At 59.1% G+C, this 222,888-nt stretch carries 230 protein-coding genes and 1 tRNA gene (2 of these 231 only partly in view); 131 read left to right on the forward strand and 100 right to left on the reverse strand.

The window, feature by feature from the left end; genetic code table 11:
• Positions 1 to 128 carry the end of a metallophosphoesterase gene (locus tag I9184_RS02845; protein ID WP_209832694.1) on the forward strand. Its footprint begins 751 nt before the window's first position, so 128 of the gene's 879 nt are visible here — the last part of the coding sequence; the start codon falls outside the window, past its left edge; the stop codon is at positions 126 to 128.
• A gap of 218 nt (positions 129 to 346) precedes the next feature.
• Positions 347 to 808, forward strand: coding sequence for a host attachment family protein (locus I9184_RS02850; RefSeq protein WP_171631353.1), 462 nt, complete (start codon positions 347 to 349; stop codon positions 806 to 808).
• Between the two features lie 43 nt (positions 809 to 851).
• Here the strand turns inward: I9184_RS02850 and I9184_RS02855 are convergent, their stop codons facing one another.
• Complete coding sequence (locus I9184_RS02855) at positions 852 to 1,403, reverse strand: TIGR00730 family Rossman fold protein (protein WP_171167536.1); 552 nt, start codon at positions 1,401 to 1,403, stop codon at positions 852 to 854.
• A gap of 127 nt (positions 1,404 to 1,530) precedes the next feature.
• Here I9184_RS02855 and I9184_RS02860 point away from each other — a divergent pair, with 127 nt between their 5' ends.
• From I9184_RS02860 to I9184_RS02870, 3 genes are read left to right on the forward strand one after another with little or no spacing between them, the layout of a single operon-like run.
• On the forward strand, positions 1,531 to 2,904 hold the full coding sequence (locus I9184_RS02860; RefSeq protein WP_209832696.1) for a LysM peptidoglycan-binding domain-containing protein: 1,374 nt from the start codon (positions 1,531 to 1,533) through the stop codon (positions 2,902 to 2,904).
• 58 nt (positions 2,905 to 2,962) lie between these two features.
• On the forward strand, positions 2,963 to 4,786 hold the full coding sequence (locus tag I9184_RS02865) for an ABC transporter ATP-binding protein/permease (protein WP_171723016.1): 1,824 nt from the start codon (positions 2,963 to 2,965) through the stop codon (positions 4,784 to 4,786).
• A gap of 57 nt (positions 4,787 to 4,843) precedes the next feature.
• A complete protein-coding gene (locus tag I9184_RS02870) occupies positions 4,844 to 5,242 on the forward strand; it encodes a DUF2147 domain-containing protein (protein ID WP_171723017.1) in 399 nt (132 codons plus the stop codon).
• A gap of 44 nt (positions 5,243 to 5,286) precedes the next feature.
• Here the strand turns inward: I9184_RS02870 and I9184_RS02875 are convergent, their stop codons facing one another.
• Entirely contained in the window at positions 5,287 to 9,075 is a 3,789-nt protein-coding gene (locus I9184_RS02875; protein ID WP_171631363.1) for an efflux RND transporter permease subunit, read from the reverse strand.
• On the reverse strand, positions 9,072 to 10,298 hold the full coding sequence (locus I9184_RS02880; RefSeq protein ID WP_209832698.1) for an efflux RND transporter periplasmic adaptor subunit: 1,227 nt from the start codon (positions 10,296 to 10,298) through the stop codon (positions 9,072 to 9,074). The genes I9184_RS02875 and I9184_RS02880 overlap by 4 nt, the downstream gene beginning before the upstream one ends.
• Positions 10,299 to 10,524: 226 nt before the next feature.
• Between I9184_RS02880 and I9184_RS02885 the strand changes: the two genes are divergently transcribed.
• From I9184_RS02885 to der, 3 genes are read left to right on the forward strand one after another with little or no spacing between them, the layout of a single operon-like run.
• A complete protein-coding gene (locus I9184_RS02885; RefSeq protein WP_209832700.1) occupies positions 10,525 to 11,196 on the forward strand; it encodes a hypothetical protein in 672 nt (223 codons plus the stop codon).
• 44 nt (positions 11,197 to 11,240) lie between these two features.
• Positions 11,241 to 12,563 (forward strand): PQQ-like beta-propeller repeat protein, encoded by a 1,323-nt coding sequence (locus tag I9184_RS02890; protein WP_209832702.1) that lies wholly within the window; start codon positions 11,241 to 11,243, stop codon positions 12,561 to 12,563.
• 49 nt (positions 12,564 to 12,612) lie between these two features.
• Positions 12,613 to 14,076 carry a ribosome biogenesis GTPase Der gene (gene der, locus I9184_RS02895; protein ID WP_209832704.1) on the forward strand — a complete coding sequence of 488 codons (1,464 nt, stop codon included), beginning with the start codon at positions 12,613 to 12,615 and terminating at the stop codon, positions 14,074 to 14,076.
• A gap of 44 nt (positions 14,077 to 14,120) precedes the next feature.
• Here der and I9184_RS02900 read toward each other — a convergent pair whose 3' ends face one another.
• The 3 genes from I9184_RS02900 to I9184_RS02910 are packed head-to-tail and all read right to left on the reverse strand — an operon-like array spanning position 14,121 to position 15,404.
• Positions 14,121 to 14,576 (reverse strand): hypothetical protein, encoded by a 456-nt coding sequence (locus I9184_RS02900; RefSeq protein WP_171631377.1) that lies wholly within the window; start codon positions 14,574 to 14,576, stop codon positions 14,121 to 14,123.
• Positions 14,569 to 15,054, reverse strand: coding sequence for a hypothetical protein (locus tag I9184_RS02905; RefSeq protein ID WP_209832705.1), 486 nt, complete (start codon positions 15,052 to 15,054; stop codon positions 14,569 to 14,571). The genes I9184_RS02900 and I9184_RS02905 overlap by 8 nt, the downstream gene beginning before the upstream one ends.
• On the reverse strand, positions 15,030 to 15,404 hold the full coding sequence (locus I9184_RS02910; protein ID WP_209832707.1) for a hypothetical protein: 375 nt from the start codon (positions 15,402 to 15,404) through the stop codon (positions 15,030 to 15,032). Before I9184_RS02910 ends, I9184_RS02905 begins: the two co-directional genes overlap by 25 nt.
• 464 nt (positions 15,405 to 15,868) lie before the next feature.
• Between I9184_RS02910 and I9184_RS02915 the strand changes: the two genes are divergently transcribed.
• Both I9184_RS02915 and I9184_RS02920 read left to right on the forward strand, forming a co-directional pair.
• Positions 15,869 to 16,852: a fatty acid desaturase gene (locus I9184_RS02915; RefSeq protein ID WP_209832709.1), complete on the forward strand. Its 984-nt coding sequence runs from the start codon at positions 15,869 to 15,871 to the stop codon at positions 16,850 to 16,852.
• Positions 16,853 to 16,945: 93 nt separating this feature from the next.
• Positions 16,946 to 17,587, forward strand: a complete 642-nt coding sequence (locus I9184_RS02920; protein ID WP_209832711.1) for a helix-hairpin-helix domain-containing protein — start codon at positions 16,946 to 16,948, stop codon at positions 17,585 to 17,587.
• Positions 17,588 to 17,644: 57 nt separating this feature from the next.
• Here the strand turns inward: I9184_RS02920 and serS are convergent, their stop codons facing one another.
• Together serS and I9184_RS02930 are read right to left on the reverse strand one after the other, a co-directional pair.
• Positions 17,645 to 18,937: a serine--tRNA ligase gene (serS, locus tag I9184_RS02925; protein ID WP_209832713.1), complete on the reverse strand. Its 1,293-nt coding sequence runs from the start codon at positions 18,935 to 18,937 to the stop codon at positions 17,645 to 17,647.
• Between the two features lie 72 nt (positions 18,938 to 19,009).
• The gene (locus I9184_RS02930) at positions 19,010 to 20,674 is read right to left on the reverse strand and encodes a mechanosensitive ion channel domain-containing protein (protein WP_171631392.1); all 1,665 of its coding nucleotides are present in this window, start codon (positions 20,672 to 20,674) and stop codon (positions 19,010 to 19,012) included.
• A gap of 201 nt (positions 20,675 to 20,875) precedes the next feature.
• Between I9184_RS02930 and yajC the strand changes: the two genes are divergently transcribed.
• The 10 genes from yajC (at position 20,876) to I9184_RS02980 (ending at position 27,873) form a co-directional block, all read left to right on the forward strand.
• Positions 20,876 to 21,163: a preprotein translocase subunit YajC gene (yajC, locus tag I9184_RS02935; protein WP_117868574.1), complete on the forward strand. Its 288-nt coding sequence runs from the start codon at positions 20,876 to 20,878 to the stop codon at positions 21,161 to 21,163.
• 33 nt (positions 21,164 to 21,196) lie between these two features.
• Positions 21,197 to 22,858 (forward strand): protein translocase subunit SecD, encoded by a 1,662-nt coding sequence (gene secD / locus I9184_RS02940; RefSeq protein WP_171631395.1) that lies wholly within the window; start codon positions 21,197 to 21,199, stop codon positions 22,856 to 22,858.
• 1 nt (position 22,859) lies between these two features.
• Positions 22,860 to 23,828 carry a protein translocase subunit SecF gene (gene secF / locus I9184_RS02945; RefSeq protein ID WP_171115306.1) on the forward strand — a complete coding sequence of 323 codons (969 nt, stop codon included), beginning with the start codon at positions 22,860 to 22,862 and terminating at the stop codon, positions 23,826 to 23,828.
• Positions 23,809 to 24,573 carry a sulfite exporter TauE/SafE family protein gene (locus I9184_RS02950; protein ID WP_348539501.1) on the forward strand — a complete coding sequence of 255 codons (765 nt, stop codon included), beginning with the start codon at positions 23,809 to 23,811 and terminating at the stop codon, positions 24,571 to 24,573. Before secF ends, I9184_RS02950 begins: the two co-directional genes overlap by 20 nt.
• A gap of 12 nt (positions 24,574 to 24,585) precedes the next feature.
• On the forward strand, positions 24,586 to 24,939 hold the full coding sequence (locus I9184_RS02955) for an Mth938-like domain-containing protein (RefSeq protein ID WP_171631397.1): 354 nt from the start codon (positions 24,586 to 24,588) through the stop codon (positions 24,937 to 24,939).
• 144 nt (positions 24,940 to 25,083) lie between these two features.
• Positions 25,084 to 25,698, forward strand: coding sequence for a heme ABC exporter ATP-binding protein CcmA (gene ccmA / locus I9184_RS02960; RefSeq protein ID WP_171723029.1), 615 nt, complete (start codon positions 25,084 to 25,086; stop codon positions 25,696 to 25,698).
• On the forward strand, positions 25,695 to 26,351 hold the full coding sequence (ccmB, locus tag I9184_RS02965) for a heme exporter protein CcmB (protein WP_171631417.1): 657 nt from the start codon (positions 25,695 to 25,697) through the stop codon (positions 26,349 to 26,351). The genes ccmA and ccmB overlap by 4 nt, the downstream gene beginning before the upstream one ends.
• A 61-nt stretch (positions 26,352 to 26,412) precedes the next feature.
• On the forward strand, positions 26,413 to 27,186 hold the full coding sequence (locus I9184_RS02970; protein ID WP_152458361.1) for a heme ABC transporter permease: 774 nt from the start codon (positions 26,413 to 26,415) through the stop codon (positions 27,184 to 27,186).
• Positions 27,183 to 27,341, forward strand: coding sequence for a heme exporter protein CcmD (gene ccmD, locus I9184_RS02975; RefSeq protein ID WP_209832714.1), 159 nt, complete (start codon positions 27,183 to 27,185; stop codon positions 27,339 to 27,341). Before I9184_RS02970 ends, ccmD begins: the two co-directional genes overlap by 4 nt.
• Positions 27,334 to 27,873, forward strand: a complete 540-nt coding sequence (locus I9184_RS02980; protein ID WP_171631422.1) for a DsbE family thiol:disulfide interchange protein — start codon at positions 27,334 to 27,336, stop codon at positions 27,871 to 27,873. The genes ccmD and I9184_RS02980 overlap by 8 nt, the downstream gene beginning before the upstream one ends.
• A 29-nt stretch (positions 27,874 to 27,902) precedes the next feature.
• Here I9184_RS02980 and I9184_RS02985 read toward each other — a convergent pair whose 3' ends face one another.
• The 3 genes from I9184_RS02985 to acnA all read right to left on the reverse strand — a co-directional run bounded on the left by I9184_RS02985 (position 27,903) and on the right by acnA (position 33,056).
• On the reverse strand, positions 27,903 to 28,604 hold the full coding sequence (locus I9184_RS02985) for an SDR family oxidoreductase (protein WP_209832716.1): 702 nt from the start codon (positions 28,602 to 28,604) through the stop codon (positions 27,903 to 27,905).
• A gap of 139 nt (positions 28,605 to 28,743) precedes the next feature.
• Positions 28,744 to 30,246, reverse strand: coding sequence for a BCCT family transporter (locus I9184_RS02990; RefSeq protein ID WP_209832718.1), 1,503 nt, complete (start codon positions 30,244 to 30,246; stop codon positions 28,744 to 28,746).
• Between the two features lie 119 nt (positions 30,247 to 30,365).
• On the reverse strand, positions 30,366 to 33,056 hold the full coding sequence (acnA, locus tag I9184_RS02995; RefSeq protein WP_209832720.1) for an aconitate hydratase AcnA: 2,691 nt from the start codon (positions 33,054 to 33,056) through the stop codon (positions 30,366 to 30,368).
• Between the two features lie 223 nt (positions 33,057 to 33,279).
• On the opposite strand from acnA, the gene I9184_RS03000 reads away from it, so the two are divergent.
• Entirely contained in the window at positions 33,280 to 33,981 is a 702-nt protein-coding gene (locus tag I9184_RS03000) for a DUF1223 domain-containing protein (protein ID WP_209832722.1), read from the forward strand.
• On the opposite strand, the gene I9184_RS03005 is transcribed toward I9184_RS03000, so the two are convergent.
• The 4 genes from I9184_RS03005 to purB all read right to left on the reverse strand — a co-directional run bounded on the left by I9184_RS03005 (position 33,982) and on the right by purB (position 38,434).
• Positions 33,982 to 34,905, reverse strand: coding sequence for a lysophospholipid acyltransferase family protein (locus I9184_RS03005; protein ID WP_171631433.1), 924 nt, complete (start codon positions 34,903 to 34,905; stop codon positions 33,982 to 33,984).
• A gap of 138 nt (positions 34,906 to 35,043) precedes the next feature.
• On the reverse strand, positions 35,044 to 36,117 hold the full coding sequence (locus tag I9184_RS03010) for a FliG C-terminal domain-containing protein (RefSeq protein ID WP_245218018.1): 1,074 nt from the start codon (positions 36,115 to 36,117) through the stop codon (positions 35,044 to 35,046).
• A 96-nt stretch (positions 36,118 to 36,213) separates the two neighbouring features.
• Complete coding sequence (locus I9184_RS03015; protein ID WP_209832725.1) at positions 36,214 to 36,756, reverse strand: tetratricopeptide repeat protein; 543 nt, start codon at positions 36,754 to 36,756, stop codon at positions 36,214 to 36,216.
• A gap of 373 nt (positions 36,757 to 37,129) precedes the next feature.
• Positions 37,130 to 38,434, reverse strand: coding sequence for an adenylosuccinate lyase (gene purB, locus I9184_RS03020; RefSeq protein ID WP_171228076.1), 1,305 nt, complete (start codon positions 38,432 to 38,434; stop codon positions 37,130 to 37,132).
• 88 nt (positions 38,435 to 38,522) lie between these two features.
• Here purB and I9184_RS03025 point away from each other — a divergent pair, with 88 nt between their 5' ends.
• The 3 genes from I9184_RS03025 (at position 38,523) to I9184_RS03035 (ending at position 39,930) form a co-directional block, all read left to right on the forward strand.
• Positions 38,523 to 38,855, forward strand: coding sequence for a hypothetical protein (locus tag I9184_RS03025; protein WP_209832727.1), 333 nt, complete (start codon positions 38,523 to 38,525; stop codon positions 38,853 to 38,855).
• Between the two features lie 174 nt (positions 38,856 to 39,029).
• Positions 39,030 to 39,590 (forward strand): hypothetical protein, encoded by a 561-nt coding sequence (locus I9184_RS03030; protein ID WP_209832729.1) that lies wholly within the window; start codon positions 39,030 to 39,032, stop codon positions 39,588 to 39,590.
• 10 nt (positions 39,591 to 39,600) lie between these two features.
• Entirely contained in the window at positions 39,601 to 39,930 is a 330-nt protein-coding gene (locus I9184_RS03035) for a hypothetical protein (protein WP_209832731.1), read from the forward strand.
• Between the two features lie 30 nt (positions 39,931 to 39,960).
• On the opposite strand, the gene I9184_RS03040 is transcribed toward I9184_RS03035, so the two are convergent.
• On the reverse strand, positions 39,961 to 41,175 hold the full coding sequence (locus tag I9184_RS03040) for a bifunctional alpha/beta hydrolase/OsmC family protein (RefSeq protein ID WP_209832733.1): 1,215 nt from the start codon (positions 41,173 to 41,175) through the stop codon (positions 39,961 to 39,963).
• A 275-nt stretch (positions 41,176 to 41,450) separates the two neighbouring features.
• Here I9184_RS03040 and I9184_RS03045 point away from each other — a divergent pair, with 275 nt between their 5' ends.
• On the forward strand, positions 41,451 to 41,645 hold the full coding sequence (locus tag I9184_RS03045; RefSeq protein WP_171631450.1) for a hypothetical protein: 195 nt from the start codon (positions 41,451 to 41,453) through the stop codon (positions 41,643 to 41,645).
• A 10-nt stretch (positions 41,646 to 41,655) separates the two neighbouring features.
• On the opposite strand, the gene dddP is transcribed toward I9184_RS03045, so the two are convergent.
• Positions 41,656 to 42,999: a dimethylsulfonioproprionate lyase DddP gene (gene dddP / locus I9184_RS03050; RefSeq protein WP_171723038.1), complete on the reverse strand. Its 1,344-nt coding sequence runs from the start codon at positions 42,997 to 42,999 to the stop codon at positions 41,656 to 41,658.
• A 123-nt stretch (positions 43,000 to 43,122) separates the two neighbouring features.
• Between dddP and I9184_RS03055 the strand changes: the two genes are divergently transcribed.
• Positions 43,123 to 43,866, forward strand: coding sequence for a DUF3445 domain-containing protein (locus I9184_RS03055; protein WP_209832735.1), 744 nt, complete (start codon positions 43,123 to 43,125; stop codon positions 43,864 to 43,866).
• Positions 43,867 to 43,902: 36 nt separating this feature from the next.
• On the opposite strand, the gene I9184_RS03060 is transcribed toward I9184_RS03055, so the two are convergent.
• The 5 genes from I9184_RS03060 to I9184_RS03080 form a co-directional block, all read right to left on the reverse strand.
• Positions 43,903 to 44,811, reverse strand: a complete 909-nt coding sequence (locus I9184_RS03060) for a hypothetical protein (RefSeq protein WP_209832737.1) — start codon at positions 44,809 to 44,811, stop codon at positions 43,903 to 43,905.
• 197 nt (positions 44,812 to 45,008) lie between these two features.
• Positions 45,009 to 45,797, reverse strand: a complete 789-nt coding sequence (locus I9184_RS03065) for a lytic murein transglycosylase (RefSeq protein WP_209832739.1) — start codon at positions 45,795 to 45,797, stop codon at positions 45,009 to 45,011.
• A gap of 66 nt (positions 45,798 to 45,863) precedes the next feature.
• On the reverse strand, positions 45,864 to 46,511 hold the full coding sequence (locus I9184_RS03070) for an MSMEG_1061 family FMN-dependent PPOX-type flavoprotein (protein ID WP_209832741.1): 648 nt from the start codon (positions 46,509 to 46,511) through the stop codon (positions 45,864 to 45,866).
• Between the two features lie 126 nt (positions 46,512 to 46,637).
• Positions 46,638 to 48,044 (reverse strand): type I glutamate--ammonia ligase, encoded by a 1,407-nt coding sequence (gene glnA, locus I9184_RS03075; RefSeq protein ID WP_171631589.1) that lies wholly within the window; start codon positions 48,042 to 48,044, stop codon positions 46,638 to 46,640.
• A 41-nt stretch (positions 48,045 to 48,085) separates the two neighbouring features.
• The gene (locus I9184_RS03080; protein ID WP_152458342.1) at positions 48,086 to 48,424 is read right to left on the reverse strand and encodes a P-II family nitrogen regulator; all 339 of its coding nucleotides are present in this window, start codon (positions 48,422 to 48,424) and stop codon (positions 48,086 to 48,088) included.
• 171 nt (positions 48,425 to 48,595) lie between these two features.
• Between I9184_RS03080 and I9184_RS03085 the strand changes: the two genes are divergently transcribed.
• The 3 genes from I9184_RS03085 to tig all read left to right on the forward strand — a co-directional run bounded on the left by I9184_RS03085 (position 48,596) and on the right by tig (position 53,146).
• Complete coding sequence (locus I9184_RS03085) at positions 48,596 to 50,197, forward strand: NAD(P)H-hydrate dehydratase (protein WP_209832743.1); 1,602 nt, start codon at positions 48,596 to 48,598, stop codon at positions 50,195 to 50,197.
• Positions 50,198 to 50,505: 308 nt separating this feature from the next.
• Entirely contained in the window at positions 50,506 to 51,630 is a 1,125-nt protein-coding gene (locus tag I9184_RS03090) for a porin (protein ID WP_171631603.1), read from the forward strand.
• Positions 51,631 to 51,814: 184 nt separating this feature from the next.
• Positions 51,815 to 53,146, forward strand: a complete 1,332-nt coding sequence (gene tig / locus I9184_RS03095; protein WP_209832745.1) for a trigger factor — start codon at positions 51,815 to 51,817, stop codon at positions 53,144 to 53,146.
• Between the two features lie 101 nt (positions 53,147 to 53,247).
• On the opposite strand, the gene I9184_RS03100 is transcribed toward tig, so the two are convergent.
• The 6 genes from I9184_RS03100 to rpsF all read right to left on the reverse strand — a co-directional run bounded on the left by I9184_RS03100 (position 53,248) and on the right by rpsF (position 57,032).
• The gene (locus I9184_RS03100; protein ID WP_209832748.1) at positions 53,248 to 54,102 is read right to left on the reverse strand and encodes an acyl-homoserine-lactone synthase; all 855 of its coding nucleotides are present in this window, start codon (positions 54,100 to 54,102) and stop codon (positions 53,248 to 53,250) included.
• A gap of 107 nt (positions 54,103 to 54,209) precedes the next feature.
• On the reverse strand, positions 54,210 to 54,911 hold the full coding sequence (locus I9184_RS03105; RefSeq protein WP_171631615.1) for an autoinducer binding domain-containing protein: 702 nt from the start codon (positions 54,909 to 54,911) through the stop codon (positions 54,210 to 54,212).
• A gap of 236 nt (positions 54,912 to 55,147) precedes the next feature.
• Complete coding sequence (locus I9184_RS03110) at positions 55,148 to 55,633, reverse strand: lytic transglycosylase domain-containing protein (protein WP_171723044.1); 486 nt, start codon at positions 55,631 to 55,633, stop codon at positions 55,148 to 55,150.
• Positions 55,634 to 55,789: 156 nt separating this feature from the next.
• Complete coding sequence (gene rplI, locus I9184_RS03115) at positions 55,790 to 56,410, reverse strand: 50S ribosomal protein L9 (RefSeq protein ID WP_171631623.1); 621 nt, start codon at positions 56,408 to 56,410, stop codon at positions 55,790 to 55,792.
• 12 nt (positions 56,411 to 56,422) lie between these two features.
• Positions 56,423 to 56,650 (reverse strand): 30S ribosomal protein S18, encoded by a 228-nt coding sequence (gene rpsR / locus I9184_RS03120; protein WP_005608650.1) that lies wholly within the window; start codon positions 56,648 to 56,650, stop codon positions 56,423 to 56,425.
• A 28-nt stretch (positions 56,651 to 56,678) separates the two neighbouring features.
• Positions 56,679 to 57,032: a 30S ribosomal protein S6 gene (rpsF, locus tag I9184_RS03125; protein WP_152458335.1), complete on the reverse strand. Its 354-nt coding sequence runs from the start codon at positions 57,030 to 57,032 to the stop codon at positions 56,679 to 56,681.
• Between the two features lie 283 nt (positions 57,033 to 57,315).
• On the opposite strand from rpsF, the gene I9184_RS03130 reads away from it, so the two are divergent.
• Positions 57,316 to 57,834 carry a hypothetical protein gene (locus I9184_RS03130; protein WP_171167615.1) on the forward strand — a complete coding sequence of 173 codons (519 nt, stop codon included), beginning with the start codon at positions 57,316 to 57,318 and terminating at the stop codon, positions 57,832 to 57,834.
• A gap of 125 nt (positions 57,835 to 57,959) precedes the next feature.
• Positions 57,960 to 58,532 carry a YceI family protein gene (locus tag I9184_RS03135; RefSeq protein WP_171631627.1) on the forward strand — a complete coding sequence of 191 codons (573 nt, stop codon included), beginning with the start codon at positions 57,960 to 57,962 and terminating at the stop codon, positions 58,530 to 58,532.
• A 60-nt stretch (positions 58,533 to 58,592) separates the two neighbouring features.
• Here I9184_RS03135 and I9184_RS03140 read toward each other — a convergent pair whose 3' ends face one another.
• Positions 58,593 to 59,819 carry a cytochrome b/b6 domain-containing protein gene (locus I9184_RS03140; RefSeq protein ID WP_209832750.1) on the reverse strand — a complete coding sequence of 409 codons (1,227 nt, stop codon included), beginning with the start codon at positions 59,817 to 59,819 and terminating at the stop codon, positions 58,593 to 58,595.
• 174 nt (positions 59,820 to 59,993) lie between these two features.
• Here I9184_RS03140 and fabD point away from each other — a divergent pair, with 174 nt between their 5' ends.
• From fabD to mltG, 7 genes are all read left to right on the forward strand, one after another.
• Positions 59,994 to 60,932: an ACP S-malonyltransferase gene (gene fabD, locus I9184_RS03145; RefSeq protein WP_171631634.1), complete on the forward strand. Its 939-nt coding sequence runs from the start codon at positions 59,994 to 59,996 to the stop codon at positions 60,930 to 60,932.
• Positions 60,933 to 60,974: 42 nt separating this feature from the next.
• Positions 60,975 to 61,712, forward strand: coding sequence for a 3-oxoacyl-[acyl-carrier-protein] reductase (fabG, locus tag I9184_RS03150; RefSeq protein WP_209832752.1), 738 nt, complete (start codon positions 60,975 to 60,977; stop codon positions 61,710 to 61,712).
• A gap of 206 nt (positions 61,713 to 61,918) precedes the next feature.
• Positions 61,919 to 62,152: an acyl carrier protein gene (locus I9184_RS03155; protein WP_008756330.1), complete on the forward strand. Its 234-nt coding sequence runs from the start codon at positions 61,919 to 61,921 to the stop codon at positions 62,150 to 62,152.
• A gap of 138 nt (positions 62,153 to 62,290) precedes the next feature.
• Complete coding sequence (locus I9184_RS03160) at positions 62,291 to 62,830, forward strand: GNAT family N-acetyltransferase (protein WP_171631641.1); 540 nt, start codon at positions 62,291 to 62,293, stop codon at positions 62,828 to 62,830.
• A gap of 123 nt (positions 62,831 to 62,953) precedes the next feature.
• A complete protein-coding gene (locus I9184_RS03165) occupies positions 62,954 to 63,697 on the forward strand; it encodes a 1-(5-phosphoribosyl)-5-[(5-phosphoribosylamino)methylideneamino] imidazole-4-carboxamide isomerase (protein ID WP_171631644.1) in 744 nt (247 codons plus the stop codon).
• 182 nt (positions 63,698 to 63,879) lie between these two features.
• On the forward strand, positions 63,880 to 65,145 hold the full coding sequence (gene fabF, locus I9184_RS03170; protein WP_171631648.1) for a beta-ketoacyl-ACP synthase II: 1,266 nt from the start codon (positions 63,880 to 63,882) through the stop codon (positions 65,143 to 65,145).
• On the forward strand, positions 65,146 to 66,303 hold the full coding sequence (gene mltG / locus I9184_RS03175) for an endolytic transglycosylase MltG (protein WP_209832754.1): 1,158 nt from the start codon (positions 65,146 to 65,148) through the stop codon (positions 66,301 to 66,303).
• A gap of 81 nt (positions 66,304 to 66,384) precedes the next feature.
• Here the strand turns inward: mltG and I9184_RS03180 are convergent, their stop codons facing one another.
• Positions 66,385 to 67,650, reverse strand: coding sequence for a DEAD/DEAH box helicase (locus I9184_RS03180; protein WP_209832756.1), 1,266 nt, complete (start codon positions 67,648 to 67,650; stop codon positions 66,385 to 66,387).
• Between the two features lie 327 nt (positions 67,651 to 67,977).
• A complete protein-coding gene (locus I9184_RS03185) occupies positions 67,978 to 68,514 on the reverse strand; it encodes a winged helix-turn-helix transcriptional regulator (RefSeq protein ID WP_171631658.1) in 537 nt (178 codons plus the stop codon).
• A 39-nt stretch (positions 68,515 to 68,553) separates the two neighbouring features.
• Between I9184_RS03185 and I9184_RS03190 the strand changes: the two genes are divergently transcribed.
• A complete protein-coding gene (locus tag I9184_RS03190) occupies positions 68,554 to 68,931 on the forward strand; it encodes a VOC family protein (protein WP_171631662.1) in 378 nt (125 codons plus the stop codon).
• A 597-nt stretch (positions 68,932 to 69,528) separates the two neighbouring features.
• Positions 69,529 to 70,755 carry a terminase family protein gene (locus I9184_RS03195; protein ID WP_245218020.1) on the forward strand — a complete coding sequence of 409 codons (1,227 nt, stop codon included), beginning with the start codon at positions 69,529 to 69,531 and terminating at the stop codon, positions 70,753 to 70,755.
• 25 nt (positions 70,756 to 70,780) lie between these two features.
• On the opposite strand, the gene I9184_RS03200 is transcribed toward I9184_RS03195, so the two are convergent.
• Positions 70,781 to 71,269 carry a hypothetical protein gene (locus tag I9184_RS03200; protein ID WP_171631665.1) on the reverse strand — a complete coding sequence of 163 codons (489 nt, stop codon included), beginning with the start codon at positions 71,267 to 71,269 and terminating at the stop codon, positions 70,781 to 70,783.
• A gap of 521 nt (positions 71,270 to 71,790) precedes the next feature.
• On the opposite strand from I9184_RS03200, the gene I9184_RS03205 reads away from it, so the two are divergent.
• The 16 genes from I9184_RS03205 (at position 71,791) to I9184_RS03285 (ending at position 84,465) form a co-directional block, all read left to right on the forward strand.
• The gene (locus I9184_RS03205; RefSeq protein ID WP_209832758.1) at positions 71,791 to 72,951 is read left to right on the forward strand and encodes a phage portal protein; all 1,161 of its coding nucleotides are present in this window, start codon (positions 71,791 to 71,793) and stop codon (positions 72,949 to 72,951) included.
• Entirely contained in the window at positions 72,944 to 73,162 is a 219-nt protein-coding gene (locus I9184_RS03210) for a hypothetical protein (protein ID WP_152458319.1), read from the forward strand. The genes I9184_RS03205 and I9184_RS03210 overlap by 8 nt, the downstream gene beginning before the upstream one ends.
• Before the next feature lie 26 nt (positions 73,163 to 73,188).
• Positions 73,189 to 73,734, forward strand: a complete 546-nt coding sequence (locus tag I9184_RS03215; RefSeq protein WP_209832759.1) for an HK97 family phage prohead protease — start codon at positions 73,189 to 73,191, stop codon at positions 73,732 to 73,734.
• A 34-nt stretch (positions 73,735 to 73,768) separates the two neighbouring features.
• A complete protein-coding gene (locus tag I9184_RS03220; protein ID WP_209832761.1) occupies positions 73,769 to 74,947 on the forward strand; it encodes a phage major capsid protein in 1,179 nt (392 codons plus the stop codon).
• A 170-nt stretch (positions 74,948 to 75,117) separates the two neighbouring features.
• Positions 75,118 to 75,717 carry a hypothetical protein gene (locus I9184_RS03225; RefSeq protein WP_209832763.1) on the forward strand — a complete coding sequence of 200 codons (600 nt, stop codon included), beginning with the start codon at positions 75,118 to 75,120 and terminating at the stop codon, positions 75,715 to 75,717.
• Positions 75,714 to 76,052 (forward strand): phage head closure protein, encoded by a 339-nt coding sequence (locus I9184_RS03230; protein ID WP_209832765.1) that lies wholly within the window; start codon positions 75,714 to 75,716, stop codon positions 76,050 to 76,052. Before I9184_RS03225 ends, I9184_RS03230 begins: the two co-directional genes overlap by 4 nt.
• Positions 76,049 to 76,462: a DUF3168 domain-containing protein gene (locus I9184_RS03235; protein WP_209832767.1), complete on the forward strand. Its 414-nt coding sequence runs from the start codon at positions 76,049 to 76,051 to the stop codon at positions 76,460 to 76,462. The genes I9184_RS03230 and I9184_RS03235 overlap by 4 nt, the downstream gene beginning before the upstream one ends.
• A 20-nt stretch (positions 76,463 to 76,482) precedes the next feature.
• The gene (locus I9184_RS03240) at positions 76,483 to 76,896 is read left to right on the forward strand and encodes a phage major tail protein, TP901-1 family (RefSeq protein WP_170343937.1); all 414 of its coding nucleotides are present in this window, start codon (positions 76,483 to 76,485) and stop codon (positions 76,894 to 76,896) included.
• A gap of 4 nt (positions 76,897 to 76,900) precedes the next feature.
• Positions 76,901 to 77,221, forward strand: coding sequence for a gene transfer agent family protein (locus tag I9184_RS03245; protein ID WP_209832768.1), 321 nt, complete (start codon positions 76,901 to 76,903; stop codon positions 77,219 to 77,221).
• Positions 77,218 to 77,427, forward strand: a complete 210-nt coding sequence (locus tag I9184_RS03250) for a rcc01693 family protein (protein WP_209832770.1) — start codon at positions 77,218 to 77,220, stop codon at positions 77,425 to 77,427. The genes I9184_RS03245 and I9184_RS03250 overlap by 4 nt, the downstream gene beginning before the upstream one ends.
• Entirely contained in the window at positions 77,414 to 78,076 is a 663-nt protein-coding gene (locus I9184_RS03255) for a phage tail tape measure protein (RefSeq protein ID WP_171723063.1), read from the forward strand. Before I9184_RS03250 ends, I9184_RS03255 begins: the two co-directional genes overlap by 14 nt.
• Before the next feature lie 15 nt (positions 78,077 to 78,091).
• The gene (locus I9184_RS03260; RefSeq protein WP_209832772.1) at positions 78,092 to 78,724 is read left to right on the forward strand and encodes a DUF2460 domain-containing protein; all 633 of its coding nucleotides are present in this window, start codon (positions 78,092 to 78,094) and stop codon (positions 78,722 to 78,724) included.
• Complete coding sequence (locus I9184_RS03265) at positions 78,724 to 79,611, forward strand: DUF2163 domain-containing protein (RefSeq protein WP_209832774.1); 888 nt, start codon at positions 78,724 to 78,726, stop codon at positions 79,609 to 79,611. The genes I9184_RS03260 and I9184_RS03265 overlap by 1 nt, the downstream gene beginning before the upstream one ends.
• Positions 79,608 to 80,054, forward strand: coding sequence for an NlpC/P60 family protein (locus tag I9184_RS03270; RefSeq protein WP_171631691.1), 447 nt, complete (start codon positions 79,608 to 79,610; stop codon positions 80,052 to 80,054). Before I9184_RS03265 ends, I9184_RS03270 begins: the two co-directional genes overlap by 4 nt.
• Positions 80,054 to 84,169, forward strand: coding sequence for a glycoside hydrolase/phage tail family protein (locus I9184_RS20855; RefSeq protein WP_245217964.1), 4,116 nt, complete (start codon positions 80,054 to 80,056; stop codon positions 84,167 to 84,169). Before I9184_RS03270 ends, I9184_RS20855 begins: the two co-directional genes overlap by 1 nt.
• Positions 84,169 to 84,465, forward strand: coding sequence for a hypothetical protein (locus I9184_RS03285; RefSeq protein ID WP_209832776.1), 297 nt, complete (start codon positions 84,169 to 84,171; stop codon positions 84,463 to 84,465). The genes I9184_RS20855 and I9184_RS03285 overlap by 1 nt, the downstream gene beginning before the upstream one ends.
• Here the strand turns inward: I9184_RS03285 and I9184_RS03290 are convergent.
• On the reverse strand, positions 84,446 to 84,784 hold the full coding sequence (locus I9184_RS03290; protein WP_209832778.1) for a TraR/DksA C4-type zinc finger protein: 339 nt from the start codon (positions 84,782 to 84,784) through the stop codon (positions 84,446 to 84,448). The genes I9184_RS03285 and I9184_RS03290 overlap by 20 nt on opposite strands.
• An 83-nt stretch (positions 84,785 to 84,867) precedes the next feature.
• Between I9184_RS03290 and cysE the strand changes: the two genes are divergently transcribed.
• Positions 84,868 to 85,677, forward strand: a complete 810-nt coding sequence (gene cysE, locus I9184_RS03295; protein WP_209832779.1) for a serine O-acetyltransferase — start codon at positions 84,868 to 84,870, stop codon at positions 85,675 to 85,677.
• A 4-nt stretch (positions 85,678 to 85,681) separates the two neighbouring features.
• Here the strand turns inward: cysE and I9184_RS03300 are convergent, their stop codons facing one another.
• The 7 genes from I9184_RS03300 to I9184_RS03330 form a co-directional block, all read right to left on the reverse strand.
• Entirely contained in the window at positions 85,682 to 85,924 is a 243-nt protein-coding gene (locus I9184_RS03300; RefSeq protein ID WP_171723067.1) for a hypothetical protein, read from the reverse strand.
• Between the two features lie 154 nt (positions 85,925 to 86,078).
• Positions 86,079 to 87,386 (reverse strand): pyruvate dehydrogenase complex dihydrolipoamide acetyltransferase, encoded by a 1,308-nt coding sequence (locus I9184_RS03305; protein ID WP_209832782.1) that lies wholly within the window; start codon positions 87,384 to 87,386, stop codon positions 86,079 to 86,081.
• Between the two features lie 14 nt (positions 87,387 to 87,400).
• The gene (locus I9184_RS03310) at positions 87,401 to 88,774 is read right to left on the reverse strand and encodes a pyruvate dehydrogenase complex E1 component subunit beta (RefSeq protein WP_171631707.1); all 1,374 of its coding nucleotides are present in this window, start codon (positions 88,772 to 88,774) and stop codon (positions 87,401 to 87,403) included.
• Between the two features lie 15 nt (positions 88,775 to 88,789).
• Complete coding sequence (gene pdhA, locus I9184_RS03315; RefSeq protein ID WP_171115415.1) at positions 88,790 to 89,779, reverse strand: pyruvate dehydrogenase (acetyl-transferring) E1 component subunit alpha; 990 nt, start codon at positions 89,777 to 89,779, stop codon at positions 88,790 to 88,792.
• 170 nt (positions 89,780 to 89,949) lie between these two features.
• Positions 89,950 to 90,249: a septum formation initiator family protein gene (locus I9184_RS03320; RefSeq protein ID WP_171115419.1), complete on the reverse strand. Its 300-nt coding sequence runs from the start codon at positions 90,247 to 90,249 to the stop codon at positions 89,950 to 89,952.
• Positions 90,250 to 90,389: 140 nt separating this feature from the next.
• Complete coding sequence (locus tag I9184_RS03325; protein WP_209832784.1) at positions 90,390 to 90,734, reverse strand: lysozyme inhibitor LprI family protein; 345 nt, start codon at positions 90,732 to 90,734, stop codon at positions 90,390 to 90,392.
• Positions 90,735 to 90,805: 71 nt separating this feature from the next.
• Complete coding sequence (locus I9184_RS03330; protein ID WP_209832786.1) at positions 90,806 to 91,996, reverse strand: phosphoglycerate kinase; 1,191 nt, start codon at positions 91,994 to 91,996, stop codon at positions 90,806 to 90,808.
• Between the two features lie 133 nt (positions 91,997 to 92,129).
• On the opposite strand from I9184_RS03330, the gene I9184_RS03335 reads away from it, so the two are divergent.
• Both I9184_RS03335 and I9184_RS03340 read left to right on the forward strand, forming a co-directional pair.
• On the forward strand, positions 92,130 to 92,636 hold the full coding sequence (locus I9184_RS03335) for a peptidylprolyl isomerase (RefSeq protein ID WP_152458298.1): 507 nt from the start codon (positions 92,130 to 92,132) through the stop codon (positions 92,634 to 92,636).
• A complete protein-coding gene (locus I9184_RS03340) occupies positions 92,629 to 93,186 on the forward strand; it encodes a peptidylprolyl isomerase (protein WP_209832788.1) in 558 nt (185 codons plus the stop codon). The genes I9184_RS03335 and I9184_RS03340 overlap by 8 nt, the downstream gene beginning before the upstream one ends.
• 62 nt (positions 93,187 to 93,248) lie before the next feature.
• On the opposite strand, the gene aqpZ is transcribed toward I9184_RS03340, so the two are convergent.
• The 6 genes from aqpZ to I9184_RS03370 all read right to left on the reverse strand — a co-directional run bounded on the left by aqpZ (position 93,249) and on the right by I9184_RS03370 (position 98,342).
• Positions 93,249 to 93,938, reverse strand: a complete 690-nt coding sequence (gene aqpZ, locus I9184_RS03345; protein WP_209832790.1) for an aquaporin Z — start codon at positions 93,936 to 93,938, stop codon at positions 93,249 to 93,251.
• A gap of 112 nt (positions 93,939 to 94,050) precedes the next feature.
• Positions 94,051 to 94,860 (reverse strand): M90 family metallopeptidase, encoded by an 810-nt coding sequence (locus tag I9184_RS03350; RefSeq protein ID WP_209832792.1) that lies wholly within the window; start codon positions 94,858 to 94,860, stop codon positions 94,051 to 94,053.
• A 121-nt stretch (positions 94,861 to 94,981) separates the two neighbouring features.
• A complete protein-coding gene (locus tag I9184_RS03355; protein WP_117868644.1) occupies positions 94,982 to 95,482 on the reverse strand; it encodes a polymer-forming cytoskeletal protein in 501 nt (166 codons plus the stop codon).
• Complete coding sequence (locus I9184_RS03360; protein WP_209832794.1) at positions 95,472 to 96,803, reverse strand: M23 family metallopeptidase; 1,332 nt, start codon at positions 96,801 to 96,803, stop codon at positions 95,472 to 95,474. Before I9184_RS03360 ends, I9184_RS03355 begins: the two co-directional genes overlap by 11 nt.
• A 174-nt stretch (positions 96,804 to 96,977) precedes the next feature.
• A complete protein-coding gene (locus I9184_RS03365) occupies positions 96,978 to 97,820 on the reverse strand; it encodes a ferritin-like domain-containing protein (RefSeq protein WP_209832796.1) in 843 nt (280 codons plus the stop codon).
• Positions 97,821 to 97,880: 60 nt separating this feature from the next.
• Complete coding sequence (locus tag I9184_RS03370; protein WP_171115431.1) at positions 97,881 to 98,342, reverse strand: peroxiredoxin; 462 nt, start codon at positions 98,340 to 98,342, stop codon at positions 97,881 to 97,883.
• 80 nt (positions 98,343 to 98,422) lie between these two features.
• Here I9184_RS03370 and I9184_RS03375 point away from each other — a divergent pair, with 80 nt between their 5' ends.
• The 4 genes from I9184_RS03375 to I9184_RS03390 all read left to right on the forward strand — a co-directional run bounded on the left by I9184_RS03375 (position 98,423) and on the right by I9184_RS03390 (position 104,954).
• On the forward strand, positions 98,423 to 101,797 hold the full coding sequence (locus I9184_RS03375) for a DUF3971 domain-containing protein (RefSeq protein WP_245217965.1): 3,375 nt from the start codon (positions 98,423 to 98,425) through the stop codon (positions 101,795 to 101,797).
• 42 nt (positions 101,798 to 101,839) lie between these two features.
• A complete protein-coding gene (queA, locus tag I9184_RS03380) occupies positions 101,840 to 102,886 on the forward strand; it encodes a tRNA preQ1(34) S-adenosylmethionine ribosyltransferase-isomerase QueA (protein ID WP_209832800.1) in 1,047 nt (348 codons plus the stop codon).
• Positions 102,887 to 102,997: 111 nt separating this feature from the next.
• Positions 102,998 to 104,269 carry an MFS transporter gene (locus tag I9184_RS03385; RefSeq protein WP_171631739.1) on the forward strand — a complete coding sequence of 424 codons (1,272 nt, stop codon included), beginning with the start codon at positions 102,998 to 103,000 and terminating at the stop codon, positions 104,267 to 104,269.
• A gap of 109 nt (positions 104,270 to 104,378) precedes the next feature.
• Positions 104,379 to 104,954, forward strand: a complete 576-nt coding sequence (locus I9184_RS03390; protein ID WP_209832801.1) for a DUF924 family protein — start codon at positions 104,379 to 104,381, stop codon at positions 104,952 to 104,954.
• A 46-nt stretch (positions 104,955 to 105,000) separates the two neighbouring features.
• Here I9184_RS03390 and I9184_RS03395 read toward each other — a convergent pair whose 3' ends face one another.
• Complete coding sequence (locus tag I9184_RS03395) at positions 105,001 to 105,435, reverse strand: hypothetical protein (RefSeq protein WP_171631746.1); 435 nt, start codon at positions 105,433 to 105,435, stop codon at positions 105,001 to 105,003.
• Between the two features lie 213 nt (positions 105,436 to 105,648).
• On the opposite strand from I9184_RS03395, the gene lpdA reads away from it, so the two are divergent.
• On the forward strand, positions 105,649 to 107,043 hold the full coding sequence (gene lpdA, locus I9184_RS03400; RefSeq protein WP_171631749.1) for a dihydrolipoyl dehydrogenase: 1,395 nt from the start codon (positions 105,649 to 105,651) through the stop codon (positions 107,041 to 107,043).
• Positions 107,044 to 107,196: 153 nt separating this feature from the next.
• On the opposite strand, the gene I9184_RS03405 is transcribed toward lpdA, so the two are convergent.
• Positions 107,197 to 108,582: a dipeptidase gene (locus tag I9184_RS03405; RefSeq protein WP_209832803.1), complete on the reverse strand. Its 1,386-nt coding sequence runs from the start codon at positions 108,580 to 108,582 to the stop codon at positions 107,197 to 107,199.
• A gap of 325 nt (positions 108,583 to 108,907) precedes the next feature.
• Here I9184_RS03405 and hemA point away from each other — a divergent pair, with 325 nt between their 5' ends.
• From hemA to ispG, 3 genes are all read left to right on the forward strand, one after another.
• Positions 108,908 to 110,131, forward strand: a complete 1,224-nt coding sequence (gene hemA / locus I9184_RS03410; RefSeq protein ID WP_152458284.1) for a 5-aminolevulinate synthase — start codon at positions 108,908 to 108,910, stop codon at positions 110,129 to 110,131.
• A gap of 129 nt (positions 110,132 to 110,260) precedes the next feature.
• Entirely contained in the window at positions 110,261 to 111,466 is a 1,206-nt protein-coding gene (locus I9184_RS03415) for a helix-turn-helix domain-containing protein (protein WP_171723080.1), read from the forward strand.
• A 71-nt stretch (positions 111,467 to 111,537) separates the two neighbouring features.
• Complete coding sequence (gene ispG / locus I9184_RS03420; RefSeq protein WP_209832805.1) at positions 111,538 to 112,659, forward strand: flavodoxin-dependent (E)-4-hydroxy-3-methylbut-2-enyl-diphosphate synthase; 1,122 nt, start codon at positions 111,538 to 111,540, stop codon at positions 112,657 to 112,659.
• An 18-nt stretch (positions 112,660 to 112,677) separates the two neighbouring features.
• Here the strand turns inward: ispG and I9184_RS03425 are convergent, their stop codons facing one another.
• The 3 genes from I9184_RS03425 to I9184_RS03435 form a co-directional block, all read right to left on the reverse strand.
• Positions 112,678 to 113,706, reverse strand: a complete 1,029-nt coding sequence (locus I9184_RS03425) for an agmatine deiminase family protein (protein WP_245217966.1) — start codon at positions 113,704 to 113,706, stop codon at positions 112,678 to 112,680.
• A gap of 66 nt (positions 113,707 to 113,772) precedes the next feature.
• A complete protein-coding gene (locus I9184_RS03430) occupies positions 113,773 to 114,531 on the reverse strand; it encodes a DsbA family protein (protein WP_171631767.1) in 759 nt (252 codons plus the stop codon).
• A complete protein-coding gene (locus I9184_RS03435; protein WP_171631770.1) occupies positions 114,528 to 115,910 on the reverse strand; it encodes a M48 family metalloprotease in 1,383 nt (460 codons plus the stop codon). The genes I9184_RS03430 and I9184_RS03435 overlap by 4 nt, the downstream gene beginning before the upstream one ends.
• On the opposite strand from I9184_RS03435, the gene I9184_RS03440 reads away from it, so the two are divergent.
• From I9184_RS03440 to I9184_RS03450, 3 genes are all read left to right on the forward strand, one after another.
• On the forward strand, positions 115,909 to 117,072 hold the full coding sequence (locus tag I9184_RS03440) for an aminotransferase class I/II-fold pyridoxal phosphate-dependent enzyme (RefSeq protein WP_171631774.1): 1,164 nt from the start codon (positions 115,909 to 115,911) through the stop codon (positions 117,070 to 117,072). The genes I9184_RS03435 and I9184_RS03440 overlap by 2 nt on opposite strands.
• A 66-nt stretch (positions 117,073 to 117,138) precedes the next feature.
• The gene (locus I9184_RS03445) at positions 117,139 to 118,359 is read left to right on the forward strand and encodes an N-acetylmuramoyl-L-alanine amidase (protein WP_209832809.1); all 1,221 of its coding nucleotides are present in this window, start codon (positions 117,139 to 117,141) and stop codon (positions 118,357 to 118,359) included.
• Between the two features lie 94 nt (positions 118,360 to 118,453).
• On the forward strand, positions 118,454 to 120,943 hold the full coding sequence (locus I9184_RS03450) for a PBP1A family penicillin-binding protein (protein WP_209832811.1): 2,490 nt from the start codon (positions 118,454 to 118,456) through the stop codon (positions 120,941 to 120,943).
• Here the strand turns inward: I9184_RS03450 and I9184_RS03455 are convergent.
• The gene (locus I9184_RS03455; RefSeq protein ID WP_209832813.1) at positions 120,937 to 121,383 is read right to left on the reverse strand and encodes an aminoglycoside phosphotransferase family protein; all 447 of its coding nucleotides are present in this window, start codon (positions 121,381 to 121,383) and stop codon (positions 120,937 to 120,939) included. The genes I9184_RS03450 and I9184_RS03455 overlap by 7 nt on opposite strands.
• A gap of 45 nt (positions 121,384 to 121,428) precedes the next feature.
• Here I9184_RS03455 and prfB point away from each other — a divergent pair, with 45 nt between their 5' ends.
• The 4 genes from prfB (at position 121,429) to I9184_RS03475 (ending at position 125,578) form a co-directional block, all read left to right on the forward strand.
• On the forward strand, positions 121,429 to 122,556 hold the full coding sequence (gene prfB, locus I9184_RS03460) for a peptide chain release factor 2 (protein WP_209832815.1): 1,128 nt from the start codon (positions 121,429 to 121,431) through the stop codon (positions 122,554 to 122,556).
• A 1-nt stretch (position 122,557) separates the two neighbouring features.
• Positions 122,558 to 123,262 carry a M50 family metallopeptidase gene (locus I9184_RS03465; protein ID WP_348539502.1) on the forward strand — a complete coding sequence of 235 codons (705 nt, stop codon included), beginning with the start codon at positions 122,558 to 122,560 and terminating at the stop codon, positions 123,260 to 123,262.
• A 103-nt stretch (positions 123,263 to 123,365) separates the two neighbouring features.
• Positions 123,366 to 124,766, forward strand: a complete 1,401-nt coding sequence (locus I9184_RS03470; RefSeq protein ID WP_209833699.1) for an amidase — start codon at positions 123,366 to 123,368, stop codon at positions 124,764 to 124,766.
• A 26-nt stretch (positions 124,767 to 124,792) separates the two neighbouring features.
• On the forward strand, positions 124,793 to 125,578 hold the full coding sequence (locus I9184_RS03475; RefSeq protein WP_209832817.1) for a DUF2189 domain-containing protein: 786 nt from the start codon (positions 124,793 to 124,795) through the stop codon (positions 125,576 to 125,578).
• Between the two features lie 9 nt (positions 125,579 to 125,587).
• Here the strand turns inward: I9184_RS03475 and I9184_RS03480 are convergent, their stop codons facing one another.
• The 3 genes from I9184_RS03480 to I9184_RS03490 all read right to left on the reverse strand — a co-directional run bounded on the left by I9184_RS03480 (position 125,588) and on the right by I9184_RS03490 (position 129,003).
• A complete protein-coding gene (locus I9184_RS03480) occupies positions 125,588 to 126,307 on the reverse strand; it encodes a helix-turn-helix transcriptional regulator (RefSeq protein WP_171631791.1) in 720 nt (239 codons plus the stop codon).
• A 314-nt stretch (positions 126,308 to 126,621) separates the two neighbouring features.
• Positions 126,622 to 127,182 (reverse strand): acetolactate synthase small subunit, encoded by a 561-nt coding sequence (gene ilvN, locus I9184_RS03485; RefSeq protein WP_171631799.1) that lies wholly within the window; start codon positions 127,180 to 127,182, stop codon positions 126,622 to 126,624.
• Positions 127,183 to 127,251: 69 nt separating this feature from the next.
• Complete coding sequence (locus I9184_RS03490; RefSeq protein WP_171631802.1) at positions 127,252 to 129,003, reverse strand: acetolactate synthase 3 large subunit; 1,752 nt, start codon at positions 129,001 to 129,003, stop codon at positions 127,252 to 127,254.
• 422 nt (positions 129,004 to 129,425) lie between these two features.
• Here I9184_RS03490 and I9184_RS03495 point away from each other — a divergent pair, with 422 nt between their 5' ends.
• Positions 129,426 to 130,271 (forward strand): hypothetical protein, encoded by an 846-nt coding sequence (locus I9184_RS03495; protein ID WP_209832819.1) that lies wholly within the window; start codon positions 129,426 to 129,428, stop codon positions 130,269 to 130,271.
• 47 nt (positions 130,272 to 130,318) lie between these two features.
• Positions 130,319 to 130,690: a VOC family protein gene (locus I9184_RS03500; protein WP_152458269.1), complete on the forward strand. Its 372-nt coding sequence runs from the start codon at positions 130,319 to 130,321 to the stop codon at positions 130,688 to 130,690.
• 95 nt (positions 130,691 to 130,785) lie between these two features.
• Here I9184_RS03500 and I9184_RS03505 read toward each other — a convergent pair whose 3' ends face one another.
• Positions 130,786 to 131,433: a response regulator transcription factor gene (locus tag I9184_RS03505; protein ID WP_171631808.1), complete on the reverse strand. Its 648-nt coding sequence runs from the start codon at positions 131,431 to 131,433 to the stop codon at positions 130,786 to 130,788.
• Positions 131,430 to 132,863 (reverse strand): cache domain-containing protein, encoded by a 1,434-nt coding sequence (locus I9184_RS03510; RefSeq protein ID WP_152458267.1) that lies wholly within the window; start codon positions 132,861 to 132,863, stop codon positions 131,430 to 131,432. The genes I9184_RS03505 and I9184_RS03510 overlap by 4 nt, the downstream gene beginning before the upstream one ends.
• Before the next feature lie 245 nt (positions 132,864 to 133,108).
• Here I9184_RS03510 and dctP point away from each other — a divergent pair, with 245 nt between their 5' ends.
• From dctP to I9184_RS03525, 3 genes are all read left to right on the forward strand, one after another.
• Positions 133,109 to 134,191, forward strand: coding sequence for a TRAP transporter substrate-binding protein DctP (gene dctP / locus I9184_RS03515; protein ID WP_117868673.1), 1,083 nt, complete (start codon positions 133,109 to 133,111; stop codon positions 134,189 to 134,191).
• A 120-nt stretch (positions 134,192 to 134,311) separates the two neighbouring features.
• Complete coding sequence (locus tag I9184_RS03520) at positions 134,312 to 135,238, forward strand: TRAP transporter small permease subunit (protein WP_171228130.1); 927 nt, start codon at positions 134,312 to 134,314, stop codon at positions 135,236 to 135,238.
• A gap of 17 nt (positions 135,239 to 135,255) precedes the next feature.
• Positions 135,256 to 137,610 carry a TRAP transporter large permease subunit gene (locus I9184_RS03525; RefSeq protein ID WP_171631811.1) on the forward strand — a complete coding sequence of 785 codons (2,355 nt, stop codon included), beginning with the start codon at positions 135,256 to 135,258 and terminating at the stop codon, positions 137,608 to 137,610.
• A 134-nt stretch (positions 137,611 to 137,744) separates the two neighbouring features.
• On the opposite strand, the gene I9184_RS03530 is transcribed toward I9184_RS03525, so the two are convergent.
• The 4 genes from I9184_RS03530 to I9184_RS03545 form a co-directional block, all read right to left on the reverse strand.
• A complete protein-coding gene (locus tag I9184_RS03530) occupies positions 137,745 to 138,134 on the reverse strand; it encodes a VOC family protein (RefSeq protein WP_209832821.1) in 390 nt (129 codons plus the stop codon).
• 7 nt (positions 138,135 to 138,141) lie between these two features.
• Complete coding sequence (locus tag I9184_RS03535; RefSeq protein WP_209832823.1) at positions 138,142 to 138,966, reverse strand: arginyltransferase; 825 nt, start codon at positions 138,964 to 138,966, stop codon at positions 138,142 to 138,144.
• 75 nt (positions 138,967 to 139,041) lie between these two features.
• On the reverse strand, positions 139,042 to 139,473 hold the full coding sequence (locus I9184_RS03540; RefSeq protein WP_171631821.1) for an RDD family protein: 432 nt from the start codon (positions 139,471 to 139,473) through the stop codon (positions 139,042 to 139,044).
• Between the two features lie 65 nt (positions 139,474 to 139,538).
• Positions 139,539 to 139,961 (reverse strand): DUF2852 domain-containing protein, encoded by a 423-nt coding sequence (locus tag I9184_RS03545; RefSeq protein WP_209832825.1) that lies wholly within the window; start codon positions 139,959 to 139,961, stop codon positions 139,539 to 139,541.
• Positions 139,962 to 140,103: 142 nt separating this feature from the next.
• Here I9184_RS03545 and I9184_RS03550 point away from each other — a divergent pair, with 142 nt between their 5' ends.
• The 5 genes from I9184_RS03550 to I9184_RS03570 are packed head-to-tail and all read left to right on the forward strand — an operon-like array spanning position 140,104 to position 145,374.
• Positions 140,104 to 140,493, forward strand: coding sequence for a nuclear transport factor 2 family protein (locus I9184_RS03550; protein ID WP_171631827.1), 390 nt, complete (start codon positions 140,104 to 140,106; stop codon positions 140,491 to 140,493).
• A 49-nt stretch (positions 140,494 to 140,542) separates the two neighbouring features.
• Positions 140,543 to 143,338 (forward strand): bifunctional [glutamine synthetase] adenylyltransferase/[glutamine synthetase]-adenylyl-L-tyrosine phosphorylase, encoded by a 2,796-nt coding sequence (locus I9184_RS03555; RefSeq protein ID WP_209832827.1) that lies wholly within the window; start codon positions 140,543 to 140,545, stop codon positions 143,336 to 143,338.
• A complete protein-coding gene (locus I9184_RS03560) occupies positions 143,322 to 143,594 on the forward strand; it encodes a hypothetical protein (RefSeq protein WP_152458258.1) in 273 nt (90 codons plus the stop codon). Before I9184_RS03555 ends, I9184_RS03560 begins: the two co-directional genes overlap by 17 nt.
• A gap of 38 nt (positions 143,595 to 143,632) precedes the next feature.
• A complete protein-coding gene (locus I9184_RS03565) occupies positions 143,633 to 144,835 on the forward strand; it encodes a class I SAM-dependent rRNA methyltransferase (RefSeq protein WP_209832829.1) in 1,203 nt (400 codons plus the stop codon).
• Positions 144,832 to 145,374: a PIN domain-containing protein gene (locus tag I9184_RS03570; protein WP_209832831.1), complete on the forward strand. Its 543-nt coding sequence runs from the start codon at positions 144,832 to 144,834 to the stop codon at positions 145,372 to 145,374. The genes I9184_RS03565 and I9184_RS03570 overlap by 4 nt, the downstream gene beginning before the upstream one ends.
• Before the next feature lie 70 nt (positions 145,375 to 145,444).
• On the opposite strand, the gene I9184_RS03575 is transcribed toward I9184_RS03570, so the two are convergent.
• Positions 145,445 to 146,131 (reverse strand): M48 family metallopeptidase, encoded by a 687-nt coding sequence (locus I9184_RS03575; RefSeq protein WP_152458255.1) that lies wholly within the window; start codon positions 146,129 to 146,131, stop codon positions 145,445 to 145,447.
• 217 nt (positions 146,132 to 146,348) lie between these two features.
• Between I9184_RS03575 and I9184_RS03580 the strand changes: the two genes are divergently transcribed.
• Positions 146,349 to 147,833 carry an inorganic phosphate transporter gene (locus I9184_RS03580; RefSeq protein ID WP_209832833.1) on the forward strand — a complete coding sequence of 495 codons (1,485 nt, stop codon included), beginning with the start codon at positions 146,349 to 146,351 and terminating at the stop codon, positions 147,831 to 147,833.
• A 15-nt stretch (positions 147,834 to 147,848) separates the two neighbouring features.
• On the opposite strand, the gene I9184_RS03585 is transcribed toward I9184_RS03580, so the two are convergent.
• From I9184_RS03585 to I9184_RS03605, 5 genes are all read right to left on the reverse strand, one after another.
• Positions 147,849 to 149,033: a VWA domain-containing protein gene (locus tag I9184_RS03585; RefSeq protein WP_171723099.1), complete on the reverse strand. Its 1,185-nt coding sequence runs from the start codon at positions 149,031 to 149,033 to the stop codon at positions 147,849 to 147,851.
• A gap of 4 nt (positions 149,034 to 149,037) precedes the next feature.
• Positions 149,038 to 149,235 (reverse strand): hypothetical protein, encoded by a 198-nt coding sequence (locus I9184_RS03590; RefSeq protein WP_171630689.1) that lies wholly within the window; start codon positions 149,233 to 149,235, stop codon positions 149,038 to 149,040.
• Positions 149,216 to 150,583: a DUF2927 domain-containing protein gene (locus I9184_RS03595; protein ID WP_171723100.1), complete on the reverse strand. Its 1,368-nt coding sequence runs from the start codon at positions 150,581 to 150,583 to the stop codon at positions 149,216 to 149,218. The genes I9184_RS03590 and I9184_RS03595 overlap by 20 nt, the downstream gene beginning before the upstream one ends.
• The gene (locus I9184_RS03600; protein WP_171723101.1) at positions 150,580 to 151,038 is read right to left on the reverse strand and encodes a GNAT family N-acetyltransferase; all 459 of its coding nucleotides are present in this window, start codon (positions 151,036 to 151,038) and stop codon (positions 150,580 to 150,582) included. Before I9184_RS03600 ends, I9184_RS03595 begins: the two co-directional genes overlap by 4 nt.
• A gap of 101 nt (positions 151,039 to 151,139) precedes the next feature.
• Positions 151,140 to 151,985 (reverse strand): MoxR family ATPase, encoded by an 846-nt coding sequence (locus I9184_RS03605; RefSeq protein WP_171723102.1) that lies wholly within the window; start codon positions 151,983 to 151,985, stop codon positions 151,140 to 151,142.
• Between the two features lie 382 nt (positions 151,986 to 152,367).
• Between I9184_RS03605 and dksA the strand changes: the two genes are divergently transcribed.
• Both dksA and I9184_RS03615 read left to right on the forward strand, forming a co-directional pair.
• A complete protein-coding gene (gene dksA, locus I9184_RS03610) occupies positions 152,368 to 152,790 on the forward strand; it encodes an RNA polymerase-binding protein DksA (protein ID WP_171167736.1) in 423 nt (140 codons plus the stop codon).
• 72 nt (positions 152,791 to 152,862) lie between these two features.
• Complete coding sequence (locus tag I9184_RS03615) at positions 152,863 to 154,008, forward strand: FAD-dependent monooxygenase (protein ID WP_209832835.1); 1,146 nt, start codon at positions 152,863 to 152,865, stop codon at positions 154,006 to 154,008.
• A gap of 4 nt (positions 154,009 to 154,012) precedes the next feature.
• Here the strand turns inward: I9184_RS03615 and xth are convergent, their stop codons facing one another.
• Entirely contained in the window at positions 154,013 to 154,792 is a 780-nt protein-coding gene (gene xth / locus I9184_RS03620; RefSeq protein WP_209832837.1) for an exodeoxyribonuclease III, read from the reverse strand.
• Between the two features lie 278 nt (positions 154,793 to 155,070).
• Positions 155,071 to 155,394: an iron-sulfur cluster assembly accessory protein gene (locus tag I9184_RS03625; protein ID WP_152458245.1), complete on the reverse strand. Its 324-nt coding sequence runs from the start codon at positions 155,392 to 155,394 to the stop codon at positions 155,071 to 155,073.
• A gap of 76 nt (positions 155,395 to 155,470) precedes the next feature.
• On the opposite strand from I9184_RS03625, the gene I9184_RS03630 reads away from it, so the two are divergent.
• Positions 155,471 to 156,610, forward strand: a complete 1,140-nt coding sequence (locus I9184_RS03630) for a deoxyguanosinetriphosphate triphosphohydrolase (RefSeq protein WP_171631863.1) — start codon at positions 155,471 to 155,473, stop codon at positions 156,608 to 156,610.
• Here the strand turns inward: I9184_RS03630 and I9184_RS03635 are convergent, their stop codons facing one another.
• Entirely contained in the window at positions 156,611 to 157,162 is a 552-nt protein-coding gene (locus I9184_RS03635) for a hypothetical protein (RefSeq protein WP_209832840.1), read from the reverse strand.
• A gap of 133 nt (positions 157,163 to 157,295) precedes the next feature.
• Here I9184_RS03635 and argS point away from each other — a divergent pair, with 133 nt between their 5' ends.
• From argS to I9184_RS03665, 6 genes are all read left to right on the forward strand, one after another.
• Positions 157,296 to 159,041, forward strand: a complete 1,746-nt coding sequence (gene argS / locus I9184_RS03640) for an arginine--tRNA ligase (RefSeq protein ID WP_209832842.1) — start codon at positions 157,296 to 157,298, stop codon at positions 159,039 to 159,041.
• A gap of 88 nt (positions 159,042 to 159,129) precedes the next feature.
• Complete coding sequence (locus I9184_RS03645; RefSeq protein WP_209832844.1) at positions 159,130 to 160,194, forward strand: SPOR domain-containing protein; 1,065 nt, start codon at positions 159,130 to 159,132, stop codon at positions 160,192 to 160,194.
• Positions 160,191 to 161,198 (forward strand): beta-N-acetylhexosaminidase, encoded by a 1,008-nt coding sequence (gene nagZ / locus I9184_RS03650; protein ID WP_209832846.1) that lies wholly within the window; start codon positions 160,191 to 160,193, stop codon positions 161,196 to 161,198. Before I9184_RS03645 ends, nagZ begins: the two co-directional genes overlap by 4 nt.
• On the forward strand, positions 161,188 to 161,982 hold the full coding sequence (locus I9184_RS03655; protein ID WP_171204907.1) for a ScpA family protein: 795 nt from the start codon (positions 161,188 to 161,190) through the stop codon (positions 161,980 to 161,982). Before nagZ ends, I9184_RS03655 begins: the two co-directional genes overlap by 11 nt.
• The gene (gene scpB / locus I9184_RS03660) at positions 161,975 to 162,625 is read left to right on the forward strand and encodes an SMC-Scp complex subunit ScpB (RefSeq protein WP_171631878.1); all 651 of its coding nucleotides are present in this window, start codon (positions 161,975 to 161,977) and stop codon (positions 162,623 to 162,625) included. The genes I9184_RS03655 and scpB overlap by 8 nt, the downstream gene beginning before the upstream one ends.
• A gap of 65 nt (positions 162,626 to 162,690) precedes the next feature.
• Positions 162,691 to 162,906, forward strand: a complete 216-nt coding sequence (locus I9184_RS03665; protein ID WP_171723108.1) for a hypothetical protein — start codon at positions 162,691 to 162,693, stop codon at positions 162,904 to 162,906.
• Between the two features lie 3 nt (positions 162,907 to 162,909).
• Here the strand turns inward: I9184_RS03665 and I9184_RS03670 are convergent, their stop codons facing one another.
• From I9184_RS03670 to I9184_RS03705, 8 genes are all read right to left on the reverse strand, one after another.
• A complete protein-coding gene (locus tag I9184_RS03670) occupies positions 162,910 to 163,989 on the reverse strand; it encodes a 2'-deoxycytidine 5'-triphosphate deaminase (protein ID WP_171631884.1) in 1,080 nt (359 codons plus the stop codon).
• Between the two features lie 61 nt (positions 163,990 to 164,050).
• A tRNA-Pro gene (locus tag I9184_RS03675) sits at positions 164,051 to 164,127 on the reverse strand.
• 61 nt (positions 164,128 to 164,188) lie between these two features.
• Complete coding sequence (locus I9184_RS03680; protein WP_209832848.1) at positions 164,189 to 164,794, reverse strand: MerR family transcriptional regulator; 606 nt, start codon at positions 164,792 to 164,794, stop codon at positions 164,189 to 164,191.
• A gap of 18 nt (positions 164,795 to 164,812) precedes the next feature.
• Positions 164,813 to 165,115: an integration host factor subunit alpha gene (gene ihfA, locus I9184_RS03685; protein WP_152458234.1), complete on the reverse strand. Its 303-nt coding sequence runs from the start codon at positions 165,113 to 165,115 to the stop codon at positions 164,813 to 164,815.
• 96 nt (positions 165,116 to 165,211) lie between these two features.
• The gene (locus tag I9184_RS03690) at positions 165,212 to 166,183 is read right to left on the reverse strand and encodes a beta-ketoacyl-ACP synthase III (RefSeq protein WP_171723111.1); all 972 of its coding nucleotides are present in this window, start codon (positions 166,181 to 166,183) and stop codon (positions 165,212 to 165,214) included.
• A gap of 21 nt (positions 166,184 to 166,204) precedes the next feature.
• Complete coding sequence (gene plsX, locus I9184_RS03695) at positions 166,205 to 167,293, reverse strand: phosphate acyltransferase PlsX (RefSeq protein WP_209832850.1); 1,089 nt, start codon at positions 167,291 to 167,293, stop codon at positions 166,205 to 166,207.
• Between the two features lie 24 nt (positions 167,294 to 167,317).
• Entirely contained in the window at positions 167,318 to 167,524 is a 207-nt protein-coding gene (gene rpmF / locus I9184_RS03700; RefSeq protein ID WP_008756996.1) for a 50S ribosomal protein L32, read from the reverse strand.
• Positions 167,525 to 167,729: 205 nt separating this feature from the next.
• Positions 167,730 to 168,266, reverse strand: a complete 537-nt coding sequence (locus I9184_RS03705) for a DUF177 domain-containing protein (RefSeq protein WP_209832852.1) — start codon at positions 168,264 to 168,266, stop codon at positions 167,730 to 167,732.
• A gap of 85 nt (positions 168,267 to 168,351) precedes the next feature.
• Between I9184_RS03705 and bamE the strand changes: the two genes are divergently transcribed.
• The 3 genes from bamE to I9184_RS03720 all read left to right on the forward strand — a co-directional run bounded on the left by bamE (position 168,352) and on the right by I9184_RS03720 (position 171,542).
• Positions 168,352 to 168,825, forward strand: coding sequence for an outer membrane protein assembly factor BamE (bamE, locus tag I9184_RS03710; RefSeq protein WP_171631898.1), 474 nt, complete (start codon positions 168,352 to 168,354; stop codon positions 168,823 to 168,825).
• A gap of 84 nt (positions 168,826 to 168,909) precedes the next feature.
• Entirely contained in the window at positions 168,910 to 169,665 is a 756-nt protein-coding gene (locus tag I9184_RS03715; protein WP_209832855.1) for a GNAT family N-acyltransferase, read from the forward strand.
• Positions 169,666 to 169,733: 68 nt separating this feature from the next.
• Positions 169,734 to 171,542 (forward strand): ATP-binding cassette domain-containing protein, encoded by a 1,809-nt coding sequence (locus tag I9184_RS03720; protein WP_245217968.1) that lies wholly within the window; start codon positions 169,734 to 169,736, stop codon positions 171,540 to 171,542.
• Positions 171,543 to 171,978: 436 nt separating this feature from the next.
• Here the strand turns inward: I9184_RS03720 and I9184_RS03725 are convergent, their stop codons facing one another.
• The gene (locus I9184_RS03725; RefSeq protein WP_171631903.1) at positions 171,979 to 172,533 is read right to left on the reverse strand and encodes a sugar O-acetyltransferase; all 555 of its coding nucleotides are present in this window, start codon (positions 172,531 to 172,533) and stop codon (positions 171,979 to 171,981) included.
• 10 nt (positions 172,534 to 172,543) lie between these two features.
• Positions 172,544 to 173,299 (reverse strand): 3-hydroxyacyl-CoA dehydrogenase, encoded by a 756-nt coding sequence (locus I9184_RS03730; RefSeq protein WP_209832857.1) that lies wholly within the window; start codon positions 173,297 to 173,299, stop codon positions 172,544 to 172,546.
• Between the two features lie 222 nt (positions 173,300 to 173,521).
• Here I9184_RS03730 and I9184_RS03735 point away from each other — a divergent pair, with 222 nt between their 5' ends.
• Complete coding sequence (locus tag I9184_RS03735; protein WP_209832859.1) at positions 173,522 to 174,319, forward strand: hypothetical protein; 798 nt, start codon at positions 173,522 to 173,524, stop codon at positions 174,317 to 174,319.
• A 75-nt stretch (positions 174,320 to 174,394) separates the two neighbouring features.
• On the opposite strand, the gene tyrS is transcribed toward I9184_RS03735, so the two are convergent.
• A complete protein-coding gene (tyrS, locus tag I9184_RS03740) occupies positions 174,395 to 175,684 on the reverse strand; it encodes a tyrosine--tRNA ligase (protein WP_209832861.1) in 1,290 nt (429 codons plus the stop codon).
• Positions 175,685 to 175,914: 230 nt separating this feature from the next.
• Here tyrS and I9184_RS03745 point away from each other — a divergent pair, with 230 nt between their 5' ends.
• The 3 genes from I9184_RS03745 to I9184_RS03755 all read left to right on the forward strand — a co-directional run bounded on the left by I9184_RS03745 (position 175,915) and on the right by I9184_RS03755 (position 177,904).
• Entirely contained in the window at positions 175,915 to 177,063 is a 1,149-nt protein-coding gene (locus tag I9184_RS03745; protein ID WP_209832863.1) for an anhydro-N-acetylmuramic acid kinase, read from the forward strand.
• Between the two features lie 78 nt (positions 177,064 to 177,141).
• On the forward strand, positions 177,142 to 177,432 hold the full coding sequence (locus I9184_RS03750) for a hypothetical protein (protein ID WP_171631916.1): 291 nt from the start codon (positions 177,142 to 177,144) through the stop codon (positions 177,430 to 177,432).
• A 10-nt stretch (positions 177,433 to 177,442) separates the two neighbouring features.
• Positions 177,443 to 177,904: a hypothetical protein gene (locus tag I9184_RS03755; RefSeq protein ID WP_171723120.1), complete on the forward strand. Its 462-nt coding sequence runs from the start codon at positions 177,443 to 177,445 to the stop codon at positions 177,902 to 177,904.
• A 17-nt stretch (positions 177,905 to 177,921) separates the two neighbouring features.
• On the opposite strand, the gene I9184_RS03760 is transcribed toward I9184_RS03755, so the two are convergent.
• Positions 177,922 to 178,689 (reverse strand): extensin family protein, encoded by a 768-nt coding sequence (locus I9184_RS03760; RefSeq protein WP_245218025.1) that lies wholly within the window; start codon positions 178,687 to 178,689, stop codon positions 177,922 to 177,924.
• Positions 178,690 to 178,786: 97 nt separating this feature from the next.
• Positions 178,787 to 179,206 (reverse strand): cupin domain-containing protein, encoded by a 420-nt coding sequence (locus I9184_RS03765; RefSeq protein ID WP_209832868.1) that lies wholly within the window; start codon positions 179,204 to 179,206, stop codon positions 178,787 to 178,789.
• A gap of 85 nt (positions 179,207 to 179,291) precedes the next feature.
• Here I9184_RS03765 and I9184_RS03770 point away from each other — a divergent pair, with 85 nt between their 5' ends.
• Positions 179,292 to 180,710: a protein adenylyltransferase SelO gene (locus I9184_RS03770; RefSeq protein WP_209833701.1), complete on the forward strand. Its 1,419-nt coding sequence runs from the start codon at positions 179,292 to 179,294 to the stop codon at positions 180,708 to 180,710.
• 14 nt (positions 180,711 to 180,724) lie between these two features.
• Here I9184_RS03770 and I9184_RS03775 read toward each other — a convergent pair whose 3' ends face one another.
• On the reverse strand, positions 180,725 to 181,684 hold the full coding sequence (locus tag I9184_RS03775; RefSeq protein ID WP_209832870.1) for a DMT family transporter: 960 nt from the start codon (positions 181,682 to 181,684) through the stop codon (positions 180,725 to 180,727).
• Between the two features lie 165 nt (positions 181,685 to 181,849).
• On the opposite strand from I9184_RS03775, the gene I9184_RS03780 reads away from it, so the two are divergent.
• The 6 genes from I9184_RS03780 to I9184_RS03805 all read left to right on the forward strand — a co-directional run bounded on the left by I9184_RS03780 (position 181,850) and on the right by I9184_RS03805 (position 186,370).
• On the forward strand, positions 181,850 to 182,572 hold the full coding sequence (locus I9184_RS03780; RefSeq protein WP_152458217.1) for an endonuclease/exonuclease/phosphatase family protein: 723 nt from the start codon (positions 181,850 to 181,852) through the stop codon (positions 182,570 to 182,572).
• A 65-nt stretch (positions 182,573 to 182,637) separates the two neighbouring features.
• Positions 182,638 to 183,051 (forward strand): Fur family transcriptional regulator, encoded by a 414-nt coding sequence (locus tag I9184_RS03785; RefSeq protein WP_171631929.1) that lies wholly within the window; start codon positions 182,638 to 182,640, stop codon positions 183,049 to 183,051.
• Between the two features lie 133 nt (positions 183,052 to 183,184).
• The gene (locus I9184_RS03790) at positions 183,185 to 184,063 is read left to right on the forward strand and encodes a DMT family transporter (protein ID WP_209832872.1); all 879 of its coding nucleotides are present in this window, start codon (positions 183,185 to 183,187) and stop codon (positions 184,061 to 184,063) included.
• 136 nt (positions 184,064 to 184,199) lie between these two features.
• Positions 184,200 to 185,477, forward strand: a complete 1,278-nt coding sequence (eno, locus tag I9184_RS03795) for a phosphopyruvate hydratase (protein ID WP_171723125.1) — start codon at positions 184,200 to 184,202, stop codon at positions 185,475 to 185,477.
• Between the two features lie 48 nt (positions 185,478 to 185,525).
• Positions 185,526 to 186,065, forward strand: coding sequence for a GNAT family N-acetyltransferase (locus I9184_RS03800; protein ID WP_171631937.1), 540 nt, complete (start codon positions 185,526 to 185,528; stop codon positions 186,063 to 186,065).
• A 140-nt stretch (positions 186,066 to 186,205) separates the two neighbouring features.
• Positions 186,206 to 186,370: a hypothetical protein gene (locus I9184_RS03805; RefSeq protein ID WP_171631940.1), complete on the forward strand. Its 165-nt coding sequence runs from the start codon at positions 186,206 to 186,208 to the stop codon at positions 186,368 to 186,370.
• Here I9184_RS03805 and I9184_RS03810 read toward each other — a convergent pair.
• Genes I9184_RS03810 through mazG form a run of 3 tightly spaced genes read right to left on the reverse strand, consistent with a single transcriptional unit; the run spans position 186,367 to position 188,675 of the window.
• Positions 186,367 to 186,816: an N-acetyltransferase gene (locus tag I9184_RS03810; RefSeq protein ID WP_171631942.1), complete on the reverse strand. Its 450-nt coding sequence runs from the start codon at positions 186,814 to 186,816 to the stop codon at positions 186,367 to 186,369. The genes I9184_RS03805 and I9184_RS03810 overlap by 4 nt on opposite strands.
• Positions 186,813 to 187,754, reverse strand: coding sequence for a nucleoside hydrolase (locus tag I9184_RS03815; protein WP_209832873.1), 942 nt, complete (start codon positions 187,752 to 187,754; stop codon positions 186,813 to 186,815). Before I9184_RS03815 ends, I9184_RS03810 begins: the two co-directional genes overlap by 4 nt.
• Before the next feature lie 54 nt (positions 187,755 to 187,808).
• Complete coding sequence (gene mazG, locus I9184_RS03820) at positions 187,809 to 188,675, reverse strand: nucleoside triphosphate pyrophosphohydrolase (RefSeq protein WP_209833703.1); 867 nt, start codon at positions 188,673 to 188,675, stop codon at positions 187,809 to 187,811.
• A 66-nt stretch (positions 188,676 to 188,741) separates the two neighbouring features.
• Between mazG and I9184_RS03825 the strand changes: the two genes are divergently transcribed.
• The 5 genes from I9184_RS03825 to I9184_RS03845 all read left to right on the forward strand — a co-directional run bounded on the left by I9184_RS03825 (position 188,742) and on the right by I9184_RS03845 (position 192,883).
• A complete protein-coding gene (locus I9184_RS03825) occupies positions 188,742 to 189,905 on the forward strand; it encodes a M20 aminoacylase family protein (RefSeq protein WP_171631950.1) in 1,164 nt (387 codons plus the stop codon).
• A gap of 12 nt (positions 189,906 to 189,917) precedes the next feature.
• Complete coding sequence (gene speB, locus I9184_RS03830; RefSeq protein ID WP_171723130.1) at positions 189,918 to 190,880, forward strand: agmatinase; 963 nt, start codon at positions 189,918 to 189,920, stop codon at positions 190,878 to 190,880.
• Positions 190,877 to 191,284, forward strand: a complete 408-nt coding sequence (locus I9184_RS03835) for a hypothetical protein (RefSeq protein ID WP_209832875.1) — start codon at positions 190,877 to 190,879, stop codon at positions 191,282 to 191,284. Before speB (I9184_RS03830) ends, I9184_RS03835 begins: the two co-directional genes overlap by 4 nt.
• A 183-nt stretch (positions 191,285 to 191,467) precedes the next feature.
• Positions 191,468 to 192,415: an agmatinase gene (gene speB, locus I9184_RS03840; protein WP_171631958.1), complete on the forward strand. Its 948-nt coding sequence runs from the start codon at positions 191,468 to 191,470 to the stop codon at positions 192,413 to 192,415.
• 66 nt (positions 192,416 to 192,481) lie between these two features.
• Positions 192,482 to 192,883: a DUF1499 domain-containing protein gene (locus tag I9184_RS03845; protein ID WP_209832877.1), complete on the forward strand. Its 402-nt coding sequence runs from the start codon at positions 192,482 to 192,484 to the stop codon at positions 192,881 to 192,883.
• A gap of 15 nt (positions 192,884 to 192,898) precedes the next feature.
• Here the strand turns inward: I9184_RS03845 and I9184_RS03850 are convergent, their stop codons facing one another.
• Positions 192,899 to 193,180, reverse strand: coding sequence for a hypothetical protein (locus I9184_RS03850; RefSeq protein ID WP_209832879.1), 282 nt, complete (start codon positions 193,178 to 193,180; stop codon positions 192,899 to 192,901).
• Positions 193,181 to 193,242: 62 nt separating this feature from the next.
• Here I9184_RS03850 and prfA point away from each other — a divergent pair, with 62 nt between their 5' ends.
• From prfA to I9184_RS03865, 3 genes are all read left to right on the forward strand, one after another.
• Entirely contained in the window at positions 193,243 to 194,298 is a 1,056-nt protein-coding gene (prfA, locus tag I9184_RS03855) for a peptide chain release factor 1 (protein ID WP_171633802.1), read from the forward strand.
• Positions 194,295 to 195,140: a peptide chain release factor N(5)-glutamine methyltransferase gene (gene prmC, locus I9184_RS03860; protein WP_209832881.1), complete on the forward strand. Its 846-nt coding sequence runs from the start codon at positions 194,295 to 194,297 to the stop codon at positions 195,138 to 195,140. The genes prfA and prmC overlap by 4 nt, the downstream gene beginning before the upstream one ends.
• A 241-nt stretch (positions 195,141 to 195,381) precedes the next feature.
• Positions 195,382 to 195,960, forward strand: a complete 579-nt coding sequence (locus I9184_RS03865) for a DUF4167 domain-containing protein (RefSeq protein WP_171631977.1) — start codon at positions 195,382 to 195,384, stop codon at positions 195,958 to 195,960.
• Between the two features lie 54 nt (positions 195,961 to 196,014).
• Here the strand turns inward: I9184_RS03865 and rsmA are convergent, their stop codons facing one another.
• The 5 genes from rsmA to lptG all read right to left on the reverse strand — a co-directional run bounded on the left by rsmA (position 196,015) and on the right by lptG (position 202,410).
• Positions 196,015 to 196,857 (reverse strand): 16S rRNA (adenine(1518)-N(6)/adenine(1519)-N(6))-dimethyltransferase RsmA, encoded by an 843-nt coding sequence (rsmA, locus tag I9184_RS03870; protein WP_209832883.1) that lies wholly within the window; start codon positions 196,855 to 196,857, stop codon positions 196,015 to 196,017.
• 84 nt (positions 196,858 to 196,941) lie between these two features.
• On the reverse strand, positions 196,942 to 197,907 hold the full coding sequence (pdxA, locus tag I9184_RS03875; protein WP_171631983.1) for a 4-hydroxythreonine-4-phosphate dehydrogenase PdxA: 966 nt from the start codon (positions 197,905 to 197,907) through the stop codon (positions 196,942 to 196,944).
• Positions 197,904 to 199,157 carry a peptidylprolyl isomerase gene (locus tag I9184_RS03880; RefSeq protein WP_171631986.1) on the reverse strand — a complete coding sequence of 418 codons (1,254 nt, stop codon included), beginning with the start codon at positions 199,155 to 199,157 and terminating at the stop codon, positions 197,904 to 197,906. The genes pdxA and I9184_RS03880 overlap by 4 nt, the downstream gene beginning before the upstream one ends.
• Positions 199,148 to 201,310, reverse strand: coding sequence for an LPS assembly protein LptD (gene lptD, locus I9184_RS03885; protein WP_209832884.1), 2,163 nt, complete (start codon positions 201,308 to 201,310; stop codon positions 199,148 to 199,150). Before lptD ends, I9184_RS03880 begins: the two co-directional genes overlap by 10 nt.
• Complete coding sequence (gene lptG, locus I9184_RS03890; protein ID WP_209833705.1) at positions 201,310 to 202,410, reverse strand: LPS export ABC transporter permease LptG; 1,101 nt, start codon at positions 202,408 to 202,410, stop codon at positions 201,310 to 201,312. The genes lptD and lptG overlap by 1 nt, the downstream gene beginning before the upstream one ends.
• Before the next feature lie 229 nt (positions 202,411 to 202,639).
• Here lptG and I9184_RS03895 point away from each other — a divergent pair, with 229 nt between their 5' ends.
• Genes I9184_RS03895 through I9184_RS03905 form a run of 3 tightly spaced genes read left to right on the forward strand, consistent with a single transcriptional unit; the run spans position 202,640 to position 205,647 of the window.
• Positions 202,640 to 204,106 carry a leucyl aminopeptidase gene (locus I9184_RS03895; RefSeq protein ID WP_209832886.1) on the forward strand — a complete coding sequence of 489 codons (1,467 nt, stop codon included), beginning with the start codon at positions 202,640 to 202,642 and terminating at the stop codon, positions 204,104 to 204,106.
• Positions 204,107 to 204,110: 4 nt separating this feature from the next.
• Positions 204,111 to 204,569 carry a DNA polymerase III subunit chi gene (locus I9184_RS03900; RefSeq protein WP_209832888.1) on the forward strand — a complete coding sequence of 153 codons (459 nt, stop codon included), beginning with the start codon at positions 204,111 to 204,113 and terminating at the stop codon, positions 204,567 to 204,569.
• 31 nt (positions 204,570 to 204,600) lie between these two features.
• Entirely contained in the window at positions 204,601 to 205,647 is a 1,047-nt protein-coding gene (locus I9184_RS03905) for an aldo/keto reductase (protein ID WP_209832890.1), read from the forward strand.
• 76 nt (positions 205,648 to 205,723) lie between these two features.
• Here I9184_RS03905 and I9184_RS03910 read toward each other — a convergent pair whose 3' ends face one another.
• Positions 205,724 to 206,710: a GlxA family transcriptional regulator gene (locus tag I9184_RS03910; protein WP_171723141.1), complete on the reverse strand. Its 987-nt coding sequence runs from the start codon at positions 206,708 to 206,710 to the stop codon at positions 205,724 to 205,726.
• Between the two features lie 133 nt (positions 206,711 to 206,843).
• Here I9184_RS03910 and I9184_RS03915 point away from each other — a divergent pair, with 133 nt between their 5' ends.
• From I9184_RS03915 to I9184_RS03930, 4 genes are all read left to right on the forward strand, one after another.
• Positions 206,844 to 207,758 (forward strand): 3-keto-5-aminohexanoate cleavage protein, encoded by a 915-nt coding sequence (locus I9184_RS03915; RefSeq protein WP_171631999.1) that lies wholly within the window; start codon positions 206,844 to 206,846, stop codon positions 207,756 to 207,758.
• A 61-nt stretch (positions 207,759 to 207,819) separates the two neighbouring features.
• On the forward strand, positions 207,820 to 208,137 hold the full coding sequence (locus I9184_RS03920) for a hypothetical protein (protein WP_171723142.1): 318 nt from the start codon (positions 207,820 to 207,822) through the stop codon (positions 208,135 to 208,137).
• Positions 208,138 to 208,145: 8 nt separating this feature from the next.
• A complete protein-coding gene (locus I9184_RS03925; RefSeq protein ID WP_209832892.1) occupies positions 208,146 to 209,612 on the forward strand; it encodes a carnitine 3-dehydrogenase in 1,467 nt (488 codons plus the stop codon).
• Entirely contained in the window at positions 209,609 to 210,367 is a 759-nt protein-coding gene (locus I9184_RS03930; protein ID WP_209832894.1) for an SDR family oxidoreductase, read from the forward strand. The genes I9184_RS03925 and I9184_RS03930 overlap by 4 nt, the downstream gene beginning before the upstream one ends.
• A gap of 1 nt (position 210,368) precedes the next feature.
• On the opposite strand, the gene I9184_RS03935 is transcribed toward I9184_RS03930, so the two are convergent.
• Entirely contained in the window at positions 210,369 to 210,551 is a 183-nt protein-coding gene (locus tag I9184_RS03935; protein WP_117868740.1) for a hypothetical protein, read from the reverse strand.
• 79 nt (positions 210,552 to 210,630) lie between these two features.
• The gene (locus tag I9184_RS03940) at positions 210,631 to 211,500 is read right to left on the reverse strand and encodes a helix-turn-helix transcriptional regulator (RefSeq protein WP_209832896.1); all 870 of its coding nucleotides are present in this window, start codon (positions 211,498 to 211,500) and stop codon (positions 210,631 to 210,633) included.
• A gap of 108 nt (positions 211,501 to 211,608) precedes the next feature.
• Here I9184_RS03940 and I9184_RS03945 point away from each other — a divergent pair, with 108 nt between their 5' ends.
• From I9184_RS03945 to I9184_RS03955, 3 genes are read left to right on the forward strand one after another with little or no spacing between them, the layout of a single operon-like run.
• On the forward strand, positions 211,609 to 211,812 hold the full coding sequence (locus tag I9184_RS03945) for a DUF2061 domain-containing protein (protein WP_209832898.1): 204 nt from the start codon (positions 211,609 to 211,611) through the stop codon (positions 211,810 to 211,812).
• Positions 211,805 to 212,707, forward strand: coding sequence for a fatty acid desaturase (locus I9184_RS03950; RefSeq protein ID WP_171328169.1), 903 nt, complete (start codon positions 211,805 to 211,807; stop codon positions 212,705 to 212,707). Before I9184_RS03945 ends, I9184_RS03950 begins: the two co-directional genes overlap by 8 nt.
• A gap of 21 nt (positions 212,708 to 212,728) precedes the next feature.
• Positions 212,729 to 213,631, forward strand: coding sequence for an EamA family transporter (locus tag I9184_RS03955; RefSeq protein WP_171328171.1), 903 nt, complete (start codon positions 212,729 to 212,731; stop codon positions 213,629 to 213,631).
• Here the strand turns inward: I9184_RS03955 and I9184_RS03960 are convergent.
• From I9184_RS03960 to I9184_RS03975, 4 genes are all read right to left on the reverse strand, one after another.
• Complete coding sequence (locus tag I9184_RS03960) at positions 213,628 to 214,974, reverse strand: DEAD/DEAH box helicase (protein WP_171632019.1); 1,347 nt, start codon at positions 214,972 to 214,974, stop codon at positions 213,628 to 213,630. The two genes, I9184_RS03955 and I9184_RS03960, sit on opposite strands and share 4 nt — an antisense overlap.
• A gap of 184 nt (positions 214,975 to 215,158) precedes the next feature.
• The gene (locus tag I9184_RS03965) at positions 215,159 to 216,088 is read right to left on the reverse strand and encodes a glycosyltransferase family 2 protein (protein ID WP_245217971.1); all 930 of its coding nucleotides are present in this window, start codon (positions 216,086 to 216,088) and stop codon (positions 215,159 to 215,161) included.
• Positions 216,085 to 216,828 (reverse strand): hypothetical protein, encoded by a 744-nt coding sequence (locus tag I9184_RS03970; protein WP_209832900.1) that lies wholly within the window; start codon positions 216,826 to 216,828, stop codon positions 216,085 to 216,087. Before I9184_RS03970 ends, I9184_RS03965 begins: the two co-directional genes overlap by 4 nt.
• 49 nt (positions 216,829 to 216,877) lie before the next feature.
• Positions 216,878 to 218,482, reverse strand: coding sequence for a peptide chain release factor 3 (locus tag I9184_RS03975; RefSeq protein WP_209832902.1), 1,605 nt, complete (start codon positions 218,480 to 218,482; stop codon positions 216,878 to 216,880).
• A gap of 109 nt (positions 218,483 to 218,591) precedes the next feature.
• Between I9184_RS03975 and I9184_RS03980 the strand changes: the two genes are divergently transcribed.
• The 5 genes from I9184_RS03980 to I9184_RS04000 form a co-directional block, all read left to right on the forward strand.
• Positions 218,592 to 218,954, forward strand: coding sequence for a nuclear transport factor 2 family protein (locus I9184_RS03980; RefSeq protein WP_171362741.1), 363 nt, complete (start codon positions 218,592 to 218,594; stop codon positions 218,952 to 218,954).
• Positions 218,955 to 219,027: 73 nt separating this feature from the next.
• Positions 219,028 to 219,807 (forward strand): SDR family oxidoreductase, encoded by a 780-nt coding sequence (locus tag I9184_RS03985; protein WP_209832904.1) that lies wholly within the window; start codon positions 219,028 to 219,030, stop codon positions 219,805 to 219,807.
• A gap of 2 nt (positions 219,808 to 219,809) precedes the next feature.
• Positions 219,810 to 220,922, forward strand: coding sequence for a hypothetical protein (locus I9184_RS03990; protein ID WP_209832906.1), 1,113 nt, complete (start codon positions 219,810 to 219,812; stop codon positions 220,920 to 220,922).
• A gap of 106 nt (positions 220,923 to 221,028) precedes the next feature.
• On the forward strand, positions 221,029 to 222,078 hold the full coding sequence (locus tag I9184_RS03995; protein ID WP_209832908.1) for a methyltransferase domain-containing protein: 1,050 nt from the start codon (positions 221,029 to 221,031) through the stop codon (positions 222,076 to 222,078).
• An 80-nt stretch (positions 222,079 to 222,158) separates the two neighbouring features.
• Positions 222,159 to 222,888: the 5' portion of an ABC transporter ATP-binding protein gene (locus I9184_RS04000; RefSeq protein ID WP_171115602.1), read on the forward strand. 365 nt of this gene lie beyond the right edge of the window; only the first 730 of its 1,095 coding nucleotides appear in the window; it begins with the start codon at positions 222,159 to 222,161; its stop codon lies beyond the right edge, outside the window.

A 222,888-nucleotide genomic window follows, 5' to 3' on the forward strand; every position in this document is an offset into this window, starting at 1 on the left:
GCTATGCCTATGGCCATGTACGCGAAAATGGGCGCGATCTGGTCGTTTCGGGCGGTATCGGCTGTTCGATCCTGCCGGTTCGTCTGGGCGTGACGCCCGAAATCACCGTTGTCGAGATGTCCGCCTAAAGGGTTGATGACCAGCCGGTGAAAACCCGCCGATACGTGCCCTTTCTGCGTGACGGTATCTTGTTTGCTGTTTTCCAGTACACATCTCTGTAGGGTAGAGGGAGAAACTGCATATCAATTCAAACAATGATCGGGCTGCGCACTGTTCGTGCGTCAACGAACCCGCATGTCCAGCAGGTCGAGGGATACCCAGAACACAACCTAATCAGGAGATCGCAATGGTCGCACTTACACAGGGAACTTGGGTTATTGTTGCAGATGGAGAGAAAGCGCTGGTGATGGAGAATATCACCGATGCCGACGATCCCAATTTTGTCGTCGTCGCTGTCGAAGAACAAGACGGCCCGACCGGAAAACCGACGGACCGCGCAGGTCGTCGCAACGACGGCGGACCAAAACAGAAATCGGCAATTGAAGAACCCACGTGGAAGGCGCACGCAAAATCTCTGTTCGTGCAGGATCTGGCGAACCTGTTGAATCGCAAGGGGCTGAAAGGCGCCTATGATCGGCTGGTTCTGGTGGCCAGCCCCCATGTTCTGGGTCTGTTGCGGCGTCGGTTACACAGCGAGGTGCTGGGAAAGGTCGTGGCCGAGGTCAACAAGACCCTGACCAATCATCCTTTGCACAAGGTCGAGCAGGTGGTGCGCCTCAGTCTGCAACCCAAAGCCAGACTTGCCTGATGAATACGGCGGGCGGTTCAACCGCCCGCACGGTTTCCCATCCTCAGGTCAGCTTGTCCCGCAGGGCGATCATGGCTGTATCGGCGTCTTCGACCCAGGTGATGAAATCCGCCAAAGACGTGTCGGCAAAGCCTTGCCCGATCACCTGATCCAACAATGTGTGCAACGCGTCCCAATAGCCGTTCACATTGACCACGACGATCGGCTTGTCATGCAGGCCAAGCTGGCGCCATGTCAGCGCTTCGAACAGCTCGTCCAGCGACCCCGGACCGCCCGGCAGGACCACGACGGCGTCGGCGTTCATGATCATGACTTTCTTGCGCTCGTGCATTGTCTCGGTGATCACGAAGTGGGTCAGATCCGTTTTTCCGACCTCGCGCTTGACCAGATGCACCGGAATGACGCCGAAGGTTTCACCACCGGCATTCTGCGCGGCGCGGGCCACTTCACCCATCAAACCGACATCTCCGGCTCCGTAGACCAGCCGCCAGCCTTCCTGCGCCAGCAGGCTGCCAAACTGCCGTGCAGTTTCAGAATAAGCCTTCTCGGCTCCATTGCGTGACCCGCAGTACACACAGACTGATTTCTGAGACATCAAAGGGGGGCTCCGGGGTTGTGTCAGGGGTTTTGACCCGTGATAGCGGGATTGATAGATTGGCTCAACTGTCCGTCGGAAAGCTTTTCAACGCATAGCTTTTGCCCGGCGGAGTGAAAGGAAAATAATGGACGCCAAATCGGGAAACGGAAGCTCGGGCAATTTCATCTGGGGGGTGATTGCGGGTCTTGTTGCGATATTGGGCGCGGGTGGATTGTATCTGTCCGGCGTCTTCACCAAAACGCCCGAGCCGAGAGCCCCGCAGGAAGCCGCCTCTGCCGTAGCCCCGGAACCTGTAGGGCAGGATGCGCAGGTTTCGGAACCGGAAGTGGCTGAACAGGCGGCTCCTGCGGATGAAGGGCCCACGACCGAGCCTGCCGAGGACACTAGTGAAACGGCTGACGCCTCTGACGCGGACACCGCCGTTGCCAAGACGGAAGATATCGCGCCCCAGCCAGCGGCCCCTCCGGCCCTGGATCAGATTTTTGTTGAGCCAGATGGCACGGCGCTGTTGTCCGGCGATGCCGAGCCCGGCAGCCGGATCGAGGTGCTGCTGAACGGCGAAACCCTGCACAGCTTTACCGTGGACGGCAGCGGCCAGTTTGCCGAATTTGTTTCGATCCCGTTCAGCGACGCGGCTCAGGGGTTGGTCCTGCAAAGCAAGGATGGCGAACGGATCACACAGTCCGACGACTATCTGATTGCGGCATTGCCAAAGCCGGTCGAAGAAGCGCCTGTAACTGAAGAATCGCCAGCATCCGATCCGGACACGACGGCCGACGCCGAAGACGGCACGATCGCGACAGCCGATGCAGACGTTGAGCCCGAAACGGCGACCGAAGTTCCAGCGCCAGAAACTGATGTGACCGGAACCGAAACCACCGTGCCGGAGGCCGAGGAAACGCAAACCGCCGACTCGCCGCCGCAGACACCCGAACCGGATCAGCAGATTGCGGTGCTGCGGTCCGGCGAAGAAGGGGTTGAACTGGTGCAGCCGCCTGTGGTGCGGGATACGCCCCCTGATCAGATCGCACTGGATACCATCGGGTACTCTGATACCGGCAATGTCCAGCTGACGGGGCGTGTGCAGGACGGTGCAGCCGTTCGACTGTACCTGAACAATCGCCTGATCGCCGATCTCGACCCGAAAGAGGATGGATCCTGGCGCAGCGATCTGGAGGGGATTGATCCGGGTGTCTACACGCTGCGCGTGGACGCGGTGAATACGGACGGGACGGTGCTCAGCCGGGTCGAAACCCCGTTCAAGCGAGAGCCGGTTGAAGTACTGGATGCCGCCGTCGCGGCAAGTCAGGCCAACGCGCAGGGCGAAGCAGCTGCCATCCGTTCGGTTACGGTTCAACGGGGCGACACGCTGTGGGCCATCTCGCGCGACCGGTTTGGCGACGGGGTCCTGTATGTACGGCTGTTCGAAGCCAATCGCGACCTGATCCGCGATCCGGATCTGATCTATCCGGGGCAGGTCTTCACCATACCTGAATAAGCATCGCCTCTGGCCCAAGCGGGCCGGGGTCAATCTCTGACCGCAGTTAAGGTACGTGATGAGACGAACACCTACTACGACCCCGGACGATACGGTGCCGCGTGACGAGCGAAGCTCGGGCTGGCGCACGATCCGCAAAGTGGCACCCTATCTTTGGCCACAGGATGAACCATGGGTAAAGCGCCGCGTGGTGATTGCCATGGTCATGCTGGTTCTGGCCAAGCTGATCGCGGTCTATACGCCAATCCTTTACAAAGGTGCCGTTGACGCGCTGGCAGGTGAGGGCGTGCCGCCGGTGGCGCTGGGCGCGGTCGGGCTGACGGTCGCCTATGGCGTGGCGCGGATGCTGACCGTGGGATTCCAACAACTGAGGGATGCGGCCTTTGCGCCCGTAGGGCAAAGGGCTCTGCGGGCGTTGGCGCTTGAGACCTTTCGGCACATTCACAACCTCTCGATGCGTTACCACGTGTCCCGCCGTACCGGAGGGCTGAGCCGCATCATCGAACGGGGTGTCAAGGGCGTCGAGTTCCTGTTGCGCTTTCTGCTGTTCTCGATCGGGCCGCTGATCCTGGAACTGCTGCTGGTGGCGATCATCCTGATGTGGCTGTTCGATGTCTGGTATCTGGTGGTCGTCGCCGTCACAATCGGTCTGTATATCTGGTTCACATTTGCCGTGACCGAATGGCGGGTGAAGCTTCGGCGCGAGATGAACGATCAGGACACCGAAGCCAATCAGCGCGCCATCGACAGCCTGCTGAATTTTGAAACTGTCAAGTATTTCAATGCCGAAGCGCGCGAAGCTGAGCGATATGATGTGTCGATGAAAGCCTATGCCGGGGCGGCGCTGAAAACGGCATATTCGCTGGCATTTCTGAATTTTGGCCAGTCATTCCTGATCACTTGTGGTTTGATCGGTGTGATGGTTCTGGCTGCCATCGGGGTTCAGAGCGGAAACCTTACAGTGGGCGATTTCGTCATGGTCAACGCTTACATGATCCAGATCACCGTACCGCTGAACTTTCTGGGGACGGTCTACCGGGAAATCCGGCAATCGTTGGTCGATATGGGCCAGATGTTCGATCTGCTTGAACAGCCCGCCGAAGTCACCGACAAACCCTGTGCGCCCAACCTCAAGGTGAATGGCGGCGAAGTCACGCTGGACGATGTGCATTTCGGCTATGACCCTGAAAGGGAGATCCTCAAAGGTGTTTCGTTGACCGTTCCTGCCGGGCAGACCGTGGCCATCGTGGGGGCAACCGGGTCTGGCAAATCAACCATCGGGCGGCTGCTGTTCCGGTTCTACGATGTGACCAAAGGATCCTTGAAGATCGATGGACAGGATGTGCGGGATGTGACGCAGTCCAGCTTGCACGCGGCCATCGGCGTTGTGCCGCAGGACACGGTATTGTTCAACGACAGCATCCGGTACAACATTGCCTATGGCCGTGACGACGCCACCCCGGAGGAGGTCGAGGCCGCGGCCCGAGCTGCGCAAATTCACGATTTCATCACCTCGCTGCCCGAAGGCTATGACACTATGGTCGGTGAACGGGGGCTCAAACTGTCAGGTGGTGAAAAACAAAGAGTCGGCATCGCGCGGACTTTGCTCAAGAACCCGCCGATCCTGTTGCTGGACGAGGCGACCTCGGCCTTGGACACGGATACCGAGCAGGACATCAAGGATGCGCTGGCGCGCGCAGGAGAGGGTCGTACGGTTATCACCATTGCCCATCGCCTCAGCACCATTGCCGAAGCGGACCGGATCGTGGTTCTGGAAGCGGGCGAGGTCATTGAACAGGGCACGCATGACGAGTTGCTGGCGCGGTCGGGGCGGTATGCCCAATTGTGGAACCGGCAGCAATCGGACGGGGAAGCGGCCTGAAGATCCAAACATGGAGCGAAACAGGGTAGAATACAAAAAACCAGAAGGGTGCCTGTCATGATGAAGCGATTGAAGTCACGACTATCGTCTATTGCGATCGCGATTAGTCTGCCGGTCATTGTGGCGGCCGATCCCATCGTGGGTGTCTGGAAGACTGAACCTGATCGCAAGAACCTGATTTCGCACATCAAAATCACGGCGTGTGGGGATAAGTTCTGCGGTCGGATCCTGTCGGCCTATGACTCTTCAGGCAAGGAAGTCCAAACACCGAATATCGGTAAGAAACTGTTCTGGGACGTGGCCGGTGAAGGCGGAGGAAAATACGGCGGCGGCGAATTCTGGGTCCCGTTGATCAACGTGGATGCGGTGCCACAGATGACGTTGCAGGGGGACAAGCTGCTGGTCAAAGGATGCGAACATGCGATTTGCGCGCATCAGACGTGGTCCCGGTTGTGATGATGGCCAAATGAATAAGGACCGGGAGTTCCGGTCCTTTTCGTTTATTCAGCAGCTTTCAGCGGCGGGCCAGAGGGGCGACCAGACTGATCTGATCGACTGTCCTGTTCTGATCCTTCAAAACGCGAGTCGTCCTCCCACACAATTTCAGTGGCCTGCATCTGCCGGGCAGAGCGCCCTATCGCCATGTCCTGCGCGATCTGGCTGGACCGGCCTGCCGTTACACGGGCCAGAACTCGGCTGAGCCAGATCGCATAGGTTGTCACCCAGACCCGCAAGGCCAGAAGCGATGGGGTGACGATCAGCGTCAGAACAGTTGCAATGCCCAGGCCAAAGACCACCGCTGTGGCCAGCTGTTTCCACCACAGTGCGGTGGGGCTGTCGATGGAATAGCCGCCATTGATGAAGTCCAGCGACAGGCCGAACATCATCGGCGTCAGACCGGCCATCGTTGTCAGCGTGGTCAGCAGAACCGGGCGGATACGGGATTCCGCGGTGCGGATGATCGCCTCGATTCTCGGCATATAGCTGCTGTATTCCTGATAGGTGTCGATCAGAACGATATTGTTGTTCACCACGATACCGGCCAGGGCCACGATGCCGGTCCCGGTCATGATGATCGAGAAGGGCTGTTCCATCACGATCATGCCGATCAGAACCCCGGTGGTGGACAGAACCACCGCCAGCAGCACGAGAACTGAATTGTAGAACGAGTTGAACTGCGCCAGCAGGATCACGAACATAAGCCCCAGGGCGCCCATGAACGCGTTCACCAGGAAGGCGCCGGATTCTTCCTGCTCTTCCTGATCACCAGTCCATTCCCAGCTGATCGCGTTGGCGAACGGGCCGGTTTCCAGCCATTCCGTCAGCACCGCAATACGCTCGTTCGGGTTGATCAGCGCAAACTGAGCATCCCCGTCTTCGATTGCGCTGCGCAGCTGGTCGACACTTTCTGCGCCGGTCAGTTGAACCAGTTCATACGACTTTCCACCCGTACCATTCAGAACGGTGCCGGTCGGTGTGTAGCCTTCCGTCACTTCACGCATGACGGCCAGCCGCACCTGTTTTCCATCGGGGCCTTCGGTCACAACCTTGCTCAGCCCCGGTTCGACATCCGCTTTGACGTCGTAGTATCGCTGCTGGTCGACGCGGTTGATCTCGGCCAGCTTGGCCACGGGTTTGCGCGTTACGAAGTTCGACAAGGGCACCAAACCGTCCGGGGTACGGACCTTGAGTGTATCCAGTGTCGACAAAACGCGGTCTTCTTCGGGCAGGCGAACGCGAATTTCGATCTCTTCGTCATTGCTGTCCGGGCGCATCTCGCCCAGCAATATACCGCGCGTGACCAACTGGACCATGGCGCCGACGGTTGCCACGTCGGCTCCGAACCGACCGGCCTTGGCGACATCCACGTCAATCTGCCAGTCGATGCCGGGCAGGGGCAGGGTGTCTTCGGTCTTGATCAGGCCCGGCGTGGTGTCGAAAACCTCGCGGGCGGTGATCGCTGCCGAGGTCAGGTCTTCCCACCCGTCACCCTTGATGCGCAGATGCACAGGCTTGGCCGAAGCAGGGCCTTGCTCCAACGGCAAAATCTCGACGATGATGCCGGGGATCGTTGCAAGTTGGGCATTCAGCTCATCAATCACGAAGTCGCCATCATATTCGGGCGCCACGAAGTGCCGTTCGAACAGGCCCCACAGGGCCGATTCCGAAACGTTGGGGCGGTCTTCCCAGGGGATGATCTCGAACTGAACCCGGCCCACTGTATCGGCCGGCGCCTGAGCGCCACCGTTGTTCTGGTTCAGGCCACCTTCGCCCGCAAAGGCAAAGACGTTGATGACCGCAGGGTGGGTTCCAATGATTTCTTCGGCGGCAAGAACCATCGCGTCTTTTTCCGCCAGGGAAAGGTTCCCGCGGGCACGCACATATGCGGTGGCCTGTTCAGGTTCGCTTTCCACGAAGAATTCAACCCCACGGGATTCCTGAGGAAACCAGACGAAGGCCACGAAATACACCGCCGTGAAAACCGTCAGCAGGGAAACGATCGGCATGATCGGATTGCCGACAAGGAACCGAACGACATGGCCAAAAAAAGTGTGTTCGTCCGCTGTATGAACGTGGTCCTCTTCGGCGCGTTCCATTTTGGCCGCGCTCAGGGTTACGGACCCGGCAAACGCCCCGAACAGGAACAGCAGCGCCCCGGCGATCGAGCCACCGGGCAGCAGGTAGTTGGGGTTCAGAACCTGCATCGCACCCAGAAAGATCATGTACAGCGACGGCGGCACCATCAGCACCCGGACCCACCATGGCGTGCGCGCCCGCAACCAGGTCGAAGACCGATCGAAGAGGCGGCTCAGGCGGCCGGACACACCGCCCATGACCGGCAGATAGATCAGCGCCACGATCAGCGACGCCGACAGAACGAAGATCAGCGTGACCGGCAGCATTCCCATGAACTCACCGGGAATACCGGGCCAGAACAACATGGGCAGGAACGCACACAGCGTCGTCGCGGTCGAGGACACGATGGGCCAGAACATGCGCTGGGCGGCCTCGACATAGGCGTGCATCGGGCCCACGCCTTCCTTGATGCGTTTGTCTGCGTATTCCACCACGACGATGGCGCCATCCACCAGCATCCCCACCGCCAGGATGAGGCCGAACATCACGATGTTCGAGATGCTGACACCCATGACCGCCAGAAACGCAAAACACAGCAGGAACGAGGTCGGGATCGCAAAACCGACCAGCAGGGCGGCCCGCGTACCCAACGAGGCAAGAACCACGATCATCACCAGCGCAATCGCGGTCAATACCGAGCCTTCAAGCTGGCTGACCATCGAGCCGACGATGCGGCTCTGGTCGTTCGATGTACCCAGATCAACCGCCGCCTGAAGCTCGGGCGGCCACTTGGTCTTTGCATGCGCAATGGTTTCCTTCACCTGCGCGACGGTGTCGATCAGGTTATAGCCCTTGCGCTTGACCACCTGCAATGCGACGGTCGGTTCACCGTTGAAACGGGCCGTCCCTTCGCGGTCTTCGAAAGTGTAGTTGATCTGTGCCAGTTCCCCCAAGGTGACGACCCGATCACCGTTGACCTTGATGGGCAGGCCGTAAACATCCTGTGCGGTTTTGAACGACGACGGTATCTTGACCGAGAAGGTGCCCTGCGCGGTTTCAACTTCACCGGCTGCAATCAACTGGTTGTTGTTCCGTACCACGTTGATCAGCTCGTCCGCCGTCACGTTGTACGCTTCAAGCCGAAGCGGATCGATCACAACCTCGAGCATCTCGTCGCGATTGCCTGCGATACCGGCTTCGAGAACGGAATCCAGAGCCTCAAGATCGTCCTGTAGATCCTTGGCGACACGGGCCATCGTGCGTTCGGGAACGGGACCGGTCAGGTTCACGATGACGATCGGGAATTCGGAAAAGTTGATCTCGGTCAGGGAATATTGTTCTGCGCCTTCGGGAAAGTCCGCCTGAGCTGTGTTCATCGCGTCACGCACATCGGCCATGATCGCGGTCTTGTCCCAACCGAAGTCAAATTCCAGCGCGACCCCCGCATAGTTTTCGGCAGCGGTCGATGTCATTTCCTTGAGCCCGTCGAGATCCGCCAGTTCGGTCTCCATCGGCTTGATCAGCAGGTTTTCGGAATCCTCTGCGGAAATCCCGGGAAACTGCACGGATACAAACAGGGCAGGGATTTCGATATCCGGCTCGCCTTCTTTCGGAAGCGAGACATAGGCAAATCCGCCGATAACCAGCGAAATCGCGATAAATGCCAACACCATGCGGGCTCGATCAGCGGCCCATGCGACAACACCGGTCATTGTGACGCTTCCCGATAAGTCGGCGCTACGGTCACACCGCGTGTCACAAACTCTTGTCCGACAATGATTATGTCGGCTGTTTCGGGGATACCGTCGACCCAGACCCCCTCGGCCGTGTCACGCAGAATGCGGACAGGCAGGAAATCCACCACATTGCCGGTGCCGACAGTACGGACACCCAATTGACCCTCGTTGCTTAGGGTCAGGGCGGATTGCGGCAGCAGATGTGCCTTTGTGCCTTCGGCTGCGATGCTGATGGTCGCGGTCTGACCGTCGCGAATGGTCAGATCCGGGTTCGGAACCGTGATTTCAACTTCGAACGTGCGCGTTGTTTCATCAGCCGACCGGCTGAGGAACGTGACGCGGCCGCCAAGCTGCCGACCGGTGACCAGCGTTGCCGATGCCTCGGACCCCACCTGAACACGGTTGACTTCGGTTTCCGGCACGAACCCGACCAGTTTGATCGGATCAAGCTGAATCACGGTTGCGCACAGCGATCCGGGCTGCATCAGGCTGCCCAATTCTGCGGTGTCGCTTTCCAGCAGGCCCTTGAACGGGGCTTTGATGGTCAGGCGTCCGACCTCTCGCTGCGCGGCTTCAACTGCGGCTGCGGCTGCTTCGATTCCGGCCCGGGTCGCCTCCAGCTCGGCTTCGGCGGATTTTATACCTGCTTTGGCAGCGCTCATCGCAGCCTCGCTGGAAATTCGGCGGGTTTCCGAAGCAAACCCGGTCTCCGCCAGTTTGCGCGAAGCCGTCAGATTGATTTCGGCCTCGGCCACACGGGCATGCGCCTCTTGCAAGCGGGCTTCAGCCTCGGGAATGCGGCTTTCGGCTTCGAGTTTTCCGGCCAGCGCCTCGGCCAGTTGCGCCGGACGCGTGCCGGGGTCGAGTTCACACAGAACATCCCCGGCCTCGACAAAGGCACCTTTGCGCTTGGGTTCCGAGATCACCGTGGATGTGGTTTCAGACAAAACCTCGACCTGCCGGTTCGCCTTGGTTTGTCCTCGCAGCAGAACCGCACTGTCAATTTCGCGCGCCTGCGAACGCAGGGCGACCACGCCAACGGCATCAATATCGGTCTCGTCGGATTCGACGGCTTCGGTCTGTACCGCTTCTTCTGCTTCGCCACGTCCGGCGAAAGCAAACAAAGAGTCGCGCTCAAAAACAAGAAAATACAACGCAACAATAACCAGAAGGGCGTTGATGAAAGAAATCAAACGCATTCAGTGTTTCTCCTAGAATTCGGTGCCAACAAAAGCGGGGCCGTCTTGGTATGAAATGGGGCGTCGGCTGTGTAATTTCTACACTAAACTGAATAGTTCGGTTTAGTTTTTTTCGCAAGTGAGAAGCCAAGCGGTGAAAATGCGCAAAATCGGACCCTTGGCTTGGCGTTGGTGCCGGGGTATGACATGGCGCACTTATGCAAGACACACAGCCCAGGGGGCAGGAATGAGCGACACCGACAGTTTCATTGATGAGGTCACGGAAGAGGTACGCCGTGATCGGATGTATCTGCTGCTGCGCCGCTGGGGTTGGGTTGGTGTGGCGGCGGTCGCGCTGATTGTCGGCGGGGCGGCGTTCAATGAATACAGCAAATCCCGCGATACGGCGCAGGCGCAGGATCTGGGTGACTCGATTCTGGCGGCTCTGTCGGAAAACGATTCTGATGCACGGGCGGCCGGTTTGCGGGAAACCGAGGCGCAGTCGCCGGGCGGGAATGCTGTTCTGAACATGCTGCTGTCTGCGTCTCAGCTTGAAGCGGGATCGCGCGAAGAGGCGGTCAACAGTCTGAACGCGGTTGCCGTGCAGGGGGATTTGCCCGAGATCTATCGCGCGATCGCAAGCTTCAAGGCGCTGTTGTTGCAAAGCGACACCTTGCCCGCCGCTGACCGTCGACAGCAGTTCGAAGCGCTGGCGGCGCCGGGTGCGCCCCTTCGACTGCTGGCCGAGGAGCAACTGGCCCTGATCGACGTGTCCGAGGGCAATGTCGATGCGGCACTGGACCGCTTGCAGGCGCTGCGTCAGGACGCCGAGGTCGGTATTGATCTGCAACAACGTGCGGCCCAACTGATAGTTGCATTGGGCGGCGAACCCGAGCCATTGGTGGCACAGCAGGGCTGACCAGGCGGGACAAAAGACTTAATGACAGGCGAGTTCGGAACATCATGGTAACAAGACTAATTTCCCGCGCGGGATTGCCGGTTGCGGCACTGGCTTTGACCGCATTGACCGCCTGTGAACCCCCTGAAGCGATCTTGCCCGGAGAACGTGAAGACATCCGTCCGGCGTCTGATCTGGAAACAGTGGAAAAGAGCGGCTCTCAGCCCATCAGCCTGCCAGCTCAAAAAGCGAATGCCAGCTGGCCGCAAAGCCCGGGGACGGCTGCTTACCGAACCACGAACGCAGCACTGCGTGGCACGCCACAGCGGGTCTGGTCTGTGTCGATCGGGCAGGGCGACTCGCGCAAGCAACGTATCACCGCCGAACCGGTGGTTGCGGGCGGGTTGATTTATACACTGGATGCGGGGGCGACGGTGTCAGCGGTCACGCCGCAGGGTCAGTTGGCCTGGGATACCGATCTGGTTCCGCCAAGCGACGGTGATGCAGACGCCACCGGTGGCGGCCTGGCCTATTCGAACGGCGTTCTCTACGTGTCGTCCGGGTTCGGGCGACTGACCGCATTGGATGCAAAAACGGGCGCCGTGCGGTGGCAGAAGCGATTGGACGCAACCGGAAGCGGCTCTCCGATGGTCAATGACGGGTTGTTGTACCTTGTCGCGGGGGACGAAACCGGGTGGACCATCAACACCAAGGACGGGCGTATCGCCTGGCAAATCGAAGGCACGCCCAGCGTCGGTAACGTTCTGGGCGCACCGGCACCGGTGATTGCCTCGGACCTGGCAGTGTTTGCATTCGGGTCCGGCGATGTTGCGGCCACCTTCCGCCGTGGGGGCATCCGTCGCTGGAATGCGTCGGTCGCAGGCGGGCGGCGGGGACGGGCCGCCGCGCAGATCGTTGACGTGACCGGCAGTCCGATGGTTGTCGGAAACACAATCTATATCGGCAACCATTCTGGCCGGACCGTTGCCTTTGACGCCGCCACCGGTGAACGCCGCTGGACCGCCGATGAAGGAGCGGTTGACACTGTCTGGCCTGCAGGCAACAGCATCTTCCTGATCAGTGACCGCAGTCAGCTGGTGCGCTTGAATGCGGCCGATGGCTCGGTCATCTGGGCGCAGGATCTGCCAAGCTTTGTCAAGGACAAGCGAGGCCGCCGCGGTCCGATCTTTGCACATTACGGTCCGATCCTGGCCGGAGGCCGTATTGTGATTGCGTCCAATGATGGCTATCTGCGCTTCTTCAATCCGGTTAACGGGGCACTGGTTCACCAGGTCGAAGTTCCCGGAGGTGCAACTACGGCTCCGGTTGTTGCCGGGCAAACGCTGTATGTCGTTTCCTCCAAGGGGGATCTACACGCTTTCCGTTGACGGCAAGATGCGCTAAAGGGCGCTTCTTGAGTCTTGAAAGTTGAGTATCATGTCGCTGACCCTCGCCATCGTGGGGCGCCCGAATGTGGGCAAATCCACCCTGTTCAACCGCCTTGTGGGCAAACGTCTGGCCCTGGTCGACGACCAGCCCGGCGTGACGCGTGACCTGCGCGAAGGCGAAGGGCGTCTGGGCGATCTGCGCTTTACCGTGATTGATACGGCGGGTCTTGAGGACGCGACGGATGACAGCCTTCAGGGGCGGATGCGCCGTCTGACGGAACGTGCCGTGGACATGGCTGATGTCTGCCTGTTCATGATCGACGCGCGCGTGGGTGTGACACCAACGGATGAAATGTTCGCAGAGATCCTGCGCAAACGGTCCAAGCACGTGATACTTGCGGCCAACAAGGCCGAAGGCAATGCTGCGGATGCGGGTGTTCTGGAAGCTTACAACCTTGGTCTGGGTGAACCGGTCCGCTTGTCGGGCGAACATGGTGAAGGGATGACAGACCTTTATGCGCAGCTGATGCCTCTGGCAGACGCGGCAGAGGAAAAACAAGTCGAGGAAGCCCCGCAAACGGACATTGAACTGGACGAAGACGGTGAGGGCGAGACGCCGCTGATCACCGCAGCCAAGCCCTTGCAGGTTGCGGTGGTGGGGCGTCCAAATGCGGGCAAATCCACCTTGATCAACAAGATCATCGGCGAAGACCGTCTGTTGACCGGGCCAGAGGCCGGGATCACGCGTGACGCAATCAGCTTGCGAATCGACTGGGCTGACCCGGACGGCCAAAGCACGCCGATGCGGATCTTTGACACCGCAGGGATGCGCAAGAAAGCAAAAGTACAGGAAAAGCTGGAAAAGCTTTCCGTGTCCGACGGCCTGCGCGCGGTAAAATTTGCCGAGATCGTCGTTGTGTTGCTGGACGCCGCGATCCCGTTTGAACAGCAAGATCTGCGGATTGCCGATTTGGCCGAGCGTGAAGGCCGGGCCGTTGTCGTCGCCGTCAACAAATGGGACATCGAAGACAACAAGCAGGAAAAGCTGCGCGAGTTGAAAGAGTCGTTTGACCGGCTGCTGCCGCAACTTCGCGGCGCGCCGCTGATCACGGTTTCCGCCAAGACGGGCCGGGGACTGGAGCGTTTGCGCGACGCGATCCTGCGCGCCCATGACGTCTGGAACCGCCGGGTGCCGACTGCCGCTCTGAACCGCTGGCTGACGGCCATGCTGGAACAACACCCGCCGCCAGCCCCACAGGGACGCCGGATCAAACTGCGCTACATGACGCAGGCCAAGACCCGACCTCCGGGGTTTGTGGTGATGTGTTCGCATCCCGACAAAATGCCTGAAAGCTATACCCGTTACTTGGTGAACGGTTTACGGCAGGATTTCGACATGCCCGGAACACCGATCCGCCTGACGCTGCGCGGGCAGGGGGACAAGAACCCCTACAAGGGTCGGCGCAAGAAAAACGCGGGCGCATTGGCCAAGCATCTGAAGGGGCGCGGGTAAGCTACGCACCAGAATCAGGGCTTTGATGACACAGGCGGACTGACTCAATCGTGCCCAAGTACGAATGCGCGGTTCGCTTCTGCGGCATTGGCGATACCCTCTGACGTCCCATTGCCCTGTTCAATGGCCGTCGCCAGCTCGGTCGCGGCTGAACCTGTCGTAAAGATCGATGCAATTCGCGTCCGACCTCCGAAAAGACCTTTGGAAGCGTCGGCATTGTCATAGGTCAGGTCAAATGTCGAAACCAAACTGACCGCCTCATCATTGGGTCGTTTGTTTTGATCGCGCGATATGGGCGGAACCAGCGTTGTCACGCGGCGCTGTACACCTGCATTGACCTCGACAGGCAGCGCCTTGGCGGGATCAGAGCGCAAGGCGATGTTCACGCCGCTGCGTTCCCCATAGACCAAACTGCGATCCTGAATCGAGGTGCAGCCGACAAGGCCAAAGCCCCCGATTGCCAGGAGGATGATCCAAGAAAGTCTTGGGTTGTCAGCCATTGCCATTTCCTCCGGTCGATTGGTTGTCATTGCCCTGTTCATTGCCGGTGTCCTTGTCTTTTCCCTCTTTGTCTTCACCGCAGGTGACCAGTCTCGCGGCACCATCGGTTCGGTTTTTTGTTCCAAGCGTCTTTGCAAGTTTGTTTGCGGCGTCTCCGGTGGAAATAACGTCTGAGTATCGGGTCAAGAAAATGCTCTTGGTTTCCATCCGTGTGCAGCCGAATACGGCCATAGCCTCGCGATCTGTGCGCGATGTGCCGTCGGGACCGACCTTGCCTGGTTCAATCACGGGAACCACGGCAGCGAAATCTCTGTCATAACCGATCACAACCTGGCCTTGCTGCCGATTGGCGCTGACGGCGGCATTGATACCGACAACTGTATCATGCGCGACATAAAGCGTATCGCCACATCCCCAAACACTGCTTAACCCAAAAAAAATAAATAATTTTTTCACGTCCCCGTCTCCTTCATGCACAGAGTGTCATCCTGTTGATCAACGCTGGTTGCCGACGGGTCAGTCAGATCCAGATGCAGGCTGCGGGAGATTTCGGCGCCCTGTGGCACATCCACCAGAACAGCGGCCTGATGGCGGCCAAGAGTCAGGCCGCTCCATCTGCGGCCAAGGGCGATCTCCAGCCCTGTCGTGTCTGTCACGGATGCTGCAAGAGTTTGGTTTTTGATCAGTGCCTGACGGTCTGTCAGCCTTGCCGGGCCTTCTTCGCAATTTCCGGCAAAAACCAGAACCTCGTGATAGATGCCCAAGCTGAAGATTGCCGTGCCGCGCATCGTAGCAACATGCAGCCCGCGACCGCGTAGCTCGTGCACAATTGCATTGCCAGTCACGATGGCGGCTGAAGACGAAGTGCCGAAACCGTTATAAGAGCACCCAGCAAGCGAGGCGCAGAACAATGGCGCCAATGGCAATATATTTTTCGAATAAGTCAATCAACATGCCTTAAAACACTGCTTCTTACTCTGACTGGAAGTTTCCCAAGCGTCAACTCAAAGGGAGGTTTTCGAATACTGCTGAAGCGTTCCGCGACATTGCGGGGCTGTTTTCCCGGGCGCTTCCCACTTGCCAGGGCGCGTTATTCGGCGCTGGTGATCGTCACGCAAGCGCGTAACTGCGCCAATTTTCAGCGTTTTCGCTCTGAGGGCGTGACAGCCCCTGTTCTGCGCGCTAGCATTCACGTGTGTGCATCTGTCAGCACATGCATTGCCTGCACGCGGTCAAGCCGCGCCTGGATTTTTAACAGATTAAAACAGGGCCATCGTGGGGAGCGGACTGGATGGATCTGAGGGAATACACAAGACACTACGCAGTTCAGGACAACAGATTGGCTGCACTGAGCTATTTTGGCACGTTCGCGGTGTATTTCGCATCGCTGTCTCTGGCGATCGTGTTCGTGGACCGCTGGTACATCATGATCCCGGCCGGGATCGTCTTCGCCTTTTCGGCGGTACGCCTTTATGTGCTGCAACATGATTGCGGGCACCATTCTCTGTTTGAAACGCGAATGCAGAACGAATGGGCAGGGCATGGTCTTTCGCCATTCACCTTTGCACCGTTCGAGGTGATGAAACAGAACCACAATCTGCACCACGCGGGGATCGGAAACCTCGAGCATCGTGAGACCGGTGAAATTCACACGATGACATTGCGGGAATGGCAGGACGCGGACTGGAAAACCCGTTTGTTTTACAGGTTGTATCGAAACCCTTTCATCCTGGTGCCGGTCGGTGCGCTGTTCACATATTTCATTCGCTATCGCTGGCCCAAGAACACTGTTCGTTTCGGTGTCGCAGGCGTCTTGCTGCACAATGCATCGATCATCGTATTTTTGGGCCTGTTGTACCTGGTGGCGGGCATGACCGGTATTCTGGTCTGGCTGGTGTTTTCGTTTCTGGGCGGAATGCTGGGTGTGTTTCTCGTGTATCTGCAACACAATTTTGAAGATACCTATTGGGATCGCCGTCCTGACCTGAACCCGCAGACCGCAGCGTTGCATGGATCTTCCGCACTGGATTTCGGATGGTGGTTCGATACCGCCGTCGCCTGTATCACGTTACATGACATCCACCATTACAACGCGCGTATCCCATCGTACCGGTTGCGGGCCTGCCACTATAATCTGCCGCCTGAATTCACGCCTCGTCGGATCAAGTTCCCCGAGGCTGTAGCGGCTTTGAACCTCAAGCTTTGGGATGAGGATGCGAAACGCCTCGTGCCATTCCCGAAAAATGACCGAACCGCTGGGCTGGCGCATAGCTGATCCATTGGTTCCGAGAAGGCAAGTGCTGAACTTGCGGATATGCATATCCAGTGTATATGCGATGAGGCAGGGCGATGGAGAAAGGACCTTTGGATGACTGTAGTGACCGACGTAAAAGGTGTGGGAGAGGCGCTGAAAAAAGCCCTTGCAGCCAATGGCTTTAAGACCGCAGAAGCGATAGCGAAGGCGTCACCCGCAGATCTGGTCAAGGTTCCTCGGGTCGGTGAGAGCCGCGCCGCCCTATTGATCGAAGCCGCAAAAGCGGCAATAGCCGCAACGCTTGCCGCCGGTAAGTCTGGCGCGCGCAAGGCGCCGGCACGAAAGCCAGCGGCACGGAAACCAGCAACCGCAAAACCAGCCGCCCGAAAGCCGGCGACACGAAAAACCGCCCCGCGCAAGACCGTGGCCGCTGTAGCGGCAGAAAAACGGGCGGAAGAAGCTGCACGCAAAGCGGCAGAAGAACAAGCGGCGGCCGAAAAAGCCGAAGCCGCAGCCAAGAAAAAGGCCAAGGCCAAGGCGAAAGCTGAAAAAGCCGCCAAGAAACGCAAAGAAATGGAAGCAGCGTTTTCCAAAGCCAAGGATAAGGTGAAAGCAAAGTCCAAGAAGGACAAAAAATCGAAAAAGGACGAAAAGAAAAAAGACGCCAAGAAGGGCAAAAAAGACGCCGAGAAAGGCAAGAAAAAAAGTGACAAGAAGAAAGATAGCAAGAAGGACAAGAAAAAGGCGAAGAAATAAATTCCTTCGCCCCGTCTTGCATTGTGAACCGGCGCCTCATGGTGCCGGTTTCGTTTTTCAGGCTAGTGTGCCGTCCAGTTGCAGGGTCAGTTTGCCGCCCAGATAGGGGCTCAGGACTTCGGGCAGGGTCACGGTGCCGTCCGCGTTCTGGCCATTTTCCAGCACGGCAATCAGGCAACGCCCAACAGCCAAACCTGAACCGTTCAGCGTATGGACGTATTCCGGCTTGCCGCCACCTTCGGGGCGGAACCTAGCGTTCATGCGGCGGGCCTGGAAATCACCACAGGTCGAAACCGAGCTGATCTCGCGATAGGTGTCCTGACCGGGCAACCAGGCCTCGATATCATAGGTACGGCGGGCGCCAAAGCCCATGTCACCGGTACACAGGATGACAGTGCGGTAAGGAATGCCCAGCTTTTCCAGAATGCCCTCGGCGCAGCGCAGCATGCGCTTTTGTTCTTCATCCGATTTGTCCGGATGCGTGATCGAAACCATCTCGACCTTTTCGAACTGGTGCTGCCGCAACATCCCGCGGGTGTCTTTGCCCGCGGATCCGGCCTCGGACCGGAAGCACAGGGAATGCGCGGTGTAGCGGCGGGGCAGATAGCTTTCCTCGATCAAACTGTCGTTTACGATATTGGTCAGCGACACTTCGGAGGTCGGGATAAGCCACCAGCCTTCGCGGGTCTGATAGCTGTCTTCGCCAAATTTCGGCAATTGGCCGGTGCCCTGCATCATCTCGGACAGAACCAGAACCGGGCCATTCACCTCGGTCAGCCCGTTTTCGGTGATATGCGTATCCAGCATGAACTGCGCCAAAGCGCGATGAATACGGGCGACGCCGCCGGACAGCAGCACAAATCGCGAACCCGAGAGTTTGGCTGCGGTTTCGAAATCCATGCCGTGCTGAACGGCTTCGATCTCGAAGTGTTCCTTGGGCGCAAAATCCAACTCAAGCGGTGTGCCCCAGCGGCTGATCTCGACATTGTCGTTTTCATCCACGCCATCCGGCACATCCTCGGCGGGCAGATTTGCGATCCGGATCAACTGATCCGTTAGCAGGGCATCCAGATCCTTGGCCTCGGTCTGCATCCGCGCGATTTCGGCCTTTTTCTCGGCGACCAGCGCGCGCAGGCGTTCGAATTCGGCTTCGTCGCCTCGAGCTTTGGCAGCCCCGACTTCCTTGGACGCCTTGTTCTGTTCGGCTTGCGCTGTTTCGGCCGCCAGAATCTTGGCGCGGCGGCTTTCGTCCAGCCTGAGCACATCTGACGACACCGGCGCGTCCCCACGGCGCGCTAAAGCGGCGTCGAAAGCGGCAGGGTTTTCGCGAATGGCGCGGATGTCGTGCATGTCTCAGATCCTTGAATGCGTGAATCACTGAAACCGCTTATGCACCATCTGTGGGGCAGGGTGTAGCGCCGGTTACGACTTATCCGCTTCCTCGTGCGATTCATGTGCCAGATGTCCATCCCATTCATCCGCCGGGATTTTTGGTTCTGGCGGATCAGCCATGTAAGATGGCGTCATGATCTGCACTTTGTTCTCGTTGAAAACGGCGACAATATTGCGATGCAGGTCCGAGCGGATTTTGGGAATGATGCTGCCGCGGGTGGTGTAACCGTTGATCTGATAATTGATGGCGTAGTCGGCCAGCGCCGTCCACAGTACGAAAGGTTCAGGTTTGGCCTTGATGCCCTTGGTGCGGTTGGCCGCCTCGATCAGCATTGCTTCGACCTTTTCGGGCGGTTCTTCATATCCGATGCCAACCGTCGTGTGCAGCAGCAACCCACTGCCATCGGTTTTCTTCGAGAAATTCACAACGTCCGAATTCATCAATTGAGCGTTCGGGATCGAAATCAGCTCGTTCTTGATGGATTTCAGATGCGTCTCCATCAGTTTGATCTGAACCACGTCGCCGATATGGTCCCCGATCTGAATGCGGTCGCCAATTGACGTGGAGCGGCGATAGATCACGAAAAGCCCCGCCAGCATGTTGGACACGACCGAGTTGGCACCCAGCGACAGCATGGCGCCGACCAGAATGGTCAGACCCTGGAAGGCGGCCGAATCCGAACCGGGAATGTAGGGAACGGCAAAGACGAGCGCGATCAGAATCACGATAACCCGAGCGATGTTGAACGTCGGATTGACCCAATGTTTTTCAAAATCGCCCATTTCGAACGAACCGGCTTCGACCGCGTCGAAGAACACGCGCATGCCCTTGATTATGTACAACGTGACCCATGCGATCAGGCTGAGCATAATCAGGTTTGGGATATAGCTGAGTATTCCCTTGAATATCAGCAGTACCGGTTCTGTCAGATAGGTCAGCAGCAGTTGCGCGAAATAGCGTGTTTCCGCAAAGGCCAGTAGAACGAAGGACAGGTAGTAGTAGAAGCCGAGAAAGAAGATGACCAACAGGGCAAAATTCAGCCCGTATCGGATCAGGGCGGCGATTGCTTCGGCCTGAACGCTTTTGGCCGTCGCCGTTTCGACATCCTTCAAATAACGCTTTACCAGTTTCAGAGTGCGCCGCCTGATCCGCCGGTGAAGCCAAAGGATAACCAGCACGAAGACGACAAAGCCTAAGGTCCATCCAGCGGCCTCAATCGCTCCGGATACCCGGGCTTGATCTGTACGGTTGGAGCGGTAGGCAAGGATGGCCTCTTCGATGGCCTGACCATGCAGTAAGCCGAGGACGTCCAGCTCCATCTGATCCAGTTCGGCGTCTGCAAGCGTCACGATCGATACGATTTCACCGTCGGCGCGAATGCGTATGCCTAGGTCGGTTTCTTCAAAGGTGATGTCGACGGTGGGGCTTTCAGAGGCTTCGGCCACCTCAATAATCTTGTTCTGCACGCTTTCGGCACGTTCCGGCGCGGGCAGAGCGCTGGAGCCGCGCAGGAAGAACAACATGTCGCCGTCCACGATGACGGGCGCCTTGAAACTTTCGGTTTCTTCCGCCTCGGGTTCGGTGGCTTCGGCAGGCAATTCCTGGGCCTTCACCGGCGCGGCCAGACACAGGATCAAGCTCAGCAAGGACAGCAAAAGCGTCAACGATTGGAATGGTTTGTATCTAGCTCTCATTGCCCCCCCTGATGTTCGACTATAGCCAATTTGAAATACCTGCATAGGACATATCTGCAACGATTTACCGGTTCGTGTGGCACCTTTCTCAGGTTGCGGCCGATCACATGACCACCTTTGCTTGCAAACACGCATTTCAAAGCATAGGTTCCGGCAAAATTTGCGGAACGGTGCCGCAAGATCTGAACAAAGGAATATCCCATGGAAGGTGGCGCAATCGCCCAGTTTCTCCCGCTGATCCTGATCTTTGCGATCATGTATTTCCTGCTGATCCGTCCGCAGCAGAAGAAAATGAAGGAACATCAGGCCATGGTCGATGCCGTGCGTCGGGGGGATCAGGTTGTCACCCAGGGCGGGCTGATCGGCAAAGTGTCGAAGGTCAAGGAAGGCGATAACGAGATCGAAGTCGAGATCGCCGAAGGTGTCAAAGTGCGTGTGGTCAAATCGACCATCGCCCAGGTTCTGAACAAAACCGAACCCGCGAAATAACACCACCTTACAAATCCTTGAAAAGGCAGGGTAATGCTGCACATTGATACCTGGAAGCGGGTTCTGATCTGGCTGGTCTGCGTGACTGGCCTGATCATGGCCCTGCCAAATGCGTTTTACACACGGGTCGAGCAATCAAACGACGCCAAAGCCGCGATCGAGCTGGGCGTGGATACGCCCGAGTTGCAGGTCGAGGCGGGGCAATGGCCGAACTGGCTGCCCTCGTCGCTGGTCAATCTGGGCCTTGACCTGCGCGGCGGTGCACATCTGTTGGCCGAAGTTCAGGTGCAGGACGTCTACGAATCCCGGATGGAGGCGATGTGGCCAGATATCCGTGACGCCCTGCGCGATGAGCGCTCGACCGTCGGGACGGTCCGCCGTCAGGAATCGGCCCCAGATGAGATTCGCGTGCGCATCAGCCAGCCTGAGGGCATGGCGCGGGCACTGGAGGTCGTGCGCGGTCTTGCCCGTCAAGTGCAGACCCTGACCGGTGTCGGGGCAACGGATATCGAGGCACGTGCCGAAGGCGACACGATTGTCGTTCAGTTGTCCGAGGCAGAAAAACTGGCCTCAGACGACCGCACAGTGCGTCAATCGTTGGAAATCATCCGCCGCCGGATCGACGAAGTTGGCACCCGAGAGCCGACCATTCAGCGTCAGGGTGCCGATCGTATCCTGATTCAGGTGCCTGGCATCGGCAGCGCGGGTGAGTTGAAAGAGATCATCGGCACGACGGCGCAACTGACCTTTAACCCGGTCGCCGGACGCGGCACCAATCCGGATGCCGTTGCAGGCATCGGCGAAGAAATTGTGCCGTCGATTGACGAAAGCGGTGTTTACTACACAATTGAATCCGCTCCGGTCGTTACCGGAGAGGAACTGGTCGATGCGCAGCCCGCATTCGACCAAAACGGTCGCCCTGCGGTCAATTTCCGGTTCAACACGTCTGGTGCGCGCAAATTCGGGGATTATACCCGCGACAATATCGGAGCCCCCTTTGCCATCGTTCTGGACGACGAGGTAATTTCGGCCCCCGTGATCCAAAGTCATATTCCGGGCGGTTCAGGCATCATCACCGGCAACTTTACGGTTGAGGAAAGCACCAATCTGGCCGTCCTGCTGCGAGCGGGCGCACTGCCTGCCGGCCTGGAGTTCCTCGAAGAACGTACCATCGGACCCGAGTTGGGGCAGGACAGTATCGACGCGGGCAAAGTCGCCACAATCGTGGCCTTTGTGGCAGTACTGGTTTTCATGGCGCTCAGCTATGGTCTGTTCGGGATCTTCGCCAACATCGCGCTGATCATCAATGTGGGCCTGTTGTTCGGTCTGCTGTCCATGATCGGAGCAACCTTGACCCTGCCGGGTATCGCGGGGATCGTATTGACTGTCGGTATGGCGGTGGACGCCAACGTGCTGATCTTTGAACGTATCCGCGAGGAATTGAAATCCGCCAAAGGTCCGGCGCGCGCAATCGAACTGGGCTATGAAAAGGCGCTGTCTGCCATTCTGGATGCGAACGTGACCACATTCATCACCGCCGTGATCCTGTTTGCCATGGGCAGTGGCCCGGTGCGCGGCTTTGCAATCACTCTGGGCCTCGGCATTCTGACCTCGGTCTTCACCGCGATCTTCGTGACGCGCCTGATGGTCGTGATGTGGTTCGAACGCCGCCGTCCGAAAACGATCGAGGTTTGACATGAGACTGAAACTCGTACCCCAGAACACCTCGTTCGATTTCTTCAACCGCTGGAAGGTCTGGTTGGGCATTTCCGGCCTGATGATGGTGATTGCCTTCACCTCGTTCATGCTGCAAGGGCTGAATTTCGGTATTGATTTCCGGGGTGGCACGACGATCCGGACGCAAAGCGCGGTAGAGATCGATGTGGGCACATACCGAGATGCCATCGCCCCGCTGGAACTGGGCGATGTGACCATCACCGAGATTTTCGATCCAACCTTTGCGGATGACGAAAACGTTGCGATGATCCGCATCCAGGCGCAGGAAGATGCCGAGGCTGTCGAAGCAGCGACCATCACCGCCGTAGAGGACGCGTTGCAGCAGGTAATACCTGATATTCAGTTCGTCTCTGTAGAATCCGTCGGCCCCAAGGTCTCGGGCGAGTTGATCCAGACCGCCGTCATCGCGGTGGCTTTGGCGATTGGCGCGGTGCTTGTCTATATCTGGCTACGGTTCGAATGGCAGTTTGCGCTGGGGGCCGTGGCGGCACTGGTTCACGATGTGATCCTGACCATCGGCATCTTCTCGGAACTGCAAATCCGGTTTGATCTGGCCATTATCGCGGCCCTTCTGACCATCGTCGGTTATTCGCTGAACGATACCGTGGTCGTTTTCGACCGGGTGCGAGAGAATCTGCGGAAGTACAAAAAGAAAGACCTCAAAGAGGTGCTGAACATTTCGATCAACGAGACCCTCAGCCGGACCGTCATGACCTCGGTCACCACGTTGCTGGCGTTGATCTCGCTTTATGTTCTGGGCGGCGATGTGATCCGCGGCTTCGTTTTCGCGATGATCTGGGGCGTGATCGTGGGCACTTATTCATCGGTCTTCGTCGCCTCGACCATCCTGCTGTGGCTGGGGGTCAAGCGCGACTGGTCCAAGCCGTCGAACACGGCGGGCAACCAGTTTGCCAATATTGATGCCTGAGGCGTTGCAACAGGCCTTGTCCCTGCCGGGGCTGGGTTGGTTGGTTCTTACCATCGGAGCCGCGGGACTTGTCCGCGGCTTCACTGGTTTTGGCACCGCGATGATCTTTGTTCCGGTGGCCACTCAATTTCTGCCGATTGCCGATGTCGTCTTTCTGATGGCAGCCACCGGGATCGTATCGACTTTTGCGCTGGCGCCGCAGGCATGGCGTGAATGCGACAAGACCGAAATCAGCACTTTGGGCGTTGCAGCGGCATTGACCGTGCCGCTTGGCCTTTGGGTCATGGCACAGGCCGACACGGTCGTTCTGCGCTGGATTGCCTGCGGTATCACCGGCGTGACCCTGTTGGCGATCGTCACTGGCTGGCGCTGGCAGGGACGGCTGGGTGTGCCCGGACGGCTGGCCATCGGAGGCAGCGCAGGCGTGATCGGTGGCATGACCGGACTGACCGGCCCGGTCGTTATCGTATTCTATCTGGCCAGCTCTTCAGATGTGCGCAAGATTCGTGCCAACACGATCATCTTTCTGGCTTTGCTGGACGTGGCCATAGTCTTCAGCATCCTGATCGGAGGCGCTGCGGATCTGTCGATCCTTTGGATTGTCCTGCTGCTGGGCTTGCCCTATCTGACCACGACACTGATCGGCAAGGCTCTGTTCGATCCAAAGCTCGAACGGATCTATCGCACTGCGGCTTATTCGGTCATTCTGATAGCAGTCGTGTCCGGTTTGCCGATCCTGGATTGAAGGAGGGAAGGAATGCGCCTCAACCAAGTTACGTTTTCGGATGCCAAGCCGGTTGATGGCTACGGCCCCGGTTTTTTCCGCATTGGCGGTGATGTGTTCGAAGGCGCAGTTCTGACCGGCCCCGCAGGACCTGCCATCTGGGGCGGTTATGAAGATGCGCAACCACTTCTGGAACTGGCTGATGAAATTGACGTTCTGCTTGTCGGCACTGGCAAAGACATGGCCCACATTCCCCAGTCTTTGCGCACCCGGTTGGAGAGTGCCGGTGTCGGCGTCGAAATCATGAATTCTCCGGCTGCGTGCCGCACCTACAATGTCTTGCTCTCAGAAGGTCGCCGAATAGCGCTTGCTCTGATCCCGGTCTGATGGGATCCCTTCATCTGGCCGAAAATATCCCGGGGTGTGTGAGGGGCTGGCCCCTCACTCGGACCTCTCTGCTCAAAGCTCCCACAGCCGAACTGCGGCAAATCCCACCTTTTGCCTCTGATGACATTCCGATAAGCGGGTCTCATGACTCTGATTGTAACCGACCTGTCGATCACCCGTGGTGGCATTCCCGTCCTGGAGCATCTCAGCTTTCAGCTGCCTCCGGGCAAAGCGCTGATTCTGCGTGGGCCGAACGGGATCGGCAAAACGACCCTTCTGCGCACATTGGCCGGGTTGCAGCCGCCGCTGAAGGGTCAGATCCAGGGCGCGGAAGACCAGATTGCATATGCGTCCCATTCGGACGGGCTGAAACCGACGCTGACTGTATCCGAGAACCTGACGTTCTGGGCTTCTGTCTTTGGCACCAACGGCATCCAGACGGCGCTGGACGCGTTCCAGTTGAACGAGCTGTCGGATCGCCATGCGGGGTACCTGTCGGCCGGTCAGAAACGGCGGCTGGGGCTGGCACGCATGCTGGTCACCGGGCGGCCGATCTGGATGCTGGACGAGCCGACCGTTTCGCTGGACAGAAATGCGGTGCAAATGTTCGCCGATGCAGTCCGCGCGCATCTGGGGCAGGGTGGGTCAGCCCTGATCGCGACCCATATCGACCTTGGTCTGGATGGCGAGGTTCTGGACGTCGGCCCGAACAAGGCCAAACCCAAACCCATTGACGATTTCGACGGAGGTTTCCTGTGATCGCCCTTCTGCTGCGCGACCTGAAACTGGCCTTCCGAGCGGGTGGCGGGTTTGGTTTGGGATTGGCCTTTTTCCTGATCGTGACCGTGATGGTGCCGTTTGCAGTGGGGCCACAATCGTCACTGCTGACCACCATCGCGCCGGGTGTGCTCTGGCTGGGGGCGTTGCTGGCCTGCCTGCTGTCTCTTGACCGTCTTCTGGCGCTGGACTGGGAGGACGGATCGCTGGACCTGCTGGCCACGGCGCCGCTGCCGCTGGAATCAGTCGTGACCATTAAGGCGCTGGCCCACTGGCTGACCACAGGCCTGCCTTTGGTTCTGGCCGCACCTTTTCTGGGGGTCCTGCTGAACCTGCCTGCGCAGGGGTTCTTCTGGCTTGTCATCTCGCTGCTGATCGGCACCCCGGCCATGAGCGTGATCGGAACATTCGGTGCTGCCCTGACCGTCGGTCTCAAGCGCGGCGGGTTGCTGTTGTCGCTCTTGGTGCTGCCGCTTTACGTCCCCACCCTGATTTTCGGGGCCGAGGTCGCCCGGCGTGGGGCAACGGGGATGGACGTGCAGACGTCTTTGTTGATGCTGGCGGGGATCACGGCGGCCACCATCGCGTTGTTGCCCTTTGCCAGCGCGGCTGTGTTACGTATCAATCTGCGGTGAACCGCCCCAACTTTGACTGATGTCAATTGAGAATACCCCCAACTCGGACTAGATAGGGCCCATGTCGATAGCAGCCAAAGCCAATGCCCTCTGGGAATACGCCAACCCGCGCAAGTTTCTTGCGACCAGTGAACGTGTCCTGCCGTTTTTCTGGATCGTCTCGATCTTCTGCATCGTCGTCGGGCTGGTCTGGGGGTTCTTCTTCACGCCGGACGACTATAAACAAGGGTCGACGGTCAAGATCATCTATCTGCACGTCCCGGCGGCACTGATGGCGATCAATTGCTGGCTGATGATGTTGGCAACTTCTCTGGTCTGGCTGGTTCGACGTCATCATGTCAGCGCGCTGGCGGCACGGGCGGCTGCGCCGATCGGGATCGTGATGACCTTGATTGCGTTGCTGACCGGGGCGATCTGGGGACAGCCCATGTGGGGCACCTGGTGGGCGTGGGATCCGCGTCTGACGTCGTTTCTGATCCTGTTCCTGTTCTATCTTGGCTATGTCGCATTGTGGGAAGCCATCGAGGATCCGGACACTGCGGCGGACCTGACCTCGGTTCTGTGTCTGGTCGGATCCGTGTTCGCGCTGCTCAGCCGATATGCGGTCAACTTCTGGAACCAGGGCTTGCATCAGGGCGCATCGGTCATGCGCGCGGCAGCCGTGACCGGGGCCGATACGGAAGAGAAAGTCAGCAATATCTACTTCTATCCGCTGTTGCTGTGCATCATCGGATTTGTACTGCTGTTCATCGCTTTGGTGCTGTACCGCACCGGAACTGAAATCCGCGCGCGGCGCATCAAGGCGTTGCAGGCGCGGGAAAGGGTGGGCGGATGATCCCCGATCTTGGAAAATATGCTGACGCGGTTTTGTCGTCTTATGCCGTGTCCATCATACTGCTGGTGGCATTGATCGTGTTCAGCGTAATGCGAGGGCGAAAGGTACGCACTGAAATGGAAAAGATCGAACAAAGGATTTCGCGAAATGGCTAAGATATCGCCCCTGATGATCGCGCCGCCTTTGATTTTTGGCGCTTTCGCCGTGTTGGCCGGGATCGGTATGTTCCGTGAAGACCCCAACGCGTTGCCCTCTGCCCGCGAAGGCCAACCGGCTCCGCCCGTGGTTCTGAGCGAGTTCCCGGAAAAGAAGCTGTTTGATGATGCCACGCTGCGGGATGGAGAGGTCAAGCTGGTCAACTACTGGGCCAGCTGGTGCGCGCCATGCCGTGCCGAGCATCCCAATCTGGAGGCTCTGGCCGCCGAAGGCATCCCGGTCTATGGCGTCAACTACAAAGACCAGTTGGACAACGCCCAAGCCTTTTTGACCGAGCTTGGCGATCCCTACGCCGCGATTGGACGTGATGAGAAAGGTCGCATGGCATTGGATTGGGGCCTTTACGGCGTTCCCGAAACCTATGTGGTTGATGGTGACGGCACGATCATTTTGCGCTTTGCCGGCCCGATTACGCAGCGGGTGATTGAAAACACTCTGCGTCCGGCGTTGGAAAAGGCTGCGGGCGGTTGAGCAATTTGGAAAACGAGGTTTAAGCCGCCTTACAAGCGATAGCCTCCGGTCACGCCCAGGACCTCTCCGGTTACGAATCCCGCCGCGTCCGAGATCAGAAACCGAACGACCCTGGCGATGTCTTCCGGAGTTCCTATCCGGCCCAGCGCCGTTTCCCTGACGAATAGCGATGTCAGATCGTCAGGGCGGGGGGCTTCGGGGATGTTGATGGCACCCGGTGCAACCGCGTTGACGCGGATTCCGTCCGGGCCAAGCTCTTTTGCCATGGCGCGCGTCCAGAGGTTCAGCGCGGCTTTGCTTGCCCCGTAGGTCGCGGCGTCCCGCGGTGGCAATGTTGCGTTCATCGATGAGATGCTGACGATCGAAGCGCCGCGTTTCAGATGCGGCAATGCCGCAGCAAGCAACGCGGCGGGGGCCAGCACGTTGAGGTCAAGAATGGCGCGATGGTCCGCGGCCTGAAACTGTTGTTTCGGAGTGGAGCGAACAAGACCGGCATTGTTTACGATCACGTCCAGTCGCCCGAAGTGATCAATGACCTTTTCGACCACCCGGGTGGGTTGGTTGTCTTTTGTAAGGTCAGACTGAATCGTCAGAACGTCGCCTTTCAGCAATTCTGAATCGGGGTGGCTGGCCAACCAGGTGAAGGCGACATGGTGATCACCGCGCAGGTCTTCGACTATTGCCCGCCCAATTCCACGGGCACCACCGGTTATCAGTGCTACTTTTTCCATGAACTCAGATGACCGGCAAAGCGCCCGGGATTCAACGTTGATTTTTGCGCTGCCGGAATGCGGTCACTTGCGCAGCAATATCCAGAGCATTGCCGCGATGAACGCGAAGGTGACAAGGTTCATCAATGTGTCCGTGAGATCACCGATCAGCATTGCGTTGGCCCTCCTCTCTGAGCCCGCGGAACAGGCAAACCATCAGCAGGACCGAAATGAAGACAAAGGGCAATGCGCCAAGCGAGATGAGGATCTTCACCGAGTCCACGGATCCCGAAAGGATCATTGCAACGCTCAGCAGTCCCAGCAATCCTCCCCAGATCAGACGCACACGCGGCGGTGGGTTCTCGTCCCCGCCCGTCGAGAAGGTGCCCAGAACAAAGGCTGCGCTTACGACGCTGGTCACGATGAACAGAAAGGCGGCCAGTACCGTTGCAAGCGTGGTGATCACGGAAAGTGGAAGTCGGTCGAGCAGGGCGAAGGTCACGCGTTCGATATTTGTCTGCGTATAGGCCAGCAGTTCGCCCGCACCATTAAGTGCCTCGAACAGGCCAATGCCACCAAAGGCACCGAACCAGAGGATTGAAAACAGCGTGGGGGCGAACAGGACGCCGATCACGAATTCCCGTATCGTGCGACCGCGAGAGATACGCGCGACAAAGACGCCCACGAACGGGCCCCAGGCAATCCACCAGACCATGTAGGTAAGGGTCCAGTCGCTGAACCATCTGGTGACGTCATCGCCGAAGAACGTAAAGGTCTGAAATCCCCTGGGGATGACATTGGTGACATAGTCGCCGAACCCCTGAACGATGGTATTCAGAAGGTATTCGGTGGGGCCAAGGACCACCGTGTAGGCAACAAGGCCGATTGCGATCAGCATGGCGGCATTGGACAGGCGCGCCATGCCTTGGCCCAGATCGATCAAGAGTGCCGGGATATACGCAGCAACCATTGCCAGAAACACGACACCAATCAAAAGGGCGCCGACCGTTTCCCGACCGCCCAGCACTGCGATGCCGTCTGCCACCTGAAACACGCCCATGGCCATGGAGCCACCGACACCAATGGCAATGGCGATGATCGCCATGAAGTCCGAAAGCCACCCGACACGTTCAGCCCAGCGTTTGCCGGGAAACAGGTTTTTGATCGGCGCACTGACCATCATCCCCGTACCGCGCCGAAAGCTGAAATAGGCAATGGTCAGCGCGGTGGAGCCATAAATCGCCCAGGCATGCAGCCCCCAATGGAAATTTGTCGCCAGCATCGCCTGCTGCGCCGCGATGAAATCCGGCGCCATGCCGGAGATGAAGTTGAAATGGGTCAGCGGTTCCGCCACCGCCCAAAACAACAGGCCGACGCCCATACCGGCGGAGAACAGCATTGAAATCCATGTGGGGGTGGAAAACTCTGGCTCCTCGTCATCCCGGCCAAGGCGAATATTTCCATAGGGTGAAAACGCCAGAAACAGGCATCCGATCAACATACCCGAAGCGGCGAGCATCACGAACCAGCCGCGGCTGTGGAAGGTCTGCTGGACGATGCCGCTTGCCCAGGTCACCAGACTTTGAATGTCTACGACACCCCATATCCCGATCACGGCAATTACGCTGAGCGAACATACCAGCAGGGCGTTGGGTTTCTTCATGGCGAATGGTTTTCCGTTGACGACCTTGCCCAACAGTTTCAGGTTTTCGAATAAATGACCAGAAAACAAAAAACCCCCGGCGGGTGGCCGGGGGTTTGAATTGCACGCTTTGGTATCGGTTATGATGCCTTCGCAAGATTGCGCAGGACGTAATGCAACACGCCACCGTTTTCGATGTATTCAATCTCGGGCGCGGTATCGATACGGCATTTCAGGGTGATGGTCTTTTCGGTTCCATCGCCATAAACGATGGTGCACGGGACTTCCTGTAGCGGCTCGATCGTATCCAGCCCGTGAATCGAAACGGTTTCATCCCCTTTCAGCCCCAGGGTTTTGCGGGTGTCGCCACCTGTAAACTCGAACGGAATGACCCCCATGCCAACAAGGTTTGAACGGTGGATACGCTCAAAGCTCTCGGCGATAACGGCCTTGACGCCCAGCAGCGCCGTGCCCTTGGCCGCCCAGTCGCGGCTTGAGCCCGCGCCATATTGCTCGCCACCGAATACCACCAGCGGGGTGCCGTTCGCCTGATAGGCCATCGAGGCGTCATAAATTGACGTCTGTTCACCGTCCGGGCCTTTGGTGTAACCGCCTTCGACGCCGTCCAGCATCTCGTTCTTGATGCGGATGTTGGCGAAAGTTCCGCGCATCATCACCTCGTGGTTGCCGCGGCGTGAACCATATGAATTGAATTCACGCGGCTGAACCTGACGTTCGATCAGGTACTGGCCTGCGGGCGAGGTCGTTGCGAATGACCCAGCAGGTGAGATGTGGTCGGTCGTGACCATGTCACCCAGAATGGCCAGAACCTTGGCGCCTTCGATGTTGGAAATCGTGCCCGGTTCGGGGCCCATGCCCTGGAAATAGGGCGGGTTCTGGATATAGGTCGATGTCGGCGGCCAGTCATAGGTTTCCGCATCGGTGGTTTCGACCGACTGCCATTTCTCGTCCCCTTTGAAGACGTCGGCGTATTTCGACTGGAACGCTTCGCGCGTGACAGTCTGTTCGACCAGTTCCGCGACCTCCTGCTGCGTTGGCCAGAGGTCTTTCATATAGACGTCGTTGCCGTCCTTGTCCTGACCGATCGGTTCGGATGTCAGGTCAATGTCCATGGTGCCTGCCAGGGCGTACACGACGACCAGAGGCGGCGAAGCCAGATAGTTTGCGCGCACGTCGGGCGAGATGCGGCCTTCGAAGTTGCGGTTGCCGGACAAGACCGAAGTGGCGACCAGATCGCCTTCCGCAATGGCCTCCGAGATTTCTTTCTGAATCGGCCCCGAGTTGCCGATACATGTGGTGCAGCCGTATCCGACGAGGTTGAAGCCGATCTTGTCCAGATCCTCCTGAAGGCCCGCGGCCTCGAGGTAAGCGGACACAACCTGCGACCCCGGTGCCAGTGAGGTTTTGACCCAAGGCTTGCGATCCAGCCCCAGCGCGGCTGCCTTACGCGCCACGAGGCCCGCTCCGATCATCACGTAAGGGTTCGACGTGTTGGTGCAGGACGTGATCGAGGCGATCACGACCTTGCCCGATTCCATGCCATAGTTTTCGCCTTTGACCTCGACCTGTTTGCCCATCGGGCGATTGAAGGTCTCGGCCATTTCCTTGGCGAATGCGGCCTTGGCGTCAGTCAGCGCAACATAATCCTGCGGGCGTTTGGGCCCCGAGATTGCCGGAACAATCGTGCCCATATCCAGGGTCAGGGTGTCGGTGTAGATCGGCGCATAGTTTTCATCGCGCCAGAAACCGTTTTCCTTGGCGTAGGCTTCAACCAGCGCGATGCGATCCTCGTCGCGGCCGGTGTTGCGCATGTAGCGCAGCGTTTCGCCGTCAATCGGGAAAAAGCCGCATGTCGCGCCGTATTCCGGGGCCATGTTGGCGATGGTCGCACGGTCGGCCAGCGGCAGACGATCCAGGCCTTCGCCGTAGAATTCGACGAACTTGCCGACAACGCCTTTTTCGCGCAGCATTTCCACGACCTTCAGAACCAGGTCGGTGCCGGTGGTGCCTTCGACCAGATCACCGGTCAGCTCAAAGCCCACGACCTCGGGGATCAGCATCGAGATCGGTTGACCCAGCATCGCGGCCTCGGCCTCGATCCCGCCGACACCCCAGCCCAGCACGGCCATGCCGTTGACCATGGTGGTGTGACTGTCGGTGCCGACCAGCGTGTCGGGATAGGCGACTTCTTCACCGTTCTGGTCGGTGTCGGTCCAGACGGTCTGGGCCAAATATTCAAGGTTCACCTGGTGGCAGATGCCGGTGCCGGGGGGGACAACGCGGAAGTTGTTGAATGCACCCTGACCCCATTTCAGGAACTGGTACCGTTCCATGTTGCGTTCGTATTCACGGTCCACATTCATCTGGAACGCGCGCGGGTTGCCGAATTCGTCGATCATCACCGAATGGTCGATGACCAGATCGACAGGGTTCAGCGGGTTGATCTTTTGCGCGTCGCCGCCCAACGCCTTGATGCCGTCCCGCATCGCGGCCAGATCCACCACAGCGGGAACGCCGGTGAAATCCTGCATCAGTACCCGGGCAGGGCGATAGGCGATTTCACGAGGGTTTTTGCCACCGTTGGCGCCCCATTCGGCAAAAGCCTTGATGTCATCGACCGAGACCGAAAACCCGTCATCCTCGAACCGCAACATGTTTTCCAGAACCACCTTGAGTGCGGCAGGCAGTTTCGAGAAATCGCCCAGACCGGCCTCTTGCGCGGCAGGGATCGAATAATAGGAAATGGATTTACCATTCACGCTCAGACTGCGGCGCGTTTTGGCGTTATCCTGTCCGACTTTGATGGGCATCTTTGGCCTCCCTCTCAAATGACTTGGATATTGGGATTTGCTGAGTGTTATCTGCATCACCAAGCCCCCGTGTTCAAGGCTGAACACGCGCCGAGAGGGAAATTTGTATACTATTGTACACTTTTCGCGGAGGGAATGCGTCAAAGCCTCAAGAAACCTTGATTGGCTGTTGAGTGTCAAAGCAGCTATCCCTGAGATCCAACCGCTCAACCCGAGAGTTCTCATGTTCAGATCCATTGCCTTGACCACCGTGTTTTCCTGCCTTGTGGCCGTACAGGTCGCGGCCGAGGAAGACCCGGTTGTGGTTGAGCTGTTCACGTCTCAGGGGTGTTCATCCTGCCCGCCGGCAGATCGGATCATGCATGATCTGGCCAAGCGCGACGACGTCATAGGGCTGGCTTTGCATGTCGATTACTGGGACTATATCGGGTGGAAGGACGAATACGCAGACCCCGATCATACGCTCCGGCAGCGGGCTTATGCCCGCGAGGGGGGGCGTTCCATGATCTACACCCCGCAGATGGTGATCAACGGGCAGCACGACATCGTCGGAGCGCAATCCCGTGAACTTGATCGATTGATCGAAGCGCATCTGAAAGCAGCGCCCGAAGCGCTTGTGACGGCCGTGCGCTCAGCCGATGAAGTGACAGTGGATGTGACGCCCGTCGAGTTGCCGAAAGGCGATACCTATGACGTGCATGTGGTTCAGTATTCGCCCATGCGGCACGCTTCGATCCGTCGTGGAGAGCTGGCCGGGCACGAGCTGGACTATGCCAATGTCGTTGAGGCCTGGCAGATTGCAGGGCAGTGGGATGGAACTGCGCCGCAATCATTCACGGTTCAGCTTGGTTTGGACCTGCCGGCTGTCGTTCTGGTTCAAAGGGCCGGGGAAGGGCCGATTGTTGCCGCCACCCGGGTCAGGTGATCAGGGCATCTCTTCCGGCTTGATGCCCAACCCGTTCCAGTGTTTCCAGCGGCGGTGAATCCAGAACCATTGCCCCATATGCTGCCGCACCATCTTTTCCAGATCGTCATTGGTGAACTGGGTCATGGTTTTTGGGTCGGTGTGCGGAACCGGTTCGTGCAGAACGATCTCAAAATCAAGACCGTTGGGCTGACGTACCGCGTAACACGGAATCAGCTCGGCATTGTACTTGATGGCCAACTCGGCGTTCAGCACGGATGTCACTGCAGGTTTACCGAAAAACATCAATTCTTCACCGCCCATTGCGTGAAGATCTGAAACGATGGCAATGATCCCACCCTTTTTCAACGAGCGCACCATCTCGACCATACCGCGCCGCCCCTGTTCGAACATCGGGGCGCCTGTCTTGTAGAAAGCTTCGACATAAGCGTCGTTGAAATACGGGTTGGCCATCCGCCGATACAGGCAGCCGATGGGCTGACCGCTGTATGTCTGCAAGGCGATGCGCGCTGCAAGGTAGTGACCGAAATGCGCCGTAATCATCATGACCGGGCGCCCCTCGGCAACAGCCGCGTCAAATGCAGCGATACCTGGCCCAGAAATCTTGGCCTTGCTCTGCCGTTCGATAAAGTCTTCCGGAGAAAAATGTTCCATGATCGCACGACCGGCATTGTCCGGCACATCGCGGCAGATCTGCCTGACTTCGGCTTCAGGCAAGTCCGGGCAAGTCAGCTTCAGATTCCGACGGACACGTTTGCGAAACCCGACAACAGGTGCCAGAAACCGCACGATAGCCCCCATCGTTGCAATACGCCGCTCATAGGGAAGCATGCGCATAACGCGGATGACCCCCTGAAGAAACAGGTTGGCGACATAGTATTTCCCAAGCTCAAACCGGCTGAGCTCCGACTTTTCAACGGGCATGGAGGTGTCTCACCGCGTGTTGCGAATTGCTGAGAAAGACATACAGCCCGATGCCTGCAAGCTCAAGCGCTCAGACGGGCGGAAAACCTGAACCCGCAGCAGGTGGCCGGATCGCGCAATACCTGCGGGTTCGCGGGGTCAGGCTGCATCTTCCTCGTCATCGTTTTCGATCAGAACAATGGAACCGGCATCGACCAGAACGCGAATGGCGGCCACCACCTGTGTCATGGCATCTTCGGCTTCCGATTGTTTGACGCGCCCACGTTCGGCCATTTCCTCGCGCAGATTGTCGGCCATGCGGGACGAAATGTTTGACAGAATGAATTCAACGGATGCCTTGTCATCATCCGCGGCGGCACCTGCCAGTGCGGTGACAAGAACCGGCTGTTCCACTTCACGCAGGATGGCGGGAACATCGCGGGCCGTGATACGGCTTGGGATATGGGCAAAGGTAAAGATCGACTGGCGTACCAGATCCGCAAATTCGGCGTCGTCCTCGTCCAATGCGTTCAACAAGTCATCGCGTGTCGCGGCCGCCGACTGGTTCAGGATCGCGCCCACGCGTGCGCCCGGACCATTGTCGAAAGCCTGAGCAGGCCGCTGATCCAGTTGCGCGGCCAGCGACCAGCCAATACGTTCAACCGCTTCGGGGGTGACATTTGTTGTTTTCGAGATGGCATAGGTAATGCGCCGCGCAACCGGGCCCGGCATATGGGCCAGCATCTGCGCCGCCTGTGCGGTATCCATCTTTGAAAGCATGACAGCCGCCACCTCGGTGCTTTCCGCCTGAGCCATTTTGGCAAGATCCTCAACGGGTACGTCACGCAGGCGTTGCCATGGGTCGCCGATCTGGCGCACCCCGGCTAGCTTGCGCAGGCGCGCGGCCGTCGATGGTGCGATCTTTCCGTTCACCGCATCCAATGCACCTGCAAGCCCATGTGGAAAAGCCAGCCCGACATTGTCCAGAGCGTCGCTGAATTCCCGGGCCACTGCGCCCAGGGTTACACGATCCACAAGGCCCATTTGCCCAAGTTGATGGGTCAATGTCTCTTGCAGGTCGTCAGGCAGTTCCTCAAGTGGAATATCGGCGCCCTCGTTCAACAGAAGGCGCACGACAACGGCCGCTTTTTGCTGACCGGTCAACGTGCGCGGAACAACTTGCGGCGCGTGTTCATCCCCCGCGGCAAGTGGGGCAGACCCCCCATTTGCCATTTGTATCAAAGCGTTTGTGTCCTGCATCTGCCCGTAGTGCCAAATTTTCCGAACCACGGGCAGATTAACGGGAGTCGGGTTAAATAACCCTGAAGCTCAGTAGCTGTAGGTAAACCCTGTACGGATAGCCTCGCGCAGAGACGTCTCGGCCCAGGTCCCTTCGCCGCCGCGGGCTTTGATCTCACGCCATTGCTCGATTGCCAGATCGGTTTTTCCTTCGGTTACAAAGCCTTGCGCCATGTAGCTGCGCGCCAGAAGATTGTCGGGATTGGCATTGATGGCATTCTGGTAAAAGACGTTCGCCAGCTCCAGCTCGCCCATCTTGCGGTAGGTAAAGCCCCAATAGGTCTGCACACGGTCGTCGTCCTGATCCATGATCCGCAGGATATCCTGCGCGTGCCCGTATTGCCCGTCATAGGCCAGTTCGCGGACGGCGTCGTAAAGCTGATCTTCCGACAGGTTGGTTTTGTTGGGTTTGACGCACCGGCCTCTGGCTTCGTCATAGACCCGACCGAACAAACATTTCTTGGTCGTATTCGTCGGTTTCGGCGGGCTGCTGCTGTCGCCGCCTGCGGCGTGGACCACCGGGGCAAAGGCGAAGGCCTGCAAAGCGAGGGCTGAAGCTAACAAAAGGCGCATATTCTTACTCCGTTCTCGGGGCTGCTCACAAAATCATAGTGCGATCTACAAAAAAGCTAACAGTGGAACGGTTGCTTTTATTCACAAGTCGGACAGAAATTCGTCAGCTGTTGACCGATTTCGTGCAGCTTTGCGTTTCAGTGTCCCAGGTTGTGCCGGGTGCGCAGGATTGCGTCTGTTTGGAATGCCCGCTGCATGCAAGGCCGGCAGATGCCACACAAACAAGTGCAAGTGAGCAAAGAACGGTACGGATCATGGTGCCTCTCCCCAAAAATCATTCGCAGAATAACCGATTTCGGGCAGTCTGGCAAAAAACAAGGCCCGGCCTGCGCATTGCAGACCGGGCCGTGTGAAGGCGGCGTCGAGACGTACCTTATTCGCCAAATACCCGGGCGAAGATCGTATCAACGTGTTTGGTGTGATAGCCGAGGTCGAATTTCTCTTCGATTTCTTCGGGACTGAGCGCGGCCGTTACATCGGCATCCGCCAGCAGTTCCTGTTTGAAATCGGTGCGGTGTTCCCAAACCTTCAGCGCGTTGCGCTGGACCATGGCATAGGCGTCCTCACGGCTGACCCCTGCCTGGGTCAAGGCCAGAAGAACACGCTGGCTCATGACAAGACCGGGGAATTTGTTCATGTTTTCCAGCATGTTTTCGGGGAAGATCAGCATCTTGTCGATCACACCGGTCAGACGGGCCAGCGCAAAATCCAGTGTAATCGTGGCATCCGGTCCGATCATGCGCTCGACCGAGGAATGCGAGATGTCGCGTTCATGCCAGAGCGCGACATTCTCCATTGCCGGGATCACTGCCGCGCGTACCATGCGGGCCAGCCCGGTCAGGTTCTCGGTCAGCACCGGGTTTTTCTTGTGCGGCATGGCCGACGAGCCTTTCTGGCCCATCGAGAAGAATTCTGCGCCTTCCAAAACCTCGGTCCGCTGCATGTGGCGGATTTCGATGGCGATGTTTTCGATGCTGCTGGCGATGACGCCAAGCGTCGCAAAGAAGGCCGCATGGCGATCACGCGGGATCACTTGGGTGCTGATCGGTTCGGGCACAAGGCCCAGTTTGTCACAGACATGTTCCTCGACGGCGGGATCGATATTGGCGAATGTGCCGACGGCGCCGCTGATGGCCCCGGTTGCGATTTCTGCGCGGGCGTCGCGCATACGGGACAGGTTGCGGTCCATCTCGGCATAGAACCGGGCAAAGGTCAGGCCCATTGTCGTAGGCTCTGCGTGGATACCGTGGCTGCGGCCGATGCGAACGGTGTCCTTGTGTTCAAACGCACGGCGCTTGAGCGCTGCCAAAAGCCCTTCGAGATCGGCGATCAGAAGGTCCGCCGCGCGCGTCAGCTGGACGTTGAAGCAGGTGTCCAACACGTCTGAACTGGTCATGCCCTGGTGCACGAACCGGGCCTCTTCACTGCCGACATGTTCGGCGAGATGGGTCAGAAAGGCGATGACGTCATGCTTGGTTACGGCTTCGATCTCGTCGATACGGGCGACGTCGAATTCCACGTCCTTGGCTTTCCAAACGGCTTCTGCATTCTCGCGCGGGATCACGCCCAGATCGGCCATGGCATCGCAGGCATGCGCCTCGATTTCGTACCAGATGCGAAACTTGGTTTCGGGCGACCAAATGGCAACCATGTCAGGGCGGGAATAACGGGGAATCATTGGCGGCAGCACCTTTATGTGATTGGGATGAGGCGTTGGCGCGGGGTTTAGCCGCCTGTGCGCAAGGGAACAAGATGTGAGAGCAGGTATGAGACGGTTTGCCCTGATTTTCGCCCTTTGGCCGGGTGTTTTGACGGCCGGAGACTTCCAGAAACTGTCCGGAGAGGAAATCCTGTCAGCCTTGGCGGGCAAGAAGCTGGAATACGGCGCGGGTGTTTGGCAAGTTTTCGAAGCCAGCATGACCACGCAGTATTTCTCGGGCGGGCCCAGTGTCGGGCGCTGGGCGGTGAGAGGGGATCAATACTGCTCGACATGGCCACCTGCCGATTTGTGGGCCTGCTACGACGTCTGGCGAAATGGGGACGCGATCCGTTTCGTTGATGATGCGGGCGGCCAGACCGTCGGGGTCTATGCGCAATAGATTTCATGTATTTGTCTGAAAAACTGGGGCGTGATGCTTGCAAGAGGCAGATGACACGTGCGGGGAAGGGAAATACCGGAACGCGGTTTTTCTGGGTCTTTGCAACGCAGTGCTGGACAAGTCGCGCTTTCAGCGGTCAAGCTGAGGGTGAAGAAATCATCAGGTTATTGAAATATGCGTTTATTATCATCTCAAATTCTTGCCGCTTGCGCCGCTGTCTGGCTGGGTGGGGCAGGATCAGCATTGGCCGACACACCGGTGACATATACCGAGGATGGTCGCGCCCTGTTTCGGTTCGACGTTCCAGATTTCTGGGTGCTGCGCACTGGCGGCCCGCGTGAGATCGAAGACACCGGGTTGGATGATCCGCGTGCGGTGGCTCGGGTCATGGGGCTGCGTCCCGTAACGGACGACAACGTCTGGATGGGGTTTGTTTCACCTTCAGGGGTTGCGACCATTCAGGATGGGGTCCGCTACTTGCAGGATATCGACAAGTTTCTGGTCAAAGACCCGACCCTTACCAGCACCAGCGACATCCGCATCGGCGGGTTGCCCGCCCGTGTCTTTCGGGGGACAGGGCGCCGCGATGGCAAGGGGGTGAACTTCACGGCCACTGTCATTGACTTGCCGCGCAACCGTGTCGCCATAGCTGTTGCCATCCTGCGGGATGGGGCAGACCCGGATTTCGCCGAAGACTTGAACGCCGTTTTCGCGTCGTTCCGGTCGCTTCTGTGAGGGGGGCAAGATGCGCATTGGACTGATTAAACGGATTTCCCTCGCATTGGGGCTGGGGGCCGCGACTTTGACGTTGTCGGCCTGTGACGGCGTAACGGTCGGCGTCGGATACGGGTATGACCCGTTCTATGACTCGATGCTGTGGAACGACTACTATCGCGATGTCGATGTGAATGTTGATATCAACCGCCCGGACCGCCCAGATCGACCTGATCGGCCCGTGCGTCCCGAGCGCCCGAATCCACCGGTTGCCAAACCTCCTGCGCGGCCGCGACCCCCGGTGGCCCGGCCACCTGCCGCGCGGCCACCGATCCATCGTCCGGCACCACGCCGCAGATAATCAAAAGGCCGCCTGTCCGGCGGCCTTCTCTCAGGTAAGAAGTTCGGTCGTGATATGCGCCGAGCCTTCAAGTGTCCGGTGAACCGGGCATTTGTCTGCGATTTCCAGCAGGCGCTGTTTTTGTTCCTGATCAAGCGGGCCGCTCAGGCGGATTTTGCGGCGGAACTGATCCACTTTGCCTTCATTCGCCAAACCGGCATCCTGAGCATGAACTTTGTCATGGCAGACATCGACGCTGACACTGGTCAGCGGCCATTTTTTGCGGCGCGCATACATCCTTATCGTCATGGACGTGCAGGCGCCGAGGCCGGATGAGACAAATCCATAAGGCGACATGCCCTTATCCGTGCCGCCATAAGAGGCTGGCTCATCTGCAACGGCATGATGGTGCGGGCCTGCCTGAATATCCTGCATGAAGCCATTCGGATCCGCTTCTGTTACGCGAACGACACCTTCCGGCGCACCCGGGGGCGGCGCGGGTGGGCAAAGTTTCAGATAGCGCGAAACCCAAGCCGAGATGACATCCGCGGCATATTCAGCATCAGAGGCCCGTGTGATCAGGTGATCGGCATCGTCGAGGGTGACGAAGCTTTTTGGGTGCTTTGCAGCCAGAAAGATGGTGCTTGCGTTGTCGATACTGACCGTTTCGTCCCGAGGAGCGTGCAGGATCAGCAAAGCGGCCTTGAGATCAGCGATCGAGGCAGACAGGGCCGACCCCGCAATGTCGTCCACAAACGCTTTGCCAATTCGAAACGGGCGCCCGCCCAAGGTGACCTCGGCGCTGCCCTGCTGTTCGATCTGGGGCAGGGCATCCTCGAAATGATGGGACACGTGGCCGGGATCCGCCGGTGCGCCCAAGGTGACCACGGCCTTGACCGTCGGAATTCCGGCACGCGCCCGCAAAACCGCCGCGCCGCCAAGCGAGTGACCGATCAGCAGGGCAGGGGCCATGTTTCGTCCGGCCAGATATTGCGCGGCCGAGATCAGGTCCTCGACATTCGACGTGAAGGTTGTGTTGGCGAATTCTCCTTCGGAATGACCCAGGCCGGTAAAGTCGAACCGAAGCACTGCAATTCCCATGGCCGCCAGGCGGGCCGAAATGCGCCGGGCCGCAGGTATGTCCTTGGAACAGGTGAAGCAATGGGCAAACAGGGCCGTCGCAAGGACCGGACCATCCGGCAAATCCAGCCGCGCGGCCAATTGGCTGCCGTCATGTCCGGCAAAAGTGATGCGTTCCGTGGGCATGTCGGCTCCTTGAACGGTTCGGGGAAACATCCCCAATACTGTGGTCAAGCCCGCCGGGTCACAACCCTTATGTCAAACGCGTCACGGGAAGGTGAGAACCAAGCGAGCACCTTGCAATCCGAAAGATGCCCCGGGCGGTGACAGGCGCGGCCGCTATTTTGGGGGTGGTCGGCGCTTCATCAGTGTTTGTGATAAGATGTAAAACAAACATTCGTTTCACTTATGCTGCAATCAAGCCCATCTACGGCCTACAGCAATTGATAAAGGAGACGCAGATGGCACATGCAGACGTTGCCGCACATCTTCCAAAGATACTACCCAGTACAGTCATGGCGATTGTTCTGGCTGGCCTCGTGGGTTTTGCCGTCGGGCAATCCCGGCCCGCAGTTTTCAGCGGGCCGCAGGCTCAGGTAAGTCCAACTGTCGAAGACTGGCACGGCAACGTGCGCCGGTCTCATTGGTCAGAATGAGGCGCCGGCCTCACTCGAGCCCCATCAACCGGGCATCGAAGGGGTATTTCGTCAGGTTCTCATATCCGTCTTCGGTTATGAGAACCTGATCCTCCAGCTTGATGCTGAAATCGCCACCCACTTCGCCCACGCAGGCTTCGACACACAAGACCATTCCGGGTTCCAGCGGATAATCGTAGGCCCCTTCAACCGCCTTGTCCGGATAAGCAACCAACGGCCATTCATCGCAAAGGCCGACGCCGTGCATCAGGCAGCCATATTTCTGCGCCTGGAACTTCTTGTCCAGCCGGTGGGAATTTGCGGTCAGTTCAGGGATCATCACGCCGGGCTTGAGCATCTCCATATTGGTCATGATGTGTTCATGGGCGTGCTGCATGGCATAGATCATGTCCTCGCGCGGCTTCTGATCGCCGATCCACCAACTGCGGGAAATATCGATGCAAATCCCGTAAGAACCAATCAGGTCAGTGTCGAACGAGATGATCTCGTTCTGCTGGGTGATCCGCGGGCCGCATTCCTGAAACCACGGGTTGGTCCGCTGGCCCGAAGCCAGCAGACGGGTTTCGATCCACTCACCGCCACGCCTGATGTTTTCGGCGTGAAGAACAGCCCAGATATCATCTTCCGAGGTCTTGCCGTCGCCGACATTGGCACGGGCAAACCGTTCCATTTCGGCAACCGCAGTTTCGCAGGCATGGCTGGCGCAGCGCATGGCCAGGATTTCGTCGGGCCCTTTGACGGCGCGGGTCTTCTCGGTCAGCTCTTCGCCTTCCATGATGTCGAACCCCTGCGCCTCGAGCGCGCGCAATCCGTGCAGCATGATCTTGTCGACGGCCAGGCGCATGTTGCCGCCGCCGTGTTCTTCGATCAGTACGCGTACTTCGTTCGAGAACACATCTGCGGCCACGTCAACCTTGTCGCCCCGGTCGAAGTAGAACAGGTCAGCGCCCGAGCGCTGCTCGCGCACAAGCGGGTTGAAGGTGCTGAGGAAGGGGGAGTTCTTGTAATCCCAGATCACCATATAGCCATCCGCACACAGCAGAACCGCCCGAAACGGATTGTGGGTGTTCCACAGCTGCATATTCGTGCTGTCGGTGGCATAGCGGATATTCAGCGGGTCAAAAATCAGCAAGCCGCCATAGCCGCGGTCCACGATGGCCTGTGTCAGCCTCTTCCAGCGGTGTTCCCGCATCCGTGCCAGATTGGGAAGTTCCAGCCCCGCAGCGGCCCACTCGTCAAACGCAAGCTGCGTCGGCCCAATCTCGATCCGGTCATTTTCGTTCGGCGTACCATCGCCCAATGTCGTGCCGCGGCTGGGGTCAATCTTGCGCGTGTCTCGATAGTGCTGGTTCATGGCTGGCCTCATTGCTTGTTCCAATTACAATTCATCCGCCACAACCAATCGTCTGAGAAAAATGCGACGGCGAGGTTGTCGTTTTCGACCGACAAGAAAAGTTGCGCATGCTAAGCCTCCAGCATGACTCGTATTCTGCAAAACAAGATTCCGTATGATGTCGAAAGCCCACGCGCTTTGCCGGGTATTCAACCGGCAACCATGGAAAGCTGGCTAGATCAGGATGAGGCTTTTGCCGACCAAATGCGGCGCCGCGAAGAAATTCTGGCTGAGCGGCGCGACGATGTTCTTGCGCTTGATCCTGGGGCCAAACCTGCCGCGCAAGAGTTGCTGGATCTGGTGTTGACACAGACATATCCCACGGCCGGGGCAGAGGCCGCAAGGCCGGATGGCGTATCCGTCGCGATCGATCGGGATTGTCCGCTTGATACGCTGTGCAGGCTGGTACAAGAGGACTTCTGCATCCTTCAGAAACGGGGAAATGAGCATGTTCTGACGGGTGCCATCCTGTGTTTCCCTGCCAGTTGGCGCCTGTCCGAGAAATTCATGCGACCGTTGATTGATATCCACGTGCCCGTGGAAAGCTATGACGCCAATGTCGCGAAACGGGTGCAGAGGCTATTCGACGGTATTCAACCCGGTCGCCCGCTGTGGCGCTTCAACGCCCTGTGGTACGAAGACCCGGAGCTGTTCCAGCCTCGCAGTGCAAGTGAGCCGCGCAAAATACGGGACCGGCGTCAAGCGTCTTATCTGCGAAGCGAGCGGCAGACGCTATTGCGTTTGCCGAAAACCAACGCGGTCGTGTTTTCCATCCACACATACGTTCTGGCCGCAAACGCGATCCCAAAAACGGAAAACCCCGCCTGATGGCGGGGCCTCCTAGGAGGGTCTTCGATAATTCCTTTACATGCCCAAGGCGCCCGCTACATCGGCCAACGCGTTGCTGGCGTTCAGTGCGACAATGGCAAATGTGAATACAAGCACCTGTGTGTTCAGGCGGAAATCTTCGCCCCGGATCAGATTGACTGCGGCCATCGATACGGCAATTGGCGCTGAAATGCTGGCCAGAACTCCGGTCAAGCACCAACTGCTGAGCCGCAGGATGTCGCTTGGCTTGTCATCATCCGCGATGGAAGCGCCTGCGTCCTTCCGGGTGGGCAGGTCTGCCTCGTCGCTTCGGAACGCGATGCTGAGCAATTGTTCGTCCGTCAGTTGAATTGGACGCGCGGCAGGAGTGTGTAAGGCAGTGATCGTGTCATCCTGTTCAGACTGCTGCATCCCGGCGAACTGTCCGGTCAGTGATTGAAAGATCTGCTTTCGATCCCGGCTTGTTCGGCTTGGTGTCAGGGTGTCAAAGGCGCTCATGAAGTGCTCGACAGTAAGAACCGTGTGTGGCGACAACCATTCAACCCGCCGGGTCGAACAGATATCGACCATGCGATACAGAGTGACTACCAGCATCAGTTCCGAAATCTCGGCGTCGTCCAAAAGTGGCGAGACTGGCGTTATTGTCAGTACCAACCTGTTTTGTGGATGTGACACGCGGGGCTTTGTTATGGTTTTCAACCCCGCAGCGCGATCCATGCGCTCGTATCGGTCCTGCTGTCCGGAGGTGCCTGTATCCAGAGTCATCCGCACAAGATACTGGCTCGAGACGATGCTGGCCTCGGTCGCGCTGAGCAGGGCCTTGCGCTCGACCAGATGACCGTAGTCTTCCAGCGTCGTGGCGACGATCGTTCCAAAGCGCTCTATCGCGCCAGTTGCGTCGCCATCAAATTGCAGGCCGCCATGGTAGCTGTGCTTCCGAGCCACTGCCCTGTCCTTTTTTACATTCTGTCAGCCAAAGGTTAGCACCCCTTCTTGCAGAGAATTTGGCAAAAAATGCAAAAAAGTGAAATTTACCGGCGATTGGTTACGCTTTGGAAACCAAGCAACCAAAGGCTTTTGTTTGTCACTGTGGCGGAAATGTGGCGAAATTGGGCGCAGCGCGTGTTGTCGGTGCGGCGGGGCTAATTGTCGATTCGGGCAGCCATTATTGCGATGGATTGCTGATAGACAGAGGCTGCATTCCACTGCTGCAAGACGCGAAAATTTGGTTCTCCGGGTTGATAGCCGCGTCCCGGTTTCCACCCTTTCTGGCGAAGGAAATTGGCGGTTGAGGCCAATGCATCCGTCATGTTGTAGAAGTCCACGCGCCGGTCGCCCGTAGCATCGACACCATAGGTCAGGGCGTTGCCTGGCAGGAATTGCGTGTGGCCCAGTTCGCCATGTTTTGCCCCTTTTGTCGACATTGTGATACTGCCCATGTCGACCAGTTTCAGTGCCCCAATTGCGTGGGGAATAAAGAACTCTGACCGGCGACAATCATAGGCCAATGTTGTGATTGCGGAAACAACCTGACTGTCGCCCATGAAATTGCCAAAGCCGGTTTCCATGCCGTGAATGGCGATCAAAACGCCCGCAGGAACACCATATTGCCGCTCAAAGGCGGCATAATAGTTCGGGTTGGCGGCTTTGCGTTTGCGCCCCTGTGCGACGATTGTATCAGCGCCTCGGACTCGCAAGAACTTGTCCAGCGAGTATTTGAAGCTTTTTTGATTGCGGTCTGCGGCGATGGTGCGCGTGGCATATTGTGTCTGGGACAGCGCTTGCAGACCTTTCTTTTTCACCCCCGCCTTGCGTGCCTGTTTGGCAAAATCGGCCTTCCATGCCTCAAATCCAGCGCTGGTGTTGCCACAGGGTGCGGCCAGAACCGGGGACGTCAGGGAAAGGGCAAGAATGGTGGCAAGTCGAAACATGGGCGTAATCCGATGGAATTGAAATCTGCGGTTAGCCTAGCGTGGGCTGCGTCTTGGGCAAAGCGGTTAATAAAGGTCCAGCTCGCCCTTTTTTCTGAGCGTTTCGAACCATTCCTCTGGAGTGGCATTGATGCGGGCGTGTTTCACCATCATCGCATTCATATTTGGCAGATGGGTCGAATCCGGCCAGTCTTTGGGTTGCCACAGATGTGCGCGGATTACACATTTGGGACAGTGTGCAAATGCTGTCGCGACATGGATGAGCAGCGCCAGTTTGGGCGGGTGCCCGTCAATGGCCATGGTTTCAAGCAAACGGGTGTCAGCACAGATACGGGCTGTGCCGCGAATGCGGAGCGTTTCCATCTTGCCCGGAACAAAGAACAGGACGCTGACGCGCGGATCCTTGAGAACATTGTGAAACGTATCCACGCGTTTGTTTCCCGGCCGATCCGGGATCGCGATCAGGGTATCGGACAGCACCTGAACAAAGCCGGGCGGGTCGCCACGGGGTGACACATCAAGATGCCCATCCGTGTTGGCCGAAGCGATCAGGCAAAATGGCGAGGTCGCTATGAAATCGCGACACATCTGATCGAGAGAGGACACCTCCTTGGCGGTGATCTGCGGCAGCGGATGGCCAGAGATCCTCCTCAGCTCCTGTTCGGATGTCACAAGGTTTGAGAATTTCGAGAAAGGTGAGGTATCGCAAGGCATACTGTCGTCTCCGGTCGGGAGTGTTCTCACCAGTTTGTTGGATCAACGGCGGCGCGTCAAACCGTGTGGGCAGACATGACGAGGGCGCCCGAAGGGGCGCCCTGCGAAATCGTTTCCGTACTCAGCTTAGCAGCTGTAGTACATGCCGTACTCCACCGGGTGCGGCGTGTGCTCGTAGGTTTCCACCTCTTCCATCTTGAGCGCGATGTAGCCGTCAATCTGGTCTTTGGTGAACACATCGCCCTGAAGCAGGAAGTCGTGATCGGATGCCAGAGCTTCCAGAGCCTCACGCAGGCTGCCGCAGACGGTCGGGATGTCGGCCAGTTCCTCGGCGGGCAAGTCGTACAGGTTCTTGTCCATCGCCTCGCCGGGGTTGATCTTGTTCTTGATGCCATCAAGACCAGCCATGAGCAGGGCGGCAAACGCCAGATAGGGGTTGGCGGCCGGATCGGGGAAGCGCGCCTCGACACGTTTGGCTTTGGGGCTTTCAGTCCATGGGATACGCACACAACCCGAACGGTTACGTGCCGAATAGGCCCGCAGAACGGGGGCTTCGAAACCTGGGATCAGACGCTTGTAGCTGTTGGTTGCCGGGTTGGTGAAGGCGTTCAGGGTCTTGGCGTGTTTCAGAATGCCGCCGATGAAGTACAGCGCCTCGTCCGACAGGTCGGCATACTTGTCGCCGGCGAACAGGGGCTTGCCATCTTTCCAGATCGACATGTTCACATGCATGCCGGTGCCGTTGTCACCCGCGATCGGCTTGGGCATGAAAGTGGCCGACTTGCCGTAGGCGTGTGCCACGTTGTGGATGACGTACTTGTATTTTTGCAGCTCGTCGGCCTGCTTGGTCAGGCTGTCGAAGATCAGGCCCAGCTCGTGCTGACAGGATGCAACCTCGTGGTGGTGCTTGTCGACCTTCATGCCCAGACGTTTCATGGTCGACAGCATTTCCGAGCGCAGGTCCTGGGCTTCGTCGATGGGGTTGACCGGGAAGTAGCCGCCCTTGACGCCCGGGCGATGGCCCATGTTGCCCATCTCATATTCGGTGTCGGTGTTCCACGACGCATCCGTTGCATCAACTTCGAAGGATACCTTGTTGATGCTGTTGGAAAAACGAACGTCATCGAACAGGAAGAATTCAGCTTCGGGACCCATATAGGCAACGTCACCGATACCGCTGGACTTCAGGTAGGCTTCGGCTTTCTGCGCGGTTCCGCGCGGGTCGCGGCCATAGGCTTCACCGGTGTCGGGCTCAACGATCGAGCAGTGCAGACACAGTGTCTTTTCCGCATAAAACGGGTCGATGTAAGCCGAGGTCGTGTCGGCGATCAGTTTCATGTCCGAGTTTTCGATCGACTTCCAGCCCGCAATGGACGAGCCGTCAAACATGAAGCCTTCTTCCAGGAAGTCTTCGTCGACCAGATCGACGTCCACCGTGACGTGTTGCAGCTTGCCGCGCACGTCGGTGAAGCGGATGTCGACATAGGCGACGTCTTCTTCGCGGATTGTATTGAGAACTGCGTCTACGCTCATTCCCTTTGTCCTTTTGATAGATGTGTCAGTAATCGTGTGAGTTAGAGCGCTTCCGAGCCGGTCTCACCGGTCCGGATGCGAATGGCCTGGTCGACGGGCGAGACGAAAATCTTGCCGTCTCCGATCTTGTCGGTTTTGGCGGCCGACACGATGGCTTCGATCGCGGCGTCGACCTGGTCGTCGTCCAATACGACCTCGACTTTAACTTTGGGCAGAAAATCGACGACATACTCGGCGCCGCGATACAGTTCGGTATGGCCTTTCTGGCGACCGAAGCCTTTGACCTCGATGACGCTGAGGCCCTGGACGCCCACATCCTGCAAGGCCTCTTTTACTTCGTCCAGTTTGAACGGCTTGATGATCGCTTCGATCTTTTTCATCCCGGTTCACCTTGAATGGTTGTCTCAGGGGCAGTGATCACGTCTAAGATCGGGCGGCAATGTGATTGCGATATCGTGCAGGTCGGGATGCTTGGAAAAACGGTCGGGTGCTAATTTTTGAGCGACTTGCACAAAAAGTAATCAAAACTGAATCAGGCGCGGGGTGAAAGGATGGAATTGCTGACAGCGGCACAGATGCGGGCCATTGAGCAGGCCGCCATCAAGTCTGGTGACGTGACCGGTCTGGAACTGATGGAGCGGGCCGGCCAGGGTGTTGTTGACGCGATTTTCGAAGAATGGCCCATGTTGGACAGGCGAGGGGCCAGCCCCTCGCGCTCCCCGGGATATTTAGGGCCAGATGAAGAGGATCCGCTGCGCGCAGTGGTGCTGTGCGGACCGGGCAACAATGGGGGTGACGGGTTTGTCGTGGCGCGGCTTTTGCAGAAGCAGGGGTGGGCGGTTGAGGTGTTCCTGTATGGAGACCCGGAAAAGCTGCCTCCGGATGCGCGGGTGAATTATGAGAGATGGGGGGCAAAGAACGAGGTTCGCGTCTTCGCTGTCGACTCCGCCCCGTTGGCGGACGATTTTCTTGGGTTTCCAAAGAGCATTGATCTGGTTGTCGACGGGGCTTTTGGCACGGGTCTCACCCGGCCATTTTCAGGGGCGTTTTCCATGTTGGCCAATGCGCCGGTCAGAGACCTGCTGCGAGATCTAGGCGTAAAGGTCGTTTCAATTGACGCGCCGAGCGGCTTGTGCGCCGACAGTGGTCGCATTCTTGGTCAGGCGATAGTTGCAGACATGACGGTGACGTTTCACAGTAAAAAGCTTGGGCATGTTCTGGGCGATGGTCCGGTGACCTGCGGGACGGTCCGAACCAAGTCGATCGGGCTTGAACCACTGGAAGACGGTCAGATCGTTCACACGACCGAGGCTGACGGGGTGAAGCTTTCGAAAGTTTCGGTTGGCCACAAATACTCACACGGTCATGCTTTGATCCTGTCCGGGGGGGCGGGCAAAACAGGGGCCGCGCGTTTGGCGGCGCGGGGGGCTTTGCGGGTTGGAGCGGGGTTGGTGACGCTGGGTGTGCCGCCGTCTGCGCAGATGGAGGTTGCCAGCCAGATCACGGCCCTCATGTTGCAGCGGGTTGATGGGGCTGATGGATTGTCTGAAATACTTGAGGATACGCGCCTGAATGCGCTCTGCCTGGGGCCTGCGCTGGGATTCGAGCGGGCGCGGGCACTGGTGCCGATGGCCTTGGCTGCGCGGCGGGCGACCGTGTTGGATGCGGATGCTTTGTCAGCTTTTGCCGAGGATCCCGGCGCCCTGATCGCGCGATTGCACGACAAATGCGTACTGACACCGCATGGCGGGGAATTTGCACGGGTATTCCCGGACATTGCCGCGCAGATGAACGCGCAACCGGCCAAAGGCCCGGCGTTTTCCAAGGTGGACGCAACGCGTGCTGCTGCAAAACGGGCTGGGTGCGTAGTTCTGTTCAAGGGCCCGGACACGGTGATCGCTGTGCCGGATGGCCGGTGCGTGGTCAACTTGGCCGTATACGAAAGAGCGGCCCCATGGTTGGCGACGGCCGGGTCCGGTGATGTGCTGGCAGGGTTCATCGCAGGTTTGTTGGCGCGAGGTTTGCCACCAATGCGGTCGGCGGAAACTGCGGCGTGGCTGCATGTGGAATGTGCGCGCCAGTTCGGGCCGGGTTTGATCGCGGAAGATTTGCCGGAACAGGTGCCGGAGGTTTTCAGAAAGTTGAATATTTGAGTTTGTTGGGCGTGGAACGGCTCAATTCACGGCGAGTCGGCGGAAATCCGCCGTCAAGGTTCACATCAATGCAGACCGAATGTTTGCCAGATGCATAGCTGGACGTCACAATTTATTTGCACACTGTGCTTTGGATCTTCGAATGGATTTGTAACCGTATGAAATAAAATGAAAAATAACCAATTTTTCGATATGCCATGTTGCGAATTTGCAATGCTTGCGAGGGAGTGAATGCGGGCCACTGGAACGCTCGCATTTCGTAAGCAATTGGACAGTACCTGAAACCCGAACCTTTCATGGTGAGTGAAATGACCCTTAACATCAAACCGATATCAATAGCCGCTGTTCTGACTGCGACGACCGCCATCCCGGCTGTGGCGGAAATGAAGTACGAAAACAATAGTGGCGGATATGTACTGTTGTATGGACAGCTGCACCCCGCCTTGATCTCGGTGGATGACGGACAGGATACCGAGACCCGTGTTCTCGACAACGATCTGTCAAACAGCCGTGTTGGCCTGCGTCTTGTGCAGCCATATGGAAGCAACGAATTCCAGTTTTGGTTCGAAACAGGCCTTGGCCTGCCGGGTTCGGCGTCTGCCGATCAATTCGGAACCAACGCAGATGGATGGAATCGCGAAGACATTCGCCATGTGGACTTCTCGTTGAAAGGTGGCTACGGCAAGTTTTCGGCAGGTCAGGGCAGCATGGTCGCCGATGGCGCCGCAGAGGTTGATCTGTCATATGTCGGAACCGCGCTGTATTCGTTTACCAACGATGAAAATGCAGGGTTCTTCTATCGCGACACGACCGGAATGCTGAGCGGTATTACGGTGGGTGACAGTTCCAGCAACTTTGACGGCGCGCGGCGTGGTCGTGTGCGGTATGATACGCCGTCGTTCAATGGGTTCTCCGCCGGATTCGCTTACGGTCAGAACATTTTGTCCAGCAGCGACGACGACGACTATTATGACGTCGGTCTGTTTTACGAAAACACTTTTGCCGGTGGTGTGGAGTTCGCTGCAGCCGTTGCCTATTCGGTAAGAGACCGGGATAACAATTCGGGGGATCGCAAAGATACGATCGGTTCTGCTTCTGTCCTGCTTCCCAGTGGCCTGGGCTTTACGATTGCGGGCGGTACGCGCGACGATGATCAGGCCGGTGCCACGGATCCGAACTATTGGTACGGTAAGATCTCGTACGAAGGCAACTGGGTGTCCTGGGGCAAGACTGGCGTCGGTATCGACTATTATGATGGCTCGGATTTCCAGAGCAACGGTTCTGACACCAAAGCCTGGGGTATCGCGGTCGTGCAGAAAGTCGAACCGATCAACACGGATGTCTATCTGAAATACCGCAACCACGATTTCGATGACGGCACATCCTTTGACAACAACGAGGCATGGGTTCTGGGCGCACGCTGGAAGTTCTGATTGCCCGGCTGGAACAAGCGCGAACGCCCCGGTTTCCGGGGCGTTCTTTTTTTCGGTTTTGGCGATCAAATACCACTGGATTCAGCCTTTGCCCCTTGCACGTGGGCGGCTGGGCAAATAGAAGGCTTCAAATTTGCCCGGCGCGCCCTTTTTGCGCGCCCCGAATCCTATGGGGACTACCATAATGCAGGTTACCGAGACGCTGAACGAAGGTCTGAAACGTGGCTACAACATCGTTGTGTCAGCAGCCGAGCTGGACGAGAAGGTCAATGAAAAACTGACCGAGGCGCAGCCGGAAATCGAAATGAAAGGTTTCCGCAAAGGCAAGGTGCCAATGGCGCTGCTGAAAAAGCAGTTTGGCCAGCGCCTGTTGGGCGAGGCGATGCAGGAAACTATCGACGGCGCCATGAACAAGCATTTCGAAGACAGCGGTGATCGCCCCGCGCTTCAGCCCGAGGTCAAGATGACCAATGAGGACTGGAAAGAAGGCGATGACGTGGAAGTCGCCATGTCCTACGAGGCGCTACCAGCGATCCCGGAAGTTGACCTGAAATCGGTCGAGTTGGAAAAGCTGATCGTCAAGGCCGATGACGCCGCCGTCGAAGAGGCGCTAAACAATTTGGCGGAAACCGCTCAGGACTTCAAAGCGCGCCGCAAGGGGTCAAAAGCCAAGGACGGCGACCAGATCGTGTTCGATTTCGTTGGCAAGGTTGACGGCGAAGAATTTGAAGGTGGTTCGGCAGAGGATTACCCGCTGGTTCTGGGCTCGAACAGCTTCATCCCCGGCTTCGAAGATCAACTGATTGGCGTGAAAGCCGAAGAAGTAAAGGACGTCAACGTTACGTTCCCTGAAGAGTACGGCGCTGAGCATCTGGCCGGAAAAGACGCCGTGTTCACCTGCACAATCAAGGAAGTCAAAGAACCGGTTGCTGCGGAAGTGAACGACGAACTGGCCAAAAAATTCGGCGCCGAAGATCTTGAAGCCCTGAAAAGCCAGATCGCAGAGCGCCTGGAAGCTGAATATGCAGGTGCATCTCGCGCCGTGACCAAGCGCGCTTTGCTGGATGCGCTGGACGAGAAGGTGTCGTTCGATCTGCCGCCGTCGCTGGTTGAAGCCGAGGCCAAGCAGATTGCGCATCAACTGTGGCACGAAGAAAACCCAGAAGTCGAAGGCCACGATCATGACCCGATCGAGCCCACGGACGAGCACACCAAGCTGGCCGAGCGCCGCGTGCGCCTGGGCCTGTTGCTGGCTGAACTGGGCCAGAAGGCCGAGGTTGAAGTCACCGACGCTGAGATGACACAGGCAATCATGAACCAGGCACGTCAGTACCCGGGTCAGGAACGTCAGTTCTTTGAGTTCGTTCAGCAGAACGCACAGATGCAACAACAGCTGCGTGCGCCGATCTTTGAAGACAAGGTTGTGGACTACGTTTTGGAGCTGGCTCAGGTCACTGACAAGGAAGTCAGCAAAGACGACCTTAAGAAAGCCGTTGAGGCACTGGAAGAGGAGTAATCCTCTTCCTTCCCTTCATCGGAAGAAGGGACAAAAAAACGGAGCCGCCTGCAATCAGACGGCTCCGCATGGGTGGCTTTTGTATCTATGAGGTGAGGGGGTCAGGCCTCATGAGCAAAAGCACGGGGGGTTTCCAAAAGAGCGGTTTTTTGTTCTGGCGTGAAGGTATCCGTAAGCGCTTCGATCAGCTTGAGGACATCTTTCCGTTCAGCTTCGGTTTTTGCGGCGCTCATCTGTTCCACAAAGTACTTCTCTAGATCGGTGAGTGGTTTGTGATCCTGATTCGCAGGATTCTTGGCTGCGGCTTTCTTCGCGGCAAACAGGGCCAGCGCTTCTTCGTCGCCCATGAAGACGTCATTGTGAATGTCCGCAAATTCACGCAGACCGGCGATACGTTCTTCGGTGCAGTCCAACAAAGCAGCCAATGCGTGAACCTTGCCCATTGGAACCGTCTTGCCGACATAGTCATAAGGCGCGCAATTCGAACGCTTCAGCACCCGATCCATGACCGGATCGATCACGGTGATGATGTCCTGAATACCTGCGTTTTTCGCATATTCCAAAGAACCGATCATCAACTCGCAAGTCGCGTAGGAGACTGAGTTCTTTTCCTTGCCACGCGTGAGGCGTTGGGTGTCTACGCAGAAACGGGTGGATTCCCACATGGTTGCGCTGCGAAGAGGTGCTTCGCCGCAAAGGATCGCCGAGAAGACATCCGACAACATGTGTGGTCCGGTGGTCTGTAGGGCACGCACGGCGGCGACGACATTCCCCTCATCGTCGAGTCCGATTACATATGCCGGGTCCAGTTGATCGAACTCGTCGATTTCTTTTCCGTCTTGAATGTTGACGTCCCATCCCAGGCGCCCACCAAAAACACGTGCTCTCAGCTCGAACATTTCGTCAAGAACTTCGCTGAACATATGTCTGTTCAGGCCATCTACCACGATGATCATTTCTTCCCCCTTCGAGTGGTTGTTCGGTAAAATAGAAGTTACCGGGCCCGGGGAGATTTTCTATTGGGGGTTTCCCGTATTTTGGCGAAATTTGGCGATTTTTTTGTTTAACTTGGGGTAATAAGCCCAATTGCAATCGCGCGGCCAACGGCCTGAGGGGTGGTCAGCGCACTAAGCTTTTCTCGGCTGGAACGCAAGTGCACTTCTACGGTTCGGTGCGAAATGGACAGAATATCGCCGATATCCTGTTGCGATTTCCCCGCTGCAACCCACTGCAATATCTCTGTCTCACGTCTGGAGAGCGTTGGATGATACAGCGCGCTGGTCAATTCGTCTGATGAAACCACGTTGTCATGGATGTGTACTGCCATCGACTGCAAGTCACTGATGACATGCGTATAAAGCTTGCGCCATTCCTCTTTGCTGCAATTGCGCGTTGCGCTCAGCAGGCCGATATCCCCATAGGGGCCGCGCACGGGAATCGTAACGCCTTGGTTCGGCAATCCAAAATCGTGGGCATCCCGGAATACACGCTGGAAATCGGGGCTGCGCTCGAGGCGGCTCCAATCCACGGGCGCGATGCTGCGGCGGGCCATGTGGATGGTCGGGTCGATCATGATCAGACCCTGGTTCTGGTAGTGCTTGTTCCAGGCGTCGTCATAGGTCACAAAGCCAGCCACCGTACCGGCGGCCGGGTTCATGCCAGCATATGCAGCATGATCCATATCATGCTTCTCACAGATTTGCCTTAGAAATTCGGTGTATCGAACTTCTGAATCCGGCAGAGTGCTCAGATCGACAATTTCCATGTGGTGCCTACCAGCTGCGGCCCATCTTACAGCCCGATGGTGTCGTCGAGCATGCATATAACACAGAGTGGAACCCGTTTACCTCACCGAGCCAGAACACCATAATTTCCTAAACATGACAAGGCGAGGTACTAATTGTCTGCGCAATTCCAAATAATGAGACACTCAATAGAACATTTTTGTCACTATTCGGCAAAAAGTGCTAATTTCACGCAGCTTTCTGACGCTAATCACCGTCAGTTGGCGGGTTTTAGCCCAGTTTCCACCAGCAATCCGCGCGCTTTGGCTTCGGGGTAAAAGCCCTTGGCATAAAGAAATATCGCCCGATCCTGGTTGCCATCAGACAGAAGCCAGGCACCGCGAAGGTATTTCCCTGCAAATTCAAGGTTGGTGTCCGCGTCCAACAAGCCTTTGGCGTTTCCGGTGTACCCCATGGATCGCGCGGTGGCCGGAAGGATTTGCAGCAGTCCATAATAGGGTCGGTTGACTGCCCAGGGGCGATGCGTGCTTTCACGAATGGCAAGCTTGTGAACAAGCTCTCGCGGAAGCTCGTAATGGTCCGCCCATTTGTTGATCGACGCGCGAAGTTCCGGCGTTTCGTTTGGATAGAGCATAGGGTTGAACTGTGATGTTTCGGCCTTGGAGACTTCTCCTGCACCGCAGGCAACCAACGGGGCTGTCAGTAAGAGTGCCAAGAGATTGCGACGGGTGAACGGGGGCATGAGTTTCTCCGGGGTTTCGAGTGGCAATGATATGGCCTGAGTATTTGGCTGCAAGATTATGGATGGAGTTGGGCTGAAATTTGCTGGTTTGTCTCGTAGACAAGAAAAAAGGCCGCGCTGAAGCACGGCCTTTGTTGTGTTCGAAACCTTGCCGGATCAGGCTTTGGCTTCGTCTTCCTCGGCAGGAGCGGCTTCCGGAGCCAGCTCTTCGTCCTCGGATGCGGCCGAGCCGATGTCGTCGAACAGTTCGGCGATCTCGAATTCAGCGGCTGCTTCTTCTTCGGCGGCCAGTTCTTGGATCGATTTGCCCGAGGCCTGAAGCTCGGCTTCTTCTTCCGAACGCGCCACGTTCATCTTGATTTCAACTTCGACTTCGGGGTGCAGCTTGACTGCAACCGAGTGCAGGCCCAGTTCCTTGATCGGATTGACCAGAACAACCTGCTTTTTGTCGACAGTGAAACCAGCTTCGGTTGCGGCGTCAGCGGCGTCACGCGGGGTGACCGAGCCGTACAGAGCGCCAGCATCCGATGCCGAGCGAATCACGATGAACTGCTGTCCGTCCAGCTTTTCAGCCAGTGCTTCAGCTTCTTTCTTGGTTTCCAGGTTGCGGGCCTCAAGCTGCGCTTTCTGGGCTTCGAACGACGCGATGTTGGCATCGGACGCGCTCAGGGCTTTGCCCTGGGGCAGCAGGAAGTTGCGGGCGTAGCCGGGCTTGACGTCAACGACGTCGCCCATCTGACCCAGTTTCGCAACGCGTTCCAGAAGGATAACTTGCATGTCAGTCTCTCCTTACTTCACGGCGTAGGGCAGCAGGGCGAGGAAGCGGGCGCGCTTGATAGCACGGGCCAGTTCACGCTGCTTTTTCGCCGAAACGGCGGTGATGCGCGAAGGTACGATCTTGCCACGCTCAGAGATGTAGCGCTGCAGCAGACGGGTGTCTTTGTAGTCGATTTTCGGCGCGTTCTCACCCGAGAACGGGCAGACCTTGCGGCGGCGGAAAAATGGTTTTGCGGCCATGGTTTAGTGTCCTTTCCTCAGGCGGTGATCAACGACGCTCGCGGCGGTCGCCACGTTCGTCACGCTTCTGCATCTGAACCGACGGGCCGTCTTCGTGACCGTCAACCTTGATGGTCAGAACGCGCATGACGTCATCATGCAGGCGCATCAGGCGTTCCATTTCCTGCACCGCGCCCGAGGGGGCATCGGTTTTCAGAAAGGCATAGTGGCCCTTGCGGTTCTTGTTGATCTTGTAGGCCATCGTCTTGACGCCCCAGTACTCGCTATCAACCAGCTTGCCGCCGTTGTCAGCCAGAACGGTGCCGAAATGTTCGACGAGGCTTTCCGCCTGCGCGTTGGACAGATCCTGACGCGCGATCATTACATGCTCATACAGTGGCATGTGCACTCCTGTTTATGTCAAGGCGCATTTCATAGGCGGGGCCATCCGGTCCTTCGCGACCCTGCCACGAGAGGCTGCGCGATTCATCTGATTGCGAAGGATGGCCCCGTATACACGTTTGAACCGCAGGAGCAAGCCCCGCCACATATGCCTTTGAGACGCCGCCCAATTTCCTTTGGGCCGCCCAAATGCTGACGCTTTTCGGCTCAAAGTTGTTTTGCATACCGGACGTTACCCGGACCAAACAGAAAATCGACAGTAACCTGATAAAAGGTGAAGTGTTATGACCGCGACCAATACAAACACATACCGGGAAGAGGCGGCAGGCTCACGCTTTGAGCATTCGGTGCCGGTAATGATTGCCTTCGCGCCAAACTGGAAGGCCCGTTTGATCCTGGCGCGGTTGGTCGGAGCGTTCCTGATCTTTTCGGCGTTTTCGATGTGGCTGATGCCGGGTTCGATCGTGGGCGCAGATGTCTGGCCGATCAAGATGGTGGCATCCATGCTGTTTCTGATCGTCGGTGTCAGTTTGCTGACGATCGAAGTTCTTGATCAGCGCCCGGATGCCTATTTCGATCCGATCCGCCGCGAAGTCCGTGTTCTGCAAAAGAACGAAGACGGACGCCCTCAGACGGTGCTGCGCCGCAGCTATGAATCGCTGGGTGGTGCGCGTTTTGAAGAAAACGAAGTCCACTTGTTTGATGTGGATGGGAGCCTTTTGATGAAGCTGCCCCTTGAATCGGCGGATGTCAGCCGAGCGTTGAAAGGGCAACTGAGCAAGAGCGTAACAATTTTCGGCTGAACTTTATTCTGTTCAAAAAGGAACAGATGTTGTGACTCGAAAAAGGTTGTGTGCCGCCGACAGGCGGCACATTTTGTTTGTGAGCAACCCAGACGGTTTGCATTCACAAAAACGCGGAGATTGTTATGAAATCCACCCTTCTTGCTGCTGCACTGGCCGTATCGGCGACCACGGCATTCGCCAGCGCCGAGAAATACGTGCTGGACCCGAGCCACAGCCAGGTTGTCTTCAGCTATGACCACCTGGGCTTTTCAACCACAACCGGCATGTTCTCGGGCTTTGAGGGCGAGATCATGTTCGATCAGGAAAATCCCGCCGCCTCCAGCGTGAGCGTGTCGATGCCGGTATTGGAGATGCTCACCGGTTGGAAGCCACGTGAAGATCACTTCATGACCGAGGATTTCTTTGGTGCGACCGAGGGCGATCTGATCACCTTTACCTCGACGGGTATCGAAGTGACCGGTGAAGACACTGCGAAGATCACCGGCGACCTCACCATGAACGGCGTGACCAAATCCGTTGTTCTGGATGCCAAACTGAACAAGGTTGACACCCACCCGATGGCAAACAAGCCATGGGCCGGTTTCAACGCCACCACGACCCTTGTCCGCAGTGAATTTGATCTGGGCCAGTTCGCACCGTTTGTAAGTGACGAAGTGCAGGTGCAGATCTCGGTCGAAGCGCAAAAAGCCGAATAAGCGCAAGACACCGAACACGAAAACCGCCGGTGATCCTGTCACCGGCGATATTTTTTGGCATCACTGACTGCGGGACGCGGCGAGTTCCACAGCGACGGTGACGGTGAAGCCGAGCGAATCTTCGGTGGGCTGCGATGCGCCGATGCCGAAATCCAACCTGTTCAGATCAACCGAGCCTGTCATGGTCGCGGTGTCGTCCTGAAGGTCCAGTGAAAACGGGAGTATGATATCGATCGTCTTGTCGCGGATTGTCAGTGGTCCGCGTGCCTCATATCCGCTTTCGGTTTTGAAAAGGTCAGCCGTGAACTGGGCCGTCGGAAACTGGGCGTTGTTGAAGAAATCCGCACCCATGGCCTGTTCGGTTACGGTTCCGAGGCTGAGAGACCCTATTGCGATCGTGACCTCGACGGACCCGGCCGGGCCAGGCTCGGCAGGGTCGTCAAAAGCAATTGCGGCTGTCCAGTCGGAAAACGAGCCGGTGACCGGGCTGCCCAATTGGGAAATCGTGATGGACAGGGTGCCGTTCTGAACCTGCCAGTCTGATTGCACCTCGGCCAGTTGGACGTCGGCGTCATCATCGTCGGCCTCACGCGCAAATTCGCCAGAGACCCAGCCGCCGGTGAGGACAAGCGCCCAAACGGCCACCGCGGCGACGGCGGGCACAAGGGAATGATGCTGGTGTGGAGGCTCCGGTGCGTCCGACCCACCCGGCAACATCCTGCGCAACGTGCTGTCTTTGTCTATGACGTGATGCTTCAACGCTCCGGCAACATGCAGGACCAGCGCGCCGACGAGCGTCCACATGAACAGCCAATGCAGAACGCCTGTCACCTCGGCCACAATGGTTGATTTCGCTACAAAAGGCAGATTTTGGCCGAAGGGCCAGAGGATTGGAGCAAACCCTTCGGTTGCGGCGTGGTGCACCCAACCGGTCAGTGGCACAAGCACCAGTGACCCATAAAGAAGCCAGTGGACGGTTTCGGCGGCAAAAGCCTCGGGCTTGTTGTCGGCATTCAGCAGGCCGGGCTTGGTTTGCGTGAAGGCCCACACTATCCGAGCCAAAGCAACGAAGAACACGGTGACGCCTATGGTTTTGTGCAATGAGAACATGCGCGCCGCGCGTGCGATTTCGGCCTCGCTTGGGGCTGTGGAGGCATGCAAGACAGCATGGGCCAGGTTGTCCGCGATCCAGCCGAGCGGCAGGGCCGTGAAGATCAGCAACGCGGTGAGCCAGTGAAACGTCTTTGCGACACTTCCGTAGCTTGAAAAGGAATTGGTCGAGGCCATGGGTGCAACGCTCCGAGATTCTGTGCTGCGCCCAAGTTAAGGTTATCGGAAGTCGGCACAAGTAAGCGCTTGTGCACAGCCAAGGTGCCAGAATGCAGAACACAGGCAGTGCTTGTGCCAGACGTTCAGTCAGTTTACACCCCGCCGCAACCTGACATCATCCATGAGGTTGCAATGACACTCGCGTTCGTTTTTCCGGGGCAGGGCGCCCAGACCATCGGTATGGGCAAAGCACTGGCCGATGCCTATCCGGCGGCGCAGGCCGTCTTCGATGAGGTGGACGAGGCACTGGGAGAGAAGCTGAGCAGATTGATCTGGGAAGGCGACATCGCCGACTTGACGCTGACTCAGAACGCCCAGCCTGCTCTTATGGCGACATCCATGGCGGCAATGCGTGCGCTGGAAGCCGAAGGCGTTTCGGTTGGTCAGGCGGCTTTCGTGGCGGGTCATTCCTTGGGTGAATACTCGGCCCTTGCGGCAGCGGGGGCTCTGTCGGTTGCGGACACCGCGCGCTTGCTGCGCACCCGCGGTCTTGCGATGCAAAGTGCCGTACCGGTGGGCGAGGGCGCAATGGCGGCCATTCTTGGATTGGACCTGGAGGCGGTGCGCGCCGTTGCAGAAGAAGCCGCGCAGGGACAGGTCTGTCAGGCTGCCAATGACAACGATCCAACCCAGGTCGTTGTGTCCGGTTCCAAGGCCGCTGTCGAGCGTGCCGCCGAGATTGCCAAGGAAAAAGGCGCAAAACGTGCTGTTATGTTGCCTGTAAGTGCTCCATTTCACTGTGCGCTGATGCAGCCTGCGGCAGATGTCATGGCGGAAGCGCTTGCTGCCGTCGAGATAAAGGCGCCTTCCGTGCCTTTGGTGGCCAATGTGCGCGCCGAAGCCGTCAGTGATCCGGATCTGATACGTCAGTTGCTGGTGGAACAGGTGACCGGTTCGGTTCGCTGGCGGGAAAGCGTTCAGTTCATGGCCGCGCAGGGCGTGACTGAAACGTGGGAAATCGGTGCTGGCAAAGCGTTGTCCGGCATGATCCGCAAGATCGATCGTGCCATTGCAGGCAAGGCAGTGGGCACACCGGAAGATGTTCAAAAGGCCATTCAGGCCGAATCGTAAGCTCAAAAAGCGTCATGGCCGACGCACCAAGAGGAAAACCGAATGTTTGATTTGACAGGTAAGAATGCGCTGATCACCGGTGCTTCGGGCGGTATCGGAGGCGACATTGCACGTGCGTTGCACGGTGCTGGCGCAGCGGTCGGATTGTCCGGTACACGTGTCGAGCCATTGCAGGCTCTGGCAGACGAACTGGGCGAACGCGCGCATGTGTTGCCTTGCAATTTGAGCGATCCGGAGGCCGTCGAAGCGTTGCCAAAGCAAGCGGCCGAGGCGATGGGATCGGTGGATATCCTGGTGAACAATGCGGGTATCACGCGCGACAACCTGTTCATGCGCATGTCCGATGAGGAATGGCAGAGCGTTATTGACGTGAACATGACCTCGACGATGAAACTGTGCAAAGGTGTGATCCGCGGCATGATGAAGTCACGCTGGGGCCGGATCGTGAATGTCTCGTCCGTGGTTGCCGCGATTGGCAACCCGGGGCAGGCCAACTATGCTGCGTCAAAAGCCGGGATGATAGGGTTTTCCAAGGCTTTGGCTCACGAAGTGGCAACGCGCGGAATTACCGTGAATGCCGTGGCTCCGGGCTTTATCACCACGGCAATGACCGAGAAGCTGACCGAGGAGCAGAAAAAGGGTCTGTTGCTCAAGGTTCCGGCGGGTCGCATGGGCGATCCCGAAGAAATCGCAGCGGCCGTTCTGTATCTTGCCAGCCCCGAAGCGGGTTATGTTACCGGAAGCACCTTGCATGTGAACGGCGGCATGGCCATGTTGTGATCGCCACAGGGGCAGCGCGAAAGCGTTTGCCTCTTGCGTCGACTATGCTATAGGCGGCGCATCTATGCGGGGCCGGTTGTTCAGGTCGGCCTTCGACTTCCCGGTTCGCCGGGACCCAAACCGCCCGAAACGGGCAAATCAAAGCCAACCCGTGCGGGCAAGGGCAGAATCGGGCAGACCGCCCTGTAAAGAAATGAGGAACAGACATGAGCGACGTCGCAGATCGCGTTAAGAAGATCGTTGTTGAGCACCTGGGTGTTGAAGAAGATAAAGTCGCGGAAAACGCGTCCTTCATCGATGATCTGGGCGCAGACAGCCTGGACACCGTTGAACTGGTCATGGCCTTCGAAGAAGAGTTCGGCATCGAAATCCCCGATGACGCTGCCGAGACCATCCAGACCTTCGGCGACGCCGTAAAGTTCATCAGCGAAGCGTCCTAAGCGTTTCCCTCTGATCAAATGCGGCGCTTCCGGGCAACGGAGGCGCCGTTTTTTTATGCCTGTTCAAAATTCAGGCTTGCGCGGTCATTTTTGGATGCGCACTGTTTCCATTGAGGCAAAATTCCAAGTGGACAGGGCATGATAAGATCCACTCCCATGATAAATACCGCGCGTTTGACGCTGTGTGCCATGCGCCCGGAGGACTTTGACCGGTTCGCCGAGATCTGGAGAGATCCGTGCGTCGTTCAGCATATTGGCGGCTCACCCCGATCGCGCGGAGAAGCATGGGATTCCTTTTTGCGCAATGCCGGGCATTGGCACATGGCCGGGTTTGGACAATGGGGTGTGCTGCAACAATCGGATCGAAAGCTGATCGGACAGGCCGGTTTCTTTTACGGAAACCGCCGGATGGGCGAGGATTTCGACGGGTTTCCCGAGGCGGGTTGGGTTCTGGCGCCCGAGGCGCAGGGGCAGGGCCTGGGGTATGAGGCGGCCAAGGCAGCGCATGACTGGTTTGACCGGGTGATTCCCGGGCCTTTGGTTGCGATGGTGAATGCGTCCAACGCCTCGTCGCAGAAGCTTGCCAAAAAGCTGGGCTATGTATTGATGCGGGAAGGGGTGTATAATGAAACCCCGGTGCATTTGCTTCGGCGCAACGGGCCACCTGCGCTCGCGTAAATCTGCCACTTCGACACTATGCCGCAAAATGGCCAAACTGTGCCGATCCCGGTGATATTGGGAGGGCGTTCCAGGTGTATGCTGCCGGGGATTTTCAGAGCGATTGAGCGGAGGACCGAGCTCATGAGGATATACCCCACTATGGAGTTGCAGAACGGCCGGTGTGTCACGTTGGACAAAGGTCGTTTGGACAACGCTATGATTTGGCACGTAAACCCGGTTGAAACGGCGCGAAGCTGGGCCGAAGCGGGTGCCGAATGGATGCACCTGACTGATTTCGATGCGATAGAGGGAAAAGATACCAACGTCGAATTGATTGAAGAGATTATCCGCGCGGCCGAAATCCCGGTTCAGTTGGCAGGTGGCATGCGGACGCGCGAACAGGTCGAGCGCTGGATCGACAAGGGCGTCGGTCGCGTCGTGATAGGGACGCTGGCAGCGCGCGAGCCGAAGCTGGTCAAGGAATTGGCCACGCTCTACCCGGATCAAATCGTGCTGTCGGTCGATGTCTGGCAAGGTTTCGTAATGACGGATGGCTGGCGCAGCCAAAGCGTATTCACGCCCGAAGCGTTTATCGACGCGTTCGAGGGGGCGCCGTTTGCTGCTATCGTGGTGACCGATATCGACAGCGATATGGAGGACGTCGAAGCTCAACTTGGTTTGATCTCGGGGATCGCCAGTCAGTCGCGCACCCCGGTGATAGCAAGCGGGGTTGTACGTACCGCGGATGACATCTCGCGGCTGGCGTATATTCCCAATATCTCGGGTGCGATCGTGGGGCGTGCATTGTTTCGCAAGACACTTGACCTGACGGATGCTCTGGAAATGGCAAAATCGGCGCATGAGCCGGTGGCACAGTTCCAATAAATACGCTTCGCCCTTTCAACCGGAATCGTGAAAGGGCGGCGCCGATTTCCGTAACCCAAAGCGGTACTGCTTCGGTTACCCGGCGGTGGGAAGCCCGCATGAAATCGCCGTTGCTCTTGCCCCCGGACCCCGGGCCGGGGTAAGAGCGGTTCTCATAACAGGAAGCAGGCAAGAGGCACTTCATGCGCAGAGTCGTTGTAACCGGTCTTGGATTGGTCACTCCTTTGGCCAGCGGGGTCGAGGAAACCTGGTCGCGGCTGCTGGACGGAGAGTCCGGCGCTGGTCCCATCACGCATTTTGATGCGGAAGGCAGTGGTGTCACCACGACCTACGCCTGTGAGGTGCCCCGCGGGGACGGAACCAACGGGACCTTCAATCCCGATGACTGGATGCCGCCGAAAGAGCAGCGCAAGATCGAGGACTTTATCCTGTATTCCATCGCAGCCGCTGAAATGGCGTGCAAGGATGCGAACTGGTTGCCGGAAGATGAAGAGGACCGCCTGCGAACAGGTGTTCTGATCGGTTCTGGCATCGGGGGGTTGGGTTCGATCGCGAATACCGCCAATCTGATCCGCGACAAAGGCCCGCGTCGGGTTTCACCGTTCTTTATTCCGGGTGCTCTGATCAACCTGGCATCAGGTCAGGTGTCGATCCGGCATGGCTTCAAGGGGCCGAACCATTCGGTCGTGACGGCGTGTTCCACCGGTGCCCATGCAATCGGTGACGCCAGCCGTATCATTCGGGCAGGGGACGCAGACGTCATGGTCGCTGGTGGCGGCGAAGGCTGCATCTGCGAGATCGGCATCGCCGGGTTCAACGCATGCAAGGCGTTGTCGACCAAATATGCGGATAATCCAAAGGCGGCCAGCCGACCCTATGACGTTGACCGCGACGGATTCGTCATGGGCGAAGGTGCGGGCATCGTCATCCTGGAAGAGTATGAACACGCGAAGGCCCGCGGTGCGAAGATTTACGCCGAGGTGCTGGGCTATGGCATGTCGGGCGACGCATATCACATCACGGCACCGTCCGAGGACGGTGACGGGGCAGAACGTTCGATGAAAGCCGCGTTGCGCAGCGCGGGGCTGGAGCCGAAGGACCTGGACTACATCAACGCCCATGGCACCTCGACCATGGCGGATACGATCGAACTGGGTGCGGTCGAACGTCTGCTGGGAGACCACGCCGCGAACGCCACCATGACGTCGACCAAATCGGCAACCGGTCACCTTTTGGGTGCAGCGGGGGCGATCGAGGCAATCTTCTCGATTCTGGCGATCCGCGATCAGGTCGCACCTCCGACGATCAACCTGGACAACCCCGCGGTGGAGACACCGATTGATCTGGCCCCGAACGCCAAGCGTGAGCGCGAGATCAACGTGGCCCTGTCGAACTCGTTCGGGTTTGGCGGCACCAATGCCAGCGTGATCTTCGGAAAGGTCAACTAAATGTGGCGGGCCATTGCTTCGAACGCGCTGACCATTCTGGTGGTCGGCCTGTTTCTGATGGGAGGACTGATCCTTTGGGGTCAGACCCAGTACAAGGCCGAAGGCCCGCTTGAAACCGCAATCTGTCTTCAGGTCAGAAGCGGATCGAACATGACACGTGTCAGTCAGGAACTGGAAGAGCAGGGCGCGATCCGCAGTGCCACGATCTTTCGGATGGCCGCCGATTACACGGATCGGGCGCAGCAGTTGAAAGCCGGCAGCTTTCTTGTGCGGGAAGGCGCGTCGATGGAGCAGATCATCGACGAAATTACCAGCAGCGGTGCCAGCACCTGTGGATCCGAGATTGAGTATCGTATCGGTGTGACGCGTGCTCAGACCCGTGTGCGCGAGTTGAACCCAGCGACCCTGGATTTCGTCGAAATCGCGTCGTTTGATCCGTCGGAAGAAGAGGTGCCTGAGGCCTATACCGAGAAACGCAACGAGGCGGACACCCGTTACCGCGTGTCGCTGGCCGAAGGTGTGACCTCGTGGCAGGTGGTCCAGGCGTTGAAGGCGTTCGACGCATTGACAGGTGAGGTGACCGAGATCCCGGCCGAAGGGATGCTGGCGCCTGACAGTTACGATGTTGTGGCGGGCCAGGACCGTAAGGACATTTTGCAGGCGATGCAGGACAAGCAACAATTGCGGATCAACGCCGTTTGGGAAAACCGTCAGGACGGGTTACCGCTGCAAAGTCCCGAAGAAATGCTGATCCTTGCGTCGATCATCGAAAAGGAAACCGGAGTTCCGGAAGAGCGCGGGCAAGTGGCCAGTGTTTTTGTGAACCGGCTGAAACAGGGGATGCGGTTGCAGACGGACCCGACCGTCATCTATGGCGTCACCAAAGGGCAAGGCACGTTGGGGCGCGGGCTGCGCCGCAGCGAGCTGAACCGACCAACCCCATGGAACACCTATCAGATAGACGGTTTGCCGCCGACGCCGATTGCCAATCCGGGCTTGGCCAGCCTTGAAGCTGCTGTTGCGCCGGATGACACGGATTTCGTGTTCTTCGTTGCCGATGGCACGGGTGGCCATGCATTTGCCGAAACTTTGCAGGAGCACAATCGCAATGTCGCCAAATGGCGCGAGATTGAGGCAGAGCAGAATTCGGGAAATTGATCTGAACGAAAAATGGTTTCGTTCATCGTGTTGCGCCAACGCCGGTCATTGAACCGGCGTTGGCTTTTTTGTGTTCCGATCTTAGGCCGCCGGACGTTTGCTGCGTGGACGACGCCGTTTGTTTGCTGCGGGTTTTCCTTCCCCGTTGGCGGGCTTGGGTTTGAACCCCCGGCGACGGTTGTTCGGGCGGCGCGCCGGTTTTTCAGGTTGCACGGCTTCGGGCATCGCGCCACTGGCAACTGGAATCTCGATCTTCATCAGCTTTTGAATCTGGCGCAGCAGATCAACTTCTTCCGGTGAACAGAAGGCGATGGCTTCGCCCTCGCGCCCTGCGCGGGCAGTGCGCCCGATACGGTGGACGTAGTTGTCAGGCACCTCGGGCAAGTCGAAGTTGATCACGTAGGCGACGCCCGGGATGTCGATGCCCCGGGCGGCAACGTCGGTGGCGACCAGTATGTTGATTTCGCCCGCGCGAAACGCCTTGATGGCACGATCGCGCTGACCCTGGCTTTTGTTGCCGTGGATGGATGCGGCGTTGTAGCCATCGGCCACAAGCCCTTTCATCAGCCGTTCCGCGCCATGTTTGGTGCGGGTAAAGACCAGTGTCAGAGCGTCCACATCTTTTGACAGGATTTCACGCAGCTTGGCTGGTTTCCCGGGCTTGGAAACGAAGTGCAGAGACTGCGTAATCTTGTCGGCGGCTTTGCCCGGAGGCGAGACCTGCACTCGCTGCGGGTTGGTCAGGTAAGCACGGCTGAGCTCTTCCATCTGCTTCGGCATGGTGGCCGAAAACAACATGGTTTGGCGTGGGGTGCCCAGTGCCGGAGCGATTTTTCGCAGTGCATGGATAAAGCCCAGGTCAAGCATCTGGTCTGCTTCGTCCAGCACCAGATGGCGTACCGCTCCGAGGTTTACCGCGCCCCGCTCCATCAGATCTATCAGGCGGCCCGGTGTGGCGACCAGAATATCGGTGCCACGGGAAAGGAACATTATCTGCTTGTTGATCGATTGGCCGCCGACGACGGTGGCCACACGCAGCTTGGTGCCTTTCGTCAAGGTGCGGAGGCTGTCGGCGATTTGATTCACAAGTTCCCGGGTGGGCGCCAGGATCAGCGCTTTAGCGGTTTTCGGGTCGGGCTTGCCGGGTTGGGCCAGAAGGTGATCGATCAGAGGCAGGCCAAAAGCCAAGGTCTTTCCGGTGCCGGTTTGCGCCAGTCCCAGAATGTCGTGACCATTCAGAGCAAGCGGAATCGCCTGGTTCTGGATCGGGGTGGGTTGAGTGAAATTGGCACGTTTGAGTGCCTCGTTTAGTGCCGGGGCAAGGCCCAGCATATCAAAGTCGAACAAATAACTATCCTTTTGCAGCCCGGAGCGTTTGCCCGCGGACAGGTCATGAAGGGTCGCGCGTTGGCGACCGGCAGGGGTTGTGCGAGACCTCGGGACGAGCAGGCGTATCCTGCGCCATCCGGCCGTCGCGTCAAGAACCCTGCGTGATGGGGAACCGGAATGATGAGTTGGCGCTGTGGGGCGGACGAGGTCCGCTTGGGCTCACGCATCAGCGCTGTGATGTGGGGCACATGAGGGTTCCGCCATGGAATGTCAAGCGCTGGCAAGCCTTCTGGTGGTCTTCTGAGTCGAATAAGGCACTGTTCGCGGCACCAGACTGCCATTGAATTACAGTGTTAAACCAACGGCCCTGTTGATCGCCATTCCAGTATTCACGGCCTGATAGGTTGGAAATGGCATCCTCTCGGCAGTGTGAATGTCGCGTCGGATCCAGTTTTGTGCTTCCAATTGGTGAAGGGATGAGGACAACGCCCGATCTGTAATGACCGAAAGACCTGATTTGATGGCCGAGAAACGATGAGGGGTGCTTGCCAACGCCAGAACTGGCACAGTCCAGGATTTTCGCAGAAGTCTGATTTCATCCTCAGAGCGGGCGGTGGTAATTATCTTGCTGGCGATCGCGGCAGCCTCGGTCCCGCATGGCGTTAGTCGAAATTCTGGACGTAGAGGGTGCCCATGGCCGGGATTTCTTTCGATCATTCCAAGTTCAATAAGATGAGCAAGACTGGCTGCAAAGGCGGTTCGGCTTGCGTCGGTCGCTGCCAGAAGCGGGGCTTGTCGGCCCGGAACTTTGGCGTGCAGCAGCGCAAGAATTTTCAGGGACCAAGCCCGCGACGTCAGCTTGACAAGTGTATCTATGTCCATAAAGTATAGTAAATATATTTTTCAAAAAGGAAAAGCCTTATGTCGCTCGTTTCATTGAAGAACACCATCACACTTGCGATGTCCGTTCGGGATCGACATGCCAGTGCGGAATGGTACGCCGCCAAGCTGGGATTCGAGCTTATCCACCACATTGATGAAGCAGGATGGAGCGAATTGCGAACCAATGTCGACCGAGTCACTTTGGGACTGGGCGAACAGGCCGAAGCCTCTCCGGGGAATTGCGTGCCTGTCTTCGAAGTCGCGGATATCGCGGAGGCGCGTGGAAAGTTGGAACTTGCAGGCGTGGAATTTGACGGTGAAACGGACACGATTGAGGGGATGGTCAGCACGGCAACGTTTTATGATCCGGATAGGAATGCGCTGATGCTGGCGCAGGATTTGACAGGCCAGCGCTGAGAGTAAGAGGTAAAGAAAAACCCAAAACAGCGATCGCTGCGTGTTGCCTCGGCGTTGCGTAACGCATTGACTTTGCGGACTTAATCCTATATATCTTGTGACATGCTAGAAGAAGTGGGCAGCGGCCCCGGGGCGACCCGGTGGCCGTTTTTTTGCTTCTCTCGTGCGGAGAAAACTCACGCATGAGGTCACAGGCAAACATGACTTTGATTACCCCGGAAGAGCGGATTTCCCAGACGGCTGAATTGTTGCAGTCGCTTGAGAGGTCCATTCGCGATCTGCGGCAAGCGGCGGAAGAACTGCGCAAACAGATCGGAGCCGGGGAGGATGCAGATCTTGCTGGTTCAGCCAAGCAACTCGGGCAGTTAGAGGGGCTGATCCGAAGTTGTCAGAAAGTGGAGACAAGCTTTGTCGAACAACATCACAGACAAGCCGGAATTGCCCAAGGAGGGTACGCGCTCGATCTTGACCGAGCTCGGTTTGAAGTCGGGTGCAGGCTGGCTCGCCTCCGCGCCTGTTGCGGTGCAGGACAGATTTCTGAGTGAGATCGGGGAGGGAGGGCTGTGTGCCCTCCCTTTCCTGTTCGAATTCTGGGCGATGCCGCATCAGCTGCCACCCGAGGGTGACTGGCGGTCCTGGGTGATCATGGGCGGGCGCGGTGCGGGCAAGACGCGCGCCGGGGCCGAGTGGGTGCGGTCGATGGTCGAGGGGTCTTTGCCATTGGATAAGGGGCAGGCCTGTCGGGTGGCTTTGGTTGGTGAGACCTTCGATCAGGTACGCGATGTGATGATCTTTGGCGACAGCGGGATATTGCAATGTTCGCCCCCGGATCGGCGACCCACGTGGAAGGCATCTGAGCGCAAGCTGATCTGGCCCAACGGGGCCGAGGCTCAGGCGTTTTCGGCACATGATCCCGAAGGGCTGCGCGGGCCGCAGTTCGATGCGGCCTGGGTGGATGAGCTGGCCAAGTGGAAGAAAGCGGGCGATACCTGGGACATGCTGCAATTTGCGCTGCGTTTGGGCGAGAGGCCCCGGGTCTGCGTGACCACGACGCCGCGCAATGTGAAGGTGCTGAAGGATCTGCTGGCGTCGCCCTCCACGGTGCAGACCCATGCACCGACCGAGGCGAACAGAGCCAATCTGGCGGCGTCGTTTCTGGAGGAAGTGCGCGCGCGCTATGCCGGCACGCGGCTGGGGCGGCAGGAGCTGGACGGGGTGTTGCTGTCGGATGCGGACGGCGCGCTGTGGACGGGTTCGATGCTTGAGGCGGCGCGCTGCGCACAAGTGCCCGAATTGGATCGCATCGTGGTGGCGCTGGACCCGGCGGTGACGTCCGGGTCAGGCGCGGATGCCTGCGGGATCGTGGTGGTTGGCGCGCAAGTGCAAGGCCCGCCCGAGGCGTGGCGCGCCTATGTGCTGGCTGACCGGACGGTGCAGGGCGTTGGCCCGGCGGGCTGGGCGCAGGCGGCGATTGACGCGATGGATGAGTTCGGGGCCGAGCGGCTGGTGGCCGAGGTCAATCAGGGTGGGCAGTTGGTGGAAGAGGTCGTGCGGCAGGTGGACCCTCTGGTCCCGTTCCGGCCGGTGCGTGCGTCACGTGGCAAGGTCGCGCGGGCAGAGCCTGTGGCGGCCCTGTATGAGCAGGGACGGGTGTCGCATGTTGCCGGGTTGGACGCGCTGGAGGAGCAGATGTGCCAGATGACCGCGAGGGGGTTCGAAGGGCAGGGCTCACCCGACCGGGTCGATGCTCTGGTCTGGGCGTTGCATGAGTTGGTTGTGGGGCCTGCGGGGGTGTATCGGCGGCCTCGGGTGCGGAGTCTGTGAAGGCCTTGTTCTCTTGTGGCTATGATCACCCGGTAAAAGTGCAATATTCTTCTTGATATTTGCGCAGCAGGGTCAGTAGACGACGAGGCCGTTCGTCATCTTGCAATTCAGCCATGCCAAACGGGTAGTACTTTACTGGTGCATTAGGAATGGGGATGTGAGGGTTACCATGCGGAGTAGGCGTGTAGGGATCTGTAAACAAGAAAATCATGTCTGCGAATTTGACGGAACTCTCTAGTTCTACGAACCTCCAAAGTGCGCTGTCAGTGTTATGGGGGTCAGGAACCTGAGTCCGAGCCAAATCAAACGTCAGGCCGTATATGCGCGTCCCTTGCTTTCTGGTTTCTTCGATTTCAACAGTTGCGTCGCAACCTGCCACCTTGATTTGCTGTTTGACACGTATTTCTGGAAACCAGTGGTTGCCAACCTTGTTTCCTCCTGAAACCTGTCGGGTCTCGGACACCTTTTGAATCTCATGAGCGAGAGATAATCGCGCGTCTTTGGCAAGCGCCATGTTGCAATCTAAGGGCAACAGAGAAAATAGGATTGAGACCATTCTGACGTAATTTACTGTCAACGACGCAGATCCTTACATACGTTGGCGGAAGCGCGGGATAATTCGAGTATGGTCCTCGATTGACACCAATACGCCAAGTTGTAAAGGGTTTGGGGCCTGCAATCTTAAGGTGTTGAAAATGTCCTGCAAAAAAACTTATTTCTTACTTGTTGCTTTGGCGCTTCTTGGGTGTTTTGGCACGCTTTGGTACTTTGATCAGCCCGGCTTCAGCGGGAAGCACAGAATGGGAACTTCGCTGGTTACAGCATTGATAATCGCAGGTCTTACAAGGCACTATTTTGTAGGTATGCGAGACGACGACTAGCCTTGGCGGATATGCCTTTAGTGTTCTGCGCATTTCCTTGACAGATATCCACCCGTTGCCCACCCCCCGTACGCCCCATTCCCGAGGTTTAAACTTCTTTCCGTCATAACTCCTTTCAACAAGCCGGGCAGAGCGGCGGCAGAAAGGAGCACAGATGGTATTCGATTTCTTGCGTCGTGGATCGGCTGAGGCAGCGCCAGAGGCGAAGGCGAGCGCGACGGGGCCTGTGGTGGCGTGGCAGAGCGGCGGGCGCGTGGCGTGGAGCCCTCGGGACGCGGTGTCGCTGACGCGGACGGGGTTTTCGGGGAACCCGGTGGGGTTCCGCTCGGTCAAGTTGATTGCCGAGGCGGCGGCGGCACTGCCTTTGGTGCTGCAGGATCAGGCGCAGCGGTTTGATACCCATCCGATCCTGTCGCTGATGCGCCGTCCGAATGCGGCGCAGGGGCGGGCGGAGTTGATGGAGGCGCTGTTCGGGCAGTTGCTGCTGTCGGGGAACGCCTATGTCGAGGCGGTTCAGGCCGAAGAAGGGCTGCCGGTTGAGCTGCATGTGTTGCGCTCGGACCGGATGAGCGTGGTGCCGGGGGCGGATGGGTGGCCCAAGGCGTATGATTACGCGGTCGGTGGCAAGAAGCATCGGTTTGCGGCGGAAAACATCTGCCATATCAAGTCGTTCCACCCGCAGGATGATCATTATGGGTTCTCGCCAATGCAGGCGGCCGCGATGGCGATTGATGTGCATAACAGCGCGTCGCGCTGGTCGAAATCGCTGCTGGATAATGCGGCGCGGCCTTCGGGGGCGCTGGTGTGGAAAGGTGATGGCCACGGGGTGATGGCCGAGGATCAGTTCCGGCGTCTGTCGGATGAGATTGAGCAGAACTATCGCGGGGCGCGGAATGCCGGGCGACCGATGGTTCTGGAAGGGGGACTGGATTGGAAGCCGATGGGGTTCTCTCCGTCCGATATGGAGTTTCAAAAGACCAAGGAAGCCGCCGCCCGCGAGATCGCGCTGGCCTTCGGTGTCCCGCCAATGCTGCTGGGGATCCAGGGTGACGCGACCTATTCAAACTATCAGGAGGCCAACCGGGCGTTTTATCGCCTGACCGTGCTGCCCCTGGTGACGCGGGTGGCGGCGGCGGTGTCGGACTGGCTGGCGGGCTTTACCGGCGAGAAACTGGTGTTGAAGCCTGACCTGGATCAGGTGCCCGCGCTGTCGGCAGAACGCGACGCGCAATGGGCGCGGGTCAACGGGGCCGATTTTCTGACGGATGCGGAAAAGCGCGCGTTGCTGGGGCTGCCGGAGCGTGCAGATGGGTGAGGGGTATCCCTCGTTCGAGTGCGCGCCAGGTCTGCGTCTGGCCGCGCATGAACGGGTGGCCGAGATCCAGCATGCACATCTGTGTCGGCGTCTGGATCAGATCGAAGAGATGATGGAGCGGCTGGAGCGCCGGCTGTGGCTGACGGTCTATGGCGTGGCGGCGGTGATCCTGGCACAGGCGTTTCAATCCCTCTTGGTGGTCGCGCCATAAGTTCAATGGGTTACATGGAGAAGTTCATGGATTTAGAGCATAAATTCGCACGGTTCGGCGACGGTTTGTCGGTTACGGATGACGCGGCAATCGAGGGCTATGCCAGCCTGTTTGGGCAGGTCGATCAGGGCAGTGACGTGGTGCAGCGTGGCGCCTATCGCGGCTCGCTTGACAGGCTGGCCAGAGCGGGTCAGCGCGTCAAGATGCTGTGGCAGCATGATCCGGCCCAGCCCATCGGCGTGTGGGACGAAGTGCGCGAGGACGACAAGGGCCTGTGGGTCAAGGGGCGTTTGCTGGAGAGCACGCAGAAGGGCCGCGAGGCGGCAGAATTGATCCGGGCAGGTGCGATGGATGGTCTGTCGATCGGCTACCGCACCAAACGGGCCGTGAAGAATGACAAGGGCCAGCGGGTCCTGACCGAACTGGAGCTGTGGGAGGTGTCATTGGTGACCTTCCCGATGCTGCCCAGTGCGCGGGTGGCGGCGAAGGGAAGGACACCTGACGCCGAGGAAGCCCTGCGCTGTATTGCCGACGTATTCAACGATGCCCGGCAGGAGCTGGCGCGGACCTAGCGCGCCTCAAAACCACTCGGAACAGGACATGCTGATGAGCAAGACCAAAACCCCGGCCTTGACCGGAGAGGGTGCGCCCCTGGTTCAGGAGGTGAAGCGGGCGATGGCTGGCTTCGTGAATGAATTCAAGGGCCTGAAAGCCGAAGTTAATACAAAACTGCAACAGACAGAAGAGCGACTGACCATGCTGGATCGTAAATCAACAATCGCGGCACGCCCGCATCTTGCCGCTTCGATCGAAGACGGAGCCCCGCATCAGAAGGCATTTGACGCCTATGTGCGGTCCGGCGAAGATGACGGGCTGCGTGGCCTCGAGATGGAGGGCAAGTCCCTGTCAACAGCGGTCAACAGCGACGGTGGCTATCTGGTTGACCCGCAGACTGCCGAGACGATCAAGTCGGTTTTGAACTCGACCGCCTCGATCCGTTCGATTGCATCGGTCGTGAATGTCGAGGCAAATTCGTTCGACGTGCTGATCGATCACACCGATGTAGGTGCGGGCTGGGCTGACGAAAACTCGGCCACAGCGGAGACCGGAACACCGTCGATCGATCGCATCTCGATCCCGCTGCACGAGCTGAGCGCGCTGCCCAAAGCGTCGCAGCGCCTGCTGGATGACAGCGCCTTCGACGTCGAGGGCTGGCTGGCCGGGCGCATTGCCGACAAGTTTGCACGCGCCGAGGCGGCGGCATTCATCAACGGCGATGGCGTCGACAAGCCCAAGGGGTTGATGATCCACCGAGCGGTGCCGAATGATGGCTGGTCGTGGGGCAGCCTTGGCTATGTCGCGACCGGTATTGATGCGGGTATTGATGCGGATGCGATCGTCGATGTGGTTTATGCGCTGGGCGCGCAGTACCGGGTCAACGGGACCTTCGTGATGAATTCGAAGACCGCAGGTGTGATCCGCAAGCTGAAGGACAGCGATGGCCGTTTCTTGTGGTCCGATGGTTTGGCCGCAGGTGAGCCGGCGCGTCTGATGGGGTATCCGGTTCTGATCGCCGAGGACATGCCGGATTTGGCAACCGACAGTTTCTCGATAGCCTTTGGTGACTTCCAGGCTGGTTACACCATTGCCGAACGTCCTGATCTGCGCGTGCTGCGCGACCCGTTCAGCGCCAAGCCACATGTCCTGTTCTATGCGACCAAGCGCGTCGGCGGCGATGTCAGCGATTTTGCTGCGATCAAGCTGGTGAAATTCGGCACCGCTTAACGCGGGCTGAATCCGGGGGGCCCTGGCCCCTCGGACGGCGGGCGCGGGCCGGAGTGAGATCCTCTGCGTTGTCTAGCTGTTCCCCTCCGTCCGAGCAACGTGGGGCGGCGCGTGCCCGCCATTTTCCAAGGATGGGGCCCTGGAGGGGTCCGAGATTGCGGAGTGAGTGGATGATGTTGATCGAAGAGACCGCCATCGCGGATGCGGCGCTGCCGGTGCAACAATTCAAGGCGCATCTGAGGTTGGGCACGGGCTTTGCCGAGGATGATGTGCAGAATGAAGTGTTGAAGGGGTTCCTGCGGGCCGCCATCGCGGCGATCGAGGCGCGTACTGGCACGGTTCTGATCACACGGGATTTCTCGTGGAGTTTGAACAGGTGGCGCGACCCGTCGGGCGAAGTGCTGCCTGTGGCCCCGGTGGTTTCAGTGCAGGCCGTGACGCTGACTGACAAACAAGGAGCTGAAACAGTTGAGGACGCCGCGACCTATCGGCTGGAGCATGATAGTCAGCGGCCCCGGATCCGCCCATTGGGATTCAGCCTGCCTGCCATCGAAACGGGTGGTTCCATAAAGATTTCGTTTGTCGCGGGGATGGCGCAGGATTGGGTCGGGTTGCCTGCCGATCTTGGGCAAGCCGTGCTGCTGCTGGCGGCGCATTACCATGAATACCGGGATGAAACCTCATTGGGCGCTGGATGTATGCCCTTTGGTGTCACCAGCCTGATCCAGCGCTATCGCATGGTGCGTTTCGGGGCGGGGGTATCGCAATGAATACGCCGCATCCGAACCGTAAGTTGGTGCTGGAGGCGCCCATGCGAAGTGCTGATGGGGCGGGAGGCTATACCGAAACATGGGCTGCGATAGGGACACTGTGGGCCGAGGTGACGGCGCGCAGTGGGTCCGAACGGCAGATCGCCGGAGCGTCTGTGTCGCGTGTCGGGTACCGCATCGTGGTACGCGGAGCGCCCATGGGATCTTCGATGCGCCCCGCGCCAGATCAGCGGTTTCGCGAGGGAAATCGCTGTTTCGTAATCCGGGCAGTGGCCGAGCATGACCCGCGCGGCAAGTTCCTGACCTGTTTCGCAGATGAAGAGGTGGCGGCATGAGCTATGGCGTTTCCGCTGCTTTGCAGGCGGCCGTGTATCAACAGCTTTCAGCGGACGCAGCAGTCAGCAGCCAATCGGGGGGCGCGATCTATGATGCCGTACCCGCAGGAACCGTGCCGCAGACCTATGTGACGCTGGGCCCCGAAGAGGTGCGGGACGCGTCGGACCGAACAGGCGCGGGCGCGATACACCGCTTCACCGTTTCGGTGGTGTCCCAGGAGGCAGGGTTCGGTGCTGCCAAAACACTGGCCGGCGCGGTGTGTGACGCGCTGGAAAACGCGCCACTCAACCTGGGTCGCGGGCGTTTGGTGGGGCTGTGGTTCGAGCGGGCCTCGGCCCGGCGCACCGGGACCGGCAGCACCATCCGCCAGATCGACCTGAAGTTCCGCGCCCGCGTGGAAGATGACTAAGCAATCAACGGAGAGAGCACATGGCTGCCCAGAACGGAAAAGACCTGTTGGTCAAAATGGATATGAACGGTACCGGCCTGTTCCAGACCATCGCGGGGCTGCGGGCCACGCGCATAAGTTTCAATGCTGAAAGTGTGGATGTCACCAGTCTGGAAAGCCAGGGTGGATGGCGCGAGCTTTTGTCCGGGGCGGGGGTCAAATCGGCTTCGATCTCTGGCTCGGGCGTGTTCAAGGATGCTGGCACGGATGAACGCGCGCGGCAGTTGTTCTTTGATGGCGAAACTCCAGCCTTTCAGGTCATCATCCCTGATTTCGGGATTGTAGAAGGCCCGTTCCAGGTGACCAGCATCGAGTACGCGGGCTCGCACAACGGTGAGGCGACCTATGAGATGAGCATGGCCAGTGCCGGTGCTCTGACCTTCACGGCGCTTTGATCCGATGGCCAATCCGTGGACAGGCGAGGTGGCGCTGACCATCGATGGCGAGCAGCGGGTGCTCAAACTGACGCTTGGTGCTTTGGCGGAGTTGGAGCAGGAGCTGAATGCTGGGTCGCTGGTTGAACTGGTGCAACGGTTTGAGGGCGGTGCGTATTCCAGTGCGGATGTTCTGGCGCTGATCGTTGCCGGTTTGCGGGGCGGTGGCTGCCACATTGCCCGGATCGACCTTATGCATGCCGAGATCGAAGGCGGCCCCATGGCTGCCGCCAGAACCGCAGCCGAATTGTTGGCGCGCGCCTTCATGGTGCCGGAGGGCGCATGAGCGGGTTCGACTGGCCTGTCCTGATGCGGGCCGGATTTCTGGGGCTGCGACTGACGCCGGATCAATTCTGGCGTCTGACCCCGGCAGAGCTGCGGCTGATGCTTGGGCAGGGTTCCGGAGCGCCCGCAATGAACCGGGCGGGGTTGGACGCTTTGCAGGCGGCCTATCCGGACAAGACACAAGGAGAGCGTGATGACAGATCGTGACGGGTTTGATGACCTGCAAGAACGAGGCGAAGCGTTGGGCGATTCCCTCGGCGATGCTGCGACTATGGCGGCGGCGTTTGACAGCCAGATGAAGCGCATCAGCGCCGCATTTGAAGAGACCGGCAAGGATGTCGCGACGCTGGAGCGCGGCATGTCCAGCGGATTGCGCAAGGCCTTCGATGGTGTCGTTCTGGATGGGATGAGCCTTTCCGGTGCGTTGGATATCCTGAAGAACTCTTTGATCCAAACGGCTTATGCGGCTGCGATCAAGCCGGTGACGGACCACTTTGGCGGCATGCTGGCCAACACGGTCGGCGGGTTGGTGAAGGGAATTCTGCCCTTTGCCGATGGCGGAAGCTTCAGCCAGGGCCGGGTGATGCCCTTCGCCAATGGTGGTGTGGTCAGCGGCCCGACCATGTTTCCCATGCGCGGCGGCACCGGGCTGATGGGAGAAGCCGGGCCAGAGGCGATCATGCCGCTTGCGCGCGGGGCCGATGGCAAGCTGGGCGTGCGGACGCAAGGCGCCGGGCGTGCCGTGAATGTGGTGATGAACATTTCGACACCTGACGTGCAGGGGTTCCGCCGCTCTCAGGGGCAGATTGCGGCCCAGATGAGTCGCGCGCTGGGGCGCGGCAATCGCAACAGGTAAATCAGGGAGCAGCTGATGAATTTCCACGAGGTAAGATTTCCCGCCAGCCTGAGCTTTGGCTCGGTCGGGGGGCCGGAACGGCGCACGGACATCGTGACGCTGGCCAATGGATTTGAAGAGCGCAACACGCCCTGGGCCCATTCGCGCCGCCGATATGATGCGGGGTTAGGGATGCGGTCGCTGGACGATATCGAGACATTGATTTCGTTCTTCGAAGCACGACAGGGCCAGATGTTCGGCTTTCGCTGGAAAGACTGGTCGGATTTCAAATCCGGCAAGGCCACGGCGGACACCAGTTTCGGAGATCAGGTGATCGCCAAAGGCGACGGAACACGCACCGAATTCCAGTTGATCAAGACATACCAATCGGGCGGAGTAAGCTATGCGCGCCCCATCGTAAAACCGGTACTGGGGACGGTGCGTCTGGGGCTGGATCAGGATGAGGTCCGTGAGGGCGTGGATTTTGACGTTGATCTGACGACGGGCAAGGTCACGTTTGCGGACCCGCCGCTGGAAGAGGTCGATATCACCGCGGGTTTTGAATTCGACGTGCCGGTGCGTTTTGACACTGACAAAATCCAGACCAGTGTTGCCAGTTTTCAGGCCGGCGACGTACCGAACGTTCCCGTGATCGAGGTGCGCATCTGATGGCTGAAGATATCAAGGGCCTGCACGCGCATCTGCAAAGCGGGTTGACAACGGTCTGCCGCTGTTGGGCGATCAAGCGCACGGACGGTCAGGAATACGGTTTCACCGACCACGACAGGGAGCTGAGTTTTGACGGGTTGACCTTCAAGGCAAGTACCGGCCTGACGGCCGCCGCCATCGTGCAGGCCACGGGCCTGTCCATCGACAACACAGAAGCGATGGGCGCACTGTCTGACGCGGCCATTCGCGACGAGGATATCGAAGCGGGGCGTTTTGACGGGGCCGAAGTGCGCGCCTGGCTGGTCAATTGGGCAGATCTGGATCAGCGCATCCTTCAGTTCCGTGGTTCAATCGGTGAGTTGCGCCGCTCTGGCGGCGCGTTCCATGCGGAATTGCGTGGCCTGACCGACTTGCTGAACCGCCCTTTGGGGCGTGTTTACCAAAAGCCGTGCACGGCTGTGTTGGGGGATCGGGCCTGCCGGTTCAACACCGACACGCCGGGGTATTGGTTCAACGGTGTGATCTCGGGTTTCGATGGCGGCACCCTTTTGCATGTTGCAGGAGGTCAGACCATTGAAGAAGGCTGGTTCGAACGGGGGCGCGTGGACGTTTTGTCCGGTTCTGCCAAGGGGTTGTGGTCTTCGATCAAGAACGACAGGCAGGCGGCAACCGGGCGGGAAATCACCCTTTGGTCCGGTTTCGGGGCCAGCCTGGCGATTGGCGACAGCGTGAAACTGCGGGCCGGATGCGACAAGCGCATGAAAACCTGCCAGTTCAAGTTCAACAACTTTTTAAATTTTCAAGGGTTTCCAGATCTTCCAGGCGAAGACTGGGTCATGGCTGTTCCCAAGAAAAGCAAAACCAATAGCGGAGGCAGCTTACGGTGACGATACGTAGAGAGGTTATTGTGACAGAGGCGCGCAATTGGCTTGGAACGCCTTATGTGCATCAGGCCTCGGTCAAAGGTGCCGGTGCGGATTGTCTGGGCCTGTTGCGCGGCGTTTGGCGCGCCGTGATCGGGCGGGAACCTGAATCTGTTCCGGCCTACAGCATGGACTGGTCCGAACCGCAGGGCGAGGAACGGATGTGGGTGGCTGCCAGGCGGCATCTGGTCGAAAAACCAATAGGCAAGATGGCATCGGGGGATGTTCTGCTGTTTCGGATGCGCGACGCAAGCGTCGCCAAGCATCTGGGCATCGTCAGTACCACGCACCCCGAACCCCGCTTTATTCACGCGTATTCCGGCCACGGCGTGGTGGAAAACGCACTGAGCAGGCCTTGGTGCCGCCGTATCGTTTCCTGTTTCGAATTCCCGATGGAGATGCATTGATGGCCACTATTCTTCTTTCTGCAGCCGGGGCCGCGCTGGGCGGTTCGATCGGGGGCACGGTTGCGGGCCTTTCAACCGCAATTATCGGTCGGGCTGTTGGTGCGACGGTCGGGCGGATCCTTGATCAGAAGTTCTTTAACCAGTCCGTTATGGGCAGTGGCAGTGAAGTCGTCGAAACCGGTCGCATGGATCGGTTTCGGTTGACGGAAACCGGCGAAGGTGCCCCGGTGACCACCGTGTTTGGCCGTATGCGTGTGGGCGGTCAGGTCATTTGGGCTTCGGACTTTCTGGAGACCCAGGCAACGACCACAGAAGGTGGCGGCGGCGGGGGCAAGGGGAAACCCAAGACCCCTGAGGTGACTACCGTCACGTACAGTTACTCGATTTCACTGGCGATTGCGGTTGGCGCCGGTGAGATCGCCGATGTCGCGCGCATTTGGGCGGATGGAGAAGAACAAGATCGATCCAGCCTCAATATGCGGGTTTACCATGGCACGTGGGATCAGTTGCCGGACCCGCTGATCGAGGCGATTGAAGGCGCCGGAACGGTTCCGGCTTATCGCGGAACCGCCTATGTCGTGATCGAGGACTTCCCGCTCGGCGCTTTTGGCAATCGGGTGCCGCAGTTTTCATTTGAAGTTGTGCGCCCCACGCAGCGGGACATGCCCGATCACGACAGTGCATTGCCTCAGATCGTGCGCGGGGTTGCCATGATACCGGGGACCGGGGAATACGCTCTGGCCAGCTCTCAGGTGAATTATTCACAATCTGGCAAGAGCTGGCCTGCCAACGCACATTCCGCGTCCGGCACCTCGGATCTTGTCTCCTCGACCCGAGCGCTGGAAAGCGAGTTGCCCAATTGCGATGCCGCATCTTTGGTGGTGTCGTGGTTCGGCGATGACCTGAGATGCGGACACTGCAAGATCCGGCCAAAGATCGAACAGCGTGAGATCGACAGCAGCGACATGCCCTGGATCGTATCTGATCAGGCCCGAAGCGACGCCGGGCTTGTGGTGCGACAGAACGGCCGCCCGGTCTATGGGGGGACACCGGCCGATGTGGCCGTGGTCGAGGCGATCCGCCATCTGAACCAATCCGGCAAGCGGGTAATGTTCTACCCCTTTATCCTGATGGAGCAATTGCCGGGGAACGGGCTGCCTGATCCCTGGTCGGATGCGTCAAGTCAGCCTCACCTGCCATGGCGTGGGCGGATCACCCTGGATGTGGCGCCGGGGCGTCCCGGTTCCGCGGACCAGACGGCATCGGCCGATGCACAGGTCGCCGCGTTCTTCGGAACAGCACGTGCGCAGGATTTTGCGATCAACCAGGATACGAACGGATCGGGCGGCACCGGCGGTGGCTCGGGTGGTCTGGTCAGGCCCAGACCGGGTGGTCGACCTGACGACAGAGGGGATACCGGTTTAACTTGGGTCTCCGGGGGCGGTACCTTTGGCGGGCTGCTGGGGGACAGCGGCGTCACGGCCAAAGAAATCATCAAATATTCCGGCCCTCAGGAATGGAGCCTGCGGCGTTTCATTCTGCACTATGCCATGCTGTGCAAGGCTGCCGGCGGCGTTTCGTCATTCTGCATCTCGTCGGAGATGCGTGGCCTGACCCAGATCAGGGGGGCTTCGGGCTTTCCGGCCGTTGCGCAGCTTCGCGCCTTGGCGGCCGAGGTGCGTCAGATTCTGGGGCCGGACACGAAAATCGGCTATGCAGCGGATTGGAGCGAGTATTTCGGATACCAGCCAAAGGGCACCAGCGACAGGTATTTTCACCTCGACCCTCTTTGGGCGGACGACAACATCGATTTCATCGGCATCGACAACTACATGCCGTTGTCCGATTGGCGTGACGGTGAACACCATCTGGACGCCGAGGCCGGCGCGCCTTCGATTTACGACCTGGGGTACCTTCGCAGCAATATCGAAGGCGGTGAAGGGTATGACTGGTACTACGCCTCTCCGGAAGAGGCGGAAGCGCAGATCAGGACTCCGATCGAAGATCAGGGGCATGACGAGCCGTGGATCTGGAGATACAAGGACCTGCGCAACTGGTGGTCGAATCCGCATCACGAACGGATCGGAGGTGTGCGTCAATCCAATCCGACCGATTGGGTGCCCGCATCGAAACCGATCTGGTTCACCGAGTTGGGGTGTGCGGCAATCGACAAGGGCACGAACCAGCCGAACAAATTCCTGGACCCGAAGTCATCGGAATCGCTGTTGCCCGCGTATTCAAACGGGCTGCGCGACGACTTCATTCAGGTTCAGTATCTGACGGCGATGCTTGGCTATTGGAGCGATCCGAAGGTCAATCCGATCTCGGACATCTACGGCGCGCCGATGCTGGACATGGCAAACGTGTATGTCTGGGCATGGGATACCCGTCCGTTTCCGACCTTTCCGAACCTGAAAAGCCAGTGGGACGATGGCGAGAACTATCCCAGAGGGCACTGGCTGAACGGTCGGTCCGGGTCTCGTACGTTGGCCTCCGTGGTGACCGAAATCTGCCACGGTGCAGGTGTCACGGATATAGACGTCTCTGGTCTGTACGGTGTGGTTCGCGGGTATGTCATCGAAGACGTGACGAACGCCCGTTCCGCCTTGCAGCCGCTGATGCTGCGCTATGGGTTTGATGCGATCGAAAGGGATGGAGTGTTGAAGTTCCAGATGCGCGACGGGTACGGCGCAGTTGCCTTGAACCCCGACCATCTGGCGATCAGCAGCGATCTTGAGGGCACGGTCGAACACCGGCGCGAGGCCGAGGCCGAAATGACCGGGCGCGTTCGTCTGCGCTTTGTTCAGTCGGACGCGGATCATGACGTCGTCGCGGAGGAGGCGGTTTTGCCCGATGATCGCACCCATTCCGTATCGGTGAATGAGATGCCTCTGTCCATGACCCGCACCGAAGGGCGGCAAACGGCCGAACGCTGGTTGAGCGAAGCCAGAGTTTCCCGCGATACGGTTCGGTTTGCGCTTCCGCCGTCTCAAATGCACCTGGGGGCAGGGGATCTGGTTCGTTTGACAGACGCTGAAACCGGGCCGGTGTACCGGATCGACCGGTTGGAATCCGCTGACCTGCAACTGGTTGAAGCGGTCCGGATCGAACAGGGCGTGTACAAGGCGTCCGAATTGAATGACGACCCGGCAACGGTCAAACCATATGCGGCGCCGGTCCCCGTGCTGCCGGTTTTTCTGGATCTGCCCTTGATCACGGGCGCCGAGGCCCCTCATGCGCCCTATCTGGCCGTTACCGGGGATCCATGGCCCGGGGCGGCAACGGTCTATTCCTCGTCCAGTGATGATGGCTATCGCCTGAGCGACGTCATTGCTCAGTGGGCAGTGGTCGGCGTGACCGAAACACCGCTGAGGCGCGCCAGTGTCGGTGTCTGGGATGAGGGCCCTGCCTTGAAGGTCAAACTGCTTACGGGTCAGTTGGAATCCCGTCCGCGCAGCTCGGTGATGAATGGCGTCAATCTGGCTGCAATCGGTGACGGAACACCGGGTAACTGGGAGGTTTTTCAGTTCGCTGACGCGGCGCTCGAGGCCCCGGATGTATACGCGTTGTCCGGGCGGCTCAGGGGTCAACTGGGAACAGACGCTTTGATGCCTGATGTCTGGCCGGATGGATCAGTATTCGTGCTGCTGAATGACAGGGTGCAACAGATCAGCCTGCTGCGAAACGAAAGGCGTCTTGCCAAACACTATCGCATTGGGCCTGCGACCCGCGGCTATGATGATCCGTCCTATCAACACCTGATTGCCTCGTTTGCAGGCAACGGATTGCGCCCCTATGCGCCTGTGCACATGCGGGTTCGGTCTGGTACCGCCGGGGATGAGCTTACGTGGATCCGACGTGCCCGAACGGATGCGGATGACTGGTCGGGGCTGGAGATTCCCTTGGGCGAAGAAAGCGAATCCTACCTGGTCCGTGTCATTGCGAGTGGAACCGTTCTGCGCGAAGAACTGACATCCGAACCAAGGTGGACCTATTCGACGGCCATGAAAGCGGCGGATGGTCTGTCCGGGGGCTATGAGGTCGAAGTGGCCCAGGTATCTGCTGTATTCGGACCGGGTGCCTGGTCGCGTCTTGCGGTTGGGCACGCTGCCTGATGCGGCCGGTTCTGCATGGGGATGTCAGTGCTGCGGCGCGCGCCTTGCTGGCCGTGCCGCAGCCGGACAGGGGGGATTTGTGTGTGCGGATGATCCACGAGGCGGAATTGGCCGACAGGCATTTGGAGCGCACGGGCAAGCTCCACCCGGTTTACGGCAATGGTTCTCTCATGGCCGTTGCGCGAAACAGGGCCCTGGCCGATGAACCCGGGTTTGACGATCTGCAATATTGCCAGTGTTTTGAGATGGTTCTGCACCAGCTTGCCAGATTTCAGGCTAGCCGGACGCGCAGCTGACGCATTTGCTGGCGGCCAGATCCAGATTCAGACGCCCATCCGGAATGCGCTCGCCGCAGTCTTCGCAATATCCGAACTCGCCGTCGTCAAGCCGGTCCAACGCTGCCAGAAGCCGGCGTGTTTCCACATCGCGATTGGCCTGCTGTGCCTTGGCCATGGCCTGATTTTGCAGCGCATCCATGCGGCTCAGCCGTCCAACGGCCTGTTGATCCAGTTCGACAACGGCCTGAGCCTGCTGCCCCGACGCTGACATCTGCTGCAATTCCACCAATCGCTCGCGAATTCGTGTTTCGAAATGGGTGCGCTCTGACTCATTCATTTTCGTTACATGACCGATCATGGGTTTGCGTTTGGTCTTTTTGCCACTAAATGGCATTCTAGGCGCAGCAAAGGATCAAAGCCATGTTCGAAAAGCGCAGCCATGTGACACCGGTTGATCCGGTCTGGACCCGTATCACATCCGAAGCCCAAGCGGCCGTCGAGAAAGAGCCCCTCATGGGGGGGCTCGTGCACGCCTGTATCCTGCATCACCGCAGCCTTGAACGCGCGCTTTCATATCGGGTGGCGGCCAAGCTGTGTTCGAACGAAATGTCGATGATGGTTCTGCGTGAAATCGTGGATGAGGCATATGCCGACGATCCGGGTTTGCTCGAAGCTGCTCGGGCGGACCTTATGGCCGTTTACGAACGTGACCCGGCCTGCCATCGGCTGTTGCAGCCGATCCTGTATTTCAAAGGGTATCAGGCCATGCAGGCATATCGCGTGGCCCATTGGTTGTGGCGCAAGGGGCGCTATGATTTGGCCTATTTCTTCCAGATGCGTTCGTCCGAGATTTTCGGGATCGACATTCACCCGGCAGCCAAAATCGGAAAGGGCATCATGATCGACCATGCCCATTCCATCGTGATTGGCGAGACGGCAGTGGTGGGCGACAACGTGTCGATGCTGCACTCGGTGACACTGGGCGGAACGGGCAAGGAAGAAGAAGACCGTCATCCAAAAATCGGAGACGGTGTTCTGATCGGGGCCGGGGCCAAGGTGCTGGGCAACATCACCATTGGGCATTGCAGCCGCATCGCTGCCGGTTCGGTGGTGTTGCAAGAGGTGCCGCCCTGCAAGACCGTCGCCGGTATCCCCGCCAAGATCGTGGGGGAAGCCGGGTGCGACCAGCCTTCGATCTCGATGGATCATATGCTGGGCAAGGATCAGTAGCAGCTCAGCGAGAGCGGTTGGCGCGTTTGTCCAACCGCTTGCGCCGCCGTTCTTCCCGTTTTTGTTTGCGAAGCTCTTGCCGTGTGTCCTGTGCGGCTTTCTGCCGGGCAATCGCGGCCGGATCGTTTGGCTTGAACTTTGAATGCTCACCCGGATAGCCGTTGGGCTTTGCCAAGGCAAAGTCAGGTGACATGGCTGCCGGAAACGCCGAAACAGTCAGGCTGAGAATGAGATTTTTTGAGAGCATCGCGCACCTGCCTTCCGTCTGCTTCCAATGGAAGGAAGTGGGGCGTCTTGATGCATCGGGCAATCGATGCCCCGATCACGCAAGTTCAACTCAGTGAAAACACTTGAGGCTGCCCGCGCTCCGGCTGTCCGGGGCACGGGCATTATTCGGGTCGTCAAGCCAGCATGACCATCGGGTTTTCCAGGTTGTCGACAATAGCCTTGAGCAGTTCTGCCCCCAGCGCGCCGTCGATGACGCGGTGATCGACGGACATGGTAACGGACATTACGGTCGCCACCGTCAGTTCTCCATCATCCCCGACAACGGGCTTTTTCACGCCGGTACCCACCGCCAGAATGCCGGCATGAGGCGGGTTCACGATGGCGTCGAAATTGTCGATGCCGAACATGCCGAGGTTCGAGATGGCAAACGTGCCACCCTGATACTCGTGCGGTGCCAGCTTGCGCTCGCGGGCACGGGCGGCAAGATCCTTCATCTCGGTCGAAAGTGCCGACAGAGATTTCATGTCGGCGTCCTGAAGAACCGGGGTGAACAACCCGCCCTCGATCGCGACCGCTACGGCCACGTCCGACGGCTTGAGTTGCAACACGCGGTCGCCCGCCCAGACGGCGTTGCAGGCTGGAACCTGCTGAAGCGCGTTGGCGACGGCCTTGATGATGAAGTCGTTGACGCTCAGCTTCACGCCACGGCCTTCCAACTGCTTGTTCAACTGGCTGCGGAACTTCAGCAGCGCGTCCAGTTTGATGTCGCGGCGCAGGTAGAAATGCGGGATGGTCTGTTTGGCCTCGCCTAGGCGTGCGGCAATGGTTTTGCGCATACCGTCGAGCTTGATTTCCTCGTACGGGCGGCCTTCGTACATCCGCGCGACCATATCCGCCGATGGACCAGACGGAGCTGCAGGGGCAGCTGCGGGCGTGGCGGCGGGAGCTGTGGCAGGAGCTGCTGCCGGAGCCGTGGCAGTTGCGCCTTCGACATCGACCTTGACAATGCGACCGTGCGGGCCGGAACCGGCAATCTGCGTCAGGTCGAGACCTTTTTGTGCAGCAATCCGGCGGGCCAGAGGCGAGGCAAAAATCCGACCACCATCAGCCTTGGCCGGAGCGGCCGGGGCAGGGGCGGGTGCCTCGGGTGCCGCTGGCGCGGCAGCCTCGTTGCCCGCGGCGGCTGGTGCCGCCTCGGGGGCCTTGGCAGGTGTCGCCGCGATATCATCTGCGCTTTCGCCATCTTCCAGCAAAATCGCGATAGCGGTGTTGACCTTGACCCCTTCGGTGCCTTCGGGGATCAGAATCTTGCCGATGGTGCCTTCGTCAACGGCCTCGAACTCCATCGTGGCCTTGTCGGTTTCGATCTCGGCCAGCAGATCACCGGAGGAGACGGTATCGCCTTCCTTAACCAGCCATTTTGCAAGCGTACCTTCCTCCATCGTCGGGGACAGGGCGGGCATCAGAATTTCTGTAGGCATCTGTCTGTCGCTCCTTACCGGTAGGTCACTTGTTTGACGGCGGCGATCACCTCATCGGTGGTGATCAGGGCCAGCTTTTCGAGATTGGCGGCATAGGGCATCGGCACGTCCTTGCCAGTGCAATTGATGACCGGCGCGTCGAGGTAATCAAACGCCTCCTGCATCACGACCGAGCTGATATAGCTGCCCACCGAACCTTGCGGCCAGCCTTCTTCCACAGTCACCAGACGGTTGGTCTTCATCACCGAGTTTATGATCGCACCGGTATCCATCGGACGGATGGTGCGCAGATCGATGACCTCGGCGCTGATGCCGTCTTCGGCCAGCTTGTCTGCGGCTTCCAGTGCGTATTGCATGCCGATGCCGAAGCTGACGATGGTCACGTCCGAGCCTTCGCGCCAGATGCGCGCCTTGCCCAGCGGCACGGTCAGGTCATCGACCTGCGGCATGTCGAAAGTGCGACCATAGAGGATTTCGTTTTCCAGGAAGATCACCGGGTTGGGGTCGCGGATGGCCGATTTCAGCAGACCTTTGGCGTCGGCTGCCGAATAGGGCATGACGACCTTCAGGCCGGGGATCTGCATGTACCAGGCGGCATAGTCCTGGCTGTGCTGGGCAGCCACGCGCGCGGCGGCGCCGTTGGGGCCGCGGAACACGATCGGACAACCCATCTGACCGCCGGACATGTACAGCGTCTTGGCGGCCGAGTTGATGATCTGGTCGATCGCCTGCATCGCGAAGTTGAACGTCATGAACTCGACGATCGGCTTCAGACCGCCAAAGGCCGAACCCACGGCGATGCCGGCAAAGCCGTGCTCGGTGATCGGTGTGTCGATCACGCGCTTGGGGCCGAATTCGTCCAGCAGACCCTGGGAAATCTTGTATGCGCCCTGATATTCCGCGACTTCCTCGCCCATCAGATAGACGTCTTCGTCGTTGCGCATTTCTTCGGCCATCGCGTCACGCAGAGCTTCGCGAACGGTTTCGGATTTCATCTCGGCATCTGCCGGCCAGTCGGGCGACAGGTCGACCACCGGCGCAGCGGGGGCCGCAGCGGCAGGAGCGGGGGCCTCGACCGCTGCCGGGGCGGCTTCGGTCACCGCTGCGGCTGCCGGTGCAGCCGCGGTCACGGCCGAGGCGTCTTCGCCTTCCTCGACCAGAACCGCAATCGGGGTGTTCACTTTGACCCCTTCACTGCCTTCGGCGATCAGGATCTTGCCGACGATGCCCTCGTCGACAGCTTCAAATTCCATTGTCGCCTTGTCGGTCTCGATTTCGGCCAGGATGTCACCGCTGGATACGGTGTCGCCTTCCTTGACCAGCCATTTGGCCAGCGTGCCCTCTTCCATCGTGGGCGAAAGGGCGGGCATGAGAATTTCGGTTGCCATGTCTTATTCGTCCTCTCAGGCGTAAATGTCGGTCCAGAGCTCTTCAACGGCGGGCTCGGGGCTTTCTTTCGAGAATTCGGCGGCTTGGTTCACGATCTCTTTGATTTCCTTGTCGATCGCCTTCAGGTCATCCTCGGTCGCGTGTTTGCCGGTCAGCAGCAGCTCGCGCACATGTTCGATCGGGTCGCTTTGTTCGCGGACTTTCTGAACCTCTTCGCGGGTGCGGTACTTGGCCGGGTCGGACATCGAGTGGCCGCGATATCGGTAGGTCTTTACCTCAAGAATGTATGGGCCCTTGCCGGCGCGGCAGTGGGCAACGGCCTTTTCACCAGCGGCTTTGACGGCCAGCACATCCATTCCGTTGACGATCTCGCCGGGGATGCCGAAGGCTTCGCCGCGTACATAAATATCGGGTGACGAGGTCGAACGCGCCTGGGCTGTGCCCATGGCGTATTGGTTGTTCTCGATCACGAAAACCACGGGAAGATCCCACAGAGCGGCCATGTTGAACGTCTCATAGACCTGGCCCTGGTTTGCGGCACCATCGCCGAAATAGGTAAAGGTCACGCCGCCATTTTCCTTGTACTTGTCGGCAAAGGCCAGACCTGCACCCAAAGGCACCTGCGCGCCGACGATGCCATGGCCCCCATAGAAATGCTTTTCTTTCGAGAACATGTGCATCGAACCGCCCTTGCCCTTGGACAGGCCGCCTTCGCGCCCGGTCAGTTCGGCCATCACGCCGCCCGGGTCCATGCCACAGGCCAGCATATGGCCGTGGTCACGATACGAGGTGATCCGCTTGTCGCCGTCCTGTGCGGCCGCTTCGAGCCCGACAACAACCGCCTCTTGACCGATGTACAGGTGGCAGAACCCGCCGATCAGACCCATGCCATAAAGCTGACCCGCCTTTTCTTCGAATCGACGGATCAGAAGCATCTCGCGGTAGTATGTCTTGAGTTCTTCCGCAGAAACATTTGGTTTCTTTGTGGTTTTTCGCGCAGCCATAGTGGCGATCTCCCCCTTTCGGCAAGATAGTTTAGCGTTAAACTATCTCATAAAGCATTTGGGGCTTTCTGGCGAGGGGAAATGTGACGCAGCGTCCGAACGGGCGCGGCGCAGCCGACGGGTAAAGCGGTGTGACCATGGTCCGACAGTATCCGGCAGCCCAAACAGGATCAGCGGATCACGATTTCATCCGCTCGGATCATACCAAGAACCGAACGCGCTTGCTGATCGAGCAGGTCAAGATCCAGATAGGTGTCGGACAGGCGCCGGGTCAGGTTCTCCAATTCGGCGATTTGGGCGTTCAGCTTTTCCAGGTCCTGTGACAGGGCGTCCCGTTCCGCAGCAATTTCGACCCGCCGAAACAGGCCATAGTCACCTTGTACGGCGGCAAAGGTGAAATACACACCAAGCATGAAAGCCACCGAGAAAAAGATGATTGAGCCCAAGCCGGGCCGATGGGAACGGGACACTCTGTTTACCGCCGTATGAAAACTAGCCTCAAAAACGTGCCCTTTGCGAGCATCTGAACACACTATGTCACAGGTGATTCGGGTTGTGAATCCCCTGTTTCGATTTTTTCATCAGTAATTTAAGCGCGTCCTGATCCTCGTCAGCGCCAGGATTCCAGCGCCTGATTTCGCGCGACGGTCTGTTCTTTCATGCAGGTCCAGTAGAACATCGGCGCAGCGCTGCCGCCGCCTGATAATTCCTTGTCGCAGGTTGCGTCTCGGACCTTCAGCCAGACGCGTTGTTCGGCCAGAAGAGCATCGCCGTCGCCGCGCGCATCGGCTGCGGGTTTGATCTGTGCCCACAGCCGGTTGAGTTCGCGATCTGCGGCCTCCCATTGTTCCTTGGCGCAGAAATTGGCGTCAAGCTGGGTTTGGCCGCCGCAACTGGATTGAGCGGCGGCAGAGCAGGGCAGCATCATTAGGACAAGAAAATAAATTGGCTTCACGGTAATATCCCCCGTTCAAAAGGGGATAATACCATGGACCATGTCAGGCGATCAAAGGCGGCAAGCAGTGCTTACTGATCCAGCGCTGCGACACCGGGCAGCGTTTTGCCTTCCATCCATTCCAGAAACGCGCCACCCGCGGTTGAGATATAGGTGAAGTCCTTGGCGGCACCCGAGGCGTTCAGGGCAGCAACCGTGTCTCCACCTCCGGCGACCGAGATCAGCTGACCCGAACGGCTGAGCGCGGCCGCCTTCAAGGCGGCGGCATTGGTGGCGGCGTCGAACGGTTCCAGTTCGAATGCGCCCAGCGGACCGTTCCAGATCAGGGTTTTGCTTTTGTCGAATATCTCGATGATCGCGGCCACGCTTTCGGGGCCAGCATCCAGGATCATGCCATCCTCGGGGCATTGATCCGCGGGCAAAACCTGATGAGGGGCATTGGCTTCAAACTTTTTGGCAACCACGACGTCACGTGGCAGAACGATCTGGCAGCCGGTGCTTTCGGCCTTGGCCAGAATTTCGGCAGCGGTGTCTTTCATCGCAGTTTCGGCCAGCGATTTTCCGACACTGACACCTTGCGCGACGAGGAACGTATTGGCCATGCCGCCACCGATCACCAGATAATCGACCTTGTCGATCAGATTGCCCAGCAGTTCCAGCTTGGTCGAGACCTTGGCCCCGCCCACAACCGCTGTTACCGGGCGTTTGGGCGCGCCCAACGCGCTTTCCAGTGCCTGCAACTCGGCCTGCATCAAACGGCCCGCACAGGCAGGCAGCAGGCGCGCGATGGCCTCGGTCGAGCTGTGGGCCCGATGCGCCGCTGAAAACGCGTCGTTGCAGTACACGTCACCCAGCCTGGCCATACCTGCGGCCAGATCGGCATCGTTCTTGGTTTCCGCCGCGTGAAAACGCGTGTTCTCGAGCAACAGCACCTGGCCGGGCTGCAAGGCACCGGCGGCCAGTTCCGCCTCGGCCCCGACGCAATCGGCAGCAAACAGCACCTTTGCGCCAAAAGCGCTTTCCAATGTCGGGACCAGTTGTTTCAGCGACAGGCTTTCACGCCGTTCGCCACCGGGACGGCCAAAATGAGCCAGAAGGATCGGTTTTCCACCAGCGGCCAGAATATCGCGCACCGAGGGGACGATCCTTTGAATGCGGGTGGCGTCGGTCACAACACCGTCAACCACGGGCACGTTGATATCCACACGCACCAGCACGCGTTTGCCGTTCAGGTCCATATCGTCCAGTGTTTTCCAGCCCATTGTGCGATCCTTGTCATTGGCAAATGATTTAGGCGGTTCTTTTCCTGCAATTTGCCCTCAGGTCAATGCGTCACTTGGCATTCGTACGCGTGCGTCATAGGTATTTGCGCAAGATAAACGACAGGAGGGCCTCATGGCCGAGATCAAGGATCCCGAAAACACGATCATCATCGAGCTGAAAGACGGCAATGTCGTCATCGAGCTGCTGCCGGATGTAGCGCCTTTGCACAGCGCGCGGATGAAAGAACTGGCCCGCAGCGGAGAATACGACAACGTGGCCTTTCACCGAGTGATCGACGGCTTCATGGCCCAAACCGGTGACGTGCAGCACGGCGACATGGAAGATGGGTTCAACCTGCGTATGGCGGGGACCGGCGGTTCGTCGCTGCCGAACGTGCCGGCAGAGTTTTCCAAGCTGCCCCATGATCGCGGTACGCTGGGCGCGGCCCGGTCGCAGAACCCGGATTCGGCCAACTCTCAATTCTTCATCAACTTCAAGGACAACCACTTCCTGAACGGTCAGTACACCGTTTATGGCCGCGTCATCGAAGGCATGGAGCATGTGGACGCGATCGTACGTGGCGAGCCGCCTGCGAACCCCGACCGCATGATCAGCGTCAAGGTGGCCGCAGATGTATAAGCTTGCCGCCGCCTTTGCCCTGCTGGCAAGCCCGGCGCTGGCCAGCGGTTTGCAGATCGAGGTCGAAGGGGAAGGGGCCAATGGCACGATCTCCATCGACCTGTTCGAAGATGTCGCGCCGAAGCACGTGGAACAGATCACGGCATTGGCTGCGGACGGCAAGTACGATGGTGTGGTGTTCCACCGCGTGATCGAAGGTTTCATGGCCCAGACCGGCGATGTTCAATACGGCAATTCCACCGCGAACGGCTTTGACATGCGGTATGCCGGGCGTGGCGGGTCAGACCGCCCGGATCTGCCGGCTGAGTTTTCTGATCTGACCTTTGATCGTGGCGTGGTCGGCATGGCCCGATCGCAGAACCCGGATTCAGCCAATTCGCAGTTCTTTATCATGTTCGAACCCGGCCCGTTTCTGGATGGCCAATATACCGTGGTCGGTCAGGTGACCGATGGTATGGACGTGGTGGATGCGATCAAACGGGGGCATTCCCAGACCGGAGCGGTTACGGGACAGCCCGACATGATGAAAAAAGTCACCGTCACCGAATGAACCGAAACAGCCCGGCGTTCCAAAAAGCGCCGGGCTGTTTCTTACGGTCGATTGAACGAAACTCAATCGTCTTTTGACATCGCTTTCCAGATGACCGCACCGATTGCTCCGCCGATCAGCGGGGCCACCCAGAACAGCCACAGCTGTGACAGGGCAGGGCCGTCGGCAAACAGGGCGACGCCTGTGGACCGGGCCGGGTTGACCGAAGTGTTGGTGACCGGAATTGACACCAGGTGGATCAGGGTCAAGGCCAGACCAATTGCGATGGGGGCGAAACCGGTCGGCGCCTTGTCCGAGGTTGCACCCAGGATGATAAGGATGAAGAAAGCGGTCATCACGATCTCGATCACCAGAGCGGACATCAGAGAGTATCCGCCGGGTGAGGCCTCACCATATCCGTTGGACGCAAATCCCCCGACGCCGGCGAAGTCGGGCGCACCGCTGACGATCAGATACAGAACCACTGCGGCGGCTATGGCGCCGATGACCTGAGCGATCCAGTAGGGCAGCAGATCCTTTGCCGGAAACCGCCCGCCGATCATCAGACCAAGGCTGACCGCCGGATTGAAGTGCCCGCCCGAGATATGGCCAACCGTGTAAGCCATTGTCAGAACCGTCAGGCCGAAGGCGAAGGAAACGCCAAGCCACCCAATGCCGACATCTGCAACGCCCGCTGCCAATACGGCACTGCCGCAACCTCCGAGAACCAGCCAGAAGGTGCCGAAGAACTCGGCCAGTAGTTTTGATGACATGAAATTTCCTCCACAATGCAATGAGCTTAAGTGTAATTCATAAATTAACTTTTGTTAAATTGAGCCGAACGGGGAATTTTCCCGGCACCCGCGCACCAGGGGTCGCAAAGCCTTAGTGCCATTGAGAAGGATCCAGGTGAAACAGCTTGGACAGTTGCTTGTAAACCTCCGGGTCCGACCTGCGCAGGGCCTTTGGCCGCTCAAAGAACACTTCAACCGAAACGGCGAAAAACTCCTCGTGCCCTTCCGCGCCATAAGGGTCGATTACGGTTGGCTGCCCGGATTCAACGGCGCGTACATGCGCGTCATAGGCTGTCAGGAATGCGGATTCCCATTCTGAAAAGCTTTGGTCGTCGCTAAGTACGGGCACTCCGTTGGCCGACCCTGTCAGATCGTCGATCTGGTGTGCAAATTCGTGAAACACAACGTTTTGGCCGTCATGATCGTTCATGGCCCCGCGCTGGCTATGCGCCCAGGACAGGATCACCGGGCCGCGGTTCCAGCTTTCCCCTGTGCGCACGATTTCCCTCTCGGTGACGACATAGCCGCTGTGCCGGCTCTGTCTGGATTTGAATGCGCTGGGATAGATCAGGATGGTGGTCAGATTGTCATACCAGAGATCGGTATTCACAACCAGCAGACAGGCTTGCGCGGCGATGGACAGTTGCATGTCTTCGGAAACGTCCAGACCGTCACACCCGATGAATTCAACCTGATCCAGGAACAGGTTGATCTTGCCCTCCAGCTTTGCGCGCAGGCCTTGCGGCAGTTTCCGCAAGATCGGGACCTGAGCGTCGACAAGCTGCCGTTGCTTGTCAGTCAACGGCGCGGCCAACAGGGCGTGGCGCGCCTGTCGTTTGGACCAGAAGTAAAAGGCCAGACCTGTGGCGACCACCGCAACAAGTGTCAGAAAAATCAACATGGCCCGACCCTAACGTGATCCCGGCGGGATCAAAACAGGTTTCCCGGATACAGGCTGCGGTGCAAAAAAGAAACGCCGCGGGTCTCCCCGCGGCGTTTCCGATCTGACCTGATGGGTCGAATTACTGCTTGACGTCTGCTGCCGGGTTCGATCCGGCTTTGGCGCTGCGGCCTGGATTCAGCGGATCGTCCTGCCGCTGTACGGATCCTTCGAAATGCGCTCCGCTTTCGATGGCGATGGTCTTGTGGATGATGTCGCCTTCGACACGTGCGGTCGATGTCAGACGCACCTTGAGACCACGTACGCGACCCACGATACGTCCGTTGATCACGACGTCATCTGCGGTGACTTCACCTTTGATCGTTGCCGACTCACCAATGGTCAGAAGGTGAGCGCGGATGTCGCCTTCGACTGTGCCTTCCACCTGTATGTCACCAGAGGTTTTGATATTGCCAGTGATGTGCAGATCCGAAGACAAAACCGACGCAGGCGGTTTGGGCTTGGGTGCAGTGGCAGGTTTCGACTCGGTCGGTGCAGGGGCCGCTGGGGTCGCCGGAGCGGCTGGTTTGGCCGCCTCGGGTGCCTTGGATGCGGGCTCGTTGATTTTGCTTTTAGAAAACATTTCTCGCAGCCTTGATGTAAGTCATTGGGTTTACGGGTTTTCCGTTCACGCGCACCTCATAGTGCAGATGCGTGCCGGTCGACCGTCCGGTGCTACCCATATCAGCAATATGATCCCCGCGCGAGACCCTTTGACCAACCTTCACGTTGATCTTGGTGTTATGAGCGTAAAGTGTCTCAATTCCGAATGCGTGCTTGATTTTCACAAGCCGTCCGAAACCGGATTGCCAGCCTGCGTGGGTAACGACGCCGTCTGCGGTCGCAAAGATATCCGTGCCTTGCGGCCCGGCAAAATCGACCCCGTTATGCATCCGGCGACCACCGGTTTTGGGGTCGCGCCGGCTGCCATAGCCGCTGGTAAAACGCACGGCCGAATGTACGGGATTGGCAAAGGGGGCCTTTTCCGCAGCAAGTCGGTAAAGGTTCAGCTGATCCATCTGTTTCAGCAATGTATTCGCGCGGGCTTCCTCGGCGGACAACTCGTCCACCTCACCGCGCGTGCTAAGGGATAAAGGGGTCAGCGGACCGCCCATACCGCTATATCCGCGCCGGACCTCTTCGATGATGCGGTCTGTTGGCATTCCCGCCTGACGGAACATCTTGTCCAGCGGCTCGACCGAGATCACCATGGCCTCTTCCAGCTGTCGGAAAATCTCGTCGCTGCGTTCCTGCATAAGGCGGATTTCCAGCTCAAGATCATCGCGCTGGTCCAGTGCCTCTCGGGCGTCGGCGGCGATCTGATCGCGTTCCTCGGCCGTGCGCGCCAGAGCATCCGTCATGAAGGCCATCTGTACCGGCGCGCTGGAGGCCGTTACGTACATGTCAGCCTTGCTGTTTTCCTGCTTCAGCGCCGCCAGTTCCTTCCGCGCATCTTCGCGCTGTTTCATGGTGGTGCGCAGCGTGGTCTGAATGACTTCGATCCCCGTCTCAAGTTCGCGACGGCGGTTTTCCGAAGCCAGCAGTTCGGACTGCATGGCGGATATCTGTTCCAGCGCGGCATTGAAACGATCCTGAGCGGCGAGCGCTTCCTGCGCACGGGCGTCGCGTTCTGCGGACAGGACATTCAATCGTTCCTGATAGGTTGCCTGGTCGCGTTTCGCCTGTTCCCGGAAGTTGCCCGAACCGATGCTGTCCATCAGCAGAATGGCAGTTGCTACCGCGGTCCATCCGACCATGACGGCAACACCGGCCACCGCGACCACCTGCGTTTCAGAGCTGAGACGGATAAAACGTGTATCTTTGTCAGACTTCAGAAAAACCCGGCGTTCCGGAAAGTACCGTTCAAATGCGGAGTGTATTTTTATTGCCAGACGTGTTCGCACGCGTCCTACCTCTCATCCCCAAGATCGGGACCGGTTGTGGGTGCCGGCCGCTCCTTGGGCCGACTGCATAAAGGGCAGGCAGCGTTCGGGCAAGTTTGTTGATCAGTCCGGCGCCAACTGCGTAGAAATCCCCCCAAAGATCGGCGGGAAATTGCCGAAAACAATCTTGAGGCGTCAGTTTGGGATTCCGCCGGGCGTGGGCAGGTCTTCGGTCAGCGGCCAGTAGAAATCGGGCGGCAACCCGGCCTCGGCCCGTTTTTCCTCGTTGAAGGGTGGTTTGAGGACGCCGTGGAAATACCGGCGTACCAATGCGTGAAACACATCCTTGGGGTCCGTGTTTTCACGGCCGCACAGGAAGTGAAACCACTTGGACCCATAAGCGACATGGCCGACTTCTTCGGCATAGATCACCTCAAGCGCCGCGATGGCCTGTTCAGACTTGGCCTTGCGAAAAATCTCGATCATGCCGGGGGTCACATCCAGACCACGCGCTTCGAGCACCATCGGCACGACCGCAAGCCGTCCCATCAGGTCGTTTGCGGTGTCTTCGGCCGCGCGCCACATGCCCGCATGGGCGGGCAAGGCGCCATAATGGCTGCCCATCTGTTCCAGGCAATCGCAGACCATCTCGAAATGGCGCGATTCCTCTTCGGCGCATTTTACCCAATCGTCATAAAACCCGATCGGCATCGGCACATGGCCAAAGCGGGCAATGATATCCCAATGCAGATCGACGGCGTTCAGTTCGATATGCGCCACGGCGTGCAAAAGGGCGATGCGGCCCGCCTCGGTGCCCGGTTTGCGCTTTGGCACCTCGCGCGGAGACAGGAGTTCGGGCCGTTCCGGGCGCGCGGGTCGCAATGGGGGAGATGCCGTACCGATCTCGATCGGGGGCGCGTCGCCCTTGCGCGAGGCAAACCACGCTGCGGCGTGCTGTTTGGACAGGGCGGTCTTTTCCCGACCTTCCGCCGTTGCAAGAACTTCGGTCGCCATCTGAGTCAGCGATTTGGACACCATTATTCTCCGCCTGGTTGGTCCTGTGGCTCTTAAACCGGATGGCGACCGTGGTCGAGGACGTTACAGCGCGCGCACGGCTTCCAGCACCTCGTCCACGTGGCCGGGAACTTTGACCTTGCGCCAAACGCGGGCAATTTTGCCTTCGGGATCGATGATAAAAGTCGAACGCTCGATCCCCATCGATTTGCGCCCGTACATGTTTTTTTCGACCCACACGCCGTAGTCTTCACAGACGGTCGAGCTCTCATCCGACAACAGCGGTGTGGTCAGCCCATGCTTGGCGACGAACTTGTCATGTTTGGCGACGCTGTCGCGCGAGATGCCAAAAACTTGTGCGCCCGCATCGGCAAAGGCCTGAAGTTGTTCCGAGAAACCGATGGATTCCTTGGTGCAGCCCGGCGTATCATCGCGGGGGTAGAAAAACAGAACCACGGTGCTACCGCGCAACGCCGAAAGCGTCACCTCGCCGCCGCCGTCGCGCGGCAAAGTGAAGTCAGGGGCGATGTCTGAAACGTCGGGCATTGGAAACTCCGCTAAAGGTTTTTAAAGGCTGCCTGATATCATAGGGCAACGCGTGCGGGTTGGAAGGCGTGGATAGCAATTTGAAGCAGCACGAAGACGGTGACGGAGCACAGCCGGATAAGCCCGCGCGCCGTCGGTCTCGCCGTCGGGCCGCTGGTCTGTGGGCCATGCGCGGCACTTTCGTGCTGGTGTTGCTGGCGCTGTTCACCGGTTTCATGGTTGTCGGGCAAAGAATGCACGCACCCGTCTGGCTGCGGGACAGGGTCGAGGCGCGGCTTGAACAGGCATTGGGCGGGCTGCAAATCCGGTTTGGCGACGTGAGTTTCATCATTCACGAGGGATGGCGACCCCGTCTGCGTCTGACCGATGTGGCCATCAGCGACGCTGAGGGTCGGCAAATTGCGCAGGTGTCCGACATGCGCGCCAGTCTGGCGATGCGCCCCTTGTTGCGGGGGCACGTTCGTCCCAAAAGGATAATTCTGAGGGGTGCGCAGGTCGCCGTGACCCGGGACAAGGACGGGGCGCTGAGCCTTACGGTCGGGTCCGGCAGCGCACCGGTGCAGGAGGCCCCGAACCTGGCACAACTTATCGAGGCTTCGGATCAGGTCTTCCTGTCTCCGGCCCTGTCGGCGCTGACCTCGGTCGAGCTTGATGCGATCACACTGGATTATCGTGATCTTCGGCAGGAGCGGTCCTGGATTCTGGACGGTGGGCATATTCAAGCCAACCGAGCCGGCAACGAAGTGCGCTTGGCAACCGGGTTTTCGGTTCTGGCGGGGCGTGACTATGTCAGTGCCATCGAGGCCAATTATACAAGCGTTCTGGGCACACCTGCCGCACATTTCGGAATCTCGGTCACCGATCTTCCGGCCGAGGACATCGCGGGCCAAACGCCCGCACTTGCCTGGTTGCAGGTTCTGCGGGCCCCGATCTCGGGTGCCTTGCGCGGTGGTGTCGATGAAAACGGCGCGATAGGAACCTTGTACGCCACGCTGAATCTGGGGGCGGGGGCGGTGCAGCCAAACCCGGAAACACGCCCGGTTCCTTTCGAAGCAGCGCGCACCTATTTCACCTATGATCCCGAAGGCCAGATCCTGAATTTCAACGAAGTTTCGGTGGTCTCGGCCTGGGGTGAAGTACAGGCTGACGGAAAGGCGTTTCTGGAAGGTGTGGAAGATGGCGTGCTGGACAGCCTGTCTGCACAGTTGCGGCTGTCCGGTATCAACGTAAACCCGGCAAACCTGTTCCCGCAGCCTATTCAGCTTTCGCGGGCCAGCCTGGATTTCAAGATGGCCCTCAATCCGTTCCAACTGAATCTGGGTCAGATGACCATAGAAGATCCGGGTCACACGGTGCGTGCCTTTGGTGTCCTGACCGGGCGGCCGGATGGTTGGGCCGTCAAGCTGGATGCCCATTTGGATCAGATGACCTCAGACAAGGTGCTCAGTTACTGGCCCGAACGTCTGGCCCCGAAACCGCGAGAGTGGGTGACCGAAAACCTGTACGAAGGGGTTCTGTCGGATATGGATTTTGCCCTGCGCCTGCTGCCCGGATCCAAACCCGATCTCTATCTGGATTTCGGGTTTGAAAAGGCGAAGGTCCGATTTGTCAAAACCCTGCCGCCGATCGAAAACGCTCAGGGTCAGGCCAGCTTGCTCAATCAACGCTTTACCGTCACTGCGCAGCAGGGCGTTGTGATTGCGGATGACGGCGGTGCTGTTGATGCGTCGGGGACGTCCTTCATCATACCCGATACGGATATCAAGAAATCCGCGCCGGCGATTGCGCGCATTCAGGCCAAAGGCAGCGTGACGGCCGCGTTGTCTTTGTTGGACCGGCCTCCGCTGGAATTGCTCAGCAAGGCGGGGTTACCCGTTGATGTAGCAAAAGGAACGGTGTCGCTTGCGGGAACCCTTTCCCTGCCCTTGAAAAAGGGTCTCAAGTTTGACGAGACCGAGTTCCATTTCGACGGAAGGTTGGCCAACCTGTTCAGTGACCGCTTGGTGCCCGGATTTGACATCAGTGCTGATCTTCTGGCCCTTTCTGGTGATCAGTCCGGCGTTCAGATTCAGGGGCAGGGGCAGTTCGGGGACGTACCGCTGACGGCGCTCTGGCGGCAGCCGATAGACGGCAAGTCTGAACAGCGAAGCACCCTGACCGGTCAGATCGAGCTGTCGCCGCGATTGATGGATGAGATCGGCGCCGGTCTGCCTCCGGGGATGCTGACCGGCAAAGGGATTGCAGATATCACGTTGGGGCTCGGCGCCGGGGTTGCCCCGAAATTGTCCGTCACGTCCGATTTGCAGGGTGTCGCGCTGGCCATACCCGAACTTGGTTGGAGAAAGGGGGCCAATTCGACCGGCTCTCTGACGGCCGAAGCGACTTTGGGGTCGCAGTTGAAGGTGGATAGCCTGCGCATAAATGCAGCGGGTTTGCGTACAACAGCCTCCATCACGTTTCGTGAAAACGGCGAATATGACCGGGTTCGCTTCACCTCTTTTGACCTGGGCGATTGGCTGGCGGTCCCGGCAGAGCTGATCGGGCGCGGAAACGCCATGCCGGATATCCGTGTGCTTGGCGGCGTCCTTGATATGGGCCGCGCGAATTTCGGCGAAAGCGGCGGATCGGGCGGCGGGGGCGGTGCCGGGCCGAAACTGGACGTGACGCTGGATCGCCTTCAGGTTACGGAAACCGTCGCGCTGACCGGGTTCCAGGGTGCCTTTCAGACGACCGGCGGAATACAAGGGAACTTCACCGCGCAGGTCAATGGTGGCGCGCCGGTCCGAGGGCAGGTCAGCCCCAGAGGGAACCGAAGTGCCGTTGACCTGACGTCGCAAGATGCGGGGTCCGTGCTGCGATCGGCCGGAGTTCTGACACAGGCGCGGGGCGGAGAAATGACCCTCAAGCTCGAACCTGTGGCCGCAGCCGGCAGCTATGACGTGATACTGAGAATCACCAACACACGGATCACCGACGCCCCGGCCATGGCGGCCTTGCTGAATGCCATCAGTCTTGTGGGGTTGTTGGATGAAATGGCGGGGCAGGGTATCTTTTTTGCAGCAATCGATAGCCGGATGCGTGTCACCCCCACAGACATCAAAGTGCTCAGCGGCAGTGCCGTCGGCCCGTCGATGGGCCTGTCTTTTGATGGCACCATCGACACGGTGAACGGATTGCTGAACCTGCGCGGTGCGATCTCGCCCATATACCTGCTCAACGCAGTTGGCAGCGTGTTTACGCGCAAGGGTGAAGGCGTTTTTGGCTTCAACTACACTCTGACCGGCCCGCTTGCCTCGCCCAAAGTGTCGGTAAATCCGTTGTCCGGTCTCGCACCTCTGTTCCTGCGCGACCTGATGCGCGCCCCGGCCCCCAAAGTTCAGGATGGTCCGAACGCAGTGCCGCAGAAGCCGGATGAACCCAAACGCACATTCGGCTCATCCCCAAGTGACCGCTGACAGGATATGGCCGAATCTGATGCAGGGTTGTAAGGCGCGGGCATGAAACTCAGCGATTTTGATTTCCATCTGCCCGAAGACCTGATCGCCACGCGGCCGGCCAGCCCGCGTTCCTCTGCGCGTTTGCTGGTGGCGCAGGGGGATGCAATCACGGACAGCCATGTTTTCGACCTGCCCGATTTCTTGCGGCCCGGCGACCGGCTGGTGTTGAATGACACACGGGTTATTCCGGCGCGACTGAACGGCCGGCGTCACCGAGACAGCGCGCAGGGGCCGGTTTCCGCAGGGATCGAGGCCACTTTGCTGGATCCACAGGCCGATGGCACGTGGTCTGCGTTGATCAAGCCGCTCAAGAAGGTGAAGCTTGGGGAAGAGATTGTCTTCTCGAACGATCTCAGCGCCACGCTGGACAGGGTTGCGGATGGCCAGGCGCATCTGCGCTTCAATCTCAGCGGCGAGGATTTCGACGCGGCGCTGGATCAGGCCGGAGCAATGCCTTTGCCGCCCTACATCGCAGCCAAACGTCCGGCTGATGAACGGGACAAGACGGACTATCAGACCATCTGGGCAAATCATTCAGGCGCCGTGGCCGCCCCGACCGCATCGTTGCATTTCGATGAGGCGCTGATGCGGGCGCTGGCAAAACGGGGGGTAAGCTTTACGCATGTGACGCTTCATGTGGGGGCAGGGACTTTTCTTCCGGTCAAGGTTGAGGATGTCACAACACACAAGATGCATGCTGAATGGGGGCAGGTAAGCCCCGGCGCCGCCGCCGAGATACAGGCAACCAAGGTCGCCGGCGGGCGGGTGATCCCGGTAGGGACAACGGCTTTGCGCCTGATCGAAAGTGCGGCAAGGTCAGGAAAGATTGAACCCTGGGAAGGCGAAACGGATATCTTCATCTATCCCGGTTTTGAATTCCATGTCACTGACGCATTGATGACCAATTTTCATCTGCCGAAATCCACGTTGCTCATGCTGGTTTCGGCACTGATGGGACAGGATCGGATGCGCGATGTCTACGCGCATGCCATCGCCCGGAAATACCGGTTCTTTTCCTATGGCGACGCGTCGCTTTTGTTCCCTTGAGAGGCGCGGAAACAGTATCACGGATCGGGAATGTCGTAGACAAGCGCGACGCAGGCGGTCTTTGATCGCAGAACGACATTAAAAACAGGTTGGCATTAGTCGGAGGCCCCAATGATTCAGGTCCTTTCCAGCGCATGGGCGCTGCTGCTCGGCATGGGGTTGCTGATGGTCGGAAACGGCCTTCAGGGCACGATTCTGGGTGTGCGGGGTGAGATCGAAGGCTTTTCGACCTTCGAGATGTCTTTTGTCATGTCGGCTTATTTCCTGGGCTTTCTGGGCGGCTCACGCCTTGCGCCCGAGATGATCCGGCGTGTTGGCCACGTGCGGGTCTTTGCGGCCCTTGCGTCGTTCATTTCAGCCGTGATGATTATGTATCCCATGCTGACAAACCCGATCGCATGGATTCTGGGCCGGGTGGTGATCGGGTTCTGTTTTTCGGGCGTCTATGTCACCGCCGAAAGCTGGCTCAACAATGCGGCCAGCAACGAAAATCGCGGGCAGGCGCTGTCGCTCTATATGATCGTCCAGATGACGGGGATCATCAGTGCGCAGGCGCTTGTTCTTGTTGGTGACCCGGCCGGTTACGAGACCTTTGTGATCGCCTCGATCCTAGTTTCAGTGTCCTTCGCACCGATTTTGCTGTCAATCTCGCCCACACCGGCCTTTGATACCACCAAACCGATGACCCTGAAGAAACTACTGGAAACCTCGCCTCTGGGCTGCGTGGGCATGTTTCTTCTGGGGGGCGTGTTTTCGGCGCAGTTCGGCATGGCGGCGGTGTATGGCGCCCGGGCAGGGTTGTCGCTAGTTGAAATTTCGACCTTCGTTGCAGCGTTTTATGTTGGTGCGGTGGTCCTGCAATACCCTTTGGGCTGGTTTTCTGATCGTATGGATCGCCGCTTTCTGATCCTGCTTGTAGCGCTCGCCGGCGCCGGTGGCGCAACGATCGCTATGATGATGGGCGGATCGTTTCCAATTCTGCTTGCTTCGGCTTTCCTGATCGGCGGTATGTCCAACCCGCTTTACTCCTTGCTGATTGCGCATGCGAATGACTTTTTGGATCACGAGGACATGGCGGCCGCATCCGGTGGGCTGGTATTCATCAACGGTCTGGGCGCGATTGCTGGGCCGGTGATCACCGGATGGCTGATGGGGGATGCCGTATTCGGGCCACCGGGCTTTTTTCTCTTTATTGCGGCACTGTTACTCGCAATGGCACTTTACGCCCTGTATCGGACGACGCAGCGGGCATCGATACCCGTGGACGAAACCGGCACAATGTCGACGCTGTATCCAACAGCTTCGCCAGTTGCGTTTGAAGTGGCACAGGAAGTCGCCATCGAAGCCGCCGAGGCCGAACAGGCTGAGCAGGAAGATGCCTAGGACACAGGATTATGTCGCAAGTGTTGCAATATGTTACTGTAACAGTTCTGCAAAACGGCCTTAAATGACGTTACGTCCAGACTACGGGCACAAGACGGAGTTTAAGGCAATGGTAACGCCTGAAGAAGTATTGAGTTTTTGGTTAGATGAGGTGGGTCCAAAGGGCTGGTACAGTGAGGATGAAGCGCTGGATTCAGAAATCCGCGCACGTTTTCAATCAACGTGGGAGGCTGCGGCCGAGGGCAAGTTTTCGCTCTGGCTGACCTATCCCAGCGGGTCACTGGCTTACATAATTTTGACGGACCAATTTCCACGCAACATGTTCCGCGGGCAAGCGTGTGCTTTCGCGACGGACCGAGCGGCCCTGGCGGCTGCGAAATGCGCGGTGGACAGAGGTTGGGACAAGAAGATCGATGAACCGGCCCGGCAGTTCTTTTACCTGCCGATGATGCATTCGGAAAATCTGTGTGATCAGGAACGCTGCGTGCGTCTGATCTGTCAGAACCTAAGCGGCGATACAAGCAATCTGCTGCACGCCCGTGCGCATCGTGAAGTGATCCGCAAGTTCGGTCGTTTCCCTTACCGGAACAAAGCACTGTCGCGCAGCTCAACCCCCCATGAAGTGGCTTACGTCGACATGGGCGGCTATGGCAGCACCGTACGACAACTGCAAGCGATGGCCTGAGATCGCAGATACATGTTGTGCGCCTCGGTTGTTCGCGCGGGGCGCTTCAGGATCCCGGCTCACATCCTTTGAACGCCAGGACGCGTTCGGATGCGATGTCTGCTCCGGTCTGTATGGCTTGGGCGATCAGAACCTCTGGTGTCTCTGCAAGTTCTGTGAATCGCTCCTGCGCAGATTGCAGCTTTTGTTCAACCGCGTTCAGGCGGCGCAATGTTGCCTGGATATTTTGAGCGGTTTGACTGTCCGTAACCTGATTTTCCTTCATCAGCGTCGCCAAATCGTCACGCAACGCGGAAAGTTCGCCCCGAATGCCCTTCGCCTCATCCCGAAAAGGGGCAAGAACCTGTACGGCCGTTGAGAATTCTGCCGAGACGCTTTCGACTTTCGATGCCAGCTTCCAGCCTAAAAACAAGCAAAGCGCCACAAGTATCAAAGTTGCGTTAAGCAGAGCAAGCGCCAGATCTTTCAGTGTTTTGGCCATGGTAAACCCCTTGAATTCAATGTCTTCACGAATGTCCGAGCGGCGTCGGCAGTTCCGTTCTAGCCATAGCGCGGGCCGGGGTATAGGCTGAAATCCGCACATTCAGGCATGGTTTACCTTGCGTCTCATTTGTCGCGGGAAGGCGTGTTGATGCGTTTCTGGAAATAGTTTAATGGTAAACTAAATTTTCACCACCTGCGCCGAGAGGAACACATGGCTGCACAATCCTATGATCTGATCGTAATCGGAGCTGGCCCCGGTGGCTATGTCGCCGCCATCCGTGCGGCCCAGCTTGGTCTGAAAACCGTCGTGGTCGAGCGCGAGCACCTTGGTGGCATCTGCCTGAACTGGGGGTGCATTCCCACCAAGGCATTGCTGCGGTCCTCCGAAGTGTTCCATCTGATGGAACGCGCCAAGGATTTCGGATTGAAGGCCGACAAGATCGGTTACGATCTGGACGCGGTCGTCAAGAGGTCCCGTGGTGTTGCCGGGCAGCTTTCGGGCGGCATCGGCCATCTGCTGAAAAAGAACAAAGTCGCCGTGGTGATGGGTGAGGCAACAATCCCCGCAAAAGGCAAGGTCAGCGTCAAGACCGACAAGGGCACCGAAGAACTGACGGCCAAGAACATCATTCTTGCAACCGGCGCACGGGCCCGCGAACTGCCCGGTCTCGAGGCTGACGGCGATCTGGTCTGGACGTACAAGCACGCGCTGCAACCGCCCCGGATGCCAAAGAAACTGCTGGTCATCGGCTCGGGCGCGATCGGCATCGAATTTGCGAGTTTCTACAACACGCTGGGGGCCGACACGACGGTGGTCGAGGTGATGGACCGCGTGTTGCCCGTGGAGGATGCGGAAATCAGTGCCTTGGCCAAGAAAGCCTTCATCAAGCAAGGCATGACCATCATGGAAAAAGCCATGGTCAAGCAGTTGGATCGCGGCAAGGGCAAGGTCACCGCTCATATCGAGGTCAAGGGCAAGGTTGAAAAGCACGAGTTCGACACCGTTATCTCGGCTGTCGGGATTGTTGGGAATGTCGAAAACCTCGGGCTCGAGGCACTGGGCGTCAAGATCGACCGCACGCATGTGGTGACGGATGAATATTGCCGCACCGGCGTCGATGGCCTTTATGCGATCGGTGACATCGCGGGCGCGCCCTGGCTTGCACATAAAGCCAGCCACGAAGGTGTCATGGTTGCCGATCTGATCGCGGGCCAGCATGCGCATCCGGTCAAGCCCGAAAGCATCGCCGGATGTACCTATTGTCAGCCGCAGGTGGCCTCGGTGGGATATACCGAAGCCAAGGCCAAAGAGCTGGGTTACGACGTCAAAGTCGGTCGCTTCCCCTTCATCGGCAACGGTAAGGCCATTGCTCTGGGCGAACCGGAAGGTCTGATCAAAACCGTGTTCGACGCCAAGACAGGCGAATTGCTGGGGGCCCATATGATCGGCGCGGAAGTCACGGAACTGATTCAGGGCTATGTGGTTGGGCGGCAGCTGGAGACCACCGAAGAAGACCTGATGAACACGGTCTTCCCGCACCCGACTCTGTCAGAAATGATGCATGAAAGCGTGTTGGATGCGTATGGTCGCGTGATCCATATGTAACGTCATACGCGTGTTGCAGTCGGGCAGGGGGCTCTGCCCCCGCCTTGCTGCGCGCGGCTCCCCCGGGATATTTTGTGCCAGATGAACAAGGGATCCTTTATTCATCTGGCGGCAAATATCCCGGAGCGCGAGGCAGAGCCTCGCTGAAATCCGTTACTGGTTCAAAGCATCCAGAATGCGGGCCCACGAACGGATGCCCTTGTGAAAGCTCTTGACGTCGTATTTCTCATTCGGCGAATGGATGGCGTCGTCCTCGTTGGCATAGCCGACCAGCATCGAATCCAGCCCCAGAACGGTATTGAAGTACCCGACGACGGGGATCGAGCCGCCCATACCGGTAAACACCGCTTCGCGGTCCCACTCGTCCGACAGTGCTTTGCGCGCGGCTTCGAATTCCGGGCGATCGATATTCATGACCGAAGCGGGCGAACCTTCCAGATCGTTGTCCCAGACAACTTTTGCATCCGGGGACAGGCGATCCTCGACATGTTTGCGGATCTTGCTGCGCAGCGCGTCGGGGTCCATATCGCCCACCAGTCGGCACGTGATTTTACAATGCGCTTCCGAAGGGATAACGGTTTTTGAGCCTGCGCCATTGTATCCGCCCCAGAGCCCGTTCACCTCAAGTGTCGGGCGCGCCCATTGCTGTTCGAGCGTCGAATAGGCTTTTTCGCCGTGCGGCTGGGTATAGCCGACCGAATTCAGATAATCCGCTTCGTCGAAGCCGCAATTCTGCCACTGGCGCAGCTGGTCCTGGGGCACTTCATGAACGCCTTCATAGAAACCATCGACCGCGACACGCCCGGTTTCGTCATCATAGAATGAGGCAACGATTTTCGACAGCTCGCGCAGCGGGTTCAGCCCCGGGCCACCGTAATGGCCGGAGTGCAGATCGATGCGGGGCCCGATGATGGTGAACTCGTCCTTCAGCATGCCGCGCAGCTGCGCGGCAATCGACGGAACACCTCGCGATACCATGGATGTATCGCAAACCAGCGCCAGATCCGCTTTGAGTTCGGCCGCGTTTTCTTCGAGGAAGGGGACCAGAGAGGGTGAGCCGGATTCCTCTTCGCCTTCAAAGAAGAAGGTGATGCGGCAGGGCAGGGATCCGTGCACCGCTTTCCAGGCGCGGCAGGCTTCGACGAATGTCATCAACTGACCTTTGTCGTCCGATGCGCCGCGCCCGCGGATAACGGGGCCGTGCTCGGTATCTTCGATTGCGGGGTCGAACGGGTCGCGCGTCCAAAGGTTCAACGGATCGACAGGTTGCACATCATAATGGCCATAAAACAGGATATGGGGTGCATCCGAGTCCTCGCCCACATGGCCTACGACCATCGGGTGCCCCGGAGTTTCCCGTTGTTCTGCGGCAATTCCGATACTGTTGAGGTCGGCAACCAGCCAGTCGGCTGCACGGCTGACGTCGGCCTTGTACGCGGGATCGGTTGAGATCGAAGGGATGCGCAGCAGCTCCATCAGGCGGTCGATCGAGGTTTGCAGATCTTCGTCAATCCGGTTCAGCACGGTGTCTAGCGACATGGGGATCTCCTGCTTGTCAGTGTTCGGGCGAACCCTAGCAGCGTTGACAGCGCCGTCCAGAGCGGTTGATCTGAATTGTTCATGCAATCACAAGCCCGCGAATGACGTTGCGCGGGCTGCGTCGTTTCCACGCGTCCGATAGCCGGAACTCTACTTGCCGTGAGCATTGCAAACTTATATTTGATGCAAATCAAAGTTGGGTTCACCTGTTCGGCTGTAACCAGCTGAATAAAGTAACACAAAGCTGCTGATACAGGTTAAGCTGTGGGATGTGGCAGACTAATTGCCCAAGGGAAACCGGAAACGGGCATTCAAGGAGGGTCCGTTGGACTATACTGCTCAGCTCGATTCAGCGATTGCCAGGCTGCATGACGAAGGACGTTACCGGACCTTTATCGATATCGAACGTCGCAACGGTCATTTTCCGCACGCGGTGCGCACGCGCCCGGACGGCTCGCAGCAGAACATCACCGTATGGTGCGGCAATGACTATCTGGGCATGGGCCAGCACCCTGTTGTTCTGAACGCAATGCACGAGGCGGTCGAAGCCGCAGGTGCCGGGTCGGGCGGTACGCGCAACATCTCGGGGACAACGGTCTATCACAAACGGCTCGAGGCCGAGCTGGCAGATCTGCATGGCAAGGAAGCCGCGCTTTTGTTCACCAGCGCGTATATCGCCAACGACGCCACGCTCAGCACGCTGCCCAAGCTGTTTCCGGGGCTGATCATCTATTCTGACGCGCTGAACCATGCTTCGATGATAGAAGGGGTGCGCCGAAACGGCGGGGCCAAGCGCATCTTCCGTCATAACGACGTGGCGCATCTGCGCGAATTGCTTGAGGCGGACGATCCCGCCGCACCCAAGCTGATCGCCTTTGAATCTGTCTATTCGATGGACGGTGATTTTGGTCCGATCGAAGAAATCTGCGATCTGGCAGATGAATTCGGCGCGCTGACCTATATCGACGAAGTGCACGCGGTGGGCATGTATGGCCCGCGCGGTGGCGGCGTGACCGAGCGTGACCGGCTGGCACATCGGATCGACATCATTAATGGCACTCTGGCCAAGGCCTATGGCGTCATGGGGGGCTATATCGCCGCCAGCGCAAAGATGTGCGATGCCGTGCGGTCTTATGCGCCGGGCTTTATCTTTACGACATCGTTGCCGCCGGCAGTTGCCGCAGGAGCTGCTGCATCCGTTGCGCACCTGAAAACCGCGTCTGAGCTGCGCGAGCAGCACCAGACTCAGGCGAAGATCCTCAAGCTGCGGCTGAAGGGAATGGGCCTTCCGCTGATCGACCACGGCAGCCATATCGTGCCTGTGATCGTCGGCAATCCGGTGCACACCAAGAAGCTCAGCGATATGCTGCTGGACGATTATGGCATTTACGTGCAACCGATCAATTTCCCGACCGTCCCGCGCGGAACCGAGCGTCTGCGTTTTACCCCGTCTCCGGTGCATGGACCCGACGAAATGAACCGTCTGGTGCAGGCGATGGACGAACTTTGGTCACATTGTGCGCTAAATCGCGCCGAACTTGCCGGATAACCTAACGCCAAAGTGTGCAACGAGTTTGCCGCGTGTTAAGCTTACGCTAACAAAACGAGTAGACGAATCATTCTGGGAATGATTCGCCACTTACGCGAAATACGCGACAGGCAGAATGGGGCAGCAGGGATGATTGGGCGCAGATCTCAGCGCGAATCCGAAGAGGACGTAGATGTCAGACCAAAAGGGTTTGACGACTACGAAGTTCGCCTAGGCGACAAGATGCGCGGTGAACGCGCAACGATGGGCAAATCTCTTCTGGATGTTCAGCGCGAGCTGCGGATTAAAGCCAACTATATCGCTGCAATTGAGAACGCTGACCCTGATGCGTTTGATACACCCGGCTTTATCGCCGGGTATGTGCGTTCCTATGCGCGCTATCTGGGTATGAACCCTGATGAGACCTTCGCGTCTTTCTGCAAGGAAAGCGGATTTGAGGTTGCGCATGGCATGTCCGCAGAGGCCTCGGTGGTGCGGAAACCTTCGGGGGCTCTGCCTGCGCGCGGCCCGATGGGGCGGGATCCGTTCATTTCGCCCAATACGCCCTATATTCCGGGCAAGGAGTCTCTGGTCAGCCAGATTGAACCTCGCGCAATCGGCTCGTCGCTGGTTTTGATCGCGGTGATCGGTGGCATCGGCTATGGCGGTTGGTCTGTTTTGAACAAGATTCAGCAAGTTCAGGTCAGCCCGGTTGAACAGGCACCGGTGGTTCTGTCTGATCTGGATCCGCTGGATGCGGCGCGCAGCAACGTGTCAGATCATGTTGCGGAAGTGGCAAGCGCCGAAGCATTGGACCGTCTCTATCGTCCGCAGGCGCTGGATGTTCCGGTGCTGGTTGCGCGGGATGCTCCGATCTCCACGCTTGATCCGCGCGAGGTTGGAACCTTCCGCCCGCCCGAATTGCCGCAGTTCGAAGTGGCTGAACTGCACACGGTCGAAAAACCGGCCTTGCCGCAAGTGGTCGAACAGATCGATACCACGCTAAAGATCGTGGCGGTTGATCCGGCATGGATGCGCGTGACGGCTGCGGATGGCAGCGTCATTTTCGAAGGTACACTGGGAACCGTCGAGCAGGGCAGTGTATTCGAAGTGCCCCTGACGGAAGAACCGCCGACATTGCGTGCGGGCGCGTCGGGATCGGTATATTTCGCGATGAACGGTGAACATTACGGCCCGGCGGGTGCTCCGGGAACGGTCGCCAAGGGTGTCGTTCTGTCGAAAGACGCCGTGTCCGAGGCCTATGCCGTCGCCGATCTGGAGGCGGAACAGAACAGTGCGCTCAAGCAACTGGTGGCGGAACTGCAAACCGAGGCGACAGAAACGCCCGCCGAGTGATCTAGCCATTGCGATAACCCTGTTGCCGAACTATCTACAGTCGCAACTCAGGCAGACGCGGATCCGTCCTTATGTCCCTCAATCACGTGCGCCCATGGCGCGACATCTATCGTCGTAAATCCCGTCAAATCATGGTCGGCAACGTCCCCGTCGGTGGCGATGCACCCATTGCCGTTCAAACCATGACCAACACGCTGACCACCGATGTGGCGGCGACCGTGGCGCAGGTACAGGCGGCGGCCGAGGCTGGCGCTGACATCGTTCGCGTTTCGGTTCCTGATGAGGCGTCGTCCAAGGCATTGAAAGAGATCGTGCGCGAAAGCCCGGTGCCCATCGTTGCGGATATTCATTTCCACTATCGGCGCGGGATCGAGGCCGCCGAAGCAGGCGCTGCCTGTCTGCGCATCAATCCCGGCAATATCGGAGACGAAACCCGTGTAAAAGAAGTCATCCAGGCGGCGCGCGACCACAACTGCTCGATCCGCATCGGCGTGAACGCGGGCAGCCTGGAAAAGCACCTGCTTGAGAAATATGGCGAGCCGTGCCCCAAAGCGATGGTCGAAAGCGGGCTGGAACATATCCGCATCCTACAGGACAATGATTTTCACGAGTTCAAGATCAGCGTAAAGGCCAGCGACGTGTTCCTGTCGGCCGCGGCCTATCAGGGCATTGCCGAGGCGACGGATGCCCCCATCCATCTGGGCATTACCGAGGCCGGAGGGCTGGTCAGCGGCACGATCAAATCGGCCATCGGGCTAGGCAACCTGCTGTGGATGGGGATTGGCGACACGATCCGCGTCAGCCTGTCTGCTGACCCGGTGGAGGAGGTCAAGGTCGGGTTTGAAATCCTCAAATCCCTTGGCCTGCGTCATCGGGGTGTCAATATCATCTCGTGCCCATCCTGCGCGCGACAGGGTTTTGATGTCATCAAAACCGTCGAGGCGCTGGAACATCGCCTTGAACACATCAAGACGCCGATGTCCCTGTCGATCATCGGCTGCGTGGTCAACGGCCCGGGCGAAGCGCTGATGACCGATGTTGGTTTCACCGGCGGCGGTGCAGGGTCCGGCATGGTCTATCTGGCCGGCAAAGCCAGCCACAAAATGTCGAACGACCAGATGATCGATCACATCGTGGAAGAGGTCGAGAAAAAGGCGGCTGAACTGGATTCGGCGGCTGAAGCGGCTGAATAGCCTGTTTCTTCACGACATTTAAAAACCGGGCATCTGTTGTGTAGCGCAATGGATGCCGCCACCCAGCTCTCCCAGCACATCCACGTCAATCGTCACGACTTCACGCCCGGGGTGGTGTTTTGCAAGCGTTTCCGACGCGATCCTGTCTGTTTCCGAGTCTCCGAACCGGGCCGCAATCACACCGCCATTGCAGACGTAGTAATTGGCATAAGAGGCCACGAAATCCAGGTTTTCGACCCGGCGGATATGCGGCTCGGGTATCACGTCCATGTCGATGCCCGCGGCAATGAGACGATCATGGGTGTCCAACGCGGCCATGTTGAAAGGGTCATATTTGTCCGGCTCATCCGGCAGGTTGATGATGCCGCGACCGGGGCCGGTAAAGCGGGCCAAACTGTCAATGTGATAGTCGGTGATATCTTCGCCCCAGACACCTTCGGACCAGATCATGCGTTTGGCCCCATAGGCCGCCAACAACCGGGCTTCGATCTCGTCCCGGGTGAGGCCGGGATTGCGGTTGTCATTCACCCACGAGCTTTCATGCGCCATTAGCGTCCCATGCCCATCCTGCTCGACGCCACCGGCTTCGCCGATCAGCCCGGTCGGCAACAGGGGCAGACCCAGCCTTTCGGCAACTCTGCCGGCAATTTTCGCATCATGTGCGTGAACCTGTTTTCCTCCCCACCCATTGAACTGGATCTGCTGGACCGCAAGCGCGCCACGGTCGTTGATCGCAAAGACCGGGCCTGCGTCCCGGCACCACAGATCTTCGGTCGGGACATCCCAGATCTCGACCGCCGCAGAAAGCCGTTTGCTGATATCTGCGTGATGTTCCGATCCGGCGAGCATTGTGACGAGTTCAAAAGCAGAGATCGTGTTTGCGATTTCCGCAATGGTCCCCTGTACCATTTCCAGAAAAACGGGATCGCGATAGACGGTTCGGCTGACCGGCCATTGCATGAAAGTGCGATGATGCCGGGCGTCTTCGGCCGGCACGTGGAAGCCGGTCGCGGGCTGCGCAATTGACTGGCCAGAGAAACCCGTCATACCCAAGGCTCCTCCGGCCACCAGAAATTCCCGCCGCTTCATGGCACGTTGCCGACAGATCCGGCCTTAGCCGCGTTCGGCACGTATACCGTTAACGATCTGCTGCATCTGATCGGCCGGCAAATAGCCACGCAGCATCTCTGTGCCCAACACAAACGAAGGTGTGCCCGAGATCTGCATCCGCTGGGCCAGAGCACGGGTGCGCGCAATCTCATCCGTGACGCGATCGCTGTCCATCGCCGCGATGATCTCGTCGCTGTTCAGCCCCAAACCGTCCGAGATGCGGCGTAGGGCAACTTCGCTTGGCTCGCCGGTGAATTCCAGCAGAGCATCATGGACCTGCTTGTATGCGTCGTCGCCCGCCACGTGTTTGGTGGCCACGGCAAAACGTGAGGACAGCACAGACGCATCACCCAGGATGGGGAATTCCTTGATCACAAGGCGGATGTTGCCGTCTTCTGCCAGCAGGCTGGTAACTTCGGGAACGGCACGGCGGCAATAGCCACACCGGTAGTCCATGAACTCGACCAGCGTGATGTCGCCATCCGGGTTGCCGCCAACCCAGCTGTACCCGTCATCAAACAGTTCATCCGCATTGGCGGCGACCAGTTCTTTGTCCGCCGCGGCTTCGGCGACGGCATTGCGCTCTTCCAGAATGTTGATGGCTTCGATGATCACTTCGGGGTTTTCCAGCAGGTATTCGCGCACCTGGGCACCAAATTCCGCCTTCTCGGCATCGTTCATCGCGTTCAAGTCCAGCGCCTGCGCCGAGGTCGCCGCCAAGGAAAGCCCCAGAAGGGCGGGTGCAGCATGTCTGAGGATCATTTCCGTTTCCTTTTGTCTTTGTCGAGTCGTTCCGATGCAATCAACACGTCTTGTGCCCTTTGCCAACCCGGTGAGCCTTCGGGCAGACGTGCCACGGCGCGTTTTGCGTGAATTCCGGCATCTTTCAACCGCCCTTGCAGCGCATAACGCTCTGCCGTCACGGTCGACGCCATACCATCATTGCCGACCTGAGCATAGGCAACACCCAGATCCTGCAACAGCCTGGCGTTCCGGTAGTCCCGGGCGCGGGCTTTTTCCAGCACGCTCAGGGCCTGTTTGGTTTGGCCCTGCGCCAGCAACGCCCGCCCGTAGCCAGCCAGGATCAGCGCATCGTTCGGAGCCATTTCAACAGCGTTGCCATACGCTTCAACAGCCGCGCCTATTTGCCTGTTTTCCAGCAGAATTTGCCCTTTCAGGTCATAATAGTAGGGGTCGTTCGGGCGCAGAGTCAGGGCCTTGTCGATGGCACGGCGCGCGCGATCCAAATCACGGTTCTGATGATAAGCCGAAGCCTCGCGCATCAGGCGGATGTCCTGGGCGGTTTCTTCTTTGGCGCGCCGTAATGTCCAACTGGGTGAGCGTAAAAAGGCCGACAATTTGCCTTTGACGCGGGCGAACCAGTAGTCGGCATTGGCATTCGGAACGGCCTTGTCGCCGAACTCATCCAGAAACGCTTCGGCGGCGCGCAACCGTTCACGACTGGTGGGATGCGACCGCATGTACGGGTCCTGATTGGCGACGCTCAGCAACTCCTGACCCGCGAATTTCCTGTGCAGATCAACCATGCCGCTGGGGGAAATCTGAGCCCATCGCAGATAGCTTGCAGCGCTTCGGTCGGCCGAGGCCTCTTCGGCGCGGGTATGGCCCAGAAAGCTGCGGATTGCGGCGCCTTGGGTGCCTGCGGCGATGCCAATGGCGGCTTCACCCCCTCCGGCCGCAGCCGCAAGCAGGGCCAAAGCGGTACCAAGGCCCGCATTGCGCCGCGCCGCCTTCAGGTTTTCGGCGCGGCGGGCCAGATGGCCATTCGCGATATGCGCGGCCTCATGCGCGATCACCGCTTGCAGCATTTCGGGGCTTTCGACCGTAAGGATCAGCCCGTAATTTAAATAGATGGCGTTGTAGTCGATGACGAATGCATTGAACGTGTTGTCATTGACCACAAGGATTTGAACCCGATTGGTGTTCAGGCCGGCGGCGCGCAGAACCGGAAAGGCCAGCTCGCGCAGGCCACGCTCGATATCGGGGTCGCGGATCAGGCTTTGCCCATGGGATTGCGCTGCCGCCGCCAGCCAGACACCAACCGACAGGATCAGAGCCGGGATTGACGTCAGCAGGGATACGCGTTCAAAAGCCATGGCTGCAACATGGGAGATGGGCATGAGAAACTCAACCCGGTCCGGGGTCGATCCCTTCATCGTGATGGACGTGATGGAAGCCGCGCGCCGTGCGGAAGAAGCGGGCCGCCATGTGATTCACATGGAGGTTGGCCAGCCCGGAACCGGCGCCCCCAAGGGCGCGACCGAGGCGCTGGCGAAGGCGATGGATCAAAGCCCGTTGGGCTATACGGTGTCTCTGGGCTTGCCTGCGCTGCGAAAGCGTGTCGCGCAGCTTTATGGTGAGTGGTACGACGTGGACCTGAACCCGGAGCGCGTGGTCATCACGCCCGGATCGTCCGGCGGGTTTCTGCTGGCTTTCACGGCATTGTTCGACAGCGGGGATCGCGTCGGAATCGGTGCGCCGGGGTATCCGTCTTATCGCCAGATTCTCAGGGCACTTGGATTGGTGCCGGTCGATCTGCCGACCGCGCCTGAAAACCGTCTGCAACCCGTGGCAGCGGATATTCAGGGAATGGGCCTGAAGGGGCTGATGGTGGCGTCTCCGGCGAATCCTACCGGCACGATGCTGGATCACGCCGCCATGGGGTCGCTGATCGAAGCCGCACACGGGCAGGGGGCATCCTTCATCAGCGACGAAATCTATCATGGTCTGGAATACGAGGCCAAGGCCGTGACCGCACTGGAACTGACGGATGAGTGCTATGTGATCAACTCGTTTTCCAAGTATTTTTCGATGACCGGTTGGCGCGTGGGCTGGATGGTCGTGCCCGAGGATCAGGTGCGCGTTGTCGAGCGGATAGCCCAGAACATGTTCATTTGCGCGCCGCACGCCAGTCAGGTTGCCGCACTGGCCGCGATGGATTGCGAGGACGAGCTGCAAGCCAATCTGGACGTGTACCGCCGAAACCGCGCCCTGATGCTGGACGGGCTGCCCAAGGCGGGCTTTACGAAAATCGCGCCTCCGGACGGGGCTTTCTATGTCTATGCCGACGTGTCTGACCTGACCGATGACAGCCGCGCATTTGCGGCCGAGATTCTGGACAAGGCCGGTGTCGCGGTCACGCCGGGTCTGGATTTCGATCCGCAACGCGGCCATACGACGTTGCGTTTTTCCTATGCGCGTTCGACGGCCGACATTCAGGACGGGCTGGAACGGTTGCGCTTGTTCATGACCCAGCGGAAGGTGATCGGGGAACCTGCCTGAGCCGTTCACAAATCAGCCCTTGTGGTATAGGCTGCCCGGCAAACGATCTCGGGAAAACTTGAGGCCATGAGCAGGATCTTCATTTGCATCGCCCTGATCTGGGCGTTGTACGGCAGTGCCGTCGCGCAGGATTTCAGCGCGCTGGCACGCGTTCAGCCCGACCAGAGCCGCATCACGGATGTGGGGCGAACCGGCGTTCGCGTGGATATCGGCCTGAGCCAGGGGGTGCCGTACCGGATCTTCACCTTGCAGGATCCGTACCGGATGGTTCTGGACTTCAACGAAGTGGACTGGACCGGGCTGAACCGAACGGATTTCCTGCAATCCGAACGCGTCAGCGGCGTGCAATTCGGGGCCTATGTTCCGGGTTGGTCGCGGTTGGTGTTGGAACTGGGCGCTCCGATGGCCGTAGACACTGCCGAGTTGACGGTTGCCGAGGATTCGGGGGCGGCTCTGCTGTCTCTGAACCTCAAGGGCACGGATTTTGATACGTTCAACGCAACCGCAGGTGCGCCGCGCAACCCGGGATGGGACTTGCCGGAGCGGGCTGATGTGCCGCAGGCATCGGCGCGCTCGGCAGACAGGCCGTTGCGCGTAATGCTCGATCCGGGGCATGGCGGGATCGATCCGGGTGCCGAAATCGATGGCGTTGATGAAAAAAACCTGATGCTGACCTTTGCCCGCGAACTGCGCGAAGTTCTCTTGCGATCAGAAGGTTATGAGGTGGTCCTGACCCGCGTTGACGACCAGTTCGTCTCGTTGGAGCGCCGGATTGCCCTGGCGCATCGGGCTGGCGCGGATCTGTTCATTTCGTTGCATGCGGATTCCCTGTCGGAAGGTCAGGCCCACGGGGCTGCCGTCTATACCTTGTCTGCCGATGCTTCGGATGTGGCCAGTTCAAAACTGGCCGAGCGGCATGATCGTGGGGATTTGATCTCGGGTATCGATCTGAATGGTGCCGATGATCAGGTGGCCGATGTTCTACTTGATCTGGCGCGCCAGGAAACGATGCCGCGGACCAGGTCACTGGCCAGCGCGATTGCCAACGGGATGGCCCAGCAAGGCGGGCCGATGAACCGCAAACCGCTGCGGACCGCTTCGTTCTCGGTTCTCAAGGCGGCGGATATTCCGTCTGTTTTGGTCGAACTTGGATTTCTGTCCAGCCCCAGAGATCGGGAAAACCTAAGGGATTCGAAGTGGCGGGCGAAAATGGCCTTGGGGATCTTTCAGGGGATCGAAGACTGGCGTCAGCAGGATGTGATCCGCAAATCCCTGATTGGCCAGTGACCTTGCGACGCAAAACGGCTAGAATACGCTTGGTGTTTTGACCCTTGGGCGGTGCAACACTATATAGGCACCACCGCGAGAAAAAGGCAGTAACGTGATCCGGTTCATTCTTTCGTTTTTCGGGGCGATCTTCAGTATCGTTACCTTGGGTATTTTCATGGTCGCACTGGTGATCGGTGCGGTGTTCTGGATGTATGGCCGGGACCTGCCCAGCCACGAATCCCTGGCCCAGTACAAGCCCCCGACGATCAGCCGGATCTATTCGGGCGAAGGCCAGTTGATCGACGAATTCGCGCAGGAACGCCGCCTGTTCACGCCGTCCGCGGAAATTCCCGATCTGGTGAAGCAGGCGTTTATTTCGGCGGAAGACAAGAATTTCTATACCCATCAGGGGTACGACCCACGCGGCATTGTCGCGGCAGGTGTCGAAGCTGTGCGCACCAAAGGCGGGACCGTGCGGGGGGCGTCGACCATTACGCAGCAGGTGATGAAGAACTTCCTGTTGTCGGGCGACCGCCGGGCAGAACGCAAGATCAAGGAAATCATCCTCGCCACACGGCTCGAGGATACCCTGGACAAGGAGCAGATCCTTGAACTGTACCTGAACGAGATCTTTCTGGGTCAGAACTCGTACGGTGTGACGGCCGCCGCGCAGACCTATTTCAACAAGACCTTGCAGGAACTTGCCCCGCACGAGGCCGCGATGCTGGCCGCGATGCCCAAGGCGCCGTCGGATTACCACCCGGTCCGGGAAAAGGAACGCCTGCTGGCCCGCCGAAACTATGTGCTGCGCGAGATGTACCAGAACGGTTACATCGATCAGGCGACCTATGAGTCCGAGGTCGAGATGCCGCTGCGCTCGGTTCAGAACGGCGATTTCGAAAGCTTCCGCACCGCATTGCCGCCGCGAGACTACTTCACCGATGAAATCCGACGTCAACTGAGCGAGGACTTTGGTGAAGGTGAGTTCTTTACCGGCGGCTTCACGGTTCGTGCGTCGGTGGACGAGGAAATGCAGGTCGAGGCCGCAAAGGCCCTGCGCACGGCGTTGCAAAAATATGACCGGTCGCGCGGGAAATGGCGTGGCACAGGCGAAGTGATCCCGGAAGAAAAACTGGCGGATGAGGCGCAGTGGCGACAGGCGCTGTCGCTTCTGGAAATTCCGCGTGATGTGGTGCTGCCGACCCGCTGGTATCCCGCCGTGGTTCTGAATGTCTCGGATCAGCAACTTACCGTCGGGATCGAAGACGGCCCTGCGAATGGCACCATTCCGCGGTCCGATATCAAGTGGATGCAGGGTGATTTTGCGGCGAACTTCAAACGCGGTGATGTGATCCTTGTTGTCGAGGGCGAAGAGGGGCAGTGGTCTGCCCGTCAGGTGCCCGAAGTTCAGGGCGCCTTTGTGGCGATGGATGTGAACTCGGGCCGCGTTCTGGCGATGCAGGGCGGGTTTTCTTATCAGGACACCGTTTTCAACCGCGCCACGCAGGCACAGCGCCAGCCGGGATCCAGCTTCAAACCCTTTGTCTATGCCGCTGCGCTGGACAGCGGATACAGCCCCGCAACTATCGTTGTGGACGCACCGATCGAGGTGAACACGCCACAGGGCTTGTGGCGGCCCAAGAACTCGTCGAACAAGTTCTACGGGCCGACGCCTTTGCGCACCGGGATCGAGCAGTCGCGGAACCTGATGACCATCCGTCTGGCGCAGGAAGTTACAATGCCCGTCGTTGCCGGCTATGCGGAGCGGTTCGGTGTCTATGACCGGATGGGCGCGTTTTTGGCCAACTCGCTGGGGGCCGAGGAAACCACGCTCTACAAGATGGTCGCGGCATATGCGATGTTCGCCAACGGCGGCCAGCGTGTGGAGCCGACTCTGGTCGACCGCATTCAGGACCGGTTCGGCAAGACCATCTATCGCCACGATGACCGTCAGTGTCTGGACTGTAACTCGACCTGGCTGGAACCGGATGAATCGCCGACCCTTGTCACAGACCGCGCGCAGGTCATGGATGCGATCACCGCCTATCAGCTGACATCGATGATGAAGGGTGTGGTCGACCGCGGGACGGCATCCAGAGTTGTGAATCTGCCCGTGCCAACAGCAGGCAAGACCGGAACCACCAACGAATCCAAGGATGCGTGGTTCATCGGCTTTACGTCGAACATCGTGGCGGGTTGCTACATCGGCTATGATCGACCGCGCCCGATGGGGCGGGGGGCTTATGGTGGTACCTTGTGCGGCCCGGTGTTCCAAAGCTTCATGGAAAAAGCCGTCGAAAAGTATGGCGGCGGGCCATTCAAGGTTCCAGAAGGTGGTCACTTTATCAAAATCGACCGTTTCAGCGGCGCCCGCCTGCCGGATGACGCCACCGGTGACTATGTCGTGGCCGAATTCTTCCGCGACGGTGTCGATGGGTTCATCGACCGTGTTTATGATGGTGGTTTTGCGATTGGCTCCGACCTGCCCTTGTTCGAGGAAGCGCAGCGCGCAGGTGTGCAGGTTCAAACCTCCACCGGTCAAACCATCACGGTCGGCCCCAAGGCTACGCAAGGCGATCTGAGTACCGGCGGTCTTTACTGATCGGTCGCGTCCAGAAAAAGGCGCAAAAGGTCGGCTTCCGGGTCGTTTTCGATGGCACCGCCGGATCGCCAGCAGATGGACAAGGCGCATTTGGCGGTTGCCCATTGGGCCAGCCGTTTTTCTGAAACCTTCATGGCTTCGGAATAGAGCGACAGGCAGGTTTCGATCTGCCGGGGATTGCGCACCAAATCGGTCATGCCTTTTGGGTGCCGCAGTGCATTTGCCAGCTCAAAGGCCGGATCACCTGCATATCCTTTGGCATCGAAAACCCGCGGGCCATTGTGGGTTAGAATAATGTTGTCCGGGTGAAGATCCCCGTGCAGGGGCACCGGAGTGGGCTGTCTCGGTAACCAGTTCCGGCTGATGCAATTCCCATCGGTCCAGAAACTCTTTGAATGGGCCTTGCATTCACGCCCAGCCCGTCTTGTGGTGCCTCGCACCTCTTGCTATCACGCAGGCCTGATTGAGCAAGTTGGGACAAGACCATGCGCGCCGAAACCCAGAACACTGTGGCGGAAATCGAAAAGTCGCTGGAGCTGCTGGCGCAGCGCATGGACTATGAGACCGCGCCGCATCGCCTTGAGGAATTCAATGCGCGCGTCGAAGATCCCAACCTGTGGGACAATCCCGAAAAGGCGCAGAAACTGATGCGCGAACGGCAGATGCTGGTCGACGCGATCGAAACCTACGAGTCCATCAAAACCGATCTCAGCGACAATATCGAGCTGATTGAGCTGGGCGAGATGGAGGAAGACCAAGAAGTCGTTCAGGATGCCGAAGCCGCGATCAGGACGCTAAAAACCAAGGCCGCGAAGAAAGAGCTTGAGGCGTTGCTGGACGGTGAGGCCGACAGCAACGACACCTTCCTCGAAATCAATTCGGGCGCGGGCGGAACCGAAAGCTGTGACTGGGCGTCGATGTTGGCGCGGATGTACGTGCGCTGGGCCGAAAAAAAAGGCTATACGGTCGAGCTTCAGTCCGAAACCCCGGGCGAAGAGGCAGGGATCAAATCCGCTGCGTACAAGATTTCGGGGCACAACGCTTATGGCTGGCTGAAATCCGAAAGCGGCGTGCACCGGCTGGTGCGGATTTCGCCTTTTGACTCGGCGGCCAAGCGGCACACCTCGTTCTGTTCGGTCTGGGTCTATCCCGTGGTCGACGACAATATCGAGATCGAGGTGAACCCCGCCGATATCCGCATCGACACCTACCGGTCATCGGGTGCCGGTGGTCAGCACGTGAACACCACGGACTCGGCTGTTCGGATCACGCACATCCCGACCGGGATTGTTGTAACCAGCTCGGAAAAGTCGCAGCACCAGAACCGCGATATTGCCATGAAAGCCCTGAAATCGCGCCTGTACCAGCAGGAACTGGACCGCCGGAACGCCGACATCAACGCGGCACATGAGGCCAAGGGTGATGCGGGCTGGGGCAACCAGATCCGGTCATATGTTTTGCAGCCCTACCAGATGGTCAAAGACCTGCGGACAAATTACGAGACCTCGGATACCAAGGGTGTTCTGGACGGCGATCTGGACGGCTTCATGGCGGCCACACTGGCCATGAACGTGGCGGGCAAGAGCCGCTCCGAGGCCCAGGGCGACAGCTGAGGTGAAGCGTAACAGCCCTTTCCTGAACGTTCTGAAAGGGCATTGGCAGCTTATCCTCATCACGGCCCTGGTGTTTCTGCTTTGGAATACACCGGTTGCGGTTCCACTGAAGATACTGGTCGTCTTTCTGCATGAGTTGTCTCATGCGGTGACGATCCTGATGACGGGCGGCTCGGTCGAGAGCTTTTCGATCTCACCACAACAGGGCGGCGTTGTCGTCGGCCGGGGCGGCAATCGCTTCCTCAGCCTGTCTGCCGGGTATCTTGGTTCCCTCGCGCTGGGCATGGCCCTTTTGATCCTTGCCTTGCGAACACGGGCCGACCGCGCCGTTCTGGCGGGTTTTGGCGGCGTCATGTGTCTGGTGGCGGTGCTGTATATCCGCGACCCGTTCGCCCTTGTTTTCAGCATCGGAACCGGGGCTGCGATGATTGCTGCGGCGTGGTATCTGCGCCCGGATGTAAGCGATCTGGTGCTGCGCGTGATCGGATTGACCAGCATGATCTATGTCCCTTTCGACATCTTCGATGACACGATCCGACGGTCCGGCGCGCGGTCGGATGCATTCATGCTGGCCGAGGAATTCGGTGGCTCTGCCATGTTGTGGGGCGGGATCTGGCTGGTGCTCAGCTGCATCGTGATCGTTCTTTGCCTGCGCTACTGGCTTGGGGCTGACAGCAACCTGCATTTTAGCAGATCAGCGCGCTGACATTGCCGTCTGAGACTTCACTGAAAAGATACATTTAAACAGTGGGTTTAAATGATCCGAGCTGCCCGCTAGGCTGCCGGAAACGACAATGGATTGGCGCGTCATGGACCTGACCCGGATATCGGCTACAGACCTTTTGAAACAGTTGGCCAACCGGCAGGTTTCAGCCTCGGACGTGATGCAGGCCACGCTGGATCGCATCGCCAAGGTCAATGGTGATGTGAATGCCATCGTCGCATTAAGGGATTCAGATGGTTTGATGGCCGAGGCGAAGGCCTGTGACGACGGCCCGATCACCGGCCCGCTGCACGGTCTTCCAATCGCAGTCAAGGATCTTGTGAACGTGGCGGGTGTCGTCTCGTCGCAAGGATCACCTGTTTTTCAAGACCACGTGCCAGCCAGCGACGATCTGATCGCCGCGCGGATGCGGCAAGCCGGTGCCATCCTGATCGGAAAGACCAATACGCCGGAATTTGGGCTGGGATCGCACACGTTCAATCCGGTCTATGGGGCAACGTGCAACCCTTATGATGCCAATCGTACCTGCGGTGGCTCATCCGGCGGGGCGGCGGTTGCCTTGGCGACGGGCATGGTTGCTTTGGCCGATGGCTCAGACATGATGGGCAGCTTGCGCAACCCTGCTGCCTGGAACAACGTTTATGGCTTTCGGCCAAGCTGGGGCAGGGTGCCTTCCGATCCCGTGGGGGACAGCTTTTTGCATCAGTTGTCGACACTGGGCCCCATGGCGCGCTGCCCCGAAGATCTGGGTGTTCTGCTTGATGTCATCTCGGGTCCGGACCCGCGCTTGCCGCTGGCCGTTGAAAGTGCGCCGGTGTCGCCAGTGACCGCCGCAGAGCTGCAAGGGCTGCGGATCGGGTGGCTTGGCGACTGGGGCGGCGCTTTTCCGACCGATCCCGGTATTCTTGACATCTGCAAAGACGCGATGGGCGTGTTCGAAACGCGTGGCGCGCGGGTTGAGGACATCGCCCCGCCTTTCGATGCCGAAAAACTCTGGATCAGCTGGATCACCTTGCGGTCGTTCAGCGTGGCCGCCGGGCTGGAACCCTTGGCATCGCAAAAGGAAGACTTGAAAGACACGGCACAATGGGAACTGGATCGGGGTCTGGCACTGAGTGCAATGGAGGTGCACCACGCCAGTGTCATCCGCTCGGAATGGTTCCGCTGCGCAGCGAAGCTGTTCGAACAGTTTGACGCGTTGGTTCTGCCGTCTGCTCAGATCTGGCCGTTTTCGGTTGATTTGTCTTACCCGACAGAGATCGCGGGCCGGGCCATGGATACCTATCACCGATGGATGCATGTCACGATACCGGTCAGCCTGATCGGCCTGCCATGCCTTGCTGCGACCGCGGGGTTTGGCACGCAGGGGCTGCCGATGGGGTTTCAATTGTTCGGGCCCAAAGGATCGGACCGGAAACTGTTGTCAGTCGGAGCGGCTTACCACGCCGAAACCAATTGGCCAAACAAGAGGCCGGCGATGCCATAACGCCGGTCAGGGAGGAGGAAGACAACATGGAAAAACCCTTTGGTGTTCCGGATATGCGACCGGTCGATACCGCCATGCTGCGTACTGCATTGCAGCGCGCCTGGGCCGACTTTCGCCGCGCACCGCTGTTCGGCCTGATTTTTGCGGGGTTTTACGTACTTTCCGGGTGGGCGATGGCGTGGGTGACAATTCAAACCGGAACAACCTTCTGGCTGGTGCTGGCGGCCATCGGGTTTCCGCTGATCGGTCCGTTCGCCGCTGTTGGTCTGTACGAGGTATCGCACAGGCTGGAACAAGGAGAGCCGCTCGATTTTGGCGCGATCTTCGGGGTCGTGATGCAGCAAAGCCGCAGACAATTGCCCTCGATCTGCGCGATCATAGTTGTCGTGTTTCTTTTCTGGTTTTTTCTGGGGCACATGATCTTTGCCCTGTTCATGGGGTTGGCGACGATGACCAACGTGTCGACCTCGCTTGAGGTGTTTCTGACATTGAATGGCCTGACAATGCTGGCCGTCGGCACGGCCGTCGGGGCGGTTTTTGCAACCATTCTGTACATGATCACCGTTCTGTCGATCCCTCTGCTGCTGGACCGCGAGCTGGATTTTGTAACGGCCATGATCACCAGCTTTACCTACGTGTCAGAGAACTTTCCGGTGATGCTGGCCTGGGGTGCCTTCATCGCGGTGCTGACATTTCTGGCGATGGTGCCCTGGTTTCTGGGGTTGCTGGTGGTTCTGCCGTTGCTGGGACATGCCAGTTGGCATCTTTACCGGCAGATCACGCAGAACGATGAAGAGGAAACACCAACCTGAGACGGAAGGTTACAGGTTCTGAGCCACGTTGTTCGTCGACAAGCGCGCAGCAGCAAAAATGGCCGTCGAGTCGTGCCCAAGGTATTTCAGCACAACGGGTTCGGGCGTTGTCGCATTTGTCGGGCTGATGACCGACCCACGCCAATGAACTGCCGTTCCCGTAGGGTCCGGAGAGATCAGATAGACCCGGCTGTTCTGACCTTCCCGCTGGGAGGTCAGCATATAGACAGTGTCACCGCTTGAGGCTGCTATCCCCTGTATTTCCCGCGCTTTCGGTGTTGCCTCGGGCATTGCCGCGCGCGACACGTAGCCACGGATCAACGTACATTGGGCCAAGGGTCGGGCGTGCAGCAGGGTCATCCGGTGTTCAGCCGAAAGGCTTTCGATTACCGCGTAGAACCCGGGTGAAAACGGGGATTTCTCGATCGCATCCGCACCAGAACCCAAAAACTCTGTCAGGGCCGGAGTTGCGGGGTGTTCTTCGATCTTTTCGATCTCGTCCAGCGGTTTCAGAAGAATGCGGGCATCCACATCGAAGAACCGGCATATACGGTCCAGCACATCCGGTCTGGGAACGCTTTCACCGGAAAGATATCTGTTGAACTGGGTACGGTTTACGCCAAGTTGGCGGCACAGCGCCGAGACCGAGCGATATCGCTTTGCCAATTGCCGAAGGTTCGCACCAAACATTGCGCGAATCTCGGCTGGACTACGAATATCGTCAGTCATGGGTGTCCACGTCTTGCTAAGTTTCCGGAAGAAACCGACAACGCACCGACGCCGAAGCCCGGTGCATATTCAAAAATCGTACAGAATGACCCCAAGCAACGTATCCCCACGTCGCGTTGCGGCGACAAGGCTAACGTTCTCATGTGTAAAGGCAATAGGCTTTATCTGAAAATGCCTGATCTTTTTCCGGAAAAGCCGACCCTATGGCAATTTTAGCGCATTCAGATCGCCAGAGTTGAATTGCAAATCGCCGGCCACCTTAAAAAGTGTTCCCGCCTTGGCTGCAAGACAAGTGCCAAGGCGGGACAGGTTGGTCAATCGCCGCGCAGCAGGGCCGCCACGCCGGTACGCGCGATTTCCATCAGGCCCAGCGGGCGCATCAGGTCAGCAAAAGCGTCGATCTTGTCGGGCGCACCGGTGATTTCGAAGATGAAGGAGTTCAGGGTGCTGTCAACCACATTGGCGCGGAAGATATCGGCCAGACGCAGGGCTTCGACCCGCTTGTCGCCTTCGCCGACGACTTTGATAATGGCCAGTTCGCGTTCAACCGAAGGACCTTCGACCGTCAGGTCATGCACGTCATGGACAGTCACGATCCGGCCCAGCTGCGCCTTGATCTGTTCGATCACCTGCGGTGTGCCTGTGGTGACAATGGTGATGCGGCTCAGGTGTCCTGTGTGATCTACCTCGGCTACGGTAAGGCTTTCGATGTTATAGCCGCGCCCCGAGAACAGTCCGATCACACGGGCCAGGACACCGGGCTCGTTCTCGACCAGCACGGCAATGGTATGGCGTTCCTGCACGTCCGAGAAGGTAGGTCGTAGGTTGTAGGCCGAATGGCGGGTAGCGCCTTTTTTGATATGTAGGGCAGACATTTATGTCCCTTTCATCATCCTTGACAGGTTGAGCGCAGCGCGGCGCTCAACCAAATCCGTCGAATTTTGTTAAACCAGAACCGAGCCTTTGCTGTCGATCACGCCCTGCGTTTCCGCCTCGCCCAACAGCATCTCGTTATGGGCTTTGCCCGACGGGATCATGGGGAAGCAGTTTTCGTGCTTTTCCACCAGACAGTCAAAGATCACCGGACCGTCATAGTTGATCATTTCCATGATCGCGTCGTCCAGATCGGCGGGGTCGGAACACAGGATACCTTTGGCGCCGAACGCCTCGGCGAGTTTCACGAAATCGGGCAGGGCTTCGGACCAGCTGTGCGAATACCGCTCGCCATGCAGCAGTTCCTGCCACTGGCGGACCATGCCAAGGCGTTCGTTGTTCAGGATGAACTGCTTGACCGGCAGGCGGTACTGAACGGCGGTGCCCATTTCCTGCATGTTCATCAGCCATGATGCTTCACCGGCGACGTTGATCACCAGCGCGTCCGGATGTGCCATCTGCACACCGATGGAGGCGGGGAAGCCATAGCCCATCGTGCCCAACCCGCCCGATGTCATCCAGCGGTTGGGGTCTTCGAACCCAAGGTACTGCGCCGCCCACATCTGATGCTGACCCACCTCGGTGGTGATGTAGCGATCATGCTTTTTTGTCAGTTCTTCAAGCCGTTGCAGAGCGTATTGCGGTTTGATCGACTTTTCGCTGTTGGTGAAGGCCAGGCAGTTGATCTTGCGCCATTCGGCGATCTGCGCCTGCCATTTCTTGACGGCTGCCGCATCCGTCTTGCGCCCGCGTGACTTCCACACCTTCAGAATGTCTTCCAGTACATGCGCCACGTCGCCGACAATCGGGATGTCAACGCGGATGACCTTGTTGATCGAAGACGGATCAATGTCGATATGGGCTTTCTTCGACTTTGGAGAGAACGCGTCGATGCGCCCCGTGATCCGGTCGTCGAACCGTGCACCGATGTTGATCATCAGGTCACAGCCATGCATCGCAAGGTTCGCCTCGTAAAGGCCGTGCATCCCCAGCATACCCAACCAGTTTTCGCCCGATGCCGGATAGGCACCCAGACCCATCAGGGTAGATGTGATCGGGAAGCCGGTGGAATCCACCAATTCGCGCAGCAACTGGCTGGCTGCGGGGCCAGAGTTGATGACGCCACCACCCGTATAGAAAACCGGCTTCTTGGCTTTTTCAATGGCTGCAACAAGCTCGTTGATTTCCTCCAAATCGCCTTTCAGCACAGGCTGGTAGTGCGAGGTCGAAGGTTTCGGACTGTTGTATTCACCCGTGGCAAACTGAACATCCTTGGGAATGTCGATCAGTACCGGTCCGGGACGGCCCGACTTGGCCACATGGAAAGCCTCGTGCAACGTTTCGGCCAGCGAATTCGTGTCCTTTACCAGCCAGTTATGTTTGGTGCAGGGGCGGGTGATACCAACGGTGTCGGCCTCTTGAAAGGCATCCGATCCGATCATGAAGGTCGGGACTTGCCCGGTCAGAACAACGATGGGGATCGAATCCAGCAACGCATCGGTCAGACCGGTGACTGCATTGGTGGCACCGGGGCCGGACGTGACAAGCGCAACGCCCGGTTTTCCCGTCGATCGGGCATAACCTTCGGCCGCGTGGATCGCGCCCTGTTCGTGACGCACCAGAATGTGGCGAATGTCGTTTTGCAGAAAGATCTCATCATAGATCGGTAGCACGGCGCCACCGGGGTATCCGAATACCGTGTCCACGCCCTGATCCTTGAGGGCCTGAACCACCATCTTTGCGCCGGTCATCTCACGTGTCATCTGCTTTGCTCCGTTCGCGACATGTGTCTTGCGTTCGACAAAAAAAAGCCCCCGATTTTTCGGAGGCGCATGGGTTCGATTATGGTTTACCGTTACCGGCCCATGCGCGTGGTTCCTACGATTACGACTAGCGTTCTCATCGCCAGAGGCTCCTTTTTGCTTGGGGGCGACATTATGGTCGGGGGGAAGGGGCGTCAACAGACAATTGCACCAATTTTCTATCTCAGCGGCGGTATTTTGCGACATTTTATTGCGCAGATTGCCGCATGTCGGGAATTTCCGGGAATTCGACGTGAAAATTGGCCGTTTTGTGTGCGGATAAGGCGGTCTGAAAGCGTCAGGCCGATGTCCGAAACGGGCATGATCATTACTTTTTTCTGCGCCACGCTGAACGTGCAGGGGGCAAAACCCGGAGGCTTGAAATGTTGCAGGACCTGGTTGATCTTGGCCGCTATCCAATCGATCGTCCGGATTCACCGGCTTATGATCAGCTGATCGAGGATTTGAGACGCGAGTTGGAACAGGATGGATGTGCTATTCTGCCGGGTTTCGTGCACGAGGCAGGGGTCAAACTTCTGGTGCAAGAAGCCGAGGGGGTGGCGCCCAAGGCGCACCGGTCCTTCAACAGAACCAACGCCTATTTCACGAAGGACGACCCAAGGCTTGGCATCGCCCATCCGATCCGCCGGTTCTATGATCGTTCGAACGCCTTTGTTCCGGCCGACAATCTTGCGAAATCCGGCCCGCTGCGGCGCATTTACGAGTTCGACGGCTTTCTTCCCTTTGTCCGCGATGCCCTGAATGAACCCGAAGACCGCTTTTTTCGCTACGATGACCCATTGGCGGACGTGATCATCAATGTCGTGGAAGAAGGGCAGGGCTTTCCCTGGCATTTCGACACCAACAACTACACCGTGACGCTGGCCATCCAGAACGGTGAGACGGGCGGCGCGTTCGAGTACGCGCCCAATCTGCGGACGGCGGAAAATGAAAACTTTGATCTGGTAGCCTCGGTTCTCGATGGGAACATGGGGCGGGTTCGCCGACTGGAACTGCAGCCGGGGGATTTGCAGATCTTCAAGGGCCGGTATTCACTGCACCGGGTTGCTCCGGTCAGCGGCATGTGCCGTCGTTATGTCGGCATATTTTCCTTTGTCGAGGCTGAAGGCATGTGTGGCGGTGTGGAACGGACGCAGCAATTGTATGGCCGCGTTTTGCCGCATCACTACAAGCGCGCGGGGCTGCGAAAGGATCAATTGCTGGATTGAGTGGTCAACCTCGGTACAATGCATCTGTTTCCTGTCCGGAGAGTCAGATGCCCAAGATTTTGCAGCTTACACCATTTGTGTTGTGCTCGTCCCTGAAGGACCAGATCGACTTCTATTGTGATCGCCTTGGGTTCACCTGTGGGTTCACGCAAGACAATTATGCCTTTTTGAAACGTGGTCCTGTTGCGATCCGCCTTTTGGAGTGCCCGCCGCGGGATGACGGCAAGCCATTGGGTGATGAACACTCCTTCTATATCGATGTTGAAGATATTGATGGGCTTTATGACAGCCTGCGTGACCGATTGGCCGATCTGCCCGAAGGCCGTGTCAGGCCGCCGTTCAATCAGCCCTATAATCAGCGTGAATTCCACGTTCTGGACGAAGACGGGACACTGGTTTTTTTCGGAGAAGGTCTTTGACCCGGCGGGTACCGCTCCCGCCCATCGTCAACACGCCTGCGGCGTGTATCCTCTGGTTGGGCCGGGCAGCGCTGCGCGCTGCGGGCGCGTGCAGATCAGAATCCGACGCCGGTCCCTTGCAGTACGCCATGTTCCAAAGCGTAGCGTGTCAGCCCGGCGGTTGAGGATATGCCGAGTTTGCGCTTTATATTCTTGCGGTGCGTTTCGACCGTCCGCACGGAAATATCCAGCGTTTGCGCAACTTCCTTGTTGGATTTGCCCTGCGCCAGTTCAAGCAGAATGGTCTGTTCACGTCCGGTCAGCGCTTCGCGCACGTTGTCGCCCTTGGGCTTGAGCGATCCGCTGGCGCCGGTGCACAGATACCGTTCACCCCGCATCACCGCATCAATGGCCTGCTTGATCTCTTCAGTGGGAACGTCCTTGAGCACGTAACCTTTGGCACCGTGGCTGAGCGCGGTCGAGATATATTCCGGGCTGTCATGCATCGACAGGATCAGGATGCGCGTTTCCGGCAATCGTTCCAGGATGATTTCCGTGGCGCTGAGACCGCCGAGGCCGGGCATGTTCAGATCCATCAGGATCACATCCGGGGCAAGGTCAACAGCCTGATCCACTGCCGCCTGTCCGCTGCCAAGCGTACCGACAACTTGGATCTCATCATAGCTTTCGAGGATGGACTGGATGCCCTCGGCCACCATTGGATGGTCGTCGACGATAAGAACTCGGATGCTTTCGGCGCTCATGTGCCGGCCTTTCGGTTCGGAGTTGCGTCTTCCTGCGGCGGCAGAAGGTGGCTCAGCGGCAGACTGACTTCGATGACAGTGCCGCCACGCGGTCCGCGTGATGACAGAATGCGCAGGGACCCGTCAAGCTGTTCGATGCGTTCTTGCATGTTGCGCAACCCGATCCCGGTGCTGGGGGTGCTGGGATCGGTCCGCATGCCCCGGCCATTGTCCGTGATCCGCATGGTTGCACCTTTCTTGTGCCCGCGCAGGTCTATCGTAACATGCGTGGCGCCAGAGTGGCGCTCGATATTGGTCAGCGCCTCTTGCGCGATGCGATACAGGGCAATCTTGCTGTCCTGATCCAGCCGGTTGCGGAACACCACGGTCGAGAATTCCGTCTCGATCCCGGTGCGGTCCCGGAAATCGTCGGTCAGAGCTTTCAGCGCTGGCCCAAGACCCAGATCGTCCAGCACGCCGGGACGCAGGTCGCGACTGATGCGGCGGACCTCGGTGATGGCGGTGCCAAGATGGTCAATCCCTTTGTCCAGCGGATCGCGTGCGCCCGCGTCATCGCCGCGGGACAGGCGGCGCCGCGCGTTGTCCAGCGCATAGCGTACACCGACCAGTATCTGGCTGATGCCGTCATGCAGTTCGCGGGCAACGCGGCCACGTTCCTCTTCCTGGGCATCGAAGACGCGCTGGGTCAGTTCCTTCAGCTTGGCGTCTGCAAGTCTGCGCTCGCGGATGTTCAGCAACATGCCGGATGCAAAGACGATGAGCACCGCCGCCACAACGATCGCGCCGATATACATGAAGGTGCGCTGAACGCGGGCCTCGACCTCGGCCCTGGCGTTGGCGACCGTTGCAACGATGTCGTCGATGAAGACCCCGGTTCCCACGACCCAGCGCCAGTCCTGAAGCCCGACGACATAGGCGATCATCTGTGCTTCCTCTCCGGTCGAGGGCTTTTGCCACATGAAGCTGTGCCAACCGGCCCCCTGGCGGGCGAGGCGGATAAACTCGTCAACGATCGGAGTGCCGTCGCTGTCCGTCAGCCCTTCCCAGTTTCGGTTGATGAACTGCGTCTGGCGGGGGCTGACCAGGTTGTTGCCGTCATAATCGTAGACAAAGAAGAACCCATCCTGGCCATAGATCATTGCCGACAGGATTTGGGACACGAGGTTTTTCGCGACCTCATCATCAGGCTCGGCCCGGCCGTAGATATAGGCGAACCCGTTGCGCGCCTGTGTTACGTAGTTGCGCAACTCTTCCTTCTTGGCTTCGACCAGGCTGCGTTCCAGCGCTTCGATCTCACGCTCGGCGGTCGCGCGGGCCTCGTATGCCACAAGCACGGCAATTGCCGCCACGGCCACGACCAGCGGGATTGCCGCAACCAGTGACAATTTCTGCGCATAGGTCAGCGAGACCAGATGTCGGAGTCTTTGCATGGACGAATCGATACGCAAGCGGCGGCGAAAATGCAAAAAGATTGGGCTTTGTCCGGCAAATACGATGATGATCATCTTAACTGCTGGGCTTCACCGCCCGATTTCTGGTCGAAAAAAGCAAAGAAATCGATTCTCTACGCAGTAGTAGGTATTCCCTTTCACTTCGGCCACATTAGGCTGACGCGCACTGAATGCGACAGGTCCGGTTCTGCCGGACCGTGACTATGAAGGGGAGGAACACTCATATGGATCGTCGTTCATTTCTGAAAAAATCCGCGCTGGGCGGTTCGGCTGCTGCTGCAACTGCTCTGGCAGCACCGGCTTATGCGCAGGGACAGCGTACTCTGACCATGGTGACCTCGTGGGGTCGTGGTCTGGCGGGCGTGTTTGACAGCGCGCAGCGTTGTGCCGACAGCATCAACGCCATGTCGGATGGCAGCCTGAATGTTGAAATCAAGGCAGCGGGCGAGCTGGTTGGCGCCTTCGAAGTATTTGACGCGGTGTCGTCGGGTCAGGCCGACATGTACCATGCCGCTGACTATTACTTTGTGGGTCAGCACCCGGGTTATGCGTTCTTCACGGCCGTTCCTTTCGGCATGACGGCGCAGGAACTGGTGAACTGGTACTATCATGACGGCGGTATGGAGCTGCATGACGAGCTGGGCGAAATCTTTGGCCTGAAGTCCTTCCTGGCCGGCAACACCGGTGCGCAGGCGGGTGGCTGGTACTCGAAAGAGATCAACAGCCCCGAAGACTTCAACGGTCTGAAGTTCCGTATGCCGGGTCTGGGCGGCAAGGCACTGGGTAAACTGGGCGCATCGGTCCAGAACATTCCGGGCTCGGAAGTGTATCAGGCGCTGTCGTCCGGCGCGATCGACGGTACCGAGTGGATCGGTCCATGGGCCGACGAAAAGGCCGGCTTCCAGGAAATCACCAAGACCTACTACACTGCGGGCTTCCACGAGCCGGGCGCAGGTCTGTCGCTGGCAACCAACCGCGACGTGTTCAATGAACTGACCCCGGCACAGCAGAAGATCATCGAGATCGCTGCCGCCGAAGCGCACCAGTGGAACCTGGCACAGTTCCTGGCCAACAACGGCGCAGCGCTGCAGCGTCTGCAGGCGGGTGGCGTCAAGGTCCTGGAATTCCCGGACAGTGTCTGGGACGCGTTTGGTCAGGCCAGCCAGGAAGTTCTGGACGAGAACATGGGCGATGAGCTGTTCAAGAAGATCCACGACAGCGCGATGACGTCGATGGCAGCATCGTCTGCTTGGAACAACCTGTCATCGGGTGTTTACACCGCTCAGCGCGACCGTGTTCGCGGCTAAGCCATTCTGATCCAAGAAAAACCGGTTCCCCCGCGGCGCGGGGGAGCCTTTCCCGTTGCGCTAAGGGGTTTGGGCAAGCAACAATAATCCCATGCACAACTGAGACGACCTGGGGACAACATGCAGGACGAAAACGGTATCTCGTTCTTCGGCGCCCTGTGGAATGGACTGGTCTGGTTCATTCAGAACATTGCCGAAGCCTTCTATAATTTCGGATACGCCATCACGCATCCGCAACTCTGGCTGGACTGGTCCGACAAGGCGTCGATCATGCGCTTTGTCTATTACGGCGGTTCGGTCGAGTTCTTCTTTGTGGTGTTCACGTTCTTTCTGGTTCTGACGGCCATCGGGCTGTACTACCGGAACTTCATGTGGGCCATCGTGCGGGGCCTTGAGGGGTTCGCCAATACCACCGGGCGTTTCTTTGCCTGGGCGGGCCTTTTGATGGTGATCCAGCAGATCGTGATCGTTTTCATGCAGCGGGTATTTACCAGACCCGATATGTCCTTTGGTTTGGGTATCCCGTTCCAGATGGATATCAGTTGGTTCGCGGAAGAACTGAAGCTGTATAATGCGATGGTTGTCTGCCTGTGCTGTACCTACACATTCGTGCAGGGTGGGCATGTGCGCGTTGACCTCATTTATGCCGGCATCAGCCACCGTGCCAAACGGGTGGTTGATATGTGCGGTGCGGTTTTGTTCATGATGCCCATGGCGGTGCTGACCTGGATGTATGGCTGGTACTTCATGTGGCGGCACCTGATCGTGCCGAAGCCTTCGGCCAGTGACACGCTGGACCGACTGGTGGCCAAGTCCCGCGCCCTGCGCTGGAACGTGGAAACCATCGGGTTCAGCCCAAACGGGTTCAACGGATACTTCCTGTTCAAGATCTTGCTGGTGGCTTTTGCCGCGATGGTGTTCTTGCACGCAATCGCATTCCTGTACCGCTCGTATCTTGAGTATGTGGAAGGGCCGGAAAGCACTGGAAAATACCTCGACAAGGACAGCCTTGGTGAGGGCGAAGAAGCCTATGAAGGCGCGCATTAAGGACGGAGACCAAGACAATGCTATTCGGACTTGATGGCGTCGAGATAGGCCTCATTATCGTATTCTTCTGCCTCTTTGGGGGCATCCTTTCCGGCTTCCCGGTGGCCTTTGCCATCGGTGGCGCCGGGGTGATTTCCTTCGGGATCATTGCCGCACTGGACAGCGCAGGGCTGTTGGTCCACCAGGCAATCGACACAGGCTCACAAGCTTATCGGGATCTGGTGAATTCCGGGGTCAAAGCGGATGTCATTTCCGTGTTCCGATACCCGGAGTTACCGAGGATCGCCGAGCCGGTTTTTGTGCAAGGTTGGGAAACCGCGCTGGACCGCAACGTGTCGTTCATCGTCAATCGCATGAACGAACGGGTTCTGGCCGGTCAGTCCATCGAGACATTGCTGGCCGTGCTGATGTTCGTTCTGATGGGTATCACGCTGGAGCGTTCAAAAATCGCGAACGACCTGCTGACGACGATGGCGCGCGTCTTTGGACCGCTGCCGGGTGGTCTGGCCGTGTCCATCGTGGTTGTGGGGGCATTTCTTGCGGCCTCTACCGGCATCGTTGGCGCGACCGTGGTGACCATGGGCCTGCTGGCGCTGCCAACCATGTTGCGGAACAATTATTCGCCGGAACTCGCAACGGGTGTGATCGCGGCCTCGGGTACGCTGGGGCAGATTATTCCGCCCTCGATCGTGATCGTTCTGCTTGGCACATTGGCGGGCGATCTGTATTCGACAGCGCAGGAGACGCGGGCCGTTGAGGCGGGATGTACCGATGCGTTGACCTATCTGGGGGAACCCGCGGTTGTCTCGGTCGGAACCTTGTTCCAGGCGGCTCTTTTGCCGGGGATCCTTCTGGCTTTGCTTTATGCGTTGTATGCGTTTGGTTATGCATTGCTGAATCCCCATAAGGCACCTGCCGTGGCGCTGTCAGGCGGGTCGGGTGAGCCGATCACCCGGTCCGAAGGTCTGACTTGGCTGCTGGGGGCACCGGTTGCGCTGATTGTCGGCACCGTGTTGCTGGGCAATGTCGGCCTGATCGGCAGCCAGAACATTTCGGTCTCGGCTTTCTCGGACATCGGACAGGGCGCATCGTTGCGAACCAACGTGTCGGAAGAATGCAAGGTATCGATGATCGATCTTCATGGTCAGGCCGCCTGGGATCAGGCCGTCGCCGAGCAGGACGCCATTGACGCCGCTGGCGGTGCAGCTGAGTCTCAGCGCCTGACAGAAGAAGAACTGGCCGCCGCACAACAGGAAATGATTGCATCAGCCGCACCAATTGGAACGGGTGTCGCGATCACGGTCGTGCTGTTGGGCCTTACTCTGGTTCTGGGTCGTGGCATCGCCCCCTCGCGTACGCCACAGCCGCTTATCGTTGGTGCGATTGGTCTGCTTCTTATGGTGTTGGTCGATATCTTGCTGATTTCGCCCACGACATCTTCGGGGGCGACGTTCCTGTTGCTCGCGTTGCCATTTGCGCTGGCCATGTATGGTTGCAAGGAAGCCGCAGCGCGATGTGCGACCAATGACCTGATCCGGGTGGTTTTCCCGCCACTGGTTCTGATCATCGCTGTTCTGGGGTCGATCCTGGGGGGAGTGACCAACCCGACGCCGGCGGCGGCGCTGGGTGCGGGTGGCGCGATCATGCTGGCGGCCTATCGCAAGCTGCAGGATCAGGGGCGATCGGGCAAGGTGATCATCTGGTCGACCTTTGCCGTGATCATCGCCTTGCTGATGGGGGTGAACTTTGACCTGCGGGTCAATCAGGGCAATGTGACGTTGGAGACCTGGATCGCCTTCATCATCGCGTATGCGGCCTATCTGTACGCCTTGTTCGGGCTGCTGTTCGGGTGCTGGGTGCTGTACTCCAGCGGAGTTCTGACCCCGGTGGTGCGCGAGACGGCCAAGGTGACCTCGATGGTGTTTACCATCCTGATCGGATCCCAATTGCTGAACCTGGTGGTGATCTCGTTCGGAGGGGAGCACTATATCCAGCAATTCCTGAAGAGTTTTGACAACGAGTTCACGGTCTTCCTGATCGTGATGCTGGTTTTGTTCATACTGGGCTTCGTGCTGGATTTCCTCGAGATCATCTACATCGTGATCCCGATCGTTGGGCCGGTGATCTATGGCGGGTCGTTCGACCCGAAATGGGTGACGATCATGGTGGCGGTGAACCTGCAAACATCCTTCCTGACACCCCCGTTCGGGTTCGCGTTGTTCTACTTGCGAGGGGTTGCGCCGAAGGAAGTGACGACTGGCCATATCTATCGCGGGATCATTCCGTTTGTTCTGATCCAGGTGGTAGGGATCGCAATTCTGTGGTTCTTCCCGGCGATTGTCACGATCGTACCGGACCTGATCCCGAACTGATCCGGATCATCAAAATGCAAAAGGGGGCCCGAAGGCCCCCTTTTTTTTTTGTTTGTTGCTGAGAAGGGGCCAGCCCCTTCTTGCCCTGCTGCCAATTCATCCCCGGGATATTTTCGGCCAGATGAAGAAGCGGATCAGGTGAATTGGATCAGATCCCAGCGGTTGTCATAAGGATCGCACCAGACGGCGACTGTGCCATAGGTTTCGACGCGGGGGGGTTCTTCGAAATGGACCCCATTGGCACGCATCTGTGTGTAGTCGCGTTGGAAATCATCGGTTTGAAGGAAAAAGCCCACACGGCCGCCGGTCTGGTTGCCGATGGCGGCGCGTTGTTCGGGCCCGTCGGCTTTGGCCAGAAGAAGGGCGCCGCCGTCTGAACCCGGCGGTGTGATCAGGACCCAGCGTTTTCCGCCTCCGAGATCGATGTCCTTCAAGAGCTGGAAGCCAAGTCTTTCCGTATAAAACGCAAGTGCGTCATCGTAATCCGGCACCACGATGGTGACGGCGTGCAGCTTCTGTTTCATCGGATGGTCAGCCCTTGGTGGGGTGGCGGTCTGGAAGCTGGATATTGGCCACTTGCTCGGCAATCGGAGCGGTGGACAGGGGGTGCCGTGAGGAAGCGCAGAAGGTATCAGGATCTGTGATCTTTTGCCATTCGCCCTGAACATAGGCTTCAAGCCCGGAGAATTTTGCCTTGTAACCCATCTTGGGGCTGCCGGGGACCCAATAGCCCAGGTAGATATAGGGCAGGCCAGCTTCGCGCGCGATCTCGATGTGGTCCAGGATCATATAGGTGCCCAGAGAATTCTGAGGCAGGTTCGGATCGTAGAAAGAGTAGACCATGCTCAGCCCATCATCGAGCACGTCGGTCAGGCTGACAGCGATCAGGTCGCCGGTCTCAGGATCTGCATACTCCACCACTCGGCTTCGAATCGGGGTTTCTTCGATCATTGCCGCAAATTCGAACACGTCCATGTCGGCCATGCCGCCATCGGCGTGCCGGGTGTCAAGATAGCGGCGGAACAGCTCATACTGCTCGTCCGTGGCCCAGGGCGATGTGGCGCGGCGTTGCAGATATCCATTGCGTTTCACAGCGCGTTTCTGGCTTTTTGTCCGGCGGAAAGCCGAGACGTCGATCCGGGCGGACAGGCAGGCTGCGCAATCTGTGCAGGAAGGGCGGTAGAGCACATTCTGCGACCGGCGAAACCCCTGCTGCGACAGGGAATTGTTCAACTGTTCCGCACCTTCGCCCTGAAGCGCGGTGAACAGCTTACGCTCCATCCTGCCATCGAGATAGGGGCAGGGTTGCGGGGCCGTGACATAGAATTGTGGCGCAATTGGCAGCGTGTGTCGCATGAAGTTCCCAGATAGCCTCGGGAGGGATGATAGCAACCGTTCCCGAGGCCGCCAAGTGTTTCGCGCAACCGCGTGTCAGGCCCGTCGATTGATCATGACCGTGCCCAGAAAACTGTCGGTCAGACCCTGGCCGCGGGCGCTGGTCAACATCATGATCACCGAGATGATCTGGATCACCGCAAACGCCATGCTGACGAAATAGCCGGCAGTGTGGGCGATGGCCTTGCCCATATCCATTCGTTCTCCGAATGCGTCGCGCAATTCGATTCCCATGAACCGCATGCCCAGTGTGGCCGAGCCGTTGGTGATGGTTACTACGCGATAGACAAAGCTGATCACGGCATAAATCACTGCCAGAAAAAACAGACCGAGGCCTGCGCTCAACAGGATCGCCACCGTGCAGAGCAGCGAGATGAAGGCGATATCAAACAACCAAGCGACAAAGCGTTTGCTTGTCACCGAGCGGTAGAAATCAGGTTGGGTATCCGGGTCAGGCAGGTGGTTCATTCGTCAGGTCCGAAAAAATGGGTCAGGGTACCCTGTCCCGGATTGCCGGGACAGGGCAAGGTCAATCAGGCCGGCTTGGCATTTCCGTCGTCTTCATGGTTCTCGCGGGCGCGTTCGTCCATGAACTCGTCGAATTCGGCCTTGTCCTTGGCATCGCGCAGGCGGCGCAGGAACGCCTCGAAGTCCTGCTGTTCGCGTTCAAGGCGGGCCAGTGTATCTGCCTTGTAGGCGTCAAATGCGCTGTTGCCGGATGGTTTCATCGCGCTCATGTGGCTGTGCCAGGATTTGCGGCGGCTGCAGGATTTGCTGAACATGCGTTTGCTCCAGATCATGTAAGCCAGAAGGGCCAGGCCAACCGGCCAGAAGAAGATGAAACCAAGGACCATGGCGGCAATCCAGGCCCCTTTGCCTTTGTCATCCAGCCAGGCCTCGATTCGATAAAGCCATCCCGGATTCGCGGGGACGGCGGGGTCGGACAATGCGGTCATTTGAGCTCTCCAGGGTTGATGTAAACTCTTTTCACATTGATTAGATGGGGTCGTGGGCGGGGGTTGCAAGGGGGTAATGTAAAAAAGATTTACATTCAGCAATTCTGTTGACGGTGAGCGCCATCAGCCGCAGATTGCGGAAATGGATTTGACAGAACACAAAACGGCACCTGCGCTGGATGAAATTCTGAATTTGGAAAAGCAGGTCTGGATGGCGCTGGTCGAGGGCAACGCAAGCGCGGACCGGGCGTTGCTGAGCGCGGATTTTCTTGGGGTCTATCCGACGGGATTTGCCAATCGTGACGATCATGTCGGTCAATTTGCAGACGCACCGACGATGGCCGAGTTCGAACTGAGCGGCGAAAGACTGCGTGTTCTGACACCGGATATCGTCTTGCTGTCCTACAAGGCCGATTACCTGCGCCCGGGTGCGACAACGCGCGAGGCGATGCTGATTTCGTCGTTATGGGAACGCAGAGACGACGTTTGGGTCAACAGTTTCAGTCAGGACACGCCGGTTCAGAACACCTGATCAGAATGCCCCATTGACGATCACGCGCCGCGATGCGCAGTTTGCGCCCATGACAGACGTTTTAGCCATTTCACGACTTCCGCGCGCTTTCGATCCATCCCTGGGGGCCGAAGCGCGGGCCCTGATGCCTGATTTGCCGGCCGGGATGGCGGAATTGGTGGCGGGCACCGCCGGTTCCAGCCCCTATCTGAAAAGTCTGATCGAACAAGAGAAGGGTTGGCTGCCCGAGGCTCTGATGCACCCGGATCAGGCATTGGCTGACGTCATGGCTGCTGCGCGTGATCTGCCGCCGGATCAGTTGAAACCCGGATTGCGGCAGGCCAAGCGGCGAATGGCTCTGCTTACGGCGTTGGCCGATATTGCAGGTGCGTGGCCATTGGAGAAGGTCACGGCGGCCCTGACCGATTTCGGTGCGCTGGCCGCGGATGTTGCCGCCAAGGCCGAGATCGCGACACTGATCCGGCGCAAGAAGCTGCCGGGCATGACCGAGGATGATGTCGAAACCGCAGCCGGCCTGGTCATACTGGCGATGGGAAAGATGGGCGCGCATGAGCTGAACTACAGCTCGGATATCGATCTGATCGTCCTGTTTGATGAAACGCGCTTTGACCCCGATGACTTTTACGAGGCCCGGCAGGGCATGGTTCGGGCCACGCGCAACTTCTGTGCGACGTTGAGCGAGAAGACGGCGGATGGCTATGTGTTCCGAACGGATCTGAGGCTGCGCCCCGACCCGGCCGTGACACCGGTTTGCATGGCGATGGAGGCCGCCGAGCGGTATTACGAAAGCCTCGGTCGTACGTGGGAGCGCGCGGCTTACATCAAGGCGCGGCCCTGCGCCGGGGATCTGGATGCGGGGCAGCGTTTCCTTGACGGCTTGCGCCCCTTTGTCTGGCGCCGCCATCTGGACTTTGCTGCCATTCAGGATGCCCATGACATGCGCCTGCGCATCCGGGAAAACAAAGGGACGGGCGGGTCTTTGTCGATCCCCGGTCACGACATGAAACTGGGGCAGGGCGGTATCCGCGAGATCGAGTTTTTCACGCAAACCCGCCAATTGATCGCGGGCGGGCGGGACGCTGACCTGCGGGTACGAGGCACGGTTCCCGGGCTGGCGGCGCTGGCAGCAAAAGGCTGGGTGCCACAGGATGTGGCGGACAAGCTGACAGATCATTACCGCGCGCACCGCGAAGTCGAACATCGCATCCAGATGATTCATGATGCGCAGACCCACAAGGTGCCGAACTCACCCGACGGGATCGAACGCGTCGCCTGCCTGATGGGGATCAGCAGCGCCGAGTTGACGCAGGACCTGAAAAACCGCCTGACCGAAGTGCATGAGCTGACCGAAGGGTTCTTTGCCCCCGGACCTGGTGCGGCGCCCGCCCATGTACAGGATGTGGAGTTCGACAAGAACGTTCTGGCCCGATGGACGACATATCCGGCCCTCAGGTCCCAGCGCGGCGCGCGGATTTTCGAACGTCTGCGCCCCGAATTGCTGTCACGTCTGGCCAAAACCGCCAAGCCCGACGAAGCATTGATGGCTTTGGACGGGTTCCTGGCGGGCCTGCCCGCCGGGGTGCAGCTGTTTTCGCTGTTCGAGGCGAATCCGCAACTGATCGACTTGTTGATCGATATCGTCGGAACCTCGCATGCTCTGGCATCGCACCTGTCCCGCAACGCGTCGGTGTTCGATGCGGTGATCGGGGGCAGTTTCTTTGCGGATTGGCCCGGGCAAGAGGCGTTGCAAGCGGAATTGACGCAGGCTTTGTCGGAAGAAACGGATTATGAAACCCAGCTTGATCTTGCCCGACGCTGGTGCAAGGAATGGCATTTCCGGGTCGGCGTGCATCACCTGCGCGGCCTGATCGACGGGGTGCGGGCAGGTCGGCAATATGCCGATCTTGCGCAGTCGGTCATCGCGGCCATCCTGCCGCATGTCACCGAGAATTTCGCCCGCAAACACGGCGCTGCACCGGGGCGTGGCGCTGCCGTGCTTGGGATGGGGTCGCTGGGGGCAGGCCGGATAAACTCGCAATCCGATCTGGACATGATCGTCATCTACGATCCTTTGGATCAGGACATGTCTGACGGTCCGCGCCCTTTGGCCACGCGCACGTATTATGCGCGGTTCACGCAGGCCCTGATCACGGCATTGTCCGCTCCGATGTCGCAGGGACGCTTGTATGAGGTCGATATGCGATTGCGTCCCTCGGGCAATCAGGGGCCGGTCGCAACCAGTTGGGCCAGCTTTGTCAATTACCAGCGGAACGAAGCCTGGGTGTGGGAGCATCTGGCCCTGACACGCGCGCATGTTGTTGCCGGGGATGCCGGACTGGCCGAGGAAATCGAAGCCTTCCGCACCGAGTTTCTGTCGCACCCGCGAGAGCAGGGGAAGGTTCTGCGCGAAGTGGCCGAGATGCGGTCGCGCCTGGCGGCGGCCAAGGCGCCCGCCGGCATCTGGGACGCCAAGAACGGCCCCGGCCGGCTGATGGATATCGAATTGATGGCGGAAACCGGTGCTTTGCTGGCGGGGTCCGCGCAGCGCGATGTCGCGTCGGGTCTGGATGGCGCCGTCGCAGCCGGGTTGCTGGATGTCGCGCAGGCGCAATCTCTGAAAGACTGCTATGACCTATTTTGGTCGGTGCAATGCGCCGCGCGGTTGCTGTCGGGCAAGACAATCGAAGCCGACAAGATCGGCGAAGGCGGTACGGCATTTTTGTGCCGCGCCACCGGGTTCGAACAGGTCGAGGCTTTGCAGGCGGCATTGCAGGAATGTTACACGACCGCGGCCGATCTGATCGGCGGCGTGATCAAGGGGGAAGAAGATGGCGCGCAGCAGTGATCCCAACGACCACAAAGGTCTGATCCGGGAAGCCTATCGAATCGACGGCATCACCCTGCCAGAGTGTCGCAGCATTTTTTTGGACTGGGCGCTGAGCCTTCCCGCAGATCGCGACCAGAACACGGCGCTGGCCGAGCTGCACGCGGGCTATGCCGAGCAGAACCCCGATCATCCGATGACACAGGTTCTGACCGAAGGCCTTCAGACGGCAAAGGCCCCAAAACGCCGCGGCGGTTGGCGATCCCGTAACCGCTAGGGCTTTCCCACCGGCGCGTTCAGGACTATGAGGGCGCCATGACCCAATCTGCCGACCGTCCCCGTATCCGCCTGAAACCCAAAGCCAATGCGCGCGGCCTGCGCCATGGTTTCCCCTGGGTCTACGCCAATGACATCGTCACCGACCGCCGTACCCGAAAAATTCCGGCGGGCGCTCTGGCCGTGCTCGAAGATGACAAACGGGCGCCCGTCGCGCTGGTCGCGGTCAACCCCGCGTCCAAGATCATGTGCCGGGTTCTGGACCGTGATATCGACGCACAGCTTGACGCGACGTGGTTCGAGAGCCGTTTGCAGCGCGCCCTTGATCTGCGGGAAAGCCTGTTCGACGCCCCGTATTATCGCCTGATCCATGCCGAAGCGGATGGCTTCCCCGGCGTCATCATCGACCGCTTTGGCGAGGCCTGCGTCATTCAGCCGAACGCGGCCTGGGCCGAGGCGCGCCTGGATGTGCTGACCCAAGCTCTGGTCAAAGTCACTGGCGTGACCACGGTGCTGAAGAACGCCTCGGGCCGTACACGCGGGCTGGAGGGGTTGGACGACGTCAACCAGGTATTGCGCGGAACCGCGCCCGATGCGCCCCTGCCGGTACCGATGAATGGCGCCACCTACATGGCGGATCTGACAGGCGGTCAGAAGACCGGGCTGTTTTACGACCAGCGCCCCAACCACGCCTTTGCCGCGCGCCTGATTCATCCCGATGCGCAGGTGCTGGACGTGTTCAGCCATGTGGGCGGCTTCGGTCTGGCGATGCTTGCAGGCGGTGCGGGGCAGGCATTGTCCGTCGATGGCTCAGCCGCCGCGCTCGACCTGGCGAAAAAAGGGGCCGAGGCGTCGGGCCTTGCTGAAAAGTTCCAGACCCGACAGGGCGACGCGTTCGAGGTTCTGACTCAACTGGGCGAAGAAGGCGCGCGATTTGACGTGGTGATCTGCGATCCGCCCGCGTTTGCGCCGTCCAGGCAAGCGCTGGATGCGGGGCTGCGCGCCTATGAACGTATCGCACGACTGGCGGCGCCTCTGGTCAAACCCAGTGGTTATCTGGGGCTGTGTTCGTGTTCGCACGCGGCTGACCTGAGCCGGTTCCGCGATGCGTCCTCCCGTGGGATCGGGCGCGCCGGGCGTCAGGCGCAATTGATCCACACCGGGTTTGCGGGTCCCGATCACCCGCAACTGCCGCAACTGGCGGAAAGCGGCTACCTCAAAGCAGTGTTCTACCGCCTGTGAAGGCCGTTCTCGACACCTGCGTCATCTATCCCACGGTGATGCGCGAGATGCTGCTGGGCGCGGCCCGCCTTGGCCATTTCACTCCGATCTGGTCTGCCCGCATCCTCGAAGAATGGGCCCGCGCCGCGCGCAAGCTGGGCCCGACGGGCGAGGCGCAAGCCCGCGCCGAAATTGCCTTGGCGCAAGCGCAGTGGCCAAGGGCCGAACACGCGCCGGTCCCGGGGCTGGAGCAGCGCCTCTGGCTGCCCGACGCAGCCGATATCCACGTTCTGGCGACGGCCATCACCGCCTCGGCCGACGTCATCGTGACCGTCAACGCCAAGGATTTCCCCAGAAATATTTTGGCAGAGGAGGGGCTCGACCGCCGAGATCCCGACGGCTTGCTGCATGGTCTCTGGCTATCTGACCCTGACGGCCTGGCGACCATCGCCGATCGCGTTCTGAGTGAAGCCATCCGCCTTTCCGGCCACCAATGGACCCTGCGGGCGCTGATGAAAAAGGCCCGCCTTCCACGCCTTGGCAAGGCGCTCACCCAATAAACTGGATCCCACTTCATCTGGCTAAAAATATCCCGGAGAGCGCGAGAGGCTGGCCTCTCGCTGCGCACCCTCAGCCACGCGCCCAACGCTGCTCAAGGGCCTCCAGTGCCGCAATGCGCTCACCCGTTTTCGGGTGGCTCATCAACCATGCCGGGGCAACGCCCGCCCGTTGTTGCGTCAGGTCTTCCAGCTTGTGAAACAAGGATTTCTGCGGCCCGATCCCGATTCCGGCCTTGGTCAGCAAGGCGGCGGCATATTCGTCCGCCTCATACTCATCCTGTCGTGACAGGCGCGAGGCCAGTAATGATGTCAAGGCATTCGCAATCATCGCTCCGATAAACGGAATAAACCGGTTCAGCACCATGATCAGCGCCGTCCGCATCGCGTTTTGGCCTGAAAAATCAATCATCCGTCGCTTTGCGTGACCCAAGGCTACATGTCCCAGCTCATGTGCGATCACGCTGGCCATTTCCTCGGCCGACACCTCTCCGTTGCGGAATTTTCGGTAAAACCCGCGCGTGATGAAAATCCGACCATCCGGAGCAGCCAGCCCGTTCACCGGGTCAATCTCGTAGATATAGACGGGGACCCGATCGATTTCCAAAGCTGCGGCCAGCCGGTCCGTCATACGTTTCAGCACCGGGTCGGCCAGTTCGGTCGATTTTGCGTCCAACTCACGATGGGTGCGCCAGACCGAAATGCGGTACATCACGATGGCATAGCCAATTGCCAGCAGGATCGGGGTCAATCGAAGCATGTCAAAGATATGGTCCGAACATGGGCTTTGCGCAAGTCACACCTGCGGGATGTGCGTCGGGACCCGCATAATCTTTTTTCGTGCGCCGAAATCGGCATAACCTTTTTTCGTGCGCCGAAATCGGCACAACCTTCGATAAGTTGTGATCTTGCGATATGAGCTGTTGATTATTTCAACGATCCCACTTAACCGACAGGGCGCTATCGATGGGGGACCCATGACCGACAAGAACTATGAAGCGCGTCACCTGGAAACACTCGACCGGGATTTGCGGCGCTTTTCACGCCTCGAAATGGCGACCGCACAGGCTGGACGACCCTTTGTGGGCTCAGGGATCGCCCTGGCATTCATTGTCGTCGCAGGCCTTGTGGCCGCTTTCCTGTTCGGGCAGGGCAACAATTCACTTGTCGTCGTGATCGCGGCGATGTTCGGGGCCTATATGGCGCTGAATATCGGGGCCAATGACGTCGCCAACAACATGGGTCCCGCAGTGGGGGCGAATGCGCTGACGATGGGCGGTGCCATCGCGATTGCCGTTGTTTTTGAAAGTGCCGGGGCGCTCATTGCCGGGGGCGATGTCGTGTCGACCATCGCCAAGGGAATCATCGCGCCGGAAAGCATGGGAACGGCCGACGTCTTCATATGGGCGATGATGGCGGCGCTGCTGTCCTCGGCGCTTTGGGTCAATCTGGCGACTTGGATCGGCGCGCCGGTTTCCACCACGCATTCGGTCGTGGGCGGTGTAATGGGGGCAGGGATCGCTGCGGCTGGGTTCGGCGCCGTAAGCTGGGGCACCATGAGCAAGATCGCTGCCAGCTGGGTGATCTCGCCACTTCTGGGAGGCTTGGTCGCAGCCGGTTTCCTGTGGTTCATCAAGGCCAGGATCATCTATCAGGAAGACAAGATCGCCGCGGCCCGCAAATGGGTGCCGATGCTGGTCGGGATCATGGCGGGCGCCTTTGCATCTTATCTGGCGCTCAAGGGTCTCAAGAAAATCATCAAGATTGATCTCGGGACAGCGTTGCTGATCGGTGCGGCGTGTGGCGGGCTGATCTGGGCAGTGATGATCCCGGTGATCCGCCGCCAGTCCGAGGGGCTTGAAAACCGCAACAAGTCGCTGAAAATTCTGTTTGGAATTCCGCTGATCGTGTCTGCGGCACTGCTGAGTTTTGCGCATGGTGCAAATGACGTTGCCAACGCGGTGGGACCGTTGGCAGCGATTGTGCAGGCTTCTGCCTCGGGCGACTTCACTCATGCCGTCAGCATTCCCTATTGGGTCATGGTCATCGGTGCGTTCGGGATATCGTTCGGCCTGTTCCTGTTTGGTCCGAAACTGATCCGTATGGTCGGCAGCCAGATCACCAAGCTCAACCCGATGCGGGCCTATTGCGTCGCCCTGTCGGCCGCAATCACGGTGATCGTTGCAAGCTGGCTGGGCCTGCCTGTCAGTTCCACCCACATCGCGGTTGGCGCTGTCTTCGGTGTCGGGTTCTTTCGGGAATGGGATGCCGAGCGACGGCTGAGACGCGCCAGCCGGGCTTTCCCTGAACGCCCCCGCGTCGCGCCGGAAGAACGCCGCCGCCGCAAGCTGGTTCGTCGGTCGCATTTCCTGACCATCGTTGCTGCGTGGGTTATCACGGTTCCCGCCGCTGCAATGCTGGCAGCGATCCTGTTTCTTGGGATTCAGGGAATTGCCGGGTAAACTCTGGCGCTGACCTCAACGGGTCAGCGCTTTCATGCCCTGTTCCAGCCCGGCCAGGGTCATCGGCACCATGTGGCCTTCGAAGATCTCCTGAATCATGCTGATGGAGTGGGTGTATTCCCAATACTTCTCGGGCACGGGATTGATCCACAGGTTCGACGCCCATTGATCCCGCGCGCGTTGCAGCCAGACCTGCCCGGCCTCTGCGTTCCAATGCTCGTTGGCGCCGCCGGGATAGGCGATCTCATACGGGCTCATCGAGGCGTCGCCGACGAAGATGCATTTGTAGTCGGGCCCATAGGTGCGCAACACTTCATGCGTGGGCGTCTGCTGGTCCCAGCGGCGGCGATTGTCACGCCAGACGCCCTCGTAAAGGCAATTGTGGAAATAAAAATATTCCAGATGCTTGAACTCGGACCGTGCGGCTGAAAACAGCTCTTCCACCACTTTGATATGCGGGTCCATTGATCCGCCAACGTCCAGAAACAGCAGAACCTTGACCGCGTTGTGACGTTCGGGTCGGGTTTTGACATCCAAATAGCCGTGCTCGGCCGTAGCGCGAATGGTGCCGTCCAGATCCAGTTCTTCCGCAGCACCTTCGCGCGCCCAGCGGCGCAGGCGTTTCAGGGCAACCTTGATGTTGCGGGTGCCCAGTTCAACCGTGTCGTCCAGGTTTCTGAATTCGCGCTTGTCCCAAACCTTGACCGCGCGCTGGTGGCGGCTTTCCTTTTGGCCGATGCGCACGCCTTCGGGATTGTAGCCATAGGCCCCGAAAGGAGAGGTCCCGGCCGTGCCGATCCACTTGTTGCCGCCCTGATGGCGGCCTTGTTGTTCCTTGAGACGCTCGCGCAGCGTTTCCATCAGCTTGTCGAAACCGCCAAGCGCCTCGATCTCGGCTTTTTCTTCATCAGACAGGTGCTTTTCGGCCATTTTGGCCAGCCAGTCGCCGGGGATGTCAACGGCTTCCAGAACCTGATCGAAGCTGATCTCATTCAGTCCTTCGAAACTGGCGGCAAAGGCGCGGTCGAACTTGTCGATGTTGCGTTCGTCCTTCACCATCGACACGCGCGCGAGATAGTAGAACGCCTCGATATCATAGGTGGCCAGACCCTTTTTCATGCCTTCCAGAAAAGTCAGATACTCCCGCAGCGATACCGGGATGCCAGCTTTGCGAAGGTTTTCGAAAAAGGGCAGGAACATCGTGTCAGGCCACCAAACGCACCAGAATCAACGAGATCACCAGACCCACCAGCGCAAAGGCAATGCCGTATCCGGCGGCATATTGCGCCATGTCGGCCCGATTACCGCTGCGCTTTTTCGCGGTCAGGGCGCCCAAGGTTGCACCCAGTGCCGCCATTCCCAGAACTACCAACATATGTGCGTCATCCGTCTTTCGTGCCATCCGTGTTTCTTCGGCCATTGCCCCGCGACAATGACTGGGCCACCAGATCCGAGCCAAACCCGTACCGCGCCCATCCCAGGCTGTCCAGCCTGACGGCACGTGCCTGCTGTATCTGCCCCGCCTGTTTCAGCGCTTCTGATTTCAGCAACAGCAACGTGGCCAGCAAAGACGCATTTTCTGCCCGTGTCATGACATCGATGGCCCTGTTCAGCTCGGGCAGAACACTGGGTCCCTTTTCCTGTGCCAGCGCGAATGCCGCGGTTTGCGTGGTGACATAGGCCTGATGCACCTCTGTGCCGGGCGTGGCCTTCAGAAATTGCTGCGCAATCTGAAACTGGCGTTGGGCTTCGATGGGGTCCCGGAATTGTTCCATCCGGCCCATCAGGTAATGAGGATAGGCGCGGCGGTGATCCGTCCATCCCTGCTGCTGACCGATCCGTGCCGCCTTTCGGGCAGCGCGCAGCTGTCTGGGCGACCCCGCGCCCGGTCCCAGTGATTTCTGGATCGCGTCAATCCATTCGCGCGGTGTATCCGTAAAGGGTTGAACGGGCACCCTGTCCCCGCGCGGGTTCATCCGGCTCAGAACCCCCGGGATGACCGCGGCAACCTGATCGCGGGTCATGCCGGTGCGCAGTTCCGGCGCATAGGCAGCCCGCAGGATCAACATGTCGAACCCGGTCAGAACCGTATGGATATTGTCGTCGTTGAACACCGAATCCGGCAGGTGATACAGATCGTTCAGCGGACCAAGCGCTTGCGCCAGTTCTTCATGCAGGCAATCACGTATTTCCTGCGGACTGACGTCGTATGGGATGAAAATCCCAAGCCGTTCGCGTTTGTGCAGTTCTGTCCAGCTGCTTTTTATCTTTCGGCGGTCACGGCGATATTCTTCAAGGCTGGAGGAGTTGGGGACGACGAAACAGGCCGCGTTGGGCAGAATGCGCAGAATGTCTTTCTGGCTGACGGCTTCGATGGTGATATTCGCCTGACCTTCGTCGATCTGTCGGATGTTGATTCCGGCTTCACGCCTCAGGCGGTTGAGCAACCGGGTCAGATCTTGCTGCATGCTTGCGGTCGGCGATCCGGCCAGGCGGACTGTGACCGGGGTCTCAAATCGCGTGAAAACGGGCAGGGCGGCGCCGCTTTCCAGTTCAAAATGCAGGGACAAGAAATCCGAGGCGATGTTCTTGTTCGATCGAGCAGGCGGCGAAGGACGTGCCGTTGAAAAAGACTTGGCAGGCGGCAGGCTTGCTTCGATGGGCGCGACCTGATCGGGCAGCTCGATCGTTTCAACCGTCGCGCAGCCGGCAACAACCAGTGCCAGAAAAAGGGCACTCAATCGCTTCATGAGCGGGCGTACTTGATGAACGGTGTCAGTGTGCCGATGCGATCATACAGTTTCCGCGCAGTGTGGTTAAAATCCTGGGTCAGCCAATAGACCGACGGCGCGCCCTGACGATCGGCCTCGTCATAGACCGCCTGGATCAAGGCCCGGCCAACGCCTGCCCCTCGTGCCTTGGGTCGCGCGAACAGGTCTTGCAGGTAGCAGACCAATTCCACCTTCCAGGCGTGGCGATGAAAAAGATAGTGTGTCAGTCCGACAAGGGCGCCATTCTGCTCGGCAACGAAACAGGAAAAATCCTGCGGGTCGTCGCCCAGCAGCCTGGAAAAGGTTGTTTCGTATACATCATCGGGCAGGGCGGTTTCATAAAATGCCAGATAGTCCCGCCACATGTCGGCCCATTGGCTTTTGTCCTCGGCACGCAGGGTGCGGATTGTCAGTGCGTTCGCCACGCGAGTCATCCAATTCTGTGGGCGGCGAAGCTCTGTTTCGCCAGATGGGCCGATGCTGGCATCCGGGCCGCCGCAAGGCAAGCCATGATCACCGTCTGGTCACCGTCCGGCTATCGTTTGCCGCGTGCCATAAAGGCCAAACGTTCGAACAGATGCACATCCTGTTCATTCTTCAGCAACGCGCCATGCAGTTTCGGAAGCGCATCTGTGCCGCCGCGTTTGAGGTCTTCGGCGCTCAGGTCCTCGGCCAGCAGCAGCTTCAGCCAATCCAGCACTTCCGATGTTGACGGCTTTTTCTTGAGCCCCTGCGTCTCGCGGATTTCATAGAACTGGGTCAGGGCGGTGGTCAGCAGCGCATCCTTGATGCCGGGGTGATGAACCTCGACGATGCGGCGCATCGTGGCCTCGTCCGGGAAGCGGATGTAGTGGAAGAAGCAGCGGCGCAGAAACGCGTCCGGCAATTCCTTTTCATTGTTCGAGGTGATGATGACGATCGGGCGGTTTTTGGCCCGGATGGTTTCCCCTGTCTCGTAGACATGGAACTCCATCTTGTCGAGTTCCTGCAAAAGGTCGTTTGGAAACTCGATATCCGCCTTGTCGATCTCATCGATCAGCAGAACGACCTTTTCGTCGGCCTCGAAGGCCTGCCACAGCTTGCCCTTGCGGATATAGTTCGACACGTCATGCACGCGTTCCTCACCCAACTGGCTGTCCCGCAGGCGGCTGACCGCGTCATATTCATACAGGCCCTGCTGCGCGCGGGTGGTGGATTTCACGTTCCATTCAATCATCCTCAGCCCCAGTGCGCCGGCCACCTGTTTGGCAAGTTCTGTCTTGCCGGTGCCGGGTTCGCCCTTGACCAGCAATGGGCGTTCAAGTGTGACGGCGGCGTTCACGGCAATCGTCAGATCGTCAGTGGCGACATATTCGGCTGTACCTTGAAAGCGTGCGGTCATGGGCCTCTCGTGTGGTTTTTCGTGATCCGTGGGCAGGTTGTGTTGTCCGGGTTACAGACGGTCAATGATTTTGACAACCCGCGTCCCTGCGTCGGTTGAGGCGATTTTTGCAGGAACTCCAAGCCCTTTTGGTTGATTCGTGCGCGCGAATGTACCCTGCAAATTGACACCTGCCTCAAAAAGGCCTGCTAAATTTCATAGAAAAACAGGGTTTTGTTGTTGTTTGTCTCATATTTAGACAAAACAGCGCGAGGGCGTGCTGAAGCAACGTTTGTGTAGTGACAATCCCACGCCCGTCGGCTAAACGCTGCGCAGAAGGGGGTGCCAAATGTCAGGTGAAACATCCGCGACCGACGTTTCTGGCCATACCGAGGGAGCAAATATGAAACAGGAAGTTTTTCTGCCGGAGGATTACCGCCCGGCCGAAGATGAACCTTTCATGAATGAACGTCAGCTTGAATATTTCCGCCGCAAGCTGTTGGATTGGAAGAATGAGCTTTTGGCGGGCAGCCGCGATACGATCGAAGGGCTGCAGGACAACACCCGAAACATCCCGGATGTCGCAGACCGCGCGAGCGAGGAGACCGATCGCGCTCTGGAGCTGCGGACACGCGACCGCCAGCGCAAGCTGGTTGCCAAGATCGACGCAGCCCTGCGCCGGATCGAAGAAGGTGAATACGGCTACTGCGAAAAGACCGGCGATCCGATTTCGCTGAAACGCCTGGATGCACGTCCGATTGCGACCATGACGCTGGAGGCGCAAGAGCGCCACGAGCGCCGCGAAAAGGTCCATCGCGACGATTGATCGCCGGGTGAAACTGGAAAATTTCGAACGCCGGGGCCTGTGGCTCTGGCGTTTTTGCGTTATGCGGGGGGCATGAAGATCAATCGGTTGAATTTCTGTGTAATTGGTGGCGGCATCGGCGGTCTGGCGGCTGCGTTGGCGCTGCGGCAACTCGGGGCGCAGATCACCCTGCTAGAGCAAGCCCCGGCATTAACCGAGGTTGGCGCCGGTCTGCAGATCAGTGAAAACGGGTTGTGCGTGTTGCGCGCGCTTGGGGTGGCGGATCTGTCTGCGGGCCAGAAGTCGCACGGTACGATCTTGCGCGATTACCGCAAAGGCCGCGTTGTCAGCCGGCTGCCCGGTCCTTCGGCTGGCCCGACCTATTATTTTCACCGCGCCGATCTGTTGAATCTGCTGCATTCTGCGGCCCGCAAGGCCGGCGTGGATGTCCGTCTGGGGGCCAAGGTTTCCAACGTGCACAAACACCCCAACGAAGCCGAAATTCTGTTGGCGAGCGGCGAACGGCTGCGCGCCGAATGCGTCATCGCGGCCGACGGTGGCCGAAGCGCGATTCGCCCGGCTCTGAACGGGCCCGAGACACCCGAGTTCACGCACCAGGTCGCCTGGCGCGCCACCATTCCCTGGCGACCGGATTCAGGCGTGGTGACGGCATCCCTGACCATGGGGCCGGGTCGGCATGTCGTAACCTATCCTTTGCGCGATCAAAGCATGATGAACATCGTTGCGGTCGAGGAACGCTCGGACTGGAGGGAAGAGGGATGGAAGCTGAACGGCGATCCGGATGAATTGCGTGCACGTTTTTCAGGGTTCGGCGGTCCGGTAGGTGAGATTCTGTCAAAGGTCTCGGATGTGAATCTGTGGGCCCTGTTCCTGCGCCCGGTCGCAGAAAAATGGCAGAACGGTCGTTTGGCATTGCTGGGGGACGCGGCGCATCCGACCTTGCCGTTCATGGCGCAAGGCGCTTGCCTGGCGCTGGAAGATGCCTGGACGCTTGCACGATCTTTCGACGAACACTCGGGTGTCACCAGCGCGCTTGCCGCCTACGAGAAAACGCGCCGGCCAAGGGCAGAAAGCGTGGTTGCCGCTGCCGGGTCGAACGCACGCAATTTCCACTTGTCAGGCCCCGCCCGTCTGGCGGCCCAATGTGCGCTTATGGCCATCGGACGGAAATTGTCGCGCCGCTACGAATGGATCTACAGCTACGACGTCACGGCCTGAACCGCTAAATATCAAGATCGACCCAGACAGGCACGTGATCCGAAGGTTTTTCATGCCCGCGCACGGTTGCATCAATCTGGCAATCCCGCATTAGATCTGCCGCTTGTGGGGTCAGCAGAAAGTGATCGATCCGAATTCCGTCGTTCCGGTTCCAGGCCCCGGCCTGGTAGTCCCAGAATGAATAGTGCCCCGCGCTTTGGGTGGTGGCCCGGAACGCTTCGGTGAAGCCCAGATTCAGGATTTTGCGAAATGAGGCGCGGCTTTCGGGGCGGAACAATGCATCGTCGCGCCATGCTTCGGGGCGTTTGGCGTCCTCCACCTGCGGGATGATGTTGTAATCCCCCGCCATCAACGCAGGTTCTTCGGTTGCCAGCAAATCACGGGCACGGTGATAAAGCCGCTCCATCCATGCCAGTTTGTAATCGTATTTCGGGCCGGGCGCCGGATTGCCATTGGGCAGGTACAATCCACAGATCCGAAGAGCCTTTTTACCAACGACGGTGGCTTCTATCCAACGGGCCTGCTCATCCGCGTCATCGCCGGGAAGGCCGCGGGATACATCCTCGAGGGGAAGCTTCGACAAGATTGCAACGCCGTTGAAGCTTTTTTGTCCATGGGTTTCCACGTTGAACCCACGCTCTTCGAATATCTCGCGCGGGAAGTTTTCATCGACCGACTTGATCTCTTGCAACAGCACAACGTCCGGCTGCGCTTCGTCCAGCCAACGGGGCAGGGCTTCGACCCGCGCTTTGATGCCGTTGATGTTGAACGTGGCGATTTTCATGCGCGATCCTCCGAAGACTTGGTGCAACCTATCGCGCAGAACGGGCCCAACGGCAAGGCGGAGATCGTATTTGCGAGGCTCTGCCTCGCGCTCCGGGATATTTTTGGCCAGATGAAGAAACGGATTATTAACCGAATTTCTTCAAGCTGAAGTGGCGGTACAGGCGGGGACGCCGATGACAGCGCCAGGTGAAGCCCTCTGGTCTTTCGGTCAGAGGGCGGACCTCTGCTTCATCTGGCTGAAAATATCCTGGGGGTGTGGGGGCAAAGCCCCCACGGTTACATCGAAAAAGATGTGCCACAACCGCAGGAAGAGGTGGCGTTGGGGTTGTCGATTACAAATCGCGCACCGATCAGTTCCTGGGTGAAGTCGATAACCGCGTTTTCCAGGAAGGGCAGCGAAATGGCGTCGACAATGACTTTTTGCCCTTTGCCTTCAAGGACCAGATCATCTTCTTTCGGCGTATCCAAAGCGATTTCGTATTGAAACCCCGAGCAACCGCCGCCTTCCACTGCGACGCGCAGTGCCTGACCCTGATCCGCCGCGCCGATTTCTGCGAGGCGTTCAAAGGCGCGATCCGTGACTGTTGGGGGCAGATTCATGCCGGTCTCCAAAGGTTTCCTTCCGTTACGCCATACAATATAGAAAGTGCAAGGACAGGCGACAAGGACGGGCCATTTGGACAGAGCTAGTTTTGCCTCGGATCCGGACCGCACCAGGGGACGGCTCGTAGCCGAGGAGGAAAGCAGTTTCCGATCATGCTTTCAGCGCGACCGGGACAGGATCATTCACGCCAGTGCCTTTCGGCGCCTCAAACACAAGACGCAAGTTTTCGTTGAGCATGAGGGCGATAGCTACCGCACCCGCCTGACCCATTCCATCGAGGTGGCGCAGGTGGCCCGGACCATTGCCGGTGCTCTGGGCCTGAACCCAGAGCTGACCGAAGCCGTGGCCCTGGCGCATGATCTGGGGCACACGCCCTTTGGACATACCGGCGAAGACGCGTTGCACGCGTTGATGAAACCCTTTGGTGGTTTTGATCACAACGCGCAGGCCATTCGGATCGTCACAAAGCTGGAGCGCCACTATGCAGAATTCGATGGGTGCAACCTGACCTGGGAATGTCTGGAAGGAATAGCCAAGCACAATGGCCCGGTTGAGGGCGATCTGCCCTGGGCATTGGCCGAGTGCAATCAGGAATTCGATCTTGAACTGCACACCCATGCCAGCGCGGAAGCGCAAGTTGCGGCCCTTTCTGATGACATAGCGTACAACAATCACGATCTTCTGGACGGATTGCGCGCAGGCTTGTTCACGGATGACGATTTGCAGGACCTGCCGATTGTCGGGGTGTGTTACGCCGAGGTGGATGCCAGATACCCAGGGCTGGATTCCTATCGCCGGCGTCACGAAGCGCTAAGGCGGGTTTTCGGGGTCATGGTGGGGGATGTCATCAACACTTCGAACGATCTCATTGCCGTTTCTGGCGCGCAGTCCGTCGAAGAAATCCGACATCTTGGGTATCCTGTCATCCAGTTCTCGGATGAGGTTTGGGCGCAACTGCGTGAAATCCGTGCGTTTCTGTTCACACGTATGTATCGCGCACCCAGGGTGATGTCAGTGCGGGCAGAGGTGGCAAAGATCGTGGAAGATCTGTTTCCGATCTACATGAACGATCCCAGGCAAATGCCTGTGCGCTGGCACGATGACATTGAAGCTGCCAGGGACGACACAGCCTTGGCCCGCATCGTTTCCGATTACATTGCGGGCATGACCGACCGATTTGCCTTGCAGGACCATGCGCGGCTGACGGGCTGATCACTCCACGGCTATGTAAGCGATGGCCCAGACTTGCTGAGCCGCTTGTTTCGCAGACTGATCGGCGTTCTTTGTCGGTGGGAACACGATCATTGTCGGGCCATAGCCTCCGATCCCCATCGGTGCGCCATCAGCATGCGTTGCAACGATCGGTTTGTGCGTTGCGATACTGTCCCACTCGATTTCAGCCTGATACCCATCCAGCGCCATGGGAAAAGCGGTTTTCCCCTCGGCCCCCGCCAGTGTCATGACGTCTGCCAAAAGCGGGCCCGAAAACCTGTAATCCCGCTCATTGCCCGGAGGACCATAGGGGATTGTGATCTCGAACTGCTCCAGCCCGTCCAGCATGGCTGCGTCAAACCCTGCCGCGCCGTCATGCGTGACCTCCAGATAGCCCAGCAGACCGCCGTCATTCTCACCTCGCGCAGGCAGGTTTGTTTCACTGACCTTGCCGCCCAGCGTCAGCAGCACATGGCCTTTGGGCTGTGGCAGGTCGGCCAGCGCAGGCAAGGCGGTGGACAAAAGCAAGGCAAAGGACAAGGCGCGGTGCATCAACGGTCTCCGGTAGCGGCGTACAGGCCCAAGATTAGCGAGATGTTTCGCCAAACCAAGCTTAAACATTAGGCGTCCATTGACCTTGCCGGTTTGCGTGGTAAACCCCGCGACAAGCAAAAGGACATCCGAAATGAACCTGTTTTCCGAGATCCGCGGCCTTGTACTGGACGCGCTGGCGCAGATGCAGTCCGAAGGCGCATTGCCCGAGGGGCTGAGCTTTGACAACGTGGCGGTCGAGCCGCCGCGCGATGCGGCCCATGGGGACATGGCAACCAACGCCGCGATGGTGCTGGCGAAACCAGCCAGGATGAAGCCGCGCGACATTGCGGATGTTCTGGCCGGGAAACTGGCGGCGGATGACCGGATCACAAGCGCAGAAGTGGCAGGGCCCGGTTTCCTGAACCTGCGTCTTGCGCCGTCCGTTTGGCAAGGTGTGTTGGCGGCGGTTCTGGAAAACGGCACCGATTTCGGGCGCTCGACCATGGGGCAGGGTCAGAAGGTCAATGTCGAATATGTCTCGGCCAACCCGACCGGTCCGCTGCATGTCGGGCACACACGCGGCGCGGTGTTCGGGGATGCGTTGGCAAGCCTGCTGGCCTATTCGGGCCATGACGTGACCCGTGAATACTATATCAACGACGGCGGCGCGCAGGTGGATGTGCTGGCGCGGTCGGCCTACGAACGTTATCGCGAGGCCAATGGCCTCAGCCCCGAGATTGCCGAAGGGCTGTATCCCGGCGACTATCTGATCCCGATCGGCGAGGCGCTGAAAGAGAAATATGGCGACAGCCTGATCGACAAGCCGGAAAGCGAATGGCTGGAAGAGCTGCGCGAGTTTTCGACCGACGCGATGATGGACCTGATCCGCGCCGACCTGAAGGCGCTGGGCGTCGAGATGGATGTGTTCTTCTCGGAGAAATCGCTCTATGGCACGGGCCGGATCGAGGCCGCGCTGCAATCGCTGACCGAAAAGGGCCTGATCTATGAAGGCGTGCTGGAGCCGCCCAAGGGCAAAAAGCCCGAAGATTGGGAGCCGCGCGAACAGACCTTGTTCAAATCCACCGAACATGGTGATGACGTCGACCGCCCGGTCAAGAAGTCGGATGGCAGCTGGACCTATTTCGCCCCCGATATCGCCTATCACTATGACAAGGTGAGCCGTGGCTTTGACGCGTTGATCGACGTGTTCGGGGCGGATCATGGCGGCTATGTCAAGCGGATGAAGGCGGCCGTGTCGGCCTTGTCCGATGGCAATGTGCCGCTGGATATCAAGCTGACGCAGTTGGTGAAACTGTGGAAAAATGGCGAACCGTTCAAGATGTCGAAACGGGCCGGGAACTTTGTCACCCTGCGGGATGTGGTCGATCAGGTTGGTCCCGACGTGACCCGTTTCGTGATGCTGACCCGCAAGAACGACGCGCCGCTGGATTTCGATTTCGACAAGGTATTGGAACAGAGCCGCGAGAACCCCGTGTTCTACGTTCAATACGCCCATGCCCGGGTGATGAGCGTGCTGCGCCGTGCCGCCGAGGCGGGGATCGACGCCACCGACGACACCTTGCGAGGGGCCGATCTGGCGTCGCTGGACCACCCCGCCGAACTGACGGTTGCCAAGAAGCTGGCGGAATGGCCACGCCTGGTCGAGATCGCTGCGCGGACCAACGAACCGCACCGCGTCGCCTTCTATCTGTATGAACTTGCAGGGGATTTTCACGCTCTGTGGAACAAGGGCAATGATGAAACCCAGTTGCGTTTCATTCAGGATGGCGATGTTGCCACAAGCCAGTCGAAAATTGCGCTGGCCAGGGCCGTTTCTGTTGTGATTTCAGCGGGCTTGGGTATTCTTGGCGTCACCCCGGCGCAGGAGATGCGGTAACAAATATCGCCCGAACCGCCGGTACGAGGTAGGCAAGAAATGACCCGCGCGCCTTATTTTCGGGCGCGAAGCGGGCAGTGAGGCGGACATGGCGAGTTACGATTTCTCGGGGCACCAAAGCCCCGGGCAGAATGATTACCCGAATCAAGCGCATTTCGAGGATGCGTATGACTATCCCGACGAGATGCAGGATTACGACGCGCCGCGCGGCGCGTTCGGACTGGGGCGGGCGGTCAATTTCCTGGGGGCTGTCGCATCGTTGGCACTGGTCGCCGGCGTCGGTATCTGGGGATACAAGCTTGTCATGCGGGATGTCAGCGGCGTGCCGGTCGTGCGTGCGGCCGAAGGGCCGATGCGGGTGCAGCCCGAAAACCCGGGCGGAACACCGGCCGATCATCAGGGCTTGGCCGTCAATGCCGTGGCCGCCAAGGGCAGTGCTGCCGCCCCGGCGGATCGTCTGATCCTTGCGCCGCGGCCGGTCTCGTTGACGGATGAAGACGTACCTGCCGCTGATCTGAAGCCGACACCAGCGCTGCATGTCGTGGAAAAGCCGATTTCAACCCAGGAAGCCGCCCGAATGCGCCAGAACGCAGTGGATGCGCTGGTTGCGGAATTGGCTGGTGAAGCAGCCAAAACGCAGCAAAACGCTGAGGATGGCGTGCAGGTGGCATCGCTGACCACCCCCGAGGAAGAACCCGCAATTGACCCGGCCGATTTCGCAGCCGCCTTGCCGGACCCGGCCATTGCCGCGCTGCCGGGCGTGCGCCGGTCCTTGCGCCCCTTGACCCGCCCGGCACGCGCCTCACGCAGCCGGGTGTCGCCAAGTGAGAATTCCGAAGACGCTATCAATGCTGCGGTGAAGGCTGCGGTTGGGTTGGATGTTGATCCTGATACGCTGGCGAAAGGCACGCGTCTGGCGCAGCTTGGGGCCTATGACAGCGTTCAGGTTGCCCAAACGGAATGGGATCGCCTGAACGGGAAGTTCAGCGAATATATGGCCGGAAAACAGCGTGTTATCCAGAAGACCTCAAGCGGTGGGCGCACCTTTTACCGCCTGCGCGTGCTGGGCTTTGAAGACCTGAGCGACTCGCGCCAGTTTTGTGCCGCGCTTGTTGCGCAAGGGGCTGATTGTATCCCGGTGGCCGTCAGGTGAAGTACGGTGCCGCGATCACCGATGCAGAGGGCCTGCGCCTGACGCAAAAGGAAAAAGACTTGTTTCGGCAAATGAACCCGTTCGGGTTCATTCTTTTTGCCCGCAACATCGACCACGCGGATCAGGTGCGCGCCTTGTGTGATGATTTCCGCGAGGCTGTCGGGCGCAATTGCCCGATCACCATCGATCAGGAAGGCGGCCGCGTGCAGCGCCTGCGGGCGCCGCTGGCCCGCGAATGGCTGCCTCCGTTGGATCACGTGGCCAATGCCGCCGAGCAGGCCGAGCGCGCCATGTATCTGAGGTACCGCCTGATTGCCGATGAATTGTTTGGTCTGGGCATCGACAGCAACTGTGCGCCCATGGTGGATGTCGCGCGTCCCGAGACGCACAAGTTTCTGAAGAACCGCTGTTATGACGCTGATCCTGAACGCGTTTCCAGAATTGGCAAAGCCGTGGCGCAGGGTCATCTGGATGGCGGTGTGTTGCCGGTGCTCAAACACATTCCGGGCCATGGACGCGCCACGTTGGACAGCCACCATGACTTGCCGCATGTGGATCTGCCCCTGGATGAGCTTGAGCGCAGCGATTTCGTGCCGTTCCGGGCCTTGAACGACCTGCCGATGGGGATGACTGCGCATTTGGTCTATGACCGGATTGACCCGCAACCTGCCACCATCTCGGCAACCATGATGGATGTGATCCGCGACAGGATTGGCTTCGGCGGGCTGATCATGACCGATGACATCGGGATGAAGGCGCTCAGCGGAACGCCCGCTGAGGTGTCGCGGCAAGCCATAAGCGCGGGCTGTGACGTCGTTCTACACTGCAACGGAAGCTTTGCCGAGCGCGCCGAGGTGCTGGAAGCTGCCGGGGAAATGTCCGATGTGGCACAAGCCCGCGCAGAACGGGCGCTGGCGATGCGCAAAGCTCCGCAGGAACTTGACATCCCTGCCGCCGAGGCGGAACTATCTGCCCTAATGGGCGGGCAGGTATATGAACGATAATCTTTTCAGCGAAGACCCTGTCTCGGTCGCAGATCGTCTTGCGGCCGAAGCGCTGATCGTTGATGTCGATGGGTTCGAAGGCCCGCTGGACGTTCTTCTGACCCTGTCGCGCACGCAGAAGGTCGACCTTCGGAAAATCTCGGTTCTGGCGCTGGCGCAGCAATACCTTGCCTTTGTCGAAAAGGCGCGGGCGCTGCGGATCGAACTGGCCGCCGACTATCTGGTGATGGCGGCCTGGCTGGCCTTTTTGAAATCCCGCCTGCTGTTGCCGCCAGATCCGGATGACGAAGGACCATCGGGTGAGGAACTGGCCGCACATCTGGCGTTTCAATTGGAACGTTTGCAGGCGATGCGCGATGCGGCTGCGCGGTTGATGGCGCGCGATCAGCTGGGACGGGATTTCTTCAAACGCGGGCAGGGCGAAGATATCACCCGGATCCGCACCGTCACCTATTCCGCCACGCTGCTGGATCTGATGCAGGGCTATGCCCGCATCCGCACCCGTGATGAATTCCGCCCGTTTGTGATGGACCGCGATTCGGTATTCACCATGGAACAGGCACTGGAACGGATGCGCCCGCTGATCGGGTTTGCCGGGACATGGACCGACATGGAAACTTACCTGCCCGACGGCTGGGATTCCGACCCGGTACGGCGCAGGTCGGCAACGGCGGCGACCTTTGCGGCCTCGTTGGAACTGGTGAAAGAAGGACATATGGAAATCAAGCAGAGCGAGACATTCGCTCCGATCCAATTGCGCAAGAGGACCGAAACACGTGACTGATGCCCCTGAAGAGACCGGTACGCTGTTCGAGGCGCCTCCGCTGGCAGAGCAGGAGCGTATGGTCGAAGCCGTTCTGTTCGCCAGCGCCGAGCCGGTGACGATTGCGGATCTTGAGGCGCGGATGCCCCATGGCAGCGACGCGGCGCAAGCGGTTGAATTGCTTCAGAAACGGTATGAGGGGCGTGGCGTGCGCGTTGTGCGTGTAGGGGATGCCTGGGCCATCCGCACGGCCCCTGATCTGGGCTTTCTGATGCAGAAGGAAACGGTCGAGACGCGCAAGCTCAGCCGCGCTGCGATCGAAACTCTGGCCATCGTGGCCTATCACCAACCCTGCACACGGGCCGAGATCGAGGAAATCCGGGGCGTGTCGGTCTCGCGCGGGACCATCGATCAGTTGCTTGAGATGGAGTGGATCAAGCTGGGCCGCCGCCGCATGACGCCGGGTCGTCCGGTGACGTTTGTGGTGACGCCTGAGTTTCTGGATCATTTTGGCCTGGAGAACGCGCGCGACCTGCCAGGCCTGAAAGAACTGCGCGCCGCGGGATTGTTGGAGAATCGGCCTCCTCCGGGTGCGATCCCCTTGGGCGAAGGGCGCGAGGACGAAGTTGATGAAGACCAGAGCGAGTTGTTCGAAGAAGATTGATCGAACAGCCCTTTTGTTGCCGCATAAAGCGTCTATCTTTGTGCGTGCGGACACGGAGTTGAGCGATGAATGCAAACCGGATCATCGACATGATTGTGCGCCAGGTCATGCGCCGTCTGGTCAACAAAGGTGTGAACAAGGGTATCGATCTGGCCAGCCGAAAGGGCGGCGGATCCGGCACATCGAATGGGCCCGGAAAAACCAGTGCACCGCGACATGCGCAGAACCTCAGGCACGCACAGCGCGTGACCCGTCAAATGCGCCGGTTCATGAAGTTCTAGGGGTCAGCTTGCGGCTTTGAAGTGCTTTGACAGTTTCAGGCCCTGACCCTGATAGTTCGAGGCAATGCCCGCACCATAAAGCTGCGTCGGCATTTCAGCCATTTTCTCATAGACCAGACGCCCGACGACCTGTCCGTGTTCCAGCACGAATGGCGCTTCGTGGCAGCGCACCTCAAGCACGCCACGGGAACCGGCCCCTCCGGCAGCGGCATGGCCAAAACCGGGATCGAAGAACCCTGCATAGTGCACTCTGAACTCACCAACCATCGCCAGATAGGGCGCCATTTCAGCCGCGAACATCGGTGGTATGTGCACCGCCTCGCGGCTGACAAGGATATAGAACGCGCCGGGGTCCAGGATGATGCAACCATCTTTGGTGCGCACCTCTTCCCAATAGTCTTGCGGATCGTATTCACCGATTCGATCCAGATCGATCACCCCGGTATGAGGTTTGGCGCGATAGCCCACCAGATCGGTCTCGGGCAGTTGCAGGTCGACCGAAAAGCCCAGACCGTCCTGAATGACGGCAGGTCCGTCCACAAGCGGAGATTCGGTATGCAAGGACCTCAGTTCCGCATCGGACAATACGGCCTGACCCTGGCGGAAACGAATCTGATTCAGACGCATCCCGGGACGAACCAGAACCGAGAACGAGCGCGGGCAGATTTCGGCATAAAGTGGGCCTGTGTAACCTGCGGGCACGCGGTCGAACTCGGTGCCGCCATCAGTGATCGTCCGCGTCAGAAGGTCCAGCCGCCCGGTCGAGCTTTTGGCGTTGGCCACGGCGCTCATGCTGTCGGGCAGGGCAAGCGATTCCATCAGGGGCACCAGATAGACGCAGCCCTTTTCCAGAACCGCGCCATCCGAGATATCGATGCGGTGCATCTCAAACTCGGTCAAGCGATCCGTGACAGTCCGGCCTTCGCCCGCAAGAAACGAGGCGCGTACACGGTAAGCCACTGTTCCCAGTCGTAAATCAAGGCTGGCAGGTTGAATCTGGGCAGGCAGAACCTCTGGGTCGGCGGTGATCTCACCGCGCGCGATCATCGCCTCTAGCTGTTGGTTTGGGCAAACACCTGTCATCTCGATCCCCCCTGGTGCCAGAGCGGGATCTGGCCTGTATGCCATAAACGTCGGTGTAATTTGGTCGGGCTAGCAGGACTCGAACCTGCGACCTTCCGTCCCCCAGACGGACGCGCTACCAGGCTGCGCCATAGCCCGACGTTGGGGTGTTCATAAAGATTTTCCCGGCAGGGGCAAGAGGAAATCAATGCCTTTTGTCCTAACCCGTCGCCTGTGTTTCAACCCGGTCCAGCCAGCGGCGCAGATCTTTTGCAATCGGTGCGATGCGCCGCAGCAGGTCGTCATCAAAATCTGTCTGTTTCCACGCAAGCGACGCGATTCCACCCATCAAGGGCGCGGCATCCAGTTCGGGCTCTGGCTCCGGCTGTGACGCGTCAGAGGCGCGTGCGTTTGTCTGCGCATCGTCCTTACCGGTTGGCTGGATCGGGTCGCGCAGATCCATGCGAACCTGTTCCGTGGCGGCGGCGGGCTTTGGTTCGAACGGCACCACGGTGTCCTGGGCAGGCGCAATCGGGGCTGGGCCGGGATCGTCCAGGGAAGGGGACAGCGCCGCGACATGTGCGACGCCTTGTTCGCGCAGGATACGCTGGACACCTTTGATCGTGATTCCGTCTTCGTGGAGCAGTTTTTTGATCCCGCCCAAAAGACGCATATCATTTGGGCGATAATATCTGCGCCCACCTGCGCGTTTGACGGGCTTTACCTGCGTGAACCGGCTTTCCCAGAAACGCAAAACATGAGCCTGAACACCGAGCCAGTCCGCAACTTCGCTTATGGTGCGAAAGGCATCGGGGGACTTACTCATAACCTGGACGTCCTGAACTTACTTGCGGTTCCCGGCTGCGACGCGATCTTTCATCAGATGCGACGGGCGGAAAGTCAGCACACGGCGCGGCTGAATCGGGACTTCTTCGCCGGTTTTGGGGTTGCGACCGACACGGGCGGTCTTGTCGCGAACACTGAATGTGCCGAAAGACGAGATCTTCACCTGTTCACCACGCACCAAGGCGTCGGACATGTGGTTCAGAACGCTTTCAACCAGCTGCGCACTTTCGTTTCGTGACAGACCTACTTCACGAAAGACGGCTTCGCTCAGGTCCATTCGAGTCAGTGTTTTGTCGCCCATGCTAATTCCCCTGTTGCTATTGAAGCATATGGGTATGGCAAATTCGCTGTCAATATCAATGAATTGCGGGCGGCTGTGTAAGCCGGTTTGCGCCGGTTACCAGCGCAGAACCACTGCGCCCCAGGCCAGACCGCCGCCAATGGCTTCGGTCACGATCAGATCACCCGGCTTGATCTGTCCGCGCTGCTTGCCCACGGACAGGGCCAATGGGATGGATGCGGCCGAGGTGTTTCCGTGATCCTGAACGGTCACAACCACGTTTTCCATCGGCAGGTTCATTTTTTTGGCGGTGCCCTGAATGATGCGGATGTTGGCCTGATGCGGCACGATCCAATCCACGTCGGAATTGCCCAGCCCCGCTCGTTCCAACGCTGTTTCCGCTGTTTTTGTAAGCTTTTCAACGGCATGGCGGAAAACCTGATTGCCCTGCATACGCAGATGCCCGGTGGATTGTGTCGAAACGCCGCCATCGACATAGAGAAGATCCTTGTAGCGCCCGTCCGAATTCAGGTCGGTTGCCAGAATACCGCGGTCCTCGGCGGTGCCTTTGCCCTCTTGGGCCTCCAGCACCACTGCACCGGCGCCATCGCCGAAAAGAACGCAGGTGGACCGATCGGTCCAATCCATGATCCGTGAGAAAGTCTCGGCCCCGATCACCAGCACGCGTTTGGCCTGACCTGAAACAATCAACGCATTTGCGTTGGACAGTGCAAAAACGAATCCGGCGCAAACAGCCTGCACGTCAAAGGCAAAACCCTTGGTCATGCCCAGCCGTGCCTGAACCATGGTGGCGGCCGAAGGAAAGGTCAGATCCGCCGTTGAAGTCGCCAGTACGATTGCGTCAATATCATCCGCCGTCAGGCCTGCGTCGGCCAGCGCAGCTTGGGCGGCATTGGTGGCCAGATCGGATGTCGTCTCGTCCTCGGCTGCAAAATGGCGGCGTTCGATCCCCGAGCGGGTCTTTATCCATTCGTCGGTTGTGTCCAGGGTTTTTTCAAACTCGGAATTGGGGACAACGCGCTCAGGCAAATAATGCCCGACACCTACTACAACTGAACGGCCTGCCATTTTCCGGTACTGCCTTTTTTGTTATTTATCTGTTTGCGGCGCTGATTGCGCGGCATCTTGTGCAAGCTGGGCAGTGGATGCAACCCGCGCAGCCAATTTTTCGGAAAAGCCGGACTGCGCCAAAGTGAAGGCCAGTTTGATTGCAGCTGACACGCCTGTCGCGTCAGCGCCGCCGTGGGATTTCACCACGGTGCCGTTCAGCCCCAGAAACACACCACCATTCACGCGTCGCGGGTCGATCCGTTTCTTCAAACGGTTCAGCGACGTGATAGCCAGAATCGAGGCCAATCGGGATAGCGGGGAGTATTTGAACGCTTGCCGCAGCAGGTCGCCGATCAGGCTTGCCGTACCTTCGCCGGTCTTGATCGCGACGTTGCCGGTAAAGCCATCGGTTACAATGACATCCGCCTTGTCACCGGGGATGTCGCTGCCTTCGACGAAACCCACGAAATCGAAATTCGCCTGTTCCGCGAAGCCCGCGATCATCAAGTGCGCTTCTTTCAGTTCGGCGCGTCCCTTGTGTTCTTCAGTTCCGACATTCAGCAGCCCGATCCGAGGGCGGTTCAGGGCCAAACCGTTGCGCGCGTAAGAGGCGCCCATCAGGGCGTATTGCAGCAAGTCCTTGGCGTCGGCGCGCACATCTGCGCCGACATCCAGCATCACGTTGAACCCCTGAGGGTTGCGCGAGGGCCACAGTATCGCGATGGCCGGTCGGTTCACGCCCGGCAGTTTGCGCAGGCGCATCATCGACAGGGCCATCAGCGCACCGGTATTGCCGCAGGACACCGCGCCATGGGCTTCGCCCTGGCGTACCGCTTCCAGCGTGGACCACATCGAGGTCTCTTTGCCGTTGCGCACGACCTGACTGGGTTTGTCCTCCATCGTGACCACGCCCGAGCAATCACGAAAAACGACGCGCCCCTCAAGGACACGCCGTTTGGTGACAAGCTTGCGCAATACCTGTTCGGGCCCGTGCAGCAAGAACCTGATGTTCGGGTTCTTGTCGGCCGATTTCGCAAGACCGGCAACAACGACAGAGGGACCTGCGTCCCCACCCATAGCGTCGACCGAGATGGTTATCCGTCCGGCGTGCGTGGGCTGTTCAGTCATGCCTTGGTCTGCGCTCGATCAGGCTTAGGCTGCGTCTTCGTCCAGATCGATTTCATCGGCCTGAGCGACGACTTCGCGATCATCATAGTGGCCGCAGGATGCGCAAACGTGGTGCGGGCGCTTCAGCTCGCCGCAGTTCGGGCATTCGTTCGGGTTTGCAGCAACCAGAGCGTCGTGTGCGCGGCGGTTGTTGCGACGCGACTTGGAAACTTTGTTCTGTTGGACGGCCATGGTCTCAACCTTTGTCTGACTGGGGGTCGCAGATTCGCTGCCGACCCGGGTTTCGTAGTTCGTTTATCGTGGTTTGACGCGCGTTTAGGCGACGGGCCCCGCAATGTCCAACCATAAATCCGATGAGCGCGCGAAAATACTGCGATTCTCGGTATGTTCAAGCGATTTTTCTGACCGCCTGCTATGACAGGAAATCTGCGTTCTGTCACTCGTCTTTTTTGAGCGTATCGCGCAATCCTGCCAATCCGGCGAAAGGTTTGGCGTCTTCGTCGGTCATCGCCTGTTTTCCGGGTTCGGTATAGTCTGCCTGACCCAGTTCCGCACCCTCCTTGCGCGGGTATTGTGGCAGGGCCAGCGACAGCGCCTCGACCATCACCAATGCGGGGTCGATTTCCGGGCCCAAGGGCTCGGATTCGTCATCCTGCGGAATTTCGAACTCGGGTTCATCGGGGTCGGTCCAATCGGCCAGAAAGGTGCGATGCACGGGAATGTCGATCCGGGTCGTGACCGGCTCAAGCGTCACGACACAGGGTTGGATCACGGTTGCACCGAGTTTGCCGTTGAGAACCCAGTCGCGCTTGCCCTGTGCGCGAAGCTCGCCGGAAAAGCTGAGTTTGCGCAGCCCCAGCAGCCCCAGATCTTGCCTGATCTCATCCAATTCGGCGCTTGCGGGGCGCAGTTCAAAGGGTGTCGGGGCGTTCTGGGGCAGGTCAGCCACCCGAAATGATGTAAGGTTGCCCATTCGTGAGCCTTTCTATGTGTTGAACCGTGGCAGCGGTTTCTGTAATCGGATAGAAGCCGCAAGAGGCCAAGGCAAGAGGGTGTGCATGTTGAAGGTAGTGAACCGGTTGAAACCAGCGACGAAATCGCTTGTGTTTGTTGCCTGTCTGGCTGCGGCCGGGGCCTGTACGCCGATCTACAAGAATCACGGCTATGTGCCTCCGGCCGAGGAACTGGCCGAAATCAAAGTGGGCGTGGATACGCGCGACAGCGTGGAAGAAGCCATCGGCGCACCGGGTGCGTCCGGGGTTGTGCGGGATACGGGCTATTACTATGTCCGCTCGCGGGTCCGCCATTACGGCCCGAAACGGCCCGAAGTGGTGGCGCGCGAACTGGTCGCCATCAGCTTTGATCAGCGTGGAGTGGTCAGAAACATCGAGCGTTTTGGCTTGGAAGACGGCATCGTGATTCCGCTGGAACGCCGTGTGACCGATTCCAACGTTCAGGACAAAGGCTTCCTGCGTCAGCTGTTGGGCAATATCGGCAACTTCAACCCGGCCAATATTCCTGGCGCCAACTGATCGCGGCGGAACCTTGCGTTGGTCACAAGGCGGTCACATGTCTTGTGTTAACGGTGTCGTGCCGACACTCGTGGGTCGGCACCCATGGAGGACGCGACCGTGGCGGCGGCAGTTATGTTAAGCAAGGGGCGCTATCGCGCCCGTATGGCGGAATCGGCCGAGGATATCAGGGCCGCACAAAGCCTGCGGACATTGGCATTCGGCACCCGGCAACCGGACATTGACGCTTTTGACGCGCAATGCAGCCATGTCCTGGTTGAAGATATGCGATCCGCCGGGCAGTTGGTCTGCTGCTTTCGGATGCTGACAATGGAACATGGCGGTGAAATCGGACGCAGCTATTCAGCAAAGTTCTACGACCTGAGCTCGTTGGCAGGGTTCAGTGGCCGCATGGTCGAGATGGGCAGGTTTTGCGTTCATCCGGGCCTGAACGATCCTGACATTCTGCGTGTCGCCTGGGGTGCAATGACGTCCTATGTCGATCAACACAATGTTCAGATGCTGTTTGGATGTTCGTCCTTTGCCGGGACCGAAACCGGGCGATACCTTGATGCCTTTGCGATGCTCAAACATCGCCACCTGGCCCCGAAACGGTGGTTGCCGCGGGTCAAGGCTCCGGACGTGTTCCGCTTTGCCGCACGTCTGCGGCGCCGGCCGGATGCGAAAAAGGCCATGTCGCGCATGCCGCCCCTGTTGCGAACCTATCTGATGATGGGGGGGTGGGTGAGTGATCACGCGGTTGTGGATCGTCACATGAACACGTTGCATGTGTTTACCGGGCTTGAAATCGGGGCGATCCCGCCGGCCCGAAGACGCCTGTTTCGGGCATTGGCCGTTTAAGGTGAGTATTTCCGAAAAGGTGAAAACAGGGCGTTGACGCAGTGTGGCCGCCGGTTTAGCTGGCGGGCATGGCGAGAATTCCTTTGTTGCAGATGTCCGGCATATCCCTGACTTTCGGGGGCGAACCGGTGTTTTCCGAACTGGATCTGGTGGTACAGCCCGGTGACCGCGTGGCGCTGGTTGGGCGCAACGGGTCGGGCAAATCCACGCTGATGAAAGTGATGGCCGGCCTGGTCGAGGCTGACCGCGGTGAAATTGTCGTGCCGCCCGGAAAATCCGTGGGCTATATGGAGCAGGACCCGACGATGGAGGGCTTTGCCACCCTGGGCGACTATGCGTCGAGCGGTTTGGAGCCGGGGGAGCTCTACAAGGTTGAACGGGCGGGTGCGGGGCTGAAATTCGATCCTGCGCGCGCCGTTGAGACTGCTTCGGGCGGTGAAAGGCGGCGGGCGGCATTGGCCAAGCTGATGGCCGAGGCACCGGACCTGATGCTGCTGGACGAACCGACCAACCATCTGGATATCGAAGCCATCGCGTGGCTGGAGCGCGAGCTTGGCTCGACACGTGCAGCGTTTGTGCTGATCTCGCACGACCGGGCCTTTTTACGGGCACTGACGCGGGCGACACTTTGGATTGATCGGGGCGCTGTCCGACGGCAGGAGCAAGGTTTTGACGCGTTCGAAGCTTGGCGGGACAAGATCTGGGAAGAAGAAGACCAGCAGCGTCACAAGCTGAACCGTCTGATCAAGTCCGAGGCCAAATGGGCGGTTGAGGGCATTAGCGCCCGACGCAAACGCAATCAGGGCCGGGTGCGGGCCCTACAGGCGCTGCGGGCCGAAAAGGCGGCACAGATCAAGCGTCAGGGTTCCGCTGCGATGACGCTGGAGGCCGGGCCAAAATCGGGCCGCAAGGTGATCGAGGCCAAAGGGCTGGCCAAAGGGTTCGGCGACAAGCAGATCGTTCGGAATTTTGATCTGCTGGTGCAGCGCGGTGATCGTGTGGCCTTTGTCGGGCCGAACGGGGTCGGCAAGACGACCTTGCTGAAGATGCTTCTTGGGCAGGTGGAGCCGGACGAAGGCTCGGTGTCACTGGGTACCAATCTTGAGGTTGCGGTGTTCGATCAGACCCGTGCGCAACTGGACCCCGAGATGAGCTTGTGGGACAGCCTGACCGGCGACCCGGATATGCGGGTTTCCGGCAAGGCCGATCAGGTGATGGTTGGGGGGCAGCCCAAACATGTCGTGGGCTATCTCAAGGAATTCCTGTTTGACGAGCGGCAGGCAAGGGCGGCTGTCAAATCCTTGTCGGGTGGGGAAAAGGCTCGGTTGCTGCTGGCCAAGTTGATGGCGAAATCTTCCAATCTTCTGGTGCTGGACGAACCGACCAACGATCTGGATGTCGAAACGCTGGATCTATTGCAGGAACTGCTGGACGACTACGATGGAACGGTTCTGCTGGTCAGCCACGACCGGGATTTTCTGGACCGCGTTGCAACGACGACCATCGCGATGGAAGGCAACGGGCGGGCGACCGTCTATGCCGGCGGCTGGTCCGACTATATTGCGCAGCGGGGCGAAGTTTCCGAGAAAAAAGACATCAAGACAAAGCTTTCCAAGCCGAAGGTGAAGCAGGAAGCAAAAGCCAGATCGGGATTATCCTTTTCCGAGAAGCACCGTCTGGAAAAGCTGCCGGCCGAGATTGAACGGCTGGAGGCCGAGATTGCAAAGCTCGAAGAATTGATGTCCGACCCCGAGCTGTTTACCCGCGAGCCGGTCAAGTTCCAGAAAGCGTCCGAGGCGCTTGTCGAACGGCAAGACAAGTTGTCGGCGGCCGAAGAGGAATGGCTGACACTGGAAGAGAAAGCCCAGGCTGAGTAGACGCCAACTGCGCGCGCCTTATCAGGCGGCGTTTAAAAGTTGCTGAAAGCCGAGTTTCGCCTGCTGCTTCGGTTTTGCTGGGGATCGGGCCAGCCGATCAGCGCCATTTCGTTCAGCTTGATTCGGCTGCGACCCCGTCGATCGTTTTCATGCAAGTGGCGAGATGAAGCGCGTTCAAATGCGTCTGCGACGGTTCGCGGCTGTTCCAAATTGCATGGAAGGCAACGACACCGGGATATGTCGCAACCACATGCGGGTCGTTTTGTGTGCATTCTTCTTCGGCGTAGGCGATGTCTCTTTCGAGTTCGGCGCAGTCGAAATCCACCTTGCCCGGGCGCCCCTCCTTGGGGACACGTTGACCCGGCGCGGCCTGATCAAAAAAAACAGGCGCTACGCCCCGCGAACAAGGCCCTGGTGGGTTGGCGGAAGAGCAGGGTTATCGGCGGGCGCGTATCGGCCGGGCAGGGTTGCCAACCACGGTCTCGCCGGCGGGAACGTCTTTTGTCACCACGCTGCCCGCTCCGATGATGGCATGGTTGCCGATCGTAACGCCCGGCATGATGATCGCGGCCCCGCCGATCCAGACGTTGTCGCCGACCCTGACAGGGTGGGCAACTTCGAGGCCCTGAGCGCGCAAGGCAGGATCTTTCGCGTGTTCGGCGCAATAGATCTGCACCGCAGGTCCAAGCATCGTGTCATTCCCAATCGTCACCGGCGCGGTGTCGAGCACGACACAGCCTGCGTTGAAAAACACGCGGTCTCCCAACGACAGGTTTATTCCGTAGGCACAGTGAAACGGAGCCTCGAGAAAGCTATCCTGACCAAAGCCCGCGAACAGGGCTGCCAGTTCCGGCGCGATGGCCCCACGGGCATCCGGCGGGCATGTGTTATGGGCATGAACGGCCCGGCGCGCTTCGGCGCGAAGCGCATCCAATTCCGGGTCAAGGCAGCAATACCATTCACCCGCTTCCATTTTCTGCCGCTCGGTCATGAGCCCCGGTTTAGCGCATACGCAGGGCACCGTCGATGCGGATGACCTCACCGTTCAGATAGCCCATCTCGACGATAAAGCCGGCCAGTCGTCCGTATTCCTGCGGATCGCCAAGGCGGGCAGGGTTCGGGACGTCGGCGGCAAGCTGTTGTTGCACCTCTTCGGGCAGGCCCGCCAGCATCGGGGTCATGAAAATGCCCGGCGCGATGGTCATGACGCGAATGCCGGTCGAGGCCAGGTCGCGGGCCATCGGCAGCGTCATGCCCACGACGCCGCCCTTCGAGGCCGCATAGGCCGCCTGACCCTTTTGCCCGTCATACGCAGCGATCGAGGCGGTGTTGATGATCACCCCGCGTGCCCCATCTGGTTCGGGTTCATTCTTTGCCATTTCGGCAGCGGCCAGCCGGGACACGTTGAAGGTGCCAACCAGATTGATGTCGATCGTACGCTGGAAAGCATCCAGAGGGTGAGGGCCATCCTTGCCGACGGTCTTGATACCATAGGCGATACCGGCGCAATTCACCGTGGCCGTGATCTTGCCCATCTTGTCCATGCCGTGGCGCACGGCTGCGGCCACCGACTCTTGGTCGGTTACATCCGTTTGCGCGAAATGCCCGCCAATCTCGGCGGCGACCTGTGCGCCACGATCCGCATCACGATCCAGAATGGTGACCTGCGCGCCTTCCGAGGCGAAGTGGCGTGCCGTGGCTTCGCCAAGACCGGATGCGCCTCCGGTAATGAGGGCGGCAGTGGTGGACAGGTGCATGGTGAACTCCTCCCAAGGATATGAACACTTGTTCAATAACTGCATTTTGGGGCCAGAGTCCACATATTTGAGAAGGCAGGAACTTGGTTGGCGGGTAGGGTCCTTGGCCCCGATTTTTCGGCCGATCCTCAACAATACTTAATGCCGACTTCACGAAAACGCGCCTGTTCGTGAGCGAAGAACTCGGCGCCTTTGTGTGTTTTTCCGTCAGGAGGATCTGTTATGGTAATAAGTACGAAACACATACTGGGTGCAGTTGTCGCTGTGCCCGTTTTTGGAATGGTGATGGTTGGCGATGCCGCTGCCGCACCGGAAACCTGCAACTGGAAAACGGCTCGGACTCTTGCCAACGCGGGGGACTATGCCGGGTTGTGCGATTGTGTGCAAGTAACCCCGAGTTTTCTGGACAGGCTTCAAAAGCGTGCCGACTTTGAAACAACTTTGACTGTAACCGGAGCGCAATGCCCGGGGCTGGCCGCGTTGCTGACGGATTTGCCGACGGCAAACCTGTCTGGTTCGGCGGAAAACCGGGGTGAAAGCCGCGGATCTGAACCCGGTGGGTCTGGATTCGCCGATGCTGGTGGAGCTGTCGGAGGCGGTGAAAGTGGCCCCAGCGGCGCGTCTGAAGAAAGCGATAACAATGGAGGTGGCCAGTCCGGCGGTGGAGGAAGCGAATCCGGCGGTGGCGGTAGTGAAACCGGTGGCGGTGAAACTGGCGCTGGAGGTGAATCCGGCGGTGGCGGTGAAACTGGCGGTGGTGGTGAGTCCGGCGGTGGTGAGTCCGGTGGCGGTGGTGAATCCGGCGACGGAGGTGAATCTGGCGGCGGCGGTGAACCCGGCGGCGGCGGTGAAGGCAAAGGCGAAGGCGAAGGTAAAGGCGGCAAGGGCAAAGGTGGTGGCAAGGGCAACAACGGCCATGGCAATGGCGGTGAAGGCAGCAGCCCGGGCCGCGGTCATAACGCCAACAATGACGAAAGTGGCGACCGGCCCGGTCGTGGCGGCGGAAAAGAACGCAGATAAGCACGGCTTACCGAATGAAAAGCGGCCACCCGTTTGGGTGGCCGTTTCGATTTCGTGTCTTTCAGCCTTGCCGGGTCAGCCCAGTTGAACCAGCGCGTGGCGCTTTTTGCCTGCGCTCAGTTTTGTAGGTTTCTTCAACTCTGACACGGAGACAAACGGGAAGTCTGTGTTTACTGCAACATCATTTACCAGAGCGCCCTTTTCTGAGATCAAGCGTTTAGCGTCCTTTCCGGACTTAGCGAGCTTGGCTTCAACAAATAGGGTGGCGGCAGAGCAGTACATTTCTTCGTTACCTTTGCCCAATGCGACTCCGGGCATAAGTTTCAATGAACTCGTTTCGAGTATAAACGATGGCAAATCGTCCCCAACTCCGCCCTTTTCAAAGACCTCGCGTGCAGTGGCCTCGGCGTTTGCCGCCGCTTCGGCCCCGTGCAGCAGGGTGGTTACCTCATTGGCAAGACGGATCTTAGCCTCGTTGATCTCTGAACCCTCAAGCGCTGCAAGACGGTCGCATTCGTCGACCGGCAGTTCCGTGAAGATTTTCAGGAACCGGCCAACATCTGCGTCTGTGGTGTTGCGCCAGAACTGCCAGAACTCGTAGGCGCTCAGCATGTCGCCGTTCAGCCAGACCGCGCCGCCTTGCGACTTGCCCATCTTGCGGCCATCGCTGGTGGTCAGCAGGGGGGTGGTCAGGCCATAGATCTCGTGATCCAGCACGCGGCGGGTCAGGTCGATCCCGTTGACGATATTGCCCCACTGGTCTGAACCACCCATCTGCAGAACGCAGCCATAGCGGCGGTTCAGCTCGAGGAAGTCATAGGCCTGCAGGATCATGTAGTTGAACTCGAGGAAGCTCAGCGATTGCTCGCGATCCAGCCGAGATTTCACGGACTCAAATGACAGCATCCGGTTGACCGAGAAATGCCGCCCGATATCGCGCAGGAAATCGAGGTAGTTCAGGCTGTCCAGCCATTCGGCATTGTTCAGCATCAGCGCGCCGGTTTCGCTGTCATCATAGGACAGGTACTTGGCGAAGACCTGCTTCATGCCCGCAATATTGGCGTCGATCTGTTCAGGGCCCAGCAGGGGGCGTTCATCCGATCGGAACGAAGGATCACCCACCTTGGTGGTACCACCGCCCATCAGCGTGATCGGTTTGTGGCCGGTCTTTTGCAGCCAGCGCAGTACCATGATGTTCATCAAATGACCCACATGCAGCGACTGCGCCGTGGCGTCATAGCCGATATACGCTGTTTGCACCCCACTGATCAGCGCGTCGTCAAGGCCCTGATAATCGGTGCAGTCGGCGAGAAAGCCGCGCTCGATCATCGTGGCGATGAAATCCGATTTGGGGTGGTAGGTCATATCGTGCCCTTTGGGTTAATGTTGCGGGGCACTGTATAGGCGGCAGCGCGTGGGAGGAAAAGCCACCTTTTCACCTCGGGCGCGGGGTGTGGTCGAGGGTGTCGATCCAGACACGCGCGCTGAGAAAAAAATTGCCGGGCCGGTCCGGAACGCTTGCCTTTGCGCCCCAACAGAAGGCACGTTGACCGGGCTGCAACCCAAAGGTGAAATCCCGGACCCGGAGGCGGCGAATGACACAGCCAATTCAGGAGGCAGGCTTGGGCCAGACCATCGCGAAACACGGAAAGCTCCGGGCTTTGGGCGCAATGTCCGGCACTTCGATGGACGGGGTTGATGCCGCGGTGGTGGAAACCGACGGGCATTTGATTTACGGGTTTGGGCAAAGCGGATACCGCGCGTATTCGGATGCGGAACGCGACGTGTTGCGCGCCGCGCTGGGCCAGTGGCATGGTCCCCAGGTCGATGCGGCGGCAGAGATGGTGACAATCGCCCATGCCGAAGCACTGTCCGAGTTCGAGGATGTGGATCTGATCGGCTTTCACGGACAGACGCTGGCGCATGAGCCGCGCGGACGCGGGACCTTGCAGGTCGGTGACGGGCTGGGGCTGGCGCAGGCCCTCGGGCGCCCGGTGGTCTGGGATTTCCGCAGCGACGATGTGGCGATGGGGGGCGAGGGGGCTCCGCTTGCGCCATTCTTTCATTTCGCCTGTGCCAAATGGTTCGGCGCAGACCGGCCGCTGTGTTTCCTGAACCTGGGCGGGGTCGGCAACCTGACCTATGTGGACCCGGCGTTCGAGGGCCCCGAAGCGCCCGGTGCGTTGCTGGCCTTTGATACAGGCCCGGCCAATGCGCCGGTCGATGATCTGATGCAGGCCCGGCTGGGGCTTCCGATGGACCGCGACGGGGCGCTTGCGCGCGATGGAACGGTGGAAATGGGCGCGCTGGAGCTGTTTCTGGCCGAGCCGTATTTTTCTCGCATGCCGCCGAAATCTTTGGACCGGAACGATTTTTCGGAAATGATCGGTTTGGTCAAGGAACTGGATGACGCTGACGCGGTGGCGACCCTGACCGGTATGTGCGCCGCAGCTGTAGTGCAGGGGATGGAGCATTGTCCGAAACCTCCGTCTTGTGTGTTGGTCACCGGGGGCGGCAGACGCAACCCGGTGCTGATGGAGATGTTGCGCGTGTCGCTGGATTGCCCGGTCGAACCGGTTGAGGCGGTGGGGCTGGACGGCGACATGCTTGAGGCGCAGGCGTTTGCCTATCTGGCGGTGCGTGTCGCGCGGGGGCTGCCGACCTCTTGTCCCGGAACCACCGGCGTCAAGGCGCTTGTCGGTGGCGGGGTCGTCAGTACGGTGTCGATGGACCCGGTCGGATAACCCGATCCGGAAAACAGTTCAAAAAAACAACTCTTTGTGCGACGATTGCCCGGACCGATGGATCAGGGGCATGGCAGTATGGCGACCAAGGCAGAGCTTGAGGCCGAGTTGGAGAAGTTGCGGAAGCGGAATGCGACGTTGGAGGCGCAGGCCGAAAAGGAATCGGGTTCCGATGATCCGCCTGAGGGCGCCAAATCGTCGGATGAAATCCGGCAGCTGCTGGAAGACCACGGGATCGACCTGAGCCAGGTTCAGTCCTTGGGACATGACGTTGTCGAGGAGTTCGGTCGGCTTCAGAAAGACTATCCGATCACGGCGTTGCTGATTGCGTTTTCGCTGGGGTACGTCGTCGGGCGCGCGCAGGGCTAGGAGGCGGGTTATGAGCAGACTGAGCAAGAACCTGGTTACGATCTATCGGACCGAACGTTTGATTGCACGCCGCCGTCTTGGGGTGGTTCAGCAACAGACCATACTGATGGGCATCGCGGGCATCGCGGCATTGTCGGCGGTGGTGCTTTTGAATGTCTCTTTTTTCTTGGCGCTTCAGAGCGCGATGTCACCAGCATCGGCGGCGGCGCTGTTGGCCTTTGGAAACATCGTTTTCGCCGGGCTTATTGTGCTGATTGCAAGACGCCGAAATATCGACGACGAAGTCGCACCGGCCGTCGAGGTGCGCGATATGGCCATAGCGGATATTGAAGACGAATTGGAGGAGATGACCGCAGAGGCCAAAGAGGTCGTGCAGGCGGTCAAGAGCATTGGATCGAACCCTTTGGGATCGGCAGCGACGCTGCTGGTACCGCTGATCAATTTGTTGATCAAAAGCCGAAGCGACAAATAGAGACGCAACCCGAAGGTTCATCGACACACCGGAGCGCCCTTGCGGCGGGCCGTGTCAAAATGGAAATGCCCGACGTGATGGCGGTCGGCGTCCGGGCCAAGCACGGTTCCGAATATGCCGCAGGCGCCTTCGTGCAACTCTCTCAAAACAGTGCCCTGCGCGTTGTTCCATCCGTCCCGGACCGTGATCTGTGTTCCGTCCTGTAGAACGAAGGTCGATATGTCGATCGCCTTTCCGCGCGCGTGTTCCGAGATGCGTGAGCGCGGCTGGTTGTTCTGGGTCTTGCAGGCATAGTGGCCAACGATCCGCATCCCCTTCAGCCCGCCGCCCATATCGGCAAAGGCTGGCTTGGCCGTGTTTTCGATCCACGTTTTCAGCGTGACCGCTGTCTGGCAGTCCATCAATGAGAACTGGCTGAGAGCGATATCTGATATTTTGTAAACCCGAACCGGGTTCGTGATCCCGCATCCGCGGGCCTTTCCGGCGACGGGCTTGCGAGTTTCACCCAGAATTGTCCAGTCGCCGCACACGGCGCCCCGTTCCTGCATTCGTTCACGGCCCACTTCGAATTTCCGAAACTTGCAGGGTCGCAGGGCAGGACGCCTGGAAACCAGCACCGCAGGTTCGGCTGTCACCATCGGGTCAGCATCTTCAGCCGTTTCTTCCCCGTTCAGTTCTGGCGCAGTCAGATCGGATGCAAGACGGGCCTCGGCGCAAGCGGGCTCTGCGCTGGCGAATGCTGCGCTTTGACACAAGAACAAGACAGTCAGCAGGACCTGCTTCATACTCACTCGTTACTCCGTCGCCTGTGGCTGCGTGTACAGAATGATCAATGGGCAACCGTCTGTAAACTCTCCTTTTCCGAGATCGTTGAACGTCGGCTTACGCCTTTGGGATATCAAAGCCCGGGGGGGCCAATTCAAATCCTTCAAATTGGAAGCCGGGCGAGACTGTGCAACTGACCAGCGTGTAATCACCCGTGCTGCGGGCGGCTTGCCAATGGCCTTCCGGGACGATCAATTGTGGTGCGCCAGCGGAAAGGTCGTGTGTCAGCACATGTTCGGTGGCGGGGCCTTGGTCGGTTGCGCTGAGCGACAGGACAAGCGGCGCGCCGGCATGGTACAGCCAGATCTCGGTCGCATCGACACGGTGCCAGTGGCTGCTTTCGCCTTTCTGCAACAGGAAGTAGATGCAGGTGCCGGTGGGGCGACCTTCGTTTTCGGCGCGCCATGTCTCGGCATACCAACCACCTTCGGGATGGCGTTGCAGGTTCAGGCGGTCGATAATCTCTTGTGCGGTCATGTGGTTCCTCGTGTTTGGGTGCGATTATGCACGGGCCGGTGTGATCCGCTATGGTATTCATGCGTCCGAGGGATATGTTTACGGCATGACCCTGAAAATCCCCTTCGATAACTCCTATGCCCGTCTGCCGAATGCGTTCTTTGCACGGCAGTCACCGGTTCCCGTGCGCGCGCCAAGGATGATTGCGTTCAACGATGATCTGGCCAGGTTGCTGCGGATATCGCCCGGAGACGTCGAGGACATGGCCGAAGCCTTTGCGGGAAACAGTATTCCCGAAGGTGCCGAGCCCATCGCACAGCTTTATTCCGGGCATCAGTTCGGGCAATACAACCCGCAGCTGGGCGACGGGCGTGCGGTGCTGTTGGGCGAGACGGTTGGAACGGACGGGGTGCGCCGGGACATCCAGTTGAAAGGTTCGGGTCCTACGCCGTTTTCCCGCCGGGGCGATGGCCGGGCCTGGCTGGGGCCGGTGCTGCGGGAATATGTGGTGTCCGAGGCGATGCATGCCCTGGGCATTCCGACCACACGCGCCTTGGTAGCCGTGGAAACCGGCGAGACCGTCTTTCGTGAAGCTCCGATGCCCGGAGCTGTTCTGACCCGGGTTGCATCCAGTCATCTGCGGGTGGGGACCTTTCAGGTTTTTGCAGCGCGTGGGCAGATGGACAGCCTGAAGCGCCTGACGGACTATGCCATTGCGCGGCATTACCCAAAGGCAGATGGGCCGATGGGCCTGTTACGTTCGGTGCGCGATGCGCAGGCCGGTTTGATTGCACGATGGATGAGCGTGGGGTTCATCCATGGGGTGATGAATACCGATAACTGCTCGATCGCGGGTGAGACCATTGACTACGGCCCATGTGCGTTCATGGACACGTATCACCCCAACACCGTCTACAGCTCGATTGACCGGATGGGTCGTTATGCCTATTCGAACCAGCCTGATATCGCGGTGTGGAACCTCGCGCAGTTGGCAACGGCCTTGATCCAGCAGATGGACGACAAAGAGGCCGCCGTGGAAGAGGCGACCGAGATCGTCCACACGATGCCGGACCTGTTGCAACAGAACTGGTTGTCCCGGTTCCGGGCAAAGATCGGACTGGCAACCGCGGACGAGGGCGATCAGGAACTGATCACCGACCTTCTGAAGCGCATGGCCGGGGGGCAGGCGGATTTCACCAATACCTTCCGGGCGCTGGGCGGTGGCACGGCGCGGGATCAGTTCCTTGACCCGGCAGCGTTTGACGCTTGGGAAAAAGACTGGCGTGCACGGTTGGCGCACGAAGCGGCGCCACTGGAGGTGATGACCGCCGCAAACCCCGCATTCATTCCGCGCAATCACCGGATCGAACAGATGATCCAGTCGGCGGTGCAGGGTGATTACGCGCCCTTCGACCGGCTGAACGCTGTGTTGGCGCGACCGTACGAGGATCAGGGGGATGCGGAAGACCTGAGGCGTCCTCCGGCCGAAAATGAGGTGGTCCATGCAACATTCTGCGGGACGTGACGCGAGGCCTGCATCTATTTCCGCAGGATTTCCACCACCGCGGCGCTGACGATCAGGATGGCGCCCAGAAACTCACGCAGGCCAAATGGTTCTCCTGACAGGGCGGCGGCTGAAGCGATGCCAACGACAACCTCGCTCATCAGCAGCAGGCCGACCTTTGCGGGGGGAAGCTTGGTTGCTGGCCAGATGGTCATGTAGATCATGGGCAGGACATAAAAGGCGGACAGCATTGCATATCCCGCAATGCGGATCGACTCTTCGCCTGTGGTGTTCGGCAGGGTTTGGCCCCCAAGCATCAGCAGGCTGACAAGCGACAGCAACAACGCGCCAATCACAAAGGCAAAGACCTGACCCGAGATGGTCATGCTGCCAGCCTTGTACAGGCCCAGTGTACCCAATGCCCAGCATATGCCCGATGCCAGTGCCAGCCAGTCACCCAAGTTCTGCGGCCATGGCACGAACCCGGCGCCTCCGAGCACGACAAACAGCCCGCCAAGCCCGCAGATCAGACCCGCAAGGCGCATCAGGCTCAGGCGTTCTTTCAGAAATACGACGCCCAGAATCGTGCCCCAGATCGGGGTGAGATAGAACAACAGGATCGAGCGGACGACGTCGGTGTAGACAAGGCTGATTGAATACAGGCCGAATGCAGCCCCTGTGAACATTCCGCTGAGCATCAAATCGCGCCATTGCCGGGCCAGCATGCGCCTGTCGGACCAGACGAAGGGGAGCAACGCAATCAGGGCCGCGCAGTACATCGCGATCCCTGACCAGGGGCCGGTCAGGCCCTGATCAAAGAAAAACCGCACCGGAATCCAATAAAGGCCCCATAGCGCGCCGCCTGTCACCAAAACGATACTGGCCCGGGTGCTGTTGTCGGGTTGGGTCTGGCTCAGGCTCATGCGGGCCCCGCTTTGGCTGCGATGCGTTGTCGTCACCGCATCGGGATAGAGCGTTGCAGGGCCGGGGATCAAGCGGAACCTTCGCTTTGATATCAGCCAGGTTTCAATCGCCGAAATAGCAGGCAGATTGTTGGGGGCGGATGCCGTATCGGAATTGTCGCAGCAGGAAACCAAGCAGAGGGGTTGCGCCTCACGTCAGGCATGGCACTTTAGGGCAATTCATTTGGTCACGCCCTCATGCCAACTTCCTCCACGCTGCGTATCGCAAGCTACAACATTCAGAAATGCGTCGGGTTGGATTTCCGGCGCCAACCCCAACGTATTCTGCAAGTCATCGAAAACATGAAAGCGGATATCGTGGTGTTGCAGGAGGCCGACAAGCGCCTGCCGCCCCGTCCGGCCGCGCTGCCGCATTTTATGTTGGACGAGGCGGGATGGCAGATCGTAGATCTGGGCGGCGCGGGAAGTCTGGGCTGGCACGGCAACGCGGTGATCTGGCGCGGAGAGGGTATCTCGGTCCGCCGAAAAGGGCATCACGAGTTGCCGGGGCTGGAGCCGCGCGGTGCGGTGCGTGTCGAGTTCGACACCCATATCGGACCATTGCGCGTGATGGGTATGCATCTTGGACTGTTGCCAGCGTCGCGGCGACAGCAGATTTTGCACATTCGGCGGAACGACTGGGACATGGACCAGATGCCGACTGTTTGGGCCGGTGACTTCAACGAGTGGTCACGTCAGCCAGTACTGGATCACCTGGTCCCCGAAATGCGGTTTCTGCCTCCCAGACCAAGTTTTCCCGCCGCGCAGCCCCTGGGCGCGCTGGATCGGATCGCGCTGGGCAGCGGAATACAGGCCGTGGCGCACGGTGTTCACGACACACGTCCCGCGCATATCGCATCTGATCACCTGCCGGTCTGGGCCGATCTGACGCGCGCCAGATCAGAAGGTCGCAAAAGGTGAAATCCCTGTAGCGAAACCTGCGCAGACATATTAAGACAGACACCCGAGCAAGTCTGAGGGGCATCATGTCGGAAACGATTATTGGGCGTTGTGAAGCCAAAGGGCTGCGCATGACCGGTCAAAGAAGGGTCATCGCGCAGGTACTGGAACAGAGCGACGACCACCCGGATGTCGAGGAACTCTATGCGCGGGCGTCTGCTGCGGACAAAGGCATTTCCATTGCAACGGTCTATCGCACGGTCAAACTGTTCGAAGAGGCTGGTATTCTGGAACGTCTTGAGTTCGGCGACGGACGGGCCCGGTACGAGGACGCCGAGCGCGATCACCACGACCACCTGATCGACATGCAGTCAGGAGAGGTTATCGAATTCGTCGACCCCGAGATCGAAGCCCTACAGGAAAGAATCGCCGCCAAGCTTGGGTATAAGCTGAAAGGGCACCGGTTGGAGCTGTACGGCGTCCCGCTGGAAAAGGACTGACCCATCACGAAACGCGATTGATCGCCTCACGTTAATTCATCAGGCGTGACGGGAATTGTCTTGCCAGATGCCGTTGGTTGAGGTTGTTGTGCATCTACAGGCACCAGATGTGCCCTTTCCAACGGACGCGCAAATGAACAACGTAAACGGCATCCTGCTGCTTATCGGGTCGATGGCGGCCTTTGCACTTGAGGACATGTTCATCAAGCTCCTGTCCGGCTCTGTGCCGACAGGGCAGATCATGGTGTTTCTGGGCGTGTTTTGCGGGCTCGTGTTTGCCGCGATGTCAGTGGTCACCCGAAAGCGGATCTTTGACCCCGTGGCATGGAAAGCCCTGCCATTGATCCGCGCTGCGACCGAAGGCTTTGGCGCGGTGGCCTTCGTGACGGCGTTGTCGCTGATCGACCTGTCCACCGTTGCGGCCGTGTTTCAGGCCATGCCGCTGGTCGTCACCATGGGTGCGGCCCTGTTCCTTGGAGAGCAGGTCGGCTGGCGTCGCTGGAGCGCGATCGGTGTCGGCTTTGTCGGTGTTCTGATGATCATCCGTCCGGGGGTGGAGGGCTTTCGGCCGGAATCCCTGTTTGTGGTGTTGTCCGTGGTCGCCATTGCGGCGCGCGATCTGATCACCCGCAAGCTGGACCCACGCGTGCCCTCATCCGTCGTTGCGATGCAGGCCTATATTGCGGTGGCTGTGGCCGGCCTGGTTCTGATGATCATGTCCGGGGCATCCTTCGTGCCGGTTCAAGCCGGTCAAACGGGCCCTTATGCGGGGGCGATCGGATTTGGCGTGCTGGGCTATTACGGCATTGTCACTGCGATGAGGGTGGGCGAAGCCTCGGCCCTGATGCCGTTCCGGTACACGCGCCTTGTGTTCTCGATCCTTGCAGGAATGCTGATGTTCGGTGAACGCCCTGATGCGCTGACAATGGCGGGGGCGACCCTGATCATCGGCTCGGGTCTTTATACCTTTGTCCGCGAACGGCGTCTGGCGCGGGAATTGGCACCTGCCTGACCCTGTTGGCGCAAACAGCGAATTGTTAGCCCTAAATGTCCGGGAATATGCGTGTTAGCGTTAACGGAACCGGTTTACTTTTGGCCGGTTGCTGCTATGACGCGTGCAACCGACCGCAGTCACAGGGACAGGCTTAATGAGCACCATCATCGACATCCACGCACGCGAAATTCTGGACAGCCGGGGCAATCCGACAGTCGAAGTTGACGTGATTCTGGAAGACGGCACCATGGGTCGCGCTGCCGTACCCTCGGGCGCGTCCACCGGTGCCTATGAGGCGGTTGAAAAACGCGATGGCGACAAGGCGCGCTATATGGGCAAAGGCGTTCTGGAAGCCGTCGCCGCCGTGAACGGCGAGATTGCCGAAGAACTGGTGGGCTTTGACGCGACCGAGCAGGTGGCCATTGACCAGGCCATGATCGAGCTGGACGGCACCGAGAACAAAGGCCGTCTGGGTGCGAACGCTATCCTGGGTGTCTCGCTGGCCACGGCGAAGGCGGCGGCGGATTTCACCACCCAGCCGCTCTATCGCTATGTGGGCGGCACCTCGGCGCGGGTTCTACCGGTTCCGATGATGAACATTATCAATGGTGGCGAACATGCCGACAACCCGATCGACATTCAGGAATTCATGATCATGCCGACCGCCGCCGCGAACATTCGCGAAGCGGTGCGCATGGGGTCCGAGGTGTTCCATACACTGAAGAAAGAACTGTCTTCCGCGGGTCTGGCCACGGGAGTGGGCGACGAGGGCGGTTTTGCCCCCAACATTGCCAGCACACGCGAGGCGCTGGATTTCATCCTGAAATCCATCGAAAAGGCGGGCTACAAGCCGGGCGAAGAAATCCACTTGGCCTTGGATTGCGCGGCGACCGAGTATTTCAAAGACGGCAAATACGTTCTGGCGGGCGAGGGGATCACCCTGACATCCGAGGAAAACGCAGCCTATCTGGCTGCTCTGGTCAATGACTATCCGATCATCTCGATCGAAGATGGCATGTCTGAAGATGACTGGGATGGCTGGAAGGCCCTGACCGATGCCATCGGCGACAAGGTGCAACTGGTTGGTGATGACCTGTTCGTGACCAACCCGGAACGTCTGGCCGAAGGGATCGAACGTGGCTGTGCGAACTCGATGCTGGTCAAGGTGAACCAGATCGGTTCGCTGACCGAAACCCTGCGCGCCGTCGATATGGCGCACCGCGCGCGGTACACCAACGTGATGTCGCACCGTTCGGGCGAGACCGAGGACGCGACCATTGCCGATCTGGCCGTGGCGACGAATTGTGGTCAGATCAAAACCGGCTCATTGGCGCGATCGGACCGGTTGGCGAAATACAACCAGCTGATCCGCATCGAGGAGTCGCTGGGGGAAGTGGCCGAATACGCAGGCGCGTCGATCCTTCGCAAATAACGCACTTGGTGCTAGGCTGATCCCCGGGTTTAATCCGGGGGTCGCATTGTGCTGAACATCATCGAACCGGAAACGCCGGACCAGTTTGAAGCGGTTCGGCGTTTGTGTTGGGATTACAGGGATTTCCTGCTGGCACTGGATGAAAGAACCGCCCAGATTGTGCAGGCTTTCTACCCAAGCGAAAAATACGCCCGTGTAATGGACAACATTGACGCGGAACACGCACCGCCGAACGGTGGGATCAAACTGGCATTGCTGCATGGGGAACCGGTCGGCTGCGGCATGTTTCACACCTACGAGCCCGGTGTGGCTGAAATCAAACGCGTATTTGTAACCGACGCAGCAAGGGGGACCGGCGCAGGCTGTGCCATCATGCTTTCGCTGATCGAAATGTGCCGAGATCTTGGGTTCGACTATATTCGAATGGACACCGGCAAACCCCTGGAAGTGGCGACTCGGTTATACCTGTCTTTGGGCTTTCACCTGCGCGACGCCTATTACGAAACTCCTGAAATCGCACGCGATCACCTGCTTTTTTTCGAGATGCCGCTTTTTGAAGAAGACATTGGCGTGCCAGAAAAAAGATAAAATTCTCAGGGGCATGGTCGTCTTAGACGTGGAAATTTGATAATATTTAAGTGGCTTAATTATTCTTATGTGTGAACTTGTTACTTATCACGTTCACTCCAAATGCCGTAGTCTTTCTTCATTGCAGAAAGGAGACCACGATGTCTGTATCCAAATTCCTTCTGATAATCGTCACAGCGTCCATCACAGTATTGTCTGCCTGCGCGGGTCCGGGAACGTATCCGATAACCGGAGAAGAAGTTTCGTCGAATGACCCGGTACAGGACATGAACCCGGCCAATATCTTCCGCGGCGAGTCTCGTTAAAGCGACTTGCTCATCAGCATATATCTGTCGCGTGGTTTGAACCCGGTGCGCAGATAGATCTTCTGAGCGGCCTCGTTGTGCCGGTCGACTTCCAGATGAAGGGCAGTCAGCCCCGCTTCGGACAAAGCTTTGGGCAGCGCCAGTAGAACTTCGGTTGCGATGCCGCGGCCGCGAACAGCGGGCCGGATATAGATTTCGTCCACGAAACCGTCCATGCCGCCGAATTCGACGGACCAGCCGAAGGTCAGGATGATGTAGCCCAACGGCGCGCGTCCGGGGCCGATCAGATAGACACAGCCATGGGGAATACCCTCGAGCAGGGGTGTCAGAGCGTTTCGGGTCTGGTCCGGGTCTTGCGTCAATCCGGCCTCGGTATGGAAGGCGGTGACCAGTGCCATCAGACGATCCAGGTCCTCGGGGCGCGCCAGGCGCAGGGCGGCGCTCATAATCTGGCCAGCCTTTCCGTCAAAAGATTGAAGAAGCCGTCGGCGTCGATTTCCCCCATGAACAGCGCATTGGGCGCGCGGTCGGTTACGCCCCACCAATCGGCGACCGTCATGCCCATTGTCAGCTCGGACTGGGTTTCAATCTCGACATTCACATGACGGCCCGAAAACAGCTCGGGCCGGATCAGATAGGCGGTCACGCAAGGGTCGTGCAAAGGCGCACCTGCGCTGCCGTATTTTTCCTTGTCGAACCTTTCGAAGAAATCGGTCATCTCGGCGACGGCGATTCCGACTTTGTTTCCCAGCGCACGGAACGCATCATTGCGGGGTTTGGTGACCAGCGCCTTGTGCGTGACATCCAGCGACATGACCACGATTGGTCTGCCGTATTTTAAAACGATATCAGCAGCTTCTGGATCGACGTGAATGTTGAACTCAGCTGTCGGGGTGATGTTGCCGACCTCGAAATACGCTCCGCCCATCAGAACGATTTCCTGTACCCGGTCCACAATGTCCGGAGCCTTGCTGAACGCGGTCGCGATATTTGTCAGTGGCCCCAGCGGGCAAAGGGTTACTGTGCCCGGTTCTTCAGAACGCAGGGTGTCGATGATGAAATCCACCGCATGCCCTTCGGTCAGCGGCATCTGCGGATCGGGCAGGTCCGGGCCATCCAGACCTGTCTTGCCATGCACATGCTCGGCCGTGACCAGCGGGCGGTTCAACGGTCTGTCGCAGCCCGCATAAACAGGTATGTCGGTCCGGCCCGCCAGTTCGCACACGATCCGAGCGTTCTTGGCGGTCAATTCCAGGGGCACGTTGCCTGCGACCGCCGTGATGCCAAGAACCTCGATGTCCTCCGGGCTGGCCAGCGCCAGCAGGATGGCGACGGCATCGTCCTGTCCGGGATCGGTGTCGATGATGATCTTGCGAGGGGGCATGGGCGTCTCCGGTGGTCGTGAAGGTGGGACACTCGCAAGTGTCGGGTGCCTTGTCTACCCGTTTCTGGGTGCGGCCATGACTTCAACCGGCGGGAGTTTGCCGTTGGCGCGATGCTCTTCGGTTTTGACCTCGTCCCACAGCGCATCCATCTCGGCCAGATCGCTTTGCGAGGGGGTCTTTCCCCGTTCGGCCAGCCGGGTCTCGACCTGTTCAAAGCGACGGGTGAACTTGGCATTGGTGCGGCGCAACGCGGCCTCCGGTTCGATGCCAAGATGACGACCCAGATTGACCATCACGAACAGCAGATCGCCAAACTCATCCTCAAGCGCGTCCGCGTCCATCTTGTCACGCGCCTCTTCCAGTTCGGTGGCTTCTTCGGTGATCTTGGCCAGAACGTGGCTGGCGTCGGGCCAGTCGAACCCTACGTGCGCGGCCCGTTTTTGCAGCTTATGCGCCCGCAGCAGGGCTGGCAGGTTGGCGGCCACCCCGTCCAGCGCGCCTTTCTGTTCCTTGCCCGCACGTTCGGCGGCCTTGATGGCTTCCCAGTCCTTGGTCTGCTGTTCGGCGGATTTATCGCGGGATTCGTCACCGAAGACATGCGGATGCCGGGCCACCATCTTGTCGGACATGGTGCGAACCACGTCCTGAAAGGTGAAATATCCCGCTTCTTCCGCCATTTGAGCGTGGAAGACGGATTGGAACAGCAGATCGCCCAGCTCGCCCTTCAGCTCGTCCCAGGCCTCACGCTCGATGGCGTCGGCGACCTCATAGGCCTCTTCGATCGTATAGGGCGCGATGGTGGCGAAATCCTGTTCGATATCCCACGGGCAGCCGGTTTGCGGATCACGCAGGCGGCGCATGATTTCCAGCAGGCGTTCGATCCCTGCGTCACTGTCATGGATCAGAGGATTATCGGCCATTGCGAACCCTTTCATTCCGGTGTCAGATGCATCCATTCCGCAGTCCCGATCAGGAGTCCACCCCAGATGCCCGTCGTCAACCGAATTGCCGATTTCTCTGCCGATATGACCAGATGGCGCCAATATCTGCATACGATACCCGAGTTGGAATTCGAGTGCTTCGAGACTGCCGCTTTTGTGGCCGAGCGTCTGCGTGAATTCGGGGTTGATGAATTGCATGAAGGGATCGCAAAGACCGGGATGGTCGCGATCATCAACGGGCAGGGCGACGGCCCGACCATTGGCCTGCGCGCCGATATGGATGCATTGCCGATCACCGAAGAAACAGGCGTCGACTATGCATCGAAGAATCCTGGAAAGATGCATGCCTGCGGGCATGACGGGCACACCACAATGCTGCTGGGCGCGGCGCGGTATCTGGCCGAGACGCGAAATTTCCGCGGCCGTGTGGCCCTGATCTTTCAACCGGCCGAGGAAGAAGGTGGCGGTGCGGGTGTCATGGTCGAAGAAGGCATCATGGAGCGGTTCGATATCTCTGAGGTCTATGGAATACACAACGATCCGGGAAACCCGGAAGGTACGTTCCATACAACGCCGGGGCCGATCATGGCGGCGGTCGATACGTTCGATATTCATATCCAAGGCGTCGGCGGCCATGGCGCCATGCCGCATCAGACCCGCGACCCGGTCATGGCGGCCTGCGGCATTGCACAGGCGATCCAGACCATCGTCAGCCGCAACCACTATGCAGTGGAAGACCTGGTTGTTTCGGTCACTCAGATCCACGCCGGAACGGTGAACAACGTGATCCCGGACACCGCCTATCTGAACGGCACGGTTCGTACATTCGATCCTTCTGTGCAGAAAATGGTGATGGACCGGATGGAGCAGATCGTTCAGGGGCAGGCCGCGTCTTACGGTGTCGAGGCACGGCTTGAATATCAGGTGGGATACCCGGCGACGATCAACGATGCTGAAAAGGCAGCCTTTGCCGCGGCCGTCGCACGCGAAGTGTCGGGGGCTGAACGGGTGATCGACACAATGGGGCGCGACATGGGGGCCGAGGACTTTTCGTACATGCTTCAGTCGCGACCAGGGGCTTATCTGTTCCTTGGGCAGGGTGATGGTGCCGGGCTGCATCATCCGAAATACAACTTCAATGATGATATCGCGCCGGTGGGGGCATCGTTCTTCGCACGGATCGTGGAAAAGGCGCAGCCGTTGGGCTGATGGGGGAGCGAAATGGCACTGGAAGACGCAAAAAACCAGGTGGACGAGGCATTCACCAACCCGGATCTCAAAGGCCTGTCCTATGAAAACACCTTTGGCGGGGCGACCTCGTTTCTGCGGCGGCTGTATACCAAGAACCTGACCGGCGTCGACATCGCCGTGACCGGCGTGCCGTTTGATCAGGCGGTGACCAACCGCCCGGGCACCCGCCTTGGCCCGCGTGCAATCCGCGAGGCCAGCGCGCTGCAATCGCCCGATGCACCTTATGGCTGGCCCTTCGATGCGCTCAGCGAGCTGGCTATCATCGACTACGGCGATATGGCCTATGACTATGCCAACATTCCCGCCTTTCCCGACACGCTGACCGACCATATCCGCACCATTCTGACGGCGGATGTGGCCTCGGTCGCGCTGGGGGGCGACCACTATATCAGCTTTCCGATCCTCAAGGCCTATGCCGAGAAATACGGGCCGATGTCGCTGTTGCAGTTCGACGCCCATACCGACACCTGGGCCGATGACGACATGAGCCGGGTGGACCACGGCACCATGTTCTACAAGGCGGTGAAGTCGGGGATCGTGGATCCGAAACGTTCGGTTCAGGTGGGGATCCGCACCACCAACGAGGACACGCTGGGCGTCAACATCATCGACGCGCGCGAGGTCTACGAATCTGGCCCCGCCGCCGTGGCGCAGAAGATCAAGGGCATTCTGGGCGACAGCCCGGTCTACCTAAGCTTTGATATCGACGGTCTGGACCCGGCCTTTGCACCGGGTACGGGGACACCGGTCTGGGGTGGTTTGAGTTCCATTCAGGCGCAGATCATCCTGCGCGACATCGCGGGGATCAACATCAAGGGCGGCGACGTGGTCGAAGTGTCTCCGCCGTTCGATACATCCGGCGCGACGGCGATTGCGGGGGCGCATGTGGCGACGCAGATCGTCTGCCTGTTGGGGTGGAATAAACTCGCATGACTAAACGAAAAGCTCTGATCTGGGCGTGCATTGTTCTCCTTGGGTTGCCGCTCGGGCATTTTGCGCGTGATCGCCTGCATCAGCCAACTGCTCGCGAGCATTCAGCAATGACTTTGTTTGAGACATACTGCGTACCATTTGCCGACGGTCAGGTCGTTGCTCCAGAAAAACGTCTAGTGCGCCTCGAGCGGGCTGACGGGCTGGCTTGGGTTGATTCCGAAACAGTAATGATGCTTCGATATAGTGATAGAAGCTGCTCTGTTTCTGATGCCTTGCGACCGATGAACGCAAGCGAACGCCACGCACTGGACACAGGTGTCATCGGGGTGATCGAAAGAGAATTGCCTGCACTGAGGCCCGAAAACAATCACGGATTGGACACTTGGGATGCGTTTCTCGTATAGGAAAGCCATCCCCGAGGGGATGATAGGCGCTGGGGTGCGACGTACACCCGTTTTTCATCGGACGCAGATTTTGAGACGTCATTAAGTGTTTCTTATCCAATTAATGATGATGTTTCGGAAAATTTGCGCGAACTTCGAAACAGTTCGTAAAGCAAAATACTCTGGGGCTTGTCGAGAAAGAATATGACACAATTCAACCAACCCATCAGCGGTAATGATCTGGCGCGGTTTTCGGGGCCGAATACGTTTATGCGCCTGTCCCAGGCAGCCTCGCTGGCGGGGCTGGATGTGGCGGTTTTGGGGATTCCGATGGATATCGGCACCTCGTGGCGATCGGGCACCCGGTTCGGACCCAAACAGATCCGCAGCGAAAGCGCGATGATAAGGCCCTACAACATGGCTACTTCGGCGGCTCCGTTCGACAGCTTGCAAATCGCCGACATCGGGGATCTGGCGATCAACACCTTCTCGCTTGCGGACAGCCTGAGGATCATCAGGGAAAGCTATGACGCGATCCTGGCAAAGAACGTGACCCCGGTGGCGATGGGGGGTGATCATTCGATCACCCTGCCGATCCTGCGGGCCATTGCGGCAAAGTATGGGCCGGTGGCTCTGGTGCATGTGGATGCCCATGCGGATGTGAATGACGAGATGTTCGGCGAGAAAGAGACCCACGGAACCGTCTTCCGCCGCGCCTATGAAGAGGGGCTGATTGTCCCCGACAAGACCTTTCAGATCGGCATTCGCGGATCGGGCTATGCGGCTTCGGATTTCACCGAAGCCAGGGATTGGGGCTTCCGCCAGTTCCCGGCCTGGGAGTTGTGGCAGCAGAACCTGACGCAGATCGGCTCTCAGATCCGCAAGATCATCGGGGATCATCCGGTCTATGTCACCTATGACATCGACAGCCTGGACCCGGCCTTTGCACCGGGCACGGGTACACCAGAGATTGCCGGGCTGACCACGCCGCAGGCGCTGCAACTGATCCACGCGTTGCAAGGTGTGAATGTGGTGGGGTGTGATCTGGTCGAGGTTTCACCTCCGTATGACCCATCCGGCAACACGGCCCTGACGGCAGCCAACCTGATCTACGAGATGCTGTGTATCCTGCCGGGTGTGACGTCGCGGTAAACCGGCCCGGAACGGCTTGCCCCGGCGCCTGATCCGCATAGGGTTTCTGCAAGAGGGCAAAGCGGGATGAAAAAGATGGTTTTGTGGGCAGTGATCGCGCTGGTGCTTGGGCTGGTCGCTTACGTCCGGTTGGCCCCGTCAGCTCTGGCGCAATGGCATATTGCACCGGTTGCAGAGGTTGATCAGGACTTGCCGGGTGGCGTTCTGCGCGTTGTTGCAACCGGCCCGGAAGGGTTGGAGAACCTCGATCGGATCGCCCGCGCCACGCCGCGCACCTCGGTTTTGGCAGGTTCGGTCGATGAGGGCATGATCACCTATGTCACCCGCACGAAATGGATTGGTTTCCCCGACTATACCACTGTTCAGCAGGACGGCGACACGCTGCGCATCCATGGCCGTTTGCGGTTCGGTCGCAGGGATTTCGGTGCGAACAAGGCACGGGTTGATGGGTGGTTAGAGCAGATGTAACTGTTCTACCGACGCTCAGGACGCCTCATCCTGTTCAAAGTGATCAACTGGATCGCTCTGCAACCCGGACGATAAACACCCTTCCTGCACCTCGCGCCACATGGGCACGTTCAGGGACATCTGGCATTGTGCCGTGAACATGCGGCCGTCGACTTGCAGGCAGATCATCTCACCCAGTTCGATGCGGGACCCGGACGTGTCGGTGCAATAGCAATCGCGGGTCTTGCCGTCAGGGCCGACGTAATCGGCGTAAACCGGCGTGGACGTCAGCAAAAGGGCAAGCAAAAACCGTTTCATGACAGCAAGCTTAGCACGACGTGGCCCTTGACCAAAGCCCCCGGATGATAGACACCGCCGGGATGATCCCCGAAGAACGTCTTGAACAGATCACCCAGCGTTTCCAATACCTCGAAGCAGCCATGGCGGATGGCGCATCGGGCGGCGATATTGCGGCGTTGGCCAAGGAATATTCCGACCTCAAACCCGTGGTCGATCAGATCATGGCCTGGCGCCAGCTGGTGGCAGACCTGGCTGAGGCCGAGGCGATGCTGGCCGACCCGGATATGAAGGAGTTGGCCGAAGAAGAAATTCCGGACCTGCAATCGCGCATCCCCGAGGCGGAACACGCGCTGCAACTGGCGCTGCTGCCGAAGGATGCGGCGGATGCGCGTCCGGCGATGCTGGAAATTCGCCCGGGTACCGGCGGGGACGAGGCCGCTTTGTTCGCGGGCGATCTGTTGCGTATGTATCAACGCTATGCCGAGGCCCGCGGGTGGCAGTTCGAGATCATCGAAGAACAGGCTTCCGATCTGGGCGGGATCAAAGAGGTGGTGGCCCATATCAAGGGCGACAACGTCTTTGCCCGGCTGAAATACGAATCCGGCGTGCACCGTGTGCAGCGCGTGCCCGAAACCGAAAGCGGCGGGCGCATCCACACCTCGGCGGCGACGGTGGCGGTACTGCCCGAGGCCGAGGATGTCGACATCCAGGTAGACGCCAATGACATCCGTATCGACACGATGCGCAGTTCCGGCGCGGGCGGGCAGCACGTGAACACCACTGACTCGGCGGTGCGGATCACGCATATTCCGACGGGCTTGGTGGTCACAAGTTCCGAGAAGTCCCAGCATCGCAACCGCGAGATCGCCATGCAGGTGCTGAAGACGCGGCTTTATGACCTCGAGCGGCAGCGGATCGACAGCGAACGTTCCGCCGACCGGGCCAGCCAGGTAGGATCAGGGGATCGTTCGGAACGCATTCGCACCTACAATTTCCCACAGGGGCGGATGACGGATCACCGGATCAACCTGACGCTCTATAAACTGGATCAGGTGATGCAGGGGGATCTGGACGAAGTGATTGACGCTCTGACGGCGGATGATCAGGCCCGGTTGTTGGCCGAGATGGCGCAATGACGGGCCTGCAAACAGCAGCGCAGGCCATGGTGGCCGCAACCGCGCGCTTGAGGGCCGCGGGCGTGGATGACCCGGCGCGGGATGCGCGCCTGTTGTTGGCCCATGCCGCACGGATAGAGGCCAGCCGAGTGACGCTGATTGCCCCGGAAGAGTTGCAGCCCGAGATCGCTGAACGCTATGACCAGTTGGTTTCTTTGCGTGCCATTCGGGTGCCGGTGTCTCATCTGCTGGGCGAACGCGAGTTCTATGGGCGCAGGTTTCGTGTCAGCTCCGATGTTCTGGATCCACGCCCCGAGACTGAAACCCTGATCGAGGCCGCGCTGAGCGAACCCTTCGACCATGTTTTGGACCTCGGGGTCGGGTCTGGCTGTATTCTGGTCACACTGCTTGCGGAACGAACCAGCGCTTCGGGTCTTGGGGTCGACCTGAGTGAAGCCGCCTGTCTTCAGGCCAGCGCCAATGCCGTGCTCCACCAGGTGCAGGGACGAGCCGAGATTGCGCAGTCAAACTGGTTTGAAGGCATTGAAGGCCGGTTTGACCTGATTGTTTCCAACCCGCCGTATATTTCCGTAACCGAAATGGAGGACCTTTCGCCCGAAGTGCGGGAGCACGAGCCGCGCATGGCGCTGACCGATGAAGGGGACGGGCTGGGCGCGTATCGGCAGATTGCGGCCTCGGCCCCGGATTTTCTGTTGCCAGGCGGGCGATTACTTGTGGAAATTGGCCCGAAACAGGCAAATCTGGTGTCTGCCTTGTTTGATGCGGCGGGTTTGGCGGATATTCGCGTAATCCCCGATCTGGACGGGCGTGACCGGGTTGTCGGCGCAAAGATGCCGGGTTGAAACTGGTGTCTGAGGCCAAAAAACGCTGCCCCGAGTAAAAAAGCGTGTGAAAATTCGAGATTCCTCTTGTCTGCACGGTCAGGACATGTTTACTCAGGATTAGTCGGCGAGGTTGACGCTGTTGCAGCGCACCCCTGACGCCAAGCCCAAAAAAGTCGACATCCCGTCACGGCAAACGCCTCAGAGCAGTGCAAAACACGGGTTGAGCGACAGCGCATTGATAAGGCTGACGTAAAGTAAAATGAGATCTTCCAAATCCCGCTCGCGGGCCAAGAACAACCGCAATCGTCCTTCCGGCGGTAACGTCGTAAACCGGGTATTTGACAGCTCGGGCCCTGAAGGCAAGGTGCGTGGCACGCCGCAGCAAATCATTGATAAGTACAATCAGCTGGCGCGTGACGCTCAGCTGTCAAACGACCGCGTTGCGGCGGAAAACTTCCAGCAGCACGCAGAACATTATCTGCGCATGCTGAGTGAGGCGCAGCGCGAGATTGAAGCGCGCCGCGAAGAGCAGGAGCGCCAGAACCGCGAACGCCAGGCCGAGCGTGACCGTGAGCGCGCCGAGCGCCAGGAACGTGAAGCGGCCCGGCAGGCTGATCCTGCCGAAGCCCCACAGCCGGACGTAATGGATTTCGCCGCACCGGACGCTGCTCCGGAAAGCGGTCTGGTCGAGACACCGGAAAGCAAGGGGGCCGAAGCCCCGGCGCCGGAAAAGAAGGAAAAGCCTGCGCGCAAGCCGCGGGCGCGCAAGCCCAAACCGGCGCCAGTGGCTGAAGATGCGCCCAAAACGGATGGCGACGCACCGGAAGCGGCTGAATAAAGCCGGCATCAGAAACCGCAAAGCCCCGAGGTCAAGCCTCGGGGCTTTTTTTGATCAGGGTGTCTGGATTTCGCGCGCCAAGGCACAGAACGCTTCAAGCGGAACCTGCTCGGCCCGTTCAGTGGGCTGGATACCTGCGGCCTGCAAGCGATCCTCGATATCCGGGGCAACGCCTTTGAGCGAGGCCCGCAGCATTTTGCGGCGTTGATTGAAGGCGGAGGCCACCACACGCGACAGGGTCGCGGCGTCAGCAGGATAGCGCGGTTCGGGCAGGGCGGTCAGGTGGACCACCGCGCTGGAGACTTTGGGCGGAGGGGTGAAGGCGCCGGGGGGAAGGGACATGGCGATGCGCGCCTCGGCCCGCCATTGGGCAAGGATGGCGAGGCGGCCATACGCCTTGCTACCGGGCTGGGCCACGATGCGTTCGGCCACTTCGCGTTGGAACATCAGCGTCAGGCTCTGCCAGAAGGGGGGCCATTCAGGGGGTGTCAGCCAGCGCACAAGCAGTTCGGTGCCGACGTTGTATGGAAGGTTGGCTGCGATGCGGATTGGCGGGGTCAGATGTTCCAGCGGGTTGATCTCGAGCGCGTCACCATTGATGACCTCCAGCCTTCCGGGATAGGCGGCGGCGATGTCGTTCAGGGCGGCAATGCAGCGGGTATCTTTTTCCACCGCAACGACCTTGCGTGCACCTTCGGACAGGAGCCCTCGGGTGAGGCCGCCAGGACCGGGGCCGATTTCCAGTACGTCGCAGTCTGCAAGATCGCCAGCCTGACGGGCGATTTTGGCGGTCAGGTTGAGGTCCAGCAGGAAGTTCTGACCCAGGGATTTGCGCGCCGAGAGTTGATGTGTGGCGATGACCTCGCGCAGAGGGGGGAGATTGTCGATTGCACTCATGATCCGATTACCGTGACGCAGGCCGCAGGGGCAGCGCCAGAAGTTTTTTGCCTCTGGCGGGGATATTTTCAGCCAGATGAAGGATCAAGAGCCTTGCGCCATGCGTTGGGCAAGCTTCAGAGCTTCGATCAGGCTGGTTGGATTGGCGATGCCTTTCCCGGCGATATCCAGTGCAGTGCCGTGATCTGGCGACGTGCGGATGAAGGGCAGGCCAAGGGTGACGTTCACACCCCGGTCGAAATCCAGTGTCTTGATCGGGATCAGGGCCTGATCATGATACATTGCGATCGCCGCGTCATAGCGGGCGCGGGCAGCGGCATGGAACAGTGTATCCGCAGGGTGCGGGCCCGTCAGGGTCGCATCTTCCGGGTTCAGATCGGCCAGCATTGGGGCGATCCAGTCAAGCTCCTCGCGGCCCATTTTGCCGCCTTCGCCGGCATGGGGGTTCAGGCCGGTTATGGCGATGCGGGGGTGTTGTATGCCGAACTGGTCGCGCAGACCGCGCGTGGTGATTTCGATTGTCTCGCGCAGCAGGTCCGGCGTCAGCGCGGCGGGAACCTGCGCCAGGGGAATGTGGATTGTTGCCGGGACAACCCGCAACTGGTCGCTGGCCAGCATCATGACAACCCGGCGGGTGCCCGACAGCGCGGCCAGAAACTCGGTATGGCCGGGATAGGTAAACCCGGCCCCGTCGATCAGGGCCTTCTTGTGAATGGGCGCGGTGCACAGAGCGGCCGCTGCCCCCTCTTTCACAAAGTCGACGCCGGTTTCGATGGCATCGATCACCGATGGGGCATTGGCCGGGTCTGGCTGACCGGGCATGTTCGCAGCAGGAAAGTTCAGTTGCAGCACGGGCAAGGCCTGATCACAGACTGCAACGGCATCCGAAGGGGTTTGGATTTTCGCAACGGGGGTGCCAGCAGGCAGGTGGCTGGCATCGCCGATAAAAAAAAACGGGCAGGTTTGGCGCAGCTCTGCCCATGCTTTGGCCGCGATTTCAGGGCCGATCCCGGCCGGTTCACCGCAGCTGAGCGCGATCGGGCGTGTCATTCCTGAACAATGGTGGCGTCAGCCCGCAGCTGCTCTACCAGGCTGGACGCAAAGGCCTGTAGCCGCTGTTGCGCCAGTGCATTCGCGACATCCGCCCGCGAGGTGTTTTCGCCCAGGTTGCGGGTGCGGTTGCACAGCATCAGGAACACCAGCGTCTGCCCGTTGTTGCGGGTCAGGTTTGTTGACACTTCGAAGCGATCCAGCTTGGCCAGTTCCACGGCGAAATCGCGTGGTACTTCTGATGGGCTGGCTTCGATACGGTCCAGGACTTCGACGGGTTGATCCTTGGCGATTCCGTACAAGTCGTCGCAGGTGTCGATCTCCTCCCGCAGGGCGGCAGCCTGTGCCAGAGCCTCGGCGCTGCGGCCGCCCGGCAGGTAATAGGCCGCATAGTCAAGTTTGGAGATAGCCGGCGCAGCGGTCGCCACCTCGCGCAATCCGCGCAATTGAAACAGGGCGACGGCGTTTGGCAGGCTGATGGGATCGGTGATCTCACCGTTCTGGAGCCCAAGAATAACCGGTTGCAAGGCAGGAGGCAGGTTGGAGATATTCAGCCAGTCCAGACGTCCGCCTTCGTTGCGGGTGGCCGCTCCGGAATATTGCGCCGCTGCGGCTGAAAACGCTTCGATAGTTTCAAGTCGCGAAATCTCTTCCGCCAGCAATTCGGTCTGTGCAACGGTTTGCGGGTTCACCGGGATGATGATCTCGGACAGCAGGACCTGAAGGCCGCCGCCACCGGTTTGTCCCAGCGCGCGATCAATCTCGTCTTCGGTCGGACGGGCCTGCGACAGGTAGCGCGAGCTGATATAGTCGCGCCAGGCCAGCTGATCTGCAACATAATCACGGACAGTTTCCGGGTCGACGCCTGCCTCACCCAAAAGTTGCAGGAACTGTTCGGTGGACAATTGCCCGCGCGAGGCGAACTCGTCGATCCCCAGTTGTACGGCTTCCGGGGCAGCTTGCACGCCCGCTTCACGCATGGCCTGCTTGCGCAATTTTTCTTCGATCAGGGCTTCCCTGACGTCAGCCTCATTGCCGCCGGGCAAACCCAAAACATTCAGGAATTGCAGGCGTTGTTCCAGCTCGTACCAGGTGACGATGTCCTGATTCACGCGGATCGCTGGCGAGAACAGGCTTTGGGCGCTGACCTGCGGCGCCGATAAAGCGAGGAAAACGGCGGCCAGTGCCGGCGTGACCGGTTTGTGCCAACCGGAACGGAGAAACCTGGAGAAACCTGATATCAACTGCATTTTCTCTTGTATGTGTTACCACCGCCTTCAAGGGCGTATCCTGTCAGCGATAGGGTAAAGCCGAATTCTGTCGAAGGCTCAATAGTGGATGTTGAAGTAAAGCGTCTGCTTACGGACATGTTAACCTGAACACATTCATTCTGGTATGTTACACCAAGCCCAAGCCGGATTGGCTCTGACTGGTTCAGATCATAGCGTGCCTCGGCATTCGTAAGCCAGTTCTGGTCGACCTGATAGCGGCCCAGAAGCCAGATTTCCGAAATTTCTTCCGCAATGTTTTCCGCCGGATCCGGTTCCTGCCAGATATAGCTTCCGGACAGGCCGGCAAATTCAGAAGCCCAGGCCCCGCGCAATTCAGCTTTGACGAAACTGAAATCGCTGTCGATCAGACCGCGCCCGCCAAGCGACCAACCGTTGGCCGTGGTGACTTGTCCCGCCACCAGCAAGTCGGACGTGGTGCCCTGCAACCCGGATGTCAGGGTGAAATTCGGGTCGGCATCCGCCCGAAACACCTGACCCACCGTTACGAGCGCCTGCTGTCCGTCTGCACCATAGCGCGCCCAGTTCAGGCCGATGACCCCGGTGGCACCGTCTTCGCGCTGATCTTCGGCAGGGAAACGGGACAGGGCCAGCAGGTTTCCCTGATCGAATTCCTGAAACGTGCTTTCATCATCTGGCGCATCAGTGTCCGAGACATGGGTCCATCCCAACTGCGCGATCGGTTCCAGAAGCTGAACCGCGCCGGTTTTTTCGCGACGGGTCATCGGATAGCGAAGCGTTAACGCCGCGCGCGGGGTCGAGCGGGTCACATTGCTGGGAAAATTGCTGTCATGGCGTATATTGAACGTATCCACCGATGCGCCCAGCGTCGCGTCCGCGCGCAGCCCCGATGCAAATGTCCAGCTTCGCAACCATTCGGCATCAACAGTTGCCCTTGCTATGTCACGGCCAACGATATCGGCGTCGCTGGTGCGTTCATGTGCGTGGCCGATAAAAGCCAGCCGAACCTCGCCGCCAAGCGCGCCCGGAAAGAATCGCTTTTCATAGTTCAGGTCGAAGACGCGGGATGGGATTTCGTCCTGATTTTCACTTTCACGCAGAGTTTTGTAATGGATCAGGCTTGTTTTGAATGCGGTGTCTCGTTTGATCCGTTCCAGCGCTATCTCGCTGCGCAAACGGTCCAGATCCGGCAGCCCGTAGTCAACCAGATAGGCGTCGTCCGAGGTGGTTTGCAGATCGAATGTCAGCCGGAAATCATTCTTCAGGTTGAACCAACCGCCGGCGAACAGATAACCGCGATCCTGATCGGGCTGGACGTCATCTCGGGTATAGGCCCCTTCAAGCTGAATGCGCCCATTCACGAACGCCTGGCGATACCGATATCCCAGCGTCGTGGTCTTGGCCGACAGATACGGCGTCAAGGTCAGATCCTTGTGGTCCCCCAGCTTGAAGAAATAGGGAACCTGTACCCCCGTTCCCAGTTGCGAGGTGCTGCGGATCGATGGCACCAGAAAGCCGGTTGCGCGCTCTAATGTCGGATCTGGCAAGCGCAGATAGGGGAAATAGAATACCGGATAATCAAGCACCCGAAGCTGCGCGCCCTCAAAGTACATTTGCCGTTCCAACTGGTCATGGGTGACCTTGCGGGCGCGGATCTGCCAAAGGGGTGGCTTACCGTTGGTGCAGACATGGCAGGAAGTGGCCGAGACCTTGCTGAATTGCGTATAGCGACCTGCGGCCCGTTTCGCCTGAACCGAGGCAATCTGGATCTGCTGATCGAAAACCATCCGGGCACCGATCAACAGACCGTTCTGGATGCCGCTGTCCAGCTGTCCGGAATCGGCCAGAAGGGTCGACTGCCCCCCCTGATCAATGCGAATGGGCCCCTCCAGAGTCAGCTCACCCGTTTCCCGGTCATAGGTGACACGTTGGGCCGACAGCTTGGTATCGCCCTGAAAGGCTTCGACATTGCCTTCGGCCACCAGTTTTCTGTCGGGTGTGATAAAGACCTTGTCGGCAACCAGAAGGGCGGGTTCGGCCTGTGACTGCGCAGCTTGCGGGTCAGGCTCAGCCGAGGTGGTTTGCGCCGCCAGAACCGTCGGTGCCGACAAAGCGATTGCGCTGGTCAGCAGCAGGGAAATCATGTTCCGCATCAGCCGTCCTCCGCGTGAAGAAGCAGACCCAGGGACAGCAGGATGGCGGCGAAGGGCGGCGCCCAGGCCGCGATATAGATGGGCAATTGTCCGTTTTCCCCGAGGATTTGCGCAAAATTGCGGACGAAATAGATGGCAAAGCCAAGCAGTACGGCCGTCAGAACGGCAATTCCGGTACCGCCGAACCGAACGTGACGCATGGTGAACGCAGCCCCGATCAGCACCATCGAGACCAGAAAGAACGGCCTGGCCAGTTGCACCTGCAACCAGACTTCATATTGCTTGGTCGAAAACCCGGCTTCACGCAGATCCTTGATCAGTTGCGGCAGGTCAAAAACCGACACTGAATCCTGTTGCCCCAGCGTGTCCAGAATCCGCTGCCGCGTCAGCGAGGTTGGCAACTCCAGCCGTTCATGTTCCACCGAGCTGGTTTCGGGGTTCTGCCCATTCTGCAAATTCCAGATCTTGGCCCGGGACAAGACCCAGTTTTCGTCTTCCAGCACGGCCCTGTCGGCGACGATCTGCTGGGTGGGTTTGCCGTCGCGCGCGAAGGTGATGATGGTCACGCCGTCCAGGCCAAGAGCATCCCCGTTCGAGGTGCCCCGGGCGTGGATGACGGCCTGACCGTTTTCCGCCGACTGACGCAGCCAAAGGCCTTCGCTGCTGATCGAAAGCGCTGAACTGCCGTTGTTGCGATAGGAATCAGACAGGCGTTGGAATTCCTGGGATGTGGCCGCCACGATGGGGTTCAGCAATGCCACTGCAAGCGCACCGATGATCAGGGCCAGAGCCGCTGGCGCGACCAGTGCGCGGATACCCGAGCGACCCGTGGCGCGGGTCACCACGAGTTCAGAGGTCCGTGCCAGCCCGACGAACAAGGCAATGGTGGACAGAATGACCAGCAGGGGCAGCATTTCACTGATGGCGGCCGGTGTGTTCAGAAGCGTCAGGTGCAACAATTGGCCGAAGGACAGGTCGACTTGGTCAAATCGGCGGATCTGTTCGATCAGATCGATGAGAATCATCAAGGTCAGAAAAATACCGCCGATGACCAGAAAGCTTTGTAGAAAGCGGCGGGCGAAATAGCGGTCGAGGATCACAAGACTGCCCCCGCCAAGCCTTTTGCGCCGGAAAACGGGCCGAAATCGCGCATGCATGTCTTCCTGCGCGACGGCGTATGCCTGCCCTCTCGTGTCACGTCTTTCTCCCCCGAGCCTGCCGGTTATTTTTGCGGGACCTTACTGCAATTGAAACGCGGGGAAAACTGCTATCTGGTCAAGTCGGGCGGCGCGGGCTAGGTCTTGGGGAACAGAATTCGAGGAGTTTGCAATGAGCAGTCTGATACCGGTCCGCTTTCAGGAGTTTGACTTGGATGCGATGGCGCAGGCCGAAGGGCGGGTGGCCATCATCATTTCGTCGGACGGAAAAATGAACCCTGCGGCGCGCCGGGCCAATCGCCTGACGAAAGGCGCTGTGGCGCGGCTTGTCGAAAGTGAGAAATTCGGAAAGTCCAAGACCGGCGATGTTATCTCGATGGCCTGGCCGGCTGGGATGGCGGCCGAAGCGCTGGACGTCGTGGTGCTGCCGCGCCGCCCGGAAGCCGATGAGGCCCGCAAGGCTGGTGCCGCGTTGGTCAAATCAGCGGGTGGCAAGGACATGCTGGTGATGGTCGGCAATCAGGCGCAGACCGAAAACCTGGCCCTTGGCATGGTGCTGCGCAGTTATGATTTCAACGCGCACAAAACCAAGGACAGCGAAGGCAGCGGTTCGATTACGATAGGACATTCGAAACCCAAGGAAGCCGAAGCAGAGTTTGCACCGCTATACGCGATTGCCGACGGTGTGCGGATGACGCGTGATCTGACCAACGAACCTGCAAATGTTCTGACGACCACGGAATTTGCCGATCGTCTTGTCGAGATGCAGGAGCTGGGCCTGGAAGTCGAAGTTCTGGAAGAGGACAAGCTGGCTGAACTGGGCATGCGCACTTTGTTGAGCGTCGGGCAGGGCTCTGCCAGCCCGTCCAAAGTCGTCGTGATGCATTGGAATGGTGGCGACAAGGACGATGCGCCTTTGGCTCTGGTGGGCAAGGGCGTGGTTTTTGACACTGGTGGCATTTCGCTGAAACCGGCCGGTGGCATGGAAGACATGACCATGGACATGGGCGGCGCGGGCGTTGTCGCGGGCACGATGCGTGCGCTGGCCAAGCGCAAGGCCAAGGCCAATGTGGTGGGCCTTGTCGGGCTGGTCGAGAACATGCCTTCGGGCAATGCCACCCGTCCGGGCGATGTGGTCAAGTCGATGAAAGGCGACACGGTCGAGATCATCAACACCGATGCCGAAGGCCGTTTGGTTCTGTGCGACTTGATGTGGTACGCGCAGGAGCGGTTCAATCCGGTGGGCATGATCGATCTGGCCACCCTGACCGGAGCGATCATCATCGGGCTGGGTCATGAGAATGCAGGTGTGTTTTCCAACAATGACACATTCTGTGACGCCTTCTTGAAATCGGCCCGGGCCGAGGATGAAGGCGCGTGGCGGATGCCGTTGGGCGATGCCTATGACAAGCTGCTCAAATCGCGCATCGCCGACATGAAAAACGTCGGTGGCCGTCCGGCGGGCTCGATCACGGCGGCGCAGTTTCTGCAACGTTTCGTGAAAGAGGATACACCCTGGATCCATCTGGATATCGCGGGTGTGGCCTCGGTGGCGTCCGAGACATCCTATGCGCCCAAAGGTGCTACGGGCTGGGGTGTGCGCGCGCTGAGCCGGTTCGTGCGGGACAATTTCGAGTAAGCGAATGGGTGCTGTCTATTTCTACCATCTGACCCGCAAGCCGCTGGAGCACACCTTGCCTGTGCTGCTGGACAAGGCGCGACAGGCCGGGTGGAAGATTGCCGTGCGGGGCACCGATCCCGCACGGATGGACTGGCTGGATGAAAAGCTGTGGCTGGGCCCCGAGGACGGGTTCCTGCCGCATGGTCGCGAAGGCGGCCCGCATGACGCCGAGCAGCCGATCCTTCTGACCACCAGCGCCGAGGCCCCCAACGGCGCGGTGTGTGTCATGGCGGTGGACGGCGCGCCGGTCGAACCCGAAGAAGTGTCGGCTCTGGAGCGGGTTTGCATTCTGTTCGACGGCAATGACGACATGGCCGTGCAGCACGCGCGCGGGCAGTGGAAGGCGCTGACCGGCGCCGGATGCGCCGCGCAATACTGGTCGGAGGAGTCCGGGCGGTGGGAAAAGAAGGCCGAAGCCTGACGGGCTGTGCCATTTATCAGGAGATTTGAGGATGCAGATAAAGCCTCTGGGCCGCACCGGGATTGTCGTGAGCGATCTTTGCCTCGGGACGATGACGTTCGGGACGCAGACCTCGGAATCGGATGCGCACCGGCAGATGGACATGGCGCTGGACGCGGGGATCAACTTTGTGGATGCCGCCGAGATGTATCCGGTGAATCCTGTCGCCAAAGAGACAATTGGTCGTACCGAAGAAATTCTTGGAAACTGGAACGCCGCAAATTCGTCGCGCCGGGCGGATTTCGTATTGGCGACCAAGCATTCGGGTGAGGGGTTGTCATATGTTCGCGACGGTGCGCCGATCACGGCCAAGACCATTCCTGAGGCCATCGAAGCGTCTTTGCGGCGTTTGCAGACGGATTACATCGATCTCTACCAGTTCCACTGGCCCAATCGCGGCAGCTATATGTTCCGTCAAAACTGGGATTATGCACCTTCGGGCCACAATACTGCGGACGTTCTGGAAAATATGCAGGAGTGTCTGGGGGCCTTGCAGGTTCAGGTGGACAAAGGCAACATCTGCGCTTTTGGTCTGTCGAATGAAAGCGCATGGGGTACGGCGCAGTGGCTGAGACTGGCCGAACAGACGGGCACACCGCGAGCGGCGTCCGTGCAGAATGAGTATTCGTTGCTGTGCCGTCTGTTCGATACCGACATGGCCGAGCTGAGCGTACATGAAGATGTCGGCCTGATGGCGTTTTCACCCCTGGGCACCGGGCTGCTGACCGGGAAATATCAGGGCGGGGCCGTGCCAGACGGCTCTCGTATGTCGCTTTCGCCTCAATTGGGCGGGCGCAAGTCTGACCGGGTTTTTGATGCGGTCGCGGCCTATATGGATGTTGCCGCGCGACATGGCCTGGATCCGACCCATATGGCGCTGGCCTGGTGCCGCTCGCGACCATTCATGATGTCGGCGATTTTTGGCGCGACCACGGTCGCGCAGCTTGAACACGTATTGGCCGGTGCGGATTTGACGTTGTCAAACGAGGTGCTGGCCGAGTTGGACGCTGTCCACAAGGCGCACCCGATGCCGTACTGAGGCGAGGGGGCTCTGCCCCCGGCACGCTGCGCGTGCCTCCCCCGGGATATTTCTGGCCAGATGAAGTTGGATCCGGTCAGTGATGGGTGGGGTGCGCGCGCTCTTGCCTGAGGTCGCGTGCCGATTGACCGTGGGCGGTGCGGAAAGCGCGGGCAAAGCTGGATTGCGAGGAAAAACCGGTGGCCAGCGCGACATCCATCAGTGGAAGGTCGGTGTCGGTGACCAGACGGCGGGCCTCGGCCAGGCGCAGTTGCAGATAGTGATCCTGCGGCGTGGTGTTCAGGCGAAGGCGGAACTGTTGTTGCAGGGTGCGCGGGCTGGTGCCCAGCTGGTCAGCGATATGGGCCAGTGGCAGGGGGTCATCCAGGGATGCCTGCATCAGCGAATTCGCCTTTGACGTCAGCGCGGTGTGGCGGTGTGGTACGCCGGTGCGGCTTTGCGGTGTGCCCGGGTCCGGCGCGCCATCATAGAGGAACAGGCCCGAGACACGGGATGCGAAACCCGCGCCATGACGGGCGGCGATGATGTGCAGCATCATCTCGACAGCGGGAATCGCGCCGCCAGAGGTCAGGCGACCGTCCGAGACAGTAAAGCGGTCGGGGCGCACGTCGACGTCGGGGAAGCGGGAAGCAAAATTTTGCAGGTCTTCCCAGTGGGTCGTCGCAGGGTGACCGTCCAGCAGCCCAGCCTCGGCCAGCAGCCAGGGGCCGCCGTCAATCCCGGCCATCGTCGCCCCGGTACCGGCAATGCGGCGCAGCCCGGCCAGCAGGCTGGGAGTGGCGTGGCGGGCCAGTTGGAAGCCCGCGACGACAATCATAAGGTCGCAGCCTTGCAGGCGAGAGAGCGGGATGCCGGGCACTTGCAGGGCGCTTGTCAGCATCGCGGGTTCGGCTGTGGCGGTCACATAATCCCAGTCAAAGGCAGGCCGGTCCGCCAGACGGTTGGCAGCGCGCATCGGATCGACCGCCGAGGCGAAGCTGAGCGTGTTGCATTCATCCAGCACCAGAACGGCGGTTTTCAGGGCCCGATGTTCGGGTTGCAGTATGTTTTTTGCGGATTGCATCAAGTTCGATTCGCATTCTGCCAAGTGGTTTTCCCAAAGCTGCGCCAGAGTCGGGGCAGAACGCAAATCGGAATCCGGGGAGAAGCCTGGGGAAAACCCAAGGCAAAACCGGGTATAACTTGGGGAAAACGCCATGCCTCTGGAAATGAACCGCGAAGTCTTCATCACCTGCGCCGTGACCGGCTCGGGCGGGACACAGGATCGCAGCCCTCATGTGCCACGTTCACCGAAGCAAATTGCCGACAGTGCGATTGCCGCCGCGAAGGCAGGTGCGGCCGTGGTGCACTGCCATGTGCGCGACCCCGAAACAGGCGCCCCGTCGCGCGATCTGGCGCTGTATCGTGAGGTGACCGATCGGATTCGGGATGCCGAGGTGGACGCAGTGCTGAACCTTACGGCTGGCATGGGTGGAGACATGGTGTTCGGCGGCATCGAAAACCCGCTGCCACTGGCCCAGGCAGGAACAGATCTGGTTGGCGCGACCGAGCGTGTGGCGCATGTGGCCGAATGTCTGCCCGAAATCTGCACGCTGGATTGCGGCACGATGAACTTTGCCGAGGCGGATTACGTCATGACCAACACGCCCGGCGCGTTGCGGGCTATGGGGCAGATGATGACCGATTTGGGCGTGAAACCCGAGATCGAGGCCTTTGACACCGGCCATCTGTGGTTTGCCAAGCAACTGGTGAAAGAGGGAATTCTGGAACCCAACGCCCTGGTTCAACTGTGCATGGGCGTGCCGTGGGGCGCGCCGGATGATCTGAACACCTTCATGGCGATGGTAAACAACGTGCCCGATGACTGGACCTTCAGCGCGTTCTCGCTGGGGCGGCATCAGATGGCCTATGTGGCGGCCTCGGTGCTGGCGGGCGGCAATGTGCGCGTGGGGCTCGAGGACAACCTGTGGCTGGACAAGGGTGTGCTGGCCGAAAACTGGCAACTGGTCGAACGCGCAGGCACCATCATCGAGAACATGGGCGCGCGGGTGATCGGGCCGCAGGAAGTGCGTGAGAAGCTGGGGCTGGTCAAACGGGCGCCCAAAGGTTGACCTGTTTGCGTCCCTTGCCATGACCGGTAAGTGCAGGGGTGCCAGCAAAAGGAAGTGAGCAATGCGATCGGTGCTTGTAATCTGCGCGACGGTTCTGGCCGTATGTCTGCCCCGGGTCGGGGTGGCACAGACCGCGGAAGACCCTTTGGCCCGCAAGGACTGCGAAGCCAAAGGGGGAAGCTATGAGAAGGGCGGGCGGATACGGCAGTTTATCTGCTTTGAACCTTTGCCCGACGCTGGAAGCTCCTGTGAAAAAGCCTCTGACTGCGCAGGGTTCTGCCTGTCGGACACCAAACAATGCAGCGCGGTGACACCGCAATTCGGATGCATTCCGCATCTGGATGAGGCGGGGCGCGCGCAGGTAATCTGTATCGATTAGAGGACAGCATGACAAAGACGGCAGCAATTATCGGGGGCGGTGTCATCGGCGGCGGATGGGCCGCACGGTTCCTGCTCAATGGCTGGGACGTTCGGGTGTTCGACCCGGACCCTGAAGCAGAACGCAAAATAGGCGAAGTGCTGGACAATGCGCGGCGATCCCTGCCGGGGCTGAGTGACGTTCCATTACCGGCCGAGGGCGCGCTGAGCTTTCATGGCGACATGGCCGACGCCGTACAGGGCGCGACGTGGATCCAGGAAAGCGTGCCAGAGCGGCTGGACTTGAAGCTGAAGGTTTACAAGGGCTTGCAAGAGGACTGTGATCCAGATGCGATCATCGGGTCATCGACCAGCGGGTTCAAACCATCCGAGCTTCAGGACGGTGCTTTGCGGCCCGAACAGATCGTCGTGACGCACCCGTTCAACCCAGTCTATCTGCTGCCGCTGGTCGAACTGGTGCCGACCGACAAAAACCCACCGGAGATGATTGAACGGGCCAGGGAATTGCTGACCTCGGTTGGTTTCTTTCCGCTGCATGTCAAGAAAGAGATCGACGCGCATATCGCCGACCGCTTTCTGGAAGCCGTCTGGCGCGAGGCGCTCTGGCTGGTCAAGGATGGCATTGCCACCACCGAAGAAATCGACGAGGCGATCCGAATGGGCTTTGGCATCCGCTGGGCACAGATGGGATTGTTCGAAACCTACCGCGTGGCCGGAGGTGAAGCGGGAATGCGGCACTTCATGGCTCAGTTCGGGCCAGCCTTGAAATGGCCCTGGACCAAACTGATGGACGTGCCGGAATTCACCGATGAACTGGTCGACCTGATCGCCGATCAGTCAGACGCGCAATCCGGAATGCATTCGATCCGTGAACTGGAACGCATTCGCGACAACAATCTTGTTGGCATGATGCGGGCCCTCAAGGCGCAGAATTATGGTGCGGGGGCGGTGCTGAACCAGCATGATGCGCTGTTGAAACCGGGTGCCCTGCCGTCGCTGGATCAGGCGGATCTGAGCCAGCCGATCCTGACCCTGTCCCGCGCCATTCCATTGGACTGGACGGATTACAACGGCCACATGAACGAAGCCAAGTATCTGGAAGCCTTTGCGGCCGCCACGGACCGTTTCATGGAGATCATCGGTTGCGATATGGAGTATATCGCGTCGGGTGGCAGCTATTTCACTGCCGAGAACCACATCCGTTACATCGACGAGGTCCATGCAGGGGCGAAGATCGACGTGCGCACGCAGATGCTGTTGGGGCAGGGCAAGAAGCTGCATGTCTTTCACAGCATGTATGAAGGCGACAAGCTGTTGGCCACGGGCGAGAGCTTTCTGCTGCACGTCAGCCTTGAAACCCGCCGTCCTAGCCCGCCGTCGCCCAGGATCGAAGCCGCGATGGCGCGGATTGCCGAGGCACAGGCCGGTTTGCCTTACCCTGAAGGGGCGGGTGCTGCCATTCGGACGCCATCGTGACCAGGCGCGTATTGGTAACGGCCGGGGCATCGGGTGTCGGTCATGCCATGGCCGCGGCGTTTGACGCTGCTGGTTATGATGTCTGGGTAACGGATATTGACCAGTCAGCCCTGGATATCTTGCCCGACCATTGGGTGGCGCACAGGGCTGATGTGACAAATGAGGCCGACATGAGCGCGGTGTTTCAGGCTGTCGGGGCCGCCGGCGGGCTGGATGTTCTGTGCGCAAATGCCGGAGTCGCCGGGCCGACCAACGCGATCGAGGATATCGATCTGGATGCATGGCGCGCCTGCGTCGCGATCAATCTGGACGGGGCCTTTCTGGCCGCCAAGCACGCGGCCCCTATAATGAAGTCGGCGCGGGCGGGCAGCATCATTCTGACCTCTTCGACAGCTGGTCAGTACGGCTATCCGTTCCGAGCGCCTTATGCCTCGGCCAAATGGGCGGTCATAGGGTTGATGAAAACGCTGGCGATGGAACTTGGGCCGCTGGGCATTCGCGCAAACGCCATTTGCCCGGGTGCCGTGGAGGGCCCGCGTATGGAAGGCGTCTTGGCCCGAGAGGCCGCCACGAAAGGCATGACCCGCGATGAGGTCTATCAGGGCTATGCGTCGGGCACCTCTATGGGGCGCTTTGTGGAAGCGCGGGATATCGCCAATATGGCCGTCTTTCTTGCTTCAGACGCAGCACGGCTGGTGTCTGGGCAGGTGATTGCGGTGGATGGGCACACGGTCAACCCCGACCCAAAACTGTAGGTCAGCCCTGATTTGGTCCCCGGATCTGGCGGATGGTCTGACGGACCGCCTGCCAATCCTGCGCCTCTTTCTGGTTTCCGGCGGCTTCGCATTCGCGCATTTTCTGCGCGGCTTCCGCCTCGGCCCGGTCTCCGTGCGCGGCATACAGCGCGCGCGCGTATTGAGCGGTTTGAATTGCGTCCATTCCTGTGGTCCTCCGTTTGTGATCGGAATGCCCGTTGGTTCGCGCCAAGGGACGATAGCACAGGTTTTGCGCCGCTGCATCAATTCTTGCCGGATACTGCCGTTCTGAGTTGTCGCAAGTGGTCGGGGAAATCGCGGGCGGCCACATCGGCCTCGCGCACAAGTGTGTCGAAGTGCCGTGAAAACGTCTCGATCCGGTCCCGGTCACGGAACGCCATATAGTGACTGCCTGCGTAAAAAACGCACAGCAGCGGCCCAAAAATCGTTACAGGGGCCGAATAAAGCCGTTTGGCATCGAACAGATAGATACGCATTCGGGGATAAAGCTGTTCACACAGCTCCAGCAGATGATTGATCTGCTCCTGACGAATCGCCGGGCAAAGGCCTTGGTAATACCCCGTGCCGCTTGCAAAGCTTTCAATCTCGAACAATGGCATTGCAATTTCGTAATCAGACTGCGCACTGCGCATCCAGGTCAACCTGTCTTCGGATGCACCGATGGCCTGATCTGCCGTGCGACCCAGATGGGGGGCATATTCCCACTCCAGCACCGCGCGCGTCTTGAGCATGTCGGGCAGGGTGGCCGGAACATAGCGGATCTTGAACCCGGCGGCTTCTTTGTGCCAGTCGAAAATCCGCTCATCGACAAGGGCGCGAGGGGCTTCCGTAAAGGACAGGGAACTGGCCAAAATCTCTGCCGCGCTTTCCGGTCTGTCGGACAGGCTCAGCAACCAGTCAGCCGAGACACCCAGTGCCGCGGCACAGCCACCCACAACATGCGCGTTGGGAAGACGCGCGCCATGACCGGTCAACAACTGAGAAACGGTCGAACGGTCCACGCCGATGTGGCGCGCAAGCGCGCTTTGGCTGACGTGACGGTCCTCCATCGCGCGGGCAAGGCGTTGGCGGAATTGAGCGGCGCGGTCGCGTTTGTCTATATTTTCCTGCATAAGATGAAAAATATCACAACTGATGAATTTTGTTAATCATATTCAGAATTTTCAGCGCGTGCACTGAACGGTAACCCCGTTGTAAAAGCAAAAAGAATGGGGTTCGGAATGGAAACGCGGCGAAGATCTGTCGTGAAAGCAATCGTGTGGAATGCCATGGGGCTGGCGACCATGACGCTGGTGGGCCTGTTCGCCACGGGGTCGGCCGCCGTCGGCGGGGCATTGGCGCTGGTGAATACCGCCATCGGCCTGGCGTTTTACATTGTATATGAAAGAATTTGGGCCGGAGTTTCGTGGGGGCGCAATGGCTGAGCCCTCGACACCCAAGTCGCCCGAATGGGGTACATTTGCCCTGATCGTCGGCTGCTATGCCGCATGGCTGGTCGGGCTGTTCTGGCTGGCGGATATTTCACTGTGGTTGGCGGTGCTGGCTTTGGGCTTTGTTGCGGCCCTGCATTCGTCTTTGACGCACGAAGTCCTGCACGGGCACCCGTTCCGAGCCAAATGGCTGAATGAGGCGCTGATGGCGCTGCCGCTGACCTTGGCCATTCCGTATAACCGTTTTCGCGATCTGCATTTGGCGCATCATCAGGATGCCACTTTGACCGACCCGTATGACGACCCCGAGTCCAACTATCTGGATCCCAACGTCTGGGCGGACCTGCCGGGTGGCGTGCGGGCTTTGCTGGCCCTGAACAACACGCTTCTGGGGCGGATGGTTCTGGGCCCGGCCATAGGGCAGGTGCTGTTTCTGCGCGACGAATGGCGAGGGCTGCGGCGCGGCGACAGGGCGATCCTGCTGGCCTGGGCATTGCATATCCCCGGTGCGGTTGTGGTGCTGTGGATCGTTGCACAATCGGCCATGCCGATCTGGGCCTATCTGATTTCGGCCTATATCGGGCTGGCGTTGCTGAAGATCCGCACGTTTCTGGAACACCGCGCGCACGAGAAGTCCCGCGCGCGGACCGTGATTATTGAAGACAGCGGGCCGTTGGCGTTTCTGTTTCTGAACAACAACCTGCATGTTGTTCATCACATGAATCCCGCCGCGCCATGGTATCGGCTGCCGTCGTTGTATCGGGATGGCAAAGACAGGTATCTGGCCTGCAATGAGGCGTATGTTTACCGCTCCTATGCACAGATTTTCCGGCAGTATCTACTGCGCGCCAAGGACCCGGTGCCGCATCCGCTCTGGCCAAAGTCTTGATTTCACGACACAACGGGTGACATGAGTCTTTGGATCCCTGTCACCATCGCCGCCGCCAGTTTTCAGACCGTGCGGTTCATGCTGCAAAAATCCTTGAGCAGCGTGAAACTGTCCGCCGCCGGCGCGACCTTTGCGCGATTTGCGTATTCCATGCCGCTGGCCGTTGCCGGGCTGTTTGTGGCGATGCTGACGACGGGTGCCAGCTTGCCTCCGATTGGCGGAGTGTTCTGGCTGTACGCCGTCATCGGAGGCACGGCACAAATCCTGGCGACGATCTGTGTTGTGGCGTTGTTCAAACAACGAAACTTTGCGGTCGGGATCACCTTCAAGAAAACTGAAGTCATTCAGACCGCGATCGTCGGCTTTCTGGTTTTGGGCGACAGCGTTTCCAGCGGCGCGCTGGTTGCGATCCTGTTGGGGTTGATGGCGGTGCTTTTGCTGTCGAAAACCCCCGGAGGAGGCGGCGCCTGGTGGCGGCATCTGACCAACCGCGCGTCCCAATTGGGGCTTGGATCAGGGGTTTTGTTTGCGTTCTCCGCCGTCAGCTATCGCGGGGCCTCGTTGCAATTGGGTGATGTCGACGCCTGGTTCCGCGCACTGATCACCCTAGCCGCCGTCGTGACGTTTCAGTTTGTCAGCATGGGCCTGTGGTTGTTGTGGCGCGACCGGGCCGAACTGCGCGCGGTGTGGCAAACCCGATCCACCGGCGTGTTTGTCGGACTGACCAGTCTGGGTGGTTCGTTTTGTTGGTTCTGGGCCTTCACCCTGCAAAACGCAGCCTATGTCAAAGCGTTGGGGCAGGTAGAGCTGATCTTCAGCCTGATGGCCTCGATCCTGTTTTTCCGCGAGACGATCACCCGGCGAGAAATCGCCGGGATGTTGCTGTTGGGTGTCTCGATACTGGCCTTGGTGCTGGCGATTTAGCCGGCACGACGCTCGTCAAAGCTCAGGGCAATAAAGCTGGGCAGGTGATCGCCCATACCCACCACGGCCCGGCCATTGTCTTCCTTGCGCCCACGGCCACGCCCTTTGGGCTCTCGCTCTTTCCGGGTGTCTTTCCTGGCTTCGGAGTCCCGGGCTTTTTTCTCGGGCTTCGGCTTTTCAGGCTTGGGCTCTTCCTTGACCGGATTGTCGATGCGCGGGATGTCCTTCTGGATCAGCTTTTCGATCGCGGCCAGGGCTTTTTCATCGCGGACCGAGCAGATCGTGATGGCCTTGCCTTCGCGCCCGGCGCGACCGGTGCGGCCGATACGGTGCACGTAATCTTCGGGGTGGCCGGGGACGTCGAAATTGAACACGTGGCTGACGGCTGGAACATCCAGACCGCGCGCAGCGACGTCGGACGCAACCAGCAGACGCAATGATCCGTCGCGGAACCCGTCCAGCGTCTTCATCCGTTGCGATTGGTCCAGATCGCCATGGATCGCGGCAGCGTCATAGCCGTATTTCTTCAGCGATTTCGCGCAGATATCGACATCTGTCTTGCGGTTGCAGAAGATGATTGCATTGGTGCACTTTTCGCCCTCTGCGTCGATCAAGGCGCGCAGCACGTTGCGTTTCTGGCTTGCTTCACGGTCCCGACGGCCGCCTTTGAACATGACAACGCCCTGTTCGATCGTCTCGGATGCGGTCGCTTGCCGGGCGACTTCAACCCGGGCAGGGGCGGACAGGAAAGTATCCGTGATGCGCTCGATCTCGGAAGCCATGGTCGCCGAGAAGAACAATGTCTGCCGCGTGAACGGCGTCAGCGAGAAGATGCGTTCGATATCAGGAATAAAGCCCATATCCAGCATCCGGTCGGCTTCGTCCACCACCATGATCTGAACACCGGTCAGCAGCAGCTTGCCACGTTCGAAATGGTCCAGCAGGCGGCCCGGAGTTGCGATCAGAACGTCGACGCCGCGGTCGATCAGCGCCTCTTGCTCTTTGAAGCTGACACCGCCGATCAACAACGCCTTGGTCAGTTTCAGGTGCTTTGTATAGGTGTCGAAATTCTCGGCCACCTGAGCAGCCAGTTCCCGCGTCGGACACAGGACCAGCGAGCGCGGCATGCGTGCGCGGGCGCGGCCACGGGCCAGCAGGGTGATCATCGGCAGTGTGAAGCTGGCGGTCTTGCCAGTGCCGGTCTGGGCAATCCCCAAGACATCACGGCCTTCCAGAGCGGGCGGAATCGCGCCTTCCTGGATCGGAGTGGGGGATTCGTATCCGGCCTCTTCAATGGCTTTGAGGACCTTCGGGTTCAGGTTCAGTTCGTTGAATTTTGTCATGTATGTCCGGTTTTTGCGGACACTTGACCAGGCCCGCGCGTCAAAGATGTGCCGGGCCCGGATGGCCATGCGCATAATGCGACATTTCGGCTTGTACGCGGACATAACAAAAACGTTGATCGGGGTCAAATGAAGAGAATTTCACCTGTCCCTGCCTGTTGTCTGCGGTGAATTTAGCAACAATTCAGCAACTTCCGGGAAAGTGTTTCTGTAGTTTTTCGTCCAGGTTCAAAGGGCGGTGGCGCAGCAGGCCGTGGCGTTCCAGGTTGGCGCGCACCTCTGCGTCCGCGCCGCTCATTTCATTGTAGAACGCGCGCAGCCCGTCCATGCCCTGTTCGGCCTCGATCCAGTTGAGCAGTTCATTCTTGTTCAGCCCGCCCTGTTCGCGCGGAACATTCGGAGCCATGCCGGCCTGATACGAGCCACGATCCATACGGAACTGGTAATGTGCTATCCAGTGGTTCCAGTCCGGCGCATGACGATGGCACAGATCGATCTGGGCAAGCTCGAATTTGCAGGGCAGCAGCACCTTGTTCTGAAACAGGTTGTGGATGCGGATGCTTAGGTTTTTCAAGCCGGTGCGCACGAACAGCTTTCCCTGAACGTGACTCAGGAAACCGCCCATGACGAAGGCGCCGTAATTCGGGTAAATGGTCTCGACCAGCGCTTCGCGGTTCGGGCCACGCGGGATATGAGCTTTGTACAGGTCATCGCCCCCGGCCAAGGCCTCCAACGGGCGGACACGCACCGCGGGAACCGTGTCTGGAACATCGCGCAGAACATCAGAAATGGGGGCCGCCGGCCAAAGAAACTCATCCACATCGATATGTGTCAACCAATCCAGCTGGGTGTTTCGATAGGCAAAAGTGGCGTGAACCGACTGGCGCACCTGATGCTTTTCCGGTCGTGCGCGTCCGCGTTTTTCCCAAAAGGCGTCATCACAGTTACGGACCCGGACCTTGGGATGCATTCTCAGAGCCCTGAACGTGGGGCGGTTGGGTTCGTCCATGTAGATATACATGAAATCCGCCCCCAGTTCGAGGTGATGGGCCACGAACCGAAGGACGTCTTCGGTTGGTCCCCGGACCATGGACACAATGCCCCAGGTGGTCATTTGTGCGGTGCGCGGGCGTCGCGCATGCGTTTCAGGCGTCGAAAAAGTCCACCTGGGTCCTTGTTCAATTGGATCATCAGGTGATCCACCAGCGGCGCAATCGTGGGATCATTCATCGCCTTGGTCCAGATCGGAGCGATGAGATTGACGTCAAGCCCACCTTTTTCAAAGGAAAAGCCTTTCATCTGATAGGGCAGCGGGACGTGGTTCCTGTCCTTGAACTGAAACGGCGTTTCCGGGGCCAGCCCCGAGAAGAGCCGCTCGAACTCATACAGCTTCATCATGCTAAAGAACACGCGCAAGGCATGTCCGACCTCGCGCTGTGTCGGCGTTTGACCGTGATCCGCAAAAGTCTGAACAGACGACACCAGCCAACGCAGGTCGAGGGCGGAAAGAAGATGGTCGGATTGTTCGTCCCACAGCCGGCAGAACAGCGCAGGGGCCTGACGCGGAAAGGAGCGTTTTCTGAGGTTCGAGATCAGCTGGGCGTTCAGGAAGGCAAGCTCTGACTTTCCGACGAATTCCCGCGCGATCTGAACGCGTTTGCGATCCCAGGTGGTGCTGCGCCCGGGCGGCAATTCGGTGGCGGTGTTGGGCACGGTGAGCTTGGCCAGTTCTTCCAGATTGACGTCAAGCTCGGGCAGGGTCAGGGTGCCGAACTGAAACGGGCTGCGCCGGTTCTCATAGCTGTCCAGCATGTCGGGCAGGCCACCGGAATAGGTCAGTTTGTCGTCACTCATGCGCGCAGGATTGCACAGCCAAACCTGCCTGTGCAATCAGACAGTTGCCTCAGGTCATCATCTCTTTTGTCGCGGTCAGGTTCAGCGCGGGATAGTCACGGACCACCCGATCGATATCCCATTGCAGGCGGGTCAGATAGACGATGTCGCCGTCATGATCATGCGCGATGTGCTGCTTGTTGGCGTTGACGAACTTTTCGACCTCGGCCTTGTCACCACTTACCCAGCGGGCCGAGGTGAACTGCGATGCTTCGAACCGTACCGGCAGGCCATATTCCATCTCGATCCGGCTGGCGAGCACTTCGAACTGCAACGCGCCCACGACCCCCACGATAAAGCCCGAGCCGATCGAAGGCTTGAACACCTTGGCCGCACCTTCCTCGGCGAATTGCATCAGGGCTTTTTCCAGATGCTTGGCTTTCATCGGGTCGCCCGCGCGGACGCCTTGCAGAAGCTCCGGCGCGAACGACGGAATGCCGGTCACCCGCAGCGCTTCGCCTTCGGTCAGCGTGTCACCGATGCGCAGCTGCCCGTGGTTGGGAATGCCGATGATGTCACCGGCCCAGGCCTCTTCCGCCAACTCGCGGTCAGAGGCCAGGAACAATACGGGGTTCGAGATCGCCATCGGTTTCTTGCTGCGCACATGGGTCAGCTTCATGCCGCGCTTGAAGTGGCCGCTGGCCATGCGGACAAAGGCCACCCGGTCGCGGTGCTTGGGGTCCATGTTGGCCTGAACCTTGAAGACAAAGCCTGCAACTTTCTTTTCATCTGGGGAAATCTGGCGGGGTTCAGCGGATTGAACCTGTGGCTGCGGGCCATAGGCGCCGATGCCTTCCATCAGTTCCTTGACGCCGAACGAGTTGATGGCGGAGCCGAACCAGATCGGGGTCATGTGGCCTTCCAGAACCGCCTGCGGGTCAAGCGCAGGCAGCAGTTCGCGCGCCATCTCGACCTCTTCCAGCAGCTTATCCAGCAGATGCTCGGGGACGTGTTCGGCCAGTTTGGGGTCGTCCAGCCCGTTGATCTCGATGCTTTCGGCCACCTTGTTGCGGTCGGCGCGGTCCATCAGTTCCAGCCGGTCGCGCAGCATGTCATAGCAGCCGATGAAGTCGCGCCCCACGCCGATGGGCCAGGCGGCGGGCGTGACGTCGATGGCCAACATTTCCTGAATTTCGTCGATGATCTCGAACGTGTCGCGGCTTTCGCGGTCCATCTTGTTACAGAAGGTCAGGATCGGCAGATCGCGCAGGCGGCAGACCTCGAACAGTTTCTGCGTCTGGCTTTCCACACCTTTCGCGCCGTCGATCACCATGACGGCCGCGTCCACGGCTGTCAGCGTGCGATAGGTGTCTTCCGAGAAATCGCTGTGGCCGGGTGTATCCACCAGGTTGAACCGGAAGTTCCCATAGTCGAACGACATCGCTGAGGCCGAGACCGAGATGCCGCGATCCTTTTCCATCTGCATGAAGTCCGACCGGGTCCGCCGCGCCTCGCCCTTGGCACGCACCTGACCGGCCATCTGGATCGCGCCCCCGTACAGCAGGAACTTTTCCGTCAGCGTAGTCTTTCCCGCATCCGGGTGCGAGATGATGGCGAATGTCCGGCGCCGGGCGATCTCGGGCGGCAGGATGGGTTGGTTCGAGGTATCAAGCATGAGCGCGCGTATATGCGGGGAATCCTGCCGAAGCAAGACAAAGGGTCTGGTACGAATCATGGGTCTGTGGCAAAAAGAACATATAGTGAACAAATGATGGAGTGGATCAATGAATTTGAAAGAGATTGCCGATGAACTCGTGGCTGGTTGCCGGGAAGACCGGGCCAAAGAAAACCTGTCCAAGCTGTATGCGCCGGATGCGGTGTCGGTCGAAGGGCAGGATTTTCAGGGAATGGGTCGGGAAACCAAAGGAATCGACGCCATCCGTGGCAAGCATGAGTGGTGGGAAAGCGCGCATGAAGTGTCTGGTGCGTCCGTCAGCGATCCGCTTCCTCATGGCGACGACCGTTTTGCCGTGATTTTCGAAGTGCAGGGCACCGTGAAGGAAACCGGCGAAGCGTTCGATATGCGCGAAGTGGGTGTTTATCACGTTGCCGACGGCAAGATCATCCGGGAAGAGTTCTTCTATTGATCGATGATCCGTTTCTGGTCTTCCCTGTCTGGCCGGTGCTAGACATGCGGCGATGACTGACAGGGAGGATCCGATGGATCTGGGAATTCAAGGAAAACGCGCGCTGGTCTGTGCCAGCAGCAAAGGATTGGGTCTTGGCTGCGCCGAGGCGCTTGCCGCGGCTGGCGTGAATCTGGTGATGAACGCACGCGGCCCCGAGGTGTTGGAGGCTGAAGCCGCACGCCTGCGGTCAGAGCACGGCGTCGAGGTGCAGACCGTGGCCTGCGACGTGACCACGCCCGACGGTCAGGCGCAGGTGATCGAGGCCGCGCAGGGCGTTGATATACTTGTGACAAATGCCGGCGGACCGCCGCCCGGATCGTGGTCGGACTGGGAGCGTGATGATTTCATCAAGGCGCTGGATGCCAACATGTTGACGCCGATTGCATTTATGAAGGCCCTGCTTCCCGGAATGATGGAAAAGGGGTGGGGCCGGGTGGTGAATATCACCTCGCAATCCGTGCGTGCGCCAATTGCGGTTCTGGGCCTGTCAAACGCGGCGCGTACAGGTCTGACGGGCTATGTGGCCGGAACCTCGCGTCAGGTGGCGCCACACGGGGTGATCATCAACAACCTGCTTCCGGGCATCCATGCCACGGACCGAGCGGAATCTCTGGACAGCGGTGTGGCGGCGCAACAGGGTATTTCAATTGACGAAGCGCGTTCCAACCGAGCGGCGACGATCCCGGTCAGGCGCTATGGTTCGCGGCAGGAGTTTGGTGCGACCTGCGCGTTTCTGTGTTCGCAACATGCGGGCTTCATCGTTGGCCAGAATATCCTGCTGGACGGCGGTGCGACCAACCTGACGATGTGATCATGGCGCAGGGGTTTTCGTTGAAAGATCAGTTGTTCAACGCTGAGAAAGTCCGCTTTCTCAGCGACTTGTTCTTGGATGCTGAACCGGGCTTCGACGCCTCTGCGTTTCAGGCACAGGTCATGTCGCGCCTGCCTGAACTGGAACTGAAACAGCGTATGAGCTGGATCGCGACATGCCTGCAACAGGCCGTGCCGGGCGACTTGCCGACAGTCGCCCCGGTGATTTTACGGTCTTTGCCGCCTCCGCTGGACCCTGCCAGATTGGATGATGATTTTGGCGATTTCATTTTCGCGCCGCTGGGAGACTGGGTTGCGGCCATCGGGCTGGATCACGTCGATCTGTCTCTGGATGTGTTGGAGGAGCTGACGCAGCGGTTTTCGATGGAATGGGCCATTCGGCCTTTCCTGAACCATGCCCCAGACAGGGTGCTTGGGCGGATGCAGGACTGGTGTACCCACGGCAGCTATCACGTGCGCCGATTGGTCAGCGAGGGAACGCGGCCCCGTCTGCCATGGGGGCAGGGCATTGATCTGGGTCTGACGGACCCGTTGCCGCTGTTGGACAGGTTGCACGGCGATCCAACCCGGTATGTGACGCGGTCGGTGGCCAACCATTTGAATGATATCACCAAGAAAGACCCGAGCCTGGTGCTGGGGCGTCTGGACAAGTGGCGCACCGAGGCGCGACAGACCGCGGCAGAGCTGGAGTGGATGACCTCTCATACGCTGCGCGGATTGGTCAAGGCCGGGCACCCTGAGGCGATGAAGATGCTGGGATATGACCCTGATGCGGATATCGCCGTGACAATTGATCTGAGTTCCGAGGCCCGTATCGGCGAAGCGCTGGAGTTTTCCGTTGATCTGACCGGGGCAGGGAAACAACCGGTTCTGGTGGATTATATTATTTATTTTCAGCGCCCTGCGGGAAAAACATCACCCAGGGTGTACAAGCTGAAACAGGCGGCTTTGAACAACGGCAGGCTCACGTTGGCCAAGCGTCACAGGCTGAAGGGTGATGCCTCTACCTTCAGGCTGATCCCCGGCGCGCATCGGCTTGAGGTTCAGGTGAACGGCGTTGTCCGTGCCGGTGTGGACTTTGAGTTGCTGGAGTAGTTGGGTGCAGGAACACTCACGCTTTCGTCAGAACGACCGTGGCCGGATTGCGAATGCAAGGCCACTGCACTAGCTGCGTACAGGCTAGCATGACGGGGAAGCAGCGATGAAACACGATTCGGTACGAAATTATTATGGTGAAGTTCTGCAAAGCAGTGCGGACTTGCAGACCAACGCCTGTTGCACGCCGGACGACATGCCGGATCATCTCAAGCGGATTTTGTCCAGGATTCATGACGATGTGCTGACCCGATATTACGGGTGCGGTCTGATCGCGCCTCTGGATCTCGAGGGCATGTCGATCCTCGATCTTGGCTGTGGGGCGGGGCGCGACGTCTATGCGCTGTCTGCCATGGTTGGTGAAAAGGGCCGGGTCGTCGGTGTGGACATGACGCCCGAACAACTGGACGTTGCCCGCGCGCATCAGGACTATCACGTCCAAGCCTTTGGGCACGCCAAAAGCAATGTGGAATTCCATCACGGCTATATCGAGACGCTGGAGGAACTGGATCTGGAACCCGGATCGTTCGACATCATCGTCTCGAACTGCGTCATCAACCTGGCGACCGACAAGGATGCCGTGCTGCGCGGCGCGCATCGGTTGCTGAAAGAAGGCGGCGAGATGTATTTCTCGGACGTCTATGCCGACCGCCGTGTCCCGCAGGCGATGGCCGCGGATGAGGTTCTGTATGGCGAATGTCTGTCGGGTGCATTGTACTGGAATGACTTTCTGTCGATGGCGCGCAAGGCAGGTTTCGGTGATCCGCGCCGGGTGACGCACCGCCTGCTGACCATCGAGAATCCTGCGCTGGAGGATCGTGTTGCCCCGCTCAGATTCCTGTCGGCGACCTACCGTCTGTTCAAGCTGCCGGAGCTGGAACCGGCCTGCGAGGATTACGGCCAGGCGGTGGTCTACAAAGGCACCGTTCCCAACGCGCCGCATGCGTTTGTTCTGGACGATCACCATGTCATCGAAGCCGGCAAGGTCTTTCCGGTCTGCGGCAATACCTGGATGATGCTGCGGGACACGCGGTTTGCCCGCCATTTCGACTTTATCGGCGATTTTTCCACCCATTTCGGCATTTTCGAAGGCTGCGGCGGCGAAAGCCCGTTCGAGGCAACAGGCGAAACCGCATCATCCGGCGGTTGCTGCTGATCTCTTGCACCTGAAGGGCGGGGTTGCTATCCCCGCCCAAGCCCGATGGATTTGATCGGGAAAGGCAATGGGGTCCATCGGTGACAGGTAACGCAACTCCTCCGCGTCTGGAAATTCGCAACATTGTTCGCCGGTTCGAAGGGCGGGTCGTTGTGGATGACGTGTCATTGACGGTGCAGGCCGGCAAGGTGACCTGTTTGCTGGGGCCGTCAGGTTGCGGGAAATCCACCACCCTGCGCATGATTGCCGGGGTCGAGATGCAGGACTCGGGCGAGATTTACGTCGATGGCAAACTGATCTGCGACACCGTGTTTCGGGTGCCCCCGGAACGGCGCGAGATCGGGTTGATGTTTCAGGACTTTGCGCTGTTTCCTCATCTGAGCGTGGCCAACAACGTGGCCTTTGGCCTGAAAGGCAGCAAGGACGAAAAACGAGCCCGGGTCGAAGAGCTTTTGCGCAAAGTGGACCTGATGCGGTTCATCGACGGGTTCCCACATCAGCTGTCTGGCGGCGAGCAACAACGTGTGGCCCTGGCCCGCGCTTTGGCGCCACGGCCCCGGATCATGCTGATGGACGAGCCCTTTTCGGGCCTCGACAACCGTCTGCGCGACGGTATTCGGGATGAGACGCTGTCCATTCTCAAGGAAGAGGATGCGGCCGTTCTGCTGGTCACGCATGAACCGGAAGAGGCGATGCGGATGGCGGATGAGATCGCGCTGATGCGGCGCGGCAAGATCGTCCAGCAGGGCGCGCCATACAATGTCTATACCCGGCCGGCGGACAAGGCTGCCGTGGCCTTTTTCAGTGATG

The organism is Ruegeria sp. HKCCE3926, assembly GCF_017872515.1.
Taxonomy (GTDB): Bacteria; Pseudomonadota; Alphaproteobacteria; order Rhodobacterales; family Rhodobacteraceae; genus Ruegeria.

Bases quoted from the DNA above. Each gene is read 5' to 3' on its own strand.
- I9184_RS02850 (WP_171631353.1), top strand. From the start codon at position 347: ATGGTCGCACTTACACAGGGAACTTGGGTTATTGTTGCAGATGGAGAG.
- I9184_RS02855 (WP_171167536.1), bottom strand. From the start codon at position 1,403: ATGTCTCAGAAATCAGTCTGTGTGTACTGCGGGTCACGCAATGGAGCC.
- I9184_RS02860 (WP_209832696.1), top strand. From the start codon at position 1,531: ATGGACGCCAAATCGGGAAACGGAAGCTCGGGCAATTTCATCTGGGGG.
- I9184_RS02865 (WP_171723016.1), top strand. From the start codon at position 2,963: ATGAGACGAACACCTACTACGACCCCGGACGATACGGTGCCGCGTGAC.
- I9184_RS02870 (WP_171723017.1), top strand. From the start codon at position 4,844: ATGATGAAGCGATTGAAGTCACGACTATCGTCTATTGCGATCGCGATT.
- I9184_RS02875 (WP_171631363.1), bottom strand. From the start codon at position 9,075: ATGACCGGTGTTGTCGCATGGGCCGCTGATCGAGCCCGCATGGTGTTG.
- I9184_RS02880 (WP_209832698.1), bottom strand. From the start codon at position 10,298: ATGCGTTTGATTTCTTTCATCAACGCCCTTCTGGTTATTGTTGCGTTG.
- I9184_RS02885 (WP_209832700.1), top strand. From the start codon at position 10,525: ATGAGCGACACCGACAGTTTCATTGATGAGGTCACGGAAGAGGTACGC.
- I9184_RS02890 (WP_209832702.1), top strand. From the start codon at position 11,241: ATGGTAACAAGACTAATTTCCCGCGCGGGATTGCCGGTTGCGGCACTG.
- der (WP_209832704.1), top strand. From the start codon at position 12,613: ATGTCGCTGACCCTCGCCATCGTGGGGCGCCCGAATGTGGGCAAATCC.
- I9184_RS02900 (WP_171631377.1), bottom strand. From the start codon at position 14,576: ATGGCTGACAACCCAAGACTTTCTTGGATCATCCTCCTGGCAATCGGG.
- I9184_RS02915 (WP_209832709.1), top strand. From the start codon at position 15,869: ATGGATCTGAGGGAATACACAAGACACTACGCAGTTCAGGACAACAGA.
- I9184_RS02920 (WP_209832711.1), top strand. From the start codon at position 16,946: ATGACTGTAGTGACCGACGTAAAAGGTGTGGGAGAGGCGCTGAAAAAA.
- serS (WP_209832713.1), bottom strand. From the start codon at position 18,937: ATGCACGACATCCGCGCCATTCGCGAAAACCCTGCCGCTTTCGACGCC.
- I9184_RS02930 (WP_171631392.1), bottom strand. From the start codon at position 20,674: ATGAGAGCTAGATACAAACCATTCCAATCGTTGACGCTTTTGCTGTCC.
- yajC (WP_117868574.1), top strand. From the start codon at position 20,876: ATGGAAGGTGGCGCAATCGCCCAGTTTCTCCCGCTGATCCTGATCTTT.
- secD (WP_171631395.1), top strand. From the start codon at position 21,197: ATGCTGCACATTGATACCTGGAAGCGGGTTCTGATCTGGCTGGTCTGC.
- secF (WP_171115306.1), top strand. From the start codon at position 22,860: ATGAGACTGAAACTCGTACCCCAGAACACCTCGTTCGATTTCTTCAAC.
- I9184_RS02955 (WP_171631397.1), top strand. From the start codon at position 24,586: ATGCGCCTCAACCAAGTTACGTTTTCGGATGCCAAGCCGGTTGATGGC.
- ccmA (WP_171723029.1), top strand. From the start codon at position 25,084: ATGACTCTGATTGTAACCGACCTGTCGATCACCCGTGGTGGCATTCCC.
- I9184_RS02970 (WP_152458361.1), top strand. From the start codon at position 26,413: ATGTCGATAGCAGCCAAAGCCAATGCCCTCTGGGAATACGCCAACCCG.
- ccmD (WP_209832714.1), top strand. From the start codon at position 27,183: ATGATCCCCGATCTTGGAAAATATGCTGACGCGGTTTTGTCGTCTTAT.
- I9184_RS02980 (WP_171631422.1), top strand. From the start codon at position 27,334: ATGGCTAAGATATCGCCCCTGATGATCGCGCCGCCTTTGATTTTTGGC.
- I9184_RS02985 (WP_209832716.1), bottom strand. From the start codon at position 28,604: ATGGAAAAAGTAGCACTGATAACCGGTGGTGCCCGTGGAATTGGGCGG.
- I9184_RS02990 (WP_209832718.1), bottom strand. From the start codon at position 30,246: ATGAAGAAACCCAACGCCCTGCTGGTATGTTCGCTCAGCGTAATTGCC.
- acnA (WP_209832720.1), bottom strand. From the start codon at position 33,056: ATGCCCATCAAAGTCGGACAGGATAACGCCAAAACGCGCCGCAGTCTG.
- I9184_RS03000 (WP_209832722.1), top strand. From the start codon at position 33,280: ATGTTCAGATCCATTGCCTTGACCACCGTGTTTTCCTGCCTTGTGGCC.
- I9184_RS03005 (WP_171631433.1), bottom strand. From the start codon at position 34,905: ATGCCCGTTGAAAAGTCGGAGCTCAGCCGGTTTGAGCTTGGGAAATAC.
- I9184_RS03010 (WP_245218018.1), bottom strand. From the start codon at position 36,117: ATGGCAAATGGGGGGTCTGCCCCACTTGCCGCGGGGGATGAACACGCG.
- I9184_RS03015 (WP_209832725.1), bottom strand. From the start codon at position 36,756: ATGCGCCTTTTGTTAGCTTCAGCCCTCGCTTTGCAGGCCTTCGCCTTT.
- purB (WP_171228076.1), bottom strand. From the start codon at position 38,434: ATGATTCCCCGTTATTCCCGCCCTGACATGGTTGCCATTTGGTCGCCC.
- I9184_RS03025 (WP_209832727.1), top strand. From the start codon at position 38,523: ATGAGACGGTTTGCCCTGATTTTCGCCCTTTGGCCGGGTGTTTTGACG.
- I9184_RS03030 (WP_209832729.1), top strand. From the start codon at position 39,030: ATGCGTTTATTATCATCTCAAATTCTTGCCGCTTGCGCCGCTGTCTGG.
- I9184_RS03035 (WP_209832731.1), top strand. From the start codon at position 39,601: ATGCGCATTGGACTGATTAAACGGATTTCCCTCGCATTGGGGCTGGGG.
- I9184_RS03040 (WP_209832733.1), bottom strand. From the start codon at position 41,175: ATGCCCACGGAACGCATCACTTTTGCCGGACATGACGGCAGCCAATTG.
- I9184_RS03045 (WP_171631450.1), top strand. From the start codon at position 41,451: ATGGCACATGCAGACGTTGCCGCACATCTTCCAAAGATACTACCCAGT.
- dddP (WP_171723038.1), bottom strand. From the start codon at position 42,999: ATGAACCAGCACTATCGAGACACGCGCAAGATTGACCCCAGCCGCGGC.
- I9184_RS03055 (WP_209832735.1), top strand. From the start codon at position 43,123: ATGACTCGTATTCTGCAAAACAAGATTCCGTATGATGTCGAAAGCCCA.
- I9184_RS03065 (WP_209832739.1), bottom strand. From the start codon at position 45,797: ATGTTTCGACTTGCCACCATTCTTGCCCTTTCCCTGACGTCCCCGGTT.
- I9184_RS03070 (WP_209832741.1), bottom strand. From the start codon at position 46,511: ATGCCTTGCGATACCTCACCTTTCTCGAAATTCTCAAACCTTGTGACA.
- glnA (WP_171631589.1), bottom strand. From the start codon at position 48,044: ATGAGCGTAGACGCAGTTCTCAATACAATCCGCGAAGAAGACGTCGCC.
- I9184_RS03080 (WP_152458342.1), bottom strand. From the start codon at position 48,424: ATGAAAAAGATCGAAGCGATCATCAAGCCGTTCAAACTGGACGAAGTA.
- I9184_RS03085 (WP_209832743.1), top strand. From the start codon at position 48,596: ATGGAATTGCTGACAGCGGCACAGATGCGGGCCATTGAGCAGGCCGCC.
- I9184_RS03090 (WP_171631603.1), top strand. From the start codon at position 50,506: ATGACCCTTAACATCAAACCGATATCAATAGCCGCTGTTCTGACTGCG.
- tig (WP_209832745.1), top strand. From the start codon at position 51,815: ATGCAGGTTACCGAGACGCTGAACGAAGGTCTGAAACGTGGCTACAAC.
- I9184_RS03100 (WP_209832748.1), bottom strand. From the start codon at position 54,102: ATGATCATCGTGGTAGATGGCCTGAACAGACATATGTTCAGCGAAGTT.
- I9184_RS03105 (WP_171631615.1), bottom strand. From the start codon at position 54,911: ATGGAAATTGTCGATCTGAGCACTCTGCCGGATTCAGAAGTTCGATAC.
- I9184_RS03110 (WP_171723044.1), bottom strand. From the start codon at position 55,633: ATGCCCCCGTTCACCCGTCGCAATCTCTTGGCACTCTTACTGACAGCC.
- rplI (WP_171631623.1), bottom strand. From the start codon at position 56,410: ATGCAAGTTATCCTTCTGGAACGCGTTGCGAAACTGGGTCAGATGGGC.
- rpsR (WP_005608650.1), bottom strand. From the start codon at position 56,650: ATGGCCGCAAAACCATTTTTCCGCCGCCGCAAGGTCTGCCCGTTCTCG.
- rpsF (WP_152458335.1), bottom strand. From the start codon at position 57,032: ATGCCACTGTATGAGCATGTAATGATCGCGCGTCAGGATCTGTCCAAC.
- I9184_RS03130 (WP_171167615.1), top strand. From the start codon at position 57,316: ATGACCGCGACCAATACAAACACATACCGGGAAGAGGCGGCAGGCTCA.
- I9184_RS03135 (WP_171631627.1), top strand. From the start codon at position 57,960: ATGAAATCCACCCTTCTTGCTGCTGCACTGGCCGTATCGGCGACCACG.
- I9184_RS03140 (WP_209832750.1), bottom strand. From the start codon at position 59,819: ATGGCCTCGACCAATTCCTTTTCAAGCTACGGAAGTGTCGCAAAGACG.
- fabD (WP_171631634.1), top strand. From the start codon at position 59,994: ATGACACTCGCGTTCGTTTTTCCGGGGCAGGGCGCCCAGACCATCGGT.
- fabG (WP_209832752.1), top strand. From the start codon at position 60,975: ATGTTTGATTTGACAGGTAAGAATGCGCTGATCACCGGTGCTTCGGGC.
- I9184_RS03155 (WP_008756330.1), top strand. From the start codon at position 61,919: ATGAGCGACGTCGCAGATCGCGTTAAGAAGATCGTTGTTGAGCACCTG.
- I9184_RS03160 (WP_171631641.1), top strand. From the start codon at position 62,291: ATGATAAGATCCACTCCCATGATAAATACCGCGCGTTTGACGCTGTGT.
- I9184_RS03165 (WP_171631644.1), top strand. From the start codon at position 62,954: ATGAGGATATACCCCACTATGGAGTTGCAGAACGGCCGGTGTGTCACG.
- fabF (WP_171631648.1), top strand. From the start codon at position 63,880: ATGCGCAGAGTCGTTGTAACCGGTCTTGGATTGGTCACTCCTTTGGCC.
- mltG (WP_209832754.1), top strand. From the start codon at position 65,146: ATGTGGCGGGCCATTGCTTCGAACGCGCTGACCATTCTGGTGGTCGGC.
- I9184_RS03185 (WP_171631658.1), bottom strand. From the start codon at position 68,514: ATGGACATAGATACACTTGTCAAGCTGACGTCGCGGGCTTGGTCCCTG.
- I9184_RS03190 (WP_171631662.1), top strand. From the start codon at position 68,554: ATGTCGCTCGTTTCATTGAAGAACACCATCACACTTGCGATGTCCGTT.
- I9184_RS03195 (WP_245218020.1), top strand. From the start codon at position 69,529: ATGCCGCATCAGCTGCCACCCGAGGGTGACTGGCGGTCCTGGGTGATC.
- I9184_RS03200 (WP_171631665.1), bottom strand. From the start codon at position 71,269: ATGGCGCTTGCCAAAGACGCGCGATTATCTCTCGCTCATGAGATTCAA.
- I9184_RS03205 (WP_209832758.1), top strand. From the start codon at position 71,791: ATGGTATTCGATTTCTTGCGTCGTGGATCGGCTGAGGCAGCGCCAGAG.
- I9184_RS03210 (WP_152458319.1), top strand. From the start codon at position 72,944: ATGGGTGAGGGGTATCCCTCGTTCGAGTGCGCGCCAGGTCTGCGTCTG.
- I9184_RS03215 (WP_209832759.1), top strand. From the start codon at position 73,189: ATGGATTTAGAGCATAAATTCGCACGGTTCGGCGACGGTTTGTCGGTT.
- I9184_RS03220 (WP_209832761.1), top strand. From the start codon at position 73,769: ATGAGCAAGACCAAAACCCCGGCCTTGACCGGAGAGGGTGCGCCCCTG.
- I9184_RS03225 (WP_209832763.1), top strand. From the start codon at position 75,118: ATGATGTTGATCGAAGAGACCGCCATCGCGGATGCGGCGCTGCCGGTG.
- I9184_RS03230 (WP_209832765.1), top strand. From the start codon at position 75,714: ATGAATACGCCGCATCCGAACCGTAAGTTGGTGCTGGAGGCGCCCATG.
- I9184_RS03235 (WP_209832767.1), top strand. From the start codon at position 76,049: ATGAGCTATGGCGTTTCCGCTGCTTTGCAGGCGGCCGTGTATCAACAG.
- I9184_RS03240 (WP_170343937.1), top strand. From the start codon at position 76,483: ATGGCTGCCCAGAACGGAAAAGACCTGTTGGTCAAAATGGATATGAAC.
- I9184_RS03245 (WP_209832768.1), top strand. From the start codon at position 76,901: ATGGCCAATCCGTGGACAGGCGAGGTGGCGCTGACCATCGATGGCGAG.
- I9184_RS03250 (WP_209832770.1), top strand. From the start codon at position 77,218: ATGAGCGGGTTCGACTGGCCTGTCCTGATGCGGGCCGGATTTCTGGGG.
- I9184_RS03255 (WP_171723063.1), top strand. From the start codon at position 77,414: ATGACAGATCGTGACGGGTTTGATGACCTGCAAGAACGAGGCGAAGCG.
- I9184_RS03260 (WP_209832772.1), top strand. From the start codon at position 78,092: ATGAATTTCCACGAGGTAAGATTTCCCGCCAGCCTGAGCTTTGGCTCG.
- I9184_RS03265 (WP_209832774.1), top strand. From the start codon at position 78,724: ATGGCTGAAGATATCAAGGGCCTGCACGCGCATCTGCAAAGCGGGTTG.
- I9184_RS20855 (WP_245217964.1), top strand. From the start codon at position 80,054: ATGGCCACTATTCTTCTTTCTGCAGCCGGGGCCGCGCTGGGCGGTTCG.
- I9184_RS03285 (WP_209832776.1), top strand. From the start codon at position 84,169: ATGCGGCCGGTTCTGCATGGGGATGTCAGTGCTGCGGCGCGCGCCTTG.
- I9184_RS03290 (WP_209832778.1), bottom strand. From the start codon at position 84,784: ATGAATGAGTCAGAGCGCACCCATTTCGAAACACGAATTCGCGAGCGA.
- cysE (WP_209832779.1), top strand. From the start codon at position 84,868: ATGTTCGAAAAGCGCAGCCATGTGACACCGGTTGATCCGGTCTGGACC.
- I9184_RS03300 (WP_171723067.1), bottom strand. From the start codon at position 85,924: ATGCTCTCAAAAAATCTCATTCTCAGCCTGACTGTTTCGGCGTTTCCG.
- I9184_RS03305 (WP_209832782.1), bottom strand. From the start codon at position 87,386: ATGCCTACAGAAATTCTGATGCCCGCCCTGTCCCCGACGATGGAGGAA.
- I9184_RS03310 (WP_171631707.1), bottom strand. From the start codon at position 88,774: ATGGCAACCGAAATTCTCATGCCCGCCCTTTCGCCCACGATGGAAGAG.
- pdhA (WP_171115415.1), bottom strand. From the start codon at position 89,779: ATGGCTGCGCGAAAAACCACAAAGAAACCAAATGTTTCTGCGGAAGAA.
- I9184_RS03330 (WP_209832786.1), bottom strand. From the start codon at position 91,996: ATGGGCTGGAAAACACTGGACGATATGGACCTGAACGGCAAACGCGTG.
- I9184_RS03335 (WP_152458298.1), top strand. From the start codon at position 92,130: ATGGCCGAGATCAAGGATCCCGAAAACACGATCATCATCGAGCTGAAA.
- I9184_RS03340 (WP_209832788.1), top strand. From the start codon at position 92,629: ATGTATAAGCTTGCCGCCGCCTTTGCCCTGCTGGCAAGCCCGGCGCTG.
- aqpZ (WP_209832790.1), bottom strand. From the start codon at position 93,938: ATGTCATCAAAACTACTGGCCGAGTTCTTCGGCACCTTCTGGCTGGTT.
- I9184_RS03350 (WP_209832792.1), bottom strand. From the start codon at position 94,860: ATGTTGATTTTTCTGACACTTGTTGCGGTGGTCGCCACAGGTCTGGCC.
- I9184_RS03355 (WP_117868644.1), bottom strand. From the start codon at position 95,482: ATGTTTTCTAAAAGCAAAATCAACGAGCCCGCATCCAAGGCACCCGAG.
- I9184_RS03365 (WP_209832796.1), bottom strand. From the start codon at position 97,820: ATGGTGTCCAAATCGCTGACTCAGATGGCGACCGAAGTTCTTGCAACG.
- I9184_RS03370 (WP_171115431.1), bottom strand. From the start codon at position 98,342: ATGCCCGACGTTTCAGACATCGCCCCTGACTTCACTTTGCCGCGCGAC.
- queA (WP_209832800.1), top strand. From the start codon at position 101,840: ATGAAACTCAGCGATTTTGATTTCCATCTGCCCGAAGACCTGATCGCC.
- I9184_RS03385 (WP_171631739.1), top strand. From the start codon at position 102,998: ATGATTCAGGTCCTTTCCAGCGCATGGGCGCTGCTGCTCGGCATGGGG.
- I9184_RS03390 (WP_209832801.1), top strand. From the start codon at position 104,379: ATGGTAACGCCTGAAGAAGTATTGAGTTTTTGGTTAGATGAGGTGGGT.
- I9184_RS03395 (WP_171631746.1), bottom strand. From the start codon at position 105,435: ATGGCCAAAACACTGAAAGATCTGGCGCTTGCTCTGCTTAACGCAACT.
- lpdA (WP_171631749.1), top strand. From the start codon at position 105,649: ATGGCTGCACAATCCTATGATCTGATCGTAATCGGAGCTGGCCCCGGT.
- I9184_RS03405 (WP_209832803.1), bottom strand. From the start codon at position 108,582: ATGTCGCTAGACACCGTGCTGAACCGGATTGACGAAGATCTGCAAACC.
- I9184_RS03415 (WP_171723080.1), top strand. From the start codon at position 110,261: ATGATTGGGCGCAGATCTCAGCGCGAATCCGAAGAGGACGTAGATGTC.
- ispG (WP_209832805.1), top strand. From the start codon at position 111,538: ATGTCCCTCAATCACGTGCGCCCATGGCGCGACATCTATCGTCGTAAA.
- I9184_RS03425 (WP_245217966.1), bottom strand. From the start codon at position 113,706: ATGACGGGTTTCTCTGGCCAGTCAATTGCGCAGCCCGCGACCGGCTTC.
- I9184_RS03430 (WP_171631767.1), bottom strand. From the start codon at position 114,531: ATGATCCTCAGACATGCTGCACCCGCCCTTCTGGGGCTTTCCTTGGCG.
- I9184_RS03440 (WP_171631774.1), top strand. From the start codon at position 115,909: ATGAGAAACTCAACCCGGTCCGGGGTCGATCCCTTCATCGTGATGGAC.
- I9184_RS03435 (WP_171631770.1), bottom strand. From the start codon at position 115,910: ATGCCCATCTCCCATGTTGCAGCCATGGCTTTTGAACGCGTATCCCTG.
- I9184_RS03445 (WP_209832809.1), top strand. From the start codon at position 117,139: ATGAGCAGGATCTTCATTTGCATCGCCCTGATCTGGGCGTTGTACGGC.
- prfB (WP_209832815.1), top strand. From the start codon at position 121,429: ATGCGCGCCGAAACCCAGAACACTGTGGCGGAAATCGAAAAGTCGCTG.
- I9184_RS03470 (WP_209833699.1), top strand. From the start codon at position 123,366: ATGGACCTGACCCGGATATCGGCTACAGACCTTTTGAAACAGTTGGCC.
- I9184_RS03475 (WP_209832817.1), top strand. From the start codon at position 124,793: ATGGAAAAACCCTTTGGTGTTCCGGATATGCGACCGGTCGATACCGCC.
- I9184_RS03480 (WP_171631791.1), bottom strand. From the start codon at position 126,307: ATGACTGACGATATTCGTAGTCCAGCCGAGATTCGCGCAATGTTTGGT.
- ilvN (WP_171631799.1), bottom strand. From the start codon at position 127,182: ATGTCTGCCCTACATATCAAAAAAGGCGCTACCCGCCATTCGGCCTAC.
- I9184_RS03490 (WP_171631802.1), bottom strand. From the start codon at position 129,003: ATGACACGTGAGATGACCGGCGCAAAGATGGTGGTTCAGGCCCTCAAG.
- I9184_RS03495 (WP_209832819.1), top strand. From the start codon at position 129,426: ATGTTGCAGGACCTGGTTGATCTTGGCCGCTATCCAATCGATCGTCCG.
- I9184_RS03500 (WP_152458269.1), top strand. From the start codon at position 130,319: ATGCCCAAGATTTTGCAGCTTACACCATTTGTGTTGTGCTCGTCCCTG.
- I9184_RS03505 (WP_171631808.1), bottom strand. From the start codon at position 131,433: ATGAGCGCCGAAAGCATCCGAGTTCTTATCGTCGACGACCATCCAATG.
- I9184_RS03510 (WP_152458267.1), bottom strand. From the start codon at position 132,863: ATGCAAAGACTCCGACATCTGGTCTCGCTGACCTATGCGCAGAAATTG.
- dctP (WP_117868673.1), top strand. From the start codon at position 133,109: ATGGATCGTCGTTCATTTCTGAAAAAATCCGCGCTGGGCGGTTCGGCT.
- I9184_RS03520 (WP_171228130.1), top strand. From the start codon at position 134,312: ATGCAGGACGAAAACGGTATCTCGTTCTTCGGCGCCCTGTGGAATGGA.
- I9184_RS03525 (WP_171631811.1), top strand. From the start codon at position 135,256: ATGCTATTCGGACTTGATGGCGTCGAGATAGGCCTCATTATCGTATTC.
- I9184_RS03530 (WP_209832821.1), bottom strand. From the start codon at position 138,134: ATGAAACAGAAGCTGCACGCCGTCACCATCGTGGTGCCGGATTACGAT.
- I9184_RS03535 (WP_209832823.1), bottom strand. From the start codon at position 138,966: ATGCGACACACGCTGCCAATTGCGCCACAATTCTATGTCACGGCCCCG.
- I9184_RS03540 (WP_171631821.1), bottom strand. From the start codon at position 139,473: ATGAACCACCTGCCTGACCCGGATACCCAACCTGATTTCTACCGCTCG.
- I9184_RS03545 (WP_209832825.1), bottom strand. From the start codon at position 139,961: ATGACCGCATTGTCCGACCCCGCCGTCCCCGCGAATCCGGGATGGCTT.
- I9184_RS03550 (WP_171631827.1), top strand. From the start codon at position 140,104: ATGGATTTGACAGAACACAAAACGGCACCTGCGCTGGATGAAATTCTG.
- I9184_RS03555 (WP_209832827.1), top strand. From the start codon at position 140,543: ATGACAGACGTTTTAGCCATTTCACGACTTCCGCGCGCTTTCGATCCA.
- I9184_RS03560 (WP_152458258.1), top strand. From the start codon at position 143,322: ATGGCGCGCAGCAGTGATCCCAACGACCACAAAGGTCTGATCCGGGAA.
- I9184_RS03565 (WP_209832829.1), top strand. From the start codon at position 143,633: ATGACCCAATCTGCCGACCGTCCCCGTATCCGCCTGAAACCCAAAGCC.
- I9184_RS03575 (WP_152458255.1), bottom strand. From the start codon at position 146,131: ATGCTTCGATTGACCCCGATCCTGCTGGCAATTGGCTATGCCATCGTG.
- I9184_RS03580 (WP_209832833.1), top strand. From the start codon at position 146,349: ATGACCGACAAGAACTATGAAGCGCGTCACCTGGAAACACTCGACCGG.
- I9184_RS03585 (WP_171723099.1), bottom strand. From the start codon at position 149,033: ATGTTCCTGCCCTTTTTCGAAAACCTTCGCAAAGCTGGCATCCCGGTA.
- I9184_RS03590 (WP_171630689.1), bottom strand. From the start codon at position 149,235: ATGGCACGAAAGACGGATGACGCACATATGTTGGTAGTTCTGGGAATG.
- I9184_RS03595 (WP_171723100.1), bottom strand. From the start codon at position 150,583: ATGAAGCGATTGAGTGCCCTTTTTCTGGCACTGGTTGTTGCCGGCTGC.
- I9184_RS03600 (WP_171723101.1), bottom strand. From the start codon at position 151,038: ATGACTCGCGTGGCGAACGCACTGACAATCCGCACCCTGCGTGCCGAG.
- I9184_RS03605 (WP_171723102.1), bottom strand. From the start codon at position 151,985: ATGACCGCACGCTTTCAAGGTACAGCCGAATATGTCGCCACTGACGAT.
- dksA (WP_171167736.1), top strand. From the start codon at position 152,368: ATGAAACAGGAAGTTTTTCTGCCGGAGGATTACCGCCCGGCCGAAGAT.
- I9184_RS03615 (WP_209832835.1), top strand. From the start codon at position 152,863: ATGAAGATCAATCGGTTGAATTTCTGTGTAATTGGTGGCGGCATCGGC.
- xth (WP_209832837.1), bottom strand. From the start codon at position 154,792: ATGAAAATCGCCACGTTCAACATCAACGGCATCAAAGCGCGGGTCGAA.
- I9184_RS03625 (WP_152458245.1), bottom strand. From the start codon at position 155,394: ATGAATCTGCCCCCAACAGTCACGGATCGCGCCTTTGAACGCCTCGCA.
- I9184_RS03635 (WP_209832840.1), bottom strand. From the start codon at position 157,162: ATGCACCGCGCCTTGTCCTTTGCCTTGCTTTTGTCCACCGCCTTGCCT.
- argS (WP_209832842.1), top strand. From the start codon at position 157,296: ATGAACCTGTTTTCCGAGATCCGCGGCCTTGTACTGGACGCGCTGGCG.
- I9184_RS03645 (WP_209832844.1), top strand. From the start codon at position 159,130: ATGGCGAGTTACGATTTCTCGGGGCACCAAAGCCCCGGGCAGAATGAT.
- I9184_RS03655 (WP_171204907.1), top strand. From the start codon at position 161,188: ATGAACGATAATCTTTTCAGCGAAGACCCTGTCTCGGTCGCAGATCGT.
- I9184_RS03665 (WP_171723108.1), top strand. From the start codon at position 162,691: ATGAATGCAAACCGGATCATCGACATGATTGTGCGCCAGGTCATGCGC.
- I9184_RS03670 (WP_171631884.1), bottom strand. From the start codon at position 163,989: ATGACAGGTGTTTGCCCAAACCAACAGCTAGAGGCGATGATCGCGCGC.
- I9184_RS03680 (WP_209832848.1), bottom strand. From the start codon at position 164,794: ATGAGTAAGTCCCCCGATGCCTTTCGCACCATAAGCGAAGTTGCGGAC.
- ihfA (WP_152458234.1), bottom strand. From the start codon at position 165,115: ATGGGCGACAAAACACTGACTCGAATGGACCTGAGCGAAGCCGTCTTT.
- I9184_RS03690 (WP_171723111.1), bottom strand. From the start codon at position 166,183: ATGGCAGGCCGTTCAGTTGTAGTAGGTGTCGGGCATTATTTGCCTGAG.
- plsX (WP_209832850.1), bottom strand. From the start codon at position 167,293: ATGACTGAACAGCCCACGCACGCCGGACGGATAACCATCTCGGTCGAC.
- rpmF (WP_008756996.1), bottom strand. From the start codon at position 167,524: ATGGCCGTCCAACAGAACAAAGTTTCCAAGTCGCGTCGCAACAACCGC.
- I9184_RS03705 (WP_209832852.1), bottom strand. From the start codon at position 168,266: ATGGGCAACCTTACATCATTTCGGGTGGCTGACCTGCCCCAGAACGCC.
- bamE (WP_171631898.1), top strand. From the start codon at position 168,352: ATGTTGAAGGTAGTGAACCGGTTGAAACCAGCGACGAAATCGCTTGTG.
- I9184_RS03715 (WP_209832855.1), top strand. From the start codon at position 168,910: ATGGAGGACGCGACCGTGGCGGCGGCAGTTATGTTAAGCAAGGGGCGC.
- I9184_RS03720 (WP_245217968.1), top strand. From the start codon at position 169,734: ATGGCGAGAATTCCTTTGTTGCAGATGTCCGGCATATCCCTGACTTTC.
- I9184_RS03725 (WP_171631903.1), bottom strand. From the start codon at position 172,533: ATGACCGAGCGGCAGAAAATGGAAGCGGGTGAATGGTATTGCTGCCTT.
- I9184_RS03730 (WP_209832857.1), bottom strand. From the start codon at position 173,299: ATGCACCTGTCCACCACTGCCGCCCTCATTACCGGAGGCGCATCCGGT.
- I9184_RS03735 (WP_209832859.1), top strand. From the start codon at position 173,522: ATGGTAATAAGTACGAAACACATACTGGGTGCAGTTGTCGCTGTGCCC.
- tyrS (WP_209832861.1), bottom strand. From the start codon at position 175,684: ATGACCTACCACCCCAAATCGGATTTCATCGCCACGATGATCGAGCGC.
- I9184_RS03745 (WP_209832863.1), top strand. From the start codon at position 175,915: ATGACACAGCCAATTCAGGAGGCAGGCTTGGGCCAGACCATCGCGAAA.
- I9184_RS03750 (WP_171631916.1), top strand. From the start codon at position 177,142: ATGGCGACCAAGGCAGAGCTTGAGGCCGAGTTGGAGAAGTTGCGGAAG.
- I9184_RS03755 (WP_171723120.1), top strand. From the start codon at position 177,443: ATGAGCAGACTGAGCAAGAACCTGGTTACGATCTATCGGACCGAACGT.
- I9184_RS03760 (WP_245218025.1), bottom strand. From the start codon at position 178,689: ATGAAGCAGGTCCTGCTGACTGTCTTGTTCTTGTGTCAAAGCGCAGCA.
- I9184_RS03765 (WP_209832868.1), bottom strand. From the start codon at position 179,206: ATGACCGCACAAGAGATTATCGACCGCCTGAACCTGCAACGCCATCCC.
- I9184_RS03770 (WP_209833701.1), top strand. From the start codon at position 179,292: ATGACCCTGAAAATCCCCTTCGATAACTCCTATGCCCGTCTGCCGAAT.
- I9184_RS03780 (WP_152458217.1), top strand. From the start codon at position 181,850: ATGCCAACTTCCTCCACGCTGCGTATCGCAAGCTACAACATTCAGAAA.
- I9184_RS03785 (WP_171631929.1), top strand. From the start codon at position 182,638: ATGTCGGAAACGATTATTGGGCGTTGTGAAGCCAAAGGGCTGCGCATG.
- I9184_RS03790 (WP_209832872.1), top strand. From the start codon at position 183,185: ATGAACAACGTAAACGGCATCCTGCTGCTTATCGGGTCGATGGCGGCC.
- eno (WP_171723125.1), top strand. From the start codon at position 184,200: ATGAGCACCATCATCGACATCCACGCACGCGAAATTCTGGACAGCCGG.
- I9184_RS03805 (WP_171631940.1), top strand. From the start codon at position 186,206: ATGTCTGTATCCAAATTCCTTCTGATAATCGTCACAGCGTCCATCACA.
- I9184_RS03810 (WP_171631942.1), bottom strand. From the start codon at position 186,816: ATGAGCGCCGCCCTGCGCCTGGCGCGCCCCGAGGACCTGGATCGTCTG.
- I9184_RS03815 (WP_209832873.1), bottom strand. From the start codon at position 187,754: ATGCCCCCTCGCAAGATCATCATCGACACCGATCCCGGACAGGACGAT.
- mazG (WP_209833703.1), bottom strand. From the start codon at position 188,675: ATGGCCGATAATCCTCTGATCCATGACAGTGACGCAGGGATCGAACGC.
- I9184_RS03825 (WP_171631950.1), top strand. From the start codon at position 188,742: ATGCCCGTCGTCAACCGAATTGCCGATTTCTCTGCCGATATGACCAGA.
- speB (WP_171723130.1), top strand. From the start codon at position 189,918: ATGGCACTGGAAGACGCAAAAAACCAGGTGGACGAGGCATTCACCAAC.
- I9184_RS03835 (WP_209832875.1), top strand. From the start codon at position 190,877: ATGACTAAACGAAAAGCTCTGATCTGGGCGTGCATTGTTCTCCTTGGG.
- speB (WP_171631958.1), top strand. From the start codon at position 191,468: ATGACACAATTCAACCAACCCATCAGCGGTAATGATCTGGCGCGGTTT.
- I9184_RS03845 (WP_209832877.1), top strand. From the start codon at position 192,482: ATGAAAAAGATGGTTTTGTGGGCAGTGATCGCGCTGGTGCTTGGGCTG.
- I9184_RS03850 (WP_209832879.1), bottom strand. From the start codon at position 193,180: ATGAAACGGTTTTTGCTTGCCCTTTTGCTGACGTCCACGCCGGTTTAC.
- prfA (WP_171633802.1), top strand. From the start codon at position 193,243: ATGATCCCCGAAGAACGTCTTGAACAGATCACCCAGCGTTTCCAATAC.
- prmC (WP_209832881.1), top strand. From the start codon at position 194,295: ATGACGGGCCTGCAAACAGCAGCGCAGGCCATGGTGGCCGCAACCGCG.
- I9184_RS03865 (WP_171631977.1), top strand. From the start codon at position 195,382: ATGAGATCTTCCAAATCCCGCTCGCGGGCCAAGAACAACCGCAATCGT.
- rsmA (WP_209832883.1), bottom strand. From the start codon at position 196,857: ATGAGTGCAATCGACAATCTCCCCCCTCTGCGCGAGGTCATCGCCACA.
- pdxA (WP_171631983.1), bottom strand. From the start codon at position 197,907: ATGACACGCCCGATCGCGCTCAGCTGCGGTGAACCGGCCGGGATCGGC.
- I9184_RS03880 (WP_171631986.1), bottom strand. From the start codon at position 199,157: ATGCAGTTGATATCAGGTTTCTCCAGGTTTCTCCGTTCCGGTTGGCAC.
- lptD (WP_209832884.1), bottom strand. From the start codon at position 201,310: ATGCGGAACATGATTTCCCTGCTGCTGACCAGCGCAATCGCTTTGTCG.
- I9184_RS03895 (WP_209832886.1), top strand. From the start codon at position 202,640: ATGAGCAGTCTGATACCGGTCCGCTTTCAGGAGTTTGACTTGGATGCG.
- I9184_RS03900 (WP_209832888.1), top strand. From the start codon at position 204,111: ATGGGTGCTGTCTATTTCTACCATCTGACCCGCAAGCCGCTGGAGCAC.
- I9184_RS03905 (WP_209832890.1), top strand. From the start codon at position 204,601: ATGCAGATAAAGCCTCTGGGCCGCACCGGGATTGTCGTGAGCGATCTT.
- I9184_RS03910 (WP_171723141.1), bottom strand. From the start codon at position 206,710: ATGCAATCCGCAAAAAACATACTGCAACCCGAACATCGGGCCCTGAAA.
- I9184_RS03915 (WP_171631999.1), top strand. From the start codon at position 206,844: ATGCCTCTGGAAATGAACCGCGAAGTCTTCATCACCTGCGCCGTGACC.
- I9184_RS03920 (WP_171723142.1), top strand. From the start codon at position 207,820: ATGCGATCGGTGCTTGTAATCTGCGCGACGGTTCTGGCCGTATGTCTG.
- I9184_RS03925 (WP_209832892.1), top strand. From the start codon at position 208,146: ATGACAAAGACGGCAGCAATTATCGGGGGCGGTGTCATCGGCGGCGGA.
- I9184_RS03935 (WP_117868740.1), bottom strand. From the start codon at position 210,551: ATGGACGCAATTCAAACCGCTCAATACGCGCGCGCGCTGTATGCCGCG.
- I9184_RS03940 (WP_209832896.1), bottom strand. From the start codon at position 211,500: ATGCAGGAAAATATAGACAAACGCGACCGCGCCGCTCAATTCCGCCAA.
- I9184_RS03945 (WP_209832898.1), top strand. From the start codon at position 211,609: ATGGAAACGCGGCGAAGATCTGTCGTGAAAGCAATCGTGTGGAATGCC.
- I9184_RS03950 (WP_171328169.1), top strand. From the start codon at position 211,805: ATGGCTGAGCCCTCGACACCCAAGTCGCCCGAATGGGGTACATTTGCC.
- I9184_RS03955 (WP_171328171.1), top strand. From the start codon at position 212,729: ATGAGTCTTTGGATCCCTGTCACCATCGCCGCCGCCAGTTTTCAGACC.
- I9184_RS03960 (WP_171632019.1), bottom strand. From the start codon at position 214,974: ATGACAAAATTCAACGAACTGAACCTGAACCCGAAGGTCCTCAAAGCC.
- I9184_RS03965 (WP_245217971.1), bottom strand. From the start codon at position 216,088: ATGACCACCTGGGGCATTGTGTCCATGGTCCGGGGACCAACCGAAGAC.
- I9184_RS03970 (WP_209832900.1), bottom strand. From the start codon at position 216,828: ATGAGTGACGACAAACTGACCTATTCCGGTGGCCTGCCCGACATGCTG.
- I9184_RS03975 (WP_209832902.1), bottom strand. From the start codon at position 218,482: ATGCTTGATACCTCGAACCAACCCATCCTGCCGCCCGAGATCGCCCGG.
- I9184_RS03980 (WP_171362741.1), top strand. From the start codon at position 218,592: ATGAATTTGAAAGAGATTGCCGATGAACTCGTGGCTGGTTGCCGGGAA.
- I9184_RS03985 (WP_209832904.1), top strand. From the start codon at position 219,028: ATGGATCTGGGAATTCAAGGAAAACGCGCGCTGGTCTGTGCCAGCAGC.
- I9184_RS03990 (WP_209832906.1), top strand. From the start codon at position 219,810: ATGGCGCAGGGGTTTTCGTTGAAAGATCAGTTGTTCAACGCTGAGAAA.
- I9184_RS03995 (WP_209832908.1), top strand. From the start codon at position 221,029: ATGAAACACGATTCGGTACGAAATTATTATGGTGAAGTTCTGCAAAGC.